Here is a 228,274-nt window from a genome sequence, read left to right on the forward strand (position 1 = left end):
CGCGGCCTGGAGGTCGAACTCTCCCCCAAGGACCTGGCCGACCTCACCTCGGCGCACTTCGCCCCGATCGGACGCGTTCAGCCCCTCGACGGCAGACCCGACTTCGGCTGATCAGCAAGGGCATGCCGAAGAGAACCCGCGGACGCAAGTGGCGGACCAGGAAACACCGCGCCGACCACGGCCACCGCCCCGCCTGACCTCCCCCGCAATCAGTCACCCCTCAGGGCTGCACGGGCAGCCACCACAGCACCGCTGACGCCGGGCCCCCTCACGGCCCGGCCTCCCGGCCCCCGCGGACAGTCGTGCCGCAGGGCAGGGCGATGGGGGTCCCCCACGCTCGAGCGAAGCCGAGCGGGGGAGGGCAGGCGCGACAGCACCCCGCGAACACCGGGCAGCGCAGTCCACCCCCGCCGGGCCGCCACCCGGGCCGGCCCGGGGAGCTACCCCTGCGGCACGGACGGCTCCGGCGGCAGCAGGGGATCCGGGTCGCGGGGACCGAACAGGCTCGTCAGCCCCAGGTGCGCCACCAGCGCCGCGAACGGCCACGCCAGCAACGCCCCCTTGGCCCCCAGCTTCAACGGCGCGTCGAAGGTGACCCCTTTGCCGACACTCCGCGCGTGCGCGATCACGTCCTGCGTCGGCCCGAGCCACACCCCCAGCCGCCAGGCCAGTACCGATCCCAGCAGCCCCCCTGCCGCCAGTCCCACCACCAGCGGCACGCCACCGCGCCGCCGCAACAGAAACACGGCCAGCGCGCTCACCATCCCGAGCCCCAGCGCGAGGAGCGTGAACGTGCCGTCCACCGCGATCGCCTGCTCGCCCTCGGAGTCCTTGGCGTAGACGGCCCAGTTGTCGCCGACCACCGCACCCACCAGCGGCACACGCGGCGCCAGCCACCACCACAGCACCCCGAGCAGCACTCCGCCGAGCGCCACGGCCGCCGCGGTGACCGCCCCCTCGCGCAGTTCGGTCCGCGGATCGGTGCCGTCCTCCTCGTACCACCAGCCGCGCCGGGTGCCCCCGGCATGCCCGGACTTCCCGGCACGCCGGAACGCGGCGGCGGGCCCGTCGGACGACGGCGACTGCCACGCACCCCGCGCGGACTGGGCGGACTGCGCGGACTGCTCGTGCGGGGGCGGTGGTGGTGTCAGGGGAGCGCTCACCCCGCCATCGTGCCAGGCCCGGCTGTGCGGCGCGTCACCGGACGGCCGCTCTGCGGTACGCCCAGGTCGCCACGGCCAGCGAGATCACCCCGACGCCCCCGCACACGGCGAGGTCGGCGAGCACCCGGGCCCAGTCGGGGTCCGGTCCGAAGGTCCGCGCCAGAGCCTCGACGCCGTACGTCGACGGCAGCAGGTCGCGTGCGAGGCGCACGGCCTCCGGCATCCGCTCCGGCGGCAGCACCCCCAGCAACAGCGCGGCGGACATGCCGAGCTGCCCGAGGAGCGTGGCCAGTTCCGGCCGGGGCGCGAGCAGGCCGAGGGCCGCTCCCAGCCCGGCGAGCGCCGCGCCGGCCAGCGGGATCACCGCGATCAGGATCCACAGATGCGCCATCGGCAGCCCGAACAGCGCGCAGCCGAAGACGGCGGTCACCAGGGTCCCCGGCACGGTGAACGACGCGTAGGCGCCCGCGGCGCCCAGCACCACGGCGGCCGGCGGCACGGGCAGGGTCGCGTAGTGGTCCAGTCCGCCGCTGGCCCGCAGCTGGCCGAAGTACTGGGCGAGGAGATTCAGCGCGACGAAGGCGACGACCAGCACCGCCGAACCGGCGACCACGGCCCGCGCCTCGCCGCCGCCGTCCACCACCCCGCGCATCAGGACCATGATGCCGACCGACTGGAAGGTCGCCACGAACAGCAGTGGGATCCGCGCGACCCGGGCCCGGGACAGCTGCGCCCGGTACACGGCAGCCAGCGACGGCCACAACCGCGCCCGGGGGCCGAGCTCGGCCGCTTCCGGCGCGGCCTCCTTCGTGGTGGGGGCGCCGTCCGGCAGGACTTCGGCGGGTACGACACTCACGTCGTGCTGCGCTCCTTCGCTCGGAGGTTCACCCGGACGCGCGTGGGCGGTCGCCCCGTCCCTTACGGATGACACGGCCCGTGTACTCACGCCTTCACCAGTCCCTGTCGTACGGCACCGCCCAGCGCCAGGTAGACGTCCTCCAGGCTGGGTGTGGCCAGGGTGAAGTCGTCCAGGGCGGCGAAGGCGGCACCACCGGTGACGGTGGCGACGACCGTACGGGCCTCCTCGGGCGCCAGCCGCAGCGTCCAGCGGCGGCCGGACTCGACGACGCGGTCGCGCAGCGCGGCGACCTCGGGCACCTGCAACGGCGCGGCCTCGCGCCACACCAGATCGACGCGGATCTCACCCGCGACCCGTTCCTTGAGCCCCGACGGGGTGTCACAGGCGATGACCCGGCCGCGGTCGAGGACCGCGACCCGGTCGAGGACCGTCTCGGCCTCGATGACGTTGTGGGTGACCAGCAGGACGGTCGCGCCGCGCTCGGCGCGCCGCCGGTCGACGGCGGACCACACCGCGCGCCGGGCCACCGGATCCATGCCGGTGGTCGGCTCGTCGAGCACCAGCAGGGGCCGCTCGCCCACCAGGGCGGCGGCGAGGCAGGCGAGCCGGCGCTGACCGCCGGAGAGCTTCCGCAGCGGACGTCCGGCGAGCGGGGCGAGCCCCAGTTCGTCCAGGACGTCGTCCCGCTCGGCCCGTGCGCGGCGCGCGTCGAGGCCGCGCAGCCGGCCGGTGGTCTCGGCGGCGAGGGACACGGTGAGGTCGTCGAGGGCGGTGGACTCCTGCCCGAGGTAGGCGAGGATGCGGGAGGCCCGCTCGGGGTGGCGCACGATGTCGTGGCCGAGGATGCCGACACTGCCGCGGTCGGGCCGCATCAGTCCGGTCAGCTGGCGTACCAGGGTGGACTTGCCGGCGCCGTTCGGCCCGAGCAGGCCGAAGATCTCACCGCGCCGGATGTCGAGCCCCACGTCGTCGGTGGCCCGCACCTCGGGGGCCGGGGGCGCCCCGCGCCGCCCGCGCACCGCCGGGTAGGTCTTGGTCAGCCCGCGCACCGCGCACACGACTTCACCGTGCCGGAATTCCTGTACCGCGCGCGTACTCACAAGGGACGAGCCTACGGGGTCCGGCCCTCCGGCCCGTTCCCGGGGCACCCGGCCCACCGTCCCGCCCCGCGGTCCCGTACTCCGGCGGCCACCCCGGTTCCCGGCTCCCGCGAGCCACGTCAAACGCCCCGCGGGCCGGCGCGCGCGGCTCGCCCGGCGGCACCGGACCGGCGGGTGGTGAGCGGGCACGGAACCGGTGAATCAAGGGACCGTCCCAGGCCCGGGGGCGGAGCCGCCAGGCCCGGACCCCGCCCCGCTCACTCCCCGGCGGGAGCCCGTTCCGTACCGGTGCGCAGGTCGAGCTCGCGCCAGAAGCCCGCCCGGATGGCGTACCGGTCCCGTTCGTCGATCTGGTCGTCCTTGTGGGCGAGGAGGCCGAAGCGGGCGGCGTATCGCAGCAGCTCACCGTCGACGCGGTGCGGGATGCGCGGGTACATGACGGACAGCTTCTGGATGTGGCTCTGGTCACCGAGCCGCTCCACCCAGCGCCGGGCGAAGACCTGCCCCACCTCGAAAGGGTCCCCACCGACGGTGGTGATGTCCTCCTCACGGTCGGCCCAGCGCTGCTCCGCCGTGGTCAGCTGGGCCAGCGTCGGCATGGACGCGGCGTCGGGCGGCTCGGCGACGGGCCGGTCGACCCAGCCCTTGTCGGAGGACCACCGCAGCGTCGCGGAGGGCGGCTGCTGGGGCTGGTGCGGGCCGGGACTGCGCAGCGCGGCGAGGTCCTTCGGGGTGGGCACGCCCTTGGCCGCGGGCGCGCGTTCGGCGGTGCCGTTGTGCGGGCCGGCCGGGTGCTGCGGCTCCTGCGCGGTGCGCTCGGCCGCCGAGGCGAGCGCGGAGTCCGGCAGCGGGGCGGAGAGGATCGCGGCGATCTCGGGCCGTGGCACGGGCGGCGGCGCGCACACCCCGGTGTACTCCTTGGCCCGTACGGCCTGGGTGATCCACGCCCGGTCCAGCACCCGGCGCTCGTCCGCCTCCGCGACCAGGTCCTCGGACTGGTTGTAGTCGCCGTCGGCCGCCTGCACGGCCCACAGGTGGACGGCGACGCCGTGCTCCTTCGCCGCCATCATGCCGGGCAGCAGATCACCGTCCCCGGTGACCAGCACGATGTCGGAACAGGCGCGGTTGCGGGCGAGTTCGGTCAGCTCGGCGTGCATGGCCGCGTCGACGCCCTTTTGCGCCCAGCGGCCGTCGCTGCGGGTCAGCGCGCCGAGCCGGACGGTGACCCGGGGCATCACGCGCAGCCTGCGGTGCTCGGGCTGCGGGACGCGGTCGGGGGCGCCGTCGAACCAGTAGATGCGCAGCAGCGGCTGCCGTGTGTCGTTCTCCGCGCGGTCGCGCAGGCCCTGGATCAGGGCGGGGTGGTCCACGGTGATGCGGGACCGCGAAGGTTCGCCGGCGAGGAGACTCGCGGCGGCCCCCAGCAGATACCCGGCGTCCACCAGGACGATGCAGCGGTCCACGCGATCCACCCTCTTTCCGGGAGGTTTGCTTCGGGCTTGCTTCGAGTCTGCCCGACCTCGCCGGGGTTAACGGCCCGAACTCGATCTTCGGCGTGGCGTTTCCACACTTCCTCCCCCGACCATCCCGGTCACAGACGGTAATTGTCCGACATGCGTGGGTTATCGGGCTGTGTGAATCTGGATCCGGCCCTGGCCCCTAGTCCCCCACAGGAGGCATCACCATGGCCAAGAACAAGAACCGTGACCGTAAGCAGCCCCAGGCCGAACGCGCCCAGCAGGCGACGCAGCCGTCCACGATGGAGGCCCCGGACGAGCAGCGCACCACGCAGGTCATGCCCGGCGAGGCAGGCCGGGGCAAGGGCCGGCAGAAGCGCTTCGGCCACAACTGACATCGGCGGGACGGGCCGTTGCGCGGCCCGGGCAGATGACGAGGGGCGCACCCGCCACAGGGTGCGCCCCTCGGGCGTGCCGCGGGACGCGCGGCCCGGTCAGCCCGCCAGACAGGACGGTCCGAGAAGGACCTTCAGGTCGCCGAAGAGTGCCGGGTCGGGCTTGACCCGGTGCCGGTCCAGGCGCAGCACCGTCGTCTTCGTCGGCCCCTGGAGCTTGATCCGTACTTCGCTGTCGCCCCGGTGGTGCGTGAGGATCTCGCCGAGCCGGCTGACCATCGGCGGGGTCACCCGCGTCGCCGGGATGGTCAGCACCACGGGCGCGTTGGCGCCCGCGTTGGACAGGTCGGGGACCATCAGTTCCATCGCGACCAGTCGCGGCACGTCCTCGCGCTTGTCGAGCCGCCCCTTGACGAACACCACGGCGTCCTCGACGAGCTGGGTCGAGACGAGCTGGTAGGTCGCCGGGAAGAACATGCACTCCAGCGAGCCCGCGAGGTCCTCCACGGTGGCGATCGCCCAGGCGTTGCCCTGCTTGGTCATCTTGCGCTGGAGGCCCGAGATGATCCCGCCGATGGTGACCACCGCGCCGTCCCCGAAGTCGCCGCCGGTGAGCTGGGAGATGCCCGCGTCGGCCTTGTCGGACAGCACGTGCTCCAGGCCGAACAGCGGGTGGTCGGAGACGTAGAGACCGAGCATCTCCCGCTCCTGCGCGAGCAGGTACGTCTTCTCCCACTCGTCGTCGGTGAAGACGACGTCGAGACCGAAGCCCGGCTCACTGGTCTCCTCCTCGCCCATGCCGCCGAAGAGGTCGAACTGCCCCTCGGCCTCCTTGCGCTTGACCGCGACCACGTTGTCGATCATCGGTTCGTACTGCGCGGTGAGGCCCTTGCGGGTGTGGCCCATGGAGTCGAAGGCGCCGGCCTTGATCAGCGACTCGGTGGTGCGCTTGTTGCAGACGACCGCCTCGACCTTGTCGAGGTAGTCCGGGAAGGAGGCGTACTTCCCCTTGGCCTTGCGGGACTTGATGATCGACTCGACGACGTTGGTGCCGACGTTGCGCACCGCGGAGAGGCCGAAGAGGATCACGTCGTCGCCCTGCGCGGCGAAGTTCGACTCGGACTCGTTGACGTTCGGCGGGAGCACCTTGATGCCCATGCGGCGGCACTCGTTGAGGTAGACGGCCGACTTGTCCTTGTCGTCCTTGACGGAGGTGAGCAGCGCGGCCATGTACTCGGCCGGGTAGTTCGCCTTGAGGTAGCCGGTCCAGTACGACACCAGTCCGTACGCGGCGGAGTGGGCCTTGTTGAAGGCGTAGCCGGCGAAGGGGACCAGCACGTCCCACAGGGCCTGGATCGCCTCGTCGCTGTAGCCGTTCTTGCGGGCGCCCGCCTGGAAGAGGACGAAGTTCTTCGCCAGTTCGTCGGGCTTCTTCTTGCCCATCACGCGGCGGAGGATGTCGGCCTCGCCGAGCGAGTAGCCGGCGATGATCTGGGCGGCCTTCTGCACCTGCTCCTGGTAGACGATCAGGCCGTAGGTGACCGACAGCACCTCCTGGAGCGGCTCCTCCAGTTCCTTGTGGATCGGGGTGATCTCCTGGCGGCCGTTCTTGCGCTCCGCGTAGTTGATGTGCGAGTTCATGCCCATCGGGCCCGGCCGGTAGAGGGCCGAGACGGCGGAGATGTCCTCGAAGTTGTCGGGCTGCATCTGGCGGAGCAGCGAGCGCATCGGGCCGCCGTCGAACTGGAAGACGCCCAGCGTGTCACCGCGGCAGAGCAGTTCGAAGGTCTTGGGGTCGTCCAGCGGGAGGGAGAGCATCTCCAGGTCGATGCCCTTGTTGGCCTTCACCATCTTGATGGCGTCGTCCATGATCGTGAGATTGCGCAGGCCCAGGAAGTCCATCTTCAGCAGGCCCAGCGACTCGCACTGGGGGTAGTCCCACTGCGTGATGGTCACGCCGTCGGTGTGCCGGGTCCAGAGCGGGGCGTGGTCGACGATGGGTTCGCTCGACATGATCACGCCGGCCGCGTGCACGCCCATCTGCCGGACCAGGCCCTCGACGCCCTTGGCGGTGTCGATGACCTTCTTCACGTCCGGCTCGTTCTCGTACATCCCGCGGATCTCGCCGGCCTCGCTGTAGCGCGGGTGCGAGGGGTTGGTGATGCCGTCGAGGTCGATGCCCTTGCCGAGGACGTCGGCGGGCATGGCCTTGGTGAGCCGGTCGCCCATCGCGTACGGGTAGCCCAGCACGCGCGCGGAGTCCTTGATGGCGTTCTTCGCCTTGATCTTGCCGTAGGTACCGATCATGGCGACCTTGTCGGCGCCGTACTTCTCCGTCACGTACCGGATCACCTCGACGCGCCTGCGCTCGTCGAAGTCGATGTCGACATCGGGCATGGAGACGCGCTCGGGGTTGAGGAACCGCTCGAAGATCAGGCCGTGCGGGATCGGGTCGAGGTCGGTGATGCCCATCGCGTACGCCACGATCGAACCGGCCGCGGAGCCCCGGCCGGGGCCGACGGCGATGCCCTGGTTCTTGGCCCACATGATGAAGTCGGCGACCACGAGGAAGTAGCCCGGGAACCCCATCTGGATGATGACGTCCATCTCGTACTCGGCCTGCTTGCGGCGGTCCTCGGGCACGCCGCCGGGGAAGCGGCGCTCCATGCCGCGGCGGACCTCCTCCTGGAACCAGGTGACCTCCGTGAACCCCTCGGGGATGTCGAACTTCGGCATCAGGTCGCGCTTCTCGAACATGCCCGTGGTGTCGACCATCTCGGCGATCAGCCGGGTGTTGGCGCAGCCCTGCTGCCAGGCGTCCGACGAGTCGATGGCGTACATCTCGTCGGTGGACTTGAGGTAGTAGCCGGTGCCGTCGAACCGGAACCGGTCGGGGTCGGAGAGGTTCTTGCCGGTCTGGATGCACAGCAGCGCGTCGTGGGCGGTGGCCTCGTGCGCGTAGGTGTAGTGCGAGTCGTTGGTGACCAGCGGCGGGATGCCGAGCTTCTTGCCGATCTCCAGGAGGCCGTCGCGGACCCGGTGCTCGATGTCGATGCCGTGGTCCATCAGCTCCAGGAAGTAGCGCTCCCGGCCGAAGATGTCCTGGTAGTCGGCGGCGGCCTTGAGGGCCTCGTCGAAGTGTCCGAGGCGCAGCCGGGTCTGGACCTCGCCGGAAGGGCAGCCGGTGGAGGCCACGATCCCCTCGGACCACTGGGAGATGGTCTCCTTGTCCATCCGGGGCCACTTCTGCAGCCAGCCCTCGGCGTACGCGTCGGAGGACAGCCGGAAGAGGTTGTGCAGACCGGTGCTGTTCACGGCCCACATCGTCTTGTGGGTGTAACCGCCGGAACCGGAGACGTCGTCGCGCTTCTGGTGCGGCTGGCCCCACTGGATCTTGCGCTTGTTGCGCCGGGACTCGGGGGCGACATACGCCTCGATCCCGATGATCGGCGTGACTCCGGCCTTCTCCGCGGTGTGGAAGAAGTCGTACGCCCCGTGCAGGTTGCCGTGGTCGGACATGGCGATGTGCGTCATGCCCATGTCGTTACAGGCATCGAACATGTCCTTCAGCCGCGCGGCACCGTCCAGCAGCGAGTACTGGGTGTGGACGTGCAGGTGCGTGAACGGCGGCTTTGACACGGTTCGGCCTCCAAGAAGAACGCTGTGGCGCGGGGCGCCTCGGTGAGGGGTGGTGGTCGGGCGGCGGGAGGGCAGCCGGTGGACGGGGCGGTCCGGTGGTCAGCGTCGAAGTCTATGCCCCGGCACTGACACCCGGGGCCCGTCCCGGCGTACCTTCGGGCGGTGGCGCGGGCACTTTCGGTGACGTGTCACACGTTAGGCAGGGGACGGACCAGCCGTCCCGAAACATCCCGCACCTGGAGGCACAACGCGATGTCGGTCCCGCAGCTCAACGACGAGCACCGCGGTGAGGAGATCCTCGCCGTCCTCGACACCGCCTTCGGCGAACTCCTGGCCGCCGACCCGGCCGCGTTCCGGGTGAAGTTCCGGAAGATGGCCGCCTCGGCGTTCGCCTTCTACCGCGGGACGGCGAGCCTCTTCTACCACGATCTGGACGCGGAGAACGCCGGACGGGGTGGCGGGAGGACGCACAGCGGACCGTTCCTGGACGAGCGCACCTCGCGCGTGTGGATCCACGGCGATCTCCACGCGGAGAACTTCGGCACGTACATGGACTCCAACGGCCGCCTGGTCTTCAACGTCAACGACTTCGACGAGGCCTACGTCGGCCCCTTCACCTGGGACCTCAAGCGCTTCGCCGCCTCCATGGCGCTGATCGGCTACGCGAAGGCGCTCAGCGACGAGCAGATCACCGAGCTGGTGACCATCTACACGGTCTCCTACCGGGAGCGGATCCACGCGCTGGCCACCGGGGCGAAGAGCGACGAAGTGCCGCCCTTCACCCTGGACACCGCCCAGGGGCCGCTGCTGGACGCGCTGCGCGACGCCCGCTCGCTGACGCGCTTCGGGCTGCTGGACTCGATGACCGAGATCCGCGACTTCGAGCGCCGCTTCGCGCCCGGCGGCGGCGCGGTCGAGCTGGACGCCGCCACCCGCTACAAGGTACTCGCGGCCTTCGACGGCTATCTGGAGACCCTGCCGGACGCCTCGCTGGCCCGCCCGGACTCCTACCGGGTGAAGGACGTCGTGGGCCGCCGCGGCATCGGCATCGGCTCCGCCGGGCTGCCCTCGTACAACATCCTGCTGGAGGGCCACAGCGACGCCCTGGAGAACGACGTGGTGATCTACATCAAGCAGGCCCAGACCCCCGCGGTGTCTCGGCACGTCACCGATCCGGCCGTCCGGGAGTACTTCCGGCACGAAGGGCACCGCACCGTGATCTCCCAGCGTGCCCTGCAGGCGCACGCCGACCCGTGGCTGGGCTGGACCGAGCTGGACGGCTCCGGACAGCTGGTCGCCGAGGTCTCGCCGTACGCGGTGGACCTGGACTGGGGCGACATCGACGACCCGGAGGAGATCGCCCTGGTCGCCGCCGACCTCGGCCGGGCCACGGCGGCCATGCACGCGGCGGCGGACGACACCTCCGGTGAGTCCCTGGTGCCGTTCTCCACCGAGCGCGCCATCGACGCCGCGATCGCCGCCGACGAGGACGCCCTGGTCCCCCTCCTGGTCGACTTCGCCCACGACTACGGCGCCCGGGCGCGCGCCGACCACCAGACCTTCCTGGACCTGTTCCGCAACGGCAGGATTCCGGGACTCTAACGATCCGCCCGTCCACAGGATCCTTTTAGGGATCCCTTACCGGAGCACGTGACACACTCGGTCCCGCCATGGACATATCCGGAACCCAGCTCAGAGCCGTCCGCGCGGCGCTGTTCACGGCAGTCGTCGTGACACTCAGCACCGCGTCGCACGTGCTGCTGTCCGGGGCTCCGCTGCCGTTGAACACGGTGGCCGCGGTCGCCGCCGCCGTGTTCCTCCTGGCGTACGCCCTGGCGGGACGGGAGCGTTCCTTCGGCCGGATCGCCGCCCTGCTGATCCCCCTGGAGCTGGCCGCCGACACGGTCTTCACCACCGGCCAGCACGTCTGCTACGGCCGGATGGGCGGTCCCGTGGCGGGCCCGCTGCGCTCCGTCGGCTTCGACGTGCTGTGCGGCGACGGCACCAGTGTGGGCGCGCCGCTGGCCCGGGTCGCCGGGCACGGCGCCGGGGGCGGCGACCGGATGACGGTTCTGCTCGCCCAGGCCGACCCGGCCACGGCCTGGATGCTGCTCGGCGCGCACGTCGGGGTCGGTCTGTTCGCCGCCGCCTGGCTGCGCCGCGGCGAGCGGGCGCTGGCGCAGTTGCTGAGCGCCGTGGCGGCGACGGCCTCGACGGCGGTCCGGCCGCTGCTGCTGGCGGTCGCCGCGGTGACCGTGCGGCGCGCTCCGGACGTGCTCCGTCCGGTCCGTCCGGTCCGCCCCGCCGCCGTCGCCCGGACCCTGCTCCTCGCGCACTCCCTGGGACGGCGCGGGCCGCCGTGCTCCGCGGCTCTCGCCTGAGGCGATCCCGCCCCGGCGGCCACCCCCGAGCACCAGCAGTCCCCCCATACGTATCCCGCACACGCACGTGTGCGTCCCCCGTGGAGACATCACCATGAGCAAGCGGAACAGCCAGGCGGCGAAGACGGCGGCCCGAGAGCGTCTGCGCCAGGAGCGCGAGCGCGAGGCGAAGAAGGCGAAGGTCAAGCGGCAGGCCGTGGTCGCCCTGTCGGTCGTCGGTGTCCTCGCCGCCGCCGGCGGCATCGGCTACGCCGTCGTCCAGGCGAACAAGCCCGGGGCGTGGGACGCGGCCCTGGACCAGAAGATCGTCGCCCCCGCGAACACCTCGGGCGAGAACGGCACGACCGTCGTGATCGGCAAGGAGAGCGCGAAGAAGACCCTGAAGCTGTACGAGGACCCGCGCTGCCCGATCTGCGCCTCGTTCGAGCAGTCGGTGGGCCCGACCCTGCTGAGCGACTACGAGGCCGGCAAGTACAAGATCCAGTTCATCGGCGGCACGTTCCTCGACGGTGACACCGGGGACGGCGACCAGATGAAGGTCGGCTCCAACGGCGAGGGCTCCAAGAACGCGATGAGCGCCCTGGGCGCCGCGCTGAACGTGAGCCCGGAGGCGTTCCTGGAGTTCAAGGAGGCGCTCTACTCGGCCGAGTTCCACCCCGAGGAGTCGCAGGACAAGTTCAAGGACGACGACTACCTCATCGAGATAGGCGACTCGACCGACGCCCTGAAGAACAACAAGAAGTTCCAGGACGCGGTCACGAAGGGCACGTTCGACGCCTGGGCGCTGGCGATGTCCCACACCTTCGACACCAACGAGGACGAGGTGAACGGCACGCCGAGCCTCGTCATGGACGGCAAGAAGGTCACCGCCCCGGGCGGCCAGAACGCGCCCATGACCCCGGACGACTTCAAGACCGCCATCGAGAAGGCGCTGAAGGGCTGATCCGGGCGGGCCGGCTGACGGCACGCCGAAGAGCGGGCGAACTTCCGGAAGTTCGCCCGCTCTTGCGTGTACCTGTCAGTAGCCTGTTCGGCTGTGACCAGTCGACACAGATCATCCGAGAGCACCCTCCCCGCCACCGCGGACGTCAGCTCCCTCTCCCCGCGCCGCCGTACGGTCGTCAAGGCGGCCGCCGCCACCGCGGCGCTGGCCGGACCGCTCGCCGCCGCCCTGCCCGCCCGGGCCGAACGGCAGACCCCCGCCTTCCTGCACGGCGTCGCCTCCGGCGATCCGCTGCCGGACGGGGTCCTGCTGTGGACCCGGGTGACGCCCGTGCCCGAGGCGATACCCGGCTCGGGGCTCGGCCCCGACACCGAGGTGAGCTGGACCGTCGCCCGGGACAAGGCGTTCAGCGACGTCGTCGCGCGGGGATCCACCCTCGCCACCGCCGCCTCGGACCACACCGTCAAGGCGGACATCCGCGGCCTGCGGCCCGCCACCGACTACTGGTTCCGCTTCTCCTCCGGCGGCGCCGGCTCCCCCGCCGCCCGCACCCGCACCGCCCCGGCCGCCGACGCCGCGGTGACCGGGCTGCGCTTCGGTGTGGTCTCCTGCTCCAACTGGGAGGCGGGGCGCTTCTCGGCGTACCGCCATCTCGCGGCCCGGGGCGACCTGGACGCCTGGCTGCACCTCGGTGACTACATCTACGAGTACGCCACCGGCGAGTACGGCACCCGCGGCACCGTCGTCCGGCCGCACGCGCCCGCCCACGAGACCGTCACCCTCGCCGACTACCGCGTCCGGCACGCGCACTACAAGACCGACCCCGACCTCCAGGCCCTGCACGCCGAGGCACCCGTCATCGCCATCTGGGACGACCACGAGATCGCCAACGACACCTGGTCGGGCGGCGCCGAAAATCACACCGAGGGCGCGGAGGGCAGCTGGGCCGCGCGCCAGGCCGCCGCCAAGCAGGCCTACTTCGAGTGGATGCCGGTGCGGCCCGCGCTGGCCGGCACCACCTACCGCCGGCTGCGCTTCGGCCGGCTCGCCGACCTGTCCCTGCTGGACCTGCGCTCGTTCCGCTCCCAGCAGGTCTCCACCGGCGACGGCGACGTCGACGACCCGGACCGCACCCTCACCGGGCGCGCCCAGCTGGACTGGCTGAAGGCGGGCCTGACGGCGTCCGACACCACCTGGCGGCTGGTCGGCACCTCGGTGATGATCTCGCCGTTCTCCGTGGGTTCCCTGCCCGCGAGCCTGCTGAAGCCGCTCACGAAGCTGCTGGGCCTGCCGCAGGAGGGGCTCGCGTTCAACACCGACCAGTGGGACGGCTACACCGACGACCGCCGTGAGCTCCTCGCCCACCTGCGGGCGAACGCGATCCGCAACACGGTCTTCCTCACCGGCGACATCCACATGGCGTGGGCCAACGACGTGCCGGTGAACGCCGGTACCTATCCGCTGTCCGCGTCGGCCGCCACGGAGTTCGTCGTCACCTCGGTCAGCTCCGACAACCTCGACGACATCGTCAAGGTTCCCGAGGGCACCGTCACCGCGCTCGCCGCCCCGCTGATCCGGGCCGCCAACCGGCACGTCCACTGGGTCGACACCGACCGCCACGGCTACGGTGTGCTGGACATCACCGCCGAGCGGGCGCAGATGGACTACTACGTGCTCTCCGGCCGCACGGAGGCGGACGCCACGTCGCGGTGGGCCCGCTCCTACCGCACCCGCAGCGGCACGCAGAAGGCCGAGCGCGCACACGACCCGGTCTGATCCGTCCGGACCGCCGGTCCGGTCAGCTCTCCAGCGACTCGAGGAAGCCGAGAGCCACCCGCCAGGTGGTCTCGGCGGCCTCCCCGTCGTGGTCCGGCAGACCGGGGTCGGTGTAGAGGTGGCCGGCGCCCGCGTATCGGTACACCTCGACGTCGGCGCCGGTCCGGCCCATCCGCAGATACCAGGCGGTGAGCCAGTCGTCGGTCTCGAACGGGTCGGGCTCGGCCACATGCAGCTGCACCGGCAGCCCGTCCACCGCGGCGTTCTCCGCGATGTCCGACGTGCCGTGCAGGAGCAGCAGCCCGCGCGCCTTGTCGTCGCCGAGGGCCAGCGTCTGGGCGACGGACGCGCCGAAGGAGAAGCCCGCGTACACCAGCCCGCGCTCCGAGTAGGGCGCCGCCGCCAGCACGGCCCGCTTCAGCAGTTCGTCCTTGCCGGTCTCCTCCGTGTACGCCACACCCTCCTCGACCGAGTCGAACGTACGGCCGTCGAACAGGTCCGGTGTCCACACCTCGTGTCCGGCCGCGCGCAGCCGGCCGGCGGCCGCGGCCACCGCGGGCCTCGGACCGTAGACCGAGTGAAAGAGCATGATGTTCATGCGGCCCATGGTGCCAGCAGGGTGTGACGCCCCCGGACCCCGGCACTGCCCGCGTTGGTGCGGAAGTCACATGGTCATGCGGGTTCGTGCGGGCGCGGAGCCGGTTAGGTTCGGGGGCATGGATGACGTGCTCCGCCCATCGATCGTGGTCGGCAGCTCGGTCGTGCTCACGCTGCTGCTCGGCTGGGCCACCGACCTGCTGCTGCGCAAGGCCGACGAACGCCACCCCGAGACTCCGCTGTGGGGCCTGCTGCGCCGGGCCCGCGTCCCGTACCAGCTGGTGATCTGCGCGGCGCTGCTCAGAGGCTCCTACGAGGAGGCCCGGGTCTTCCCGGACCACGAGGTGGGCATCGGCAGGGTCCTGTCACTGGTGCTGATCGGGTCGGCCGCCTGGCTGGCCGTCCGGGTCGCGCTCGCGGTCGTGGAGACGTCGTACGCGCGCTACGCCAGCGCCCATCGTGAGCGCGACCCCGCCCGGGTCCGCCGGGTGCGCACCCAGGTGACGCTGATCCAGCGGGTGGTCACGGCGGTCGTCGGTGTGGTGGCCGTGGCCGCCATGCTGCTGACCTTCCCGGCGATGCAGGCGGCGGGGGCCTCGCTGCTGGCCTCGGCGGGAATCCTCGGCATCGTCGCCGGTGTGGCAGCGCAGTCCACGCTGGGCAACATGTTCGCCGGGCTGCAGATCGCCTTCGGCGACATGGTCCGCATCGGCGACACGGTGATCGTGGACGGCGAGTGGGGCACCGTCGAGGAGATCACGCTGACCTTCCTGACCGTGCGCACCTGGGACGAGCGCCGGATCACCATGCCGGTGTCGTATTTCACGTCCAAGCCGTTCGAGAACTGGTCGCGCGGAACACCCCAGATGACCGGCACCGTCTTCTGGCACCTCGACCACTCCGCCCCGCTGGACGCGATGCGCGACAGGCTCCGCGACATCCTCCGGGAGTGCCCGGCCTGGGACGGCCGCGCCTACAACCTGACCGTGACGGACAGCACCCCGAGCACCATGGAGGTGCGGGCCCTGGCGACGGCCAAGGACGCGGACGACATCTGGACCGTGCGGGTCACCGTCCGGGAGCAGATGATCCGCTGGCTGACCGCCGAGCACCCCTACGCCCTGCCCCGGGTCAACGCGGCCGACGCGGTGCTGCCGCCCGGCCGGGGCGGCCACCGCTCCCCCGACGGGACGCCGGGCGTACCGGCGGCCCGGCGGGTGCACCAGCATGCGAGGGAGCACTGAGCCCACCCCTCAGTGACCGCGTTCGGCTCCCCCGTTGACCTGGATGATCTGTGAGGTGATGTGCCCGGCGCCCGGGGAGGCGAGCCAGTGCAGGGTCGCCGCGACGTCCCCGGGCCTTCCTGTGCGCCTGTCCGACGTCTCGGCGATCAGCCGGGCCCGCCGCTCCTCGTCCAGGCCGTCGCCGAAGAACCCGGTGTCCTCGACGTAGCCGGGCGCGACCACGTTCACGGTGATGCCGTGCGGGCCCAGCTGCCGGGCCAGGGCATGGGCGTACGGGTGCAGCGACGCCTTGGCCGCCGCGTACGACACCCGTCCCGAGCCCCGGTAGGCGGCGATGGAGCTGAGGAAGAGGACCCGCCCGCCGGGTTCGGCGAGCCGGTCCCTCAGGGCTTCCGTGAGGAGGACGGCGGTGAGCACGTTGAGCCGGAAGGTGACGGTCCATTCCCGGGCCGCCGTGTCGAGCGGATCGTCGCCGCCGACCGGGGGCTCCAGCAGCCCGCTGCCCCCGGCGGAGTGGATCAGGACGTCCACCGCGCCGAACTCGCGTCCCACGAAACCCGCCACGCCCCGCACGGACTCCGGGTCGGTCAGGTCGGCCGCGTAGGTCAGGGCGCCCGGCACCGCCGCCCGTTCCAGGACGTCCCCGCGCCGTCCGAGCAGCAGCACCCGGTCCCCGTCGGCGGCGAACACCCGCGCGGCGGCCAGCCCGATCCCGGTACCGCCCCCGCTGATCACAATGTTGCGCGTCATGCCCAGACCCTACGGACAGAAGACCGCCGGTGCCGGCAACCCCGCGGCGCGCTCACCGCAGACTGCGCACGTCCAGCCGGCGCAGCACCCGGTCCACCACCTCGGGGTCGGCGCCCTGTTCGCCGCGTGCCGTCAGCACCTCGTGCCGGGCGGCGCTCAGCATCTCGCCCTCGACCCGCCGCACCCGCTTCAGCCGCAGTGCCCGCTGCCGGTACGCCTCCCGCCGCTCGTCGTCCGCGAGGTCGGGGCTGATCCGCACCCCGATGTCGAACGACCTGCGCAGCATCTGCTCGGACAGCTCGTCCGGCAGCTCCTCGGCCTGCTCGATCTCCCGCAGTCTCCGCTTCGCCGCCTTCGCCGCCCGGAGGGCCAGCTGCCGCTCGAACTCCTTCTCGCGCTCGCTGTCGCCCCGTACCCCCAGCCGGTTCACCAGCCACGGCAGGGTCAGGCCCTGGACCAGCAGCGTCGCCAGCACCACACCGAACGCGATGAAGACGATCTCGCCCCGCGCGGGGAAGTCGCCGCCGCCGTCGGTCTCCAGCGGAATGGCGAGGGCCAGCGCGACGGACGCCACCCCGCGCATCCCCGACCACCACATCACCACGGTCTCGCGCCAGCTCACCGGGATCTCCTCGCCGACGTCCCGGGCGGTGTGCAGCCGCTTGGTCAGCCAGGTCGCCGGCAGCAGCCACGCCAGCCGGACCAGGACGACCACGCCGACGACCGCCCCCGCCCAGGTGAGCAGCTCGCCCCAGTGTCCGGCCGCGCTGCCGACCGCGTTGTGCAGTTCGAGGCCGACCAGTCCGAAGGCGACACCGGTGACGAGGGTGTCCACGATGTCCCAGAAGGTGTGTCCGGCGAGCCGGGCCGTGACGTCGTCGGCGTCGGTGGCGTACTCCATCAGGAACAGCGCGGTGACGAGCACCCCGAGGACGCCCGAGCCGTGCAGTTCCTCGGCCAGGGTGTAGGAGGCGAACGGCACCAGCAGGGTCAGGGCGACCTGCAGGGTCGGGTCGCCGAGCAGTCCCATCACCTTGTTGGCGCACCAGCCGAGGGCGAGCCCGACCGCGATCGCGACCACCGCCGACAGCACCAGGTCGAGACCGGCCTGCCAGGGCGAGAAGGTACCGCTCACGGCGGCGGCGATCGCCACGTGGTAGAGCACGATGGCCGTGACGTCGTTGAAGAGCCCCTCCCCCTCCAGGATCGACACCAGCCGGCGGGGCAGCCCGAGCTTCCCGGCGACGGCGGTCGCCGCGATGGGGTCGGGGGGCGCGACCAGCGCGCCCAGGGCGACGGCGGCGGCCAGCGGCAGCCCCGGCACGATCGCGTGGGCGACGACGGCCACGCACAGGGTGGTGACGAAGACCAGGGCCACGGCCAGCAGGAGGATCGGCCGGACGTTCGCCGCGAACTGCCGCCAGGAGGTACGGCGGACGGCGGCGTAGAGCAGGGGCGGCAGCAGCAGCGGCAGGATCAGTTCCGGCGGGACGTCGACGTTCGGCACGAACTCCAGCACCGCCAGGACGATCCCGAACACCGTCATCAGCACCGGCGCCGGCAGCCTCAGCCGCTCCCCCACGGGAACGCTCACCACGGCGCCGAGCAGCAGGGCGAACAGCAGGGCCAACTGGTCCACGGTCAGTGCTCCCGGGGCCTCGACGATCGGTCAGCGGACGTCCCAGCCTGCCATGCGGCCGCCCCACCAGCGCGTTCGTGGACCAGGGCTACAGCGCGCGCCGCATCGCCCGGTGCGGCATACCGGCGTCCGGGAACTCGGGTCCGTACGCCTCGTACCCCAGCCGCTCGTAGAAACGCAGGGCGTGGGTCTGCGCGTGCAGGTCGACGGCGCGGATCCCCTGGTCGCGGGCCGCCTCCTCGATGGCCCGCACCAGGGCCGCTCCGACGCCGCGGCCGCGCGCCCGGCGGGTCACCGCGAGCCGGCCCAGGGAGCCGACGGCCGGGTCACCGCCGTTCTTCCCCGCGGCGGCCGCGCCGTACAGCAGGCGTCCGGTGCCGAGCGGGGTGCCGTCCTCCGCGACCGCCAGCACATGCACGGCGCCGGCGTCGTGGGCGTCGTACTCGATGTCCTCGGGCACGCCCTGTTCGGCGACGAAGACGTCCTTGCGCACCGCGAAGCATGCCTCGCGGTCATCGGGCTCCCGCGCCACGCGGACGACGTAGCGGCCGCTCATGCGTAGGTTTCCTCGCGGACCTGGTCCAGCGCCTGCTGCAGGTCGTCCGGGTAGTCGCAGGAGAACTCCGCCCACTGCCCGTCGCCGGGGTGCTCGAAGCCCAGCCGTACGGCGTGCAGCCACTGGCGGGTCAGGCGGAGCCGCTTGGCGAGCGTGGGGTCGGCGCCGTAGGTCAGGTCGCCGACACAGGGGTGCCGGTGGGCGGCCATGTGGACGCGGATCTGGTGGGTGCGGCCGGTCTCCAGCTTGACGTCGAGCAGGGAGGCGGCGCGGAAGGCCTCGATGAGGTCGTAGTGCGTGACGGAGGCCTTGCCCTCGGCGGTGACCGCCCACTTGTAGTCGTGCTGCGGGTGGCGGCCGATGGGGGCGTCGATGGTGCCGCTGGTCGGGTCGGGGTGGCCCTGGACGAGCGTGTGGTAGCGCTTGTCGACCGTGCGCTCCTTGAACTGGCGCTTCAGCGACGTGTACGCGTACTCGGACTTGGCGACGACCATCAGGCCGGAGGTGCCGACGTCGAGGCGGTGCACGATGCCCTGGCGCTCGGCGGCGCCGGAGGTCGAGATGCGGTACCCGGCGGCGGCGAGGCCGCCGATCACCGTCGGGCCGGTCCAGCCCGGCGAGGGGTGCGCGGCGACACCGACCGGCTTGACGATCACGACCACGTCGTCGTCGTCGTGCACGATCTCCATGCCCTCGACCGGCTCGGCGACGACCCGCACCGGCGCGGGGGCCCCCGGCATCTCCACCTCGAGCCAGGCCCCGCCACTGACCCGCTCGGACTTGCCGACCACCGATCCGTCGACCGTGACCTTTCCGGCCGTCGCGAGCTCGGCCGCCTTGGTGCGGGAGAAGCCGAACATGCGGGAGATGGCGGCGTCGACGCGCTCGCCCTCCAGGCCGTCGGGTACGGGCAGGGTTCGGATCTCGGGAATCGTGCTCACCCGTCGAGTATGCCGGACGGGTCCGGCACTCCCGTACGAGAGTGCCGGACCCCCAGTCCTTGCGGACGGTTCAGTCCTTGTGGACGGTGCCGTCCGGGTCCAGGCCCCGGAAGGACAGCAGCACGATCAGGATGCCGCCGCACACGATCGCCGAGTCCGCCAGGTTGAACACGGCGAAGTGCTTGGGCGCGATGAAGTCGACGACCGCGCCCTCGAAGACGCCCGGTGAGCGGAAGATCCGGTCGGTGAGGTTGCCGAGGGCGCCGCCGAGGAGCAGGCCGAGCGCGATCGCCCAGGGCAGGCTGTAGAGCTTGCGGGCGAGGCGGACGATCACGACGATCACGACTGCCGCGATCACCGTGAAGATGATGGTGAAGGCCTCGCCGAGGCCGAAGGCCGCGCCCGCGTTGCGGATCGCCTCGAACCTCAGCCAGTCCCCGATGATCTCGATCGGTTCGTGGTGCTCCAGCTTGGCGACCACGATCATCTTGCTGATCAGATCGAGGGCGTAGGCGACGGCGGCGACGGCGAACAGCACGGCGACCCGCCGCTTGCCGCGGGGCTGCCCGGTCCGCGCCGCCGCCGTCCCGTCGGTGCCGGTCCCCTCCTGCTCGTCCCGGTCCTGACCGTCCCGGTCAGCGCCCGGGGTGTCCGGCGTACCGATGATGCGCTCCGCCTCTGCCACGTGAGTCCCTCAGCCTAGGTCCTTGACTGAGGACGAGGGTACGGCACGGTCCGCACGGCCGCCGATCAGTACCGGCGCTCCTGCTTCTGCTTGCACTCCACGCAGAGGGTGGCCCTGGGGAAGGCCTGCACACGGGCCTTCCCGATCGGGTTGCCGCAGTTCTCGCACAGCCCGTAGGTGCCCGCGTCGAGACGCTGGAGGGCCCGTTCGAACTGGCTGAGCATCTCGCGCGCGTTGGCCGCGAGCGCGAGTTCGTGTTCGCGGGTGATGTTCTTGGTGCCGGTGTCGGCGTCGTCGTCGCCCGCGCCGTCACCGGAGTCCCGCATCAGACCGGCCAGAGCCTGCTCGGAGTTGCCGATCTCCTCGCGCAGCCGCAGCACCTCGGACATCAGCTCGGCCCGCGCGTCCTCGGCCTCTTGCGCCGTCCAGGGATCCTCGCCGGGACGCACCGCGAGCTCGCCCGGCTCCACCACGCCGATCCGGGCCTTGGGTACGGCGGTCGTCGCCGCCGTGGCCGCCGGGCCAGGGGTCTTCTTCGCACCCACTGTCGTCACTCCCGTCTGCGCCGCGGCCTCGGCCGCGCCCGCGTCATCGGCCGCGCTGTGCCCGGCCACATCCTGAGTGGACCCACTGGTCCGGACAGCGCCCTCGCGCTGCGCCCCCGCCTCGGCGGGGGTCTCCTCCCCGGCCGCCTTCTGCCCTGTCAACGTCACCCCGCCGGCCGCTCCCCGCACGGCGGCCTTCGCGGAGGCGGAGCGCGACCGCTCGCGGCCCGCGGCCTTCCCGGCCGGTGGGGTCTCCCGCGCGCTCGGCCGCACCGCCGGGTCCGTCTGCGCCGTGTCCCGCGCGGTCCTCTTCGCCACCATGGCCGCGCCCCCTTCACATATAGTGATCTTGCGCGCGAATCGTGCTGGGACGATAAATCGACTCGAGTCCCGCGGCAACGGGGCGCACCGCCCGATTCCCCCACCGCGCGGAGCACGCGATGAGCCTGCATCCGTTGTGCCCAGCTCCCCGCCGGGTATGCCGCCCGCACGGACGTTCCGGAATCCGAACGCGCGCACATGACCATTCGGGGCATGTCAGATCTTATGCCCACAGGAAAACCGGTCGGCCGCTGCCCGCACCGAGCCGTACACTGGGCGGAGCGAAAAGCGTGGATGGGGACGAGTAGCGGCGTACGCAGCCCAGAGCGACCCGGGGACGGTGTGAGCCCGGGGGTGAGCGCGACGTGAAGATCACCCCGGAGCCGCCGGAGGAAAGCCGCGGACGCGGCGAGTAGAACCGGTATCGCGACCCCAATGAGGGGGCTCACCGGAGCGTGCACAGCGCCGGGGGGCCAAGGAGGGTGGTACCGCGGGAGCGCGCCGACGGCGGCGCAGGGATCGACACAGCTCTCGTCCCTCCGGACGGAAGGCAGCAAGTCCGCCGGAGGAAGCCCGCTGATGACATCGCCGACGTACCACCAGGTACCCGCCCAGGTCGACCTGCCCGCGCTCGAGCACGCGGTGCTCGACTTCTGGCGCGAGCAGAAGATCTTCGCCAAGAGCCTGGAGCAGTCCGAGGGCCGCCCCGAGTGGGTGTTCTACGAGGGCCCGCCCACCGCCAACGGCATGCCCGGCGCGCACCACATCGAGGCCCGCGTCTTCAAGGACGTCTTCCCCCGCTTCCGCACCATGCGCGGCTACCACGTGGCCCGCAAGGCCGGCTGGGACTGTCACGGCCTCCCGGTCGAGCTGGCGGTGGAGAAGGAGCTCGGCTTCTCCGGCAAGCAGGACATCGAGGCGTACGGCATCGCCGAGTTCAACGCCAGGTGCCGCGAGTCGGTGACCCGTCACACCGACGCCTTCGAAGAGCTCACGACCCGTATGGGCTACTGGGCCGACCTCCAGGACCCGTACCGCACGATGGACCCGGAGTACATCGAGTCCGTCTGGTGGTCGCTGAAGGAGATCTTCGGCAAGGGCCTGCTGGTCCAGGACCACCGCGTCGCCCCCTGGTGCCCCCGCTGCGGCACCGGTCTGTCCGACCACGAGCTGGCACAGGGCTACGAGACGGTCGTCGACCCCTCCGTCTTCGTCCGCTTCCCGCTCACCTCCGGCCCGCTGGCCGGCGAGGCCGCGCTCCTGGTGTGGACGACCACGCCCTGGACCCTGGTGTCCAACACGGCCGTCGCCGCCCACCCCGAGGTGACCTACGTCGTCGCCACCGACGGCGAGGAGCGGCTGGTCGTCGCCGAACCGCTGCTCGCCAAGGCCCTCGGTGAGGGCTGGGAGACCACCGGCGAATCCTTCACCGGCGCCGAGATGGAGCGCTGGACGTACCGGCGGCCCTTCGGACTGGTCGAGTTCCCCGCCGAGGCGCACTACGTGGTGAACGCCGAGTACGTCACCACCGAGGACGGTACGGGTCTGGTCCACCAGTCCCCCGCCTTCGGCGAGGACGACCTCAGGGTCTGCCGCGCCTACGGACTGCCCGTCGTGAACCCCGTCCGCCCCGACGGCACCTTCGAGGAGGACCTCCCCCTCGTCGGCGGGGTCTTCTTCAAGAAGGCCGACGAGAAGCTCACCGAGGACCTCCAGCAGCGCGGCCTGCTCTTCCGGCACGTCCCGTACGAGCACAGCTACCCGCACTGCTGGCGCTGCCACACCGCGCTGCTCTACTACGCGCAGCCGTCCTGGTACATCCGCACCACGGCCGTCAAGGACGAGCTGCTGCGGGAGAACGAGAACACCAACTGGTTCCCGGACACGGTGAAGCACGGCCGCTACGGCGACTGGCTGAACAACAACATCGACTGGGCGCTGTCCCGCAACCGCTACTGGGGCACCCCGCTGCCCATCTGGCGCTGCGAGGAGGACCACCTCACGGTCGTCGGCTCCCGCGCCGAACTCACCGAGCTGACCGGCACCGACCAGTCGGAGCTGGATCCGCACCGCCCGTACATCGACGAGGTCACCTTCGCCTGCCGCCACGACGGCTGCGGGAAGACGTCCACGCGCGTGCCGGAGGTCATCGACGCCTGGTACGACTCGGGTTCGATGCCGTTCGCGCAGTGGGGCTACCCGTACAGGAACAAGGAGCTGTTCGAGGCCCGCTACCCCGCGCAGTTCATCTGCGAGGCCATCGACCAGACCCGCGGCTGGTTCTACACGCTGATGGCGATCGGCACCCTGGTCTTCGACAGATCCTCGTACGAGAACGTCGTCTGCCTCGGCCACATCCTCGCCGAGGACGGCCGCAAGATGTCCAAGCACCTGGGCAACATCCTGCAGCCGATCCCGCTGATGGACCAGCACGGCGCGGACGCGGTCCGCTGGTTCATGGCGGCCGGCGGTTCGCCCTGGGCGGCCCGCCGGGTGGGTCACGGCACCATCCAGGAGGTCGTCCGCAAGACGCTGCTGACGTACTGGAACACGGTGGCCTTCCAGGCCCTGTACGCCCGCACGGCGAACTGGGCACCGAGCGGGGCCGACCCGGCCCCGGCCGAGCGTCCCGTGCTCGACCGCTGGCTCCTCTCCGAACTGCACGCGCTCACCGACCAGGTGACCCAGGCGCTGGACGGCTACGACACCCAGCGGGCCGGCAAGCTGCTCTCCGCGTTCGTCGACGACCTGTCCAACTGGTACGTCCGCCGCTCGCGCCGCCGCTTCTGGCAGGGCGACAAGGCCGCGCTGCGCACCCTGCACGAGGTCGTGGAGACGGTCACCAAGCTGATGGCCCCGCTGACCCCGTTCATCACCGAGCGGGTCTGGCAGGACCTGGTCGTCCCGGTCACCCCGGGTGCTCCGGAGTCGGTGCACCTGTCCGTCTGGCCCGAGGCGGACCTGTCCGCCGTCGACCCGGAACTGTCGCAGCAGATGGTCCTGGTGCGCCGGCTGGTCGAGCTGGGCCGGGCCACGCGCGCCGAGTCCGGTGTGAAGACCCGCCAGCCGCTGAGGCGGGCGCTGATCGCGGCGGGCGGCTTCGACCGCCTCGGCCCCGAACTGCACGCCCAGATCACCGAGGAGCTGAACGTCGAGTCCCTGGCGTCGCTGGCCGAGGTGGGCGGCTCACTGGTGGACACCACGGCGAAGGCGAACTTCCGCGCGCTGGGCAAGCGGTTCGGCAAGCGGGTCCAGGACGTCGCCAAGGCGGTCGCGAACACGGACGCCGCCGCGCTGTCCCTGGCACTGCGCGAGGGCACGGCCTCGGTGGAGGTCGACGGTGAGACCATCGCCCTCGCCCCGGACGAGGTGATCATCACGGAGACCCCGCGCGAGGGCTGGTCGGTGGCCTCCGACGCCGGTGCGACGGTCGCCCTCGACCTGGAGATCACCGAGGAGCTGCGCCGCGCGGGCCTCGCCCGGGACGCGATCCGGCTGATCCAGGAGGCCCGCAAGAACAGCGGTCTCGACGTGGCCGACCGGATCGCCCTGCGCTGGACGGCCACGGAGGCGGCGACGGACGCCGCGCTGGCGGAACACTCCGCCCTGATCGCCGACGAGGTCCTCGCCACGGACTTCTCCCGGGGCGAGGCGGACGACGGCTACGGCACCCCGTTCACCGACGAGGGCCTGTCCCTGACCTTCCGGCTGCGCAAGGCGTGAACCCCGGGTGAGCCGGGCGCCCCGGTAGGGGCGCGGGACGGTGCCGACATGCGGCTCCGCCGCGTGCGCGCGACCAGCCACACACGACCCGCGGTCGCCGAACCACCTGCCCCCGCAGGCGGGACGGCGCCCATCGAAGGCCGGGGGCCACCAGGATCTCTGGTGGCCCCCGGCCTTCGGCATTGCGTACGTCGGACACAACACCCCGCCCCGAACAAACACCGCAGACAACAGCCGAACCCGGCGCAGCGAAAGGGCGGGGCCCCGGGTTGGTGAACCCGGGGCCCCGCCCTGAACGCTGCCGACTGCTACGCCGTACTCATGACCATGGGGCCGTCAGTTGTCGTCCTCGTCGATCAGGAAGCCGCGCATCGGCGAGGGCGCCTGACCCATCGGCGACGGGCCCTGCGGACGTACCGGCGCCATGGGCTGGGTCATCGCCGGCTGCATCTGCTGCTGGCCGCCGCCGTAGGACGGGCCGCCCTGCTGACCGGGACCGCCACCCATGCCCTGGTTCCCGCCGTAGGACGGCGCACCGGCACCGGCCGGAGCCATCGAGGGCGCCGGGGACGGCGGCAGCGACGGAGCGGCGCTGGCGGGCTGGCGCGGCGGGGCGAGCGAGTCGTCCGCCTGGGTCTCCAACTGACGCAGCTGGGACTCCAGGTAGGACTTCAGCCGCGTGCGGTACTCGCGCTCGAAGCCGCGCAGGTCCTCGACCTTGCGCTCCAGCGTGGCGCGGGCGGACTCCAGGGAGCCCATCGCGACGCGGTGCTTCTCCTGCGCGTCCCGCTCCAGGGCGTCGGCCTTGGAGCGGGCGTCCCGCTCGAGACCCTCGGCACGCGAACGCGCCTCGCCCACGATCTTGTTGGCCTCGGAACGGGCCTCCGCGATCGCCTGGTCGGCGGTCTGCTGGGCCAGCGACAGCACACGTGCGGCGCTGTCGCCGCCGGGGCCACCCTGGCCGGGCATACCGGGACCGCCCATAGGACCGCCCATGGGGCCGCCCATCGGGCCGCCGTGGCCCATCTGCCCCTGCATCGGGCCGCCCTGGCCCATCGGCCCGGGACCCTGGCCCATGGGGCCGGGACCCTGGGGGCCGCCCTGTCCGCCGGGGCCGGCGGGCAGCTGGGGAGCACCGCTCGGCAGCTGCGGGGGACCACCCATGGGTCCGCCCATCTGCTGCTGCGGCGGGCCCGATATGCCGGCGGGCACCGGACCGCCGGGACCTCGCATGCCCTGCTGCGGCATCCCCTGCTGCGGCATTCCCTGCTGCGGCATTCCCTGCGGGGGCATGCCCTGCTGGGGCATCCCCTGGGGCGGTCCCTGCTGTTGCTGCTGTTGCTGCTGTTGCTGCTGCTGCTGGTCCTGCTGCTCAGGAGGCTTGCGCATGTTCTGCTGGTTCTGGGCAGCGGCACGCGTGGCCGCGGCCAGCTTGGCGCGCAGGTCCTCGTTCTCGCGGAGCAGGCGCGTCAGTTCGGCTTCGACCTCGTCGAGGAAGGCATCGACCTCGTCCTCGTCATAGCCTTCTCGGAGGCGGACGGTCGTGAACTGCTTGTTCCGAACGTCCTCGGGGGTCAACGGCATCTCTTCACCTCAACGTAGTCATCGGCAGTCGGCAAGACCGTATCGTCCACAGTCACCTCGCGAGATTGCCCACGATCGAGATCAGGATGTAGACGATGATCATCAGTACGAAGAAGGACAGGTCGAGTGCCACGCCCCCGAGACGCAGCGGCGGGATGAACCGCCGCAGAAGCTTCAACGGTGGATCGGTGACAGTGTAGGTGGCCTCCAGTACGACCACCATCGCCTTGCCGGGTTGCCACGAGCGGGCGAACTGGAACACGTAGTCCATGACCAAACGGAAGATCAGCACGATGAGGAACACCATCAGCGCGATGTAGATCACCTGCGCGAACACGCTCATGGTCTGTTTTTCCCTCTCCCCTGTACCGCTCTTGATTCCGGTCCTGCGTCTCAGCTCTGGTTGAAGAACCCGCCCTCTGCGATGCGGGCCTTGTCCTCCGCCGTGACATCGACGTTAGCAGGCGACAACAGGAACACCTTCTGCGTCACCCGCTCGATGCTGCCGTGAAGACCAAACACCAAACCCGCCGCAAAGTCGACAAGTCGCTTCGCATCTGTGTCATCCATCTCAGTGAGATTCATGATCACCGGCGTGCCCTCACGGAAGTGTTCCCCGATGGTACGGGCCTCGTTGTAGGTCCGGGGGTGAAGTGTGGTGATCCGGTAAGGCTCTCGTTCCGACACGACCTTGGGCATGATCACCGGTGCGTTCTTCTCCAGACTCGCGCGTTCTTGTGTGATGGACGACACGGGCGCGATCCGCGCCGGACGTGGTGATTCCGCGGGGAGCGAAGCGGAACGGGCGACCGGTTCGCGCGGCGCGGGAGGGTGAGCGACTCGTACCTCTTCGCCCCTTTGGGGCTGATGTGATCCGTGGGACTGGTGGACCGGCTCGTGCCGCCGGTGGTGGTCCCGCTCGGGCTCCGGGTCGAGTTCGGGTTCAAAGTCGTCGTCTGGGTCGAATCCGCGGCCGTCGTACCCATCGTCCTCCACGAGGCCGAGGTAGACCGCCATCTTGCGCATCGCGCCGGCCATGCTCCGAGTCCTCCGCTCTGTGGTGGATCCGCTGACGACCGCCAAGTGCCCGCGATCCACTAGGTCTTTCGTCCGCTGTTCGGCGGAACTGACCATATTTTCTGCTGTGGTCCGACTTCTTGGCGACGTTACCCGAGGCCGGGGCGGACTCCGAGTACCGCACTGCCGACGCGCACATGTGTCGCTCCGGCGGCCACAGCCTGTTCGAGGTCCGCACTCATCCCTGCCGAGACCATGTTCGCAGCCGGATGAACCCCGCGCAGGTCGGTCGACAAATCCATCAACCGCTCGAACGCCGCCTGTTCACGTCCGGCGAACTCGCCGGTGAGCGGCGCGACGGTCATCAGTCCGCCGAGCCGCAGCCCTTCGGACCGCGCGACCAGCCCGGCCAGCTCCATGACACCGGCCGGCGCGACACCCCCGCGCTCCCCCCGGCCGCTCGCGCCGGCATCCAGCGCCACCTGGATCAGACAGCCGATCTCACGCCCCGCCCGCACGGCCTCCCTGGAGAGGGACGACACCAGCCGGGAACGGTCCACGGACTGCACAAAGCCGGCATAACCGACCACCGACCGCACCTTGTTGGTCTGAAGCTGACCGACGAAGTGCCAGGTGAGGGGCAGGTCCGCGCACTCGGCCGCCTTGGGCGCGGCATCCTGGTCCCGGTTCTCGGCGACATGGCGGACGCCGAGCTCCGACAGAATCCGCACATCGCTCGCGGGGTAGGTCTTGGTGACCACCACGAGGGTCACCTCCTCGCGCGCGCGTCCCGCCGCGGCACAGGCGGCGGCGATCCGCTCCTCCACTTTCGCCAGGTTCGCGGCGAGTTCGTCCCTACGGTCCGTCATGTCCCATCAGTCCAGCCACACATAGCCCGCGAGCCGCCCCGTGGTGCGGTCCCGGCGGTACGAGAAGTGATCAGCCGACTCACGTGTGCACACCGCCGACTGCTCCAGGTCGCGCACCCCGAGCCGTTCGAGTTGCGTCCGCACACCCGCGGCCACGTCGACCGCCGGTGTTCCCCAGCTCGTCGTGGCGCGCGCCGCCGGCTCGGCGGCGGCCACCTCGTCGCGCATCGCGTCGGGCACCTCGTAGCACCGGCCGCACACTGCGGGCCCGGTGCGGGCGACGATCCGGGCGGGGTCGGCGCCGAGGCCGGTCATGGCCCGTACGGCGGCGGGCACCACCCCGGCGAGCATGCCGGGCCGGCCCGCGTGCGCCGCCGCGACGACTCCCGCCACCGGGTCGGCCAGCAGCACCGGCACACAGTCGGCGGTGAGTACGGCGAGGGGGAGCCCGCGCCGCGCGGTGACGATCGCGTCCACCTCGGGGACCGGACGCTCGCCCCAGGGTTCGTCGACCACGAGCGCGTCGGCCCGGTGCACCTGGTTCATCCACACGACCCGGGCCGGGTCCACGCCGAGCGACTTGGCGGCCAGTTCGCGGTTGGCGCGCACCGCGCCGGGGTCGTCACCGGCCTCCCCCGCTCTCGACTCCGCTCGAGCGGGGGTACCCCCACCGCCGAGGTTGAGCTCCGCATACGGAGCGGCGCTCACCCCGCCCCACCGGTCGGTGAAGGCGAAGTGCGCGCCGCCCACGCTCTCGCGCCGTCCTATCACTTCAGGAAGTCCGGTACATCCAGTTCCTCGGCCGCGCTGTCGTACGTCCGCGAAGGCGGGACCGGGGGCGCGACGGCCGGGATGTCGGCCACCGGCTCCGGTACCACCGGCTCCGGGTCCTCCTTCGGCGTGACGCTGCCGAGCGAGCCGAAGGACGGGCGGCTCTCCGGCCGGCCGGCCGGGGCCGGCTCCTCGCGCTTGGCCGAGGACGACCCGATCACGTTGTCCCGCTTGGAGGGCGGCTGGCCGCCGTCGAAGCCGGCCGCGATCACGGTGACCCGGACCTCGTCGCCGAGGGCGTCGTCGATCACCGCGCCGAAGATGATGTTGGCCTCGGGGTGGGCGGCCTCGCTGACCAGCTGAGCGGCCTCGTTGATCTCGAACAGGCCGAGGTCGGAGCCGCCGGAGATGGAGAGCAGCACGCCGCGGGCGCCGTCGATGGAGGCCTCCAGCAGCGGTGAGGAGATGGCCATCTCGGCCGCCGCCACCGCGCGGTCGTCGCCGCGCGCCGAACCGATGCCCATGAGTGCCGAACCGGCCTCGGACATGACCGACTTGACGTCGGCGAAGTCGAGGTTGATCAGGCCCGGGGTGGTGATGAGGTCGGTGATGCCCTGCACACCGGAGAGCAGTACCTGGTCCGCCGACTTGAAGGCGTCGAGGACCGACACCTGGCGGTCGGAGATGGACAGCAACCGGTCGTTCGGGATCACGATGAGGGTGTCGACCTCTTCGCGGAGCTCGGCGATGCCGTCCTCGGCCTGGTTCGCGCGGCGCCGGCCCTCGAAGGTGAACGGCCGGGTGACCACACCGATGGTGAGGGCGCCGAGCGAGCGGGCGATGTTGGCCACGACGGGCGCGCCGCCGGTACCGGTGCCGCCGCCCTCGCCGGCCGTGACGAAGACCATGTCGGCCCCCTTGAGGACCTCCTCGATCTCCTCGCGGTGGTCCTCGGCGGCCTTGCGGCCGACGGCCGGGTTGGCTCCGGCACCCAGTCCGCGGGTGAGTTCACGGCCGACGTCGAGCTTGACGTCGGCGTCGCTCATCAACAGGGCTTGCGCGTCGGTGTTGATGGCGATGAACTCGACGCCCTTGAGACCGACCTCGATCATCCGGTTGATGGCATTGACACCACCGCCGCCGACACCGATGACTTTGATGACTGCGAGGTAGTTCTGCGGTGCTGCCACGTCGAAGGCCTCTCGCCTCGAGTTACGTGTCGCCTTCTCGCGGTTGCGCCGCGGTCCGGCGACTGATGCCGAATGGGACGGTCCGTAGCGCCGACCCGAACCCTAACGTTGAAGTTTAGGGTTACCAGTGTGTCTGTTCCCTGGAGTCCTCTGAACAGGACACTAAGTCGACAAGTGGCGCACGTTCAACGAACACGCCGAACCTCCCGTTTTTCTTTTCACCCTATGTGATCAGCCGTAGCGCTGCCCACTCAGGGTGCTGGCCTGCACTGATACCCGTCAACTGCCTGATGACGCCGGGGCCGTGGGAACGCTGACGTCGAAGTGCCGCGCGCGGGGCTCCGCTTTCAGCAGCGCGGTGAGAGTACGGCCCTTCTCGGCACCCTTCTCGGCGCTTCCCCAGTGGACCGTGCGGCCGTCCGCCAGTTCCAGCGAGATGTCGTCGTAGGAACGGACCTTGACGCTCCGCGTGGCCCTCGCCACGGCCTCGGGAAGGACGCCGGCCACCCGCGCCGCCGCGCGCGCCAGCCGGTCGTCGCCGAAGCGACGCAGGCTGGCCGCCGCGGAACCGCTCCCGGAAGTTTCCCATTTCAGCTCGGGTACACCGCGGGGCGCCTTGGAAACCGTCGCGAACCGGACACCCTCGTCGTCCACTTCGATGAACTTCCCGTCTTTGTGGACGACGAGAACCGGGGTGCGTTCCGTCACTTTCAGGGTGATTTCACTCGGCCAGGAACGCATCACGTCCACCGTCTCGATGCGGGGCAACGCCTCGGCCAGCCGGGCCTCGATCGTCTCGGTGTCGACGGAAATCAGCTGTTCCCCGAGCGGCACGTCGGCGGCCCCGCGTACCTGGGCCGGCGTCAGGACACCGGTCCCGGAGACGGACACGCGCTCCACACGCACCAGGTCCGACCCGTACAGCAGCCAGAAGGCGCCGGTTCCCAGGAACGCCAGGACGACCACCAGTGCGATCATCCGATGAAGGCGCCGTCGCCCGGACCTCCGGACGGGCGGCGGGCCGGACGACTCCCGCTTGCGTTCACCGCGCTCCACGGTGGTCGATCCGGCCACGCTCCCTGCCTTCCGTCATGCGCCCTCAACGATGTGCACGGGCGGCGATCGCCTCGTACACCATGCCGACGAGCAGATCGTCGGCGTCCCGGCGGCCGAACTCGGCGGCGGCGCGGGACATCTCGTACAGCCGGTGCGGGTCCGCGAGCACCGGCAGCACGGTCTGCTGCAGCCACTCCGGGGTCAGTTCCGCGTCGTCGACCAGCAGTCCGCCGCCGGCCTTGACGACCGGCTGGGCGTTGAGCCGCTGTTCGCCGTTGCCGATGGGCAGCGGGACGTAGGCGGCCGGGAGTCCGACGGCGGAGAGTTCGGCGACGGTCATCGCGCCCGCCCGGCAGAGCATCATGTCGGCGGCGGCGTACGCGAGGTCCATCCGGTCCAGGTAACTTACCGGGATGTAGGGCGGCATGCCCGGCATCTGCTGGACCTGCGGCAGTTCGTTCTTCGGGCCGACCGCGTGCAGGATCTGGATGCCGGCCTGCTGGAGCCACGGAGCGACCTGCTGGACGACCTCGTTGAGCCGGCGGGCCCCCTGCGAGCCGCCGGAGACCAGCAGCGTCGGCAGGTTGGGGTCGAGCCCGAACGCGGCGCGGGCCTCGGGGCGCACGGCGGCCCGGTCGAGGGTGGAGATGGAACGGCGCAGCGGGATGCCGATGTAGCGGGAGTTGCGCAGCTTGCTGTCGGGCGTGGACACCGCGACCTGGGCGGCGTACCGGGAGCCGATCTTGTTGGCCAGTCCGGGCCGGGCGTTGGCCTCGTGGATCACGATCGGCACACCGAGCCGCTTGGCCGCGAGGTAACCGGGCAGGGCGACGTAGCCGCCGAACCCGACCACGGCGTCCGCCTTGGTGCGCTCCAGGATCTGCTCGGCCGCCTTGATCGTGCCCCGCAGCCGCCCCGGGACGGTGATCAGCTCGGGGGTCGGCTTGCGTGGCAGCGGAACGGCGGGGATCAGCGCCAGTTCGTACCCGCGCTCGGGTACGAGGCGGGTCTCGAGGCCGCGTTCCGTGCCCAGGGCCGTGATGCCCACGGCCGGATCCTGCCTGCGCAGGGCGTCCGCGAGGGCGAGCGCGGGCTCGATATGGCCCGCGGTTCCTCCGCCGGCGAGTACGACATGCACCGAAATTCACCGCTCTCCGGACGAACGCACCCCCGGGGCGCGCCGTCGCATCGTGTTCCATCTCCGGGGCCCCTGAGAGCCCCTGACCCGCTTTTTACCAAAGCGGGGTTGCCGCATCGCAAGCGCCATCCGCGCAGCGGGGTCCTCACGCGCGAAGGCGATCAGCAACCCGATGGCGAACATGGTCGGCAGCAGGGCGGACCCTCCGTAGGAGAACAGCGGGAGCGGGACACCGGCGATCGGCAGCAGACCGAGCACCGCACCCATGTTGATCACGGCCTGGGCCGTGATCCAGGTGGTCACGCCTCCCGCGGCATACCTCACGAAGGGGTCCTCCGTGCGTCCGGCCACGCGGATACCCGCATAGCCTAGAGCCGCGAACAGGGCGAGTACCGACAGTGTCCCCGCCAGGCCCAGTTCCTCACCGGTGACGGCGAAAATGAAGTCCGTGTGAGCTTCAGGCAGTTGGCCCCATTTCTCCACGCTCGCGCCGAGGCCGGAACCGAAGATCCCGCCGGAGGCGAGGGCGTAGATCCCGTGCACGGCCTGCCAGCAGTCGACCGGGCCGGTCTGGGGCTCTGTGGCGCCGAGGCAGGAAAGCCTGGCCATGCGGTTCTCGCTGGTCCCGATGAGGAGCGCGCCGAGCAGCACGGCGACGGCCAGCACACCGGCGAACAGCCGGGTGGGCGCCCCGGCCAGCCACAGCAGGCCGAACAGGATCGCCGTCAGGATGATGGCCGTACCCATGTCGCCGCCCAGCATGATCAGCCCGAGCAGCATGAAGGCGGCCGGCACCAGCGGTACCAGCATGTGCTTCCACTGGGTCAGCAGCCGCCTGTCCTGCTTGCGGGCGAGCAGATCGGCGCCCCACAGGACCAGCGCGAGCTTGCCGAACTCGCTCGGCTGGAGCTGGAAACTGCCGCCGAGGGCGATCCAGTTCTGGTTGCCGTTGACCGCGACCCCTATCCCCGGCACCTGCACCAGGGCCATCAGGAAGACGGCTCCCGCCAGGATGGGATAGGCCAGGGCCCGGTGCAGTTTCACCGGCATCCGGGAGGCCGCGAGCAGCAGGACAGCGCCGATCCCGGCGGCCAGCAGCTGTTTGCGGAAGAAGTAGGAGCCCGGCAGTGACATCTGCAGCGCCGTGATCTGGGAGGCCGAGTAGACCATCACCAGGCCCAGCACGGTGATCAGCAGACTGCCGCCGAGGATCAGGTAGTACGCGGTCAGCGGCCGGTCCCAGGCCTTGCGCGCCCGGGTGACCAGGGTGCGGACGGGATTCTCGCGCGGGGGTCCGGGTACGGCGGGCCGGCGCGCGGCCCGCTGCACGGGCGGCCGGCCGGTACGGCTACCGGGCATCCCGGCCTCCCCGGTACGCCGGACGGCAGGACCCGGGGCCCGCCGTCCGGATGGCGCCGCGGACGCGGGCTCGGGCGCGCACTCCCCCGGCGGCGCCGGTGCCGGCTGCCGGGGCTGCGCCCCGGCAGCACCCTCCTCCGCCTCTCGGCCCCACGCTCCGGACCCCGCTCACGGCCCCGACGAGGTGCCGTCGGCTCCCCGCGTCCCGATCCCGATGACAGGCCCTAGACGGTCCCACGCGTCCCTCCCAAGGTCGCCCGGCGCCAGGCGGGCCGGGGGTCAGGCGCCGAGCTCGCGCACCGCCTGTGCGAACGCTTCACCGCGCTTGTTGTAGTTGGCGAACATGTCCATCGAGGCGCAGGCGGGGGCCAGCAGTACCGTGTCGCCGGGCCGTGCGAGCCGCTGCGCCTCCTGGACAGCCTGGAGCATCGCCCCAGTGTCGGTCCGGTCGAGGTCGACGACCGGTACTTCCGGGGCGTGTCGCGCCAGGGCTTCGCGGATCAGGGCACGGTCCCTGCCGATCAGCACGGCACCGCGCAGCCGCTTCGCGGAGTCCGTGACGAGTTCGTCGAAGGCGGCGCCCTTGGCGAGGCCGCCGGCGATCCACACGATCGACTCGTACGCCGCCAACGAGGCGCCGGCGGCATGGGTGTTGGTGGCCTTGGAGTCGTCGACCCAGGCGACGCCGTCCAGGTCGGCGACGTGCGTGATGCGGTGGGCGTCCGGGGTGAAGGCGCGCAGGCCGTCCCGTACGGCGCTCGCGGGCACACCGTAGGCCCGCGCGAGGGCGGCGGCGGCGAGGGCGTTGGCGACGTTGTGCGGGGCCGGGGGCCTGACGTCGGACACCTCGGCGAGTTCCTGGGCGTTCTTCTGCCGGTTCTCGACGAAGGCGCGGTCGACCAGGATGCCCTCCACGACACCGAGTTGGGAGGGTCCGGGGGGGCCCAGGGTGAAGCCGACGGCGCGGCAGCCCTCCTCGACGTCGGCCTCGCGGACCAGGTCCTCGGTGGCCTTGTCCGCGGCGTTGTAGACGCAGGCGATCCGATTGCCCTCGTAGACACGGCCCTTGTCGGCGGCGTACGCCTCCATGGAACCGTGCCAGTCGAGGTGGTCCGGGGCGAGGTTGAGCACGGCGGCGGAGTGGGCGCGCAGCGAAGGGGCCCAGTGGAGCTGGTAGCTGGACAGCTCCACGGCGAGCACGTCGTACTCCTCCTCGCCGAGCACCGCGCCGAGGAGGGAGACGCCGATGTTGCCGACGGCCGCGGTGCGCAGACCGGCCGCCTCCAGGATGGAGGCGAGCATCTGCACGGTGGTGGTCTTGCCGTTGGTGCCGGTGACCGCGAGCCAGGGGGCCGCGCCGGGCTTCCTGAGCCGCCAGGCGAGTTCGACGTCGCCCCACACCGGCACCCCGGCCGCCGCCGCCGCCGCGAACAGCGGCTTGTCCGGCCTCCAGCCGGGGGCGGTGACGATCAGTTCGGTGCCTTCGGGCAGACCCGCGGCAGAACCGCTGTCGGATGCGGTGCCGTCCCCGAGGCGGACGGTGACGCCGAGCGCCTCCAGTTCCGCGGCCTGCTCGCGGGCGCGGGCGTCGTCCCCGTCGTTGACGACGGTGACCTTCGCGCCGAGCCCGTGGAGCGCCCTGGCCGCCGGGACACCCGAGACGCCGAGCCCCGCGACGGTGACGTGCCTGCCCTGCCAGTCGGTCACTTGTCCGCTGCCCATCCCGCGTAGAAGAGACCCAGTCCGACGATCACACAGATGCCCTGGATGATCCAGAAGCGGACCACCACAAGGACTTCGGACCAGCCTTTGAGTTCGAAGTGATGCTGGAGTGGCGCCATCCGGAAGACCCGCTTACCGGTGAGCCGGAACGAGCCGACCTGGATGACCACCGACATGGTGATGAGGACGAACAGACCGCCGAGGATGGCGAGCAGCAGCTCGGTGCGGGAGCAGATCGCGAGTCCGGCGAGGACACCGCCGAGCGCGAGCGAACCGGTGTCGCCCATGAAGATCTTGGCGGGCGAGGTGTTCCACCACAGGAAGCCGAGGCAGGATCCCATCAGCGCGGCGGAGACCACCGCCAGGTCGAGCGGGTCGCGGACCTCGTAGCAGGCCCCCGGGTTGGTCAGGGTCTGCGCGTTGGCGCAGGACTCCTGCCACTGCCAGACGCCGATGAACGTGTAGGCGCCGAAGACGAGGACGGAGGCACCGGTGGCGAGGCCGTCGAGACCGTCGGTGAGGTTCACGCCGTTCGACATCGCGAGGATCATGAACAGCGCCCAGACCACGAACAGCACCGGGCCGATGGTCCAGCCGAAGTCGGTGATGAACGACAGCTTGGTGGAGGCCGGGGTGTTGCCGCGGGCGTCCGCGAACTGGAGCGAGAGCACCGCGAAGGCGATACCGCCGAGGAGCTGTCCGGCCAGCTTCGCCTTGGCCCGCAGACCCAGCGAACGCCGCTTGACGATCTTGATGTAGTCGTCGAGGAAGCCGACCAGACCCATGCCGACCATCAGGCCGAGCACCAGCACACCGGAGTAGGTCGGCGGCTTGCCGGTGATGAGCTTCGACAGGAAGTAGGCGGCGACCGTCGCCAGGATGAAGGCGATGCCGCCCATCGTCGGCGTACCGCGCTTGCTGGCGTGCTCGCGCGGTCCGTCGTCGCGGATGTACTGCCCGTACCCCTTGCGGGCGAGCAGTTTGATCAGCAGCGGAGTGCCGCCCAGCGTCAGGAAGAGGCCAATGACTCCTGAGAACAGGATCTGATTCATCATCGGGCGGCGACCTCACCCTCGGCACCGGTCTCGAGCAGCGCCTGCGCCACGCTCTCGAGCCCGACCGAACGGGACGCCTTCACGAGTACGACATCCCCCGGGCGCAATTCGCTGCGCAACAGGTCGACAGCCGCCTGTGCGTCGGACACGTGCACCGACTCCTCACCCCACGAACCCTCGTTATATGCGCCCAGTTGCAGCCAGGCGGCTTCCCTGCCCCCGACCGCGACGAGCTTGCTGACGTTGAGCCGGACGGCGAGCCGTCCGACCGCGTCGTGCTCGGCGAGCGCCTCGTCCCCGAGCTCGGCCATCCTGCCGAGCACCGCCCACGTACGACGCCCTCTGCCCATGGCCGCCAGCGCGCGCAGCGCGGCCTTCATGGACTCGGGGTTCGCGTTGTAGGCGTCGTTGACGACCGTCACGCCGTCCGGGCGCTCGGTGACCTCCATCCGCCAGCGGGAGAGGGAGCCCGCCTCGGAGAGCGCGCGGGCGATCTCGTCAGCGGACATGCCCAACTCGTGGGCGACGGCGGCCGCGGCGAGCGCGTTCGACACGTGATGCTCACCGTACAGGCGCATGGTCACATCGGATGCACCGGAGGGTGTGTGAAGCCTGAAGGAGGGCTGTCCGCTGTCCGTGAGTCGCACGTTCTCCGCCCGAACGTCCGCTTCGTCGGACTCTCCGAAAAGGATCACCTTCGCCTTCGTACGGGAGGCCATGGCCCGTACGAGAGGGTCGTCCGCGTTGAGGACGGCGGCGCCGCCCTCCCCGGCCGGGGGCAGGGCCTCGACCAGTTCGCCCTTGGCCTGCGCGATCTGCTCCCGGCCGCCGAACTCGCCGATGTGCGCGGAGCCGACGTTCAGGACCAGGCCGACCTTCGGCGGTGTCAGACCCGCGAGGTAACGGATGTGGCCGATTCCGCGCGCGCCCATCTCCAGCACGAGGAACCGGGTGTCCCCGGTGGCGGTGAGCGCGGTCAGCGGCAGGCCGATCTCGTTGTTGAGGGAGCCGGGGGTGAAGACCGTCGGCGCCGTGCTGCCGAGCACCTGGGCGATGAGGTCCTTGGTGCTGGTCTTGCCGGCCGAGCCGGTGAGCGCGACGAGGGTCGCGCCCAGCCGGCCGACGACATGCCGGGCGAGGGCTCCGAGAGCCGCCTGGACGTCGTCGACGACGATCGCGGGCACCCCGACGGGCCGGGAGGCCAGCACCGCGGCCGCGCCCGCCTCGACGACCGCGGCCGCGTAGTCGTGTCCGTCCACGCGCTCGCCGGCGAAGGCGACGAACAGGCTGCCGGGCCCCGCCTCCCGCGAGTCCCGGACCACCGGCCCGGTGACCCGGACGGACGGGTCCGGTATGTCGTGCGTCTTCCCGCCGACGACTTCTGCGATCTCGGCGAGGGAGAGGGCGATCACAAGTTCATCCCTGGGTCTTCTTGATGGCTTCGCGAAGCACCTGACGGTCGTCGAAGGGACGCACCACCCCGGCGATGTGCTGACCCTGCTCGTGGCCCTTGCCCGCGACCAGCACGGTGTCGCCGGGCCGCGCCCTGGCGACGGCGGCGGCGATCGCGGCGGCCCGGTCCTCGAAGACCTGCACCTCGCCCCGCTCGTGGGCGGGCACCGAGGCGGCGCCCTGGAGCATGACGGCGAGGATCCCGAGGGGGTCCTCGGAGCGGGGGTTGTCGGAGGTCAGTACGGCGGTGTCGGCGAGCCGCGCGGCGGCGGCGCCCATGCGCTCCCGCTTGGTGGTGTCGCGGTCGCCGCCGCAGCCGAGCACGATGTGCACCTCGCCTTCGGTGACCTTGCGCAGGGCGCGCAGCACCGACTCGACGGCGTCGGTCTTGTGGGCGTAGTCGACCACCGCGAGGTAGGGCTGGCCGGCGTCCACGCGCTCCAGCCGGCCGGGCACGCCCGGCACGGCGGCGACGCCGTCGGCGGCGGCCTGCGGGTCGAGTCCCGCGGCAGCGAGGGAGACGATCGCGGCCAGGGTGTTGGCCACGTTGAAGGGGCCCGGCAGCGGCGAGCGCGCGGTGATCCGCTCACCCTCGGGGCCGACCACGGTCAGCGTCGAGTCCATCGGGCCGACCTCGACGTCCTCGGCGCGCCAGTCGGCGTCGGGGTGGCCCTCGGCGGAGTAGGTGACGACGGGGACGCCGGCCTCCTTGACGAGGCGGCGGCCGTACTCGTCGTCCACGTTGACCACGCCGAGCCGGCTGCGCGCGGGCGTGAACAGCTGCGCCTTCGCCTGGAAGTAGTCCTCCATCCCGGAGTGGAACTCCATGTGCTCCGGGCTGAGGTTGGTGAAGACCGCGATGTCGAAGACACAGCCGTCGACCCGGCCGAGGACCAGGGCGTGGCTGGACACCTCCATGGCGACCGCGTCGGTGCCGCGTTCACGCATGACGGCGAGGAGCGCCTGGAGGTCGGTGGCCTCCGGTGTGGTCCGCTCGGACTTGATGCGCTCGTCGCCGATGCGCATCTCGACCGTGCCGATGAGTCCCGTGCTGCGGACGGTCCTCAGACCGCCCTCGACGAGATAGGCGGTGGTGGTCTTGCCTGAGGTACCGGTGATGCCGATCTGGAGCAGATCGCGGCCCGGGTGGCCGTAGATGGTCGCGGCCAGCTCGCCCATCCGCGCGCGCGGGTCGTCCACCACCAGCGCCGGCAGTCCGGTCGCGGCGACGCGCTCGGCGCCGGACGGGTCGGTCAGTACGGCGACCGCGCCGAGGCCGGCGGCCTGGGTGACGAAGTCGGCGCCGTGGACGCGGGCGCCCGGGAGCGCGGCGTACAGGTCGCCGGGGCGGACGGCGCGCGAGTCATGGGTGATGCCCGTGACCCCGGCGGCCCGCTCCGGTACGGCGGCGCCCAGCTGACCGGCGAGTTCCGCGAGGGGTGTGGCGGAGACCCGGTCCGGGCGGGGCGGCCCCGGATATGTCACAGGGTGGCCCTTCTGGGCGGTTTGGGACTGATCGGCGTGTGGCACGGCGGTGAGCGTACCGGGCGTACCGGCTGAGGTGCGAAGCGAGGGGCGGATGCCGTGCTTGCCGGGGTCGGGGCTGTTCGTTGTCACGAGGTGGTTCCTGGTGGCTCGGTGCTCGGTACGGGTCAGGGTGTGAAGGTGACCGGAAGGCTGGCGGGGGCGGCGCCGGTCGGCGGGACCTGGAGGGTCTTCAGGGCGAACTCCATGACCTGCTTGTGGACCGGGCCGCAGATCTGACCCCCGAAGTAGCTTCCCTGGGTGGCGTTCTGGATGACGCAGTAGACGGTGATCCTGGGCTTGTCGGCGGGGGCGAACCCGGCGAAGGACGAGGTGTAGCCGTGGTACTTGCCGGTGGCCGGATCCACGCGGTTCGCCGTACCCGTCTTCCCCGCGACCCGGTAGCCCGGGATACGCGCCTTGGTGCCGGTGCCCTCCTCGTCGTCCACGACGGACTCCAGCATCCGGGCGAGCGTCTTCGCCGTCTTCTCGCTGACGACCCTGGTCTCCTTGGGCTTCGGGGCGGGGGTGAAGCGTCCGTCGGGTCCCTTGGAGCCGCGGACGAGTGTGGGTTCGATCCGGACACCGCCGTTGGCGATGGTCGAGTAGACGGAGGCGGCCTGCATCGCGTTGACGGACACGCCCTGGCCGAAAGGAATCGTGTACTGCTGCGAGGTGGACCAGGCGTCCGGCGGGGCGAGGATCCCCTTGGTCTCGCCGGGGAAGCCGAGGCCGGTGTGGTCGCCGAGGCCGAACCTGCGCAGGTAGTCGTAGAGGACCTTGTTGGCCGCGGCCTGGGTCTTGCCGAGCTGGCCGGTCGCGAGGATGGTGCCGATGTTGCTGGACTTGGCGAGCACGCCGTTGAGCGTGAGGTACCAGGTCGGGTGGTCGATGTCGTCCTTGAAGAGCCGGTCGCCGCGGTGCAGCCGGTTGGGCACCACGACATGGGTGCCCGGGGTGGCGGCGTTCTCCTCGAGAACGGCGGCCATCGACAGGACCTTGGCCGTGGAGCCGGGTTCGAAGGCGTCCTGGACGGCCGCGTTGCCGAGTGTCCTGGGATCGGCCTCGGAGAGGTCGTTCGGGTCGAACCCGGGCGCGTTGGCCATCGCGAGGACCTCGCCGGTGCGGGTGTCCTGGACGATGACGTAGCCGCGGTCGGCCGCTGACTCCTCCACCTGCTGGGCGATCGCGTTCTGGGCGGCCCACTGGATGTCCCGGTGGATGGTCAGCTCGACGTCGCTGCCGGGCACGGCCGGGGTCTCGGTGGCGCCGCCGGCGGTCGGGACGAGACGGCCGCCGGACTGGGCGTACCGGATCTTGCCGTCCTCGCCGGCCAGCCGCTTGTCCAGCCGGAGCTCGATACCGCCGCCGCCCTCGCCCTCGGCGTTGACCCAGCCCAGTATTCCGGCGGCGAGCTCCTTGTTGGGGTACACCCGCTTGCTGGTGGGCACGGAGAAGACGCCGGCCAGGACGTTGACGGTGGAGGTGTCATGCTCCGCCTTCTTGGCGAGGGCGGCCTTGAGGTCCTTGATCTGCGTCCAGACCTGAGGGGTCTGGCGGCCGGCCAGTTTGACGTAGCGCAGGGCCTTGTTCTCCGGCCGGAGCTTCTTGACCAGGTCGTCCTGGTCCTGGCCCAGGATCGGGGCGAGGAGGGCGGCGGCCTGCTCGGGGCCGTCGGCGATCTCCAGCTCCCCGGGGGCGAACATCGTGGGGTCGGCGGTGATGTCGTAGGCGTCGTCGCTGGTCGCGAGGGCCACACCGGTGCGGTCGGTGATCTCGCCGCGTTCGGCGGCCAGCACCTGGCCGACGTAGCGGTTCTGTTCGGCCTTGCCCGCGTAGGTGCTCGCGTCGACGGCCTGCACCTGGAAGAGGCGCACGACGAAGGCGAGCAGCACCAGGGTCAGCGTGACGCCGACGAGGCGCAGCCGGGGGCGCGGGCTGCCCAGGCGGATGACCTTGGGGGCCGCCGGACGGGGGCCCGATGGCCGGCGGGCCGGACGGGCGCCGGGCCCGGGGCGCCGTCCGGCGGCCGGCCGGGAGGGTCCGGGCACTCTGCGGCGGAGCGGTTCCCTGTCGGACACTTCCGTCACCTGCCGGGAGTCGGGGTCGATGCGGAGGAGGGGGAGGCAGCGGCGGCCGACGGGCCCGGCTCCGCGGCCGGGGGCGGGGCCGTCGCGGTGGCCAGCGCCTCGGGGGCGAGGACCAGGGGGGCGCGGGCGGCGGAGGCGGCGCCGGGTACGCCCTTGACCTTGCCGTCGAGGTCCAGGAAGGCGGGGCCGCCGCCGGGCACCATGCCGAGCTCGCGGGCCCGGCGCTGGAGGGCGTCGGGGGCGGAGTAGTCACCGATGTCCCGTTGCAGGGCCTGTTCCTCGTCGGTGAGGTCCTTGGTCTCCCGCTGGAGGTCGCCGAGCCGGAAGGCGCCCTCGCTGAGGGCGGAGTTCAGTACCAGGAGACCGATCAGGCCGCCGCCGAGGAGCAGCACGACGAGCAGGACGAAGGGGGTGCGGGCCGCCTGGGCCCGGCCGGTGGGCAGGAACTGCGCGAGCCGGGCCGCCCGCCCTCTCAGCCGGGGCCGTCCCTCCGGTCCGGGCCGCCCTTTCAGTCCGGGTTTCCTACTCACTCACACTCCCCTGAGTTCGTTCGTCCCGCCCGTACGCCGGCCCGTCACCCGCCTTGTGCGCCGTCCGTACCCTGGTGCCGTGCGCGGGCCCGGTACCGCCCGCGCCTCACCCGACGTCCTCCCGGATCCGCTCGGCGCCGCGCAGCCGCGCGGGGGCCGCGCGCCGGTTCTCGGCGATCTCCTCCTCGGTGGGAAGTTCGGCACCGCGCGTGAGCAGCTTGAGCCGGGGCTGGTACCGCTCCGGGACGACCGGAAGTCCGGGCGGGGCGGTGGTGGCGGCGCCCGCCGCGAACACCTGCTTGACGAGGCGGTCCTCCAGGGAGTGGTACGACAGCACGGCGATCCGTCCGCCCACGGCGAGGGACCCGACGGCCGCCGGGATCGCCCGCTCCAGCACCGTCAGCTCGCCGTTGACCTCGATCCGCAGGGCCTGGAAGGTGCGCTTGGCCGGGTTGCCGCCGGTGCGCTTGGCGGCCTGGGGCAGCGCGTCCCGGATCAGCTCCACCAGGCGTGCGCTGTTGGTGAACGGCTCCTTCTCGCGCTCGCGCACGACGGCGGACACGATCCGCTTGGCCTGCTTCTCCTCGCCGTAGGCGCGCAGGATGCGGACGAGCTCGCCGGGCGGGTAGGTGTTGAGGACCTCGGCGGCGGCGAGGCCGGTCGTCTGGTCCATGCGCATGTCGAGCGGGGCGTCCTGGGCGTAGGCGAAGCCGCGGTCCGCCTCGTCGAGCTGCATGGAGGACACCCCGAGGTCGAACAGGATGCCGCGCACGCGCGGGACACCGAGCCGGTCGAGTACGCCGGGGAGCTCGTCGTAGACGGCGTGCACCAGGGTGGCCCGCTCTCCGAAGGGGGCGAGCCGTTCGCCGGACAGGCGCAGTGCTTCCCTGTCCCGGTCCAGTGCGACGAGCCGGACATCGGGGAAGCGCCGGAGCAGGGCCTCGCTGTGGCCGCCGAGCCCGAGGGTGCAGTCGACCACCACCGCCCCGGGCTGCTCCAGGGCGGGCGCCAACAGGTCCAGGCACCGCTGGAGCATCACCGGGACGTGTCGACGCTGGCTCAAGGGGCCCTCTCAGATCCGGCCCGGCGTTCACGCACCGCCGGGTCCCCGCCCTCCCCCGGTGAAGGGGCGGCCGGCGCCGGAGCTTCGGCCGAGCGGCGGCGGGAGGAGGCCGAGCCGTACGTACGCGCCGCGCACGCGGGGAGAATCCCTGGTCGCGGCCAGGGGTCTCCGGGGGACATCAGTGCAGCGGGCGGTCTCGTCTCCCGCTGGCGTCACTTTAGTCCACGGTCCCGCCCGGTCAATCAACCGGCCTGCGCGTCGCGGCCCGCACCACGAGTCAAGGGATACATCGGGCGAATCATTCTGAGGAGGGGGCTCACACCACTCGTGTGGGTTACCTCACATCAAGGATCGCTGACGTTCTTTGTCCCCTCTCACAACGGGCCTGCCGTCCTCCTGACCATTACCGTCATGAGTATGACGACTTCCGCATCGGTCCCCGCAGGCTCCAGCACCGCCCCCGTCACCCCGGGCAAGATCACCGACCGTCTGGTCGAAGCGAACGAGCAGTACGCGGCCGCCTTCACCGACCCGGGCATGGACGCCCGCCCGGTGCTGCACGTGGCGGTGGTGGCGTGCATGGACGCGCGTCTTGACCTGCACGACGCCCTGGGACTCTCGCTCGGCGACTGCCACACGATCCGCAACGCGGGCGGCGTCGTCACCGACGACGTGATCCGTTCGCTCACCATCAGCCAGCGGGCCCTCGGCACCCGCAGCGTGGTCCTCATCCACCACACCAACTGCGGTCTGGAGTCCATCACCGAGGAGTTCCGGCACGATCTGGAGATGGAGGTGGGCCAGCGCCCGGCTTGGGCCGTGGAGGCCTTCCGGGACGTCGACCAGGACGTACGCCAGTCGATGGCCCGGGTGCGGACCTCGCCGTTCCTGCTGCACACCGACGACGTGCGCGGCTTCGTCTTCGACGTGAAGTCGGGCCTGCTGCGCGAGATCGACCCCGCCTGAGTTGGCACCCGCGCCGGGGATCTGCTGAACTCCGGAGCCGTTCCGGTCGTAAGACCTGACATATCGCTGTCAGTTGTCCACAGGCGAGTGACACGAATCGGTAACGGCGGCAACAATGCGGGAGTGGTGTCACGCGGAACTTTTCCGGTGTGGCGTCCGTGATTCGGGGTGGGCCGGTCCGCGGAGACGCGTCGGCCCGGGACATTTGGGGTTCCCCGCTCCTTCGAGGAGCGCGGGAAAAGGCCGAGGAGGGCCGGGTGACGACCTATGACGATCGAGCGAGCCTCACTGATCTGACCGCCGTGGTGGAGCGCGTGCGGAGTTCGGTGGAAGGCGTGATCGAGGGAAAGCCTGAGGTCGTACGGCTCTCGCTGACCGTACTGCTCGCCGAGGGACATCTGCTCATCGAGGATGTGCCGGGAGTCGGCAAGACGATGCTCGCCAAGGCGCTGGCGCGGTCCATCGACTGTTCGGTGCGGCGGATCCAGTTCACGCCGGACCTGCTGCCCTCGGACATCACCGGTGTGTCCATCTGGGACCAGCAGCGCCGTGACTTCGAGTTCAAGCCGGGCGCCATCTTCGCGCAGGTGGTGATCGGCGACGAGATCAACCGCGCCTCGCCGAAGACCCAGTCCGCGCTGCTGGAGTCGATGGAGGAGCGCCAGGTCACCATCGACGGCAAGACCTACGAGCTGCCCAGCCCGTTCATGGTCGTGGCGACGCAGAACCCGGTGGAGATGGAGGGCACCTATCCGCTGCCGGAGGCCCAGCGCGACCGTTTCATGGCCCGTGTCTCGGTCGGCTACCCGAGCGCGGAGGCCGAACTGCAGATGCTGGACGTGCACGGGGGCGTCTCCCCGCTGGAGGACCTCCAGCCGGTGGCCCACGCGCACGAGATCCTGAAGCTGATCGAGGCGGTGCGCGACGTGTACGTGGCCGCGCCGATCCGCCGGTACGCGGTGGACCTGGTCGCCGCCACGCGCACACACCCCGATCTCAGACTCGGCGCCTCGCCGCGCGCGACGCTGCACCTGCTGCGCGCGGCGAAGGCGGCGGCGGCCCTCGGCGGCCGGGACTACGCGCTGCCGGACGACGTGCAGGCACTCGCCCCGGCCGTCCTGGCCCACCGGCTGCTGCCCACCGCCCAGGCACAGCTCAACCGCCGGACCGCCGAGCAGGTGGTGCAGGAGATCCTGCAGCGCATCCCGGTGCCCACGGACCGGCCCCAGGCGCCGGCGGGCGGTCCGCCGCAGGGCGGTCTCGGACACAGCGGTCCGGAGTTCGGCACGCAGCCGCCCCGGAGGCTGTGATGACCGGCGCCGGCGCCGTCCACACGAACAGCGACACGGGCGACCGGAGCGGGATCAGGACCGCCCTGGCGGGACTCACCACCCGTGGCCGTTCCTTTCTGGCCGCCGGCGTGGCCGCCGGGGTCTGCGCGTATGTACTCGGGCAGAGCGATCTGCTGCGGGTCGGGCTGCTGCTGGCCGTACTGCCGCTGGTGTGCGCGGCCGTGCTCTACCGCACCCGCTACCGGGTCGCCGGCAGCCGCCGGCTCTCCCCCGGCCGGGTGCCCGCCGGCTCCGAGTCGCGGGTGCACCTGCGGATGGACAACGTCTCGCGGCTTCCCACCGGCCTGCTGATGCTCCAGGACCGGGTGCCCTACGTGCTCGGCCCGCGCCCGCGGTTCGTACTGGACCGGGTGGAGGCGGGCGGGCGGCGTGAGGTGTCCTACCGGGTCCGCTCCGATCTGCGCGGCCGGTACCCTCTGGGCCCGCTCCAGCTCCGGCTGTCCGACCCGTTCGGGATGTGCGAGCTGACCCGCTCCTTCTCGACGTACGACACACTGACGGTCATCCCGCGTGTCGAGCCGCTGCCGCCGGTGCGGCTGGGCGGCGAGGCGATGGGGTACGGCGACGGGCGGCAGCGCTCGCTGGCACTGGCCGGTGACGACGACATCATCCCGCGCGGATACCGCTACGGCGACGATCTGCGCCGGGTGCACTGGCGCTCCACCGCGCGGTACGGCGAGCTGATGGTGCGCCGCGAGGAGCAGCCGCAGCGTGCCCGGTGCACGGTGCTGCTGGACACCCGGGCCGTCGCCTACGAGGGCGCGGGACCGGACTCGGCCTTCGAATGGGCGGTGTCCGGCGCGGCCTCCGTCCTGGTGCACATGCTGGAGCGGGGCTTCTCCGTGCGGCTGCTGACCGACACCGGCACCTCGGTACCGGGCGAGGGGTCCGACGGTTTCGCGGGGGTGAACCAGGAGTCGGCGGACGCGGCCGGGCTGATGATGGACACCCTCGCCGTGGTGGACCACTCCGACGAGGACGGCATGTCCCGCGCCTATGACGTGCTGCGCGGGGGGAACGAGGGGCTGCTGGTGGCCTTCCTCGGCGACCTCGACGAGGAGCAGGCCGCGGTGCTGGCCCGGATGCGGCAGCGCGGCGGAGGAGCCCTCGCCTTCGTGCTGGACAGTGGGACCTGGCTCGGGGAACCGGCCGGTCTGCCCGGCGCGTTGGACAGGAGCGAGGGACGGCTGCGGATGCTGCGGGAGGCGGGCTGGACCGCCCTGGGAGTGCCGCGGGGTGCCTCGCTGGACGGGCTGTGGCGGCAGGCGGACCGGGAGCGGTCGGGCCTGGCCGTGGCGAGCGGTGGGGAGGGACCGTGATCAGCGGGCGGGCGAGGCTGGCCATCTGCGCGTGGGCGGCCACACTGATGGCGGCGTGTGCCCTGCTGCCGCTGGTCAGCGAGGCGACCTGGCTCGTCCAGTCGATGCTGCTGCTGGCGGTTCAGTCGGGCGTGGGCGCGGCCGGACGGCGGATACCGCTGGCGCGGCCGCTGACGGTGGCGGCGCAGTTCCTGGTCACCCTGGTGCTGCTGACCCTGGTCTTCGCGCGTGAGCACGCCCTCGCCGGGCTGATACCCGGTCCCGAGGCCTTCCGCCACTTCGCCGCGGTGCTGGAACAGGGCGGGGAGGACGTCGGCAGGTTCGCGATCCCTGCCCCCCTGTCCGACGGCATACGGCTGATGCTGGTCGGCGGAGTCCTGGTGATCGGGCTGCTGGTGGACACCCTCGCGGTGACCTTCCGCAGCGCGGCCCCGGCCGGACTTCCGCTGCTCGCGCTCTACTCGGTGGCCGCCGGGCTGTCCGACAACGGCATCGACTGGCTGTGGTTCCTGCTGGCGGCGGTCGGCTATCTGATGCTGTTGCTCGCCGAGGGACGCGACCGGCTCTCCCAGTGGGGCCGGGTCTTCAGCGGAACGGCCCGCGGCCCGGGCGCCGACCAGCCGGGCGCCGTCGCGCCGGTGCGCACCGGACGGCGGATCGGAGTGCTCGCGGTGGGCATCGCCCTGGTGCTGCCGCTCGGTCTGCCGTCGATGAACGGGGGGCTGCTGGATCCCACCGGTTCCGGTGTCGGCTCCGGCGGCGGCGGGGGCGGCACCATCTCCGCGGTGAACCCGCTGGTGTCGCTGCGCGACTCGCTGAACGTGGACGAGGACCGCCAGGTGCTGTCGGTGCGCTCCGAGATGGCGGACACGTCGGACCTGTATCTGCGGATCGTGTCCCTGGACGATTTCGACGGCACCACGTGGAAGCCGTCGAAACGGTCCATCACCACGGTGCCCGACGGCAGGTTCCCGACCCCACCCGGCCTCGGCCCCGGCATCGCGCGCACGGAGGTCGGCACGACGGTCTCCACCGCCGACTGGTACGGCCAGAACTGGCTGCCGATGCCCTACCCGCCGAGCGAGGTGAGCGTCAAGGGCGACTGGCGATACGAACCCGTCGGCATGACCCTGGTCGGCGATCACGGCCAGAACACCCGCGGTCTGACGTACGAGGTGCGCAGCCTCCAGGTGCAGCCCACCGCGGAGCAGCTCTCCGGCGCGCCGGAGCCGTCGCCCGCTCTGACGCGCGAGTACACCGAGCTGCCGGATTCACTGCCGGACCTGGTGTCCCGGACCGCCCGCGAGATCACCGAGGGCGCGGACAACGCCTACGACCGGGCGGTCAAGCTCCAGGAGTACTTCACCCTGAACGGCGGCTTCGAGTACGACACCGACGTCGATGTCGGCAGCGACTCGCAGGCGATCGCCCGCTTCCTGCGGGACAAGCAGGGCTTCTGTGTGCACTTCTCCTTCGCGATGGCGTCGATGGCCCGCTCCCTGGGCATACCGGCGCGGATCGCGGTGGGCTTCGCCCCCGGCACCCCGCAGGCGGACGGCACGATCTCGGTCGGGCAGCGGGACGCGCACGCCTGGCCGGAGCTGTACTTCGAGGGGGTGGGCTGGACCCGCTTCGAGCCGACCCCGACCCGGGGTTCGACGCCGCCCTACACCGTGCCGGACGCCGCGGACAGCACGCTGCCGGATCCGGCCCTGCCCTCGCAGGCCGCGCCCGATGAGCAGTCCGCAGCGCCGTCGGAGAGCGAGAGCTGCTCACCCGAGCGCAGGAGGCTGGACGGGTGCGGGAGCGAGTCGCCGCAGGCGGCACTGGACACGGGCGGGGACGGGCCGAAGTGGTACGCACTGCTGCTGTGGGCCCTTGCCGGTCTCGCCGTCCTGATGCTGCCACTGTCGCCGATGCTGTGGCGGCTGCGGATCAGAGCGGTGCGCCTGGGCGGGCACGGCCGGTCGGAGGCGGACGCCGCTCCGTACGTACTCGCCGTCTGGGACGAGCTGACCGACACGGCGTGGGACCACGGCATCTCACCCGACGAGTCGCTGACGCCACGCGGGGCGGCCGACCGCCTGGTGCGGCTGGGCCGGCTCGACCGGAGCGCGGCCGAATCGGTGCACCGGGTCGCCGGGGCGGTGGAGCAGGTCCTGTACGCGCCCAGGCCGCAGCCCACGGCGGGTCTGGCGGACGAGGCACGCCGGGCGATCGCGGGTCTGCGGGACACGGCGGGCCGGCGGACCCGGCTGCGGGCGGTACTCGCCCCGCGGTCGGCGGTGCGGGTCGCCTGGGCGGTGTCGGGCCGGTGGTCGCACCTCCGGACCCGCCTTTCGGCCCTCCGCCCGACCTGGCGACGCCCGTCCCGCCCGCCACCGCCACCACGGGCAATCGGGCCGCGGGGCGGCACGGGTGGGCGCGACGGCACGGCGTCGGCGCCGGGTTGCGCCATCGCCCCCGGCCCGCACCAACTCCCGGCGCCGGCCACACCGACACGTCAGCCGCTGAAGAGGCACGCCCGCCCGGGACGCCGAACGCCCCGAGACATGGTTGAGGGGGCGACCACCCCGTAGGTGGTCGCCCCCTCAACCATGTCTCATACGCGCCGGAAGACGGACGCGGAGGCGGACGTCACCGCCCGCCCTGCTCGTCACGCCGACGCTGCCAGCGCTCCTCGATGCGGTTCATCACGGAGCGACGCTGTCTCCCCTGACGACCCGCCTGCGGAGCATCTGTCGCACCGGCAGCCTGCTCACCCGGCTTGGGTGCCTTGCGCCAGCCGGTCACCGCGAGGACCGCACAGCCCAGCATCACGAGGAAACCCACGACACTGAGCCAGACCTGCTGGGCGACCATACCGGCCATGAGGAGCGCAATACCCACGAGGAAGCCCGCGACCGCCTGGTAAACCCGTCGCCGGGTGTACGTACGCAGCCCGCTTCCCTCGAGCGCCGTCGCGAACTTGGGATCTTCGGCGTACAGCGCTCGCTCCATTTGCTCGAGCATGCGCTGCTCGTGCTCCGAGAGCGGCACGGAGTCCTCCTCATCGTGCAGTCGCCGGGGCGACCCGGGGGGTCCCTTCAGGATAGGCAGGGAATCGCCCCCGTGAAACCCGCCCCTCTACGCCAATTGGCCAACCGGTCCCAGACATCACGTCCCGGCCCACTGAGGCTTCTCATTCCCCGGCGGCCGACCCGTCATGCCGGGCGGTCTCCCTCGATCATACGGCGCCCGGCCGCCATTCGGGTGGCCTGTGGCGCAGTCCATGCACAGCGGGGCCGCCGGACGCGTCGCTGATCAGCGACGCGTCACAGCACGCGGCTCACACCCCAGTGGTCCCCGGCGTCTCACCGAGCACATGGAGCTGGGTGGCCACGGAGTGGAAGGCGGCGACCTCGGCCGCGGCGGCCTCCAGTTTCAGCAGGGCGTCCAGGGCGCCGGGCTCGGTGTCGACGAGCGCACCGGGGACGAGGTCGGCGAAGACCCGTACGCCGTGCACCGCTCCGACGCGCAGACCCGCGTCCTCCACGAGTGAGGTGAGCTGCCCGGCCGTGAAGCGGCGCGGCATGGGGTCGCCCGCGCCCCATCGGCCGTTCGGGTCGGCGAGCGCCTGCTGGGCCTCCGTGAAGTGACCGGCGAGCGCACGGGAGAGCACGGCGCCGCCGAGGCCCGCGGCGAGCAGGCTGAGCACGCCCTCGGGGCGCAGCGCGGCCACCGCGTTGCGTACGCCCTCGGCCGGGTCGTCGACGTACTCCAGGACGCCGTGGCACAGCACGATGTCGTAGCCGCCGCGCTCGGCCACGTCGAAGAGGCCGCGGGCGTCGCCCTGGACGCCCTGGACCCGGTCGGCGACCTCGGCCTCGGCCGCGCGGCGCTCGAGGGCGAACAGCGCGTTCGGGCTGGGGTCGACCACGGTCACCCGGTGGCCGAGGCGGGCGAGGGGCACCGCGAAGTTGCCGCTGCCGCCACCGGCGTCGAGGACGTCCAGCGCCTGCCGTCCGGTCGCCTCGACCCGGCGTTCCAGGGCGTCCTGGAGGACCTCCCAGACCACGGCGGTACGGAGAGCGGCGCGGGGTCGCATCGGGTCCGACACGGTAGTGACTCCTCGGCGGGGTCCCGCCGGGGGGTTCGGCGGGACGGTCGGGCTTTGGGCGCTGTCCACCTTATGGCCTGCGCCGGGCCTGCCGGTCACCTGCGGGGCCCGCGGCCGAGGGCCCGGGTGTTCCGCCCCCGCCCCCCCTCCCGTCCCTTCCCCTGGGGCTCCGCCCCGGCCCCCCGTTCGCGCTGTTTCCCGCGCCCCCGTGGGTCCGCCCTCTCGCGTCGAGCCCCTGTGGGTCCGCCCCCTCCCGTCGCGCACCCGGGGCCTACGCCCCCAGGTCCCCGTTGCGCAGCCCCGCGCGCCCCTGGGGATCCCTCCCGTCGGCGCGTGGCTGGGGCAGGAGCGGCTGGGGAGACAACATGCGTTCCACCAGGCGGAGGAACGTCTTCACGTCGCGTATCAGGTCGTCGGCGTCACGGGTGGTGGCGGCGCCCTGGATGCCCGCCTCGGCGCGGGCGCGGCGCCCGGCCCCCGAGGCGAACAGCGCGCTCCACTCGGTCAGCTCGGGCGCTATCTCCGGAAGCACTTCCCAGGCGCTGCGGATTCTCGCCCGGCCCCGGGGTGAGGTCTCGGGCCGGCCGCGTGCGGCGAGCACGGCGGCGGCGGTGCGCAGTGCGGCGAGGTGGGCCGTCGCATAGCGCTCGTTCGGCGTTTCGAGGACGGTGGTCTCGTCGAGCCCCGCACGGGCCTGGGCGAGCAGGTCGAGGGCGGCGGGCGGGGCCGTGGCGCGGCGCAGCACGGGGTGGACGTCGCTCGCCGGGCCGTTCAGTGAGGGGGCAGGGCCGGCTGCACGGCGCCGACGGGCGGCGGCCGCGGAAGAGTTGGCCATGACGAACCTCCTGTCGTCTTCGTGACGGCACGCCCCGAGACGGGGTGCCGTATGTACACATCGTGAGGTATGGCACTGACAATCCGTTCTGACCTGGGCTTTCGCTTCGAGCGACCGTTCGAGCTGGTTTCTGCACTGACCAGTCGGCGGGAGAGAACGGAATGAACCTCGCCGGGGTGACCGACCTCGGCCCGGCTGTGGGTGGGCGCGAGGGTGGCGTACCTGCTGATCCCGCCGATGAACCGGCGCGCGCTCGCGGCGGGCGCCCCGGCCTGGCGGATCGCGCTGTCGGCCCGCCGCCGCCAGGTGTGGACACGGGACCGGCTGCACCCCGGGCTGAGCCTGTGATCGCGCGGGCCGGCGTTCCTGTGACAATCAGGACCATGGAAAGCAGCAGCACCACGCCGGGCGGCAGTGCCCGCCGCGAGGCCACCCGGCAGAAGCTCTACGAGGCGGCCGTCACCCTCATCGCCGAGCAGGGCTTCTCGGCCACCACCGTGGACGAGATCGCCGAGCGGGCGGGAGTCGCGAAGGGCACGGTCTACTACAACTTCGCGAGCAAGTCGGTCCTCTTCGAGGAGTTGCTGCGGCACGGGGTCGGTCTGCTGACCGCCTCGCTCCGGGACGCGGCCGAGACCACGGCCGCGAGGGGCGGCAGCAGAGTCGACGCGCTGGACGCGATGATCCGCGCCGGGCTGGTCTTCATCGACCGCTACCCGGCCTTCACCCAGCTGTACGTGGCCGAGCTGTGGCGCACCAACCGGGCCTGGAACTCCACGCTGCTGGTCGTGCGCCAGCAGGCCGTGGCGGTGGTCGAGGGAGTGCTGCACGAGGGTGTGGCGAACGGCGAGCTCAGCGAGGAGATCGATGTCCCGCTGACGGCCGCGGCGCTGGTGGGGATGGTGCTGGTGGCCGCGCTGGACTGGAAGTCCTTCCAGCCCGGGCGCTCCCTGGACGATGTGCACGCGGCGCTGTCCCGGCTGCTGCAGGGGCGGGTCAGCGGCCGCCCCTGACTCCTCCGCTCCCCGGCACATTCCTCCGCACCCCGGTACGTGAAGGCGCCGGTCCGGTGGTGGCCGCGTCCCCCGCGCCACCGGCCGGGCCGGCGCCTTCACGTGCTCCCCCGTGCGTTCCCCCGCGAACCCCGTTGCGGTCGTCCCCCGGGTTCCCCGTGTCTCACCTCCGCCGGCGGACTCCGGCCGAAGGAGCGGATCGCGGGCCCGGCCCGGCTCCGGCGCCCCGTGCCGCCGGTCTCCGGGCCGTGCCCCTCTCCGTGGTCTCCACTCTCTCCTCCCCGCAGGCCGGGGCCTATCCGCGCGCGTACTCAACCGGGCGGCTAGGTACGGGTACTCACCGGTGAGCACCCGTGCCCCTCCCGGCCGGGAGGGGTGGGCGCCCGGTGCCGGACGGCCGGTGCGGGCGGATAAAGTCGCCGGCATGGCACGGATTGCGGTGATCGGCGCCGGGGTGGGCGCGATGGCGGCCGCCGCCCGGCTGGCCGTCGCGGGCCACCGGGTGGCGGTCTACGAGCGGACGGAGACGTACGGCGGTGCGCTGCGCCGCGTGGAGCGGGACGGATTCTCCTTCGACACCGGGCCGGGGCTGCTCCCCCTTCCGGCGGTCTACCGCGATCTGTTCCTGAAGACCGGCAGGGAGCCGCTGGAGGAGTGCGTCGGGCTCGTCCAGGTCGACCCGTCGTCCCACCACGTGTTCGCGGACGGTACGCACGTGTCCCTGCCCAACGCGTCCCGCGCGGGTGTCGTCTCCGCCCTGGCGGAGAGCCTCGGCCCGGTGGCCGCCCGGCGCTGGGGCGACTTCCTGGTGCGGGCCCGGGAGGCCTGGGACCGCTCGCGCCGGCCGCTGCTGGAGGAGCCGCTGTGGCCCAACTGGCAGGTGCTGGCCGAGCGCGAGCCGTACCCGGCGGTTCCGCACAAGAGGCTGCTGCGCACCCGCACGGCGGGCACGCTCGCCGAGGTCGGGGCGTGGGAGCTGCGTGATCCCCGGCTGGCCGCGCTGCTGGAGAGCCACGCGCTCGCACTCGGTCTCGATCCCCGCGTCACCCCGGCGAGCGCGGCCGTGCTGCCGTACATGGAGCACGCCTTCGGCACCTGGTACGTGCGGGGCGGCATGCGGGAGCTGGCGCGGGCCGTGTACGAGCGGTGTCTGGCCCGCCGGGTGGAGTTCCGCTTCGGCGCGGAGGCCACCGGCGTGCTGGAGAAGGACGGCCGGGCGGCGGGACTGGAGCTGGCCGACGGCTCGGTGGCGGAGGCGGACCTGGTGGTCGCCGGGGTGCCGCCCGAGATGCTGGACCGGCTGAGCCGGGGCACGCGGGTGCGCGGTGCGGACGCGGTTCCCGCCCGGCGGGGGGCGGCGAGCCGGGTGACGGTGCTGCTGGCGCTGCGGGGCGGACGCCCGCAGGGCACACCGCACCGTACGGTCGTGCACGCCGAGGACCGCCGGGCCGAGCTGGAGTCGCTGTTCGGTGCCCCCGGGGGCCTGCCCGCCCGGCCCACCGTCACGGTGCTGCGGCCGGACGACCCGGCGCTGGTGCCGGACACCGGCCACGAGGCGGTCACGGTGACCTCCGTGGTGCCCGCGGGGACCGGGGAGGGCGTGGACACGCACGCCGAGCGCCTGATCACCGTCGCCGAACGGGCGGTACCCGGCCTGCGCGACCGGCTGGTCCACCGCGAGGTGCGCACCCCGGCCGACATCGCGGGGGAGACCGGCGCGGAGGGCGGCGCGGTGCCGGCGCCGGCGCTGGCCGCGGCGGGCGGACGGCTGCTGCACCCGTCCAACAGCACGGAACTGCCGGGGCTGTTCACGGTCGGCGGCTGGTCGCATCCCGGCGGCGGACTGCCGCACGCCGGGATGTCGGGGGCGCTGGTCGCGGGGCTGATCGTGGAGGGACCGGAGTTCCGCGGCTCCCAGTGAGCGCGCTCAGAAGCGGTACTGCTGCTCGTCGTACCCGTTGCCGTTCGTCTGTCCGTCGCCCTGGTACGGGTACTGCTGCTGTTGCTGTTGCTGTTGCTCCGGCGGGAGTTCGGCGCCGTAGGGGTCGTCGGCGCTGCGCTGCTGCGGGACCCACAGCCCGCCGGCCGGGGTCTCACCGCCGTAGCCGCCGGCGTACGGGTCCTGGGTGTGGGCCTGCTGGGCGTACTGCTGCGGATCCGCGTAACCGCCGGTGTCGTACGAGGTGGCGCCGTAGGTCGGGTTGCCGATGTACGGGTCGGAGTACGCGGCGTACTGCTGACCGGTGGTGTCGTAGCCCTGCTGCTGGCCGTAACCGGAGTAGTCGTAGGCGTAGTTCTGGTCGGCGCCCTGGGCGGCCGCCGCGTACTGGTCCTGGGACGGGTCCGGGTATCCGGGGTTCGTGCCGTACACGCCGTAGGAGCCGGTGTCGTCCGGCATGGGCTGCGGCTCGTAGACGGAGGTGGTCTCGGCGGCCGTCATCTGGTCGGTGCGGGCGGCGGGGGTGAACACGTCGTCGCGGTCGTAGTCGTCGTCCGCGCCGTAGCCGGTGCGGTTGTCGCGGTGCCCGGCGTCGCCGTAGCCGTCGTCGCGGTGGCCGTCGTCGCCATAGCCGTCGTGGGACGGCTCAGGGTCGGATGCCTCCGGGCCGGGCTCCTCGTGTCCGCGGCCGCCGCGGCCGCCCTTGACCGCGGCCAGTTTCGGCGAGTTGACCGCCCAGCCCGCCGCGAACCCGCGGCGGAACGACAGCGTGACGTAGGTCTGGCCGACCGCGAAGGCGGCGGCGCCGAGTCCGATGACGACCACGGACGGGATCAGCACACCGAGCACCACGCCGAGGAAGCCCGCGAAGGCGAGCAGCCGCCAGCGCAGCCGTGCCTTGTACTGCAGCAGCACCTCGCCGAGCAACCACAGCGCGACGATGCCGAACGCGATGTAGAGGACCGTCCAGCCCATGTACGCCCCTCTCCCAGTGGTCGCTACGCAGTGTGTCGTATATCCGTGCGACCGGTCTAGGCCCGCGATGGGTGGTGCAGGCCCAGGTTCTCGTAGATCTCCAGCGTCGCCGTGGAGTTGTTCAGCGTGATGAAGTGCAGTCCCGGCACTCCCTCGGCCAGCAACCGCGCACAGAACTCCGTGGCGAAGTCGATACCGATGGAGCGTACCGCCGCCGGATCGTCCTTCGCTGCGAGGATCCGCTCTTCGAGGCCGTCGGGGAACTCGGCGTTACTGAGCTTTGGCAACCTCTCCAGCATCTTCACGCTGGTCACCGGCATGACCTCCGGGATCACGGGGGTCTCGCAGCCCGCGGCGTGTACTCGGTCACGCAGGCGCAGATAGGACTCGGGCCGGAAGAACATCTGGGTGATCGCGTAGTCGGCGCCGGCCCGGCATTTGTCGACGAAGTGGGCGACGTCGGTGTCCCAGTCGGCGGAGCGCGGGTGCATCTCGGGGAAGGCGGCGACACCGACACAGAAGTCGCCCGACTCCTTGATGAGCCGGACGAGGTCGGCGGCGTAGGCCAGTCCCTGGGGGTGCTGCACCCATTCGCCCATGGGGTCGCCGGGCGGGTCGCCGCGCACGGCGAGCATGTTGCGGATCCCGGCGTCGGCGTACTGGCCGATGATGTTGCGCAGTTCGGCGACGGAGTGGTCGACCGCGGTGAGGTGGGCGACCGGGGTGAGGGTGGTGTCGGCGGCGATCTGCTCGGTCTCCTTGACCGTTCCCGCGCGGGTGGAGCCGCCGGCTCCGTAGGTCACGGAGACGAAGTCCGGGGCGACCGCCTCGACCCTGCGCAGCGCGCTCCACAGGTTCCGCTCCCCCTTGCTGGTTTTCGGCGCCGAGAACTCGAAGGAGTACGTCGTCTTGCCTGCGGCGAGCATGTCGCGCACGGTGCGTGCGCGGTCAGTCCGGGTGGATGCGGTTCCGAGGGCCATACCGGCAGGTTAGCCAGGGGGCGGCGGTCCCCCAACCAGAAGGGGGAGATTTGTCTGATATGCCGACTTGCTGTCCACTCCGTGGACGAATCTGAGACGCGCGGGGGTCATCCGGCGTCCGGAGTGGCCTGCCGGGTCCTCCTGGCGAACTCGGCGGCCGCCGCACCCGGGTCGTCGGCGTCGGTGACCGCCCGGACGACGACGACCCGGCGGGCGCCCGCGTCCAGGACCTCGTCGAGGTTGCCGAGGTCGATGCCGCCGATGGCGAACCAGGGCCTGCGGGTGCCGAGGCCCGCGGTGTACCGGATCAGGTCCAGGCCCGGGGCGTGGCGGCCGGGCTTGGTGGGGGTGGGCCAGCAGGGGCCGGTGCAGAAGTAGTCCACACCGGGCTGGACGGCGGCCGCGGCGGCCTCGGACTCGGCGTGGGTGGAGCGGCCGATCAGGGGGCCGTCGCCGAGTACCGCGCGGGCGGCGGACACGGGGAGGTCACCTTGCCCGAGGTGGAGGACGTCGGCGCCGGCGGCGTGGGCGACGTCCGCACGGTCGTTGACCGCGAGCAGCTTGCCGTGCCTGGCACAGGCGTCGGCGAGGACCGCCAGGTGCTCCAGCTCCTCGGCGGCCTCCATCCCCTTGTCCCGCAGCTGCACGACGTCCACCCCTCCGGCGAGCACCGCGTCCAGGAACTCCGGGAGGTCGCCCTGCCGCTTGCGCGCGTCGGTGCAGAGATAGAGCCACGCGCCGGCGAGTCGGTCACGTGCGGTGTCGGTCATACGGTGTCCCCCAGGGATGCGTGGAGCGTGCGGACCGGGCGAACCCGCAAGGCCGTCGCACGCCCCGGGCGGGCGGCGGCCGGCGCGACCGGACCACCGGCCGGGGCTCGCGATTCCCCGGCCGGTGTGGTCCCGGACTCCGGTCGGTGGGGTGCGGATCAGAGCGCGAGTGCCTGGGCCCGGCGCTTCACCTCCGTGCCACGGTTCTCTCCGAGCGCCTGCGCGGGGGTGCCCGGCAGGCTCGGGTCGGGGGTGAAGAGCCACTCCAGCATCTCGTCGTCCGTGAAGCCGTCGTCCCGCAGGAGCGTCAGGGTCCCGGTCAGCCCCTTGACGATCTTGTCCCCGTCGATGAAGGCGGCGGGCACGTGCAGCGCGCGGTTCTCACCCCGGCGTACGGCGATCAGCTGGCCGTCCTTGACCAGCTGCCGGACGCGCGTCACCTCGACACCGAACTGCTCGGCGATGTCGGGGAGCGTGAGCCAGGCGGGGACGAGAGCATCGATCTTTGCGTCAATCTCGGTCACGGGACAAGCCTGCCACCTGCCACTGACAGTCGGAAGCCGACCCCCGCCACCTGGCCGGACCCGCGGGCCGGGACCACGTCACGCGGTCGCCGACTTCAGCGGCCGCGCCGGGTCCGCCAGGAGGTCCGCGTCCATCACCGTGCCCGCCTCGATCAGCCGGCGCCCCTGCGCCAGGTCCCGGGGCCGCCCCACGGCGAGCAGCGCGACCAGGCGGGACTCCCGCAGCCAGCAGACACTCCAGGCTGCCTCTCCCGGCTCCCCGCGCCACACGGTCCGGTCGGCGTCCGCGTGGTGTCCCGCGTACTGGACGAAGCGCCCGAACTGCTCGGACCAGAAGTACGGCACCGGGTCGTACACCGCCGGGGCCCGTCCGGCCGGCCCGCCGAGGATGTTCACCGCGACCGTGCGCGGCCCCTGGAGAGCGTTGTCCCAGTGGTGGACCAGCAGACGTTCGCCGTAGCGCCCGGACGGGAAGGACGCGCAGTCGCCGACCGCGTACACGTCCGGCAGGGAGGTCATCAGATGGTGGTCGGCGACGACCTCGCCCCGCGTCCCGAGGTCGATCCCGGAACCCGCCAGCCAGGCCGTGGCGGGCCGGGCCCCGATCCCGACGACCACGGCGCCCGCGGACAGCCGCGTCCCGTCGTGCAGGACCACGGCGCCCGCCTCGACGCGCTCCACGCGCGCACGGGTGCGCAGCCCGACTCCGGCCTCGGCGTACCAGGCGGTCATCGGGGCCGCCACCTCCGCGGGCAGCACCTCGGCGAGCGGCCGTTCCGCGGCCTCCACGACGGTGACCGCGCACCCCGCCTCCCGGGCCGCGGTGGCGAACTCCGCGCCGATCCAGCCGGCGCCGACCACCACGATGTCGTGCTGCCGCGCGAGCACCGGGCGCAGCCGTCCGGCGTCGTCCAGGGTGCGCAGCAGATGCACTCCCCGGACGCCGTCCGCGCCCGGCAGCCGCACCGGTTCCGCGCCCGTGGCGATCACCAGCACGTCGTACGGGACCGGCCCGGCCTCCGTGTCCAGTTCGTGGTCGCCCGGACGCAGGCCCAGCACCTCGCAGCCGAGGCGCAGTTCGATGCCCAGTTCCTCGAAGTCGACGTCGAAGGCGGAGCCCTCGGCCTTGCCGAGCAGCACCGCCTTGGACAACGGCGGGCGGTCGTAGGGCTGGTGGGGCTCCGCGCCGATCAGCGTCACGGTGCCGGTGAAGCCCTGCTCCCGCAGCGCGGCCGCGGTCCGCACGCCGGCCATGCCCGCGCCCGCCACCACCACCCGCCGCGGTGCGGACCGTCCCGGTTCCTGTGTCTGCTCGCTCACCCGGCCACCCTAGTCACTCGGCCTTCGGCTGGTTCCCGTGCTCCGGGAGCTCCGCGGGCTGTTCCACCACGCTCGTCCCGCTGCCGGGCCGCGACTCCCACTCCCAGTTCTCCTCCAGCCGTACCCGCCCGTCGGGCAGTTCCACGACCGTGGACACACAGTGCCCCGAGGACGTCGTGCCGTTCCGCTCGAGCTGGACGTAGCGGAAGTCCAGCCGGTCCCCCGCGCGGGTGCCCACCAGATGACCGCGCACCACGTCGCCCCCCGCGTACTCGGCCCAGATCTCACCGTCCCTCTCGTGGTAGGTGAACCGGGTGCGGGTGCCGACCTGGCCGGGAGCCTGGTCGGCCACGGGTGCGAGGACGAGTCCGTCGAGCGATCGGGCCACTTGGAGGCTCCCTTGGCTATGCGTAGGGTGGCCAACGTAAGGCACTCGCGGGAGCCCGGACGCACCGGGCTGAGAGGGAGGCTGGCGGCCTCCGACCGTACGAACCTGATCCGGGTCATGCCGGCGAAGGGAGGGTTGGACGCCCATGTCACCCACGCGTACGTCAGACGTCCTCGTCGTCGGGGGCGGGATCGTCGGTCTGGCCACGGCCTGGCGGGCCGCGCGGCGCGGTCTCGCCACGACCGTGGTGGACCCCGAACCGGGCGGCGGCGCCGCCCAGGTGGCCGCCGGCATGCTGGCCGCGGTCACCGAACTGCACTACGGCGAGGAGACCCTGCTCGGCCTGAACCTCGCCTCGGCGCGGCGCTATCCCGATTTCGCCGCCGAGCTCACCGAACTCACCGGCCACGACCTCGGCTACCGCCGCTGCGGCACGCTCGCCGTGGCCCTGGACGCCGACGACCGCGCCCACCTGCGGGAACTCCACGCCCTGCAACAGCGGTCGGGGCTGGACGCGCAGTGGCTGTCCGGGCGGGAGTGCCGGCGCCTGGAGCCGATGCTCGCTCCCGGGGTGCGCGGCGGGCTGCGGGTCGACGGCGACCACCAGATCGATCCGCGGCGGCTGGCGGCCGCCCTGGTCACCGCGTGTGAGCGGTCCGGCGTGACCGTCCACCGGGGGTGGGCCGAACGGCTCCTGGTCGCCGGCGGCCGCGCGGGGGGCGTGCTCACCTCCGACGGCACCGAGTGGGGCGCCGGGCAGGTGGTGCTCGCCGGGGGGAGCCTCAGCGGCCGGCTCGCGGGCGTCCCCGCGGAGGTGCTGCCGCCCGTGCGGCCCGTGAAGGGGCAGGTGGTGCGGCTGGCGATGCCCGACCGTGCCCGCCCCCTCCTGAGCCGGACCGTGCGCGCACTCGTACGGGGCAGCCATGTCTACCTGGTGCCGCGCGACAGCGGCGAACTGGTGATCGGCGCGACCAGCGAGGAGATGGGCTGGGACACGACCGTCACCGCGGGGGGCGTGTACGAACTGCTGCGCGACGCCCACGAACTGGTCCCCGGCATCACCGAACTGCCGCTGACCGAGACCCGGGCGGGACTGCGTCCCTGCTCCCCCGACAACGCGCCCCTGCTCGGCCCGACCGAACTCGAGGGGCTGCTGCTGGCCACCGGCCACGGCCGCAACGGCGTCCTGCTGACACCGGTCACCGGCGACGCCCTGGCGGACGCCCTGACCACCGGTGAACTGCCGGAGGCCGCCCGCCCGTTCAGCCCCCGGCGCTTCGGCGCCACCGTCCTCACGGAGCAGCCCGCATGATCATCTCCGTCAACGGGGAGCACCGGGAGTTCGCGCCCGGCACGGCTCTCGACCTCGTCGTGACGTCGCTCACCGCGGCGCCCTCCGGGGTGGCCGCCGCCCTCAACGAAACCGTCGTCCCGCGCGCGCAGTGGCCCGCCACCCCCCTGACCGAGGGGGACCGGGTGGAGGTCCTGACCGCAGTCCAGGGAGGCTGACCATGGCCGACGATCCGTTCGTCCTCGGCGGCACGTCCTTCACGTCCCGTCTGATCATGGGCACCGGAGGGGCGCCGAGCCTCGATGTGCTGGAACGGGCGCTGGTGGCGTCCGGGACGGAGCTGACGACCGTCGCGATGCGGCGGGTGGACCCCTCGGTGCACGGGTCCGTGCTCTCGGTGCTGGAGAGGCTGGGCATCCGGGTGCTGCCCAACACCGCGGGGTGCTTCACCGCCGGTGAGGCGGTGCTCACGGCGCGGCTCGCGCGGGAGGCGCTCGGCACGGATCTGGTCAAGCTGGAGGTCATCGCCGACGAGCGGACGCTGCTGCCGGACCCGGTCGAGCTGCTGGACGCGGCGGAGACGCTGGTGGACGACGGGTTCACGGTCCTGCCGTACACGAACGACGATCCGGTGCTGGCGCGCAGGCTCGAGGACGTGGGGTGTGCGGCGGTCATGCCGCTGGGGTCGCCGATCGGGTCGGGGCTGGGGATCCGCAACCCGCACAACTTCGAGCTGATCGTGGAGCGGGCGGGGGTGCCGGTGATCCTCGACGCGGGGGCGGGGACGGCGTCGGACGTGGCGCTGGCGATGGAGCTGGGGTGCGCGGGGGTGATGCTGGCCTCAGCGGTGACGCGGGCCCGGGAGCCGGTGCTGATGGCTTCCGCGATGCGGGGGGCGGTGGAGGCGGGGCGGCTGGCGCGGCGCGCGGGGCGGATCCCGCGGCGGTGGTTCGCCAGCGCGTCGTCTCCCGCGGAGGGCATGGCCGTACTGGATCCGGAGCGGCCGGCGTTCTAGGTGCGCTCAGGTGATGCCCGGGGGCTGCCTGCCGGGCCCAGGGTGCCTCCCTCACTCCCGGCCGCGCTCGGGCCGGGGAGGCACGCTTGCCCGCGGTGGGCCCGGAGGCTGCTCACAGTCGGGTAACACAGGTCACAGGTCCGCCCCAACGGCGGTCGAACCGGTCAGGGCTGTCGGCGGGGCCTCGTAGACTCGCTCCGTGGACACGACCCTTCAGGACCCTCTGGTCGGGCAGGTGCTCGACGGCCGCTATCGCGTCGACGCGCGGATCGCGGTCGGCGGGATGGCCACGGTCTACCGGGCCATGGACACCCGCCTCGACCGCATCCTCGCGCTCAAGGTGATGCACCCCTCGCTCGCCGCCGACACCTCCTTCGTCGAGCGGTTCATCCGCGAGGCCAAGTCGGTCGCCCGGCTGGCCCACCCGAACGTGGTGCAGGTCTTCGACCAGGGCACCGACGGGGGATACGTCTATCTGGCGATGGAGTACATCGCCGGCTGCACCCTGCGGGACGTGCTGCGCGAGCGCGGGGCGCTCCAGCCGCGGGCCGCGCTGGACATCCTGGAGCCGGTGCTGGCCGCGCTCGGTGCCGCGCACCGCGCCGGGTTCGTGCACCGGGACATGAAGCCGGAGAACGTGCTGATCGGGGACGACGGCCGGGTCAAGGTCGCCGACTTCGGCCTGGTCCGCGCGGTGGACTCGGTGACCAACACCTCGGAGACCGTGCTGGGCACGGTCTCGTACCTGGCGCCGGAGCAGATCGAGAGCGGCGTCGCCGACCCCCGCGTGGACGTCTACGCCTGCGGCATCCTCCTCTACGAGATGCTGACCGGCGAGAAGCCGCACGAGGGCGACTCCCCCGCGATCGTGCTCTACAAGCATCTGCACGACGACGTGCCGCCGCCGTCGGCCGCCGTTCCCGGTATGGCGTACGAGCTGGACGAGCTGGTGGCGTCGGCGACCGCGCGCAACCCCGAGGTCCGTCCGCACGACGCGGTGGCGCTGCTCGCGCGGGCCCGTGACGCGCGCGGCCGGCTCAGCGGCGAGCAGCTCGACGCGCTGCCCCCGCAGGCGCTGACGTCCGAGCACGACAACGCCGATGACCGTACGAGCGTGATCCCGCGCGGGCTCAATGTCCCCCGTCCCCTGCCCGTCAACGAGGACGACGGCGCGGACCCGGTGCACCACACCAGCCGGTTCCGGTCACCGCCGCCGCTGCCGCCCCGGCGCCGGACGGCGCTGCGGCGCGGGCCGACGGCGATCGTGGTGGCCGTGCTGCTGGCTCTCGGGCTCGGAGCGGGCGTGTGGTACATCAACTCCGGCCAGTTCACCAAGGTCCCGCCGCTGCTGACGAAGACCGAGCAGGAGGCCCGGGACCGGCTGGCGGACGCCGGGCTGGGCGTGGGGCAGGTGGAGGAGGCGTACAGCGACACGGTGGAGCGGGGCAAGGTGATCAGCACCGATCCGGAGACCGGTGCCCGCATCCGGGGCAACGACTCGGTGTCGCTGACCGTCTCCAGGGGCCCGCAGACCGTGCGGGTGCCCGATCTCGACGGATACCCGCTGGACAGGGCCCGGTCACTGCTGGAGGACGAGGGCCTGAAGCCGGGCATGGCCACCCGCGAGTTCAGCGACACGGTGCCGGCGGGTTCCGTGATCTCCACGGAACCGGGCAAGGGCACCAAGGTCCGCGCGGACTCCGCGGTGGCGCTGACGGTGAGCAGGGGCCGTCCGGTGGACGTGCCCGATGTGGCCGGTGACGAGCTGGAGGACGCGCGCGCCGAGCTGGAGGAGGCCGGCCTGAAGGTCGAGGTCGCGGCCGAGCGGGTCAACTCCGAGCACGACGCGGGCGAGGTGGCCCGGCAGACCCCGGCCCCCGGCCGGCAGGTCGCCGAGGGCGACACCGTGACGCTGACACTGTCCAGGGGCCCGGAGATGGTCGAGGTGCCGGACGTGGTCGGCGACAGCGTGGACGACGCCAGGGAGCGGCTGGAGGGCGCCGGTTTCGGGGTGAAGGAGGACCGCGGGCTGCTCGGCCTGTTCGGCGACACGGTCAGGAAGCAGTCCGTGGACGGCGGGGACAGCGCGCCCAAGGGATCGACGATCACCATCGAGATCCGCTGACCGGAGGGCCCGGACGGACGGCGCACGCGCTCATGTCACCCTTGACGCGTGAAGAGTCACCCGTCCGGCCCCGCCCGCAACCCGATCGGCGGCCATGTTCCCGTGGCCGGCGGCCTGCACTCCGTCGGCCTGTCCTACGCGCGTGAGCTGCGTGCCGAGACCGTGCAGGTCTTCGTCGCCAATCCGCGCGGCTGGGCCACCCCGGCCGGCAATCCGAAGCAGGACGAGGCGTTCCGCGCGGCCTGCGCGGAGGAATCGGTTCCGGCGTATGTGCACGCCCCGTATCTGATCAACTTCGGCTCCCACACCGAGGCGACCGCGGAGCGCTCGGTGGAGTCGCTGCGGCACTCCCTGCGGCGCGGCCGGGAGATCGGCGCGCTGGGCGTGGTGGTGCACACGGGCAGCGCGACCGGCGGCCGGGAGCGGTCCGTCGCCCTGCGGCAGGTACGGGAGCGCGTGCTGCCGCTGCTGGACGAGCTCACCCATGACGACGACCCGTTCCTGCTGCTGGAGTCGACCGCCGGCCAGGGCTCCTCGCTGTGCTCGCGGACCTGGGACTTCGGGCCGTACTTCGAGGCGCTGGACGCCCACCCGAAGCTGGGCGTCTGCCTGGACACCTGCCACATCTTCGCCGCCGGACACGATCTGACCGGGTCGAGCGGAATGCGGCAGACGCTGGATCTGCTGGTGGACACGGTCGGCGAGGGGCGGCTGAAGCTGATCCACGCCAACGACTCCCTGGACGTGGTCGGCGCGCACAAGGACCGGCACGCCAACATCGGGGCGGGCCACATCGGCGAGGAGCCCTTCCGGGCGCTGATGAGGCACCCGGCGACCGAGGGCGTACCGCTGGTCATCGAGACGCCCGGCGGCAAGGAGGGGCACGCGGCGGACGTGGAGCGGCTGAAGAAGCTCCGGGACTCCTGAGCGGGTTCCCGGCGCCCGGCCCCGGGACCTCTCCTGGAGAACGCCCGGTCAGAGCTCGGGGCCCTCCCCCGGCTGCTCCTGGTAGGAGTAGCGCTGTTCCCTCCAGGGGTCACCCACGTTGTGGTACCCGCGTTCCTCCCAGAAACCCCGGCGGTCGGCGGTCATGTACTCCACACCGCGCACCCATTTGGGGCCCTTCCAGGCGTACAGATGGGGGACGACCAGCCGCAGCGGGAAGCCGTGCTCGGCGGTCAGCAGCTCGCCGTCCTTGTGGGTGGCGAAGAGGGAGCGCGCGGACAGGAAGTCCGCGAGCCGCAGGTTGGAGCTGAATCCGTACTCCGCCCACACCATCACATGGGTGACGTCGGGTGCGGGCGGGGCGATGTCCACGATGGTCCGCGCCGGGATCCCGCCCCACTCGGCACCGGTCATGCTGAACTTGGTGACGCAGTGCAGATCGGCCACCACGGTGTCGTACGGCAGTGCCGTGAACTCCTCGTGGTTCCAGCAGTGCTTCGCACCGTCGGCGGTGGCGCCGAAGACCCGGAACTCCCAGCGCTCGGGCCGGAACCTGGGCACCGGCCCGTAGTGCGTGACCGGCCAGCCCTTCTGCAGCCGCTGTCCCGGCGGGAGCTCCTCGGAGTGCGCCGTTCCTCCTGCTGCGCGCTCCCCCGATGCACGATCCGCCGGCTGACCCATGTCCCCATCCTGACAGACCGGGGGCGATGCCCCTGAACCGGGCCCGGCAGATTCATACAGAACCGAAGGAAATGGACTAAGTGTGCCCTTACTTACTAAGTCAACACTTACTGGACGATCTCACTCGCAGGTGCAATCATGCGCCCCAATCTGCCAGTCCCCCGCGCGGAAGGAGCCCATGCGATGCAGGGCGACCCCGAGGTCATCGAGTTCCTGAACGAGCAGCTGACCGCCGAGCTCACGGCGATCAACCAGTACTTCCTGCACTCGAAGCTGCAGGACCACAAGGGCTGGACGAAACTCGCCCAGTACACGCGCGCCGAGTCCTTCGACGAGATGCGTCACGCGGAGGTGCTCACCGACCGCATCCTGCTGCTCGACGGTCTGCCGAACTACCAGCGCCTGTTCCACGTCCGGGTCGGGCAGACGGTCACCGAGATGTTCCAGGCCGACCGGGAGGTCGAGCTCGAGGCGATCGACCGGCTGCGCCGCGGGGTGGAGGTCATGCGCAACAAGAACGACATCACCTCGGCCAACATCTTCGAGGCGATCCTGGCCGACGAGGAGCACCACATCGACTATCTCGACACCCAGCTGGAGCTGATCGAGAAGCTGGGCGAGGCGCTCTACATCTCGACGGTCATCGAGCAGTCCCAGCCGGACTCCTCGGGTCCGGGCACGGGCGGCTTCTCGACGCCCTGACGCGAGATCTAGGCGGCTTCCGGAAGCTCCGCCGCGAGGGGCCGGCCACCCTGCTCGATCAGTTCCCGGCGGGGGCAGGAGCCGCGGCCGAGCAGTGCCTGGATACGCCGTACACAGCCACCGCAGTCGGTGCCGGCCTTGCAGGCGGAGGCGATCTGCCGGGGTGTGTTCGCACCGGCTTCCGCGTGCCCCTTCACCTGTTCCTCGGTCACGCCGAAGCAGCTGCAGACGAACACGCGGGTCACCTCCCGACGGAGTACTGGGCCGAGCCGAACCGACCCTGGATCGGTGAGGCTAACCTAACCTTACCTGCCGCTCGGAGGGCACAGAAGAGGGGCGGGGCGTGATCCGATGTGATACACGCCCCACCCCTCACCACCGTGTCACCGGCCGGTCCGGCTACTGGTCCCGGTACATCTCCGCGACAAGAAACGCCAGGTCAAGGGACTGGCTGCGGTTGAGGCGCGGGTCGCAGGCCGTCTCGTAGCGCTGGTGCAGATCGTCGACGAAGATCTCGTCGCCGCCGCCCACGCACTCGGTGACATCGTCACCCGTGAGCTCCACATGGATACCGCCCGGATGGGTGCCGAGCTCCTTGTGGACCTCGAAGAAGCCCTTCACCTCGTCGAGCACATCGTCGAAGCGGCGGGTCTTGTGACCGGAGGCCGCCTCGTAGGTGTTGCCGTGCATCGGGTCGGTGATCCAGGCGACCGTGGCACCGGACGCGGTGACCTTCTCGACCAGCTCGGGAAGCCTGTCACGGATCTTGTCCGCGCCCATCCGGACGATGAAGGTCAGACGGCCGGGCTCCCGCTCGGGGTCGAGGCGCTCGATGTACTGCAGAGCCTCCTCGGCCGTCGTGCTCGGGCCGAGCTTGATGCCGATCGGGTTGCGGATCCTCGAGGCGAACTCGATGTGCGCGTGGTCCAGCTGCCGGGTGCGCTCCCCGACCCACACCATGTGCGCGGAGACGTCGTACAGGTGCCCGGTGCGGGAGTCGACGCGGGTCAGCGCCGACTCGTAGTCCATCAGCAGCGCCTCGTGCGAGGAGAAGAACTCGACGGTCTTGAACTCCTCCGGCTCCGCGCCGCAGGCCTGCATGAAGTTCAGCGCCTGGTCGATCTCACGGGCGAGCTGCTCATAGCGCTGGCCGGACGGGGAGGACTTCACGAAGTCCTGGTTCCAGGCATGGACCTGGCGCAGGTCGGCGTAGCCGCCGGTGGTGAAGGCGCGCACCAGGTTCAGCGTGGACGCCGACGCGTGGTACATGCGCTTCAGCCGCTCGGGGTCCGGGATCCGGGCCGCTTCGGTGAAGTCGAACCCGTTGACCGAGTCGCCCCGGTAGGTGGGCAGGGTCACGCCGTCACGGGTCTCGGTCGGCTTGGAGCGCGGCTTGGAGTACTGGCCGGCGATCCGCCCGACCTTCACCACGGGCACGGACGCGGCGTAGGTGAGGACGGCGCCCATCTGCAGGAGCGTCTTGAGCTTGCTGCGGATGTGGTCGGCGGACACGGCGTCGAAGGCCTCGGCGCAGTCGCCGCCCTGGAGGAGGAACGCCTCTCCCTTGGCGACGGACGCCATCCGGGCGCGCAGCTGGTCGCACTCGCCCGCGAAGACGAGCGGCGGATACGACTCGAGGTCCGCGATCACTGCGCGCAGAGCCTCGGTGTCGGGGTACTCGGGCTGCTGCGCCGCGGGCAGGTCTCGCCAGGTGTTGCCAGCGCTCGCGCTGGTCTTAGCGTTCACGGTCACGGGACCCACATTACGGGGTCGGATCGGTCGTCCATCCCGGCGCTCAACAAATGAGACAAGGGCCGCACAGCGCGAGGATGCGCTAGGGTCGGAGCCATGTTCGCGCACTCGACCCGTAACTGGTGGTGGACCGCTCTCCCGGCGGCCCACTGACTGCGCGTACGCACAGACTTCGCGAAGGCCGCCCGAGGGGCGGCCTTCGGTGTTTCCGGGGTCGTTCCTCTCCCTGTGACGAGACGAGGAACGCATGACGAACCTGGCACAGCTGCCCCACGACGACCGTCCCTTCGCCCTGCTGCGCCGCCGCACCCCGGGCCACGACCACGAGATGGTCGAGCTGCTGATCGGCCCGGTCGGCACCCGTGAGCGACTGGCCGGCCTCCCCGACGAGGGGCTGGCGCTCGTCCCCTTCCGGCAGATCCGCGAGCGCGGCTTCGACGTGCGCGACGACGGCACCCCACTGCTGGTGCTGACCCCGGAGGAACGCCACGAGATCCCGCTCGCCGAAGCCCTCGACCGGCTCCCCGCGCACCACGTCCGCGTCGAGGGCGGCCGCTTCGACGTCGGTGACGAGGAGTACGCGGAGATCGTCGGACGCGTCCTGGACGAGGAGATCGGGCGGGGCGAGGGCGCCAACTTCGTGATCCGTCGGACGTACGAGGGGGAGATCGCCGGATTCGGGCGGGCCGACGCGCTGGCGCTGTTCCGGCGCCTGCTGGAGGGCGAGCGGGGCGCCTACTGGACGTTCGTCGTCCACACCGGGGACCGGACGCTGGTCGGGGCCAGCCCCGAGGTGCATGTCAGAGCCTCCGGCGGAACGGTCGTGATGAACCCGATCAGCGGGACCTACCGCTACCCGGACGGGGGGCCGAGCCCCGAGCACCTGCTGGAGTTCCTCGCCGACGGCAAGGAGATCGAGGAACTGTCGATGGTCGTCGACGAGGAGCTCAAGATGATGTGCACCGTCGGCGACATGGGCGGGATCGTGATCGGCCCCCGCCTGAAGGAGATGGCGCACCTCGCGCACACCGAGTACGAGCTGCGCGGCCGGTCCTCGCTGGACGTGCGCGAGGTGCTGAAGGAGACCCTGTTCGCGGCGACCGTCACGGGGTCGCCGGTGCAGAACGCCTGCCGGGTCATCGAACGGCACGAGGTCGGCGGGCGCCGCTACTACGCGGGCGCGCTGGCGCTGATCGGCCGGGACGAGGGCGGCGCCCAGACCCTCGACTCCCCCATCCTCATCCGCACCGCCGACATCGACGCGGCCGGGCGGCTGCGGGTGCCGGTCGGGGCCACGCTGGTGCGCGGCTCGGACCCGGCGGGCGAGGTGGCGGAGACCCACGCCAAGGCGGCCGGGGTACTGGCCGCGCTGGGTGTGCGTCCCGGGCGCCCGCGCGAGGAGTCCGTACGGCCGGAGCTGGCCGACGACCCGCGGGTGCGGGCGGCGCTGGACGGACGCCGGTCCTCGCTGGCGCCGTTCTGGCTGCGGATGCAGGAACGGTCGGGCACCCTCACCGGTCACGCCCTGGTGGTCGACGCGGAGGACACCTTCACCGCGATGCTGGCCCATGTGCTGCGCGCCGCCGGACCGGACGTCACCGTGCGCCGGTACGACGAGCCGGGCCTGCGGGAGACGGTCCTGGCGCACGACGGCCCGTTGGTACTGGGGCCCGGCCCCGGCGACCCCTCCGACACGGCGGACCCGAAGATGCGGTTCCTGCGCGCCCTGACCGCCGACGTCCTCCGGGAGAACCGGCACGGCGTCCTCGGCGTCTGTCTCGGCCATGAGCTGATCGCGGCCGAGCTGGGCCTGGAGATCGTACGCAAGGAGGTCCCGTACCAGGGGGCCCAGACGGAGATCGATCTCTTCGGGCGGCCGGAGACGGTCGGCTTCTACAACAGTTTCGTGGCGCACTGCGACGACGACACCGCGCGGGAGCTGGCCCGGCACGGTGTCGAGGTGAGCCGCACGGCGGGCGGTGATGTGCACGCGCTGCGGGGGGCGGGGTTCGCCTCGCTGCAGTTCCACCCCGAGTCGGTGCTGACGCTGAACGGCGCGGCGGTGGTGCGGGAGCTGATGGGTCAGCTCCGCGGCACCAGCACGTTCTCCGAGCGCCGGCCCGCGGTGTAGTCGAGGACGTTGTCCACCGTGGTCGCGACGATCTGTCCGACGGCGTCCTCGGTGTAGTACGCCTGGTGGGAGGTGACCAGCACGTTGGGGAAGGTGACGAGGCGGGCCAGGGTGTCGTCGTCGACGGCCTCCAGGGACTTGTCGAGGAAGAACAGGCCCGCCTCCGCCTCGTACACGTCCAGGCCGACGCCGGTGAAGCGGCCCGCGCGCAGCTCGGTGACGAGGGCGGCGGTGTCAATGAGGCCGCCGCGGCTGGAGTTCACCAGGATGGCGTCGTCCCGCATCGTCTTCAGGGCGCCGGCGTCGATGAGGTGCTGGGTCGCGGGGAGGAGCGGGACGTGCAGGCTGATCAGGTCGGACTCGGCGAGGAGCTGCTCCTTGGGGACGTAGGTCATGCCGAGTTCCCGGCAGGCGGGGTTCTCGGCGACGTCCCAGCCGAGCAGCCGCATGCCGAAGCCGTGGGCGATCCGGGCGAACGCCTCGCCGATCTTCCCGGTGCCGAGGATGCCGGCGGTGCGCCCGTGCAGGTCTCGGCCCATCAGTCCGTCGAGCCGGAAGTCGAAGTCGCGGGTGCGGGTGGAGGCGCGGACGATCCGGCGGTTCACCGCCATCGCGAGGGTCCAGGCGAACTCGGCGACCGAGTACGGGGAGTAGTACGAGACCCGGGCGACCGTCAGGCCGAGGCGTCCGGCGACCTCCAGGTCGATGTTGTTGAAGCCGGTGGAGCGCTGGGCGATCATCCGGGTGCCGCCGGCGGCGAGGCCGGAGAGCACCTCGGCGCCGAGGTCGCAGTTGACGCTGGTGGAGATGATCTCGTGGCCGGCGGCGATGGGGGCGGTGTCGGCGTTGAGGAAGACGTCCACTCCGCGCACCGGGTGGTGGCCCGCGAAGGCCCGCTCGACCAGGGGCTTCTCGTCCGCCTGCACACCGAACGCCAGAATCTCCACGGGGTCCCTCCGGGGGTTGTGCCGGGTTTACTGCCGTGCCGGCGAATATACGGGGCGGGGAGGGGGTGTGCCTGGGCCGAACGGGGTAGGGCTCGATGTTTGCGCGCGCCCGGCGTCGAGGCTGGGCGGGGGGTGTCGCGCAGCCCGGCGCTTGCGGGGTGCCGTCGCGCCCACCCGTGCCGCCCTGCGGCACGACTGCCCGCGGTAGCGGGAGCGGCAGCGGGGCGGGGGCGGGATGAGGGCGGTGTCAGCCGAAGAAGACGCCGACCTCCTCGTAGAGTTGCGGCTGCACCGTTTTCAACTGCGCGGTGGCCGCGGCGATCGGCACGCGGACGATGTCGGTGCCGCTGAGCGCGACCATCTTGCCGAAGTCCCCGTCCCGCACGCAGTCGATGGCGTGCAGCCCGAACCGGGTGGCGAGCCACCGGTCGAAGGCGCTCGGCGTACCGCCCCGCTGCACATGGCCCAGGACGGTGGTGCGGGCCTCGTTGCCGGTGCGCTTCTCGATCTGCTTGGCGAGCCACTCACCGACCCCGGAGAGCCGGACGTGTCCGAAGGAGTCCAGCGACTGGTCCTTGAGCACCATGTCCCCGTCCCTCGGCACGGCACCCTCGGCGACGACCACGATCGGCGCGTACGAGGCACGGAACCGGGACGTCACCCAGGCGCAGACCTGGTCGACGTCGAAGGGCTGCTCGGGGACGAGGATGACGTTGGCGCCGCCCGCCAGCCCCGAGTGGAGGGCGATCCAGCCGGAGTGACGCCCCATCACCTCCACCACCAGCACCCGCATATGCGATTCCGCGGTGGTGTGCAGCCGGTCGATGGCCTCGGTGGCGATCCCGACGGCGGTGTCGAAGCCGAAGGTGTAGTCGGTGGCGGAGAGGTCGTTGTCGATGGTCTTGGGCACCCCCACACACGGAATGCCGTACTCGTCGGCGAGCCGGGTGGCGACGCCGAGGGTGTCCTCACCGCCGATGGTGATGAGCGCCTCCACGTCCAGCGCGGCGAGGTTCTCCTTGATCCGGCGGATGCCGTTCTCGTCGTTCAGCGGATTGGTCCGCGAGGAGCCGAGGATGGTGCCGCCGCGGGGGAGGATGCCGCGGACGGCGGGGATGTCGAGGGGGACGGTGTGCCCGTCGAGCGGGCCGCGCCAGCCGTCCCGGAATCCGGTGAATTCGTAGCCGTACTCCTGCACGCCCTTGCGGACGATGGCCCGGATGACGGCGTTGAGCCCGGGGCAGTCGCCGCCTCCGGTCAGTACTCCGACCCGCATGTGGAAGTGTCCCTTCGCCATGGTTGCCGAAATGCCGTTCTTTCCCACCTGCACGGTAAGGGTGATCCGGGTCACATCGACATGGTCGGGACGGTCAATTCCTGAGGCAACCAGGGGCGTTGATCCCCGCTACTCGTCGTCGAGGCCACGCTCGATGGCGTAGCGGACGAGCTCCACGCGGTTGTGCAGCTGAAGCTTGCCGAGGGTGTTCTGTACGTGGTTCTGCACGGTGCGGTGGGAGATGACGAGCCGTTCGGCGATCTGCTTGTAGCTGAGGCCCTTGGCGACCAGGCGCAGCACCTCGGTCTCGCGGTCGGTCAGCCGGGGTGTCCCCGGTTCGCCGTCGGCGGGAGCGGCACCGGCCGGTTCGGAGGCCAGCCGGCGGTACTCGCCGAGGACCAGTCCGGCCAGGCCCGGGGTGAACACCGGGTCCCCGGCGGCGGTACGGCGCACCGCGTCCTGGAGGTCCCCGGTGGACGCCGACTTCAGCAGATAGCCGGTGGCGCCGGACTTCACCGCTTCCAGGACGTCGGCGTGCTCCCCGCTGGCGGACAGGACGAGCACCCGGACGGCGGGGTTCGCGGCGACGACCTCCTTGCACACCTGGACGCCGGGCTTGCCGGGCAGGTTCAGGTCGAGGACCAGGACATCGGGCGAGGCCGCCTTGGCGCGGCGCACCGCCTGCTCGCCGTCGCCGGCGGTGGCGACGACCTCGAATCCCGCCTCGGAGAGGTCGCGGGCGACGGCGTCGCGCCACATGGGGTGGTCGTCGACCACCATCACCCTGATCGGGTCCGTGTCCTTCCCGGTGGTGTCCGTCATCGCCGCTCCGCCTTCCCCCGCGTGTCGTTCATCTTCTTCTTCGTCTCCTTGGGCACCTTCAGCTCGACCTCCGTGCCCTGCCCCGGTACCGAGATCAGGTCGGCGCTGCCGCCGAGGTCACGCAGCCGGCCCCGGATGGACAGGGCCACCCCGAGCCGCCCCTCGCCCTCGGCCCGGGCGAGCCGCCCCTCGGGGATGCCGGGCCCCTCGTCGCGGACGGTGACGATCACCTCGTCCGGTTCGTCCTCGACCAGGATCCACGCACGGGCCTGTTCACCGGCGTGCTCGCGCACGTTGTCCAGGGCCGCTCCCACGGCGGCTGCCACCTCCCGCGCGGCGGCCGGTGGCAGCCGCACCGGCGCTCCGGGCTCGGCGAGGCTGACCAGGGCTCCGGCGTAGGGGGCGAGCAGGGAGCGCAGGTCGACCGGCTCGTCGTCGTCCCCGGTGTCGTCCTCGTCGAGTGCCACGGCCCGTACGACGGCGCCCCGGGCGGCGTCCTCCGAGGCGCGGGAGACGGGTACGAGGCCGCCGGAGACGAGCGTGCGCAGCGCCACCTCCTGCTCGCCGGCCATCCGGCCCAGCTCCGCGGCCTCACCGCCGATCACGGCCCCGCGCCGCTGCACCATCGCCAGCACCTGGAGCACGCCGTCGTGGATGTCCCGCGCGAGCCGTTCCCGCTCGCGGGTCGCGGCCTCGATCTCCAGGGCGCGGGCGAGGGTGCGCTCGGAGGCGCGGGCGACCTCGACGACGTAGCCGATGGCGATGGAGGCGACCCAGACCAGGATCACGTTGTGCACGGTGTCGCGGGCGGGTCCGCCGCGCTGGATCAGGTTGGCGACGGCGACGAGGGTGGAGGCGAGGGCCGCCCAGCGCCAGCCGCCCTTGATGGCGAAGGCCAGCACGGATCCGGCGGTCCAGATCGACGGCAGGGTGGGGCCGCCCGTGTGGACGCGGTCGGGGTCGTCGACGAGGGGCGTGAGCAGGATGCCGGTGAGCGCGATGGTCAGGTCGGCGGTGAGGAAGCGCTTGGTGCAGGCGGCGGCGCTCACGACCCTGGGCAGGGTGGCGAGGGTCCACACCACCAGTACGGCGAAGAACCCGAGGGCGAGCCAGGGGCGGGCGAAGTTCTCGTAGGCGGCGGCGAACAGGCCGACCGCGTACATCATGGTGAGGACCCGGTAGCCGGCCAGCGCGCGCCACAGCGGCTGCTCGACCGACATGCGCATGACTCTCTCGCGCTTCGGCATGGTCCGTCCCCCCGCTCCCGCCCCGGTACCCGCTAGGGACCGGAGCGTCTCCCGGTCTCGTCCCGGTCGGCCTGCTCCATGGCGGCCCTCAGCTTCTCGGCCTGTTCCTTCTCCGCACGGGCGAGGGCGGCCTTCGCCTCCTTCTCCGCTTCCTTCTCGGCCTTGGCCGCCTCGGTGAGCTGACGCTTCATGGCGGTGGCGTACATGTCGACGTACTCCTGGCCGGAGAGCTTCATGATTTCGTACATGACCTCGTCGGTCAGCGCGCGGAGGACGAAACGGTCGTGCTCCATGCCCTGGTAACGGGTGAAGTCCAGGGGCCTGCCGATCCGGATGCCGGGCCGCATCAGCTTCGGCCTGACCTGCCCGGGGGGCTGGATCTTCTCCGTGTCGATCATCGCGACCGGGATCACGGGCGCCCCGGTGGCCAGCGCCACGCGCGCGAGGCCGCCCGGCTTGCCCCGGTAGAGCCGGCCGTCGGGCGAGCGGGTGCCCTCCGGGTAGATCCCGAACAGCTCGCCGCGCTCCAGCACCTCTATGCCGCTCCTGATCGCGGCCTCACCGGCGCCGCGCCCACCGGAGCGGTCCACCGGGAGCTGGCCCGCACCCTTGAAGAAGGCGGCCGTCAGCCGGCCCTTCATCCCCGGGGTGGTGAAGTACTCGGCCTTGGCGATGAAGGTGACCTTGCGGTGCAGTACGGCCGGCAGGAAGAACGAGTCGGAGAACGACAGGTGGTTGCTGGCCAGAATGGCGGGGCCCTCGGCGGGGATGTTCTCCAGGCCGTCCACCCAGGGCCTGAAGGCGAGCTTCAGCGGCCCTCCGATGGCGACCTTCATCGTGCCGTACAACAACCGAGTGCCTCCTGTGTGTGTAGGTCAGACCATATCCCGGGGGACCGTCAATGGCCCCGACGGCCCTGGTCGGTGTCAGTACGGTCGCGTACGGTGAAGGTCCTGCAATCCGTGTGCCGCCCGTGCCCCGGCCGTCATGACGCGCCGGCGCTTCCCCTCGACCGATCGAACAGGAGGCCGAAGGTGTCGGTCCTGCCCGGAGCCGAGCCGTACCGCCACGAGGGCGGGGAGACCGCCGTTCTCCTCTGCCACGGCTTCACCGGTTCACCGCAGTCCCTGCGCCCCTGGGCGGAGCATCTGGCCGCACGCGGCCTGACCGTCTCACTGCCACTACTGCCCGGCCACGGCACCCGCTGGCAGGACCTCGGGGTCACCGGCTGGCAGGACTGGTACGCGCAGGTGGACCGTGAGCTGCGGCTGCTGCGGGAGCGCTCCGAACGGCTCTTCGTGGCCGGGCTGTCGATGGGCGGCGCGCTGGCGCTGCGGCTGGCGGCACGGCACGGTGACGCGGTGAGCGGCGTGATGGTCGTCAACCCGGCGAACAAGATGCACGGAGTGGCCGCGCACGCCCTCCCCGTACTCCGCCATCTCGTCCCGACGACGAAGGGCATCGCGAGCGACATCGCCAAGCCGGGCAGCACGGAGATCGGCTACGAGAAGGTCCCGCTGCACGCGGCGCACTCCCTGCGGAACTTCTTCCGGCTCGTCGACGGCGAGCTGCCCCAGGTCACCCAGCCGCTGCTGCTGATGCGCAGCCCGCAGGACCATGTGGTGCCGCCCGCGGACTCGGCGCGGATCCTCGGCCGGGTGTCGTCCACGGACGTGACGGAGGTCCTGCTGGAACAGAGCTACCACGTGGCGACGTTGGACCATGACGCGGAGCGCATCCTCGAGGAGAGCACCGCGTTCATCGGCCGACTGGCACCCGGCTCCGTCCAGGAGCAGGAGACCGGTCTCGGCAAGGAAGGGACGACCACAGGTGGCTGAGAACGACTCGGACCGGGAAGGCCGCGAGCCGGAGGAGAAGGGCGTCCCCTTCGACGAGGCCGCCGCGTGGGAGGCGATCGTCACCGGGTACGGCGAGGAGCCGCCGGACCCGCCGGGCGCCAAGCCCTTCAAGTCCATCGAGGATCTGGCGCTGCTGGAGGCCGAGACCAACGACGAGGACGACGGCGACACGAAGACGGCACCCCGCAGGGCCGAGGACAAGCCGGCCAAGCCGCTCGGCGGCTCCGTCTCCTTCGCCCCCGGCGTCGGCGGTGGCGGCGGAGGCCCGCGTGACTACAGCGTGGCCGAGCCCGCGGAGGAGGACCTCGACGAGACCGACGAGGGCCACTTCGTCCCGCCGGAGCCCCCGCCGCTCCCGGAGACGGACGTGACCTCCCGGTTCGCCTGGCTCGGCGTCCTGGGCGGCCCGCTGCTCCTGCTGCTGGCGGTGCTCTTCGGCTGGTACATGACCTGGTGGATGACCACCCTGTGCATCGGCGGCTTCCTGGGCGGCTTCGCCACCCTGGTGATGCGGATGCGCACGGACGACGAGGACGAGGACGACCCGGGGCGCGGCGCGGTGGTCTGAGGCCGCGGGCAGGCGGTCAGGCTGCGGGCACCCGGACGGGGGCCAGCACCGGAAGATGATCGGTGGCCGCCGCGAGGTCCTCCTCCGTCACCCCCGGCTGCCCGAGCGGCACCCCGCACCCCAGCACCTCGACGCCCTTGCCGACGAACAGGGCGTCGATCCGCCGGTGCGGCTCGTCCCGTGTCCAGGTGTGCTCACCGCCCCAGGGAGCAGCGGCCCAGCAGTCGGTCAGGGTCTCCCCGATCCGCCGGAAGGTCCGCCCGCCCGCCCGCTCGTTCAGATCCCCGCCCGCCACGACATGCTGGACCCCCATCCCGGCAATCCGGTCGAGCAGCATGCCCGCCTGCTCGTACCGCTCGTCCTTCTCCAGCGACAGATGACAGCTCACCACCCCGAGCCGAGCCCCACCGAACCGCACCACCGCGGTGGCGAACCCACGCCGGTGCTGCCCCGGGGTGAGCGGCAGCAGTACATCCTCGGTCCGCTCGACGGTCGCCCGCAGCGAACACAGGAGGGCGGGCCCGGCGGCGGTGGCACCCCCGGACAGCATCACCAGCCCCGACTCCGACGCCAGCCGGGCCAGCTTCTTCCGCCACCGGAAGAACCGCGGCGCCTCCTGGACCAGCACCAGGTCGGGCGCACAGGCACTGATCACCCGGGCCAGCGCGTGGACGTCGTCCCGCATCGAGCGGATGTTGTAACTCAGCACCCGGACAACGGCCGAACCATCGGACTCGGTACGGGAGTCGGGCAGCAGCGGAGTCATCGCCATACGATCAAGATAGTCCGCCCCGCACCCTGACGCGGGTCAGCGCTCCACACGACCGACGAAGTCACGCCAGGCAACTCCGCGGACGACGAGCTGCGGCCCATCCTTCGCCTTGGAGTCACGCACATGCACGACCCCGGACGCGTGCGCCACCTCCACACAGCTGTCCCCCTGGGACCCGCTGTAGCTGCTCTTGAACCAGTCCAGCTCGCTGTTGGCGCTCATAGAGATCCTCGCATTCGCTGCAACAACTCCGCCGAGTCCGCCGGGGACAAGGCCTGCGAGCGCATCTTGGCATAGCGCATCTGCATCAGGCTGATGTCTTTTGGGACAGAGATCAGCTGTCCGGTCTGTTGTCCTTCCGAGTACCCGAACCACTGGTGTTCCGGCGCTTCCAGGAGTTGCATGGGTCCGTCCGTACCGGCGTGATGGGGCTGCCGCATCGGCATGATCTGCAGTTCCACGTTCCACAACTCGGTACACGCGAGGAGATGGTCGATCAGCTCCCGGGTGACATCCTCACCGCCCGTGTGCCGCAGCAGCACCGGCTCCTCGACGATGAAGCTGAACGCGATCGGCGGCCGGCGCCGGAGCAGTTCCTGCCGCGCCAGCCGGGCGGCGATCCTCTGCTCCAGTTGCTCCTCGCTGGGCGGAGGCGGCACGTTGAGCATCACAGCGCGGGTGTACGCCTCGGTCTGGAGCAGCCCCGGCACCACCCGGCACTCGTACGTACACAGTCCGACCGCCATCTCCTCCAACTGGGCCCACTCCCGGAACCACACCGCCAGCCCGCGCTGCCGCCCGAGATGCCGGACCATGGCCCGCAACACCCCGAACGCCTCCAGCTCCTCCTCCGCCCGCTCGACGAAGGCGGCGGTCGGCATGCGCCGCCCCTGCTCGACCGAAGCGACGGACGCATGGGAGTAGTTGAGCCGCTCGGCGAGCTGCTCCTGTGTCATCAGGGCACGTTCCCTGAACGTCTTCAAGGCCGCCCCGAATGCCTTGAGACTGTCGGACGACTCAAGCGTGCTGCCGTTCGCCATGGACGACGACCCCCTTGTCGCGTTACCGGCACACCTTCCAGCCGTACAACGCGCAGCCAGCCGGGCAGGGTTACGCACCGCCCCCGCTCACAGCCCGTACAAGACCTCGCGTACGCGTCACGCCTTCCGCCTCAGGAAACTCCCCAGACCCACGGCGTACACGACGGAAACCACGATGCCGAACGGTTCAAAGAGTCACCCATCCTCGTCATGTGAGTCCCGCACGAATCTCGACCACCAAACCAATCAGAGAAATGAACGCACAAACGCCGCCGGCGAACCGGGTCGACCTCGGCGAAGCCATTTCCGTGGGACCGGGTACCACGTCCACAAAGAAGAGAAATACCCGATCCCCCATGTGCGCGATATTGCAGGCGATTATAAGACCTAGGGGAAACATAACAGCCCAGAGCACTAGACTGCCGAAGCTCATCCCAGTAGGGCCACGTCCCGCAATTTCCAGCATGTCGACCTGATTCATTTACGCCAACTATCCACTTGACCATCTCTTCATCGGCTGACACCGCCCAGCAGTGCGGCTCCGGTGGATGACCGGGCGACCGGGCGACCGGGCGACCCGAGTAATTCAAGCCGATCAACCGAACAACGTCACACCTTTGACGACTGCCACCACGGCAGCGACGACCGTCAGAATGGCCCATACAACCCTGAGATGGTCAAAAGTGAATCGCGGGCCGGGCGGGCCTCCCGGCGCGACCCTCCCGATGATGTCGTACACCCGGACTGCCAGGTTTCGGTAATCGAGGGCGATCAGCGTGCCGAGGACAGAGACCGCCACGGCCCACACGAAATGAAACACACCTATTCCTCCCGTACGGGCCCAGGCAGGGGCCGGGTCCAGACCTTTCCCATGCAGGTCCGCTCGTCCCAGAGCGGTGCACATACGCCGCCAGTCCGCGATGTCCGGGCCCGTCGTGCAGGCCAGGCACTCCGGACGGCCCGCCTTCGTCTCACGCATGGGCGGCTCGGCCGTGCCAGGCAGTCGGGCGCACGCCGAGCAACCGGATGCCGGAACGGGAACCGCTGCGCCCGCCGTCCCCGGCGAGGGGATCAGGCGGGCGCAGCCGTGCGTGTGGCGGAAAGGGGATTACATGATCGGGTCCGGTTCGCGGGCGAGGTCTGCCGCGCCCACCAGGCCGGCCTTGTTGCCGAGTCGGGCGCCGAGGACTTCGGCGACCGGGCGCCAGTTACCGCCGACCAGCCAGCGCTTGTAGGACTTGCGGATCGGGCCCAGGACCAGTTCGCCCTCGTCGGAGAGGCCCCCGCCGACGATGAAGGCGGAGGGGTCGAAGAGGGAGGCCAGGTCGGCGAGGCCGGCGCCGACCCAGCGGGCCAGCTCGCGGTAGGAGTCGACGGCCACCAGGTCGCCCTGGCGGGCGGCCATGGAGACGTGCTTGCCCTCGATGCCCTCCGGGGTGCCGTCGCCGAGGGAGAGCAGCGTCTCCGCGTTCTCGGGGGTGGCATTGGCGCGCTGCTTGGCGTAGCGGACCAGGGCGCGGCCGGAGGCGTACTGCTCCCAGCAGCCCTGCGAGCCGCAGCCGCACAGCAGACCGTCCGGCACCATCCGGATGTGGCCGAACTCGGCGGCCACGCCGAAGTGACCGCGGCGCAGCTTGTTGCCGATGATCACGCCGCCGCCGAGGCCGGTGCCGAGGGTGATGCAGATGACGTTGCGGTGGCCCTTGCCGGCTCCGAACTTGTACTCGCCCCAGGCCGCGGCGTTGGCGTCGTTCTCGACGACCACCGGGAGACCCACACGGGCCTCGACCTTCTCCTTGAGCGGCTCGTTGCGCCAGTGGATGTTGGGGGCGAAGTAGACCTCGGAGCGCTGGCGGTTGACGTAGCCGGCCGCACCGATGCCCACGCCGACGATGTCGTGTCCGGCGCGTGCTCCTTCCACCGCGGAGGCGATGGCGTCCACGATCCCCTCGGGCGTGCCCGGGGTCGGCACCTTGTGGGTCGAAAGGATGGTGCCTTCCTCGTCGACCACGCCCGCCGCGATCTTGGTGCCGCCGATATCGACGCCGATGGTGAGTCCCATGAATCCCTCAGTTCCGGTCGAGCCCCGCTACCGCCAACGGTACCCGAGGCGCCGGTCTGGGAGGCCCGGTGTCCGCACGGTGGGCGACCCGGTGGACACCATGGGTGTCCTGCGGGCGGGCCCGTGCGGCGGTGAGGTCAGTCCAGGTCGATGTGCTCGCCCGAGGCGGTTCCCGGGTCGTCACCGCGGTCCCGGCGCTCGTCGGCGTCGCGGGGTTCGGCGTCGCGGGCCGTCCAGCGGCGCTCCTGGTCCTGGACCGCGGAGCGGTAGGCGGCGAGGAGTTCGTTGCCGGCGGCGGCGAGGTGGTCGAAGACGTCGGGGTTGCGCTCGATGACGGGCTCGACGGCGGCCTTCGCCTGCTGGACGACCTGGCGGACCACCTGCTGCGCGGCGGGGCCCGCGACCGCGCCGAGGAGCGGGGACTGGAGGCCGGAGAGCTTGTCGGTGACCGCGTCGACGAGCTTCTTCAGCTCCTCGGCCGCGGAGCCGGGGGGCGGGCCGTACTGCGCGCGGCGGCGGGCCCTCTCCGCCTCCAGGTCCTCGGCGGCGGCGGTCGCCCAGGCGTCCGCGTCCGGGTCCGCGGCGGGCGTCCGTACGTCGTCCTTCGGCTTGTCGGCGATCTCGTCGCCGGCGTCGTCGGACGGGGGGAGCTGTTCGCTCATGACGGACTCCTTGACTGCGGGTGGCACTGTCGACGGTACCCGAACGGCGGTCGTGGCTTCAGCGGGTGCGCGGCCACAGTGCCGGATCCGGCCGGAATCGGATGCGCAGTTCGTCCTCGCGCAGGGCGGCGCCGTCGACGGTGCAGCGGCGCAGCGCGGAGGGCAGCGGGACGGCGCGGCGGAACGGTCCGGCGGTGATGATCAGTTCGTCGCCGCGCCGGATGAGGTCGAGTTCGTCGCGGTGCGTGCCGGGGAGGGGGATGTGCCAGACGAGGACGCCGTCCTCGTCCGTGGGGGTCTCCCCGCTCGTGGGGGTCTCCCCGCTGGAGCGCAGTCGAGCGTGGGGGAAGGGCGGAGAGTGGGCGAGGTCGGTCACCGGCCAGTCCGGGGTGCCGCGGCCGGTTCCGGGGCCGGGCACGGCGAGTGCGGTGAGGTCGTCGGCGCCGCGCGGGTCGCGTCCCAGATGGGCGACCGGATGGACGTCGTACGCCTCGCGCCACTCGTCCAGGGTTTTGCGCTGCTGGGCGAGGGGGCCGGCGAGCCACCCCTCCGCGTCCGCGCCGGTCTCGGGCAGGACGCGGTTGGCGATCAGGGCTTCGGTGCGCAGTCCGCGCAGGGCGAGGCCGAGGGTGGCGGTGCGGACGGCGTCGGCGCCGGCTGGTCCCGGCTCGGCGACCAGGCGTACGGCGGTGTCGCGGTCGGCCAGTACGGCTTCCACGGCGGCGAGCTGGAGGTCGAGGCGGGCCGCCGCCTCGTACAGCCACTCCGCGGGCAGCGGGACGCCGGCGAGGCGGCCGAGTACGGGGCGCAGGGCGCGGGCCGCCTGCCGCTCGGAGGGGAGGAGGCGCCGGAGGTAGCGGCGGAGTTCCTCGGGGAGGGCGAGGAGGGAGAGGGCCCGGGAGGTGGGCGGGAGGTCCACGACCACGAGGTCGTAGGGCTGCTCCGGGAGCGTGGTGTCGCGCAGGGCGCGCAGGACGGCGAGTTCCTCGGCGCCGGGGAGGGGGCTGGTCTCCTCGGGGTCGAGGCGGGAGGCGCCGAGCAGGTTCAGTGCGGAGGCGGCGCGGTCCTGGAGGGCGGCGAGGTCGCTGCGGAAGCCGGTGTCGGGGTCGATGCGGCGGGCGGTGAGGCGGGGGGTGATCTCGGTGGGGCCGGCCCCGACGGGGGTGCCGAGTACGGCGGTCAGGGTGTCCGTGGGGTCGGTTCCGAGGAGGAGGGTGCGCGTGCCCTCGCGGGCTGCGGTGAGGGCGGTGGCGGCGGCGGTCGTGGTGCGGCCGCTGCCGCCGGGGCCCGTGATCAGGAGGGTGCGCATGGGGGTGAACGGTAGCGGAGCGCGTGCGCGGCGGGTGAACGGTCGGCGGAGGGCCGGTGCCGGGGCGGAGGTGGAGGTGGAGGTGGGGCGGGGGTGGGTGCTGCTTGCCCGCGTTTGCGGGGTGCCTCCCCCAGAGGGGGCACCCCCAGCGCCCGCCCGTGCCGCCCCAGCGGCACGACTGCCCGCAGCTGGGGGGGGCGTGGTTGGCCCGGCGGCACGACTGACCGCAACGGGGAGGGGTGTTACTCCGGGGTTGATTCCACTCGCTTCTTCAGGCCGGCCAGGGCTCGGTCGATGATGACCTTCTCCGCCTTGCGCTTGATCATGCCGAGCATGGGGATCTTGACGTCGACGGTGAGGCGGTAGGTGACCTCGGTCGTGTCGGGGCCCGCCGGGGTGAGGGTGTAGGAGCCGTCGAGGGAGCGGAGCATCTGGGACTTGACCAGGGTCCAGGAGACCTCGTGGCCGCCGGTCCAGGTGTATGCCAGGGTCTGGTCGTCCTTGATGGCACCCGCGTCCATGACGAGGCGCACCTGCTCGGCACGGCCCTGCTCGTCGGTCTCGAGGACCTCCGCCTCCTTCACCTCACCCGTCCAGTCGGGATAGCGGTCGAAGTCGGCGATCACCCCCATGACGTCGGCCGGTGCCGCCTCGATCGTGATGCTCGAGCTGGTGTGTTCCGCCATCGCCGTGGCTCCTCCGGATGCGGGCCGGTATGCGTGCAGCGGAAGGCTACCGTGCGTTGGGCCGGGCGAACTCCCCCGACCTGGGGCATCCGCCCCTTCCGGCCTCACCATTCCAGCGCCCAGGGCCGTCCGGTGCTCGCGAAGTGCCCCACGTTCACGCATTCGGTGGCGCCAATCCGCATCCGCCGTACCAGCGGCTGGTGCACGTGGCCGAAGAGGGAGTAGCGGGGGCGGGTGCGGCGGATGGCGTCCAGCAGGGCGCGGCTGCCGCGTTCGAAGCGGCGGGCGACGGTGTCGTAGACCAGCTCCGGCACCTCCGGCGGGATGTGCGTGCAGAGCACGTCGACCTCGCCGACGGCCTCGATCTTCGCCGCGTACTCCTCGTCGTCGATCTCGTACGGCGTGCGCATCGGGGTGCGCAGGCCGCCGCCGACGAAGCCGAAGGTCCAGCCGCCGATCTCCACCCGCCGGCCGTCGAGGACGGTGGTGCCGGGGCCCGCGTACTCCGGCCACAGGGGTGGTACGTCGACGTTGCCGTAGGTGGCGTAGGTAGGGGTGGGGAAGGCGGAGAACAGTTCGGCGTACTGCTTGCGGACCGCCGTCTCGATCGCGGCGGGCTTGTCCATGCCGATGCCGGCCCACAGCCCCCGCTGGAAGTCGCGGGCCTCCTCGAAGCGGCGGGCGGTGCGCAGCTCCACGATGCGGTCGGCGTTCTCCGTGCCGAACAGGTCGGGGAAGATGCCGCGCGAGTGGTCGGCGTAGTCGAGGAAGAGCACCAGGTCGCCCAGGCAGATCAGTGCGTCGGCGCCCTCGCCGGCCCGGGCCAGGTCGCGGGCGTTGCCGTGCACATCGCTGACCACGTGGACGCGCGTGCGCCGGTTTCCGCCAGGTGTGGATGCCATGGCGATCAAGCGTAATCGTGTGCGGCACGCGTGAACAATGGCGGGCCTACCTGCGGTTACTGGCTCGGCGGTTCAGGGGTGGACTACTGTGCGCAATGGAACACCAACCTGTGTGACGCAGCGAACATCTGGCGGGGACCCCCTGTCGTAGAGGCCATACCGGCGGGTAACGTCCGGGCAGTCCAGTCATGCTCGGGATTTCAACTTGTGAATTCGCGAGCACCCGCCCGAGCCTTGGACCGCACCGTCGCATCGCACAACGTCGTGGCGCCGGCGCCCTAAGAGGAGCAGCAGTTTTGCGCGAGTTCAGCCTTCCGGCTTTGTACGAGGTCCCCGCGGACGGCAATCTGGCCGACATCGTCCGCCGCAACGCCGCGCAGCATCCCGATGTCGCCGTCATCGCCCGCAAGGTCGGCGGTACCTGGCAGGACGTGACGTCCACGACCTTCCTCGCGGAGGTGCGGGCTGCCGCGAAGGGCATGATCGCCGCCGGTGTGCAGCCCGGTGACCGGGTCGCCCTGATGTCCCGCACCCGCTACGAGTGGACGCTGCTGGACTTCGCGATCTGGAGCGCCGGCGCGGTCACCGTGCCGGTGTACGAGACCAGCTCGGCGGAGCAGGTGGCGTGGATCCTCAGCGACTCCGGCGTCACCGCCTGCTTCGTGGAGCTCGACACCCACGCGGCGACCGTGGAGTCCGTACGCGACCGGCTGCCGGAGCTGAAGCACCTGTGGCAGATCGAGGCCGGCGGCCTGGACGAGCTGAACCGGCTCGGCAAGGGCGTCGCCGAGGAGACGGTCGACGAGCGCAGCTCCGTCGCGAAGGCGGACGACCCGGCGACCATCGTCTACACCTCCGGCACCACCGGCCGCCCCAAGGGCTGTGTGCTGACCCACCGCAGCTTCTTCGCCGAGTGCGGCAACATCGTGGAGCGGCTGCGCCCGCTGTTCCGCACCGGGGAGTGCTCGGTGCTGCTGTTCCTGCCGCTCGCGCACGTCTTCGGGCGGATGGTGCAGATCGCGCCGATGGTGGCGCCGATCAAGCTGGGCCTCGTGCCGGACATCAAGAACCTCACCGACGAGCTGGCCTCGTTCCGGCCGACGCTGATCCTCGGCGTGCCGCGGGTCTTCGAGAAGGTGTACAACTCGGCGCGGGCCAAGGCGCAGGCCGACGGCAAGGGCAAGATCTTCGACAAGGCGGCGGACACGGCGATCGCCTACAGCCAGGCCCTGGACACGCCGTCCGGGCCGCCGGTCGGCCTGAAGATCAAGCACAAGGTGTTCGACAAGCTGGTCTACGGCAAGCTGCGCGCGGTGCTGGGCGGGCGCGGCGAGTACGCGATCTCCGGCGGCGCGCCCCTGGGTGAACGGCTCGGCCACTTCTTCCGCGGTATCGGCTTCAGCGTGCTGGAGGGCTACGGACTGACCGAGTCCTGCGCGGCCACCGCGTTCAACCCCTGGGACCGGCAGAAGATCGGCACGGTCGGGCAGCCGCTGCCCGGCTCGGTCGTCCGGATAGCCGATGACGGCGAGGTGCTGCTGCACGGCGAGCACCTGTTCAAGGAGTACTGGAACAACCCGGCCGCGACCGCCGAGGCGCTGGCCGACGGCTGGTTCCACACCGGGGACATCGGCACGCTGGACGAGGACGGCTATCTGCGGATCACCGGCCGGAAGAAGGAGATACTGGTGACGGCGGGCGGCAAGAACGTCGCCCCGGCGGTCATCGAGGACCGGATCCGGGCGCACGCGCTGGTCGCAGAGTGCATGGTGGTGGGCGACGGTCGGCCGTTCGTGGGCGCGCTGGTCACCGTCGACGAGGAGTTCCTGGGCCGGTGGTGCGCGGAGCACGGGAAGCCGGAGGGGTCGACGGCGGCGGCGCTGAGCCAGGACGCGGATCTGCTGGCCGCGATCCAGTCGGCGATCGATGACGGGAACGCGGCGGTTTCCAAGGCGGAGTCGGTGCGGAAGTTCCGGGTGCTGCCCGCGCAGTTCACCGAGGAGTCGGGGCATCTGACTCCGTCGTTGAAGCTGAAGCGGAACGTCGTGGCCAAGGATTACGCGCACGAGATCGAGGCGATCTACGCCAAGTAGGCGGGGGCGGGGCGCTGTGGGGGTGCCTCGCGAGCGTCGTCGGCGGGTGCGGGTCGAGTGGGGCCTGGCGCGCAGTTCCCCGCGCCCCTGAGGCGCTGCTCCTGACGGCGTTCTTCAGAACAGCCGGATCAGGGCAGCCACCCCTCAGAGCAGTTTCTTCAGGTGCTCCGCCAGGAGGTCCCAGCGCCACTTCTCCTCGACCCATGTGCGACCCCGTTGTCCCATGCTGCGGCGGAGTTCTCCGTCGGCGAGGAGGGTGGTGAGGCGGTCGGCCGTGTGGGCGGGGTCGTCGCCCGGGACCACCCAGCCGGTCTCCCCGTCGAGGACCGCGTCGGGGGCGCCGCCGGAGTCGCCGGCGACGACCGGGAGGCCGGTCGCGGAGGCTTCCAGGTAGACGATGCCGAGGCCCTCGACGTCCAGGCCCCCGCGCCGGGTACGGCAGGGCATCGCGAAGACGTCACCGGCGCCGTAGTGGGCGGGCAGTTCGGACCAGGGGACGGAGCCGGTGAAGCGGACGGACGCGGACACGCCGGTGTCGTGGGCGAGGCGGCGCAGTTCCTTCTCGTAGGGGCCGCCGCCGACGATCAGCAGCACGGCGTCCGGTTCGGCGGCCAGGACCGCGGGCATCGCCCGGATGAGAGTGTCCTGCCCCTTGCGTGGCACCAGCCGGGAGACGCAGACGACCACGGGGCGGTCGGTCAGGCCGAGCCGTGCCCGCACCTCGTCGCCGCCCGAGGAGGGGTGGAAGGCCTTCTCGTCGACGCCGGGCGGCAGTTGCACCATCCGGGAGGCCGCTTCGGGAGTGAGCGCGGAGGCGATCCGGGAGCGGGTGTACTCGCCGAGGTAGGTGATCGTGTCCGTGGACTCCCCGATACGGCGCAGCAGTCGCCGGGCGGCGGGCAGCTGGGCCCAGCCGGCCTCGTGGCCGTGGGTGGTGGCCACGATCCGCTCGGCGCCCGCGCGGCGCAGTGCCGGTGCCATCAGGCCGAGGGGAGCCGCCGCCCCGAACCACACCGAGGTGCACCCGTGTTCGCGCAGCAGCCCGACGGCCCGCCGGGTGGCGGCCGGGGTCGGCAGCAGCATCGTCGTACGGTCGCGCACGACGGTGAAGGGCTGCTCGGCGTCGAAGGCGGCGGTCGCCTCGGCGCCCTCCCGGGAGCGCTTCCAGGTGGAGGCGTAGACGACGAGGTGCTCCGGATCGAGCCGTAGCGCCATGTTGTGCAGGAACGCCTGGATGCCGCCGGGCCGGGGCGGGAAGTCGTTGGTCACGATCAGGGTCTTGTGCATCGCCGCAGACCCTATCGAATCGCGATCACGTCATCCGTCCCGGCGGTGGTCGGTGGCACGTACACCGGCGTCCGGGACATCATGGCCCCTCACGACGGCGACGACAGCACACCGGACGGGCAGGCATCACGTGAAGACGACGGCCGCACGAGGGTCCCTCGCAGGGCTTCTGGTCATCTGGGGGCTGACGAGGACGGCGCTGCTGCTGTACGTGCTCAAGGTGATCGTCTTTCCGGGGCCGGACGTCACGAGTGACGTGTCGGTGATCTACCGGGGCTGGTACGACGTGCTGAGCACCGGAACGTTCCCGCTGGACGACGTGACCTGGCAGTATCCGCCCGCCGCGGCGCTGGCGATCCTCTCCCCCGGTCTGCTGCCGTTCCTGGAGTACGCCACCGCGTTCTTCCTGCTGGCCTTCGTCGCCGACCTGGTCACGCTGACGCTGCTGCTGCACGCCGGCCGCGGTACCGGGCGGACGCGCCGCGGTGCCTGGGTGTGGGTGGCGGGCGTGCCGCTGCTCGGACCGACGGTGTACGCGCGCTACGACGTGATGGTGACGGCGGTGGCGGTGGCCGCGCTGCTGGCCGGCGTCCGGCACCCGCGGGTGATGGGGGCGCTGGTCGGGTTCGGGGCACTGGTGAAGGTATGGCCGGCGCTGCTGCTGCTCGCGGTGCGGGAGCGTGGGGCGTGGGTGTCGGCGGTGGTGACGGCGGGCGGGGTGGCGGCGCTGTTCGCCGTGCTGATGCCGGGGGCGTTCGCGTTTCTGGGCTTCCAGCGGGACCGGGGGACGGAGGTGGAGTCGCTGGGGGCGCTGGTCTTCCATGTCGCGCGGCATCACGGCTGGGAGGGCGAGGTGCTGCTCAACTACGGGTCGGTGGAGTTCCTCGGGCCCTATGTGAGCTGGGTGAGCACGGGGGCGCTGTTCCTGACGGGGGCGGCGCTGGCGTGGCTGGTGCTGTGGCGGGTGCTGGCGAGTCGGTTCGAGGCGCACACGGTCGCTGACGCGGCGTTCGTGGGGGTGCTGATGTTCACGGTCACGAGTCGGGTGATCAGTCCGCAGTACATGGTGTGGCTGGTGGGGGTTGCCGCGGTCTGTCTCTGTTTCCGGGGGAGCCGGATGGGGGTGCCGGTGGGGATGGTGCTGGTGGCTTGTCTGGTGACGGTGCTGGAGTTTCCGGTGTGGTTCGCCCATGTGGTGGCGAGTGACGCCCTGGGGATCTCGCTGCTGGTGCTGCGTAATGGGTTGCTGGTGGTGGCGACGCTGGTCGCGGCTCGGGTGGTGTGGCGTACGAGTGTTGCGGAGCGGCGGGTGATTCCTGTGGCGTCCGGGACGGCGCGTGCGTCGGAGGCGCCGGTGTCGTCCTGATCCCGCGGGGTTCGGGGGTTCGCGGGGTTCGGGGGTCCGCGGAGTTGGTGTGGGCCGGGGGGTGGTTGCGCAGCCCGGCGCTTGCGGGGTGCCGTCGCGCCCACCCGTGCCGCCCCAGCGGCACGACTGCCCGCGGTGGGGCGGGTGCGCGTGGTGGGGCGTCAGAGGAGGGCGTGGTGGGGGTGTCCGCGGTGGGGCGGCGGCGCGTGGTGGGGGTGTCCGCGGTGGGGTGGGGTCAGCGGCGTTTGCGGTGCAGGGCGATCGCTGCGGCGGTGCCGCCGGCCACCGCGCCGACGCCCGCCGCCGCGGGGATGCCGACCTTGGCGGCCCTGCGGGCGGTGCGGTAGTCGCGCAGACGCCAGTCCATACGGCGGGCGTGCTTGCGGAGCTTGGAGTCCGGGTTGATCGCGTACGGATGGCCCACCAGCGACAGCATCGGGATGTCGTTGTGCGAGTCGCTGTACGCCGCGCAGCGGCCCAGGTCCAGTTCCTCGGCCAGGGCCAGGGCGCGTACCGCCTCCGCCTTGGCCGGACCGTGCAGCGGCTCGCCCACCAGTTTGCCCGTGTACACGCCGTCGACCGATTCGGCGACCGTGCCCAGTGCGCCGGTCAGCCCCAGCCGGCGGGCGATCACCGTGGCGATCTCCACCGGTGCCGCCGTGACCAGCCAGACCCGCTGCCCGGCGTCGAGGTGGGCCTGGGCCAGGGCCCGGGTGCCCGGCCAGATCCGCTCGGCCATGTACTCGTCGTAGATCTCCTCGCCGATGGACTGCAGCTCGCGGACGCGGTGACCCCGGACGATGGAGAGCGCCGAGTCGCGGGCCTCCTGCATGTGCTCGGGGTCCTCGACCCCGGCCAGCCGGAACCACGCCTGCTGCCAGGCGAACCGCGCGAGCTCGCGCGTGTCGAAGAACTTCCGCTTGTGCAGTCCGCGCCCGAAGTGGAACAGGGCGGCGCCCTGCATCACGGTGTTGTCCAGGTCGAAGAACGCCGCGGCCCGCTCGTCACCGGGTACCGGGAACTCGGGTTCGCGTTCGAGAACTTCCTGGGTGGACTTGCGTGCTGCCTCCGCCGAGGCCTCGCCTGCCAACACGCTCCGCGCCGTGGCGGAGCGCTTACGGGGAGTGAGCCATCCGAGAGCGGCCATGGCGTGAGCATAGCCAGTCGGCCACGGACTTCCGGAGCCGAGAGGTTCCGGCGTCGTGAACTCTCCGGGGCCACGGCGTTGCCGCGCGGGCGACAATGGCCCGTATGAGTCCTCTCTTCCGCCGCAACACCCCGGCCGTGCCGCGGGACCGGCTCGTCACCCTCATCGGCAAGCCCGGCTGTCATCTGTGCGACGACGCGCAGGTGGTGGTGGAGAAGGTGTGCGCCGAGCTCGGCGTGCCGTGGGAGCGGAAGGACATCACCCGGGACCAGGAGTTGTACGACGCGTACTGGGAGCAGATCCCCGTCGTGCTCGTCGACGGCGCCCAGCACACCTTCTGGCGGGTGAACGAGGACCGTCTCCGCAAGGCGCTGGGTGACTGACCGGCCAGTCCAATCTGGCGGAAAGTAGCTTAGGATCGATGGTGACTTGGTCTCGGGGGCGGGATTCGCAGAGGAGAGTGTGCGGTTTTGCCCCCGAAAGAAAAGGGACGGCGGTGCTTGTGCGCCGGTTCTGTGCGAGTGCGCCGGGCTTGCGTGACCCCGGTCACGTTGGCCGGGCAAATCGGACACCATCTTTGTGCACGCGTTCACAAAGACATAGCCTGCTTCCGACGGGGCGGTCCGGGGACGTATGACCTGACGTATGACCGCCTGAAGCCCCGCTCTACCCGCAGGAGCACCGTGGCAACTGGCCGAACTCACCGACCGGCGACCCGTAGCCGAGGGATTCCCGAGGCCACCGTCGCCAGGCTTCCGTTGTACCTCCGCGCCCTCACCGCGCTCTCCGAGCGCTCGGTGCCCACGGTCTCCTCGGAGGAGCTCGCGGCCGCCGCGGGGGTCAACTCCGCGAAGCTGCGCAAGGACTTCTCCTACCTGGGCTCGTACGGGACCAGGGGCGTCGGTTACGACGTCGAGTATCTCGTGTACCAGATCTCCCGTGAACTCGGCCTCACCCAGGACTGGCCGGTCGTGATCGTCGGTATCGGCAACCTCGGCGCCGCGCTCGCCAACTACGGCGGGTTCGCCTCCCGTGGGTTCCGGGTCGCCGCGCTGATCGACGCCGACCCGGCGATGGCGGGGAAGCCCGTGGCCGGCATCCCGGTGCAGCACAGTGACGAACTCGAGTCGATCATCCAGGACAACGGTGTGTCGATCGGCGTCATCGCGACTCCCGCCGGTGCGGCCCAGCCGGTCTGCGACCGCCTCGTGGCCGCCGGGGTCACCTCCATCCTCAACTTCGCGCCGACCGTGCTGTCCGTGCCGGACGGCGTCGACGTGCGCAAGGTCGATCTCTCCATCGAGCTGCAGATCCTCGCCTTCCACGAGCAGCGCAAGGCCGGTGAGGAGGCCGCGGCGGAAGCCGCCGCGGCCGCTCCCGCCCCCGTGCGCAAGGACTCCGCCACCGACCAGGGGCCCGACGGGGACGTACCCGCCGTGATGCCGGCATGAGTCTCCTCGTCGTCGGACTGAGTCACCGCAGCGCGCCGGTCAGCGTGCTGGAGCGGGCCTCGCTGGGCGTGGACGCGCAGACCAAGCTGCTGCAGGACACGGTCGCCGCGGAGCCCGCGGACGAGGCCGCGGTCCTCGCCACCTGCAACCGCATCGAGCTGTACGCCGACGTCGACAAGTTCCACGCCGGTGTCGCCGAGCTGTCCACGCTGCTCGCCCAGCACAGCGGCGTCGGCCTCGAAGAGCTCACTCCTTATCTCTACGTGCACTACGAGGACCGGGCCGTCCACCATCTGTTCTCGGTGGCCTGCGGGCTGGACTCGATGGTCGTGGGCGAGGGGCAGGTCCTCGGCCAGATCAAGGACTCGCTCGCCCGCGCGCAGGAGACGCACACCGCCGGACGGCTGCTCAACGACCTGTTCCAGCAGGCGCTGCGGGTCGGCAAGCGCGCCCACTCCGAGACCGGGATCGACCGTGCCGGGCAGTCCCTGGTCACCTTCGGCCTGGAGCAGCTCGCCCTCGGCGCGCCCGTCGAGAACTGGGCGGACGCCAAGAAGGCCCTGGTCATAGGTGCCGGTTCGATGTCCTCGCTGGCCGCGGCCACGCTCGCGCGGGCCGGTGTCGCCGAGATCGTCATCGCCAACCGCACGCCGGACCGCGCCGAGCGGCTGGTGCAGATCCTCACCGAGGGCGACGACACGAACGTGCTGGCCCGCGCGGTACCGATGGCCTCGGTGCCGTTCGAGCTGACACGTGCAGATGTCGTCGTCTCCTGCACCGGCGCGACGGGGCTGGTCCTCACGGGCGACGCGGTCGCGGCGGGTGTCGAGAGCCGTACCGGCGGCCGGCGGGCCGTCGTCGACCTCGACAACCTCGACAACCTCGACAACAGCGACGACAGCGACGACCTCGCCGTCCTCGGGGACGCCGGCGGTACCGCCGCGCGGACCCCGCTGCCGCCCGCCTCCGCCGGCACCGACGAGGACTGCCCGCTCGACCTGTCCGCCGTGGCGCCCGGTTTCTCCGTCATGGGCGAGGCGGCGGTCGCCGGTATGGACGCGGCGACGCTGGAACAGCACGCGGCGTGGGCCGCGGGGCCGACCGTCGACCGCCGGCAGGGCGGCCAGGCGGGCCGCGGCGGTCCGGAAGCCGACGCCGAGGCCGACGCCGAACTGATCGGCGCGCTGGCCGCTGCCGCCTCCACGGCCGGCCGGATCCCGGAACGGCGCCGCCCCGAACCGGTGGCCGAGCCGCCGCGCCCGGAACCCGTACTGTTCCTGCTGGACCTCGCCATGCCGCGTGACATCGACGCGGCCGCGCACCGGGTCACCGGAGTGCGGCTGGTCGATATCGAATCGCTCGCGGAAGCCTCCGCGGACGCTCCGATGGCTGCCGATGTGGACCAGGTCCGGCGTATCGTCTCCGACGAGGTCGCCGCGTTCGGGGCGGCACAGCGGGCGGCGCGCATCACGCCGACCGTCGTCGCGCTGCGCACCATGGCGGCCGATGTGGTGGCCGGAGAGATCGCCCGTCTGGAGGGGCGGCTGCCCGGCCTGGACGACAGACACCGCGCGGAGATCACACAGACCGTGCGGCGTGTGGTCGACAAGCTGCTGCACGCCCCGACGGTTCGGGTCAAGCAGCTCGCGGCCGAGCCCGGCGGCGCCGGGTACGCCGACGCGCTGCGCACCCTGTTCGACCTCGACCCCGAGACGGTGGCCTCCGTCTCCCGCGCCGAGGAAAGCACCGAGAAGCGAAACGCAAGAAACCGAGGGCCGGGATGACTGAGAAGGCACTGAGGCTGGGGACCAGGCGCAGCAAGCTCGCCATGGCCCAGTCCGGGCAGGTGGCGGATGCCGTGAGCCAGGTGACCGGACGGCCCGTGGAGCTCGTCGAGATCACCACGTACGGCGACGTCTCGCGCGAGCACCTCGCGCAGATCGGCGGCACGGGTGTGTTCGTGGCCGCCCTGCGGGAGGCGCTGGCACGCGGCGAGGTGGACTTCGCGGTGCACTCGCTGAAGGACCTGCCCACCACGCAGCCCGACGAACTGGTCGTGGCGGCCATACCGGTGCGCGAGGACCCGCGCGACGTGATGGTCACGCGCGACGCGCTGAAGCTGACCGACCTGCCGCGCGGCGCACGCATCGGCACCGGTTCGCCGCGCCGCATGGCGCAGCTGAACGCCTACGCGCGCAGCCATGGCATGGACTTCGAGACCGTCCCGATCCGGGGCAACGTCGACACCCGCATCGGGTACGTCCACAAGGGCGAGCTGGATGCGGTGGTGCTGGCCGCCGCCGGGCTGAACCGGGTCGGCCGCAGCGACGAGGTGACCGACTTCCTGTCGGTCGACACGATTCTGCCCGCCCCCGGCCAGGGGGCACTGGCGGTCGAGACCACCGCGGACAACGCGGAGCTCATCGCCGCGCTCGCCGAACTCGACGACCCGTTCACGCGGGCCGCCGTGACGGCCGAGCGTTCCCTGCTCGCCGCCCTGGAGGCCGGCTGCAGCGCACCCGTGGGGGCGCTGGCCGACCTCTTGAGCGACGGGCAGATCGTCAAGGAAATGCGCCTGCGGGGTGTCGTCGGGTCGACCGACGGTGCCACCCTGGTGCAGCTGTCCACCACCGGTCCCGTGCCCCGGACGTACGAGGCGGCGATGGCGCTCGGTCGCGAACTCGCCACCGAGATGCTCGCCCAGGGCGCGGCCGGTCTGATGGGGGAGCGAGCACAGTGAGCCCCACCACCCTTCCCGCCCCTCCGGAACACGGGCACGTCACCTTCCTCGGTGCCGGACCCGGGGATCCGGGACTGCTGACCCTGCGTGCCGTGGAGGCGCTGGCGAACGCGGACGTCCTCGTCGCCGAGGACGATGTCCTCGACGTCGTGCGCCGACACGCCAGGCAGGGCGTCGCCGAGGTGCACACGGAGGCCGATCCGCCGGTCCCGGGCACGCCCCAACTGACGGTCGTTGACGGCGCGTCAACTTCCGCCGGTGTCCCCCTGATGAGGGATGCGGCACATCTTGTCATGGAGGCCGCGCGGGGCGGCAGGCGGGTCGTGCGTGCGGTGTCCGGTGATCCCGGGCTCGACGCGTACGCCGCCGAGGAGATGCTGGCGTGTGCCTCGGCCGGGGTGCCGTTCGAGGTCGTGCCCGGTATCGCCACCGCGGTCGGCGTGCCTGCGTACGCCGGAGTGCCACTGCGCGACGCCGAGGGCGCGGACGTGCGGTTCGTCGACGCGCGTACGGCGTCGGACCGGTGCTGGACGGAGGTCGGGGCGTCGGACGGCACGGTGGTCGTCTCCGCCACGCTGGACACCGTCGCGGCCACGGCCGGCGAACTGGTGTCCGCCGGACGTAAGCCCGATACGCCGATGACGGTGACGGTCGGCGGTACGACGACCCGGCAGCGCACCTGGACGGCGACGCTCGGCACGATCGCGCAGACGCTGAAGCAGGCGAAGGTGCTGCCGTCGCCTGAGGCCGGCCGCCCGGTGATAGCCGTGGTCGGTGAGCGTTCCGCCCCCGCCCAGCGCGACCGGCTGGCGTGGTTCGAGTCCAAGCCGCTGTTCGGCTGGAAGGTGCTCGTCCCGCGCACGAAGGAGCAGGCGGCGTCGCTCTCCGACCAACTGCGGTCCTACGGTGCCGTGCCGAGCGAGGTGCCGACCATCGCGGTGGAGCCTCCGCGCACCCCGCAGCAGATGGAGCGCGCGGTCAAGGGCCTGGTCACCGGCCGCTACGAGTGGATCGCGTTCACGTCGGTCAACGCGGTGAAGGCGGTCCGCGAGAAGTTCGAGGAGTACGGGCTCGACGCGCGTGCCTTCGCCGGTATAAAGGTCGCCGCGGTGGGCGATCAGACGGCCCAGGCCCTGATCGACTTCGGTGTACGTCCGGACCTGGTGCCGAGCGGCGAGCAGTCCGCCCGGGGCCTGGTGGAGGACTGGCCCCCCTACGACCCGGTCTTCGACCCGATCGACCGCGTCTTCCTGCCGCGCGCCGACATCGCCACGGAGACCCTGGTCGCCGGCCTCATCGAACTGGGCTGGGAGGTCGACGACGTGACCGCCTACCGCACGGTCCGCGCGTCGCCGCCGCCGGCTCAGACCCGTGAGGCGATCAAGGGCGGCGGCTTCGACGCGGTGCTGTTCACCTCGTCGTCGACGGTCCGCAACCTGGTCGGCATCGCGGGCAAGCCGCACAACGTGACGGTGATCGCGTGCATCGGCCCGGCCACGGCGAAGACGGCCGAGGAACACGGTCTGCGGGTCGACGTCATGTCGCCGGAACCCTCCGTCCACAAGCTGGCGGAGGCCCTGGCCGACTTCGGCACCCGCCGCCGCGCGGCCGCACTCGACGCCGGTGACCCGGTGACGAGGCCGAGCGAGCGCCGGCCGGGGTCGCGCAGACGCCGGTCGACGACGTGAGGTGAGGTGGGGCGCTCTTCTCGGGGGCGCCCCGTCTTCGTCCGGCCTCCGACGTCATCACTGCGGTACCCCGTTCACTGTGTTGCGCCGAGGCGTTGCAGAGGGTTCGGGAGATGGCCGACACGCGCAGACGTGGCCCGCACCCGTGCATGCGGGCCACGTGCGTCTACTCCGTCAGCAAGGAGAGGCGTACGGCAGGAAGGCCGTCCAGGTGGTGGGGGTGAGCGTGAGGCGGGGGCCGTTCGGGTTCTTGGAGTCGCGGACGAGGATGCGCGCGGGGGCGGTGGACACCTCGACGCAGCCGGGGCCGTCAGGTGTGCTGTAGCTGCTCTTTATCCACTCGGGAGCGGTGCCTTCCCTTGAGGGTTTGTGGATCATTTCTCTCCCAGCACTTTCTCGATGAAGGCCAGCGACTCCCGAGGGGTGAGAAGCCTGAGCCCGGATGGTCCCGTAGCGGATGGGTGTTTCGCGGTCCGGAACCCGGCCGCTGCCGCGACTGCCGGTACGGACCGAGTACAACGAGCGTGGTGGCGAGTGCGGCCTGAGCCCGTGCCCGCCCGTGCTGTCCACCGAGGCAGCCCCCTACCGCGTGTGCCGTTCCCTGCGTGAGGTGCAGGGGGTCCGGTACCGGTCAGCCGCCCTGGCCGGCGCTGCCGATCGGGCCGACCCGCACCGGGGAGCCGGAGCCGTCCGTGACGGGCAGTGAGGCGGCGCCCGGCCAGTCGAGGGTGACCGACTTCGTCTCGTTCGGCGGGGTCACCACGAGCCCGGTGATGCGGGCGCCGGAGCCGCCCGTGTCGTTGGCCGGGTAGGAAATGGAGAAGGAGATCGACTCGCCGTCCTTCAGGACGGTGGCGGAAGCCGGCTCACCCGCGCGCTCCGCGGACACCGTCCCCGCGTTGGTCTCCAGGTCGACACCGGCGAAGCCCGCGATCGAGCAGTCCCGGCCGCCGCCGTTCGTGAACGTCACCGCGACGGTGTTGTCCTCGTCGCCGCCGATGGTGCTGTCCTGCGCCGTGACCTCCAGTTCGTCGGTGCGGCACTTGCCGGTCGCGCTCTGTACCTGGTCCGGGCTCTCCCCGGCGGAGTCCTTCGCGGCACCTTGATCCGAGCCGCCCGAGCTCGGGCCGGCGTTCGAGGAGGAGGGGGCGGACGCGGCGGGCGAGCCGTCCTGGGCCGTGGCGGCGTCGTCGTCGTTCTGGCAGGCGGTGAGTGAGAGACCCGCGACAACGGACAGGATTGCGATGGCGAACTTGTTGACGCGCATGGTGTCTTCCTCGGTGTCGGTCGGTGTGCCGCCCCGGCTCTGCGGGCGAGCGCTTCTGTACACCAGGACTCGCCGGTCCGATCTTGAGTTCAGCCCAACTTCCTTCCAATACACTCCTGTTACAGGGCGAGACGGGAGCGGCGCAGACCACCACCCGGGAATCCCGGCCGGCACGGCGGTTCCCGTACCGATTTCCGTCTGTCCGCAGCCGTCGTCCGCCGGGACGGTTTCGTGACCCGGCGGGCTTGACCGTAGCGGTGAGGTGTGGGGCGTATCACCTGAACCGAACACCGTGGCGTGCCGTTGTGGGAGCGGACGCATGTGAGTGCGTCACGCTGGTGAACGAAGCGCATGGTGCGCCTGGAGGTCGGAGTGAACAGGGGATCGAAGGCCGGCATAGCGGCGGGAGTGGTCGTGCTGCTCGGGGTCGGTGGGTACGCGACGGTGGAGGCTGCCGGGCTGCTGAAGAAGACGGGGCCGTTGTCGCAGGACGAGGTCCGCTCGGCGGCGGACGACTTCCTGGACGCCTGGGCGAAGGGCGAGGTGGCCGACGCCGCGGAGCTGACCGATGACGAGCGGCCGGCCTTCGACGCGCTGACCCGTTTCCGGCAGGACATCGGGCCGGACGTGTCGTTCCAGGCCCGGCGGCGGGAGGCGGACGAGGTGGCGTTCTCCGTCACCGTCCGGTTCGCGGAGAGCGGGGCCGGCCCGGACTGGACGTATGGCTCCTCGCTGAAGGTCGTACGGGACGAGGGGTCGGGTGAGCCCCGTGTCGACTGGTCGCCCGCCGTCGTCCATCCCCGGCTGGCCGACGGCGGCAGGCTGGCCCTGGTGGAGAACGACGCGTCGTCCATCGAGGCCACCGACCGGGACGGTCAGGAACTGACGGTCGAGGAGTTCCCGTCCCTGGCGACGGTGCTGCCCACGCTGGCGGAGCGGTACGGCGAGGGTCTGGGCGGTGAGCCCGGGGTCGAGGTGCGGATCACCGAGCAGGAGGGCGGGGCGGGCGGGCCGCTGCACGTCGTGTCGGAGGGGAAGAAGGCCGAGCTGCGCACCACCCTGTCCGCCAAGGCGCAGCGTGCCGCCGAGCGGGCCGTGAAGAAGTACCCGGAGTCGTCGGCCGTGGCGGTCGAGCCCGGCAGCGGTGACATCCTCGCCGTCGCCAACAACCGTGAGGACGGCTTCAACGCCGCCTTCCTCGGGAACCGCGCTCCCGGCTCGACGATGAAGATCGTCACCGCGGCGGCGCTGCTCGAGCAGGACCTGGTCGGCGCCTCCCGGCCGGCTCCGTGCCCCAGCACCGAGAGCTACGGGGGAGCCACCTTCCAGAACCTGGACAAGTTCGAGATCGACGGCGGCACCTTCTCCGACGCCTTCATCCGCTCCTGCAACACCACCTTCGTGAACTTCGCGGAGCGTGTCGGCGCGGACGGACTCGCCGGCGAGGCGAAGGAGGTGTTCGGGATCGGGCTGGAGTGGCGCAGCGGTGTGGCCACGTTCGACGGCAGTGTGCCCGAGGCGGAGGGGCCGGAACTGGCGGCGTCGATGATCGGGCAGGGCAAGGTGCAGATGAACGCGCTGACCATGGCGTCGGTCGCGGCCACGGCCTCCACCGGAACGTTCCGCCAGCCGGTCCTCGTGGCACCGGAGCTGGACGGCCGGGAGATCGCCGAGGCGCCCCGGTCCCTTCCCGACGGGGTCACCGAGCAGTTGCGCGGTCTGATGCGGCGCACCGCGGCGGAGGGGACGGCGGCCGAGGCGCTGCGCGGGCTGCCGGGGGACGTCGGGGCCAAGACGGGATCGGCGGAGGTCGACGGGGCGCAGACGTCGGACAGCTGGTTCACCGGCTTCCGCGACGACACCGCCGCGGCGGCCACGGTGGAGGCCGGCGGGCACGGCGGGGACGCGGCCGGGCCCATCGTGCGCGACATCCTGGCGGCGGGGAAGTGACATGCCGCGTCGCCTCGTCGCCGCCCGGAAGGGCGGGCAGGGCCGGATGAACGTGTCGCTCGGTGCCGGTGCCGGTGCCGTGCTGTTGCTTCTCGCTCTGCACGCGGGCGGAGAGACCGTGGAGGTGCCCGCCGGTGACGGTCGGGCGGACGTGGTCACCATGGGGCGGGTGTGCCGCTCCGAGCTGGCGCCGAACATGGAACTGTCCTGCGGTACCCAGGGGTTCGGCGATCTGCGGCATGCGTGCGGCGGACAGGCGGGCTGTGCCCGCACCACCGCGGTGACGGTGCGCAACAGTGGTCCCTCCGACGCCTTCGTGAGCGTCATCAGCGGGCCCCGCCAGGGAGTCCGGGAGCAGGGGACGGAAGAGAGGGTGGCGCCCCGGGACACGGTCACGCTCCGCCCCGACGGCGTGGGCTACCTGTTCGACATCGTCCTGCGCGCCTCCCGGTCCGCACCGGTGGAGCTCCGCGTCGTCCGCGTCACGGGAGCGCAGGTGACGGGGCATGAGCGGAACTGAGGAGACGCGCAGGGTGCGGCGGGGCGTGCGTACGTCCGTCCTGGTGCTGCTGCTCCTGTGCGCGGCGGCGTGCAGGGTGGGCGGTGACGACTCGGTGGGAGGGGAGCCGGAGGACGAGCCGGCGACGACGCGGTCGCCCACCGTCGGCGCCCCTCCGGTCACGCCGTGACGGGGTGCGGGACCGGTCGGGCAGGCGCCGGCCGTTGACGACCCGGGTCGGGCCCTGGCGGGGTGGCCGGGTCCTCCGGGGTGGCGGGCACCACAGGCCCGGTGACCTGGAAGGTCGTGCGTCGGACCGGATTCTCCGGCGGAGTCCGCCGCCCGCGGCGACCGCGAGGGCGGGCCCGCGCCGCGGACCGGCAACGACGTGAAGGACCATGACGGAGAGATCAGGGCACGGCCGGGTCCGGGCCGACTGTGCGTCGGTAAAGGCACCGGTGGGGCGGGCGTAGCGTAGGTGGTATGACGACGTACGGATCCTTCCCCGGTACGCGGCCGCGGCGTCTGCGGACCAGCCCCGCCATGCGGCGCATGGTCGCCGAGACCAGGCTGCACCCCGCCGACTTCATCCTCCCCGCCTTCGTGCGCGAGGGAGCGGCCGAGCCGGTGCCGATCGCGGCCATGCCGGGGGTCGTGCAGCACACGCGGGACAGCCTGAGGAAGGCCGCCGCGGAGGCGGTGGCGGCCGGGGTCTCCGGGATCATGCTGTTCGGGGTGCCGGAGGAGGCGAAGAAGGACGCCCTCGGGACGCCGGGAACCGACCCGGACGGGATCCTCCAGGTGGCCCTGCGTGATGTGCGGGCCGAGGTCGGGGACGATCTGCTCGTCATGTCCGACCTGTGCCTCGACGAGACGACGGATCACGGGCACTGCGGGGTCCTCGACGAGCGGGGGCGCGTCGACAACGACGCCACGCTGGAGCGGTACGCCGAGATGGCGCAGGTCCAGGCCGACGCGGGCGCGCACGTGGTCGGGCCCAGCGGAATGATGGACGGGCAGATCGGCGTCATCCGCGACGCGCTCGACCAGATCGGGCGGGAGGATGTCGCGATCCTCGCCTACACCGCCAAGTACGCGTCCGCCTTCTACGGGCCGTTCCGCGAGGCCGTGGCCTCCTCGCTGCAAGGTGACCGCAAGACGTACCAGCAGGACCCGGCGAACGTCCGCGAGTCGATGCGGGAGCTGGCGCTCGACCTGGAGGAGGGCGCCGACATGGTGATGGTGAAGCCGGCGGGCCCGTATCTGGACATCCTCGCGCGGGTCGCCGACTCGGTGGACGTGCCGGTGGCGGCGTACCAGATCTCCGGTGAGTACTCGATGATCGAGGCCGCCGCCGAGAAGGGCTGGATCGACCGCGACCGGGCGATCCTCGAGACGCTCACCGGCATCAAGCGGGCCGGCGCGCGCACCATCCTCACCTACTGGGCCACCGAGGCGGCCCAGAAGCTGAGCGCCGCTCAGTAGGTGAGCGCGTCCTGCATCGACCGCTGCCAGTACGTCACGGTCAGGCTGCTGTCGTAGTACACGCCCTCGGCCGGCAGGGACGGGAGTGCGGACGGGCCGCCGTCGCTGTTCGGCGTGCGGCCGTGGAAGCCGACGGCGAGCTTGCGGCCGGTGGTGCCGCCGTCGCCGCTGCCGTCGGCGGCCGACAGCAGCGCACCCGCGTACGCCGTCTCGCCCGGCTGCAGGCTCACGACTGCCTGCGGCTTCGACTCCTCGAACGGCTGCGGCGCCCACTGCATCTCGTCGAAGCGGAGCACCGGGTAGTAGGTGAGGTCGCAGAGCTTCGAGCCGGTGTTCTTGACCGTGATCAGCATGTGGTTGAGGGGGCGGGGGACCGGCCGGGCGGTGACGGCGGTGTTGGAGCCGTTGCAGGCGACGCGGTTCTCGGGGTCGTTGTCGGAGTCCTTCGCCCCGTCGGTGCCCGTGCCCTTCTCGGGGTCCGTGCCGGCCTGGGAGGGCTGGTCCGACGTGGTGTCGTCCGCCGAAGGACTCGCGGGCTGGTCCGGGGCCGCGGGGGCGGAGGGCTGTGACGCGCCCTCGTCGACGGTGCCCGTGCCGTCCTCACAGGCCGTGAGGGCGAGGGTGGCGAGGGTGATCCCGGCGGCGGCGAGCAGACGGAGGCGGGAGGCGCGCATGGTGAATTCCTTGTCGTGGATGACGAGTTCGGCGTGGCCGCCCGGCCGGTCGGCGGTAGCGGCGTGCTTGGATGACCAGAGCTTGTGGGGTGATCCGTCCCGGCCGCCACATCCAGCGGAAGGTCCGGGACGCTGGAACGTTCGTACCGCTGTGACCTGGGGAAACGACCATTCCCTGGAACGGTGGGACGGGATACGGGGAGGGAAGCACGGTGTCGGAGGACATGCCCGCGGCGGAGTTCGCGGCGCTGCTGCGGCAGTTGAAGGAGCGGTCGGGGCTCAGCTACGGGACGCTCGCCAAGCGGCTCCACATGAGTACGTCGACGCTGCACCGGTACTGCAACGGGGACGCGGTGCCGGCGGACTACGCCCCGGTGGAGCGGCTGGCGCGGCTGTGCAAGGCGGCCCCCGGGGAACTGGTCGAGCTGCACCGGCGGTGGGTGCTGGCGGACGCGGCACGGGGGCGGAAGCCGGGGCCCGCGGCGCCCGGAACTCCGGTGGCGGAAGCGCCGTCGCCCGGACCGGCGGTGCCTGAGCCCGCGGTGCCTGAGCCCGCGGTGTCTGAGCCCGCGGTGTCTGAGCCCGCGGTGCCGGAAGCACCGGGGAAGGAAGCACCGGAGAAGGACGCGGGACCCGCTGCGGAGGCCGGGTTCGTGGCGCTCGGCACCCCGGAAGGGGAAGGCTCCGGCGAACCACGCCCCGCCCCCCGGCCCCGCACCCGTACCGCCGTCCTGGCCGGGACCGCCGTGGCCGCCGTGCTCGTGGGTGTCACGCTCGCGGTGGGCCTGCCGGGCAGCGGGACCGGGACGGGCGGTGATGACCGCAAGGGGCCGGCCGGGGCGGCGAGCGCCGGCAATGAGGTCACCTCCTCACCGTCGCGCTCAGCCACCTCCACCCCGTCCGCCTCCCCGTCCGCCTCCCCGTCCGGTTCCCGCGGCGCGAAGGGCGGGGACGCGAGCGGCCCGCCCGCCGCCGGCTCCGCCGCCGCATCGAGCGCCGAGCCCGCGGACCGCGGCGGTGTGCCCGTCACCGTGCGGACCGAGCCGTATGCCTGGGAGAGCCCGTGTTCGCAGCGCTACCTGATCGACCGGCCCCCGGGCGAGATGGGACCGCCGCCGACGGAGCAGGACGCACCGGCGTGGGTCGGGGCCGCGGGCGCCGTCTCGTCAGGGAAGCAGTACGTCCGGCTGACCGTGCAGGGGACGAGCGCGGAGACGGTGGTCGTGGAGGCGCTCACCGTGCGGATCGCGGGCAAGCGGACGCCGCTCGCCTGGAACGACTTCGCCATGGGCTATCCCGGCGTCGGCTGTGGCGGGGGCGTGCCGACGCGTGCCTTCACGGTCGCCCTGGACGCGGCGCGGCCGGCCCTGACGCCGGAGGCCGGGAACCGCGACTTCCCCTTCAAGGTGAGTGAGTCGGACCCCGAGGTCTACTACATCACCGCCGACGCCTCCGCGTACGACGTGGACTGGTACCTGGAGCTGAAGTGGTCCAGCGGCTCCCGCGGCGGCACGCTCACCGTGGACGACAAGGGACGCCCCTTCCGCACCAGCGGCAACAACGGGCGCCCGGCGTACGAGTTCCCGCTGGGCGGCGAGGGGTGGGTGCCGGAGGGCACGACCCAGTCCGGCCAGATGTAGCGGGACTCCGGAAGGCGTCCTGCCGCCGGAGCCGGGGCGGTCCCGGCTCCGGCGGCAGCATCGAGGCACCGGGTGCGCCGACGCGGCGGGGCTTCAGGCCCTGGCGCTCAGCGTGTAGACCTTGTCGGTCATCGCCTTGTCGTCGTACACCGTGATCGTCACGCGCCGGCCCTCCGGAATGTCCAGATTCACCTTCCTGACATCCCAGGCATCGGACGTGCCCGGAGGCGTGTACAGCCCCCACCGTCCGCCGTCACCTTCGTAGGACACCTTGTAGTAGAGGCCGTCACCGTCGTTCGAGACGTCGTACACCCACAGGATCTCGTCGAGGGGATGGAACTCGACCTTGGCCAGCGCGTGGCCGCTCGCGTTGCCGAAGACGGCCTTGGTGCCCACTCCACCGTCGTCCTTCTGGAAGTAGGTGCCGTCGATGGCGTCGTTGAACCGGCAGGGGCAGTACACCGTCTGTGCGGAGTCGTGCTGGATGATTCTCGGATTGGGGCTGTAGGCGCTTGCCGGTGCGGCGGCCATGACAGTGGTGGCGATCGCGGCGGACGCCGCTGCGGCAAGGGTCGCGACGATCCGGTGGTGCATCCTCATCCTTTGATTCCCTCGGTAGGTTCACAGGGTGCGATTTCCGGTCAGCGTAATCAGCCGGTCCGTCCTTCTGGCAGGTCATCACCGCACCAGGGATATCCCGGGACGCGCCCCTCGCCGGCCTGCGAAGACCTGCGGGGGACCGGGACGCGACGGGACGTCCGGGACGCGGCGGGACGTGCGGAGGCGGGCAGGAATCCGGCGGCACCAAGTGCCCGCGCCCGCTAGGTTGTCGACTACCCGTACGACACCCCCCACCCCCCAGGGAGACGCCCATGTCCGGTGACGCGCTCAGCCAGGATCCCGCCGAGCTGCGCAGGCGGATCGACAGCAGCAAGGCGCATCCGGCCCGGGTCTACGACGTGTTCCTCGGCGGCAAGGACCACTACCCCGCGGACCTGTCGGCCGCCGCCGCGGCGCTCGCCGCGAATCCGCGCGGCTACCTCGACGTCCGGCACAACCGGGACTTCCTCCGGCGCGCGGTGAACACCCTGGTGACCGAGGACGGCATCCGCCAGTTCCTCGACATCGGCACCGGCCTGCCCACCGCCGAGAACGTGCACCAGATCGCCCAGGGTGTCGCCCCCGAGTCCCGGGTCGTCTACGTCGACAACGACCCGGTGGTGCTGGCACACGCGCGCGCCCTGCTCACCAGTGGCCCCGAGGGGCGTACGGACTACGTCGACGCGGACCTGAAGGACCCGGCGGCCATCCTCGAACAGGCCGCGAAGACGCTGGACTTCGACCGGCCGATCGCGCTGTGTCTGGTCGCCGTCCTGCACTTCGTCGAGGACGGGGAGGCGTACCCGATCGTGCGTCAACTCGTCGACGCGCTGCCCTCCGGCAGCCGTGTGGTGCTCAGCCACCTCACCGAGGATCTCAACCCCGAGAACGTCCGGGCGGTGCAACGCACGTACACCGAGCGCGGGTTCACCTTCGTACTGCGCTCGAGGGCGGACGTCGCACGCTTTTTCACCGAGCACGGCCTGGACGTCGTCGCCCCGGGCGTGGTGCCCGTCCACCGCTGGCACCCCGACCACGCCGCGCCCGTCCCCGAGCAGCCGGAGGCCTCCTACCTGGAGAGCCTCGACCCCATCGAGCGGGTCCGCTACGCCGACATCAACGACGTCACGGACGCCGACATCAACGTCTACGGGGCGGTCGGCGTGAAGGGCTGACGGCGGGGAGCACCGCGGCAGGGGCGCTACCGGGTGAGGCCGCGGTCCGGCCCTCCCGGAGGAGCCTCGGCGGCGGCCTCACCCACGCGGGCCTCGAAGCACTCCCGTTCGCCGGCGGCCGACGCGGGCAGGAAGCAGGACCGGACGACGCTGCCGGGGCGGGCCGCGGTCATCTCGGTGTAGACGTAGGTCTCCGTGTCGATCCTGTCCACGGCGCGCACCTCCCGGACCGGTCCGCCGGCCTCGACGTCCACCCGGTCGCCGATGCGGGTTCCCCACATCCGGGCCCAACTCGCCCCGCACTCCCGGCTGTGGCGCAGCTCCACGTGGGCTCCGGTGGCCGTGCGATACGTGGCGAGGGTGTCGGGGGCCACACCGCAGACCATGCGCATCGGGTCCCGGCCCTCGCAGGCGGCCTCGTGGCAGCGGGGCGTGAGGACGTACGGGGAGGAGGACGACAGCGGTTCGTCCGGTCCGGAGTCCCGCTGCGACAGCAGGAGCGTCACCAGCGCCACGCCGCCGGCGATCACGGTGTAGACCGAGACCAGCGCCACCAGGAGCCTGGCCCGCCGACGGCGTGACCGCCCGACGGCGGGGCTCTGCCGCGGTTCGGCGGGGGCGGGCACCGGGCCGGGGGAGACGGGGACGGAGGCGGGAGCGAGGACCGCCGCGCGTCCGCGCCAGTCCGATTCGGCGATCTCCCACAGCGCCAGCAGCCGTCCGTCCGGTTCGCCGGCGATCCGGCACAGGTCCCGGACCGCCTGCCGCGGGGGCATGGCCCTGCCGTTGAGGTAGCGCTCCCAGGAGGACTTGCTGTACGCCGTACGCTCCGCCAGCGCCGCCAGACTCAGTCCCGTACGGGCCCTCAGCTCGCGCAGCGCGGCGGTCAGCCGGGTGCGGGCCGCGGTCACTTCGGGGCCGCCCCCCGTAACGCCTGCCAGGTGTCCGGGCCGATGATCCCGTCCACCACCAGCCCTTCCCGGTCCTGGAGGCGTTTGACCGCGCGCTGGGTCAGCGGGCCGAAGATCCCGTCGACGTTCCCCGGCGAGACGCCCGTCCGGCGCATCAGGCACTGCGCCTCGATCACCTCCGGCCCCCTGGCGCCGTACGCCACGACGGTCTCCCGGGTGCGGCTGTGGCCCGCGTACCAGCGGTCGCCGGTCCGTTCCGGCCGGCAGGTGTAGAGGGCCGGCAGCAGGGATGCCGGATCGGGGACCGTGGTGTCCGTCGCCGCCGCGACCGTACCGGCGCGGGCGGCGTCGGCGGCGGCGCGGGCCTCGGCCAGTTCCACGGCCAGCGCGAGCACCGCGGAGACGGACAGCACCAGGGCCGCCGCTCCCGCCGTGACCGCGACACGCAGAGAACGCCCGTACGGCTGCCGCACCGCGGGCTCGTGCTCCGGTGCCGGCGGCGTGCCGGGCGCGGTGCCGGCGGCGGCCGCGTCTCCCTCCGCCCAGCGTTCGGCGGCGATCTCGTGCAGCACCAGCAGCCGGGCCGGATCGTCACCGCCGACGCGGGCCACCGCCTCGACGGCATCCCGGGGCGGCAGGGACGTGCCGCTCAGATAGCGTTCCCACGACCTCGTGCTGTACCCGGTCTTCACGGCCAGCTGACGCGTGCTCAGCTCACCGCGGTCCTTCAGCCTGCGCAGCCGCACGATCAACTGGCGTATCTCTGGGTGGAGTCCGGCGGGCAGTTCTTTCCAGCGCGACATGATCCCCGTCCCCCCGTTCACGTCCGGCAGCGTCGGTCCCGGTCGCGTGTTCCGGTCTCATTCTGCATCAGCCGCCACGATGGGCACAGTGCGGCCGTTCCGGCCAAGGGCCGAAACAGGCCACGGCGCGCGCCGTGGACGTCCCGCCGCACCGTCCCGGCGGACCTCGTCCCGGCAGGTCAGCGGGTGGGACGTCCCGTGAGGACGCCAGCTTCGTCTCCGCTGTGGCCGGGCGTTCCCCCGATCCCGCAGTCTCGTTGCGGAGCCGGCCGGTGAGGTCGGTTCCGCTCGTCGCACGTCAATGGAGGGGAACAGGATGCGAACGCTCACGAGGGCACTCGTCAGTGTCACCACCGCCGTCGGGATCGCCGCCGGAGGGCTGGCCACCGCGGGCACGGCCATGGCGGCTCCCGCCCAGACCCAGCAGCAGGCGGTGAGCGCCGAGGCCGTCGCGCCGCTCGCGGTGGTCAACCTCGGCCTGAGCACCGCGGAGGCCAAGAAGGTCCAGGACTGGCTGAAGCAGTACCACGGGTACACGGGCGCCAGGGACGGACAGCTGGGTACCAACAGCTGGAAGGCGTTCCAGCGCGGTCTGAAAGAGCACCATGGCTACAAGGACGCCATCGACGGGATCTGCGGACCCAACACGGTGGCGGCGCTGCAGCGCATGCTCAAGAAGTTCTGGGGGTACAACGGCGCCATCGACGGCATCGCCGGATCCGGGACCAAGGCCGCGTTCAAGCGGTTCGCCAACGGAAACCCTTCCTGAGCACTGACCGGCCACCCTGCCACCCACACCGCGGCCCGTCCTCCCTCCGGGGAGAGGACGGGCCGTGTGCCGTGTGCCGGCTGGAGGGCGCTCAGAGCCGCTCGGGTGTCCGGATGCCCAGCAGGGCCATGCCCCGGTGCAGGGTGGCGGCCGTGACGGCGCAGAGGAACAGGCGGTTCTCGACGTGCTCCGGCGAATCCGCCTTCAGCACGGGGCACTTGTCGTAGAACGTCGTGTACAGCGACGCCAGCTGGTACAGGTACGCCGCGAGCTTGTGCGGGGCGTACTCCGCGGCCGCCTCGAAGACGGTGTCACCGAAGGCGTCCAGGTGCAGGCCCAGCGCGCGCTCCGCCTCGTGCAGTTCCAGCTCCGGGTGGGCGGCGGGGCGGACCTCACCGGCCTTGCGCAGGATGGACTGGATACGGGCGTACGCGTACTGCAGGTAGACGGACGTGTCACCGTTGAGCGAGACCATCTGGTCCAGGTCGAACTTGTAGTCGCGGTTCGGCGACGTCGACAGGTCCGCGTACTTGACCGCTCCGATGCCGACCTGCGCGGCCCGCTCCCGGATCTCGTCCTCGGTGAGGTCGCGCGCCTTCTCCCGTACGACCTCGGCGGCCCGCTGCACCGCCTCGTCCAGCAGGTCCTCGAGCCGTACGGTCTCGCCCGCACGCGTCTTGAAGGGCTTGCCGTCCGCTCCGAGCACCGTGCCGTAGCCCATGTTGTGCGCGGTGACGTCGTCGCCGAGCCAGCCGGCCCGGCGGGCGGTCTCGAAGACCATCTTGAAGTGCAGTGACTGGCGCACGTCGACGACGTAGAGCAGCGTGTTCGCGTGCAGGTCGAGGACCCGGTTGCGGATCGCGGTCAGGTCGGAGGCCGCGTAGCCGAAACCACCGTCGGCCTTCTGCACGATCAGCGGAACCGGCTGGTCGTCCTTGCCGCGGATGTCGTCGAAGAACACCACGAGCGCGCCCTCGGAGCGCACCGCGACGCCCTTCTCCTCCAGGAGCCGGGCGGTCTGAGGCATGCCCTCGTTGTACGCGGACTCGCCGACGATCTCCTCGTCGCGGATCTCCATGTCGAGCTTCTCGAAGACGGAGTTGAAGTAGACCTTCGACTCGTCCACGAAGCGCTGCCACAGGTCGAGCGTCTCCTTGTCACCGGACTGGAGGGCGACGACCCGTGCCCGGGCCCGCTCCTTGAACTCCTCGTCCGCGTCGAAGACCGCACGCGACGCCTTGTACACCCGGTTCAGGTTGCTCATCGCCTGCTCGCCGTCGACCTCGGCCGCGGGGGCCAGCTCGCCGGGGTGCTCGAACAGGTACTGGATGAGCATGCCGAACTGGGTGCCCCAGTCGCCGATGTGGTGCCGGCCGATCGTCTCCTCGCCGGTGAAGTCGAGCATGGAGCGCAGCGCGTCACCGATGACCGCCGACCGCAGATGGCCGACGTGCATCTCCTTCGCCACGTTCGGCTGGGCGTAGTCGACGACCGTGACGCCCGGGTTCTCCTTCAGCGGCACGCCGAGGCGCTCGCCGTCCGCCTGCCGCGCGGCGAGGTTCCCGGTGATCGCCCGGTCCGCGACGGTGATGTTGAGGAAGCCGGGTCCGGAGACCTCGATGTCCTTGATCAGGTCGTCACCGGTGGTGATGTGGGAGACGACCTCGGCCGCCAGCTCGCGCGGGTTCGCCTTCGACTTCTTCGCCAGCGCCAGGATGCCGTTGGCCTGGAAGTCCGCCCGGTCACTGCGTCGCAGCAGCGGGTCCGCGGTTGCTTCCGGCCGGGTGGCGGAGAGGGCGGATTCGAGCTGCTGGTTGACGAGATCGGTGAGCGGTGTGACCGAGGCCATGGGAGTGGGTGCCTGTTCTCCTCGTGGGTTCAGATAGACACGGTCAGTATCCCATGGGGGGTGAACCGGTTTTTTCGGCCGCGGGGCGGCGGAGCCGGCCATCGGCACGGCCCGCGTCCCCGGGCGCGCTGGTGGAAAGGCGTTTTCGCCGTGGCCGCCGTTACTGGGAGAATGGAACGGTCAGCCGTGCGGCCGTGCCGGCTGGTCCAGCCCTTCAGGAAAGAGGACGTGCCGATCGTGGCTCAGAGCACAGAGACCACCGACTGGGTCTCCCGTTTCGCGGACGAGGTCATCGCCGAGTCGGAGCGCCGTGCCCCGGGCAAACCTGCGGTCGTCGCGTCCGGTCTCTCCCCCTCCGGCCCGATCCACCTGGGCAACCTCCGCGAGGTCATGACCCCGCACCTCGTCGCCGACGAGATCCGCCGCCGCGGCCACCGGGTCCGGCACCTGATCTCCTGGGACGACTACGACCGGTACCGCAAGGTCCCGGCCGGTGTCCCCGGCGTCGACGAGTCGTGGGCCGAGCACATCGGCAAGCCGCTGACCTCGGTCCCCGCCCCCGAGGGCTCGCCGCACCCGAACTGGGCCGAGCACTTCAGGGCCGCGATGGTCGAGTCGCTGGCCGGGATGGGGGTGGAGTTCGACGGGATCAGCCAGACGGAGCAGTACACCTCCGGTGTCTACCGGGAGCAGATCCTGCACGCCATGAGGCACCGCGGCGACATCGACGCGATCCTCGACCAGTACCGCACCAAGAAGGCCCCGGCGAGGAAGCAGCAGCAGAAGCCCGTCGACGAGGCCGAGCTGGAGGCCGCCGAGGGCTCCGGCGCCGCCGCCGAGGACGACGGCAGCTCGGGCTCCGCCGGGTACTTCCCGTACAAGCCGTACTGCGGCAACTGCGGGAAGGACTTCACCACCGTCACCTCCTACGACGACGACTCCACCGAGCTGACCTACGCCTGCACCGTGTGCGGCTTCTCCGAGACCGTCCGGCTGAACGAGTTCAACCGCGGCAAGCTGGTCTGGAAGGTCGACTGGCCGATGCGGTGGGCCTACGAGGGTGTGATCTTCGAGCCCAGCGGTGTCGACCACTCGTCCCCCGGCTCGTCGTTCCAGGTCGGCGGGCAGATCGTCGGGATCTTCGGCGGCGAGCAGCCCATCGGGCCGATGTACGCGTTCGTCGGCATCAGCGGCATGGCGAAGATGTCCTCGTCGAAGGGCGGGGTACCCACCCCGGCCGACGCGCTGAAGATCATGGAGCCGCAGCTGCTGCGCTGGCTGTACGCCCGCCGGCGGCCCAACCAGTCCTTCAAGATCGCCTTCGACCAGGAGATCCAGCGTCTCTACGACGAGTGGGACCGTCTCGACGCCAAGGTCGCCGGCGGCGATGCGCTGCCCGCGGACGTCGCCGCACACTCCCGCGCGGTGCGCACCGCGAGCGGTGGGCTGCCGACGACGCCCAGGCCGCTGCCGTACCGCACGCTCGCCTCGGTGGCCGACATCACCGCCGGGCACGAGAACCAGGCGCTGCGGATCCTGAGCGACCTGGATCCGTCGAACCCGCTGGGCTCCCTGGACGAGGCCCGGCCGCGCTACGACAGGGCCGAGGCGTGGATCAACCTCCACGTCCCCGCCGACCAGCGCACCATCGTCCGCGCGGAGCCCGACGCCGAGCTGCTGAAGTCGCTGGACGAGCAGGGACAGCAGTCGCTGCGGCTGCTGCTCGACGGGCTCGCCGCCAACTGGTCGCTGGACGGACTCACCCACCTCGTCTACGGCGTGCCCAAGGTCCAGGCGGGCTTCTCCGCCGACGCCGGCCCGAAGGAGCTGCCCCCGGAGATCAAGAGCGCCCAGCGGTCGTTCTTCGCGCTGCTCTACCACCTGCTGGTGGGACGGGACACGGGGCCGCGGCTGCCCACGCTGCTGCTGGCGGTGGGACAGGAGCGGGTGCGGGCCCTGCTCGGTCAACTGGTCCGTAGGTCAGCGGGGCAACGCGGCAACGGGTCGGTGCGAAGCCGGCGAACAGCACGCTCGGCAGCAGACGGTCAGGAAGACCCGGTGCGGCGCGGGACGCTGAGCCGGTGTGTGGGTCAACCCTGCGTCACGGCCGGCGGCCACAGCCGTCCGCCGCTCCGGTCCGCCGCTCGCTCGGTCGGTCGGACGCACGAGGCGACGTCGCTGCCGAGCCGCGTGACCCGCTTGGTGACGGGCGCCTCCGCGCCTTCCGGCGTGGCCCCGCGAGGGCGCCCGCGAACGTGCCGGAACGCTGTCTCGATGGCTGCGTCGTCCTCCAGGTAAGTCCAGGCAAGGGAGCCGTACCGCACTCGACGGAAATCGGCCGTGCCCCGGCGACCTGGCCCCCTTCACATTTCTCACCGACCGTCAATTGGCCTCGTGCAGAGCCGTATTGACGGAGCGGAAGAAGTCCTTCTTCCGGCCGCCGCCGAACTGGAGCACCGAGTTCCGGGTTCACGGGGATCCGAACTCCGTGAATGGGTGCTTCGGCTGGTGCGGGAAGGCGTCAGTGGATCTTCACTCTTTCTCCACTTGTGGCGCCACAACCTCCCCGTGAGGTGTCGTGAGTCACAGACCTCGCTGAAGTCGCGTCCAGTTTCGGCTGGTTGGCGGTGTGGACAGGGCATGGAGGGGCGGATTGCATGGAGGGGTGAACGGCTCGTGGAACAGGCGCGAGCCGTCGTTCCGTCGTGCGTCCGGGGGCATGTGAAACCACTTCCGACTGGGCATTCTCAAGAGCGTGCTCATTGTGCCCTGACGCGTCGCCGGACGCCGTTCGCACCGTTGTGAATCGTTCCGCCCGGGGGGTGGAACCGAAGACGCTTGGAGCGCGATGAAGTCCCCAGCCAGACCTACCGGAATCACGGGAAGAAAGCAGAGGAGGAAATTCCTCGTACGCACCCTCGCCACGGCGACGGCGGCCGGAGCCCTGGCCTGGGCGGCTCTGTCCGGCGCCTCCCTCACGGCCGCGCCCTCCCACGACAGCGCGTCGTCGACGGTCGCCGACGACGCGCCCGGCTACGCGGTCGAGGACTTCGACTACCCCGGCGCGGACCGCATCCTGGCCGAGCAGAACATCGTGCTCAAGCGGGGGGACGGACACATCACCCTGGTGGAGTGCGCCAGTGGCACGGGCTACATCGAGGTCCTGGCGCGGGAGCGGTCGGACAAGGTGTGCTTCAAGGTCGTGGGTGACTCCGGCTGGCTGACCCTGGAGATCCCCTCGGTGTTCTCCATGAAGGGCAACGACTACGACACCCAGGTCGACATGACCGTGGGCACCGAAGAGAAGTCCTACGACCTGGACGAGAACACCTGGACTCCCGTCGGTGAGAGCGCGGACGAACAGGGCCGTGAGCACATGCTCGTCGAGATCCGCAGCGCCAAGTAGCCGTCACCAGCAGGAACCGAGGATATGACCGATATGCACCCCAGTAGACGCCTGCGCCTCACCGCGCTCGGTGCGGCCCTGGCGGCAGGACCGCTCGCCCTGTCCGCGACACCCGCGGCCGCCGTGACGGGACCCGCGTCCCCGGCCGCCGACACCACGCACGCCTACGCCGCACAGCTGATCGTCGGCGATCACGACCGTGGCTGCTCCGGCGTCCTGGTCGACACCGAGTGGCTGCTCACCGCGGCCAGTTGCTTCGCCGACGACCCGGCGCAGAGCCTCGCGGTGGCCCCGGGCAAGCCGGCGGCGAAGACCTCGGCGACCATCGGCCGCGCCGACCTCACCGGCACCGGTGGCGCCGTCCGCGAGGTCGTGGAGCTGGTGCCCCGGACCGACCGCGACGTGGTCCTGGCCCGGCTGAACCGCCCGGTGACCAACGTCGCGCCCGTCTCCCTGGCCGCGTCCGCACCGGTCGCCGGAGAGGAGCTGAAGCTCGCCGGGTACGGCCGCACGGCCACCGAGTGGGCGCCCCTGAACCTGCACACCGGCACGTTCTCGGTGGACTCGGCCGAGGCCACCACCGCCGCGGTCACCGGCGTGGACGGCGTCGCCGCCTGCAAGGGCGACACCGGCGGCCCGCTGGTCCGCACCTCCGGCGGCACGCACCGGCTGGTCGGCCTCGCCAGCCGTTCCTACCAGGGCGGCTGCTTCGGCACCGACGAGGAGCAGACCGACACCGGCGGTGTCATCGCCCGCGTCGACGACCTGGCCGCCTGGGTGAACTCCAAGGCCGGAGCGGTCCGCGTCACCGACTTCGACTGCGACGGTGTCGAGGACGTCGCGATCTCCGACCCCGAGGCGACCGTCGGCGGCGACGCCGGAGCGGGCCTGGTCAGGGTCGTGTACGGCGGCGGCAAGGGCACCGCCGAGATCACCCAGGACCTCGACTGGGTACCCGGCGGCTCCGAGGCCGATGACAACTTCGGTGAGGCCCTCGCCACCGTCGACTTCGACGAGGACGGCTGCACCGACCTGGTCGTCGGCACCCCCGGCGAGAACCTCGGCGGGGCCGCCGACGCCGGCATGGTCGACATCCTGCACGGCGGAACCGGCGGCCTGGGCACGGGCGCCGTCAAGGCCACCCACTACGAGCAGGGCGCCGGCAACGGCTCGCTGGCCGCGTCCTCCTCCGAGGCCGGTGACCGCTTCGGCCACGCGCTGGCCGCCGGCACCAGCGCCGAGGGCAGGCCCTTCGTGCTCGCCGGTGCTCCGGGCGAGTCCCTCGGCGGCTCCGCCCAAGCGGGCCAGGCGTTCTACCTGCACGGCACCACCAACGTCGGGATCCACCAGGACAGGCTCGACGTGCCGGGTGCCGTGGAAGCGGGTGACCGCTTCGGCACCACCGTCGCGGCCGACGTCAACCACATCGCCATCGGGGCGCCCGAGGAAGCGATCGGTCCCGACGCCGGCGCCGGGAACCTGGCGGTCTTCTCCCACCGGCTGAACTCCGAGAACCGGCCCACCCCGCTGTTCGGCCTCGACCAGGACCTGGACACCGTCTCCGGCGGCGCCGAGGCGGGCGACCAGTTCGCCGCCTCCCTGTCCCTGGTCGCGTACCGGCCCTCCGGCGCCGCGACCGCCACCGAGTCGATCCTCACCGTCGGCTCACCGGGCGAGGACCTCACCATCGGCGGTGCGAACAAGACCGACACCGGTTCGGCCTACGCCTTCCGCGTCACCGCCGAGGGCACCTACACCCAGATCAACAGCTACTACCCCGGTACCTCCACCGACGACGTCAGTGGCACCTCGGAGGCCGGCGACCGCTTCGGCGCGACCCTCACCACCGTCAACACCGCGCCCCGCGAGGTCGGTACCGCGGCCACCCTGAAGATGGCCGTGGGCGCCCCCGACGAGGCCATCGGCACCACCGCCAAGGCCGGCTCGATCCTCACCTTCTCCCTGGTCGGCGCGCCCGGCGCGAACGAGCGGTGGATCGAGACGGGCGACGGCGACGGCGTCCCCGGCACGCCCGGTGCCAACCAGCGCCTCGGCTCCAGCCTGCACTTCACCGGCACCCACCTGTACGTCGGCATGCCGTACGGGCCGGGCAGCGGTGCGCTGCACGCGCTGCCGATGTCCAACGTGACCAACGGCACCATCGCCCCGGCCACCACCTACCGGCCCGGACAGGGCGGTCTGCCGGCGAGCGGTGTCCGCTTCGGCTACGCCGCCCGGTAGCTCCGCACGGCCCTGCCGGTGACAGGGGGTGTCCGGTGACCGTCAGGTCACCGGACGCCCCCTCGGCCGTGCTCGCGTCTCACGCGATGTGGTCCTCCTCCATCTCCGCCATGTGGCGGGCCTGGAAGCGTTCGGCCAGGGCCTTCAGGGCGCTCGGGCTCAGCACCGTGCCGTAGGTCGCCTCGATGTTGTCGCCGAGGACACGGGGGGTCGGATAGCTGCCGTCTATCGACTGACGGAACACCTGGTAGTACGCCTCGTCGTCCGGTTCGGTGGCGGGGGTGCCGCCGCCCTCGCCGAGCTCACGGGTGCGGCCGCCGGGGACCACCGGGATGGGGAAGCTGCCGGTCTCCTCCGGAGAGGGCTCCTGGAGGGGCGGCTCCTCCTGGTACTGGTCCTGGTACTGCTCGGCCTGCCGCTGTTCCGCGTACCAGCGGGCGTACTCCTGGTCGGGGTCGTAGGTGGGGTCGTATCCGCCCTGGTACGCGACCGTGCGGGGGTCCCGGGCGTGCAGCCACTGGTTCTGGTCGTCCGGGACGCCGTCCCGGCCGGTCGCACCGGGTGCCTCCCGGACGGTGTCCCGGAAGGGCTCGCCGGGGTGGTTGCCCACGAGTTCCAGCCGCTGCTCGTATGGAGCTGCCGCGCCCACCTCGGCCGCCCCGGCGGCGCGGCCGCCGCCGATGGCCGCCTCGGGAGCGGGGGCCGGAGGGAGAACGGCCGGTTCTATGCCCGCTGCCGCCAGGCCCGCCGGGGCCGTTTCCGCCAGGGGGACGCCGTACTTGGCGAGGCGCAGCGGCATCAGGGACTCGACCGGGGCCTTGCGGCGCCAGGCCCGGCCGAAGCGGGAGCGCATACGGGCCTGGTAGACCAGCCGCTCCTGCTCCAGCTTGATCACCTGCTCGTAGGAGCGCAGCTCCCACAGCTTCATCCTGCGCCACAGCAGGAACGTCGGGAGCGGCGACAGGATCCAGCGGGTGAGCCGGACGCCCTCCATGTGCTTGTCGGCGGTGATGTCGGCGATCCGGCCGACCGCGTGCCGGGCCGCCTCCACCGAGACGACGAACAGGATGGGGATCACGCTGTGCATGCCCACACCGAGCGGATCCGGCCATGCCGCCGCGCCGTTGAACGCGATCGTCGCGGCCGTCAGCAGCCACGCCGTCTGCCGCAGCAGCGGGAAGGGGATGCGGATCCAGGTCAACAGCAGGTCGAGCGCCAGCAGGACGCAGATACCGGCGTCGATACCGATCGGGAAGACGTAACTGAAGTTCCCGAAGCCCTTCTGCAGGGCCAGTTCACGGACCGCCGCGTACGAACCCGCGAAGCCGATGCCGGCGATGATCACGGCTCCGGCGACGACCACGCCGATGAGAACCCGGTGCGTCCGTGTCAGCTGAATGGGCGCGGCCACCCGTACTCCCCTCCCAGTGCGTGTTGTTGCGCGCAACAGAGTGGCACATGTGTGCGGGTGACGGGTGGCCGGTTCTGATTCAGCGGGCTCAGCTCTTGTCCGGAGCGGGCTCCGAGGCCGTCGCGGAGGGCTTCTTCGACGCCGGAGCGGACGGCGAACCGCCGGCCGCGGCAGTGCCGTTGGCCTTCGTCACCGAGGCCACCGCCTCCCTGGCCGCCTTCGTCGCGTCCTTCAGCAGGTCGTCGCCGTCCGGGGTCTTGTCCCCGGCCAGACCGGCGCCGTTGTAGTCGAGCGTGACGACCACGTTCTCGACGCGCGCCACGACCGTCTGCTGCTTGAAGGTCCCTTCCTTCTTCTTCAGGTCATAACTCACCGTCGTCGCCTCGTCACCGGTTCCGGCAAGCGGCTTCGCCGTGATGCTCTTCGCCCCCGCGGTCGCCCGGACGTCCCGCACCTGCTTGGTGTAGAACTCCCCGGCCAGCTTGTCGCCCGCCCCGCGGGTGGTGTCGGAGTCGAAGCGCAGCAGCGACACGTTCAGCCAGCGGAACTGCGACCCCTTCACCCCGTTGCTGTCCAGGCTGCTCCAGGAACAGCTGGCGCGGGTGGAGACATCGTCCGAGCCGCCCTGCTTGCCCGACTTGGCCTCCGGGGCCAGGTTTTCCAGGGTCTTCTTCGACAGCACCCCGCACGCCTCGGGCAGTGTCCTGTACGCCGCCGCCTGCACGGTCGGGGACGGGCTCGCCGACGCCGACGCGGCGTCGCCGGCTCCCGTGTCCCCGCCGTCGCCGGAGCCGGAGTCCGAGGAGCAGCCGGCGGCGATCAGCATCACCGGGACGGCGGCCGCGCCGACAAGGACGCGGGTGAGTCGCTTCGCTCGCCCGGTCTGCTCTCGCTGTGCTCGTCGCTGCATGGTTCCTTCACTCATGACGCTCGTGTTCCCTGCGGTCGGATCGGAGTCCGAGGGGTCACGGTACGCGGTGAGGCAGCCCCGCGGTCTTCCTTCGGGTGCTTTGCGAAGGTGAGTCAGGAGGCCGTGAACGCGCCTCAGCCGCTCAGTGAATCGGCCAGCTCGGCGGCCAGTTCCCGGGCCCTGTCCTGCATTTCCTCGCTGTCCGGGACGGCGCCGACGGTCATCGGCTGCTCCATGTACTCGACGGTCACGATCACATTGGACGTGCGGAACGCCACAGTCACCGTGCGCTGCTGAGCGGTCGAACCGGCACTGTCGAGCGCGTCGTCGAGGAACGCCTCGTCCCCGAGCTCCTCCAGAACGCGGGGCTGGAGTCCGGAGGGGGTGGCGTCGGGCGAGCCGGACGCGGGAGCGGAGGCGGAGGAGGGGGCGGACGGGGAACCGGCCGGGGACGAACCGGCGTCCGCGGACGACTCGGTGGAGGGCGCGGCGGAGTCCGTCGACGTCACCACCGGCTCCGGGAGCCGCGCCTGCGAGCGCTTCGCCGCGAAGAGCTGTCCGGCCTGGGCGTCGTCGCTGACGGTGTTGTCGTAGGAGACGACCCGCTCGAAGTCGACCAGCAGGTGGTCGGTGGCCCGGGCCGACTCCACCTTCCAACGGCAGCCCACCTTGCGGTCGGTGTCGTAGGTGAGTGTCGCCTCGCCCGCGTACGCCTTCTCGCGCTTGCCCTCGTCGGTCATCTCGCCGATGCCGGGCAGGAGTTCGTCGAGCGTCTGGGTGTCCACGGCGTCGCACGGCTCGGGCAGGGTGGCGTACCTGCCGGGCTGGGCCGCCTGGGTCGCCGTACCGGCGCTGCCCGGGTTGGAGTTGTCCGACGGGCCGCCGTCGTCCGGGCTGCCGGTACAGCCGGCCAGTACGGCCGCCAGGAGCGCGGCGACGCCGGGTACGTACGCCTTCCGCTGCACGGTCGGGCTCCTCTCGAAGGTGGGTGCGGGCCGGTGCCGGCCGGGCTCTCCCAGTGTCCCCGCCGGTTAATCGTTTGCCGCAGGGGGGCGCCCTTCGCAGACAATGTGTATCGCACGCACTGCCGTGGACGCCGGTCCGTCATCCTTTTCCGCCGACCTTGGCGCCGGTTTTGCGATTCATGAACTTCTGTTTGTCTTCCGGGGGAATGAGGACGTTATGTCGTACGTGGAAGTGCCGGGCGCGAAGGTACCGATCCGGATGTGGGCCGACCCGGCCACGGTCGAGGAGGGCGCGCTGCAGCAGCTGCGGAACGTCGCCACCCTGCCGTGGATCAAGGGTCTGGCCGTGATGCCGGACGTGCACTACGGAAAGGGTGCGACGGTCGGCTCGGTCATCGCGATGCACGGCGCCGTGTGCCCGGCGGCGGTGGGCGTCGACATCGGCTGCGGGATGTCGGCCGTGAAGACGTCCCTGACGGCGAACGACCTCCCGGGCGACCTCTCGCGGCTGCGGTCGAAGATCGAGCAGGCGATCCCGGTGGGCCGGGGCATGCACGACGACCCGGTCGACCCGGGCCGCTTCCACGGGCTGGCGACGGCGGGGTGGGACGACTTCTGGGGCCGCTTCGGCGGAGTGGCGGACGCGGTCAAGTTCCGTCAGGAACGCGCCACGAAGCAGATGGGAACGCTCGGATCCGGAAACCACTTCGTCGAAGTGTGTGTGGATACATCGGATGCGGTCTGGCTGATGCTGCACTCCGGCTCCCGGAACATCGGCAAGGAACTCGCCGACCACCACATCGGCGTGGCCCAGAAGCTCCCGCACAACCAGAACCTGGTCGACCGCGACCTCGCCGTCTTCGTGTCGGACACCCCGCAGATGGCGGCGTACCGCAACGACCTGTTCTGGGCGCAGGAGTACGCGAAGTACAACCGCTCGATCATGATGGCGCTCCTGAAGGACGTGGTCCGGCGGGAGTTCAAGAAGGCCAAGCCGGTCTTCGAGCCGGAGATCAGCGCACACCACAACTACGTGGCCGAGGAGCGCTACGACGGTGTGGACCTGCTGGTGACCCGCAAGGGAGCGATCCGGGCAGGCTCCGGGGACTACGGGATCATCCCGGGGTCCATGGGGACGGGTTCGTACATCGTCAAGGGTCTCGGGAACGCGAAGTCCTTCAACTCGGCGTCGCACGGCGCCGGTCGGCGGATGAGCCGCAACGCGGCGAAGCGGCGCTTCTCGACGAAGGATCTGGAGGAGCAGACGCGGGGTGTGGAGTGCCGCAAGGACTCCGGCGTCGTGGACGAGATCCCGGGCGCGTACAAGCCGATCGAGCAGGTCATCGATCAGCAGCGGGACCTCGTGGAGGTGGTCGCGAAGCTGAAGCAGGTCGTCTGTGTGAAGGGCTGAGGCGGCCGGGGAGGTGAGGGGCGGGCTCCCGGCGGGGCCCGCCCCTTCGCGTGGTCGTGGCGGACGTCAGAGCTCGCGGTGGACCTTGGTGTTGGAGGCCTGGGCGCGGGGGCGGACGACCAGGAGGTCGATGTTGACGTGGGGCGGGCGGGTGACCGCCCAGGTGATGGTGTCGGCCACGTCGTCCGCCGTCAGGGGGTCCGGTACGCCCCGGTAGACCTTCTCGGCCCGCTCCGTGTCGCCGCCGAAGCGGGTGAGGGCGAACTCCTCGGTCCTGACCATGCCGGGCGCGATCTCGATGACGCGCACCGGGCGGCCGACGATCTCCAGACGCAGGGTCTCGGCGAGGACGTGGGCGCCGTGCTTGGCGGCGACGTAGCCGGCGCCGCCCTCGTAGGTGGAGTGACCGGCGGTGGAGGAGACGACCACCACCGTGCCGTCGCCGCTCGCGTCCAGCTTGGGGAGCAGGGCCTGGGTGAGGTGGAGGGTGCCGAGGACGTTGGTCTCGTACATGGTGCGCCAGTCGTCCGGGTCCCCGGTGGCGACCGGGTCGGCGCCGAGCGCTCCGCCGGCGTTGTTGACGAGCACGCCGACCGTCCTGAAGGCGGTGGCGAACTCGTCCACGGCCTCGCGGTCGGTGACGTCGAGGGGGTAGGCCGTGGCCTGGTGGCCGGCCGCGGTGATCTCCTCGGCGAGGGCCTCGATACGGTCCTTGCGGCGGGCGGTGAGGACGACGCGGTACCCGGCCTCGGCGAGCCGGCGGGCGGTGGCGGCGCCGATTCCGCTGCTGGCGCCCGTGACGACGGCGATACGGGACGCGGCGGGCGGTACGGCGGTGGCCATGGGGCTGCTCCTCGGGCGGTGGGGGCCGGGCCCGGTCAGCATATGCGGGGCGGTGGGAGGGGCGTCGGCCGCTGTCCGGGGACCCCCTGGTCACGGTCACGCGGGTGCGTCGCCGGGCCCCGGCCGCAGCGGGCGCGGAGCCGGCAGGCGGCGGCGAAGCCGCGGGCGCCGGGGGCGAGGACACCGCAGGCCGCCCGCGTCCGGCCGGTTCTCCCGGACGCGCCGTCGGTCCCGGGAGCGCGGCGGGCGGCGGACCGGCATGCGCGCGGCGTCGCGCGCGGACCGGTGTCACCTGTTGGAGGGCGCCTGAGGGGAGGCCGAAGCGGGGATGCATGGGGTGCATCCGACCGGGAGGAGTGGGCATGGCGGTGACCGCGCGGCCGCGGCTGATGGCTGAGCTGGCCGTGGTGTCCCGGCGGTACATGGCGTCGTACGCGCTGCTCAACCAGGCGCTCGCCGACCATCTGGGGCTGCACCCCACCGATCTGCAGTGTCTGAACCTGCTGACGCTGGAGGGCGGTCCGGTGACGACCGGACGGATCGCCGAGTTGACGGGGCTGACGACCGGGGCGGCGACGCGGCTGGTGGACCGCCTCGAGCGGGCGGGGTACGTGGTGCGGGGACGGGACGCGGGGGACCGGCGGCTGGTGCTGGTGGCGCCGGTGCCGGAGCGGGCCGCGGAGTTCGAGCGGGTGTGGGACCGTCTCGGGGGCGGCTGGGTGGCCCTCTTCGACGACCTGGACGACTCAGGGCTCGCCCTGTTCATCGACCACATGAGGCGTACGACGGATTTCGCCGCCGAGCAGGCCGCGCGGCTGCGGTCGGGGGAGGTCCGGGAGGTCTGAGCCCTGGCCGGCGGGCGGGTCATGCCGGGGACGCGGGGGCCGGCGTGCCCGTCCGCGGCGTGCGGCCGGACGCACCGGACCCCGCTCACCCGGGCTGTCAAAGCGCCGCCGGTCCTCTGCGGCTTGATCCGCCGGCCAGTTCCCTGGGCGGTCAGGGCGGTCAGGGCGGTCAGGGCGGCCGGGCCCGGGGTACCGGGGAATAGCAGGGGGGAGGGTGTCGTTCCAGGGGTATGGTTGAACCGTCAACAACCTGGAGGATGAGCGGCCATGCAGTTCGGGATCTTCAGCGTCGGGGATGTCACCCCCGACCCGACGACGGGGCGGACGCCGACCGAGCGCGAGCGGATCAAGGCCATGGTCGCCATCGCGCTGAAGGCCGAGGAAGTGGGCCTGGACGTCTTCGCGACCGGTGAGCACCACAACCCGCCGTTCGTGCCGTCCTCACCGACCACCATGCTCGGCTACATCGCGGCCCGCACCGAGCGGCTGGTCCTCTCCACCTCGACCACCCTGATCACCACCAACGACCCGGTGAAGATCGCCGAGGACTTCGCGATGCTCCAGCATCTGGCGGACGGCCGGGTGGATCTGATGATGGGGCGCGGGAACACCGGCCCGGTGTATCCCTGGTTCGGCAAGGACATCCGCCAGGGCGTCAACCTCGCGATCGAGAACTACGCCCTCCTCCACCGGCTCTGGCGCGAGGACGTCGTCGACTGGGAGGGGAAGTTCCGCACCCCGCTGCAGGGCTTCACCTCCACGCCCCGCCCGCTGGACGGCGTACCGCCGTTCGTCTGGCACGGCTCCATCCGCTCGCCGGAGATCGCCGAGCAGGCCGCGTACTACGGCGACGGCTTCTTCCACAACAACATCTTCTGGCCGGCCGACCACACCCGGCGCATGATCGAGCTGTACCGGGCCCGGTACGCCCACTACGGGCACGGCACGCCCGAGCAGGCGATCGTCGGCCTGGGCGGCCAGGCGTTCATCGGTAAGAACTCGCAGGACGCGGTGCGCGAGTTCCGCCCCTACTTCGACGTCGCGCCGGTCTACGGGCACGGGCCGTCGCTGGAGGAGTTCACCGCGCAGACCCCGCTGACCGTGGGCTCCCCGCAGCAGGTCATCGAGAAGACGCTGTCGTTCCGCGACTACGCCGGTGACTACCAGCGCCAGCTGTTCCTGATGGACCACGCGGGGCTGCCGCTGAAGACCGTGCTGGAGCAGCTCGACCTGCTCGGCGAGGAGGTCGTGCCGGTGCTGCGCCAGGAGTTCGCCAAGGACCGTCCGGCCGGCGTGCCGGACGCGCCGACCCACGGTTCGCTCCTGGCGGCCGCCGGGCGCGGGAACGCCGGGCGCGAGGAAGCCGGGCGCACGGAAGGAGCGCGGGCATGAGGCTCGTCGTCGTATCGGCCGGACTGAGCGTGCCGTCGTCCACGCGGCTGCTGGGGGACCGGCTGGCCGCCGTCGCCGCTCCGGCCGCGACCGCCCCGGAACCCGGCCCCGCGGACATCCGGGTGGTCGAGCTGCGCGACCTCGCCGTGGAGATCGCGCACACCTTCACCAGCGGTTTCCCGGGCCGGGCGCTGTCCGAGGCCTTCGACGCCGTGACGGGGGCGGACGGGCTGATCGTGGTCACGCCGGTGTTCTCGGCGTCGTACAGCGGGCTGTTCAAGTCGTTCTTCGACGCGCTGAGCGTCACCGACCCCGACGCCCTCGCCGGGAAGCCGGTGCTGATCGCCGCGACCGGCGGCAGCGCACGGCACTCGCTGGTGCTGGACCACGCGCTGCGCCCGCTCTTCTCCTACCTCAGGGCCGTCGTCGTCCCGACCGGTGTCTACGCCGCCTCCGAGGACTGGGGCGCGGAGGGCCTGGACGGCCGCGTCGAACGGGCCGCCGGGGAGCTGGCCGCGCTGATGGCGGGCCTGTCCTCCGCCCGCCCGCTGCCCCGGCGTGACTCCTTCGAGGAGGTCACCCCCTTCGAGGAGCGGCTGGCGGCGCTGCGTCCGGCCGGGTGACCGCGAGGCTCCCGGCGGGGCGCCGGCGCACCCGCCGGCCCGCGGCGCGTCCCGGGACGGGGCCCGCGCGGCACGGGTGAGACGCGGGTGAGAAGCGGCCCCCGGCGCCGTCCACCGGCACCGGGGCGGGCCGGCGGTTGGCACACTGGGCGCGTGGCCCACACCCTCCTGCTCGCCGAAGACGACCGCGCCATCCGCAACGCGCTGGAGCGCGCCCTGACCTTGGAGGGCTACCACGTCACGGCCGTCGCCGACGGGGTCGAGGCCCTCGCGCACGCCCACCGCACCCGGCCGGACGTACTGGTCCTCGACGTGATGATGCCCGGCATCGACGGACTCCAGGTGTGCCGGGTGCTGCGCGCCGAGGGCGACCGCACACCGGTGCTGATACTGACGGCGCTGGTGGAGACCGCCGACCGGATCGCCGGACTGGACGCGGGAGCCGACGACTACGTCGTCAAGCCGTTCGACGTCGAGGAGGTCTTCGCCCGGCTCCGTGCCCTGCTGCGCCGCGCGGCCCCCGTCCCGCCCGTCCCGGCCGATCCGGCCGCAGAGCCCGTCGGGACTCCGGGGCGGTTCGTCGCCGCCGCCGGGCTGCGGATGGACCCGCGGGCACGCCGGGCCTGGCGGGGCGAGCGCGAGCTGGAACTGACCCGGACCGAGTTCGAACTGCTGGAACTGCTGATCCGCAACGCCGGGGTCGTCCTGGAGCACTCCGCCATCTACGAGCGGATCTGGGGCTACGACTTCGGGCCCGGGTCCAAGAATCTCGCCGTCTACGTCGGCTATCTGCGCCGCAAGCTCGACGAGCCCGGCGCACCCCAGCTGATCCACACGGTGCGCGGGGTGGGTTACGTGCTGAGGGCCGGATGACCGCGGGCGGTACGCGCGCGACCCCCGGCCCGGTACCGCGCCGGCGGCTGCGCCTGCTGTCGCTGGGGACCACCTTCGCGGTGGCGTTCGCGGCGGTCACCGCCACGGTCACCGTGCTCGTCGGGATCCTCTCGTACAACGCGGCCGCCCGGCTGCTGCGGGTGGACCAGCAGTCGGTGTTCGACGAGGTCGTGCAGGATCTGCGGAGCGAGGTCCGGGACAACCGGATGGCGCCGCTCGACTTCTCCTCGGCCGCGCCCGGCCACGATCTGGTGCGGCCCGCACGGACCGACGTCCAGGTGCTCGGCCCGGACGGCAGCGTCTTCGACCCGGGCGACCCCGGACTGCCGGTGGTCGACGCCGACCGCCGCATCGCCGGGGCCGACACGGCGGGCCGGGCGGTCGTGCACGCGGGCGTCGACGTCGGCGACGACGTCTACCGCGTGGCGACCGTCTCGCTCGGCGGCGAGCGGGGCGCGGTGCAGGTCGCGCAGGAGTTCAGCGACACCGAGGACCTGCTGCGGGCGCTCCAGCGGCGCACCCTGATCCTGATGGCGGCGGTGGTCGTCGGCGCCGGACTCTTCGGCTGGTGGCTCGCCCGGCGCATCACCCGCCGCCTCGTCGTCCTCACCAACGCCGCCGAGGTCGTCGCCCGCACCCGCCGGCTCGGCATCCAGGTGCCGGTCACCGGCAACGACGAGGTGGGGCGCCTGGGCCGCGCCTTCGACCGGATGCTGGGGCGGCTCGCCCAGTCCGAGGAGGACCAGCGCCGACTGGTGCAGGACGCCGGGCACGAACTGCGGACGCCGCTCACCTCGCTGCGCACCAACATCTCGCTGCTGCGCCGCGTCGACGAGCTGCCGCCCGGCACCCGCGAGGAACTCGTCGCCGATCTCACCCAGGAGGCCCGCGAGCTGACCGACCTGGTCAACGAGCTGGTCGAGCTGGCGGCCGGCCAGTCCGACACCGAGCCGCCGCAGCGTGTCGACCTTGCCGGCATCGCCGGGGACGTGGCGCGACTGGCCCGGCGGCGCACCGGACGGGAGATCGTGGTCCGCGCGAGCGGTGACACGACGACCGACGGGCGGCCGGGCATGCTCACGCGGGCGGTGTCCAACCTGGTGGAGAACGCGGTCAAGTTCGACCGGGGCGGGCACGCACCGGTGGAGATCCGGGTCTCCGGTCCGGCGCGTCCGGGGACGGTGCGCGTCGAGGTGCGCGACCGGGGGCCGGGGATCGCCGACGACGACCTGGTCCACGTCTTCGACCGTTTCTACCGGGCCGCCGACGCCCGGTCCCTGCCGGGATCGGGCCTGGGCCTGTCCATCGTCCGTGAGGTCACGCTCGCTCACGGCGGGGCCCCGTACGCCTACCGCCGGGAGGGCGGCGGAACAGTGACCGGGTTCACGGTGGGCGGCGCCGCGGGAACGGGGACGGACGAGCGCGAGCGACGGTGAGTACGGCCCGCACGCCCCGCGGGCAGTGGTGCGACAGGGCGACGGGGCGACGGGGCAACAGGGCGATGGGGTCCCCCGCTCGAGCCCGTCGGCACCGGGTGAGGAGGAGCGGACCACCGTACGGGTGTGGAGTGAGGGGCGGATCACCCCCGGTGTTCCGCGCGATGACCTGACCCAGGGATCCCCGTCGTGGGAGACTCGGGCCCGTGATCATCGAACGCGCGTACGCACACGCGGGTTCCCGCGACCCGGGGGAGTGGCCCTGGTCGGTCCCCTGCGTGCGGGAACTCCTGGGCGACGGACTGCGTTTCACCGCCCCGGTGACCTTCGTCGTCGGTGAGAACGGATCGGGCAAGTCCACCCTGGTCGAAGCCCTGGCCGAGGGCTTCGGCCTGGACCCCTGGGGCGGCTCCCACGAGTGGCGCTACGCGAGTCACCGCGCCAGGTCCGTCCTCGGCGAACGCGTCCGCTTCGACGCGGCGCCCGGGGGCCGCCGCATGCTGGCCTCCTGGTCCGCCCGCCAGGGCTTCTTCCTGCGCGCCGAGACGGCCCTCGACGCCCTCGGCCGGGAGGGTCTCGACCCCGACGGGCGCAGTCACGGCGAGGGCTTCCTCGCGGCGTTCCGCGGGAAGTTCCTCCGCCCCGGCCTGTACGTCCTGGACGAGCCCGAAGCTGCCCTTTCCTTCGCCTCCTGCCTGGAACTGCTCGGTCACATCGACCAGTTGACCGGCGCCGGGGCGCAGGTCATCTGCGCCACCCACTCCCCGCTGCTGACCGCGCTGCCCGGCGCGGACATCGTCGAGGTCGGCGACCACGGCATGCGCCGCACCTCCTGGCAGGACCTCGCCCTGGTCGACCACTGGCGCCGCTACCTCGCCGACCCGGGGACGTATCTGCGGCACGTACTGCGATGACGCCCCCGCGCGGGGGTTCTCCGCTTTCTGTTATCCGGGCCGCGGCGGTGGCTCTCCTGCTGTGACAGGCCAGGGCAGTACGGACGGACCAGGACCGAGAAGGAGCGTGGACGAGCGTGGCAGCGAACAGCGGACCCGGCAGGGAGACGGTCGAGGCGGCCCAGCGCGGCGACATGCGCGCACAGGACGAACTCGTGGCCGCGTACCTCCCGTTGGTCTACAACATCGTGGGCCGGGCACTGAACGGGCACCCCGATGTCGACGACGTGGTGCAGGAGACCATGCTCCGCGCCCTCGCCGCGCTGGGCTCGCTGAAGGACCCCGACGGCTTCCGGTCCTGGCTGGTCGCCATCACCATGAACCAGCTCCGCCACCACTGGCGCGATCACCGTACGGCCCCGGCCCGTTCGGCGCTGCACGACGCGTACGAAGTCGCCGACCCGGGCGCCGACTTCGTGGACCTGACGATCGTCCGGCTCGGCCTGGAGGGCCAGCGGCGTGAGGCCGCCGAGGCCACCCGCTGGCTGGACCCCGACGACCAGGCGCTGCTGTCGCTGTGGTGGCTGGAGGCGGCGGGCGAGCTGTCGCGGGCGGAGGTGGCGGCGGCGCTGGAGCTGTCACCGCAGCACACGGCGGTGCGGGTGCAGCGGATGAAGGCACAGCTGGAGACGGCCCGGCTGGTGGTGCGGGCGCTGGCCGCCCACCCGCGCTGTGTGCTCCTCGACGACGTGGTCGCGCCCTGGGACGCGGTCCCCGGCGCACTGTGGCGCAAGCGGATCGCCCGACACGTCCGGGACTGCACGGTCTGCGCGGGCTTCGAGTCGGGACTGGTCCCGGCGGAGGGCCTGCTGGTCGGCCTGGGACTGGTCCCCGTGGGCGCGAGCCTGCTCGCCGCATCCGCCCTGTTCACCGTCTTCGGCTCCGGAACGGCGGACGCGGCGCCGGTCTCCTTCGCCGGGGAGCCGACGGGACCGGGGGCGGGGGCCGGGACCGACGGCTGGGGTTCGGCGCCGGCCCCGGGCGGGGCGCCCGGGGGCCGGAGCGGGACGTGGGGCGACCCGGACCGTGCGGGGAGCGGCTCGCACGACCGGGCGGCCGGTCACGGAGACGGCATCGGTGGTCCGGCGCGGGCCGCCGATTCTCCCGCCGGGACCGCCGATTCCCCCACCGGGAGTCCCGAAGCGGACGCGGTGGTGGGCCACCGTACGAACCTGCGTGCGCGCAGCCGTCAGCGCAGGCGGCGCGGCAGGACCGTCGCCGCCGTGGCCGCCGCGCTGCTGGTCACCGGCGGTGTGATATCCGGGATAGCCGTCCTCACCCCCGACGGAGACGCCGACCGGGTGCGGGCGGCCTCCGAGAGCGGACCGGAGTCGGGTGTACCCACCCCCGGAGCGGCCACCCCGTCCGCCGAGGCCTCCTCCCCCTCCCCTTCCGCCTCGGCCTCCCCGTCGGCCCGTGAGACGAGCAGGAAGCCGACAACGTCCGCCACGCCCCGCCCGGAGAAGTCCGAGGCGAAGTCCGCCCCCGCACGCACCACGGCCCCCGCGAAGCCGCCGGCGCAGCCGAAGCCGGAGCAGCCGGACGAGCCGGCCGCGCCCCCGGCCCAGGGCGCCGCCGCCCAGGTCCTGAGCCTCACCAACACGGAGCGCTCCAAGGCGGGTTGCGGCCCCGTGAAGCTGGATGACCGGCTGGCCAGGGCGGCTCAGCTGCACAGCGAGGACATGTCCGCCAACGGCTACTTCTCCCACACCGGCCAGAACGGCAGCAGCTTCGTGGACCGGGCCAAGGCGCAGGGCCACCCGAGCCCCGGTGCCGAGAACATAGCTCAGGGCCAGAGCTCCGCCGCGAGTGTCATGGACGCCTGGATGAACTCCGAGGGCCACCGCGCGAACATCCTCAACTGCTCGCTCAAGAGCCTCGGCGTCGGCGTGACCCAGAACGACTGGACGTGGACACAGGTCTTCGGTTTCTGACCCGCCGCCCGGCTGCCGGGTGCAGCCGTGGACCGGCCCGCGGGCCCGCCGTCCGGTTACCGGCCGGGGGCTTCCCAGGCGAAGCCGTCCGGGTCGGTGAACGGGCCGACCGGGCTGGTGATCGCGAGCCGGTGCGAACCGGTGCCGTCGCCGGGGACGCCCGCCACCTTGGCGAGGCCACGGCGCTTGTAGAGGGACAGTTTGACGGTGTCGGGGGCGGTGGTGAACTCGACGTACTTGCCGCCGAAACTCTTGCCCACGGTCATGCCCCGCCCGACGTAGAACCGCTTGCTCGCCCTGACGTCCTCGACACCCAGCAGGAGCACGATCTCGTCGATGTCCCGCGTGGCCGGCCCGGTGTCCTTCTTCGTCGACGTGGCGAGCTGCCAGACCGTCCCGTCGGGGGCCCGGACGACACCGCCGTAGCCCCACAGCGACTTGGCGGTCGGCTTGATCTCGGTGGCGCCGGCGCCGAGAGCGGCGGCCTGGAGCGCGTCGACGTTGCCGGGCCGGGACACCACCAGGGAGAGCGTGAAGCCGCGGAATCCGGTCGAGGGAGCCTCCGCGCCCCGCACGCGCACCCGCGCCGGGTCCAGGGCGAAGGCGTCGGCGTAGAAGCGTGCGGCGGCCTCGGGGTCGGCCACTTCCAGGGTCACGGAGTCGATGGAGTTCATGCCTTCGACGGTAGGGGTGGCCGGGCCGTCACCGCTTCTCGAGAACTGACCGGTCGGGGCGGCACGGTGACGGGCGGCACGGTGACGGTGCCGGCCGCACCGCGGATCCGGGGTGCTCCGGTCAGTGACCGCCGGTGAGCTCACCGCTGAGCGTCTGGTGGATCCGGGCGCTGGGTTCGTTCAGCCCGACGATCTCCACGCTCTTGCCGCGCCGGGCGTACTTGGTCTCGATGGCGTCCAGCGCGGCCACGGACGAGGCGTCCCAGATGTGGGCGGCCGACAGGTCGATGACGACCTTGGCGGGGTCGGTGCCGTAGGCGAACTGTCCGACCAGATCGTTGGAGGAGGCGAAGAACAGCTCGCCCGTGACCCGGTAGACGACCGTGCCGCCGTCGGGGTCGGTGACGGCGGTGACCTCGGCGAGGTGCGCGACCCGCTTGGCGAAGACGACCATCGCGGTGACCGATCCGACGATCACACCGACCGCCAGGTTATGGGTGGCGACCACGCACACGATCGTGACCACCATGACGGTGATCTCCCCGGCCGGCATCCGGCGGAGCGTCCTCGGGGCGACGGAGTGCCAGTCGAACGTGGCGAACGACACCATGACCATCACCGCGACCAGCGCCGCCATCGGAATGTCGGAGACGACCGGCCCGAAGACGACGCACAGCACCATCAGGAACGCGCCCGCCAGGAACGTCGACAGCCGGGTACGGGCGCCGGACACCCGCACATTGATCATCGTCTGGCCGATCATCGCGCAGCCGCCCATACCGCCGAAGAAACCGGTGACGATATTGGCGACCCCCTGGCCGACGGACTCGCGGGTCTTGGAGGAGTGGGTGTCGGTGATCTCGTCGACCAGCTTGGCCGTCATCAGCGACTCCATCAGCCCGACCAGTGCCATGGCGAGCGCGTACGGCGCGACGGTGGTGAGCGTGTCGAACGTGAACGGCGCGTCCGGCAGCCCCGGAACGGGCAGCGAGGACGGCAGCTCGCCCCTGTCGCCGACGGTCGGCACCGCGATCCCGGCCCCGACCGTGAGGACGGTGAGGACCACGATGGACACCAGTGGCGCCGGGACCACGGTGGTGACCCGCGGGAAGAAGACCATCAGCGCCAGCCCGGCGGCGAGCAGCGGATAGACCGGCCATGGCACGTCCGTCAGCTCCGGCACCTGGGCCATGAAGATCAGGACGGCCAGGGAGTTCACGAAGCCGACCATCACGCTGCGCGGCACGAAGCGCATCAGCCTGGCCACCCCGAGCGCGCCGAGGACGATCTGGAACACACCGGCGAGGATGACGGCCGCGACGAGGTAGCCGAAGCCGTGTTCACGGTTGAGCGGTGCGATGACCAGGGCGACGGCACCCGTCGCCGCGGAGATCATGGCCCGGCGGCCGCCGACGACCGCGATGGTCACGGCCATCGTGAACGAGGCGAACAGACCGACCGCCGGGTCGACCCCGGCGATGATCGAGAACGAGATCGCCTCGGGAATCAGCGCCAGCGCGACCACGAGGCCGGCCAGCACCTCGGTGCGCAGCACCTTCGGGTCGGAGAGCCAGGACGGGCGGCGGGAGCCGCGCAGCCAGGCGGACGGGGACAGAGCGGAGGTGGGCAAGAGCGGGGAACCTGTCGTGCTCGGGCACGCCCGGCGTCGGAGCGGGCGTGCGAGAAACGATGCGGGGACGTGCGGAGGGGGGAACGTCGTGGGGCGTACGTGCGCGGGGACGATGCCGGGCGTGCGGCGAAGAGCGGGGCGGTCGGCGTCGAGGTCCGCGAGCGGTGCGGACCGGGCGGCGTCAGGGGGCGGCGGAGGACCCGCAGGCGGGGGCGGTGGGTGCCGTCGCGGAGCGAAGGGTCACGGCGGGCAGACGGCGCCGCCGGGCATCACGGACACGCACACGCTCTTTCCTGTGGACAATGGTCTTCGCCGGGGGCTTCGTCGGCCCCGACACGGCTGACCCGGAAGACTCTACCCTAACGTTAGAGTAGAGAACGGCGTCGGTCACCGGCGGCCATCCGGCGCGAGACCGAGGACAGAGGACGGCACCCGCGTGAGCAGCGCACACATGCAGATCGGCGAGGTCGCCGCACGGACCGAGCTGTCGCTGCGCACCATCCGGCATTACGAGGAGACCGGTCTCGTCATCCCGTCCGCCCGTTCCCAGGGCGGCTTCCGTCTCTACACGGAGACCGACGTCGCCCGGCTGAGGGTCATCCGCCGGATGAAGCCGCTCGGCTTCTCCCTCGAGGAGATGCGCTCCCTGCTCGACGCCACCGACCGCCTCGACTCGGGGGACGGACTCTCCCCGGAAGTGCGGGAGTCCCTGCTGGAGCGCATCCGCGACTTCGAACGGGCGGCCCAGCAGAGGGTGGAGACCCTGCGCACCCAGCTCGCCCGCGCCGAGGAGTTCGCCGCGGACCTCGCCGGACGCCTCACCCCGGCGGCCGCGCCGACGCCCTGATCCACGGGCGGAATCCCGATCCTCGCGCGGCGGCCCGTACCCGGATGCGACGATGAGGGCGCCATGACAGCAGGGTGGTGCGCTCGCACGGTACGGGCCGCGGTGTTCGCGGCCGTCTGCGTGCTGCTCGCCGGCGTGGGCCACGTCATGATGTCCAACAGTGACCTGCCCGCGTGGACACTGGCCGCCGGTGTGGCCGCCACGGGCGTCGCCGGCTGGTGTCTGGCCGGCCGGGAGCGGGGCCTTCCCGTGGTGGTGGCCGTCGCGGTCGCCGCCCAGACGGCACTCCACTCGGCGTTCTCCCTCGCGCAGCCGGCCGCGGGGGACGCCACCGCCGCGGGCGCGCACACCATGGGGCCGGGGCACATGTCGTCGACGCCCCTGTCCGGGATGCGCATGGGGCACATGGAGGGGCACCCGGCCGCGGACTCCCTGAGCCACGCGGGGCACTCCATGACCGGCGGCGGCGCCGGCGACACGTCGTCGATCGGGATGCTCGCCGCCCACCTGCTCGCCGCGCTCCTGACCGGACTCTGGCTGGCCCACGGAGAGCGGGCCGTCTTCCGTATCCTGCGGGCGGTGGCCGGATGGCTCGCGGCGCCCCTGCGGCTGCCGCTCGCTCCGTCCGCCGCCCCGGGCCACCCCCGCCCCCGCCCCCGCCGGCCTCGCTCGGACCGTGCGCCCGGCGGGGGTCTTCCCGTCCACACGATCACCTCTCGGGGCCCGCCCCCGGGGACCGCTGCCGTCTGACGGCAGCCGATGTCCCGAGGCCGCCCCTGCGGCCCCGGGCTCCGGCCGTACGTGCGCACCGGCGCACCGCAGCAGCTCGGCCGCGTCGCCGTGCGGGGACGTATGCGCAGGTACTGCTTAGGTACATGCACTCCCTGCACGTATGCGCGTACGTGTGCGCGTACGCGCGCATGCCTGTCGCCGCCTGCCGCGCCCGTGTGCCGTAGGGCCGCCACCCCACCTCACCGGACCGCCCACGCCCCCGCGCGTGCCCCGGTCCGGATCACGGATCCGAGAAGGACACCAGGTGATCCCCTCCGCCCTGCCCCGTACCCGCGGCGAGACCGGACCCGATCCCTCCGCCGACGAGCCGATAACCGCCTGGGCGCTGGCCGCCCGGAGCGGTGACGCGGACGCCGGCGAGCGGTTCGTCCGCGCCCTGCACCGCGACGTCCTGCGCTACGTCACCCACCTGTGCGGCGATCCCCAGGCCGTGGACGACCTCGCCCAGGACACCTTCCTGCGCGCGCTCGCCGGTCTCCACCGGTTCGAGGGCCGTTCGTCGGCCCGGATCTGGTTGCTGGCCATCGCCCGCCGCGCGGTCGTCGACAGCTACCGCCACGACGCCGCCCGGCCCCGGCTGTCCGACGCCCCCGACTGGCAGTCCACCGTCGAACGGTCCCAGCCGCGCGGCCTGCCCGGCTTCGACGACGGCGTCGTCCTGCTGGATCTGCTGGCCACGTTGCCCGACGAGCGCCGCAAGGCGTTCGTCCTCACCCAACTGCTCGGCCTGCCCTACGCGGAGGCAGCGGAACTCACCGGCTGCCCCGTCGGCACGGTCCGCTCCCGCGTGGCCCGCGCCCGTGCGGCCCTGCTGGCCCTGGTGGACGACACGGAACCCGCCTGACCGGCCGCGCCGTGGCCGCCGCGCCGGCGGCGAACGGCACACGGCAGGCGGGCGCGGGCCACCGGCCGACCCGGGGCGCCGCCGAGAACCGCGGCACGCCGACGCGGCCGGCCCCGCACGCAGCAGTGCGGTGCCGGCCCTTCGCGTTCCTCCTCAGTGGTAGGCGTGGACGACCGCGTGGCCCTTGCCCCGGCCGATCATCCACTTGTTGACCGGAGTGGTGATCAGGAACGCCACGGCGAAGCCGCCGAGCAGCGCGTACCAGAACAGTCCGTCGGACAGGTGCGCCTCCATCGCTCCCGGGGTCAGCGCGATGATCGCGTTGTCGACCAGTTCCATCACCGCGATGGAGACGGTGTCGGCGGCCAGCGCGACCCTGACCGCGGTCCTCAGGGACACTCCGGCGCGCACCACCGCGAAGAGGGTGAAGGAGTAGCCGAAGACGAAGGCGAGGGTGATGGCGAGGGCCATCGTCGGGACGTTGCCCCACATCAGGGAGGTGCCGATGACCATGCCGAGGATCTCGCCGACGGCGCACCCGGTCAGGCAGTGCAGTGTCGCCCTCACCGCCGTCGCCCAGGTCGCGCCGTGCGCCGGGCCTGCGTGGTCGTGTGCGGTACCGGACGGGTGGTGCGCGGTACCGGAGTGGCGGTGTGTGCCGTGGTTCATGCCTCTCATCCCCGATCGACGTACCGACGAGTACCCGTATGGGTTCGGACACCACCAACTTGATACCCCCCAGGGGTATTCCCGTTCGCCCGTGCGGAGGGGAAGGACGCTCGCCTCCCCGCCTGGACGGCTCGTGACGGCACGCCCGACCTCGCCGCCGGAAAAGCAGCGGACCCCGGGGGTGCCGTGACGCGGTGGATGGGGACCCGGACCCCGCAGCCGATGCGCTGAACCACCCGCTGGAGAGGAGCGGCCGTGACCGTCTCGATCACCGTCCAGGAACCCGCACAGCTCGGCGGCAGCGCCAGCATCCTGATGCGCCAGCGCCGGGACCACGCACGACTCGACGCCCTGATGAACCGCTGGCAGGCCGGTGGAGTCACGGACGACGAGCTGGACGCGCTGTGGCAGGACATCGTCCAGCTGGTGTTCAGCCACGCCTTCGCGGAGGAGACGGTCCTGTGGCCCGTCCTGCGCCGTACGGAGGCCGACGGCGAGGAACTCACCGGCAGGGTCGAGGCCGAGCACCAGGCGATCAACGACCTGATCGCACAGGTCGGGAAATCACCCGACGACCCCCGGCGCACCGAGTGGATCCAGCAGGCGTTCGCGCTCATCCGCGAGGACATCCGCGACGAGGAGGACGAACTGCTGCCCCGGCTGAGGGAGAGGTTCGGCGACCGGCGGTTGCGTCGCATCGGCGCCGCCTGGGAGGCCGTACGGGCGACCGCCCCGACCCGCCCGCATCCCGGCGTCCCCCGGCGCCCGCCGGGAAACGCCCTGCGAGGGGTGCCGCTGAGCGTCTTCGACCGGCTGCGCGACCTCGCGCCGGGCAGCGGTCCCGCCGCCCGGCGCGCGGCGCTGGTCGTCTGCGGCGCCGCGGGGGTCGCGGGCGCCGCCGCCCTGATGATCCGCGCGGCTCGCCGTCCGGAGCACGCGCGGGGCCGGCACCCGCGCAGGCCGACCTGCGCGTGACCCACGCCTGCGCGGGGCAGTGACCGCCCCCACCTGACCACGCCGCCGCGGCGTGATCAGGTGGGGGCGGGAGGAAGGGTCACTCGCCGGTCGCCCGGTCCACCAGCGCGCCGTACGTCAGCTGCAGGGTGTCCGCGGCGGCCAGCGCGGTGAGCGCCCCCATGGCGGTGCGGGTGGCACGCGGCCAGAGCAGCTGTCCGGCGGTGAGGGTCGAGGCCACCCAGACGCTCATGCAGAACGGGCACGTCACCAGCTCACCGACGGTGTCCTTGGCGCCCCCGGAGCGTGCCTCCTCATGCAGCTCGGCCGGCCCCTGCGGGCCCTGGAACGTGGTGAAGGGGGCCCGCAGCGGGCTGGTCACCGACGCCTTGCTCAGCAGCCGGCTCAGCCGGAACGTCGCCACCGCGGTCAGTGCCACGTCCCACGGCTCGGGCCGGTCCGGCAGGGGACGGCCGCGCGACGCGACCACCGTCGCCCACCCCGCCGTGTACACGCCGAAAGCGGCCATGGCGGCCAGATATCCGCGCAACGGGCGGTCCTCGTCCGCCGCGTAGGTGCGCTCGGTGTGTCCCCACCGCCGCCTCAGAGGTTCCGCGAGCCGCGCGAAACGGCCCTCAGCTGCTGCGCCCATGGCCCTCTTCCTCTTCCGCCCGTGCCCCGCCGGTTTCCCGCTCGTCCGGTCCCTCCACGCCGTCCTCACGCCGCAGCCTGATCTCCACGTGCCCGCCGACGACGCGGGTGTCGAAGGCGGGCTGGGGCGCGGTGGCGGGCCCGCGGACGTTCCAGCCGTCCGAGAGCCGGAACACGCTGCCGTGCCAGGGGCACCGGACACACCCGTCGTCGACCGTGCCCTCCGACAGCGGACCCGCCAGATGGCTGCACCGTTCGGCCAGTGCGTGGAAGGTCCCGCCGGTCTCGCGCACCACCAGTACCGGCACGTCGTCCACGGCGCGCCGCACGGGCCGGCCGGCGGGGAACTCGTCCACCGCGCCGATCCTGTGCCAGCCTTCGCCGACGACGTGCGGTACCTCCTCGGCGTGGTTGGCGCCGGAAGCCTGGCGGTAGGCGAGGTGGCCGCCCAGCATGCCGCCCAGGCCGACCGCCGTCAGCCCGAGGAAACCGTACGCGCGGCCCGCTCCGGCCCGTCCGGTGAGGCGGCAGAGGAGCGAGGCGCCGTACAGTCCCACGGCCGCCGTGTTGGCCACGGCGTGCACCAGTCCCACCCGTGTCTGCTGCCGGCGCAGCTCGGCCCAGTCCACCGCGCCCGCCAGCGCGGCGGGACCGGCCGCCGCCAGACCGACGCCCACCAGGAGGCCGGCCTCCCGGCTGCGGCCGGGGCGCAGGTCGAGTACGGCGGCGGACATCCAGCTGCCGATCGGCACCTGCACCATCAGGGGGTGCACGGGATGGCCGAGCCACCGGCCGTGCAGGGCGTCCCGTGCGCGGCCGAGCGGGAGGGACCGGACCCTCCGGGTCAGCACGTCGATCGCCGCGTCCGCCCTGGGATCCCGCTCCAGGGCGTCCAGCAGCCACAGCGTCCGGTTCTGGCCCGCACGGCGGCGACCTGGCTTGTTGCTCATGGGCGGAGGGTCCCCCCGGAGGCAGGGGACAAACAGCCGGCCAGGAGGCCGGGCGGCCGGGCGGCTCCGTGTCCCGCCCCGGCCGGGCGAGTGTCCCGCCCCGGCCGGGAGGACGCGGAGTCAGCCCTTGCCCATGGCCTTGTGGACGGCGTCCTTGGTGCGGTCCATCAGGGCGGCGACGGGACCGAGGGCCATGTTCTTCGCCCCGGACTCCACGCCCGGGTGGGGCCGGGTGGGTGCCATCGCCTCGGCGGCCTTGATGGCCTTGGCCATCGCGGCGAGGCCGGCGGCGTCGGTGCTGCGGCGGATGTGGGTGAACTCGTAACGTTCCTCGGCCCGCGCGTGCTCCTGGACGTCCTTGCGCAGCTTGAGCAGCTCGGGCATGAACGCCGGGTCGTCGGTGTCCATCCCGTCGAGCGCGGACAGGGTCTCCTTGGCCGCCTTCTCCTCGGTGAGACGGTCCTTCACCACCTGGTCGCCGCCGGGGAAGCCCTTGCGGGCGAAGGGGTGGACGACCTCCTCCTCGGCGGTCTCGTGCACGGCCAGCAGGCGCACCAGGCGGCGGAACGCGTCCCGGCGCTCCTCCCCCTCGGTCGCCTCGACCTCGTCGAAGAGATTGCGGATGTCGCCGTGCTGGCGCATCAGCAGGGCGACGACGTCGTCGTCCTTGGCGTGGTCGTCCCCGGCGTGCGGGGTGTGCAGCTCGGACATCCCGGCCTCCTACTTCTCGCGCTGGGAGGGGTCGGGGTGCTCGCCCTCGGACTGGACGCGGTACTCGCGGCCGAACATGGCGTCGTGCTCGGCCATGACCCGGTCGCTCGGCGGGTCCTCCCCGCCGTGGATCTGCTCCTGCATCTGCTCGAACCGCTCGTGCGCCTCACGCACGTAGCCGGCGCCGAGCGTGGTCAGGTCCATCTGGGTGTCGAGCAGCTCGCGCAGATAGCCCTTGTTCGGCTCGAAGGTGAGCACGTTCGGCAGCTCGGGCGCCAGCACGGAGGCGGGGTCGCGGCCGTCGTGGCGGCGCATCAGGTCGCAGGCGGCGTGGAGGTGTTCCAGCTCCATGTTCAGGTGCAGCTCCCAGATGGCCTTGATCCTGGGGTCACTCTCCTGCTCCATGAAGGAGTGGTAGAGGTAGCACTCGTTGTACTCGTGGTTGACGAGCTGCTCCCACCACGTCTCACCCGGGTCGACCAGGGACTCGTAGTGGGTGACGTGCTCCTCCTCGATCAGCCCGATCTCCTGGTAGAGCTGACGGGCGATCGGCTCCATGTAGGTGGGGCCGGTGTTCATGTAGAAGTTCATGGTCTGCTGCTCCGCCGACATGATGGTCAGCGCGTGCAGCTTGGACAGCGGGTTCGTCCGGTCCTTGGCGTACGGGTCACGGACGTTGTCGACCGGATTGCGGTGGTGGAACCGGGTGGGACGGCCGGGCATGACCTCGGTGAGCCCGTCGACGATGGACTCGGCCTTGCGGTGCTCGATCATCTCGTACAGGTTCGCGTACCGGTACAGGTGGTCGAAGTCCTCCAGCACACCGAACTGGTACGCCTGCTTCAGATACGGGTCCGGCTCCATCCGCGCCACCCACGCCGTCAGGTCCACCGCTACCTGCTCGTAGGCGATCGTCGTCTCCAGCACCGAGGACACGCCGGGGAGCAGCCAGTTCACGACCTTCTGCTGCTGCGCCTCGATGTAGCGGACCCGCGCCAGCTGCCGCTTGATCTCGGGATCGCGCGTGTGCCGGGCGAGCTGGTGGCTGAACAGGATCGCCTCCACCTCGATCCCGTTCATCGTGATGATCCGGCACCGGGTGTACGGGTCGCAGTGGTCCGGGTCGATCGGGTCCACGTTCAGCTCACGCCAGTTGCGCAGCTGACGGTCCAGCGGGATACCCCGCTGCTCCAGGGGATTGAACGTCATGGGCATGCTCCTGAGGACGAGGGGGGACTCGCGCGCCGTGGGGTACCCCGTTCTCGGGCGACGAGCACAGACGTGGTCCTCAGTCTGTTCACGGGGGTCGCTTTCCGGCCACCGCTCACACCCGCGATGCGCGGGGTTCCCTCCAGCGGGCCAACCGGACGGGCGAAGCGGGCGCCGGACGGGCCGGGTGGCGGAGCGCCGCGCGCGTGAGTGCCGCGGACGGGGGAACCTGCGACCGAGGCGACTTCGAACGGCTTCCAGCGGAACCCAGGACCAGGAACGGAGAAGGGCGATGGCCACCACGGTGGGCGGGGCGCGGGCCGGCACGGGACAGCCGGTGAGTATCCGGATGCCGGGCATCGTGCTCGGAGTGGGGATGGGCGGATTCGTCGAAGGGATCCTGCTCCACCAGCTCCTGCAGTGGCACCACATGCTCTCCAGCACCAATCAGGACCGCATCGGGGTGAAGTACTACGACCCCGACACGGTTTCCGGTCTGGAGATGAACACCCTCTGGGACGGCGTCTTCCACACGGTGTGCTGGCTCGCGGTCCTCCTCGGCCTCGCCGTCCTGTACGCGCGGGTCACCCACGACCGGCGGCGGGTGTGGACCTCACGCGTGCTGTGGGGGTGGATGCTCGTCGGCTGGGGCCTGTTCAACCTCGTCGAAGGCCTTCTGAACCACCACATCCTGGGCATCCACCACGTCTACGCCGGAGACGGCCAGGTCTGGTGGGACATCGGCTTCCTCGTGCTGGGCGCCCTGCTGGTCGCCGGCGGCTACCTGCTCCAGCGCAGCGGCCGGCCCTTCGAGCCGGGCACTCCCACCGGCCGGAACGCCTGATGGACCACCACGTCCACGACCACGGGCACGACACGGGCGGCAGCCACACCGACGCTCTGGAGTGGCTGCCGCCCGCGCTCGCGCTGCTCGCCGCCGCCGGCCTCTACCTGCTGCTCGTCCGCCGGGCACGCCACCGCAATCCGGCGCTGGGCTGGAGCCGGTGGCGGACCGGCTGGTTCCTGTGCGGCGTCGTCCTGCTCGGCGCCGCGCTGCTGCCACCCGTCGCGCCCCTCGCGCACGCGGACTTCCGCGGCCACATGGCCCAGCACCTGCTCATCGGCATGTACGCGCCCCTCGCGCTCGTCCTCGCGGCCCCCGTCACCCTCCTGCTGCGCACGCTGCCCGCAGCGCGGGGACGGCAGTTGACCGCCGTACTGCACAGCCCGCCCGTCCGGGTGATCGCCCACCCCGCGGTCGCCCTGGCCCTGTCCACCGGCAGCCTCGCGGTCCTCTACTTCACCCCTCTCTACAACGCGACCGCGGGCAGCCTGGCCGCGCACTGGCTGCTGCACGCGCACTTCCTGCTCTCCGGCTGCCTCTTCGCCTACGTCATCGCCGGCCCCGACCCCGCACCGTCCCGCCCCGGCGTACGCGCCAGGCTGGTCTACCTCGGTGTCGCCATCGCGGTGCACGCGGTCGTCTCCCAGCTGATGTACGGCGGCTTCTGGGCCGACATCCACGCCCCCGTCCACCAGGTCCAGGGTGGTGCGCAGATCATGTACTACGGCGGCGACATCGCCGAACTGCTTCTGGCGGCCGCCCTGGTCGCCACCTGGCGCCCCGAGCCCCGGCGCACGGCGCACCGTGCGGCTGCCCCGTCCCGTGAGGTCACGGCACGCGCCTGACCCGACCGACCGCCGGACAGCACCGGTCGGGTCAGGTCAGGTCGGGCCGGGTCGACGGAGACGATGACGACGCCCTCGGGTATCCCGCTCACGCCGCCTCCGGCTTCACCGGGGCGATCTCGGCGATCGGGTCCTCGCCCGGGGTCTTTCTTGATCTCGCGCGAAGGGGGCGGACGGCCTCGACGCGGTCGCCCGCCAGGTGGGCCGGCACGGTGGCGGCCAGGGCAGCACCCCCATGTGCTGCCTGTTGCCTGCTGCCTGTCCGGCTGTGGTGACTGACCGCTGACCGGCAGCGGTCAGCCGCGCAGGTCGAGCATGGCGGCCATGGCCGTCACCACGGCCGGGGCGACCTGGTAGTAGACCCAGGTGCCGCGCCGCTCGGAGGTCAGCAGGCCGGCCTCGCGGAGCTTCTTCAGGTGGTGGGAGACGGTCGGCTGCGAGACGCCGACGTCCGCGATGTCGCACACGCACGCCTCCCCGCCCGGATGCGAGGCGATTTTCGAGAAGAGGCGCAGCCGTACGGGGTCCGACAGGGCCTTGAACATGGCGGCCATCTTCTCCGCGTCCGCCGGGGAGAGCTCCCCGGCGGTGATCGGCGGGCAGCACGGCACGGCGTCGCCGTCGGTGCAGGACGGCGAGTTCCACGACCTCTGATTTCGGCATGCATCTATATTGATACGCGTCGATGTGGGTGGCAAGCTCCGTGGCGTAGGCAGGTATCGACAGGCATCGAAACAGGGAGTCGTCGTGGCCACCACCCTCCGTACCGTGCTCACCGCGGTCCGAGCCCGCCGCACCGCCCGCCACCTGGCCGGCGTCAGCTTCTGCGACTGCTGCGCCCAGGTCGCGAGGGTGAGGGCGGTCGGTCGGGAGTGCTGTCGGCCGTTCGGCCGCCCGGGTGGCGCGGTCGCCGCCGACTCGAACGCAACGGGATGGTCGAGCGCCGCGTGCTGCCGACCTCGCCGGTCGGCGTCGAATACTCGCTGACCTCCCTCGGCGAATCCCTGCGCGAGCCGTTCGCCCACCTCTACGACTGGACCGTCGCGAACGCCTCCGAAATCCAAGCACGCCAGCGCGACTACGACCAGCGAGCCCCGCGCTGAACTGAGGGCTGTGGGCCGGGTGCGGATGGAGTCACAGCGGCTCACGGCCTGCCCCACGAGCTTCCCAGAGCTGGAGATACCCCCATTGACAACCACCCACAACACCGGCGGTGACAACAAGCCTGCCTTAAGTGACAACTACCGCGCTTCGGCTCATCTGGCCAGCTCAGACTGAGGATGGAAAGGGCTCACTGTTGCCCTTCAGCCTTGCGGCGCCGTAGCGAGCGCCTGCCGTGCGGCGCATGGTTGATGCGGAGCGCCTGCCCAGCAGCGAGTTGGAGAGCGGGATCGTCAGCCTGAGATTGCCCGAGCGACGTGATGCCGAACCCCGCGCCAGCGAGAGGTCCACCACGACTTCGAGCGCGGCCGGCACCTTCGGTACGAGGGCAGCTCATCAGCCGCCGCGTACCCTTCCAGCTCCTTCAGCGCCCAGGCGCGCAGTTGCCCGTGGTGGGCGTAGCCAGCCAGCATGATGCACCGCCGGAGGGCGGTAGCGAGAGATGCGGTGTCATCCAGGACGTCGCGCTCAAGCTGCTCCAGCCCCCGGATGTCGGGTGTCGTCACGGTGTCCAGTCTGCCCTGCCCCACTGACAGCACTGGTCGATTTCGTCGTCCTGGCACCTCGCCTTGCCATCAGCGCCGAGGGAGTCATGGGCTCCAGTTGCTGACTCAGTCCCGAAGGTCTTTGATCATGACCGCGTACACCGGTGAGTCGGCGAACGGTTGCTGCTCGCCGACTCTGGCGTATCCCCAAGTCTCGTAGAGCGCTTGGACCTTGGGGTGTGTGACGTCGACCAGCAGCACGGCGAGGTCTTCCGTACGTTCCTTGAGTAGCGCCTCGTGCAGGCGGTCGGCAATTCCCTGCTTGCGCCAGCTTGGGCGCACCATCACTTCGGAGACCGCGTAGGTGGAGGAGTAGCCGTTGTTCGGCTCGTACGCGGTGGAGCGCCACCATTCGCGGCCGGGGGCGAGCGGGGCGCCGTAGGCGAAGCCGACCGGTTCGTCTTCGTCGTACGCCACCACGCAGGAGAAGCTGTCCATGCCGGTCCAGTGGTCGACGAACCAGGCGAAGCGCTGGTGGAAGGGGTCGTCCATCTGGTCGGCGTAGGCATCGGCGTGTACGTCGATGAGCATCTGCCGGAAGCCTTCGGGAAGGTTTCCGTGCTGGAAGTGACGCAGGTCGGTCACGCTCGACTCCATTCGGTTCGCATGCGGTCTGCCCAGTCTCGTGCGTAGGAGGCGGAGGGAGCCATGACGAACAGGCCCCGGTGGAAGTCGCCCATGAGCGTGCGCATACGGCCGGGCAATGGGTCGCCATCCATGATGGTGAAGACGTCGGTGGCTGAGGCCGTGGCCTGTTCGGCCGCTCCCTGGTGGAGCTGTGCGAGGGCGAGCTGGGCGGTCGCGAGGGCCTTGTTGCGCCGGAAGGCGGTCGGGATCCTGGCCAGCGCGCGGTGAGCCATCGCTTCGGCATGAGGGTGGCGTCCGCTGTTGAACTGGACGATTGCGGCGAGGTGGTCAAGTTCGGCCTGCCCGTAGAAGGCGGTCCAGCGCGGACGCTCTCGGTCGGCCACCCTGGTGAAAGTGTCCTGGGCTGATCCCAGTGAACGCAGGCCCGCACGGCCGTCACCGAGAGCCGCGTACGCGAGGGCGACGCGGACTCGGCCCAGCGAGTCGAAGAACGGGTCTCGGCGAGCCGCTGAGGAGGCTTGCGCGGCCTGAGCTGCCGCGAGCGCCTCGGGCCAGTTCTGTCGCTGGTAGGCAAGCATCGAGAGGTTGACCCAGACCCGCATTTCGGTGGGGCCGTCCTGGGAGAGGCCGGCGTACGTCGCTGATTCGTTCAGGTAGCTCTGGGCCTGGTCGAGATTGCGGGCGTCGATGCAGGACCAGGCGGCGATGGTGGTGTACTCGGCGGCCAGTGCGTACAGGGCTCGGCGGACGCGTTCGCCGGCGTTGCGCTGCTGTAGTTCCAGCACCCTGGTGCGGCCCTGGGCGGCGGCCTTCTCCAGTGCCGTGTGTCCGCCCTGGCGGTCGTCGGCTTCGACAAGGGCGTTCATCCCGGCAGCGACCCGGGCCACGTCCGACATGCCGACGGTCCGGCGTTGCGCCGCCAAGGGAACGGCGGCAGCTGCGCTTCCGGTCGCTGAGGTGAGGAAAGTGCGACGCCGCACGGGGTCCTCCTGCGGGTGTTGCATGGTGCGTGGTGCGCTGAACCCTAAGTCCTCGACGGGACAACCGAACACTCGCTCCAGGGCTGCACATGTGCGTCCGATGGGGCGGCGGGAGGTCCCATTGAGGAGGTTGCGGATTGTGCGGTCGGACACGTCACCGGGCCTGCCGGTGATCTCTGCCAGCGCAGCGTTCATCCGACCAGCCAATTCTTCCTGGGTGAGCCCGAGTTCCTCCATCCGGCTCTTGAGGATGGCGTTCGCTCCCATGGACCGACCGTAGCCCTGTGGTCACTGGCCGAACCAGACCCGAGGTCATCGGAGCGTAAAGTCTTCCGGTTCGCGGAGGTACGGCGGGGCACGACATTTCCTGTTCGCCGTCGGCCAAGGGCCGTTGACTCGGTACCAGCCGTTGAGCGGGCGAGATTCACGTTCCTGCCTCTCGATGGCCTGGAGGAAAGCCCGCACCTGCGCACCTGTCGGGGGCGGGCGTCCCAGCCTCGGAGGGATGACCCCTTGACCATGACCGCCGCCACACCAACAGCGACCGGTGTCCCGGGCTACACCGAGACGATGCCGTGCGAGCCGGAGTCCGCGCGCCGCGCGCGTCTGCTTGTCTCCGCGGCTCTGGACACCTGGGGCATAGGCGAGTTGGCCGAGGTAGGTACTCTGCTCGTCTCGGAGCTGATCAGCAATGCCGTCGGCCACACGCCCTGTCGCGTGATCCGTGTGGCGATTCGGCGCGAGACGGCCGAAGTGATTCGGATCGGCGTTGCCGACAAATGCCGAGACACCCCGGAAATGGGTTGTCCTGAAGGTGACTCCGAGGGCGGCCGAGGTCTGCTCCTGGTGGAGTCGCTGAGCTGGCGGTGGGGCTACGACCTGCATCGTTGGGGCAAGCTCGTCTGGGCAGAGTTGCGGGTGCCGGCCGCATGCTGATCTCGCGTATCTCCTTACGACTCCTGCCCTCGGAGGAACTGGTCGGCGACCCGTTCCCGGACGCGTGCGTGCAGCTGGCCTTCGGCCCGACGCGTCCGTCTGACAAGGCCCGCGCGGTTGCTGTCCCAGAGCCGGTCCGGGTAACTCCCGCCGACCTTGTGCGGCTGCGCGTCGAGTCGGGTCTGGCTCTCGGCGAGATCCGCACGGAGATGCAGCGTGCCGAGATCGCGTGGCGGCAGCAGCTCAGCCGCCGGTACGGCGACGGCCGACTGGCAGTCGAGGCTCGCGCACCGGACATCAGCCTCCTTCAACGGGTCCTGGAGGGGTTGCGGAATCCCGGTCCGGTTTCGACGTAGGCCCCGGCACCTCTTCTTCCCGGCGCCCCTGGGACTCCCGCACAAGCAGGATCGTGTTCCTCGATGCCGTGCGGGTGAGCAAGTCGGACGAAAGACAGAACTTCTGACAGGAAGGAAGACCGTGTTCAACCACATGGATCGATTCCCCACGGGCAGCCCGCTGCCGCAGGGGCATCCGACGGCGGCCCCGTGGGGTCTTCGTCGCATCGCCCCGTACCCGCCCGTCGAGGGCCCCGCCTACGCGACGGTGACGCTGGATCCGGAGACGCAGACCGCTCGGTACTTCGACACTTCCGGGGCGCCCACCATGTCCCCGGGCCACGGCACATCCTCCGGCACGAATCCTGCGACCGGCACCACGGGCCAGGGCGACCGCAACAGCGACTCCCCGGACAGCGACACGGGGAACGACACCGACCAGTGACCGTGGTGACGAACGACGATCGTCCGGTCCTGGTCGTCACCAACCTCGACGACCCGACCGCGGACTTCGTGATCGCCGAGCTGCACGACCGGGGTGTCCCGGTCGTGCGGTTCGACTCCGGTGACTTCCCCGCCATTCTGTCGTGTTCGGCCACCATTGGCGGTACTGACAGGTGGTGGGGAAGCGTGCAGACCCCGAGCCGACGCGTCGACCTGGGCGCGGTGCGTTCCGTGTACTACCGGCGCCCCTCCGGGTTTGCCTTCCCCCACCTTGACAAGCAGGACGAACGGTTCGCCGTTGCCCAGGCGCGCTACGGGCTCGGAGGCATCCTGACCTCGCTGCCCGGCTGCCTTTACGTCAACCACCCCCATCGCATCGGCGACGCCGAGTACAAGCCAGCCGGGCTCGCGGCAGCGGCGGCGGCCGGCTTCACGCTTCCGCCGACGTTGATCACCAATGTTCCCGACGACGCGCGGGCCTTCATCAAGGCGCAAGGTGCCGTCATCTTCAAACCGATCTCGGTTCCGCTCTACCTGGTCGACGGCAAGGCCCAGACCGTCCCCGTGACCGCGGTGACCGCCGACGAGATCGACGATTCCGTGTCGGGAACCATGCATCTCTTCCAGAAGCGGGTGCACAAGGTTGCCGACATCCGGGTGACTGTGATCGGCGAGCAGATCTTCGCCGTGCGGATCGACTCCGGTCTCCTCGACTGGCGTACGGACTACGGCACTCACACATACACGCCGCTTGCTGCGCCACCCGCGGTGGAGCGATCGATGCGTGCCTATCTGAAGCACTTCGGGCTCGTCTTCGGGGCGTTCGACTTCGCTCTGACCGACCGCGGCGAGTGGATTTTCATCGAGTGCAATCCTTCCGGGCAGTGGGCATGGATGGAGCCGCCGACCGGTCTGCCGATGACTGCCGCACTCACCGATCTCCTGGAAGGAGGACTCCGTGGCCAGTGAAACCGACATCGAGACGGCCGCAGCCGATCTCCGGCGTCGGCTCGCCCGACAACTGGAGAAGGACGGCTGGCTGCGCTCGCCGCAGTGGCGGGCCGCCGTGGAGGCCGTGCCCCGCCATAGATTCATCCCGCGTTTCTACCGGGAGAGCCGCGCCCCGGGTATCACCACCTGGGAGCCGGTCACACCGGAGACGGTCGGTAAGGAGGAGTGGCTCCAGCGCGTCTACACCGACGAGACATGGATGACCCAGTTCGACGGCCGGGACATCGACTGGGCCGACCCGAAACCGATCAGCAACGCGATCCCGACCTCGTCGTCGACGTTGCCGAGCCTCGTGGTCCGGATGCTCGAAGACCTGGATGTGCAGGACGGTATGAATGTGCTGGAGATCGGCACCGGAAGCGGCTACTCGACAGCACTGATGTGCCACCGGCTCGGCAGCGAGAGCGTGACCTCGATCGAGACGGACAGGGGCGTGGCCCGACGAGCCGGCCGCGCCCTCAACGGATCCGGTCATACCCCCCACCTGCTGGTGGGGGACGGTCGAGCCGGCCACCCCGACGGAGCCCTGTACGACCGGCTGATCGCCACGTGCGGCTTCCGCAGCATCCCGCCCGCCTGGCTGGAACAGGTCCGGCCGGGCGGCCTCATCCTCACCACCCTTCGCGGCTGGATGCGTTCCCTCGGCCTGGCCAAACTCATCGTCACCGGTGACAGCGCGAGCGGCTGGTTCAGCGAGGACGACCCGAGCTTCATGATCGCCCGCCAGCAGGACGCACCGGAGAGCCTCGGCATGGTGCCGGGCCCCGACGACGGAACGGCACGGAAAGCCGTACGCGGGCCAGAGCTTCTCACTAGCTCCGGGTCGGCGTTCATGGCGCAGCTCGCGGCGCCGGACGCCCGCTTCTTCTCGATGGCGGTCGACGGCGGCCCGGTCAGCACGTTTCTACTGGACAGCGTTACCGATTCCTTCGCTGTCCTCGCTCCCACGGACGACGGCTGGCAGGTCCGTCAGGGCGGCCCCCGCCGCCTGTGGGACGCGATCGAGTCCGCGGTGGCCACCTGGGAGGAGTATGGCTCACCGAACACCGCGGCGTTCGGCGTGACCGTCTCCCGCGACCAGCAGGTCGTCTGGCTGGGGAACCCGAACGGCCCACGGTGGCCGCTACCCTCCTGAGACAGCCGCCACCGACGCGAGGAACGCCAGGATGGACGACGAACCGCTGACGGACTGGGCGGAACGCCGTGACGCGAAGATCGGCCGACTGCGCGCCGTGCCTGTCATGCCCGGCGACGGGCCCAGGGCATCACATCTGAATCCGGATGCGCCCCGCGCCATCGAGCGCTGGAACGGGCACACATGGGAGCTGTACGGATTCGCAGCCAGCCTGGTCGAGGCCCAAGCCATCCTGTACCCGGAGGCCAACAAGCCCTCACCCTCAGGGCCGGTGTCGAAGCCGCTCGGCTCCGGCACCGGCAAGCACCGCAAACCCCAGGCGCCCAGGCCGGACGGTGGCGGCCGGGCAGAGAGGTGATCAACGCCGCCGTGCCTGAGGCTGCGGCGGGCGAGGAGCAGCGGGATGCCCCTCGACGTAGTGCGTGCTGGCTGCTCGGGCTCGTGGGCCGGGTGCGTGGCGTTCGCCGAGGCGGCGGATGCGCCAGGTCAGTGCTTGTGCGGGGCTGTGGGTGTCGCCCCCGGCTCAGGGCCACACCAGGCAATAAGGCTGATGCCCCGCCTCATGCAGCCGATGCGAGAAGTCCTGCCACTCGTGCAGCAGCTGGTACACGTTGAACGCGTCCCGGGGGCCGCCCCGGTCCGGGACCGTGGACCAGATGAAGGCCGCCGCGCCGACCGCCTCCTCGCCGATGCCGCGCAGGGGGTCGACGACCGTCATGGGAAGCTTCACGACCGCGTAGTCCGGGTGCAGGACGACCAGTTCCAGGGGCGGGACCTTGTTCAGGGGGACGCCCTCGATGCCCGTGAGGACCATCGCGGCCATGGTCTCCGGCTTGATCTTGGTGAACATGCCGCCCATGCCGAGTTCGTCGCCGCCGAGTTCTTCGGGGCGCATCGAGATCGGGACGCGGGCCGCGGTGGCGCCGTCCGGCGCGCCGAAGTACTTGTACGTCACCCCCACCCGACCACCATTCCTGCTCTCCGACCCTCTCAGCGGGCCGATCCGATCGGGCTCGCCACGCGTCTCACGCGTCGCGTCCGGGTCCTCCACCTCGCGCCGGTGCTTTCCCCGCCTGGCACGCCGAGGACCCAGGTCGTCAGTCCCCTCGCCCAGTCCGCCACCGCGATGCATATCTCCACCCGACTGCTTTTCTAGGACGCGTGGCCCCCGCCGCGCAACCCGATCATCGTGACAGTGACCTCCCCCACGGTCGCACGCCGAAACGTGCGGTGAAACATCTTGTCCGGGAGGCCCTCGCAGCCGCCCCCCCCTGGCCGTGTGAGCTGTGTGTATCCGACGCCAGTTTCGCAGATCACGCCCGCACGGGGGCCGGATGCCGCAGGCCGCCCCTGGCCTACCCTGAAACAGGTCACACGTACCCGCAGCCCGGCGAGAGGCCGGGACGTCGGAGAAGGTCGGAGAAGTCGCAGGTCATGAGCGAACTGCCATATTCGTACGAAGCCCAAGCCTCGCAGGCGCTGTTCGATCGTGCCGCGGCCGTCACCCCCGGGGGCGTGAACTCGCCGGTGCGTGCCTTTCAGGCCGTCGGCGGCACGCCCCGGTTCATGGTGTCCGGAACGGGCCCCTATCTGACCGACGCCGACGGGCGCAGTTACGTCGACCTGGTCTGCTCGTGGGGTCCGATGATCCTCGGGCACGCGCACCCCGAGGTGATCGCCGCCGTGCAGGAGGCCGTGGCGCGCGGTACGTCCTTCGGTACGCCCGGTGAGGGAGAGGTCGCGCTCGCCGAGGAGATGGTCGCCCGGATCGAACCGCTGGAGCAGGTGCGGCTGGTCTCCAGCGGCACCGAGGCCACCATGTCGGCGATCCGGCTCGCGCGCGGTTTCACGCGGCGCGCCAAGGTCGTCAAGTTCGCCGGCTGCTACCACGGCCACGTCGACTCGCTGCTCGCCTCCGCCGGCTCCGGGCTGGCCACCTTCGCGCTGCCCGACACGCCCGGTGTCACCGGCGCGCAGGCCGGCGACACGATCGTGCTGCCCTACAACGACCTCGACGCCGTGCGCGCCGCGTTCGCCGCGCACCCCGGTGAGATCGCCTGTGTGATCACCGAGGCGTCGCCGGGCAACATGGGCGTCGTCCCGCCGCTGCCCGGGTTCAACCAGGGCCTGAAGGACGCGTGCGCCGCGAACGGCGCGCTGTACATCTCCGACGAGGTCATGACGGGCTTCCGTACCAGCCGGGAAGGCTGGTACGGCGTCGACGGGGTCCGGCCCGACCTGATGACCTTCGGGAAGGTGATGGGCGGCGGCTTCCCGGCCGCGGCCTTCGGCGGGCGCGCCGACGTGATGGGTCACCTCGCCCCGGCCGGGCCCGTCTACCAGGCCGGCACCCTCTCCGGGAACCCGGTCGCCACCGCCGCCGGGCTCGCCCAGCTGCGGCTGCTCGACGACGCCGCGTACGAGAAGGTGAACGCCGTCTCCGCGCGGATCCGGTCGCTGGTCACCGAGGCGCTGACGAAGGAGGGTGTCGCGCACACGCTGCAGAACGCCTCCAACATGTTCTCGGTCTTCTTCACCGACCGGCCGGTGCGCGATTACGACGACGCCAGGACTCAGGAGTCGTTCCGCTACACCGCGTTCTTCCACTCGCTCCTCGCCGACGGTGTCTATCTGCCGCCGTCGGCGTTCGAGTCCTGGTTCGTGTCCACGGCCCATGACGACCGGGCCGTCCAGCGCATCGCCGACGCCCTTCCGGCGGCGGCCCGAGCGGCAGCGGAGGCCACCGCATGAGCACCCCCGAGAAGGACGACGACCTCACCGTCGTCCACCTGATGCGGCACGGCGAGGTCGAGAACCCGGACGGCGTGCTGTACGGCCGGCTGGCGGGCTACCACCTCTCCGAGCTGGGCCGGCGCATGGCCGACCGGGTCGGGGAGCATCTCGCCTCCCGTGACATCACCCATGTCGTCGCCTCCCCGCTGGAGCGGGCGCAGGAGACGGCCGAGCCCATCGCCAAGGCGCACGGCCTGGACATCGCCACCGACGAGCGGCTGATCGAGGCGGAGAACGTCTTCCAGGGCAAGACCTTCGGCATCGGGGACGGCGCGCTGCGCCACCCGGCCAACTGGAAGCACGTCGTCAACCCGTTCAAGCCGTCCTGGGGCGAGCCGTACGTCGATCAGGTCGTCCGCATGACGGGCGCGCTGAACGCGGCGAAGGACGCGGCGCGCGGACACGAGGCGGTGCTGGTCAGCCATCAGCTGCCGATCTGGATCGTGCGGTCCTACGTCGAGAAGCGGCGGCTGTGGCACGACCCGCGCAAGCGGCAGTGCACCCTCGCCTCGCTCACCACCTTCACCTACCGGGGGGACGGCATCGTCTCCGTCGGCTACAGCGAGCCGGCCCGCGATCTCGTCCCCGCGCATCTGCTGGCGGGTGCCAAGCCGGTGAAGGGGAAGGGAAAGGCCTTCGGGGCCTAACGGCCGCAGTGTCCGGAAGGTGACGCGCTCCCCGCGCTTCGTTGCGAAACCGCCGCAAGCGAGGGGGAACCCGGTTCGCCGTCACGTCCTCTGAAGAAGTGACCACCAGAGGACGTGACGAAGGGGAACGCCATGGGCGCTCTCTCCCGCAGGGGAATGCTCGGGCTCGGCGCGGGAGCCGGTGCCGCGGCCGCCGTCTCGCTGGCCGGCTGCGGCGGCTCGGGCCCGGACGGCGCGGTCCCCGGCGACGGTTCCCGCTCGGGCGGCGACCGGTCCGGGACCCCGAGGCCGAAGCCGACGAGGACGGCCCGTCCGATCGGTGACGGCTCCACCTCCTTCACCGGCAGGCAGCCCCACCAGCCGGACCGGCCGGTGCCGCTGGAGCCGGGTCAGACGCCCCCGCAGTTCGTCGTCTTCTCCTGGGACGGGGCGGGTGAGGTCGGCAACGGGCTCTTCCCGCGCTTCCTGGATCTCGCCAAGGAGCACGGCGCGTCCATGACCTTCTTCCTCTCGGGCGTGTATCTGCTCCCCGAGTCGAAGAAGCGCCTCTACGACCCGCCGAACAACCGGCGCGGCGCCTCCGACATCGGCTACCTCACCGACGAGCACATCAAGGACACGCTCAGGAACCTCCGCCGTGCCTGGCTCGAGGGCCACGAGATCGGCACCCACTTCAACGGCCATTTCTGCGCCGGCTCCGGCAGCGTCGGCAACTGGACGCCGCAGCAGTGGCGCAGCGAGATCGAGCAGGCCATGTCGTTCGTGAAGGAGTGGCGCACCAACTCCGGGTGGACCGACGTCGAGTCCCTGCCGTTCGACTACGACAAGGAGCTGACCGGCGGCCGTACGCCCTGCCTCCTCGGCCAGGACAAGCTGCTGCCCACCGCCCGCGACCTCGGCTGGCGCTACGACGCCTCGTCGCCGGGCGGGCGGCAGGTCTGGCCGTCGAGGAAGAAGGGCATCTGGGACCTCCCGCTCCAGCAGATACCTTTTCCCGGACGTTCCTTCGAAGTCCTGTCGATGGACTACAACATGCTCGCCAACCAGTCCCTCAACACGACGAAGGCGCCCGCCCACAACTACCCGGGCTGGCGCGAACAGGCGGCCGGATCCTACATATCCGGCTTCGAGCGGGCCTACGAGTCGAACCGGGCACCCTTCTTCGTCGGCAACCACTTCGAGGAGTGGAACGGCGGCATCTACATGGACGCCGTGGAGGAAGCGCTCCGGCACATCGCGCGGGAGAAGGAGAAGGGAGGCGACGTGAGGCTCGTCTCCTTCCGGCAGTTCACCGACTGGCTGGACGTGCAGAAGCCCGAGGTGCTGGAGCAACTGCGCACCCTGGACGTGGGGCAGGAACCGGCCGGTGGCTGGAAGGCGTTCGCGAAGGACGCCGCCGGCTCGGCGGGAGCGGGCGGGGGCACCGGGGGAACGGGCGCCGGCAGCACCGCCTGATATGCGGATTTCCGCCCGAGAGGGGGGTGCGCAAGATCCCCTGAACGGGCATGCGAAACTTTTCACATGAGTGCCGCCAGCCGTGCCCCCCAGCGCTCGGACCGGGCCCCCCGGAACCCGGGCCGCGCCACCCGCTTCCGTGGTCGCGCCGCCCTGGCGACCCGCTTCTCCCGCCGGGCCACCCTGGCCGCCGGCGCCGCCGTGACCGCACTGCTCGTCTCCGCGTGCGGCTCGGGCGGGACGTCGGGCGGAGGCGGGGACACCAACTTCGTCGCCGGCACGGACGGTATCTCCACGGTCCCCGCGGGCAAGCGCGTCGCCGCGCCCGAACTGTCCGGGAAGACGCTCGAGGGCGAGCAGCTCGACGTCGCCGACCACCGGGGCAAGGTCGTCGTCCTCAACGTCTGGGGCTCCTGGTGCAACCCGTGCCGTGCGGAGGCCAAGTACTTCGCCGCCGTGGCCGAGGACTACGCCGACCAGGACGTGCAGTTCGTCGGCATCAACACCCGGGACGGCAGCACCACGGCAGCCCTCGCCTTCGAGAAGGACTTCGGCATCCCGTACCCGAGCCTGTACGACCCCACGGGCAAGCTGATGCTCCGCTTCGAGAAGGGCACCCTCAACCCCCAGGCCGTCCCGTCCACCCTGGTGCTGGACCGGGACGGGAAGATCGCGGCCCGCTCGCTGACCGCGCTCGACGAGGAACGGCTGCTGAAGATGCTCGAGCCGGTCGTCGCGGAGAAGTGAGAGCAGCGACGTGACGCCCCTGTACACGCTCGCCGCCGAGACGGGCTACAACGGCACGGTGCTCAACGGCGCCCTGCTGGTGGCCCTCCCCATCGCCGTGCTCGGCGGGCTCGTCTCCTTCTTCTCGCCCTGCGTCCTGCCCCTGGTCCCCGGATACCTCTCCTATGTCACCGGTGTCTCCGGCACCGACCTGGCGGAGGCCCGGCGCGGCCGGATGGTCGCCGGCGCGTCCCTGTTCGTCCTCGGCTTCACCGTCGTGTTCGTCTCGGGCGGCGCCTTCTTCGGCTACTTCGGGCAGACCCTCCAGGAACAGTCGGGCGTCCTGTCCAAGGTGCTCGGCGTCCTCATGATCCTCATGGGCGTCTTCTTCATGGGCCTGATGCCCTGGCTCACCCAGCGCGAGTTCCGCTTCCACAAGCGGCCGGCGGCCGGACTGGCCGGCGCCCCCGTCCTGGGCGCCCTGTTCGGCATCGGCTGGACCCCCTGCATCGGCCCCACCCTCGCCTCCGTACTGACCCTCTCCGCTCAGCAGGAGAGCGCCGGACGCGGCGCCGTACTGACCGTCGCGTACTGTCTGGGGCTGGGCCTGCCCTTCGTGCTGGCCGCCGTGGCCTTCCGCAAGGCGCTCGGTGCCTTCGGGTGGATCAAGCGGCACTACGTCTGGGTCATGCGCGTCGGCGGCTCGATGATGATCGTGACCGGTGTGCTGCTGCTCACCGGCGCGTGGGACAGCCTGGTGGCTCAGATGCAGACCTGGTCCAACGGTTTCACGGTGGGGATCTGACCCGATGAGCGACACCACGACGGACAACACCCCGAAGACGGCCGGCGACGACCAGGACCTCGGCGCCGCCGGCTCCCAGCTGTCCACCGCGCCCAAGGAGGAGCCGGCCCACCTGCCCTCCCTGGGCGTCATCGGCTGGGCCCGCTGGTTCTGGCGGCAGCTCACCTCCATGCGGGTCGCGCTGCTGCTGCTCCTGCTGCTGTCGCTCGGCGCGATCCCCGGCTCACTCATCCCGCAGACCGGCATCGACGCGACCCAGGTCGCCGACTTCCGTGAGCGGCACGACATCCTCGCGCCCCTCTACGACAAGCTCGGCCTGTTCAACGTCTACAGCTCGGTGTGGTTCTCGGCGATCTACATCCTGCTGTTCATCTCCCTCATCGGCTGCATCGTGCCCCGCACCTGGCAGTTCGTGGGCCAGTTGCGCGGCCGCCCGCCGGGCGCGCCCCGGCGGCTGACCCGGCTGCCCGCCCACACCACCTGGCGCACCGGGGCCGCACCCGAACAGGTCCGCGAGGCCGCGCTCGCCCTGCTGAAGAAGCGCCGCTTCCGCGCCCACGCCGTCGGTGACGCCGTCGCCGCCGAGAAGGGCTACCTGCGCGAGGTCGGCAACCTCCTCTTCCACATCGCGCTGATCGTGATGCTGATCGCCTTCGCCTGGGGCCAGCTCTTCAAGTCCGAGGGCAACAAGCTGATCGTCGAGGGCGACGGCTTCGCCAACACGCTCACGCAGTACGACGACTTCAAGTCCGGGAACCTCTTCACCAACGAGAACCTGGAACCGTTCAGCTTCGACGTCGAGGAGTTCACCGGCACCTACGAGCGCACCGGCCCCAACAAGGGAACGCCGCGCACGTACGAGACGGAGCTCACCTACGCGAAGGGTGCGGACGGCGAGGAGAAGAAGGCCCTCGTCAAGGTGAACAAGCCCCTGGAGATCGGCGACGCCAAGGTCTACCTCGTCAGCCACGGCTACGCGCCCGTCCTCACCGTCCGCGACGGCAAGGGCGAGATCGTCTACCAGGACGCGGTGCCGCTGCTCCCGCTGGACTCCAACGTCACCTCCCAGGGCGTGGTCAAGGTCCTCGACGGCTACCGCAACCCCGGGGGGAAGAAGGAACAGCTCGGCTTCAACGCCTTCTTCGTGCCCACCTTCGGCGGCTCCGCCAGCGGCACGATGCTGTCCCAGTTCCCGGCGCTGGACTATCCGGTGCTCGCCCTGTCCGCCTACCACGGCGACCTGAAGGCCGACTCCGGCATTCCGCAGAGCGTGTACCAGATGGACAAGACCAAGATGAAGGAGTTCAAGGACGCCGACGGCGAGCTGTTCAAGCAACTGCTCATGCCCGGCGAGACCATGACGCTCCCGGACGGCGCGGGCTCGGTCACCTTCGAGAAGGACATCAAGGAGTGGGCCGGCTTCCAGATCGTCCAGGAGTCGGGCGCCGGCTGGGCCCTCGGCGCCGCCGTCGCCGCGATCGCCGGCCTGGCGGGCTCCCTGTTCATCCAGCGCCGCCGCGTGTGGGTGCGCGCGGTCGAGGGCCCCGACGGCGTCACCGTCGTCGAGATGGCCGGCCTCGGCCGCAGCGAGTCCGCGAAGGTACCGGAGGAGCTGGGCGACCTCGCCGGCCTCCTCTACGACCAGGCGCCCGGCGTCCCGGACCCCGTCCCGGACGACGCCGCCCCGGACGCCTCCGACCCCACCGATTCTCAAGCCGCACCTGCCGAAGGGGCTGAGCAGCAGTGATTGTCGCCGCCGCGACCAACGAGAACCTCGCGGAGATCAGCAACGTGCTGATCTACTCCGCGATGGCCGTCTACACCCTGGCCTTCTTCGCGTACATCGCCGAATGGCTCCTCGGCAGCCGCAGCAGGGTCGCCCGTACGGCCGCGGCCCTGACCCCCGGGGCGGCGGCGAAGACGGCTGCCCCGGCCGTCACCGTGAAGCAGGCCGGCGGCACCGCCGTACTGGAGCGGCCGAAGGTCGTCGTCCGTGCCGCGGCCGGCTCGCGTGACGTGCCGGACGGGCCCGGAGCGCACGGCGGGGACGAGAAGGGCGACCTCTACGGGCGGATCGCCATCTCCCTCACCGTGCTCGCGTTCGCCCTCGCCTTCGGCGGTGTGCTCACCCGCGCGCTGTCCGTGGAGCGGGCGCCGTGGGGCAACATGTACGAGTTCAACATCACCTTCTCCACGACCGCGGTCGGCGTGTACCTCGTCCTGCTGGCGCTGAAGAAGAACGTCCGCTGGCTCGGCCTGTTCCTCACCACCTCGGTCCTCCTCGACCTCGGTCTCGCCGTCACCGTCCTGTACACCGAGAGCGACCAGCTGGTCCCCGCCCTCCACTCGTACTGGCTGTACATCCACGTCTCCACGGCGATCCTGTGCGGCGCGGTCTTCTACGTGGGCGCGTTCGCCACGGTGATGTACCTCTTCAAGGACTCCTACGAGAACAAGCTCGCCAACGGTGGCAAGCCGGGGAGCTTCGCGACCTCGTTCCTGGAGCGGCTGCCCGCCTCCTCCTCCCTGGACAAGTTCGCCTACCGCGTCAACGCGGCCGTGTTCCCGCTGTGGACGTTCACGATCATCGCGGGCGCGATCTGGGCGGGCGACGCGTGGGGCCGGTACTGGGGCTGGGACCCCAAGGAGACCTGGTCCTTCATCACGTGGGTGGCCTACGCGGGTTACCTGCACGCCCGCGCCACCGCCGGCTGGAAGGGCCGCAAGGCCGCGTACCTCGCCCTGGCCGCCTTCGGCTGCTGGCTGTTCAACTACTACGGAGTGAACATCTTCGTCTCCGGCAAGCACTCGTACGCGGACGTGGGCCTGGGCGCGCTGCGGGCGGCCGGCTTCTGACGCACAGGGGGTGAACCCAGCCCTTCCGGCGTTCGGGGAGCGGGGTCCGCGGCGGAGCCCCGGTTCCGGTCCGGGAAGGGGCGGCGGGGGCGGGGATCCTCCGCCCGTACCCCCTCTGTACCCTGGCCCGATCACCGCCGCACGCGCGGCAGTTGGGCTCTGGCGGAAGGAACGACATGGGTGCTCCGGTACTGGAGGAGCTGCGGGAGGTCTGCCAGCCGCAGGCCAAGATGGAGAGCCGCAACGGCGAGCACTGGGCCGGCCGTCTCTACATGCGGAAGATCTCCCTGCGCACCACCCGCCACCTGGTCCGCACCCCCGTCACCCCCGACCAGCTCACCTGGACCATGGTGGTCTGCGGAGTGGCCTCCGGCGCCGCCCTGATGATCCCCGGCCTGACCGGCGCGATCCTCGCCGTGATCCTCATGCAGCTGTTCCTCCTTTTCGACTGCGTCGACGGCGAGGTCGCCCGCTGGAAGGGCCAGAACAGCGCGACCGGCATCTACGTCGACCGCCTCGGCGCGTACCTCGCCGACGCCGCGCTGCTGGCCGGCGCCGGCTACCGCGCCGCCGAGTCGGGCGCCGGCGGCTGGCTGTCGGTCGGCATCGCCACCGCCCTCGGTGTCGTCCTGCTCAAGGCCTCCACCGACCTGGTGGACGTCGCCCGCGCCCGCCGGGGCCTGATGGTCGCCGACGACGAGTCGACCCGCCCCCGCTCGCAGGGTGTCGCCACGATCCGCCGTCTCGCCGCCGCGTTCAAGATCCACCGTGTGACGAACGGTATCGAGGCGTCCCTCGTCCTCCTCGTCGCCGCCGTCGCCGACGCGGTGACCGACAGCATCGACCCGACCCGCTGGGCCCTGGGCGCCCTCGCCGTGATCACCTGGGTCATGGTCCCGGCCCACCTGCTGTCGATCCTGTCGTCGTCCCGCCTGCGCTGACGGCGCTCCGCGGAGGGGCAGCGCCCACGACCTCCGCGAGCAGGCCGTAGTACTCCGCGGGCCGGGACTCGAAGTCGACCCGCGCGGCCAGCCCCGCCGGGTCGCCGTCCATCCCCCGCAGGAGATCGACCGACACCTGACCGAAGCGCTCCACGTCGCCGTGCCGCTCCGCCTGGAGCAGCAGCGTGCGCAGCTCGGCCACGGCTGCCGGCACACCCTGACGCTGCTCACGGCTCGCGTCCAGCATCCGCCTCCACCCCGCGGCGGGCGCGGCTGCGGCCAGCTGCTGCTCCAGCAGGCCGGCCAGCCGTTCGCCGGCCTCTGCCGTGCTGCGCGCCGCCGGTCCGGCTTCCACCAGCACCCGGAGCGCGTTGAGCAGCGCCGCGGTACGCGGACCGGGCGGGTCCGTGTCCAGCGGCACCGTCGTGTCGGCCCGTACTCCGGCGGCCTTCCGCCGCGCGGCGGCCGACACCTTCTCGGCCGTACGCCGTCCCACACCGGAGGCCTCCGCCACACCCCACGTTCCGGCGTCGAGCACGTCCTGAACGCTGCGTATGCCGCCGCGTTCCAGCTCCTTCGCGGGCAGGAGCACGAGGCCGGCCCGGCGGAGCTTCGCGACCGGCATCCGCTCCAGCCGCTCGCGCACCGCTTCCTCGTACAGCGGCGTCCAGGCGTCCCGGACCGCCCGCACGGCCCGCGCATGGTCCTCGCTGACCCGGGCGGCGATTCCACGCAGCCGCCCGGCCAGGCGGACGACGCGTGGGCTGACGCCGCTCAGCCGGGACAGGGAGCGGATGTTCCCGCCGATGACTCCGATGGCCAGCAGCAGTGTCCCGACCGCCACCAGCGTGTCGGACGCCGTGCTCCAAGCGCCGCCGGGCCATTCCTGCTCCGGCGAGAACAGCTCGCCCCGGTCCGGCCCTTCGGCGATCACCCAGCCCGAGTCCCAGCCGATGGCGATGTTCGGCTGGTAGTTCGGCGACTTGAGCGACGGGGACCGGTCCGCGTCACAGAGGTACGGCCCCTCGTGTCTGCCGGTTCCGTACGGATCCTCCCACTGGACCCTGCACGTCCCGTCGGACCTCTCGCTCAGCACGGTCAGGTCGACCTGCTTCAGCTCGGGGTACTCCGGAGCGGCCAGGAACACGGCGATCGAAGAGCCGAACAGCACCAGCCCCACGGCCACGACCCACCGGAAGAAGGGCACATGCTTCATCCCGGACCCCGTTTCGTTCGTCTTCCACGCCCCCTGACGTGCCCCTCACCCTGTCCGGGGCGCATCCGTCCCGGCAACGACGGAAACCGGCAGTCGGTACGGGCCCGGTCCTGCCTGCCCCCGGCAGTCCTCACCTCCGGCGGTACGGCGGCGCGCCTCCATACTCCGCGCTCCGATGCCGGCGCGGCAGCACGTTCGCGTCCGTCCCCGCCGTACCGTCGAACCCGGTCCTGGCCCGGTGCTGGTCGTCAGCCGGTCCGCCTGGGCGGTGTTCACCGCACAGGGCCTGGGCAAGCACCCGGCCAAGCACCTCTGGAGGAACCTGGTGGCTGTGGACCTCTCCTTCTACAAGTCGTACCTCGTCGAAGAGATCCGGGAAGAAGCCCGCGCCGAGGGTCGTGCCGAGGACGTTCTGCTCGTCCTGGAGCAGCGAGGCCTCGACGTCTCCGACGACGTCCGGAGTCGTATCACGGGCTGCGCCGACGCCGATGTCCTCCGTCGGTGGCTCGCCCGTGCCGTCACCGTGCCGAAGGCCGAGGAGATCTTCGCAGAGGAGTGATCCGACCGGGCCGCGCTCGGGGGCACGGGCTTCGTGATCAGCCGGCTCCGTGCTGACCGACCGCCAGATCCGGTCCGGCAGGACATCCGCGTACGAGGGATTCGAGGATCGAGACGGGCAGGGGCGCGAACTCTCCCGACACGACGTGCCGGCTCACCCACGCCGAGAGCGGGGTGAGCCGGGCTCCTGGGCGTCACTGCGGCAGGAGACCCGAATCGCGTTGGTCGCGGAGGAAGGATACGGCCGCACGAGGGCCTCGACGCCGGTGCGGGCGGACGGCAGTGGCGGAACACCTGTCACTTCGGGCAACCGGAGCGGGGACCCAGGGATTCGTCCGGACGCTCCGGCGTCAGGAAGGGAAACGTGGAGCCGGCCTGTGCGGGCCGGTCAGCCGGCTCCGCCGCGGTCGCCGTCCCCCGGCTTGTCGTCCTTGTCCTTGTCGTCGTCCAGCGACTTCAGGAAGTCGGGGTTGTCGTCCGGAGCCACCCACTGCCGGCGGCCGCCGCCGCCCCCGCCCCACACGGAGCCGCCCTCGCCCGCGGGGTGCCGCTTCTTGCCGGCGATGATCCAGGAGAGGGAGCCGACCAGCGGAAACACCAGCACGAGGATCGCCCACAGTGGCTTGGGCATGTGGCGGATGTCCTCGTCCTTCGTGCTGATGCAGTCGATGAACGCATACACACTCAGTGCCAGTGGCACGAGGAACATCAGCACCCGCAGCATGGGGCCTCTCCAGCGAAAGCAAGCGAAAGCGGTGGGCGGTACAGGCCCAGGGTAACCGCTCGGGGATACTTGACCGCATGGCTTACGACGATCTTCGCTCCCTGCTCAGGGCGCTGGAGCGCGAGGGTGACCTCAAGCGCATCAAGGCAGAGGTCGACCCGTTCCTGGAGGTCGGTGAGATCGTCGACCGGGTGAACAAGGCCGGCGGTCCCGCCCTGCTCTTCGAGAACGTGCGCGGCTCGAGCATGCCCCTCGCCATGAACGTGTACGGCACCGACCGCCGCCTGCTGAAGGCGCTCGGGCTGAAGTCGTACGCGGACATCAGCGACAAGATCGGCGGGCTGCTCAGACCCGAGCTGCCGCAGGGCTTCATCGGCGTGCGTGAGGCCTTCGGAAAGCTCGGCTCGATGACGCATGTGCCGCCGAAGAAGGTGAAGACCCAGGACGCGCCCGTGCACGAGGTCGTCCTGCACGGCGACGACGTGGACCTCGACGAGCTTCCGGCGCTGTTCACCTGGCCCAAGGACGGCGGGTCCTTCTTCAACCTGGGGCTCACCCACACCAAGGACCCCGAGACGGGCATCCGCAACCTCGGCCTCTACCGGCTCCAGCGGCACGACAAGCGCACCATCGGCATGCACTGGCAGATCCACAAGGACAGCCGCAACCACTACCAGGTCGCAGCACGGCGCGGTGAGCGGCTGCCGGTCGCCATCGCCTTCGGCTGCCCGCCAGCGGTGACGTACGCGTCCACCGCGCCGCTGCCCGGGGACATCGACGAGTACCTGTTCGCCGGGTTCGTCCAGGGCAAGCGGATCGAGATGGTCGACTGCAAGACCGTTCCGCTCCAGGTGCCCGCGCAGGCCGAGGTCGTCATCGAGGGCTGGCTGGAGCCCGGCGAGATGCTGCCCGAGGGGCCCTACGGCGACCACACCGGGTTCTACACCCCGCAGGAGCCGTTCCCCGCCCTGAAGATCGACTGCGTGACCATGCGGAAGCGCCCGCTGCTCCAGTCGATCGTGGTCGGCCGGCCGCCGACGGAGGACGGCCCGCTGGGCCGGGCGACGGAGCGCTTCTTCCTGCCCCTCCTCAAGATCATCGTCCCGGACATCGTCGACTACCACCTCCCCGAGTCCGGCGGCTTCCACAACTGCGCGATCGTCTCGATCGACAAGAAGTACCCCAAGCACGCCCAGAAGGTGATGCACGCCATCTGGGGCGCCCACATGATGTCGCTGACCAAACTGATCGTGGTCGTCGACTCCGACTGCGACGTCCACGATCTGCACGAGGTCTCCTGGCGGGCCCTCGGCAACACCGACTACGCCCGTGATCTCACCGTCGTCGAAGGTCCCGTCGACCATCTCGACCACTCCTCCTACCAGCAGTTCTGGGGCGGCAAGGCGGGCATCGACGCGACGAGGAAGTGGCCCGAGGAGGGGTACACGCGCGACGGGGGCTGGCCCGACATGGTGGAGTCCGACCCCGACACGGCGGCGAAGGTCGACCGCCGCTGGAAGGAGTACGGACTGTGAGTTCCGACGGCGCGGGCGGACCGGCGCTCTTCATCGGCACCGACACCGACTATGTCGCCCTCGTGCGCCCCGAGCTGGACCCGGGCGACGAGGGAGTGCGCCGGGCCGCCGAGGAGGCGGGGGTCACGCCGGAGGAACTCGCCGGTTCCGCGGACACCTGGGCGGTGCTCTTCGAGCAGGACGGCGAGGGCGACGGCTTCGAGCTGCCCGGGGTGCGCGACGCGGAACCCGCCGAGTTCGCACGGCGGCTGCGTGACGAGCTCGCCGCGGCGGACGGCCCGTTCACCGTCGACGGCGGCGCGGTGCTGCGGCTGGACGGCCGCCCGTCCGGCACGGACGCCTACGTCTTCACCGCGCACCTCACCCCGCCCGACGACGCCGGCACGCCGCTGACCGTGGAGACGGGACCGCTGTCCGCCGCCGCGCTCCTCGCCGACCTCGACACGTTCCTCGGGAGCCTCGCATGATGACCACCGCCGACGGGGTCGTGGGGTCGGACCCGGCCCCGCGGCCGGGACGCACCAAAGCCTTCCTGCGCCTCGTCATGATCGAGCACTCGGTGTTCGCGCTGCCCTTCGCCTACATCGCCGCGCTCACCGCGATGTACGAGTGGGACAAGAGCATCCGCTGGGGCGATCTGCTCCTGGTCACCGTCGCCATGGTCGGGCTGCGCACCTTCGCGATGGCCGCCAACCGGATCATCGACCGCGAGATCGACGCCCGTAACCCGCGCACCGCGCACCGCGAACTGGTCACCGGCGCGATGTCGGTCAGGCACGCCTGGACCGGCGCGCTGATCGCCCTCGCCGTCTTCCTCGGCGCGGCGGCCCTGCTCAACCCCCTCTGCCTCGCCCTCGCGCCCGTCGCCGTGATCCCGATGGTGGTCTATCCGTACGGCAAGCGGTTCACCGACTTCCCGCAGGCCATCCTTGGGCTCGCGCAGGCCATGGGCCCGGTCGGCGGCTGGCTGGCCATCACCGGTTCGTGGTCCTGGGACGCGGTCGTCCTCGGTCTGGCGGTGGGCATCTGGATCGGCGGCTTCGACCTGATCTACGCCTGCCAGGACGTGGACGCCGACCGCGAGGCCGGTGTGAAGTCGGTCCCGGCCCGCTTCGGGATCCCGGCCGCGGTCCGGGGCGCCCGTGTCTGCCACGCCGTGACCACCGCCCTGTTCGTCTGGTTCGCGCTCCTCACCGACGCGGGTGCCTTCTTCTGGCTGGGCCTGCTGATCGTCGCCGCGGCCTTCGTCTACGAACACACCATCGTCCGCCCGACCGACCTGACCCGCCTGAACCGGGCCTTCTTCAGTGTCAACGGCTTCATCGGCATCGCCCTGTTCGTCTGCGCCCTGCTGGACCTGCTGGTGCGTGGTCTGACGGTGTAGAGCGGCGGTGCGCGGTGGCGCGTTCCGCGTGCGGGCGGGACCGGCGTCCCGTGGGAACCCGGAACGGTGTCGTGGGACGGTGGGTTCTCGCAGGTCAGGGGCGTTTCTGTCTCATGGTGTTCCGGGAAGTCGTCACATCCTCGGAGCCTCTTCCTTTCGCTGCCTGCCGCCCCGCAGTCTGGGTGCCGAGCCGGCCGGAGCGGTCGGCTCCGCCCAGGAGAGGACGATGCACGTGCGTGCACAGAGGATGCTCGTCGGAGTCACCACCGCGGTGGTGCTGGCCGCCGGCAGCGTGGCGACCGCAGGCACCAGCTTCGCGGCCTCCGCGCCGGCCGCCGAGACCGTGACAAGCGCCGGCTCCGTGGCCGCGGCCCAGGTGGTCAACCTCGGCCTGACCATCGCGGAGGCCAAGAACCTGCAGCGCGGACTCAAGGCGAGGTGGGGCTACACCGGAGCGATCGACGGACAGCTCGGACCGGAGAGCTGGAAGGCCAACCAGCGTGCGTTCAAGGCGGAATACGGTTACACCGGTCCGATCGACGGAATCGTCGGACCGGGCACGATATCCGCGATGCAGCGCGGTCTGAAGCAGCTCGGTTACTACACCGGGGCCATCGACGGGATCGCCGGCCCGGCGACCCAGGCCGCTCTGAAGAAGTACGTCAACGCACACGACTGGTGACGTGTGAGGTCGCTTCGGCGACCCACTGTCCGGGCGCCGCTGACGGGGGGCGCCCGGGCGGATGCCCTGCGCGATGGCCCGGCAGGGCTCACGAGGGGGCGCGGCAGCATGGCTGACGTGTCCCCTCGCACCCGTCCCGACAGCCCGTGCGGGACCGGTGCTGCACCCCTCTCAAGGCGTCAGCGCATCCCGCCGGTTTGGATCACGGCGGAAGAGGAACGCCGCCGTCACTCCCGCCGCCAGGCCGATCAGGTGGCCCTGCCAGCTGACGCCGGACTGGGTCGGGGCGAGGCCCGCGAGGATGGAGCCGCCCCAGACCGCGGCCACCAGGACGCCGGCCAGGATTCCCAGCGGGCGCCGCTCGACGAAGCCGCTGACCAGCAGGAAGCCGAAGAGGCCGAAGATCAGGCCGGAGGCGCCCGCGGTGTTGGTGTGCTGCGGGGATATGAGCCACACGCCCAGACCGTCGGCCACGACGATCAGCGCGCAGACGGCGAGGAACCGGCGTATCCCCCCGAGCGCCGCCAGGAAGCCGAGCACCAGCAGCGGCACGCTGTTGGCGGCCACATGGGCGAAGCCGAAGTGGAGGAAGGCGGCCGGGACGATGTCGACCAGCTCGGACGGGGTGCGCGGCACGACGCCGTGGTCGTCCAGCGCGTGTCCGGTGGCCACGTCGATCACTTCGAGCAGCCACAGCAGGGCCACCCAGCCCACCATCAGCTTGGCCGCGGTCCTCACCCGGTCACCCTGTGACCACTCCGGACGCCAGCCCGACATCATCCACCCCCTCCGCCGCCGTCGGCCCGTTCTCCTTGAGGAACGCCCGGCCCCCCTTGCCCGGTTCCCTCCCCGTGACTCCCGATAGGCTCGGTGTCGTGAACCCAGTCAAGCCAGGAGAGACGCGGCGTACGCCTTGGATCGTAGGGGTCTCCGGCGCTTCCGGCACCCCGTATGCCGCGTCGGTGCTGCGGGCGCTGCTCGCCGCCGGTGAGAGCGTCGATCTCGTCGTCAGCCGGGCCTCGCGGCTCACCCTGCTGGACGAGACCGGCATCGCCTTCCGTGACGCCCACTGGCGCGACGACCTGCGGCAATGGCTGTCCCGTGGGGCGGACGGGAAGCCGGACACCTTCACCGCCGACCTCGACCTCGACGGCGTACGGCACTGGGCCGCCGGCGACCTCGCGGCCGGGCCGTCCTCGGGGTCGTACCCGAGCAAGGGCATGCTGATCGTGCCCGCCTCCACGGCCTGTGTGGCCGGGGTGGCGCTCGGCCTGTCCAAGGACCTGCTGCAGCGGGTGGCGAGCGTGACCCTGAAGGAGTCGCGCACGCTGGTGGTGGCCGTGCGGGAGACCCCGCTGAACGGCCAGACCCTGCGGCACCTGGTGACCCTGGACGACGCGGGCGCGAGCGTGGTGCCCGCCTCACCGGCCTTCTACGCGGGCGCGACGCACATCCAGGACCTGGTGGACTTCGTCGCCGGACGCGTACTCGACGCGGCGGGTGTGGAGCACCGGCTCTACCGCCGCTGGAAGGGCGGACTCGGCGGCGGATCCCGCACCGACTGAACACCTCACCCCCGCGACGGGCGGCCCCCGGCGAGCACCGCGGTACCGGGCCGCACGGCAGCACCGGCACAGCAGCACCACCCTCTTCAAGAACGTTCGTACCTCTTCAGTGGAAGGCTTCGATTCGAATGGACGCGGTGGACAGGCAGCTCATCCAGGCCCTGAGAGAGAACGGCCGGGCCTCGTACGCGGAGCTGGGGCGCCTCGTCGGGCTGTCGGGGCCCAGTGTCACCGACCGCATCAACCGGCTGGAGGCGGCCGGTGTCATCACCGGCTACCGCGCCACGGTGGACGCCGCCTCGCTCGGTCTCGGGGTCACCGCCCTGATCGGCATCTCGCTCTCCGACGCCGCCGACCACGAGGACGTGGCGCAACGGCTGAAGGATCTCGGCGAGATCGAGGACTGCTGGTTCATCGCCGGCGACGACTCCTTCATGCTCAAGGTGCGGGCGAGTGACGTGGACGGTCTGGAGAGGACCATCCGCCGGCTCTCCGGCACCAAGGGCGTCTCCCGGACCCGTACGACGATCGTGCTGTCCACCAAGTGGGAGAACCGCGTGGGGGAGCTGCCCGAAGAGGTGCAGTAGGCGCGGTGCGCAGCGCCGCCCGGGGCCCGAGCGCCCGGAGGGCGGGGGAGTACGGTGGGCGGGATCCGTCCGAGGCGGCCGGAGAGGCCGAAGCGGTCAAGAGGCCGAGGAAAAGAGGAGCGGCATGGATGTCGGGCTCAAGCGCGAGCTGGAGGAGAAGATCGGGGCGGGCGAGCGCCTGACCCGTGAGGACGGCATCGCGCTGTACGAGTCGGACGACCTGGCCTGGCTGGGCGGGCTGGCGCACCAGGTGCGGACGCGGCTGAACGGTGACGTCGTGCACTTCAACGTCAACCGCCACCTCAACATGACCAACGTGTGCACCGCCTCCTGCGCCTACTGCTCCTTCCAGCGCAAGCCGGGGGAGAAGGACGCGTACACGATGCGCATCGAGGAGGCGGTGAAGCTCGCGCAGGAGATGGAGTCGGAGAACCTGACCGAGCTGCACATCGTCAACGGGCTGCACCCCAGCCTGCCGTGGCGCTACTACCCGCGCTCGCTGCGGGAGCTGAAGGCCGCGCTGCCGGACGTCTCGCTCAAGGCGTTCACCGCCACCGAGATCCACCACTTCGAGACCATCTCCGGCATGTCCGCCTCCGAGATCCTCGACGAGCTGATCGACGCCGGCCTGGAATCCCTCACCGGCGGCGGCGCGGAGATCTTCGACTGGGAGGTGCGGCAGCACATCGTCGACCACCGCACCCACTGGGAGGACTGGTCGCGCATCCACCGGCTGGCGCACGAGAAGGGGCTCAGGACCCCGTGCACCATGCTGTACGGCCACATCGAGGAGCCCCGCCACCGCGTGGACCACGTGCTGCGGCTGCGTGAACTCCAGGACGAGACCGGCGGCTTCCAGGTCTTCATCCCGCTGCGCTACCAGCACGACTTCGTGGACGTGAAGGACGGCAAGGTACGCAACCGGCTCCAGGCCCGGACCCAGATGGCGACCGGGGCGGAAGCCCTGAAGACCTTCGCCGTGTCGCGGCTGCTCTTCGACAACGTGCCGCATGTGAAGGTCTTCTGGGTGATGCACGGTGTCCAGACGGCGCAGCTGGCCCTCCAGCACGGCGCCGACGACATGGACGGCTCGGTCGTCGAGTACAAGATCACGCACGACGCGGACAACTACGGCACGCCGAACAAGCTGACGCGCGAGGACCTGCTGGACCTGATCCGGGACGCCGGGTTCCGGCCGGTGGAGCGGAACACGCGGTACGAGATCATCCGCGAGTACGACGGCGCGGACCCGGCACGCCGGGAGTCGCCGCAGCCGATGCGGGTGTGAAAGGGCCGGGCCCCCGGGCCGGCTGCGGCCGCGTGGGGGCCCGGTCGCGCGGTTCCCCGCGCCCCTTGGGCCGCCCACCGGGTCGGTCATGGGCTGCGCGTGCACTGAAGTAATGGTTGGACTCGATTGATGCCGCTTACCTTCACCTTCGATCCGGTCGTCACCCCCGAACTCCGCGACGGCCTTCTCGATCTGTGGGCCGAAGTCACCAACGCGGGCGGAGCGGTCGGCTTCGTGCCGCCGGTGACGCGGGAGGACATCCGCCCCGGGCTGGTGCGGCAGTTGGTGTCGATGGCCGAGGAGCGCTCCCGGCTGCTCGTCGGGCACGACGAGGAGGGGCGGGTGGCGGCGACGGCGTTCCTCACCCTCAACACCCACCACCTGATGACCCACTGGATCTGGCTGTACACGGTGATGGTCCACCCCCGCCACCAGGGCCGGGGGTACGGCCGTGACCTGCTCGCCGCCGCCGAGCGGGCCGCCAGGACCCTCGACGGCGCGGAGGCGATACGGCTCACCTGTCGCGGCGGCCTCGGGCTGGAGCGCTTCTACGCCTCCTGCGGCTACAAGGAGGTCGGCCGGGTCCCGGGCGCCATCCGTGTGGCCCCCGGCGACGACCGGGACGACGTCATCATGCTCCTGCCGCTGACCTGAGGCCGGTGCCGCCGGCCCGTACCCCGCTGAAAGATCCTCCGCCGGTCGTGCTTCACTGGACGTTGACATTGTCCCTTTGGGGCGTTCTGACCGTACGCAGGGAAGAGTGGATGAGATGCTCCGCTACACGCTGATGCGCCTCGGGATCTTCGCGGGCTGCCTCGTGGTCGTCTGGGGCCTCGTCCACTCCGGCCTCGCCCCGCGCGGCCTCGGCGACTCCAACGGTCTGTGGATCATCGTGCTCGCCATGCTGATCTCCGCTCCGATCAGCCTCGTCGTACTCCGCAAGGAGCGTGACCGGGCCTCCGAGCGGATCGTGCGCCGGGTGGACCGCGCCAAGGTCAGCCTGGAGGCCAACCGCAGCATGGAGGACACGGCCGACGACTCCGCCCGCGCACAGGGCCAGGCTTCGTAACGTCCGTCACAGCCACGCACCGCGCTTCGGCGCCCCGGGTCCGGCGAATCCCCTGGAAACCCGGGGCGCTTTGCGTTGTGTGGATGGATCAACGCCCACGCCTGTCAAAGTAAGGCTTTGAGGATCTCAAAGCCCAGGTGTTACGGTCTTCGGGTGAAGTCAGCAGCCGTGTTCCCCACGCCCCGGAGTGTTCCGCTCGTGGCGCGCCTGCATGTGGACCTCTGCCGCGTCACCTCCGCGAACTGTCGCCCCTGACGTTCCGCCGCGCACGAGTCCACGTCACCTTTCCCTCCGCGTCCCCGCGCGCCCCCCTCACCGGAGCATGTCCGTGTCCACGAACACGCAGTTCAAGCTGCCCGTACGCGCGCCCTTCTGGGCCCAGATACTCGCCGGCCTCGTCCTCGGCGTCCTGCTCGGCTGGCTCGCCCGCAGCCAGGACGTCTCCTGGCTGGTCACCACTCTGGAGAAGGTCGGCGGCACCTTCATCGGCCTGCTGAAGCTCGCCGTCGCCCCGCTCGTCTTCTTCGCGATCCTGGTCTCCATCACCAACCTGCGGAAGGTCAACAACGCGGCCCGGCTGGCCTCGCGGACCCTCCTCTGGTTCATGATCACGTCGCTGATCGCGGTGGCGATCGGCCTGGTCATCGGCCTGGTCACCAACCCGGGCGCCGGTACCGGCCTCACCCCGGCGGACGGCTCCGCACCGGAGAGGTCCGGCTCCTGGATCGACTTCCTGACCGGCATCGTGCCGACCGACGTGATCACGCCGTTCACCGAGCTGAACGTCCTGCAGATCGTCTTCATGGCCGCCGTCGCCGGTATCGCCGCCCTCCAGCTCGGTGAGAAGGCCCAGCCGATCCTCACCCTGAGCGAGTCCGTCCTCGAGCTCCTCCAGAAGGCCCTGTGGTGGGTCATCCGCCTCGCCCCGCTCGGCACCGTCGGCCTCATCGGCAACGCGATCGCCACCTACGGCTGGGACCTGATCGGCAAGTACGCCACCTTCACCGCCGACATCTACATCGGCTGCCTGATCGTCCTCTTCGGCGTCTACCCGGCGCTGCTCGCCACCGCCGCCAAGGTCAACCCCGTCCAGTTCTTCAAGGGCGCCTGGCCCGCGATCCAGCTGGCCTTCGTCTCCCGCTCGTCCGTCGGCACCATGCCGCTGACCCAGAGGGTCACCGAGCGCCTCGGTGTGCCGAAGGAGTACGCCTCCTTCGCCGTCCCGTTCGGCGCGACGACGAAGATGGACGGCTGCGCCGCGATCTACCCGGCCATCGCCGCGATCTTCGTCGCCCAGATCTTCGACGTCCCGCTGGGCGTCGGCGACTACCTGCTGATCGCGTTCGTCTCGGTCGTCGGCTCCGCCGCCACCGCGGGCCTCACCGGCGCGACCGTCATGCTGACCCTCACCCTCTCCACCCTGGGCCTGCCCATGGAGGGCGTGGGCCTGCTCCTGGCCATCGACCCGATCCTCGACATGATCCGCACCGCGACCAACGTCGCCGGGCAAGCGCTCATACCGGTCGTCGTGTCCGCCCGTGAAGGGCTGCTGGACCGGAAGGCGTACGACTCCGTCCACGCCTCGCCGGTCGACGAGGCTTCCGCGGACGAGACGCGGCGGGTCCCCGCGGCGGCCTGAGAGTCCCCGTGCCCGGGTGAGGGGCGCTTCCCGGCAACCACCGGCAGGTGACCGTTGCTGGGGGCGCCCCTTATCCCTGTCCCCCCGATGGTGTGGAATCACTGGACCACGTGCATCGTGCGCAGCACGCGCACCCTACGCATCACGTGGACCATGAGGGTGATCCGGCAGGGATCAGCACCACACGCGAAGGGGGAACCCATGGCACGTACGCGGGCGCAGAGCCTACGCAGCGTCGCCGAGGCGGTCGCGTCCGGCACCGATCCGCGAGCGGCGGCCCAGGACGAGCTGCGCCGCCGCGTCGGAGGCGGCGGCACGTCGTCGCGGGGCGGCGAAGAGGACCGGGGCGGACGTCAGGAGACCGAGGGCGAGGGGATGGACCCCGCCGACTTCCCGGCGGCCCGGGAACAGGACGGGGGCTCCGTCGACACCGTCATGCGGCAGAAGACGGTGCCGCTGGACGAGGCCGGGGAGGCACTCGGCCGCAGTGAGCAGCTGCGCGAGGACGGCGAGCTGGTGCACGCCATCTGCCCGATGGTGATGCCCAGGGGCCGCTCGCTGCTGTCCATGCTGCCCGTGCTGTCGCTGCTGGTGATCGGTGCCGTGGGCGCGTCGGTGGTGTCGGCGACCGGGAGCGACGGGCTCACCAACCCGCTGTTCGGACTGCACTACTGGGTCATCGCGCTGCTCGCCGTCGCGTTCGTGTGGTGGCGGCAGGGCCTGGTCATGGTGCCGGACGGCTGTCAGGCGATGATCACCCGGTTCGGCAAGCTGGAGAAGGTCGTCGGACCCGGCCGGGTCACGCTGCTCAGCCCCTGGAAGCGGGTGTCGTACATCGTCAACACGGTCCGCGAGTACCCGTTCAACGCGCCGGTGCGCGAGGCCCCGACCAAGGGCGGGGTCAAGGCGTCCATCGACCTGTTCATCCAGTTCCGGATCAGCGACCCGGTGGAGTTCGTCTACACGCTCGGTGCGGTGCGCGGGTTCGAGGAGAAGCTGGGCAACGCCGTCAGCGAGACCATCCGCAGCCTGATCTACGAGCAGGAGGCGTCCGGGATCTACGACATGGTCGGTGAGGACAGCGGCCGTCTGCTGGAGCAGCTCAACCAGCAGTTCCGTCCCGCGGTGGAGCTGACCAACGCCAACATCACGCACGCCGAGCCGGCGGACCGGCGCTACCGGATGGACCTGGCCGCCCCCGAGATGGTCCGCATGGCCAAGGAGGCGTACACCCACGAGTACGCGCTCCAGCTGCGCAAGGAGCAGGACGAGGGCGACCTGAGCAAGGAGCTCGCCTCGAGCCAGGAGACGCTCTCCGCGATCCAGGCCGACATCGCCCAGTACCAGGCGCAGATGGACACCGCCGTGGAGCGCGAGACCAACCGCGCCGAGGCGCTGGCCCGCCAGCGCTATGTCCAGGCGGAGTCGGAGGCCAAGGCCAACGCGGCGCTGCTGGAGGCGCAGGCCCTCGACATCCGCGCGGTGACCGCCGCGCAGGCGCCGGAGATCCTCGAGTACCGCTATCAGCAGCAGGTCCTCGACACCCTGGAGCAGGTCGCCGACCATCTGCCCCGCCTGGTGCGGATCGGCGGGGTGGACGGTACCGGGGCGGCCGGGATCGACTTCCTTGAGCTGGCCCGTGAGCTGGTCGGCGAGCGCGGGGCCGAGCTGTTCTCCGAGGAGGACATGGCCGCCGTACGGGGCCGGCTGACGGAGGTGTCGGAGCGGATCGCCGCCCGCGAGGAGGAGATCGGCGAGCTGCTGGCGGCCGAGCGGCCGACGGTGCCGCAGGCGCCGGAGGCCGCCGGTGCGGGCAGGGCGCCCGAGGGCGTGGTGGCGGGCGATGTGCCCGGGGCCGCCGGGAGCGCCGCAGCCGGTGATGTGCACGAGTCCGCCGAGGAGGACCTGAGTTGAGTTCCGCCCGAGTTCACCGCCGTTCGGTCATCTCCGAGGCCGTCGCTCCCTGGAGCGACATCGCCCGTCTGCTCCGCGGCGGCGAGGCCGACACCCTCATTCCGGTGATCATCCCCCGCCACCGCCGCCGGCTGTGGTGGATGCTGCCGCTCTGGCTGGGCGTGTACGCCCTGCTGATGGGCGTGATGCTGACGCTGCGGGAGGCCGACTCCGACGGGGCGGCCGACCTCGCGTACGGCGCGCTGGCCACCCTCTCCTACGTCGGCGGCGTGGTGCTGCTGGTGATCGGCGCGCTGTGGTGGTGGCGCTCCTCGATCGTCGAGATCGAGCAGGGCACCAACGGCGTGCTGACCCGCTACGGCGCGGTCACCCGTACGCTCGACGCCGGCCGGCACTACCTCTGGCACCCCTGGTCGCGGGTCGACTTCGTGGTCGACACGGCCACCGAGATCCCGTACTCGGCGCCGGTCATGGCCTGCCCCACCCAGGAGAACGTGCCCCTGCGTTCGATCGAGTTCTTCCTGAAGTTCAGGATCACCGACGCGGTGCTGTTCGTCCGCACCATCGGTGCCGGCAACTTCGACCTGGTGCTGTCCAGCGCCGTACAGGACGCGATCCGGCAGCGGGCCCGCCAGATGCGCACCGAGCGTGCCTATGATCTGCGCGGTTCGGACGTGGCCGACATGCAGGAACTGCTCAACCGGCAGCTCTCCCGCTACGGCGTGCGCATCACCGGCTGCAACATCCCCGATGTGCAGCTGCCGACGCAGTACCAGCAGCACCTGGCGACCCGGGAGCGGATCGCCAAGGAGCGCACGGCCTACGAGCAGGAGTGGGGCCTGACCCGCAAGCGGCGCATCGACTACCTGGGCATGGACATCGAACGGGCCAAGAAGGTCCGCGACGCCCGTATCGTCGAGGTGAAGGCCGCGCTGAACCGGGCCCGGGAGGAGGTCGCCCAGCTGCTGGAGCGGCAGGAGACCGAGGCCCAGCGGGTGCGGTTCGAGATCGAGACGCGCGGCCGCAGCGGACTCATCGCCGCCGAGAACGAGGCCCGTGCGCAGCGTGCGCTGGCCAAGGCGTACCGGGACAACCGGGCGGTGCTCCAGTACGAACTGGCCCGCCGGCGGCTGGAGGTGGGTGCCGGACTCGCCGGGAAGGCCCCGCAGCCGGTGGTGGTGCGTACCGACGGCGGCACCGACACCTCGGCGCTGTCCACGCTGTTCACCGCTCAGCTGCTGCCGCGGCTGACGGGGAGCGACCGGCCGGTTCCCGGCGACCGGGCTGTGTGGGGGAACGACGGCGGCGACGCCCCGCGGTAGGGGACGGACCGTACGCTGTGTCCCATGGGTGCCGTGAAGAGCAAACGGATGCCGCGTGCGGTCCGTGAACAGCAGATGCTGGACGCAGCCGTACGTACCTTCGGGCAACGCGGGTACATGGCCGCCTCGATGGACGAGATCGCCGAACTGGCGGGCGTGTCGAAGCCGTTGGTGTATCTGTATCTGAACTCCAAGGAGGACCTCTTCACCGCCTGTATCCGGCGGGAGGCGGGGGCCCTCACCGAGGCGGTCCGGGCCGGGGCCCGTCCGGAGCTGGCGGCGGACCGCCAGCTCTGGTCGGGCCTCACGGCGTTCTTCACGCACACCGCCCAGCACCCGGACGGCTGGGCGGTCCTGCATCTCCAGGCTCGCACGCACGGTGAGGTGTTCGCCGCCGAGGTGGCGGCGATGCGCGCGGAGATCGTGGCGTTCGTGACCCAGCTGATCCTGGCCGCCGCCCGCGAGGCCCATCGTGACCCCGACTTCCCCGAGCGGGAGGTCTCCGGGCTCGCCGAGGCCCTGGTCGGTGCCGCCGAGTCCCTCGCCGACTGGGCGAACGCCACGTCCGGGGTCACGGCCCGGCAGTCGGCGGCCACGCTGATGAACTTCGCCTGGGCGGGGCTGGGTGACCTGATGGCCGGTGCGCGCTGGATACCGCCGGACGATGCCGAGTCCGACGGCGCCGCCGGTGCGGCTCAGGCCGGGCGGACCTCCCCGGTGAGGTGAAGCCGCCCGCCGGCGCCGCGCAGTGCGAAGCGTCCGTCCTGTGCGGCGTAGGTCACCGTGCCGGGCAGGAGCACCGGCGCCCGGAAGTCCGCCCGGACCGTCGTCGCGCCGGGGGCGCCGTGTGCGGCCAGGCAGCGGGCCACGGTCCACATGCCGTGCGCGATGGCGCGGGGGAAGCCGAAGAGCCGGGCGGTGAGCGGGTACAGGTGGATCGGGTTGCGGTCGCCGGACGCCGCACCGTAGCGCCGGCCGAGGTCCGGGGCGAGGTGCCAGTCGTGGCGGGCGGGGAGGGGGGCGGGCGCCTCCTCCGGGGGCGCCGCCTCCGTCGCGTCCTTCGCCTCCGTCGCCTCCCGCACGTCCCGCGGTTCCGTGGGGAGCGTCGTCTCCGCCGGCTCCCTCGCGTCGTACGAGGGCGCGGTGGAGGTCCGCTGCCGGGCCAGGTAGGTGCTGCGTGACTCCCACACGAGCTGCCCGCCGGAGCGCAGCTCCGTGACCACGGCGGCCTCCGTGCCGCGCCGGTGCGCGGCCAGGCCGTCGATGTACACGGTCAGGTCGTGGACGCCGGCGGACGGTGTCGCACGGTGCCGGGTGATCGCGATCGAGGTGTGGACGAGACCCAGCAGCGGCAGCGGGAAGTCCCGCCCGCTCATCAGCCGCATGGCGAGCGGAAAGCCCAGCACGTGCGGGTACGTCACCGGCAGCTCGTCGCCGCCGGCCGGAAAGCCGCACACCCGCTCGTACGCGGCGAGCCGGGCGGGATCGGCGCGCAGGGCGGGCAGCACCAGCCGGGTCCGGGGCCAGTCGGAGCCGGGGCGGGGCCGTTTGAGGGGGGACAGCAGGGCGCCGCGTGCGAGGAACGGCGCGAGGGAGGGGGGCGCGGTGAGTTCGACCGTGGGTGCGGGGGTGGGGGTCATGGTGTGCTCACGCGCCCAGCAGGCTCTGGCCGCAGACCCGTACGACCTGCCCGTTGACCGCGCCGGAGGCCGGGTGGGCGAGCCAGGCGGTGGTTTCGGCGACGTCGGCGGGCAGTCCTCCCTGGGCGAGGGAGTTCATCCGGCGTCCCGCCTCACGGATGAACAGCGGGACGGCGGCGGTCATCCTCGTCTCGATGAAGCCCGGCGCCACCGCGTTCACCGTCACCCCGTGCCCGGCGAGCGCCCGGGGTGCGAGGGAGCGGACGAGGCCGGTGATTCCCGCCTTGCTGGCACCGTAGTTGGTCTGCCCGGCGTTCCCGGCGATCCCGGCGATCGACGCCGTGGCCACGATCCGCCCGCCCCGCTTGAGGGCCCCGGCGGCGAGCAGCGCGTCGGTCGTGCGCAGCACGCTCGCCAGGTTCACCTCCAGTACCGGACTCCAGCGGTCCGAGGGCATGTTGACCAGTCGGCGGTCCCGGGTGACGCCCGCGTTGTGGACGAGTACGTCGATGCCGCCGGGGAGGGCCTCGGCGATGCGGGCGCCCGCGTCGGTGGCGGTGATGTCGAGGGGGAGCGCGATGCCGCCGAGCCGTTCGGCGACGCGGCGGGCGTCGGGCTCGGCCGGGGGGACGTCGAGGACGACGACGTCGGCGCCGTCCCGGGCCAGCGTGGCGGCGACCGCCTCGCCGATGCCGCGCGCGGCGCCGGTGACCAGGGCGGTGCGGCCGGCGAGGGGGCGGTCGGGGTCGTAGGGGGCGGTGGGCCGGTGCGGGCCGGTTTCGATCACCTGGCCGCTGACGTAGGCCGATTTGGGGGAGAGGAGGAAGTGGAGGGTCGACGCGGCGGCGTCGGCGTCGGTGAGGCGGACCAGGTTCACGGTGATGCCCCGGCCGGTCTCCTTGCCGAGGGAACGGGTGAAGCCCTCCAACGCCTGCTGGGCGGCGGCCTGATGGTGGTCGTCCGGGTCGAGTGGGGCGCCGAGCACCACGATCCTGCCGCTCGCGGCGACCGACCGCACGACGGGATGCAGCGCCGCGTGCACCTCGCGGAGGCCGTCGACGTCCCGGACCCCGCCGGCGTCCAGGACGACGGCGGCCGGGCGGCCCGTGGCGTCGTCCGTGCCGAGTCCGGTGCGGGCGAGCACGGGAGCGAGGCCGAGGGCGGACTTCCCGGCGGTGAGGTGGAGCAGGCCGCCGTCCAGGTGAGGACGGTCGGGTGACCAGCGGTGCAGCGGCGCGGGCCGGGGGAGGCCCAGGCGGCGTGTCAGGAAGCGGCCGGGCGCGGTGCCGGTGAAGCTCAGATAGCGGTCGGCCATGGGGACTCCTCCGGGGGCATGTGGTGCTTGCCGCGCTCGTCCTGCTTGCTTCGGGCGTGCTGTGCGCGGTGTGCTCGCGCTTGCTTACTCTGAAGTAAGGTTACCGGAGGTAATCCTATGTCACCGGTGAGGAGAAGGTCGAGATGAGCACTCTGGAACCGGCTGCCGTCCGGCGCGTCGCGGTCATCGGCGGCAGCCGTGTCCCCTTCGCCCGGTCCGACGGCCCCTACGCCACCGCCTCCAACCAGGAGATGCTCACCGCCGCCCTGGACGGCCTGGTCGAGCGGTACGGGCTCCAGGCGCCGGGCGCGGTGGGTGAGTTCGTCGCCGGGGCGGTCCTCAAGCACAGCCGCGACTTCAACCTCGCCCGGGAGACGGTCCTCGGATCACGGCTCGACGCCCGCACCCCCGCCTACGACATCCAGCAGGCCTGCGGCACCGGACTTCAGGCCGTCATCGCCGCCGCCAACAAGATCGCCCTGGGCCAGACCGACGCCGCGATCGCCGGCGGCTCCGACACCGCGAGCGACGCGCCCCTCGGCGTCAACGACGACCTGCGCAAGGTGCTGCTCGAGGCGCGCCGCGCGAAGTCGGCCGGCGCCCGCCTGAGGGCGCTGGCGAAGGTGCGCCCCCGGCACCTCGTCCCCGACATCCCGCGCAACGCCGAGCCCCGTACCGGACTGTCCATGGGCGAGCACGCGGCGGTCACCGCCCGCGCCTGGGGCGTCTCCCGCGAGGCCCAGGACGAACTCGCGGCCACCAGTCACCAGCGGCTGGCGGCGGCGTACGAGCGCGGTCTGCTGACGGACCTGGTGGTGCCGTTCCGCGGCCTGGCCCGGGACCACCATCTGCGCCCCGGCTCGACGGTGGAGAAACTCGCCACTCTGAAGCCCGTGTTCGGTCTCGACCACCCGGGACCCACCATGACGGCGGGCAATTCGACCCCGCTCACGGACGGCGCGGCACTGGTGCTGCTGGCGAGCGAGGGGTGGGCGAGGGAGCGGGGCGTGGAACCGCTCGCGTACCTCACCGCGTACGAGACCGCCGCCGTGGACTTCGCCGCCGGGGATGTCGCAGGCGGCGAGGACGGACTGCTGATGGCACCCGCGTACGCGGTCCCGCGGATGCTGGAGCGGGCCGGACTGGGAATGGCGGACTTCGACCTGGTCGAGGTGCACGAGGCGTTCGCCTCCCAGGTGCTGGCCACGCTGGCCGCCTGGGAGAAGCGGGGCCTGGCGCCCGTCGACCGCGCACGGCTGAACGTCGCCGGCTCCTCCCTGGCCACCGGCCACCCCTTCGCCGCCACCGGCGCCCGCGTCGTCGCGACGCTGGCCACCCTCCTCGCCGAACGGGACACCCCGGGCCGGGGGCTGATCTCCGTCTGCGCGGCGGGCGGACAGGGAGTGACGGCGATCCTGGAACGCCCGTGACCGGGCGTGGCCGCGGGCACGCCGCTCGTGGCCGCCGGCGACCCCGGCGGCGACCGTCCGGAGCTCACCCGTGGCCATCGGTGACCCGGCACGCGCGCCCCGAAGGCGGTACCCGGGTGACCCCCGACACTGCACACGCCCGGCCCGGGACCACCGCCGTACCCGCACAGACCCCCCACGTCACCGCCGTACGATCCCCGCACCGACCGGCGCCGTCCCGCTCCCCGGGACCCGCCGGTGAGCGCCTCGGCGTGCGAGGCACGTACGTCGCGGCAGCCAGCAGTTCCCCTGCACGTCCCAGGAGCCGCCCGTGTCCACCGCGCATTCCTCCACAGCTCTCGACGACGACGTCTACGGAGCGCCCGTCCTCGTCGAGCCCGAGACCCGGCGGCTGGACGGAGTCGTCCGGGAAGCGGCCGTACCGCCCTTCGCGAAGCCGGTACGGCACGGATCACTCGCCGACCTGCCGTTCGAGAACGCGAGTACGGAACCCGACGCGGTGGTGCTGAGCCGCAAGACGGCCGACGGCAGCTGGCGGGACGTGACGGCGAAACGGTTCGCCGCCGAGGTCCTGGCCGTCGCGAAGGGCATGATGGCCGAGGGGCTGGTGCCGGGCGACCGGGTCGCCGTCATGGCCCGCACCGTCTACGAATGGACGGTCCTCGACTTCGCCGCCTGGGCGGCGGGACTGGTCACCGTCCCCGTCTACCCCACCTCGTCCGCCTATCAGGCCCGCTGGATCCTGCAGGACTCCGGCGCGGTCGCCCTGATCACGGAGACCGCGGGCCAGGCCGCCGCCCTCGGCCCCGAACTCCCGCACCTGCCCGACCTGAGGCGGCTGTGGGTCATGGAGAAGGGTCACGTCGACGCGCTCGCGGAAGCGGGAACGCACCTCCCGGACGCCGAAGTGGAGGTACGCCGGGGCATGCTGGGCCCCGACACCCTCGCCACCCTCGTCTACACCTCGGGCACCACCGGCCGGCCCAAGGGCTGCGCCCTCACCCACGGCAACTTCTTCGCCGAGGTGGACAACGCCATCGAGCTGCTCTACCCCATCTTCCGTGCCCGGACCAGCGAAGAGGCCTCCGTGCTGCTCTTCCTGCCCATGTCGCACGTCTTCGGCCGCATGGTGGCCGTCGCCTGCGTACGGGCCAGGGTGCGCCTCGGCCACGCGCCGAGCCTGGCCGCCGAGGACCTGCTGCCGGACCTGGCGAGCTTCCGGCCCACCTGCCTGCTGACCATCCCGTACATGCTGGAGAAGGTCTTCAACTCCGCCCGTGCGAAGGCGGAGGCGGGCGGACGGGCCGCGACCTTCGACCGCGCGGCGGCGGTGGCGCGCCGCTGCGGCGAGGCCATGGAGAACCGGCAGAACGGCGCGGGCTCCGGCCCGGCCCGCTCCCTGAAGGCGGCCCGCGCCCTCTACGACCCGCTGGTCTACCGCAAGATCCGCAAAGCCATGGGCGGCAGGGTCCGCTACGCCATCTGCGGCGGCTCCCCGCTGGGCCGCCGCCTCAGCGCCTTCTACGCCGGCGCCGGCATCGAGATCTTCGAGGGATACGGACTGACGGAGACCACCGGCGCCTCCACGGTGACACCCCCGCTGAAGCCCCGCCTCGGCACGGTGGGCTGGCCGCTGCCCGGAACCCGTATCCGGATCGCGGCGGACGGCGAGATCCTGGTCGGCGGAGAGCACGTACTGCGCGGCTACTGGGATCCCCAGGCGGGCGGTGTCGTCCCCGCCGCCCCCGACGGCTGGCTCCCCACGGGTGACATCGGCGAGCTGGACGACGAGGGTTATCTGACCATCACGGGCCGCAAGAAGGAACTGATCATCACCTCGGGCGGCAAGAGCGTCGCCCCCGCCCCGCTGGAGAACTGGCTCCGCTCCCATCCCCTGATCTCCCAGGTCATGGTGGTGGGCGACAACCGTCCGTACGTCACCGCCCTGGTCACCCTCGACCCCGATGGCATCACCCACTGGCGCCGGATGAACGGCAGGCACCCGGTCCCGGCGGAACTCCTCACCGGTGACGAGGAGCTGCTGGCGATCATTCAGCGGGCCCTCGACGAGGCCAACAAGATGCTCTCCCGCCCGGAGTCGATCCGCCGCTTCACCGTCCTCCCGGTGGACTTCACCGAGGAGGCGGGCCATCTCACCCCGTCGATGAAGCTGAGGCGCGAGGCGGTCATGCGGGACTTCGCCCGGGAGGTGGAGGCGCTCTACGGGGGGTAGGTCACCCCGGGCTGTCGTGGAAGGTCCGGGTCGCGGCCACGTGACCGGCTTCGGCGTCGGTGGATGTCACGGGCGGGGACCCTGCCCGCGCCCACCGACAGCCGGGTGCGGCAAAGGCAGGAGCCCCGTCGCCTGACGGCGCGGGGCTCCTTGGGTACTGCTGGTCGTTCCCGGATCGGAAGATCAGACCGGGGTGACGTTCTCCGCCTGCGGACCCTTCGGGCCCTGCGTGACGTCGAAGGACACCTGCTGGTTCTCCTCGAGAGAGCGGAAACCGCTCGCGTTGATCGCGGAGTAGTGGACGAAGACGTCGGGGCCGCCGCCTTCCTGGGCGATGAAACCAAAGCCCTTTTCGGCGTTGAACCACTTCACGGTTCCGGTAGCCATAAGCCCTCCCTGGGCCCAAAGGGTTGCCCTGCTCCAGAACCCAGCAAGTGTGAAGACCAATTCCGCACAACTGCATCCGTCTGAGAACGACGAGAGCCCGCGGTCACATGCTCCGCAGGCTCTGTACTGCAAGGGAAACCAAACTGCAACTTGCGAAGAAGCCTAGCACGCAGGTGCCCGGATGCAATAGATCTCAAGATCACGCCACCGGAATGTTCTCCCGTCCCGTGCGCCCCACCCGTTCCGGCCGTGTACGGCCCCCCGGAGCGGTTCAAAGGTGCGCAAGGGGGTGGAGGGTCCCTCGCTCCCGCCGAGGGCTAGCCTCACGATGTGGACAATCCTCGCACCCGGCCGCGCGTCGGCCACATCCAGTTCCTGAACTGCCTGCCCCTCTACTGGGGGCTCGCGAGAACCGGCACACTCCTCGACTTCGAGCTGACGAAGGATACCCCCGAGAAGCTCAGCGAGCAGCTGGTGCGGGGCGACCTCGACATCGGACCCATCACGCTCGTCGAATACCTCAAGCACGCGGACCGGCTCGTCGCCTTCCCCGACATCGCCGTGGGCTGCGACGGCCCGGTGATGTCCTGCGTGATCGTCTCCCAGGTGCCGCTGGACCGGCTGGACGGTGCCCGGGTCGCCCTCGGGTCGACCTCCCGCACCTCGGTACGCCTCGCCCAGCTGCTCCTCGCCGACCGGTACGGCGTACAGCCCGACTACTACACCTGCCCGCCCGACCTGAGCCTGATGATGCAGGAGGCCGAGGCGGCCGTCCTCATCGGGGACGCGGCCCTGCGCGCCAACATGGTCGACGGCCCCCGCTACGGCCTGGACGTGCACGACCTGGGCGCGCTCTGGAAGGAGTGGACGGGCCTGCCGTTCGTCTTCGCGGTCTGGGCGGCGCGGCGCGAGTACGCGGAGCGTGAGCCGGCCATCACCCGCAAGGTGCACCAGGCCTTCCTCGCCTCCCGCAACGTCTCCCTGGAGGAGGTCGACAAGGTCGCCGAGCAGGCGGCCCGCTGGGAGGCCTTCGACGAGCGGACCCTGGCGCAGTACTTCACCACCCTCGACTTCAGCTTCGGCGCCCCGCAGCTGGCGGCGGTCGCGGAGTTCGCCCGCAGGGTCGGGCCGACGACCGGATTCGCGGCGGACGTCGCGGTGGATCTCCTGCGGCCGTGAGACCGGATCCCGTGCGGCCGTGAGACGCGGAGGCGCGCGCACTACCCTGCTGGAAGGTTCCGGCAGACGGGGCGCGACGGGGGAGGGGTGGACGCCATGCGGCCGCTCGATGTGGACGAACCCACGGTCGTGGGGCCCTACCGGCTGCTCGGCCGGCTCGGCTCCGGCGGCATGGGGCGGGTCTACCTGGGCCGCAGTGCCGGGGGCCGCACCGTCGCGGTGAAGATCGTGCACCCGCACTTCGCGCTGGACGAGGAGTTCCGCGCCCGGTTCCGCCGCGAGGTCGACGCGGCACGCCGGGTCGGCGGCGCCTGGACGGCGTCCGTCCTGGACGCCGACCCCGGGGCCCGGGTGCCGTGGGTCGCCACCGCCTACGCGGCCGGACCCTCCCTGGCGGCCGCGGTCACCGACGCCGGCCCCCTGCCCGCCCACACCGTACGGACCCTGGGCGCGGGTCTGGCCGAGGCGCTGACGGCGGTGCACGAACTGGGGATGGTGCACCGGGACGTGAAGCCGTCCAACGTGCTCCTCACCCTCGACGGCCCGCTGCTGATCGACTTCGGCATCATCCGCGCCATGGACGGCACGGCCTCCCTGACCTCGACCGGGGTCTCGATCGGCTCACCCGGTTACATGTCCCCCGAGCAGATCCTCGGCAAGGGGGTGACGGGCGCGGCGGACGTCTTCTCGCTGGGCGCGGTCCTGGCGTACGCGGCGACCGGCGGTCCGCCCTTCCCCGGCGACTCCTCGGCGGCACTGCTCTACAAGGTGGTGCACGAGCCGCCGGAACTGGGCGACTGGGACGGGGAGGTCCGCGAGCTGACCGAGGCCTGCCTGGACAAGGACCCGTCCGCGCGACCGGCCCCCGCCGAGGTGTCCCGGCGGCTCGCTCCCGAGGGCGGCGCGGCCCGCCTGGTGGCGGGCGGCTGGCTTCCCGGGCCCCTGGTGGAACAGGTCAGCCGGGCCGCGGTGCGGCTGCTGAACCTGGAGGCGACGGGGGACGGGGGCGGGGAGGCGCCGGCGTCGGGGCCGGTGGGGTTCAGCAGGCCGTCGGTGGGCGAGTCCTCCGGGGCCGGGGACGCGGGGGCCGGTGACGCGTGGGCGGCGGGGGTGCCGAGCGGCGGGGCAGGTGGTCCGTCGGCCGGGAACCTGCCGATCGCGGAGTTGCCGGCCGAGGGCGCGGGGGGCGGGGTCTTCGGACCGCCACCGGTGATGCCGGCGCCGGAGGCGTGGGGGAGCGGGTCCGTCCTCCCCGAGCAGCGTGATGCCGCCTCCGGCCCGGACACCGGCCCGGATCCGCGGGCGAACCCGTACGCGGATCCGCGGGCGGCACCCCACCCGCCGGCCGGGCCGGCCGGCGCGGGAGACGGGGACCGCCCCGGCAAGCTCTCCGTCTCCGTGGCGGCCACGGCCGCCCCCGGCGCCGGCGGCAAGGGCCGGCGGGTGAGCTGCACGGTCGCCCTCGCCGTCGCGGGCGCGCTGGCCGCGGTGACCGTCGGATCGGCGTTCGTGTTCGACATGCTGCCGGGCACGGCCAACTCCCCCGGCGACCACGCGGACTCCGGCGGCTCCAGGACCCAGGAGCCACCCGCCACGGTCCCTGCCACCGTCCCCGCCGGCTACCTCGGCACCTGGGAGGGGCAGGCCAGCTCCCGGGAGACCATCGCCATTCCGCTCGGCACGTTCCGGGTGACGCTCAAGGAGGCGGCGGTGGGCGAGCGGGTGGGCACCCTCCGGCACACCGACATCTTCGGCGGTGTCTGCGACGACGTACTCACCCTGAAGCAGGTGACGGCCAGGCAGATCGTCACCACCTCCGTCGGCGCGAAGGACAACCGTGGCGTCTGTGACCAGGAGCCCCACACGGTCCGCCTCACGCCGGCCGGCGACGACCTCGTCTACGAGTCGGACAGCAAGCCCTCCGGGCGCCCGAAGGCCCGTCTGTCAAAGGTCGGTTAGTCCGCCCGGAGCCCCGCCCGCCCGCCCGCCCGGCCGGGCGGGCACCCGGGCCCGGAGAGCGAACGCGTGGATGATCGTCCCGTACGGTGTCCGGTTGCGACACTCACGCCCCTCGCTCACACCCGCGGTCGCCCGACCCGTTGATCCCGACCGGGGAGGAGAGCTGTGGGCGGCCGCCACCGCTCCTTCCGGCACCCGGGGGCGGAGCAGGCCCGGGAGAAAGGCCGGGCGGAGGTCTTCGACCGCGGCCGTTCGATTCCCTAGGATCTCGGCACGCTCAGCAGACCCTCCTTCCACACCCAGGAGACCCGTCATGCCACGACGCCTCGGTCCCAGCCCGTCCAGCTCGGCGGCCCCGGGCTGCAGGGCGTCCTCCCCGGCCCGGCGCGAGACGGCCGCGGCGGCGGGATGACCGGGCACCCGGACGTCCTGCTGATCGTCGCCGCCGCGCTGTGGGGCGTGGCGGCCGGCGCGGTGCTGCCCCGCGCGGCCTACCGGTTCTCCGTCCCGTCCGGGGAGGAGTGGCGGACGGCGTGCCCGGCGGGGCATCCGGTGCGCGGCTGGCTCGGACCGGCACGGTGCGGGCCCTGCGCCGGACCGCCGTACGGGCCGGGCGCCGCTTCCGCCGTCGTCACCGTCCTGGTCTGCGCCGTCCTCGCCGCCGCCACCGGGAGCCGGCCCGAGCTGGGCGTCTGGCTGCTGCTCGCGCCCGTCGGGGTGCTGCTGGCGATGGTCGACTTCCGGGTGCAGCGGCTGCCCGACCCGCTCACCCTGCCGTTCGCCGGGGCCGCCCTCGTCCTGCTGGGCCTGACCGCACTCGTCCCCGAGCACGCGGGCGAGTGGACCACGGCCCTGCTGGGCGCGCTCGCGCTCGGCGCCGGCTACTTCGTGCTGTTCCTCATCAACCCGGACGGTATGGGCTTCGGCGATGTGAAGCTGGCGCTCGGCGCCGGCGCCGTTCTCGGCTGGTACGGCTGGCCGGCGGTGATGCTCGGCACCCTCGCCGCATTCGTGTCCGGGGCGCTGTACGGGGGCGCGCTGGTCGTCGCCCGGAGAGCGGGCCGCAAGACGGCCGTCCCGTTCGGGCCGTTCCTGATCGGCGGCGCCTTCGCGGGGCTGCTGATCGGTGCGTACGCAGCCTGACGGCAGCCGCGCGAAGCCGCTGACGTACGCTGGATCGGTCCGTCCACAACCCTTATGAAAGGGATGCCGGTGACCGAGAAGGCCGACCTTCAGACCGTCCTCGACCGTGCCGCCGCCGGTGGGCGGATCACCCCCGAAGAGGCCCTCGACCTCTACCGCGACGCCCCGCTGCACGCGCTGGGAGCCGCCGCCGACGCCGTCCGCAGGCGCCGGTACGCCGGTACGGAGCACATCGCGACGTACATCATCGAGCGGAACATCAACTACACGAACGTGTGCGTCACGGCGTGCAGGTTCTGCGCCTTCTACGCTGCCCCGAAGGACACGGCGAAGGGCTGGACCCGCGACCTCGACGACATCCTGCGGCGCTGCGCCGAGACGGTCGAGCTCGGCGGTACGCAGATCATGTTCCAGGGCGGTCACCACCCGGACTACGGCGTCGAGTACTACGAGCGGCACTTCTCCGCCATCAAGAAGGAGTTCCCGCAGCTCGTCATCCACAGTCTGGGGGCGAGCGAGGTCGAGCACATGGCCCGGATCTCCGGGGTCCCGGTCGACGAGGCCATCACCCGGATCCACGAGGCCGGACTCGACTCCTTCGCCGGCGCCGGCGCCGAACTCCTCCCCGCGCGGCCGCGCAAGGCCATCGCACCGCTCAAGGAGTCCGGCGAGCGCTGGCTGGAAATCATGGAGATCGCGCACAACCTCGGTGTCGAGTCCACCTCCACCATGCTGATGGGCACCGGCGAGACCAACGCCGAGCGGATCGAGCACCTGCGGATGATCCGGGACGTACAGGACCGCACGGGCGGCTTCCGCGCGTTCATCCCGTACACCTACCAGCCCGAGAACAACCACCTGAAGGGCCGTACCCAGGCCACCCTCTTCGAGTACCTGCGGATGATCGCGATCGCCCGGCTCTTCTTCGACAACGTCGCCCACATCCAGGGTTCCTGGCTGACCACCGGCAAGGAGGTCGGCCAGCTCTCGCTGCACTACGGCGCGGACGACCTCGGCTCGATCATGCTGGAGGAGAACGTGGTCTCCTCCGCCGGTGCCCGGCACCGCTCCAACCGGATGGAGATCATCGACCTGATCCGCAAGGCGGGCCGGGTGCCGGCGCAGCGGGCGACGACGTACGAGCACCTCGTCGTGCACGACGACCCGGCGAACGACCCGGTCGACGACCGTGTGGTCTCCCACATCTCCTCCACGGCCATCGAGGGCGGCACGGCCCACCCGGAGCTGACGCTCCTCGCCCCCAACTGACGCCGCCGTGCTGACCCTTCACACCGCCGACGCCTCGCCCGGGGCGGCCGTCCTGGTCGACGGCGCGCACATCGCCGCCCTCGGCCCGTACGAACGGCTGGCCGCCGGTCACCCGGGCGCCCGGGTGCGGCGGTGGCCCGGCATCCTGACGCCGGGGCTGCTCAACCCGTACGGCCCGGAGCTGCTGGAGCAGGCCTACCACCCCGATCCGCGCGAGGCCGGCCGGCTCGGTACCGAGCCGGTGTTCGGGGAGCGGGCGCGGGCCCTTCTCGGCGCCGGCCCGTCCGCGCGGGGCGCCAGCGCGCGCCGGGGAGTGCAGCGCATGCTGGCGCACGGCACGGTCGCGATCGCCGGTGAACTGCGCGGCCGCCCGGCCCTGGACGCGGTGCGCGGGGCCGGCCTCGCCGTGGCGGGGCGCCCGGCCAGGCTGCCCGGTCCGCCGGCGCTCTCCCCGGTGCCTCTCGTGCTGCTGCCGGGCCTGCGCGCCGGGAGTCCCGCGCGCTTCGCGGTGTTCGACGTGCCCGACCGGGACGCCCTCGTGCGGAACGGCGCGGCCACGTGCGTGGTCACCGTCGTGGGCGGCCGCATGGTGTACCGGCGCGCGTAGGACGACAGGGGCCGCCTGCCACAATGGCCCCGTGACCCGAGCCAGCCTGAACAAGCAGCCGCACGAAGTCGCCTCGATGTTCGACGAGGTCGCGGAACGGTACGACCTGACCAACGACGTGCTCTCCCTCGGCCAGGACCGGCGATGGCGCAAGGAGGTCGCGAAGGCGGTCGACGCGCGGCCCGCGCAGAAGGTCCTGGACCTGGCGGCCGGCACCGGCACGTCGTCGATGCCCTTCGCCGCCACCGGCGCCTACGTCGTGCCCTGCGACTTCTCCCTGGGCATGCTCCAGGTCGGCAAGCGCGACCGCGCATGGCTGCCGTACACCGCGGGCGACGCGACGAGGCTGCCGTTCGCGGACGACGTGTTCGACGCGGTCACCATCTCCTTCGGGCTGCGCAACGTGCAGGACACGGACGCGGCGCTGCGCGAGATGCACCGGGTGACCCGGCCCGGCGGGCGGATCGTCATCTGCGAGTTCTCGCACCCGACCTGGACGCCTTTCCGCACCGTCTACACCGAGTACCTGATGCGGGCGCTGCCGCCGGTCGCCCGGTCGGTGTCGTCCAACCCCGACGCGTACGTCTATCTCGCCGAGTCCATCCGCGCCTGGCCCGACCAGCCGGCCCTCGCGGAGCGGCTGAAGGACGCCGGCTGGTCGAAGGTGGCGTGGCGCAATCTGACGGGCGGCGTGGTGGCGCTGCACCGTGGGTTCAAGGACAGCTGAGCGGCATGGCGCCCTGTGCTTCAGGGGCGGCCGAGCGGCACGGCGCAAGGGCTGCTGCCGTGCGGCTCGTCCAGTTCGCGCCGGAGCCCGCCCGCGGGCGGCAGGGGGCCGCGAGGTTCACGGACCCCTCCGCCTCCGCCGTCGCCCTCACCGAAGTCGAACCACACGTGGACCACGGAGTCCCGGGGCACCTCGGTGCCCGCCCGCGGGTACTGGCGCACCACGTACTCGACGACGGTGAGAGGGAAGTCCGGCCGGTCCGGGGCGTTCACGGACAGGCCCCGCGCACGGACCGCCTCACGCGCGTCCACGGCCATCAGGCCGACCAGGCGCGGCACGCGCACCTCGGGTGTCCTGTGCCCATCGGGTGTCACACGCACGGACGTCACCCCCCTGCGGTACCGGCAGAGTAGACCGGAGGGGCGCCCGCCGGAAGCGCCGGGTGGCGTTCCGTGACAATTGACTACGGTGAGTGAGTGCGGGGGTGGTGGCCGGGGTCAGAGGGCCAGGCGATAGCAGTGGGCCTCACGCCGCGAGACCGGTGTCATGAAGGTCTCGGCGAGGTGCATCCCCAGCCGCCGGGTGACCGCCACGGAGCGGGCGTTGCGGGCGTCCACCATGGCCACCACGCCCTTCGTGCCCGCCGCCCGCACCCGTTCCAGCGTCTGCCGGGCCGCCGCCGTGACGTATCCCCGGCCCCAGTGCTCCCGCGCGAGGCGCCAGCCGATCTCGATCTCGCCCGCCGGACCCCAGTCGCGCTCCCACGGCTGGGCGCCGGTGAAGCCGATGACCCGGCCGGACTCGTCGAGCATGGTCCACAGGCAGAAGCCGAGCTGGGCGTCGTGCCGGCGCTGGCGGGCGGTCAGCTCCTCGTAGACCGACAGGTCCGCCGCCTTGCCGCCGTGGAACTCCATGACGTCCGGGTCGTCGAAGATCCGGTGCCAGGCGAAGGCGTCCTCATGGGTGGGGACACGCAACCGTACAGCGGGGAGAACTCGGTTCACGGGGCAGCCCTTCAGCCGGGTGATCAATTCTGCTGAATAGACTGCCCGTGTCCAGTGCCGGTCGGCACGCACCTTTCGAACTCTGGGGAGAACCCGCCGTGACCGAGCCCCTCTCCGACAACACCGCCGATGTGATCGTCGTGGGCGCCGGGCCAGCCGGCTCCACCACCGCCTACCACCTGGCCCGGTCCGGACTCGACGTACTCCTGCTGGAGAAGACCGCGTTCCCGCGGGAGAAGGTGTGCGGTGACGGCCTCACCCCGCGCGCCACCAAGCAGCTCGTCGCGATGGGCATCGACATCTCCGAGGAGGCCGGCTGGCTGCGCAACAAGGGCCTGCGCATCATCGGCGGCGGGGTCCGCCTCCAGCTGGACTGGCCGGATCTCGCCTCCTTCCCCGACTACGGTCTGGTCCGCAAGCGCGACGACTTCGACGAGCAGCTCGCCCGGCAGGCCCAGAAGGCGGGGGCCCGGCTGTACGAGCGCTGCAACGTGGGCGCGCCGGTCATCGACGACCGCACCGGACGCATCACGGGCGTGAAGGCCAAGCTCGGTGAGGAGAAGCGGGAAGTCACCTTCCACGCCCCGCTGGTGGTGGCCGCCGACGGCAACTCCACCCGGCTGTCCCTCGCGATGGGGCTGCACCGGCGCGAGGACCGGCCGATGGGCGTCGCGGTCCGTACGTACTTCACCTCGCCCCGCCATGACGACGACTACCTGGAGTCCTGGCTGGAACTGTGGGACCGCCGGGGTGCGCAGGACCGGCTGCTGCCCGGCTACGGCTGGATCTTCGGCATGGGCGACGGGACGAGCAACGTCGGTCTCGGCGTCCTCAACACCTCCGACTCCTTCAAGGAGCTGGACTGGCGCGAGGTCCTCAAGGCCTGGTGCGCGTCCATGCCGGAGGACTGGGGCTACACCCCGGACAACATGACCGGCCCGATCCGCGGCGCCGCGCTCCCCATGGCCTTCAACCGCCAGCCGCACTACACCCGGGGGCTGCTGCTCGTCGGCGACGCGGGCGGTCTGGTCAACCCGTTCAACGGTGAGGGCATCGCCTACGCCATGGAGTCCGGGCAGCTCGCAGCCGAGGTGATCGTCCAGGCGCACGCGCGGGCCACTCCGGCCCAGCGGGAGATCGCCCTCCGGCGCTACCCGCGCGTCCTGAAGGACACCTACGGCGGCTACTACACGCTCGGCCGCGCCTTCGTGAAGCTCATCGGCAACCCGAAGGTCATGCAGATCGCCGCCCAGCGCGGACTGACCCACCCCATGCTGATGAGGTTCACCCTGAAGCTCCTCGCCAACCTGACCGACCCGACGGGCGGGGACGCGATGGACCGCATCATCAACGGGCTGAGCAAGGTGGCGCCGAAGGCGTGACGCCTCCGCGGTGCGCGGCGTCCGCTGTCGTCCGGGGTGACCTGTGGACCGGTGAGGCGTGCGCGGCCGTGGTACCTCCGGCGCCGGCGGTGTGGTGCTGATCGGCGGGGCGGTGCTGCCGGCACCGGGCCCCGGTGCGTGCGCGGTCGTGCTGCCGCGCCGGCGCGCACGGCGCGGCGGCGGCGCCGTCGCCTGACCGAGACGCCGTGAGCGGCGCTGTGGGCGGCCGGGGTCCCGGGAGGGGCCCGCGGGGGCCGCTCGCGCCCGTGTGGGCGCAGGGGAGGCCGTCACGGGGCCGCACGGGGCGCCGGCGGCGCGCGGGCGGGCCGCCGGCACGTCGTGAGCGTGGAGCATTTCGGGCAATCGGGCGATCTTGGCCGCTGTGTGACGTGTGCGGGGCGCACGGGGCCCTGGGGCCACCGTGCCGGGCGCACGGGGCCGGTGGGCCGCCGTGCCGGGCGCACGGGTCCGGCGGAGTGGAGGGCGCGGCGGCGCGGCGCACGAGGGAGGGCCGCCGCCCGGCGGGGCAGCGGCCCTTCAGCCCGTGGGAGCGCGGCTCACGGCCCGCTCCCGGAGCGCACGGCTCAGAGCACGCGCACGGCACCCGACGCGGGGTAGCCGGACAGATCCTGGATGACGACGCCCTTCGCGGAGTTGGCGGCGTCCAGGTACTGGCCGTCACCGATGTAGACACCCACGTGGTACGCGGAGCCCTTGCCGCCCCAGTACAGGATGTCGCCGACCTGGATCTGCGACAGCGGGATGTCGGTGCCGACCATCGACTGGTCCTGCGAGACGCGCGGCAGGTCCACGCCGACCTGCTTGAACGCGGCCTGCACCAGGCTCGAGCAGTCCCAGGCGTTGGGACCCGTGGCGCCCATGACGTAGGCGTCGCCCACCTGGGCCTTGAGGAACGAGATGACCGACGCGACGCTGCCACTGGCGGGCGCGGAGGCGGTCGTTGCCGTGCCCGTGGAGGCGGAGGCGGTGCTGCCCAGGGCAGGCCGCTCGGCGTCGCGTGAGGCGCGCTCCGCGGCGGCCTTGCGGGCCTCCTCCGCCTTCTTCTTCGCCTCGGCCTTCTGCTTGGCCTCGGCGAGGTCCGCCTTGGCCTCCTGAGCGGCCTTCGCGGCGGCCGCGTCGCGCTCGGCCTGCAGCTGGTAGTTCGCGGCTGCCTGCTGGGTCGCGTCCGCGGACTGGGCGACCTGGGCGGCCAGGTCGGCCGTCAGGGTGGGCAGTTCGAGGGTCTGCGTCACCGGCTCGGCAGCGTTCGCCGAACCCGACGCCCCGGCCACTGCGAGGGTGCTGAGGACGCCACCGGCGACTCCGGCCCGCATCGCCATCGTGGACGACGCGGTGCGGCGGGGTTTCCGGTGGCTGCGTATGTGAGCGGTGTGGGACATGGGAACAACCGGTACCAGGGGCTCCTTCATATCCACAAGAAACGTGTGCTGCGCCACAATTGTTCAACGGAGGGCCCGAATCCCGGGAACGTCGCCCCTTATTGACGCCGTAACGGACATTGCGGGCGCCCGTGATCGGCCGTTGATCACGCACTTTCATCGTTACGTCCGAATTGCCCCGCGCCTACCACTGGTTGGATTGGTTGGCCAAGCCCTCCTCTCCTCCGGTCCTCGCGGATGTGACGCACGTCACGGAACGATTCCACCAGTCGTCGCGTCCGGCGGGCCGGCGGACGATGCGGACGGCCGACGGGGGTCCCGGACATCCGCGGGCGGTGCCGTCGCGCCGCAACGGGCGGCGCGGTGGCGGAACGTGACCGGATTGTGACCCGGTGAGTTCGTGAACGCGTGCACACGTTCACACCCGCCCTGGCGGCCCCTCCGGGGTGTGAACGCGGCCTCTACCAAGAGATCGGGTCCAGCACCAATTTGCCTGTGAAGAAAGTGCCTTGATAGAAGGCTCAGCCCTCTGAGCTGCATCGACCGGTCAGAATGTCACCTTTGGTGATCGCGCGGACGCTTGGCGTGCGAAGATCACCGCTCATCCGACTTCATGATCGTTCGTCAGGTGGTGGAGATCACAAAGCTTGAGTCAGACCCCGTGTCGCAGATCACAGACCCTCGGGCATAGGATGCGGAGCGGTTGGGCTTGTGACCTGCTTCACATGTTCTCGATCTTCGCCGGGGCGGGCGTGGTTCGTGGGGCTGTCGGGGCGGCGGAGCCCGATGCACGACTCCCCGAGGGGCTCAAATTCGTTCGCCCCCGGGGGGACCCCAAGCAGTCAATGCCGACTGAGAGGAGCGAGGAGCGGTGAACGCGTATGCGCCCATCCTCGTACTGGGAGCCCTCGGGGCAGGCTTTGCGATCTTCTCCGTGGTCATGGCCACGCTGATCGGTCCGAAGCGGTACAACCGCGCCAAGCTCGAGGCTTACGAGTGCGGTATCGAGCCGACCCCCACGCCGGCGGGCGGCGGGCGCTTCCCCATCAAGTACTACCTGACGGCGATGCTCTTCATCATTTTCGATATCGAGATCGTCTTCCTCTACCCCTGGGCCGTCACCTTCGACGCCCTGGGGATTTTCGGGCTCGTGGAGATGTTGCTCTTCGTGCTCACCGTCTTCGTCGCGTACGCGTACGTATGGCGGCGCGGCGGCCTGGAATGGGACTGAGGGGCCATTAGTCATGGGACTCGAAGAAAAGCTGCCGAGCGGATTCCTGCTGACCACCGTCGAGCAGGCCGCGGGCTGGGTGCGCAAGTCGTCCGTCTTTCCCGCCACGTTCGGCCTCGCCTGCTGTGCCATCGAGATGATGACCACCGGCGCCGGCCGCTACGACCTGGCGCGCTTCGGCATGGAGGTCTTCCGCGGCTCACCGCGGCAGGCGGACCTCATGATCGTCGCCGGGCGGGTCAGCCAGAAGATGGCGCCGGTGCTGCGGCAGGTCTATGACCAGATGCCGGACCCCAAATGGGTGATCTCCATGGGGGTCTGTGCCTCCTCGGGCGGCATGTTCAACAACTACGCGATCGTCCAGGGCGTCGACCACATCGTCCCGGTCGACATCTACCTCCCCGGCTGTCCGCCCCGTCCCGAGATGCTGCTGGACGCGATTCTCAAGCTCCACGAGAAGATCCAGAACTCCAAGCTCGGCGTGAACGCCGAGGAGGCGGCCCGCGAGGCGGAGGAGGCGGCGCTCAAGGCCCTGCCCACGATCGAGATGAAGGGGCTGCTGCGATGAGCGACGCGAACAACACCGCGGGTGACGGCGCGAACCCCGAGAAGGACCTCTCCGCGGAGAACCTCCCGGGCCAGCGCGGCCAGGGCGGTGAGGAGATCCGCGTCCAGCGCGGCATGTTCGGCGCCAACAACGGCGGCGACACCTCCGGATACGGCGGACTGGTCCGCTCGGTCCGCCTCCCGGGACCGGCGGCCCGCCCCTACGGCGGCTGGTTCGACGAGGTCGCCGACGAACTCGAGGGCGCGCTGGAGGAGCAGGACCTGCTCCCCGGCAACGCCATCGGGAAGACGGTCGTGGACCGCGGCGAACTCACCTTCCACATCGAACGCGAGCACCTGGTCCGGGTGGCGAGGACCCTGCGCGACGACCCCGCCCTGCGCTTCGAACTGTGCACCGGCGTCAGCGGCGTGCACTACCCGAACGACAAGGGCCGCGAGCTGCACGCCGTCTACCACCTGCGCTCGATCACCCACAACCGGCTGATCCGCCTCGAGGTCAGCGCGCCCGACAGCGACCCGCACATTCCGTCGCTGGTTCCGGTCTATCCGACGAACGACTGGCACGAGCGCGAGACGTACGACTTCTTCGGCATCGTCTTCGACGGTCACCCGGCCCTGACGCGGATCATGATGCCGGACGACTGGCAGGGCTTCCCCCAGCGCAAGGACTACTCCCTCGGCGGCATCCCCGTCGAATACAAGGGCGCCCAGATCCCGGCTCCGGACCAGCGGAGGTCGTACTCGTGAATACCCCGCACGCCTCCCCTCGCGAAACCACCGAGGGCACCGTCTACACCGTCACCGGCGGTGACTGGGACGAGGTCGTCGAGAGCGCGGCCCGGACCGACGACGAGCGCATCGTCGTCAACATGGGTCCGCAGCACCCGTCCACCCACGGGGTGCTCCGGCTGATCCTGGAGATCGACGGCGAGACGGTCACCGAGGCCCGCTGCGGCATCGGCTACCTCCACACCGGCATCGAGAAGAACCTCGAGTACCGGAACTGGACCCAGGGCACCACGTTCGTGACGCGCATGGACTACCTGACGCCGTTCTTCAACGAGACGGCGTACTGCCTCGGGGTCGAGGAGCTCCTCGGCATCGAGGACCAGGTACCCGACCGCGCCTCGATCGTCAGGGTGCTCCTGATGGAGCTGAACCGGCTCTCCTCCCACCTGGTGTGCATCGCCACCGGCGGCATGGAGCTCGGCGCCACCACCATCATGATCTACGGGTTCCGCGACCGTGAAATGATCCTCGACATCTTCGAGCTCATCACGGGCCTGCGGATGAACCACGCCTATGTCCGCCCCGGAGGACTCGCCCAGGACCTGCCGCCCGGTGCGGTGGACCAGATCCGCGAGTTCGTGAAGAAGATGCGGAAGAACCTCCCCGAGTACGACAAGCTCGCCACCGGGAACCCCATCTTCAAGGCCCGCATGCAGGACATCGGCTATCTGGACCTGGCCGGCTGCATGGCGCTGGGCGCCACCGGCCCGGTCCTGCGCTCCGCCGGCCTCCCGCACGACCTGCGCAAGGCCCAGCCGTACTGCGGATACGAGACCTACGACTTCGACATCCCGACCGCGGACACCTGTGACTCCTACGGACGCTTCCTGATCCGGCTGGAGGAGATGCGCCAGTCGCTGCGCATCGTCGAGCAGTGCCTGGACCGGCTCCAGCCCGGACCGGTCATGGTCGCCGACAAGAAGATCGCCTGGCCCGCCCAGCTCGCCCTGGGACCGGACGGACTGGGCAACTCCCTCGATCACATCAAGAAGATCATGGGCACCTCCATGGAGGCCCTGATCCACCACTTCAAGCTGGTCACCGAGGGCTTCCGCGTCCCGCCGGGCCAGGTGTACACGGCGGTCGAGTCACCCAAGGGCGAGCTCGGGGTGCATGTCGTCTCCGACGGCGGCACCCGCCCCTACCGGGTCCACTTCCGCGACCCGTCCTTCACCAACCTGCAGGCCATGGCGGCGATGTGCGAGGGCGGCCAGCTCGCCGACGTCATCGTCGCCGTCGCGTCCATCGACCCCGTGATGGGAGGCGTCGACCGGTGACCACCTCATCTTCCGAGCGGTCCGATCGGGGCGTCAGCCTGGGCATGCCCCAACTGCCCGCGCCCGCCTACCCGGACGACGTCCGGGCCCGGCTGGAGACCGACGCGCGCGAGGTCATCGCCCGCTACCCGGACTCCCGCTCCGCCCTCCTGCCGCTGCTGCACCTCGTGCAGTCGGAGGAGGGACACGTCACGCGCACCGGGATGCAGTTCTGCGCGGACATGCTGGGGCTGACCACGGCCGAGGTGACCGCGGTCGCCACCTTCTACACCATGTACCGGCGCCGGCCGAGCGGTGACTACCAGGTCGGGGTGTGCACCAACACCCTGTGCGCCGTCATGGGCGGTGACGCGATCTTCGAGGAGCTCCAGGAGCACCTGGGCGTGGGCAACGGCGGGACCACCGAGGACGGCTCGGTCACGCTGGAGCACATCGAGTGCAACGCGGCCTGCGACTTCGCGCCCGTCGTGATGGTGAACTGGGAGTTCTTCGACAACCAGACGCCCGAGAGCGCCAAGGGCATGGTCGACGACCTGCGCGCCGGCCGCCCGGTCGCGCCCACCCGCGGGGCGCCCCTGTGCACCTTCAAGGAGACCGCCCGCATCCTGGCCGGTTTCCCCGACGCGCGCGAGGGCGCCGTCGAAGCCACCGGCAGCGCGGGCCCGCCCTCCCTGATCGGCCTGAAGCTGGCCAAGGGCGAGACCGCACCCCCGCGTGTGGTGCACCCGCGCGGCGAGGCCCCCCGGGACACACCGCCGCACGAGCCGTCGCCGGCCGAGCACCTGAGCTCGCACGACGCGCCGCAGGACACATCGGCCTCCGACCCGTCCCACCCGTCGGGACCGGTCGCCGAGGAGGGGGAGTGATGACCTTGGCACCCGAACTCAAGGACATGAGCCCGGAGAAGCTGCTCGCACCCGTGCTGTCCGCCTTCTGGGACCAGGACAGGTCCTGGTCGCTGGACGTCTACCGGAGGCACGAGGGCTACGAGGGGCTGCGCAAGGCGCTCGCCATGTCACCGGACGACGTCATCGCGTACGTCAAGGAGTCCGGTCTGCGCGGACGCGGCGGTGCCGGCTTCCCCACCGGGATGAAGTGGCAGTTCATTCCCCAGGGGGACGGCAAGCCGCACTACCTCGTGGTCAACGCCGACGAGTCGGAGCCCGGGACGTGCAAGGACATCCCGCTCCTCTTCGCCAACCCGCACAGCCTCATCGAAGGCATCGTCATCGCCTGCTACGCGATCAGGTCGTCCCACGCCTTCATCTATCTGCGCGGTGAGGTCGTCCCCGTGCTGCGGCGGCTGCACGAGGCCGTGCGCGAGGCCTACGCGGCCGGCCTGCTCGGCGAGAACATCCTGGGCAGCGGACTCGACCTCACGCTCACCGTGCACGCGGGCGCGGGCGCGTACATCTGCGGTGAGGAGACCGCGCTGCTCGACTCGCTCGAAGGCCGCCGGGGCCAGCCGCGGCTGCGTCCCCCCTTCCCCGCCGTCGCGGGCCTCTACGCGTGCCCGACCGTGGTGAACAACGTCGAGTCGATCGCGTCGGTTCCCGCCATCATGAACCGGGGCAAGGAGTGGTTCCGCTCGATGGGGAGCGAGAAGTCGCCCGGCTTCACCCTCTACTCCCTGAGCGGGCACGTCACGAACCCCGGACAGTACGAGGCGCCCCTCGGTATCACCCTGCGCCAGCTGCTCGAGATGAGCGGTGGCATGCGCGCGGGCCACCGGCTGAAGTTCTGGACGCCGGGCGGCTCCTCGACGCCGCTGCTCACCGACGAGCATCTCGACGTCCCGCTCGACTACGAGGGAGTGGGCGCCGCGGGTTCCATGCTCGGCACGAAGGCCCTGCAATGCTTCGACGAGACCACCTGTGTCGTGCGCGCCGTGACCCGCTGGACCGAGTTCTACGCCCACGAGTCCTGCGGCAAGTGCACCCCCTGCCGGGAGGGCACGTACTGGCTGGTCCAGCTGATGCGGGACATCGAGGCCGGCAAGGGGCAGATGTCCGACCTCGACAAGCTGAACGACATCGCCGACAACATCAACGGCAAGGCCTTCTGCGCCCTCGGTGACGGCGCGGCCTCGCCGATCTTCTCCTCGCTGAAGCACTTCCGCGAGGAGTACGAGCAGCACATCACGGGCCGTGGCTGCCCGTTCGACCCGGCCAAGTCCACGGCCTGGGCCGACCGTACGGAGGTGCACGCATGACTGTGACCACCAACGCTCCCTCCGGCGGGGGAGAGGCGGCGGTTCCGCCCGAGGACCTCGTCACGCTGACCATCGACGGCGCCGAACTCAGTGTGCCCAAGGGCACCCTGGTCATCCGGGCCGCCGAGCAGCTCGGCATCGAGATCCCCCGGTTCTGCGACCACCCGCTCCTCTCCCCGGCCGGTGCCTGCCGCCAGTGCATCGTCGAGGTCGAGGGCCAGCGCAAGCCCATGGCCTCCTGCACCATCACCTGCACCGACGGAATGGTGGTGAAGACCCAGCTCACCTCGCCCGTCGCCGAGAAGGCGCAGCAGGGGATGCTGGAGTTCCTGCTCATCAACCACCCGCTGGACTGCCCGGTCTGCGACAAGGGCGGCGAGTGCCCGCTGCAGAACCAGTCGATGTCGCACGGCCACGCCGACTCCCGCTTCGACGGCAAGAAGCGCACCTACGAGAAGCCCGTCCCGGTCTCCACCCAGGTGCTGCTCGACCGCGAGCGGTGCGTGCTGTGCGCCCGCTGTACCCGGTTCTCCAACCAGATCGCGGGCGACCCGATGATCGAGCTGCTCGAGCGGGGCGCGCTCCAGCAGGTCGGCACCGGTGAGGGCGACCCCTTCGAGTCGTACTTCTCCGGCAACACCATCCAGATCTGCCCGGTCGGCGCGCTCACCTCGGCGGCCTACCGGTTCCGCGCCCGCCCCTTCGACCTGATCTCCTCGCCGTCGGTGTGCGAACACTGCTCCGGCGGCTGCGCCACCCGCACCGACCACCGGCGCGGCAAGGTCATGCGGCGGCTGGCCGGCAACGACCCCGAGGTCAACGAGGAGTGGATCTGCGACAAGGGACGCTTCGGCTTCCGCTACGCACAGCTGCGGGACCGTCTCGACACCCCGCTGGTGCGCAACCCGGAAGGTGAGCTGGAACCGGCGTCCTGGCCCGACGCGCTGCAGATCGCGGCCCAGGGCCTGCTGGCCTCGCGGGGCCGCACCGGTGTGCTGACCGGCGGCCGGCTCACCGTCGAGGACGCCTACGCGTACAGCAAGTTCACGCGCGTGGCGCTCGACACCAACGACATCGACTTCCGCGCGCGCGTGCACAGCACGGAGGAGGCCGACTTCCTCGCCGCGCGGGTGGCGGGCCGCGGCCACGACCTCGACCGTACGGGCGTCACGTACACCTCGCTGGAGAAGGCGCCCGCCGTGCTCCTGGTCGGGTTCGAGTCCGAGGAGGAGGCGCCCGGTGTCTTCCTGAGGCTGCGCAAGGCCTGGCGGGGACACGGGCAGAAGACCTTCGCCCTGGCCACGCACGCGACGCGCGGACTGGAGAAGGCGGGCGGCACCCTGCTGCCGGCGGCTCCGGGCACCGAGACCGAATGGCTGGACGCGCTGTCGGGCGGGGACGGCCTGGAGGGCGACGGGGCCAGGGCCGCGGAGGCGCTGCGGGCCGAGGGCGCGGTGATCGCCGTCGGCGAGCGGCTGGCCGCCGTCCGGGGCGGGCTGACCGCCGCGGTCCGGTTCGCCGCCGCCACCGGTGCCCGGCTGGTATGGATCCCGCGCCGGGCCGGTGAGCGCGGAGCGGTGGAGGCGGGCGCGCTGCCGTCGCTGCTGCCGGGCGGCCGCCCGGCGACCGACCCGCGTGCCCGCGCGGAGATCGCCACCGCCTGGGGCGTCGCCGAACTGCCGCACCGCTACGGCCGTGACACCGGCGAGATCGTGGAGGCGGCGGCACGCGGTGAGCTCCAGGCACTGCTGGTGGCGGGGGTGGAGGTCGCCGACCTGCCCGACCCGGCACGCGCGCGTGCCGCACTCGCCGAGGCCGGGTTCGTGGTCTCGCTGGAGCTGCGGCCCAGCGAGGTCACCGAACTCGCCGATGTCGTCCTGCCGGTCGCCGCGGTCGCCGAGAAGGCGGGCACGTTCCTCAACTGGGAAGGCAGGGTCCGCCTCTTCGATTCGGCGCTCAAGCCCGAACAGATGACCCGGCGGGTCGCGCCCACCGACGCGCGCGTCCTGCAGATGCTGGCCGACGCCATGGACATCCACCTGGGCCTGCCGGACCTGCGTACGATCCGTGCGGAACTCGACCGGCTCGGCGCCTGGGACGGTTCCCGGGCCACCGACCCGCTGGAGAGCGCGAGCGCCCTGCCCCGGCCGGCCGCCGGGGAGGCCGTGCTCGCCGGACACCGGCTGCTGCTCGACCACGGCCTGCTGCAGCTGGGCGACGAGGCGCTGGCCGGTACCCGGCACGCCGCCCGCGCGCGGGTGTCGGCGGCCACCGCCGCCGAGGCCGGTGTCAAGGACGGCGACGTGCTGTCGGTGACCGGCACCGCCGGAACCGTCGAACTGCCGCTGGCGGTCACCGAGATGCCCGACCGCGTGGTGTGGCTGCCACTGAACTCCGTCGGCGGCGGGGTCGCCTCCGGCACCGGGGCACAGCCCGGATCCCTCGTCCGCATCGGCCCGGCGACGCTCGCCGGCGAGGCCCCCAAGGAGGTGGAGGCATGAGCCCGAACCTCCTCGCCGCTGAAGACCTCTCGATGTTCGGCCGCGATCCCTGGTGGCTGATCCTCGTCAAGGCGGTGTTCTGCTTCGCCTTCCTGATGGTGACCGTGCTGCTCTCCATCGTCATGGAGCGCAAGGTCGTCGCCTGGATGCAGCTGCGCGTCGGCCCCAACCGGCACGGCCCCTGGGGCATGCTCCAGTCGCTCGCCGACGGCGTGAAGCTGATGCTCAAGGAAGACGTCATCGTCAAGCGCGCGGACAAGGCGGTGTACGTCCTCGCGCCGGTCGTCGCGGCGGTCCCCGCCTTCATGGCGTTCGCGGTGATCCCCTTCGGGCCGGCCGGCAACGAGGTCTCGATCTTCGGCCAGCGCACCACGATGCAGCTCACCGACCTGCCGATCGCGGCGCTCTACCTCCTCGCGGTCGCCTCGGTCGGCATCTACGGCATGGTCCTGGCGGGCTGGAGCTCCGGCTCCACCTACCCGCTGCTGGGGGGCCTGCGCTCCTGCGCGCAGATGATCTCGTACGAGATCGCCATGGGCGCGGCGTTCGCCTCCGTGTTCCTCTACTCGGGGTCGATGTCGACGTCGACGATCGTCGAGCAGCAGGCCGACCGCTGGTTCGTCCTGCTGCTGCCGGTCTCCTTCCTGATCTACATCGTGACGATGGTGGGTGAGGTCAACCGCGCCCCCTTCGACATGCCGGAGTCCGAGGGCGACCTGGTCGGCGGATTCAGCACCGAGTACTCGTCGATCAAGTTCGCGATGTTCATGCTCGCCGAGTACATCAACATGGTGACCGTCTCGGCCGTCGCCGTGACGTTCTTCCTGGGCGGCTGGCGGGCCCCGTGGCCCGTCAGCACCTTCTGGGAGGGCGCGAACCACGGCTGGTGGCCGATGCTGTGGTTCACCGGCAAGTTGCTGAGCCTGCTGTTCTGCTTCGTGTGGCTGCGCGGCACGCTGCCGCGGGTGCGCTACGACCAGCTGATGAAGCTGGGCTGGAAGGTGCTCATCCCGGTCGCGCTGGTGTGGCTGATGGCGGTCGCCACCGTGCGGGCGCTGCGCAACGAGAACTACGAGTTCGCCGACATCGCGCTCTACATCGCAGGCGCCGTCCTCACCCTGCTGCTGCTCTCCTTCGTCGCCGACATGTTCCGGTCGAGGGCGAAGGAAGCGGAGCAGCCGGAGGAACCTCCCGCCTTCGACCCCATGGCGGGCGGATTCCCCGTACCGCCGCTGCCAGGACAGGAACTGCCGCCGGTGCCCCGGCGCCGCCCGCACCGCGAGCGGGAGCTGATTGCCAGTGGTGGCCCCGATACTCAGAGTGACGGATCTCTGGGCGGATCTACGGATGGAAAGGAGGCGTCCGATGGCTGAGGAGCCCAAGGAGACCAAGCCCGGTTTCCTGAATCCCGTGGCCGGCTTCGGCGTGACCTTCAAGGCCATGTTCAAGAAGCGGTTGACCGAGCAGTACCCGGAGCAGCAGAAGACCACCGCTCCGCGCTTCCACGGACGGCACCAGCTCAACCGCCATCCGGACGGCCTGGAGAAGTGCGTCGGCTGTGAGCTGTGCGCCTGGGCCTGTCCCGCCGACGCGATCTACGTCGAGGGCGCGGACAACACCGAGGAGGAGCGCTACTCGCCCGGCGAGCGGTACGGGCGGGTGTACCAGATCAACTACGCCCGCTGCATCCTGTGCGGCCTGTGCATCGAGGCGTGCCCCACCCGCGCGCTGACGATGACCAACGAGTTCGAACTGGCGGACTCCAGCCGTGCCAACCTCATCTACACCAAGGAGCAGTTGCTCGCCGGTCTGGACGAGGGCATGGTCGACTCCCCGCACGCCCTGTACCCGGGCACCGACGAACAGGACTACTACCGGGGCCTGGTGACCGAGGCCGCCCCCGGTACGGAGCAGCAGACCGCCCACTCCAAGGGCGAGGTGGTGCAGGAGGCCGCCTCGACCTTCGGCGCGGAGGAACCGGCGTCGGAGGAGGTGATCAAGCGATGACCGGACAGCTCGCCGCCTACTCCACCTCCACCGGAGAGGCGTTCCAGTTCTGGATCCTCGGCACGGTCGCCGTGATCGGCGCCCTGTGCACCGTCTTCCTGCGGCGGGCCGTGCACAGCGCGCTCTGCCTCGCCGGCACCATGATCATCCTGGCGGTGTTCTACCTGGCCAACGGCGCCTACTTCCTGGGCGTCGTGCAGATCGTCGTCTACACCGGCGCGATCATGATGTTGTTCCTGTTCGTGGTGATGCTGGTCGGCGTCACCGCGGCGGACTCGCTGAAGGAGACCATCAAGGGCCAGCGCTGGCTGGCCCTGCTGTGCGGTCTCGGCTTCGGCGTCCTGCTGGTCGGCGGCATCGGGAAGGCCTCGCTCGGCGAGTTCAACGGCATCGGCGAGGCGAACGCGGGCGGCAACGTGCAGGGTCTCGCGGCCCTCATGTTCACCAGGTACGTCTTCGCCTTCGAGATCACCGGCGCCCTGCTCATCACGGCCGCCGTCGGCGCCATGGTGCTCACCCACCGGGAGCGCACCGAGCGGGCCAGGACCCAGCGGGAGCTGGCCGGGGAGCGCGTGCGCGAGGGCAGGCACCTGCCGCCGCTCCCGGCGCCCGGTGTCTACGCCCGGCACAACGCCGTGGACATCCCGGGTCTGCTGCCCGACGGCACCACGTCGGATCTCACCGTCAGCAAGACGCTGCGCGACCGCGGTCAGGTCCGTGACGTCTCGCAGGAGGCGATCAGCGACCTGCGGGCGATGGAGCAGCGCGCGGAGGAGCGCCTGGAGCGCACGGCGATCGACCCGCCGGCGTCTCAGCGGGCCGAGGAGGCGCCGAAGTGAATCCCGTCAACTACCTCTATCTGGCAGCGCTGCTGTTCACGATCGGCGCCACCGGTGTACTGATCCGGCGCAACGCGATCGTCGTGTTCATGTGCGTCGAGCTGATGCTCAACGCCTGCAACCTCGCCTTCGTCGCCTTCTCCCGGATGCACGGCAACCTCGACGGCCAGGTCATCGCCTTCTTCACGATGGTCGTGGCCGCCGCGGAGGTCGTGGTCGGGCTGGCGATCATCGTGTCCCTGTTCCGTTCCCGCCACTCGGCCTCGGTCGACGACGCCAGCCTGATGAAGCTGTGAGGGGCTGCTGAATCGTGGAGAACCTGATTGCGCTGCTGGTGGCGGCGCCCCTGCTCGGAGCGGTGGTCCTGCTGTGCGGCGGACGCCGGCTGGACGCCGTCGGCCACTGGATCGGCACGCTGCTCGCGGCCGTCTCCTTCGCGCTCGGCCTGGTGCTGTTCACCGACCTGCTGGGCAAGGGCGCCGGGGAACGCACCGTCACGCAGCACCTGTTCAGCTGGATCCCGGTGGAGGGTTTCCAGGCCGACGTCGCCTTCCGGCTCGACCAGCTGTCGATGACGTTCGTCCTGCTGATCACCGGCGTCGGCTCACTGATCCACCTGTACTCCATCGGGTACATGGAGCACGACGAGCGGCGCCGCCGCTTCTTCGGCTACCTGAACCTGTTCCTCGCGGCGATGCTGATCCTGGTCCTCGCCGACAACTACCTGCTGCTGTACGTCGGCTGGGAGGGCGTCGGTCTCGCCTCCTACCTGCTGATCGGCTTCTGGCAGCACAAGCCCAGCGCCGCCACGGCGGCGAAGAAGGCATTCCTGGTCAACCGCGTCGGCGACATGGGCCTGTCGATCGCGATCATGCTGATGTTCCTGTGGTTCGGCACCTTCGCCTTCGGGCCGGTGCTCGGCGGCCAGGGGGAGGCCGCCCTCGCGGGCGAGGCCGGCGAGGGCAAGCTCACCGCCATCGCCCTGATGCTGCTGCTCGCCGCCTGCGGCAAGTCTGCCCAGGTGCCGCTGCAGTCCTGGCTCGGGGACGCGATGGAGGGCCCGACCCCGGTCTCGGCCCTGATCCACGCCGCGACCATGGTGACGGCGGGCGTCTATCTGATCGTCCGCTCGGGGGCCATCTTCAACGGCGCTCCCGACGCCCAGCTGGTCGTCGCCATCGTCGGCGCGGTCACGCTGCTGTTCGGTGCGATCGTCGGTTGTGCGAAGGACGACATCAAGAAGGCACTCGCCGGCTCGACCATGTCGCAGATCGGCTACATGGTCCTCGCCGCCGGCCTCGGCCCCATCGGCTACGTCTTCGCGATCATGCACCTGGTCACGCACGGCTTCTTCAAAGCCGGGCTGTTCCTCGGCGCCGGTTCCGTGATGCACGGGATGAACGACGAGGTCGACATGCGCCGCTACGGCGGCCTGCGGAAGTACATGCCGGTCACGTTCGTCACCTTCGGCCTCGGCTATCTCGCGATCATCGGCTTCCCGGGCCTGTCCGGCTTCTTCTCCAAGGACATGATCATCGAGGCGGCGTTCGCCAAGGGCGGTACCCAGGGCTGGATCTTCGGCGCCTGCGCCCTGCTGGGCGCGGCCATCACCGCGTACTACATGACCCGCGTGATGCTGATGACGTTCTTCGGGGAGGAGCGCTGGCGCAACGCGCCGGCGCCGTCCCCGGCGGAGCCGGACGTGGAGCCGGCCGCCGCGACCCGCGGCGCCTACGAGCCTCCGCACCCGCACGAGTCGCCGAGGAGCATGACGATCCCGATGATCGTGCTCGCCTTCGGTTCGGTCTTCGCCGGCGGGATCTTCGGCATCGGTGACCGCTTCGTGCACTGGCTGGAGCCCATCACCGGGCACGACCACGGCCACGCGCCGGTCAGCGCCCTGACGGTGACCATCGCCACGGTCGCGGTGATGGTCATCGGCGTGGCGGTCGCCTGGGCCCAGTACGGGCGCCGGCCGGTGCCGGCGGTCGCCCCGCGCGGGTCGCTGCTCACCCGGGCCGCCCGGCGCGACCTGCTCCAGGACGACTTCAACCATGTGGTGCTGGTCCGTGGCGGCGAGCACCTCACCCGCTCGCTCGTGTACGTCGACCACACCCTGGTCGACGGGGTCGTCAACGGCACGGCGGCCTCCATGGGCGGCCTGTCCGGGCGGATGCGCAGGCTGCAGAACGGCTTCGTGCGGTCCTACGCGGTCTCCATGTTCGGCGGCGCGGCGGTCATCGTCGCCGCGACGCTGCTGATGAGGGCGGTCTGATACCGATGTCCTTTCCTCTGCTGACAGCGACGGCGGCGCTCCCGGCCATCGGGGCGATCGCCACGGCCGCCGTACCGGCCGCGAGGCGCACGGTGGCCAAGTGGCTGGCGCTGCTGTTCTCGATCGCCACCCTCGTACTGGCGATCGTCGTCCTGGTGCGGTTCGACCCCGGCGGTGACCGCTACCAGCTCACCGAGTCCCACGCCTGGATCGCGGACTTCGGCGTCCGGTACGAACTGGGTGTGGACGGCATCGCGGTCGCGCTGATCGCGCTGACCGCCCTGCTGATCCCGTTCATCGTCCTCGCGGGATGGCACGACGCCGACCCGATGGAGACGGGGAACAAGAGGTGGCGGCCCACGCAGGGCTTCTTCGCCCTGATCCTCGCCGTCGAGGCGATGGTGATCATGTCCTTCGAGGCCACCGACGTCTTCCTCTTCTACATCTTCTTCGAAGCCATGCTGATCCCGCTGTACTTCCTGATCGGCGGCTTCGGGGACCGTGCCCACGAGCACGGTGAGGAGAAGGGGGCGACCCAGCGTTCGTACGCGGCGGTGAAGTTCCTGCTCTACAACCTCGCCGGCGGTCTGATCATGCTGGCCGCGGTGATCGGGCTGTACGTGGTCGCCGGAAACTTCTCGCTCCCCGAGATCGCCGAGGCGCGGGCCAACGGCACGCTGGAGATGGGGACCGGCACCGAGCGCTGGCTGTTCCTCGGCTTCTTCCTGGCCTTCGCCGTGAAGGCGCCGCTGTGGCCACTGCACACCTGGCTGCCGAACGCCATGCAGGAGTCCACCGCGCCGGTGGCCGTGCTGATCACGGCGGTCGTCGACAAGGTGGGCACCTTCGCGATGCTCCGCTTCTGCCTCGGGCTGTTCCCGGAGGCCAGCAAGTGGGCGACGCCGGTCGTCCTCGTCCTGGCGGTCATCAGCATCATCTACGGTGCGCTGCTCGCGGTCGGCCAGCGCGACATCAAGCGGCTGATCGCGTACGCGTCGATCTCGCACTTCGGCTTCATCGTCATGGGCATCTTCGCCATGACCAGCCAGGGCCAGTCCGGCGCGACGCTGTACATGGTCAACCACGGCATCTCGACGGCCGTGCTGATGCTGATCGCCGGGTTCCTGATCTCGCGGCGCGGGTCGCGGCTCATCGCCGACTACGGCGGTGTGCAGAAGGTCGCCCCGGTGCTCGCCGGCACGTTCCTGATCGGCGGTCTCGCGACCCTCTCCCTGCCGGGGCTCGCCCCCTTCGTCAGTGAGTTCCTGGTCCTGGCCGGCACGTTCACCCGCTACCCGGTGATCGGGATCATCGCCACCTTCGGCATCGTCCTCGCCGCGCTCTACGTCCTCGTCCTCTACCAGCGGACGATGACCGGCCCGGTGAAGCCCGAGGTGGCCACGATGCCCGACCTGCGGGTGCGGGAGATCGCGGTGGTGGCACCGCTGGTCGTGCTGCTGGTCTTCCTGGGCGTCTATCCGAAGCCCGTCACGGACATCGTGAACCCGGCGGTGCAGCACACCATGTCCGACGTGGATATGAAGGACCCCCAGCCCGAGGTGGAGGCGGCCAAGTGAGCGCAACAGCAGCCGTCCACAGCCTGTGGACAACGGCGGCCGCGATCGACCCGATCGCGAAGATCGACGCGCCGAAGATCGAATACGGACAGCTCGCCCCCACCCTGATCGTCGTCGGTGCGGCGGTCGTCGGGATCGTGGCCGAGGCGTTCGTACCGCGGAAGTCCCGCTACTACGTACAGATGTTCATCTCCGTGGTCGCGCTGACCGCCGCGTTCGCCGCGGTCGTGGCGCTCGCCGTGAACGGCTACGCCACGACCAAGGCCGGTATCGCGGCGATGGGCGCCATCGCCGTCGACGGACCGGCCCTGTTCCTGCAGGGCACCATTCTGCTGACGGCCCTGGTCGGCCTGTTCACCTTCGCCGAGCGCCGGCTCGATCCGGAGGCGCACGGCAACCGCGTCGACTCCTTCGCCGCGCAGGCCGCGGCGGTACCGGGCAGTGACAACGAGAAGAAGGCCGTCAAGGCCGGGTTCGCCACCACCGAGGTGTTCCCGCTGCTGCTCTTCGCGGTCGCCGGCATGCTGGTCTTCCCGGCGGCCAACGACCTGCTGACGCTGTTCGTGGCGCTGGAGGTCCTCTCACTCCCGCTCTACCTGATGTGCGCGCTGGCCCGCCGCAAGCGGCTGATGTCACAGGAGGCGGCGGTCAAGTACTTCCTCCTCGGCGCGTTCGCCTCGGCGTTCATGCTCTTCGGTATCGCCCTGCTGTACGGCTACGCGGGCTCGATGTCGTACGCGGCGATCGCCCAGGTCGTCGAGGGCACCGTCACCGATGTCACCCCGGCGCTCGCCGGCACCATGGGCAACGACGCGCTGCTGCTGATCGGTGCCGCGCTGGTGGTCATGGGCCTGCTGTTCAAGGTCGGTGCCGTGCCCTTCCACATGTGGACGCCCGATGTGTACCAGGGCGCCCCGACACCGGTGACCGGGTTCATGGCGGCGGCGACCAAGGTGGCGGCGTTCGGCGCCCTGCTGCGGATCCTGTACGTCGTGCTGCCGGGTCTGCGCTGGGACTGGCGGCCGGTCATGTGGGGTGTCGCCATCGTCACCATGGTGGTCGGCGCGGTCGTCGCGATCACGCAGACCGACATCAAGCGGCTGCTGGCGTACTCGGCGATCTCGCACGGGGGCTTCATCCTCGCGGGTGTCATCGCGGCCACGCCGTCGGGCATCTCGTCCGTGCTGTTCTACCTGGCGGCGTACTCGTTCGTGACGGTCGGCGCGTTCGCGGTGGTCACGCTGGTCCGCGACGCCGGCGGTGAGGCCACGCACCTGTCCAAGTGGGCGGGGCTCGGCCGTCGCTCCCCGCTGGTGGCGGGGGTGTTCGCGGTGTTCCTGCTGGCCTTCGCCGGCATTCCGCTGACCTCCGGGTTCACCGGGAAGTTCGCCGTGTTCAAGGCGGCGGCGGAGGGGGGAGCCGTCCCGCTGGTCGTGGTCGGTGTGATCGCGTCGGCCATCGCGGCGTTCTTCTACATCCGGGTCATCGTCCTGATGTTCTTCAGCGAGCCGCGCCCCGGGGGCCCGACCGTCGCGGTGCCGTCACCGCTGACGATCACGGCGATCGGGGTCGGCGTGGCGGTGACGGTGGTGCTCGGCGTGGCACCGCAGTACTTCCTGGAGCTGGCCGGAGACGCGGGAGTGTTCGTGCGCTGACCCGCGCCCGGAGGACGAGGCAGCGGCCCGGCACCCCGCGGACGGGGTGCCGGGCCGCTGCCGTGGGCGGGCGCCGGGACACGCCCCGCCTCCCGATGGACCTGTGGACAACTCCGGGGCTGTCGGTGCGGGCGCCTATCGTGGACGCAGTGGTCGAGGGACGACGCACGGGGGACAGGACGATGCAGGGACGGGCGGTGCCGCCGGGATGGCAGTGACGGATGGTGAGGCACTGGCGGTGCTGCACCGGGTCTTCGGGTACGAGACCTTCCGAGGTGAGCAGGAATCGGTGGTCGAGCATGTGATCGCGGGCGGCGACGCCGTGGTGCTCATGCCGACCGGCGGCGGAAAATCGCTGTGCTATCAGATTCCGGCCCTGGTCAGACCGGGTACGGGGGTCGTGGTCTCCCCGCTGATCGCGCTGATGCAGGACCAGGTGGACGCGCTGCGGGCACTGGGTGTGCGCGCGGGGTTCATGAACTCCACGCAGGACTTCGACGAGCGGCGGACCGTCGAGGCGGAGTTCCTCGCCGGTGAACTGGACCTGTTGTACCTCGCTCCGGAGCGGCTGCGGACGGAGAGCAGCCTCGATCTGCTCTCGCGCGGCAAGATCTCCGTCTTCGCCATCGACGAGGCGCACTGCGTGTCCCAGTGGGGGCACGACTTCCGGCCGGACTACCTCAGCCTCTCCCTGCTGGGCGAGCGGTGGCCGGAGGTGCCCCGGCTCGCGCTCACGGCGACCGCCACGGACGCCACGCACCGGGAGATCACCGACCGGCTCAGGATGCCGGAGGCCCGGCATTTCGTGGCCAGCTTCGACCGGCCCAACATTCAGTACCGGATCGTGCCCAAGGCCGACCCCCGCAAGCAGCTGCTGAGCTTCCTGAGCGAGGAGCACGCGGGCGACGCGGGCATCGTCTACTGCCTCTCGCGCAACTCCGTGGACAAGACGGCGGAGTTCCTCTCCCGCAACGGCATCGAGGCGGTGCCGTACCACGCCGGGCTCGACGCGGGGACACGCGCCGCGCACCAGGCGCGGTTCCTGCGGGAGGAAGGGCTGGTCGTGGTGGCGACCATCGCCTTCGGTATGGGAATCGACAAACCGGACGTCAGATTCGTCGCCCACCTCGACCTTCCCAAGTCGGTCGAGGGCTACTACCAGGAGACCGGGCGCGCAGGGCGTGACGGACTGCCGTCCACGGCCTGGATGGCGTACGGGCTGAACGACGTCATACAACAGCGGAAGCTGATCCAGTCCGGGGAGGGCGACGAGGCGTTCCGGCGGCGGGCGAACCAGCATCTGGACTCGATGCTGGGGCTGTGCGAGACCGTGCGGTGCCGGCGCGGGCAGCTCCTCGCCTACTTCGGTCAGGAGCCCGCCCCGGCGGGCTGCGGCAACTGCGACACCTGCCTCGTTCCACCGGAGACCTGGGACGGGACGGTCGCGGCGCAGAAGGTGCTGTCGACGGTGGTGCGGCTGCAGCGCGAGCGCGGCCAGAAGTTCGGCGCGGTGCAGATCGTGGACATCCTGCTGGGGCGGCGCACGGCCAAGGTCATCCAGTTCGACCACGACCAGCTGTCGGTGTTCGGCATCGGTGAGGAGCTCAGCGAGGCCGAGTGGCGGGGTGTGGTCCGGCAGTTGCTCGCCCAGGGACTGCTCGCGGTCGAGGGGGAGTACGGCACGCTGGTGCTGACCGAGGAGAGCGGGGCGGTGCTGCGGCGGGAGCGGGAGGTGCCGCTGCGCAAGGAGCCGAAGAAGCCGGCGAAGACCTCCGGGGGACGCGGAGGCGGCAAGGCGAAGACGGCCGCGGCCGAGCTGCCGCAGGAGCTGCTGCCCGCGTTCGAGGCGCTGCGGGCCTGGCGCGCGGAGCAGGCGCGGGAGCAGGGCGTCCCGGCGTACGTCATCTTCCACGACGCCACGCTGCGGGAGATCGCCACGGTGTGGCCCGCCTCGGTGGCCGAGCTGGGCGGGATCAGCGGCGTGGGGGAGAAGAAGCTGGCCACGTACGGGGAGGGCGTGGTCGCGGTGCTGGCGGCTCTCACCGGGCCGGGGGACGCGGGTGCGGGCTCCGGACCGGCGGGCGGCCCCGACGCGGAGGGCCCCGGCGACTGGCCCCAGGAGGAGCCGGAGCCGGACGGATGGGAGTGAGAGCCGTGGGCCCCGGCGTGGGGTGCGCCGTGAGGTGATGCGGTGTCAGTGCCCTGTGCCAGAGTGCGGGACATGAGAAATCCTGACGAATTCCGTGCAGCGGCCCGCGAGTTGGGCGTGTCCGACGCTTCTCTCACACTGATACTCAAGCATCTGCGGCCCGCCTACGCGCTGAGTGTCGGGGACGGATCGGCGGGGTGGCTGGGCGGGTACCCGGAGCTGCCGGCCGGCATGCCGTGGGACGGCGAGCAGGTCCTCGTCGCCGCCGTCGACCTGGCGGCTCTGCCCGAGCACTCCCTGGACACCGGGCTGCCGGGGGAGGGCCGGCTGCTGTTGTTCGCGGAGGAGTACATGGACAGGTTCGCCACGCTGGACGATTACGACGGATCGACCACCCTCCCCTACACGCTGTACATACCGCCGGGGACGGAGACAGTCGCCTGGGACTCCTCCTCCGGGGGCGAGTTCTTCGTCCTCGATCGCAGGCCGCTCCAGGCCGAGACCGTCTGGGACCTGCCCGAGGACATGCACCTGGACAACTTCTTCAGGGACCCGGCGGACATGGACGCCGAGGAGCGGGAGATGTACGAGGAGGCCGTGGCCCTCGACGCGGCGGTCGAGGAGTTCCGGTCCCTCGCCGGGCATCTGGCACCCCTGGATCTCGCCGACTCGTACTACGTGAAGCTGTGCGGAGTGGCGCACCCCCAGCAGGAAAGTGTGGAGACCGCGGTCGTCGACCGGCTCGAGGAGCGGAAGGAGGTGGGCGCGATCGGCCCGTATCCGGACGCGTACGAGTCCGGCTTCGTCACCAGGGAGGAGCAGGAAGCGGCCTGGAAGCCCCTGGCGGAAGCCGGCCAGAACGGTCTCTTCCACGAGGGTGACGGGGTGCTGTACTGGATGGTTCCGGGCGTCGACCTGGCCCTCGGCAGGTTCGACCGCACCGAAGTGGTCTACCAGTGCTGACCACCGCGCGGTGACGGCGGTGGACGCCTGACGACAGGTCTCCTAGGGCAGAGTGCTCAGCAGGCCCGGGGCGAAGGTGATGAGCAGCGGTACGAGGGGGACCAGACTCGCCGCCGTCGTGGTCAGGACGCGGTCGCGGCGGCCGAGGCGGGGCGGAGGTTCCAGGAGGCGGTCGACGCGCTCCCCCAGCAGGCGGTGGCTGGAGGCGCAGGAGAGCACACCCCGGTGCTGGTTGAGCTCGATGAGCGCCAGGGCGGTGGTCAGATGGCCGCAGCGCCGGGAGGCCGTGTCGTCGGCGGACAGCTCGACCAGACGGTGGGTCTGGTCGCAGAAGTGGGCGAACAGCGGGATCCGCGGAAAGCCGGTGGCCAACGCCGTGGAGAGGTGCAGCAGCCAGTCGTGGCGGGCGCGGGCGTGACCGCGCTCGTGGGTGAGGACGGCGTCGAGCTGGTGGTCGGTGAGGCGTTGCAAAGCGCCGGTGGTGACGATCAGCTGGGGCGGACTGCCGGGCATCCACCAGGCGTCGGGGTACTCGTCCTCCAGTACCAGCAGGGGACCGCGGGAGACGGGGAGGCCGGCGGGCAGATCGGGCGCCCGCTCCCGCAGGAGCGCCCGGGACCGGGCACGGCGGCGGCGGGCCTCGACCAGTTCGCGTCCCAGCACGGCCGTCGTCCAGGCCGCCCCGCAGGCGAGCAGCACGGTGAGGACGGCAGTCCAGGGCGAGGCGGCCGACAGGTCGTAGGCCTCGGACACGGCCGGCGGGGCCGGAGCGAAGAGCTGGGCGCGGACGGTGCCGAAGACGGCCGCGGCGCCCAGCGCGAGAGCCGTCAGACAGCACAGCAGCACGGTGGCGACCAGGCACTGCCACACCCACAGCCCGACCACCGGCTCCCGTTCCGGCCAGGCCGCCCGGGTCAGCGCCCGGGGGACGGGCACGGCGGCCGTCACGGCGACAACACTCAGCAGGAGCAGGCAGAAGGCCATGCCACGGGCTCCGGATCCTGTCGGAAGGGACGGCTCGGGGGCGTGCGGGTCGTGCGGGTCGTGCGAGGTGTGCGAGGCGTGCGTGAGAAGGGGGTGCGTGGGCGCGCGGACACGCGCACACCGCCCCACGCCGATTATGACGGCGAAGGGCGGTGTGAGTCAGGGGGCTTCGGGGATCGGACAGGGCCGGCAGGGTCAGGGCGCGGGGACCACACGTCCCGTGACCTCGCCGAGGCCCACCCGCACGCCGTCCGGCCCCGGTGCCCAGGCGGACAGCGTCACCACGTCCCCGTCCTCGAGGAACGTCCGCTTGCCGTCCGGGAGTTCGAGGGGCTCGCGGCCGTTCCAGGTCAGTTCCAGCAGCGAGCCGCGCTCCCGCTCGGTGGGGCCGCTCACCGTGCCGGAGCCGTACAGGTCACCGGTGCGCAGCGAGGCGCCGTTGACGGTCATGTGGGCGAGCTGCTGGGCGGCCGTCCAGTACATGGTCGAGAAGGGGGGCTCGGAGACGACATGGCCGTTGACGGTGACGGTGATCCGCAGGTCGTAGCCGCCGGGTTCCTCGTCGGCGTCGTCGAGGTAGGGCAGCAGCTCGTGGGTGCGCTCCGGCGGTGCCACCCGGGCCTCCTCCAGCGCGTCCAGCGGGGTGATCCAGGCGGACACCGAGGTGGTGAAGGACTTGCCGAGGAACGGGCCGAGGGGGACGTACTCCCAGGCCTGGACGTCGCGGGCGGACCAGTCGTTGAGGAGGCAGAGGCCGAAGACGTGGTCGCGGTAGTCGCCGAGCGGCACCGGACGGCCCCGCTCGGACGGTGCGCCGACGACGAAGCCGACCTCGGCCTCGATGTCCAGCCGGACGGACGGCCCGAAGACGGGGGCGGCGTCGGTGGGCGCCTTGCGCTGGCCGCAGGGGCGGACGACGTCGGTGCCGGACACCACGACCGTGCCGGACCGGCCGTGGTAACCGATCGGCAGGTGCTTCCAGTTGGGGGTCAGTGAGTCCTCGGCGTCGGGCCGGAAGATCCGGCCCACGTTCCGGGCGTGGTTCTCCGAGGCGTAGAAGTCGACGTAGTCGGCGACCTCGAAGGGGAGGTGCAGGGTCACCTCGGACAGCGGGTGGAACAGCGGCTCGACGGTCTCCCGGTGCGCGGGGACGGTCACCCAGGCCGTGAGCGCCCGCCGTACGTCCGACCAGGCAGTACGGCCCGCCGCCAGCAGCGGGTTCAGGGTCGGCCGGGCGAGCAGTGAGGCGTAGGGGGAGCCCAGCGCGTGCGCCGCCGCGCCGGCGTCGAGGACGTGGTCGCCGAGCCGGACACCGACGGTCCGCTCCGACGAGCCGGGAGGAGAGAACACGCCGTACGGCAGATTATGCGGGCCGAAGGGGTCGCCCTCGGGGACATCGAAGGGGGGCATCGGGTGCTGCCTCGCTTTCGTGTGCGCAGGTGCTCCACGTGTCCGTGGCCGTGCCACACGTTACGGGTGCCGCGGCGGTCTTGGGCAGAGCGGGAGGGGTGATGCGGCGGCGAAGCGGGTGCGTGGGCGTGGAGACGCGGCCCCAAGAGCGTCACGCGCCGCTGGTTCCGGCCGCCGGACCGCGGCGGGTGCAGGCGCCGTCGCACCCGCTCGACGCGACGACCGGGGTGCGCGGTGCGTTCGCCGCGTCGCGCGGTTCCCGCCGGCGTTCCCGTTCCCCCCCGCCGAGCTCCTCGGGCCGCGGCACGCGCGCGTCCCCTGCTCACCTGCCCCCGGGTCAAGTCGCCCTGGACTCCGGGAAGGTACCGCCCGGTCCCGGGTGGACGGTGGAGAGCGGACGATGTTCCTGCCAACCGGTGAAACAGTCATGAACCGGTCCGTACCCGGTGCCCACGGAAGGGGAATCGCACCGAAAGCGAGCGGATACGAGCACCGTGAATCGGACGGTCGTGTTGTCCGTATTCTCTGATCATGGCCGCACCCACCGATTGTTCGCTCATCGCCACCGACCTGGACGGGACGCTGCTGCGCGGCGACGACACCCTGTCCGACCGGTCCCGCGCCGCCCTCGCGCGGGTGGCGCAGACCGGTGCCCAGCACCTCGTGGTGACGGGCCGCCCGGCCCCCAGAGTGCGGCCGCTCCTCGACGATCTCGGCAGTACCGGGCTCGCGGTGTGCGGACAGGGCGCGCAGGTGTACGACGCCGGCGCGGGCCGGCTGCTGTGGTCCGTCACGCTGGACCGGGAACTGGCGGAAACCGCTCTTGGCAAGATCGAGGCAGAGGTGGGGGAGGTGTACGCCGCGGTCGACCAGGACGGGGTCGACGGGCTGACGCTGATCGAGCCGGGTTACCTGATGCCGCACCCGACGCTGCCCGCGGTACGGGTCGAGCGGCGGAGCGATCTGTGGGAACGGCCGATCAGCAAGGTGCTGCTGCGCCACCCGCGGCTGTCCGACGACGCGCTGGCCGCGGCGGCGCGCTCGGTGGTCGGTTCGCTGGCCACGGTCACCATGTCGGGGCCGGGGACCGTGGAGCTCCAGCCGTGCGGGGTGACCAAGGCGACCGGGCTCGCGCTGGCCGCCGAGCACCTGGGGCTGAGCCCGGCGCGGACGGTGGCCTTCGGCGACATGCCGAACGACATCCCGATGTTCGACTGGGCGGCGCACGGCGTCGCCATGGCGAACGCGCATCCCGAACTGAAGGCGGTGGCCGACGAGGTCACCACGTCGAACGAGGACGACGGCGTGGCCGTCGTCCTCGAGCGACTGTTCGGGGGTGCGGCCGTGCTCGGCCGTCAGCGGTCGGCTCAGTACGCGCCGAAGACGTTGTCGATCGAGCCGTAGCGGTCGGCGGCGTAGTTGCAGGCCGCCGTGATGTTCGCGACCGGGTCGAACGGGTCGAAGACGGTGCCGGGCACGTGGTACGCCTGGAAGGTCGGGTCGATGACCTGCAGCAGCCCCTTCGAGGGGGTGCCGGCGGCCGCGTTGGAATCCCACAGGTTGATGGCGGCCGGGTTGCCGGAGGACTCGCGCATGATGTTGCGGTGGATGCTCTCGTAGGAGCCCGGGATGCCGTGCTGCGCCATGACCGACAGCGACTCGCGGATCCAGCCGTCGAGGGTGTCCGGGTACGTCGTCGTGCTGGTGGCGGTGGTGGGCGCCGTGGTGGCCGCGGCGGCACCGGTGGCGCCGAACAGCGGGAGGGCGACCACGGCGACGCCGGTGCCGGCGACGGCGAGGGAGCGGACGAGGCGGCGGCGGCCGAAGCGGGGCTGACCGGAAGCGGGCATGTCTGTGTTCCTCTCCTGCGCCTGCGAGGTGAGCTGTCGGGTTCGGGCGGGAGAGTGCCCGGCCGTGCCCCTGCGGGCATGGCTTCACCCCGAGCCGTTCCGGCGCGTGGCCGGCCCGGCGGCTTACCTGGGTCCCCCGCTCCTGCCCTGCGTGAGTTCGTCGGTGGGTGTGATGCGGGCGGTGGCAGGATTCGGCGTCCGCCCGGCAGGCCCGGAACGTATGCGAGAGCGGATGTCGGGAACAAGTGAGGACGTCACACAAGAAGCCCTTTGATCTTCGAATGGGCGATTTGGGAAGCTCGGTCCTTTGTGGGTGCCAAGGGTCAACTCCGCTTCGGGCAACGGGCGGAGACGGCTGCGGGGGAGCCGTGGAGGAGGCGGCTCGCGCGTGACTCACTTCACTGACCGCGAGGCGGGTGGCCATTTGCCGCCAAGGGGAAAGCGTGCGCCAATTGCGGCGAATCGGGCGACGTGCCGGGCAGGATGGTCCGGGCATCATTGAGTCCGGAAAGCAGGGGAATGTCCGTTGTCGGTGAACGGTCGGAAACGCCCTGCTCCCGATCTCGTATCGCCCTGCCTGGAACCCCGGGTGCCGGTGGTGATCGAAAGGTGACCGGATACGCTGACTCGAGTGAGGGCAGCGACCTATCGACATTCCCTGTGATCGCCAGTGGACACCAGCAGACAGGAGACCCCACGTGACCGTCGTCGGGCCGTTCGGGCTGAGCGTGCGGGACCAGGCTCTGGAAGCCGATGTCCAGGCCGGAATGACGGCTGTCGAGGAAGGGCTGATCGAGGCCACCAAGAGTGAGGTCCCCCTCATCACGGGTGCCGCCCAGCATCTGGTGCGGGCCGGCGGCAAGAGGTTCCGTCCGCTGCTCGTGATGCTCGCCGCCCAGTTCGGCGACCCCTACGCGCCCGGCGTGGTGCCCTCCGCCGTGGTGGTGGAGCTGACCCACCTGGCCACGCTGTACCACGACGACGTGATGGACGAGGCCGAGGTGCGGCGCGGAGTGGACAGCGCGAACACCCGCTGGGGCAACTCCGTCGCGGTCCTCACCGGCGACTTCCTCTTCGCGCGGGCCTCGCACATCCTGGCCGACCTCGGCCCGGAGGCGGTGCGGGTGCAGGCCGAGGCGTTCGAGCGGCTGGTCACCGGTCAGATCCTGGAGACGGCCGGGCCGCAGGACGGCCGCGACCCGGTCGACCACTACCTGGACGTGCTCGGCGGCAAGACCGGCTCGCTGGTCGCCGTCTCCTGCCGCTTCGGCGCGATGATGTCCGGCGCCGACGAGACGGTGGTCGACGTGCTCACCCAGTACGGCGAGCGGCTCGGCGTCGCCTTCCAGCTCGCCGACGACGTCCTGGACATCGCCTCCGACACCCACGAGTCCGGCAAGACCCCCGGCACCGACCTGCGCGAGGGCATCCCCACGCTGCCCGTGCTGCGGCTGCGCGAGCGGGCGGCCCGGCTGGGGGTGGCCGAGGACATCGCCCTGTGCGAGCTGCTCGACTCCGACCTCACCGACGACGCCCGGCACGCCGAGGCGCTGCGGCTGCTGCGCGCCCACCCCGCGCTGGAGCAGGCCCGCCGGGACACCGTGCGGTACGCGGAGGATGCGCGCGCGGTGCTGGCCCCGTTGCCGGAGTGCGACGCGAAGGCGGCACTCGTGCAGCTCTGCGACGCGGTGGTGCACCGCGCGGGCTGAGCCGGCGCGGTGGTGTTCCACGGGAGCTGAGCCGGTTCCTGCCGGGCCGTCACCCGGTCCCCGCGTCACCCCTCCTCGCGACCCCTAGTGGTCACAGGAGGAATCCGTCCTCCGTGTCATACCCCAGCAGTACATGGAGTTGCGCCCGCGGTCTGACGTATTCACCTGCCGGATTTGGTCAGATGGACAACGACGGACAACACCACTTCTCACCGGTTCGGGTGAGAATGGCGGCTCAGGGCGAGACTGGTGCGAGGAACACGAGACGGAAGCCGCCGCCGACCACGGAGGGCACACATGGCACCGTACGAATCCGACGACAGGACCACCGCGGGGGAGGTCGACGAGCCGCGCACGGGGCGGCGCAGGGCCGCGCGGTACGTCGTCCCGGTCACGGTGATGGGAGTGGCGGCCGCGACCATCGGGCTCGTCCCCGCGATCGCCAGCTCCGGCGATCCCGACCTCCCGGAGATCACCGCCGCACAACTGATCGAGAAGATCGCGCAGTCGGACGTCGAGCAGTTGTCCGGCACCGTGAAGATCACCACCGACCTCGGACTGCCGGACCTGGGCGGACTGGAGAGCGGCCTGATGTCCGGTGCGATGGAGCAGGGCGGTGACGACGGCTCCTCGGCCGATCCGTCCGCCAAGCTCACCGAACTGGCGTCCGGCACGCACACCCTGCGGATCGCGGCCGACGGCCCGGACCGGCAGAAGGTGTCGATCCTGGAGAACGCCGCCGAGTACAGCCTGATCCACAACGGCAAGGACGTCTGGGGCTACGACAGCGCGTCCAACGAGGTCTACCACGGCACGGCCGAGGCCTCCGGGAAGGACCGGGAGCAGCGGCGGCCCCCGGCCACCCCGAAGGGCTTCGCCGAGGAGGCGCTGAAGGCGGTCGACGACACCACGTCCGTGACCGTCGACGGCACCGCCCAGGTGGCCGGCCGGGACGCGTACAGGCTGGTCGTCAAGCCCAGGCAGTCCGGCTCCACGGTCGGCGCGATCAGCATCGCGGTCGACCACAGGACCGGTATGCCGCTGAAGTTCACGCTCACCCCGTCGAGCGGCGGCGCGGCCGTCGTGGACGTCGGCTTCACCAAGGTGAGCTTCGACCGGCCGGCCGCGTCCACGTTCGAGTTCACCCCGCCCAAGGGCGCGGAGGTGACCGAGGAGGGCGCACTGGACCGGGGCCGGGAGCACTCGCGGGGGCCGGAGCGCGGGCCGAAGTCCGAGGAGGACCTCGCCAAGGGCCTCGACGGGATGCGGATGCTCGGCGAGGGCTGGAACACCGTCGCCACCTTCGACACCGGCGCCGGGGGCGGCATGCCCACCGGTGACGCCGGCGGTGACGTCGAGGGCTTCCTCGGCTCGCTCGGTGACCAGGTCAAGGGCGAGTTCGGCACCGGCACGGTGTTCAGCACCCGCCTGGTCAACGCCCTCTTCACCGACGACGGCAAGGTCTATGTGGGCGCCGTCACCAAGGACGCGCTCGTGAAGGCGGCCGACGCGGGGAAGTAAGGCCCCCGGGGCCGGCCGCGACAGGGAACGAGGGAGCCGATGGGCGAGGCGTCCGCCAGGGAGCCGGACGGCGCGGGCACGCAGCCCGGCGCGTACGAGGGTGACGGTGCGGTCATCACCACCCGCGCGCTCACCAAGCGCTACCGCGGCGGACAGCTCGCCGTCGACGGTCTGCACCTGACCGTCCCGGAGGGCAGCGTCTTCGGCTTCCTCGGCCCCAACGGCTCGGGCAAGACCACCACCATCCGCATGCTGATGGGTCTGATCGAGCCGACCTCCGGCACGGCGCACGTCCTGGGGCGCCCCATGCCGCGCTCCGCGCGCGCCGTGCTGCCCCATGTCGGGGCCCTCATCGAGGGCCCCGCCCTCTACGGCTTCCTCTCCGGACGCGACAACCTGCTCCGCTACGACGCCGCCGACCCCACCGCCGATCCGCGCACCCGGCGCGTCCGCGTCGCCGCCGCACTGGACCGGGTGGGCCTGACGGCCGCCGCCGGCAAGAAGGCGAAGGCGTACTCCCTCGGTATGAAGCAGCGTCTCGGCCTGGCGGCCGCCCTGCTGCAGCCGCGCCGGCTGCTCGTCCTGGACGAGCCCACCAACGGCCTCGACCCGCAGGGCATGCGGGAGATCCGCACACTCGTCCGCGCACTGGCCTCGGACGGGACCACCGTCTTCCTCTCCTCCCACCTGCTCGACGAGATCGAGCAGGTGTGCACCCATGCCGCCGTGATGACCCGGGGCCGCCTGATCACCCAGGGCCCGGTCGCCGACCTGGCCGCGGGCTCGCGTGGCCGGCTGGTGGTGACCACACCGGACCCGGCCGACGCCGCCCGGGTGCTCAAGGAGCAGGGGGTCGCCGATGTCGTGGTGGCCGAGGACCGGGTGACCGGAGAGGCACCCGAACGGGACCTCGCCGAGGTCAACGCGGCACTGGTCACGGCCGCCGTCCGAGTCCGCGGTTTCGGGGTCGAACGGGCCTCCCTGGAGGACGCGTTCGTGGCACTGACCGGGGAGGGCTTCGATGTGGCGGGCTGAGGCGGCACGGAAGGCGAGCCCGCTGTGGACCCTCGGTCTGTTCCGCAGCGAGCTGCTCACCACCTTCCGGCGCTGGCGCACCCTCGCCCTGCTCGGGGTGCTGGCGGCCGTACCGGTCCTGGTCGGCATCGCCGTGCGCATCGAGACCGGTGACGGCGCGTCGGCCGGCGGCGGGGGCGGCGGAGGGCCGGCGTTCATCTCGCAGATCACCAACAACGGCCTGTTCCTGGTCTTCACCGCGCTCGCCGCCACCCTGCCCTTCTTCCTGCCCATGGCGATCGGGGTCGTCGCGGGCGACGCCCTCGCCGGCGAGGCGAACGCCGGCACCCTGCGCTACCTCCTGGTCGCCCCCGCCGGCCGGACCCGCCTGCTGCTCACCAAGTACGCGGCGGTCATGACCTTCTGTCTGGTCGCCACCCTGGTGGTCGCCGTCTCCGCGCTCATCACCGGCGCGCTGCTCTTCCCGCTCGGCGACCTCACGACCATCTCCGGCACCCGGATCGACTTCTCCGAGGGTCTGGTCAGAACCCTGCTGATCGCCCTGGTCGTCGCCGCGTCCCTGACCGGGGTGGCGGCGCTCGGCCTCTTCGTCTCGACGCTGACCAACAGCGGCATCGCGGCGATGGCGACCACGGTCGGGCTGCTGATCACGGTCCAGATCATCGACCAGATCCCGCAGCTGCACGCCGTGCACCCCTACCTGTTCTCCCACTACTGGCTGTCCTTCGCCGACCTGATGCGCGAACCGGTCCACTGGGAGGACCTGACGAGGAACCTCGGCCTCCAGGCCCTCTACGCGGCCGTCTTCGGCTCGGCGGCCTGGGCGCGGTTCACGGCGAAGGACATCACCGCGTAGGCCGTACGGGCAGCACGGGCGGGCCGGGGCGCGTGACGGTCCGGCCCGTCCCCGGACACGCGGCCGAGTCGTTCAGCGTGCCGATCAGCGGGCCGGCGACGACCGGCCTCTCGTGGGCGAGCGCGGTGACGCCGCGGAAGGTGCGCCCCGCCATGGCGGTCTCGACGTCGAGTCCGGCCGTACGCAGCCGGCCCGACCAGTGGTCCGGGTAGCGCTTGGTCCCGGCGGAAGACCTCGGAGGTCCGGAGTTCCCGGGGCCGCGACGGCTCAGGCGAGGGCCCCGCGCCGCTCCGCCTCCCGCGCCACGGCGAGCAGCAGATCCTCCCGCCCGCGCGGGGCCACCAGCTGGAGCCCCGCCGGGCAGCCGTCGGCACCGAACCCGGCAGGGAGACTCAGCGCGGGGTGCCCGCTGACGTTGAACGCCCAGGTCAGCGCGGTGGAGTAGACGTCACCCGGGCCCTGGTGGCCATGCGGTGCGGTGGGTGTCGCCGGAGTGAGCAGCAGGTCGGTGCCGGCGAAGAGGGCGTCCAGGCGGCGGTTGTTCCCGGCGCGGACGCGGTGGGCGCCGGTCCGGTCGGCGCCGGGAGTGCGCAGGGCCGTCCAGGCCGGGGCGGGGTCGAGCAGCGAGAGCCGTTCCGGGGGCCGCACCAGCCGTACGATCCCCGCGTCGACGAGCCGGCCGGCCGCCGACCGGGCCGACGCGACCGGCTCCGGATCGGGACGGGCGAAGCCGAGGCCGGGGGACCACACGGCGGACAGCGGCCGGCGTACGGGCGCCTCGTCCACGCCGGACGGCGGCCGCACCGCCCGCCACCAGGCCGTCGCGTCCGCGGCCGTACGGGTCAGAACGCCGGGAGCCGCGAGGCCCGTACGGTCGGGGGAGGGGAGCAGGCCGCCCGTGATCTTCAGGCCGACGACCCCGCACCACGCCGCCGGGATCCGCACCGAGCCCGCGCCGTCACCGCCCGTCGCCAGCGGCACCAGCCCCGCCGCCACCGCCACCGCCGCCCCGGCGCACGAACCGCCCGGGGTGCGGTCCGACCGCCACGGATTGACGGTACGGCCGTGGGCCCCGAGCCCCCAGGTCTGCCACGGCGTCCCCGGGCCGGGCACCGAGGTGGCGCCCACCGCGACACACCCGGCCGTGAGCAACGGGCCCGCCGTCCGCAGTCCGTGCCGTCCCTTGACCGCGATCGGCACCCCGGCCAGCGGCAGCCGCTCCCCGGCGGCGACGCGGGCGTCCACCTCCGCCGCCCGCCGCAGTGCCTCCCCGGCCCACACCTCGAGGAAGGCGCACAGCACCGGGTCGGCCCGGTGGATCCGTTCCAGCGCCCCGGAGACCACTTCCACGGCCCGGAGCGCGCCCCCGCGCACGGCGGAGGCGATCTCCGTGACGCCGTCCCCGCTCAGCGCGTCGCACCCGTCAGCCGGGCCGGGGAGTCCGTCCCGTGCGGTGGCCGGCCGCCCAGGCCGCCCACGCGCCACTCGGGCACCCAGGGGACCCGGTACACGTCGATCACCGACTCGACGAGCCGGATGCGGTGGGCGAGGGGGCGCGGCAGCCGTCCCGGCGCGTCCGCCACCAGCACGACGGCCTCCAGGTCGAGTCCCGGGGGCGCCTCCCCGCTCCGGAACGCCTCCACGGCCGGAATCACCGAGTCCAGGCCGGCCGCGTGCGTCCGGGCGACGAACAGCACCCACCGAGGATCGGCGGGCCCGGGCCAGGCGCGTCCGCTGTCGTGACCGCCGTAGACGGCGGCGAGTGTGGAGACACCCGCGCCACCGTGCAGGCCGACCCAGGAGAAGCGCCGGGGCGTCGCGTGCGCGGGGGCGTGCTCCGGCGGGGTCGCCTCCGCGCCGGGGGGCGCCACCGGCCCCCGGATCCAGATCTCGGGTCCCTCTCCCATGCCTGTCCGCATGTTCCCTCTCCTGCTCGTCACCTCGATCCTCATGCCGCCGGACGGAGGTGAAACCAGGGCCGGCGGCCGTTGGGACGAGCCTGTGACACCGCGGTGACGTGAGAAGCGCGGGCGAGCGGACAGACTCGACGGTAGGTGTACGACCCGAATGAGGGAACGATGTCGCGACTCAGCCGCGAGAAGAAGCGGGAACAGCAGCAGGACGCGCAGGCGGCGCACCGTGCGGCGGCGCCGATCGAGGTCCATGTTCCCGCCGGAGCCGGAGCCGGAGCCGGAGCCGGAGCCGGAGCCGGAGCCGGAGCCGGCGCGGGCGCGGGAGTGGCGTCGGTCGACGGGGTATCGGTGATCGCGGGGCCCGGTGAGGAGATCCAGCACGCGGTACTGGCCCGTCTCCACCGCATCGCCATCGCCTCCGGGCACGCCGTCCTCGCCGTCGTACGCGACGAGCGCATCGGCTATGCCGTCCGGCTCCAGGTCGAACCGGACGGCTCCAGCCGCTTCACGGCGGAGCCGGACCGCCTGAGCCCGGACCGCGACCGTGAACGGGACCGTGACCGTGACCGGGACCGTGACCGGGGACCGGCGGACGCGGGGGACACGGCGGAGCCCGCGCGGGTGCCCGACGCGGACCGGCCGACACACCTCCTGCGCTCTGTACCGGAACCGCAGGCAGCCTCGGGCCAGGCGTCGGGGCAGGCTCTGGGCCACGCCTCGGGTCATGCCCCGGGGCAGGTAGCCCCGGGTCAGGCTCCGGACCGAACCCCGGGCCCGGCCGCCGTGCAGGACGCCACTCCCACCTTCAGGCTGCGCCCGGCCTCCGCGGCACAGGCTTCCGGGGACGCCGTACCCACCTTCGCGCTGCGGTCCGTACCCGAGCCGGTGGAGGGCACGTCGCCCGGCACCGTCGCGCCCCCCACCGGCGAGTTCGGTCCGCCCCCGCCCATGGACGCCGGATCGCGGCACCCCGCGGAGCCGTCCTCCGGGCCCGGCCTTCCGGCGTCCCCCGCGCTCACACCGCGGTCGTCCTCCGGGTCCATGTCCCGCCCGCTGACCTCCGGCGCCACACCCGAGCCCGACCTCGGGTTCGACCCCGACCCCAGGCCCACCCCGCCCCGCGGCTTCGACGCCGTGGCGGAGGCGGTGCTCGGCGACGAGCCCTTCACCACCTCCGGCTCGAACCACCTCGCCGACCCCATGGCCCGGGTCAACGAGGCCGTCCGGTCCGGCCGGATCGACACCGCCGCCAGCCTGGCCGAGCAGACCGTGGCGCAGGCGTCGGCCACTCTGGGCCCGGAACACCCGGAGGTTCTCCGCCTGCGCGAACTCACCGCGTACATCGCCTACCTGGCCGGTGAACCGCTGCGCGCCTTCCGGCTCTCCCTCGACCTGGCCCTGATCTGCCGCCGGGCGGCGGATCCGGAGGCCGCCTACGGCAACGTCCGCAGTGCCGCCACCGCATGGCGCGGGGTGCGCGACCCGCTGCTCGGCCTGGAGCTCGGCCACGAGCTGATCGCGCTGTGGAGCGAGCTCGCCGCCGGGGGCGGCGCCGCCGCCGACGAGATCGAGGAACTGGAGTCCGCCCGCGCCCGTATGGGCCGCCTGACCGGACGGGCCCGCGCGCGGCAGTCCTGAGCCGGGACCGGCGTCCTCACCCGGCACTCAGTGCAGGCAGAACTCGTTGCCTTCCGGGTCGGTCATCACGGTCCACCCCCCGGCAGGCTCCTCCACCCGCCGCAGCACACGTGCCCCGATACCCTCCAGCCGCCGGAGTTCCTCCTCACGGCGCCCCGCACCGGGATGCAGATCGAGGTGCAGCCGGTTCTTGACGGTCTTGGGCTCGGGGACCCGCTGGAACAGCAGCCGCCGCCCGAGGCCGGTGCCGCTCTCCTCGTCGTAGGGGTCGTCCGGGTGCCGTACCGCCGCCAGGTCGCGCCAGGCCCGGCGGTCGTGGGATTCCACGACGAGCTCGGCCGGCACGGCTCCCGCGCCGAGCAGCTTCCCGATGAGGGCGCTGTTGTCCTCGACCACGTACCGCAGGGCGGAGGCCCAGAAGTCGGCCTGCCTGTGCGGGTCGGCCGCGTCGATGACGACCTTCCAGTGCACGGGCGCGGCCGGAGTCGGTGTCTGCGTCATGCGACCAGTTATAGGGCCTGGCGCTGACATCGACGCTGCTGCCGTCGCGTCTACGGCCGAACCTCCACCGCGTCCGGCTGCGCGGCGGCGGGCCCGTCCGCCGGGCCGTGTGCCGCCCGCCCCGCCCGTTCCGCCCGTTCCGCGGCGAGCGTGCGGGCGGTCCGGCGGGCGGTGCGCAGCGCGTCCCAGGTGAGCAGGGCGAGCGCCAGCCAGACCAGCGCGAAACCGGCCCAGCGCTCGGGTGGCATGGCCTCCTTGAAGTAGAGGACGCCGAGCAGGAACTGGAGGACCGGTGTCATGTACTGCAGCAGCCCCATCGTGGACAGGGGCACCCGTATGGCGGCCGCGCCGAAGCACGCCAGGGGGAGCGCGGTGACGACGCCGGCGGCGACGAGCAGCAGCGCGTGTCCCGTCCCCTCCACGCCGAAGGTGCCGTCGCCGCGGGTGGTCAGCCACACCAGATACGCGAGCGCGGGCAGGAACTGGATCGCGCTCTCGGCCGCCAGGGACTCGACGCCGCCGAGGTTGACCTTCTTCTTCACCAGCCCGTAGGTGGCGAAGGAGAGGGCGAGGCAGAGCGAGATCCACGGGGGCTGGCCGTAGCCGACGGTGAGGACGACCACCGCTGCGGCGCCGACCCCGACCGCCGTCCACTGTGCGGGCCGCAGCCGCTCCTTCAGCAGCAGCACGCCCATCGCGATGGTGACCAGCGGGTTGATGAAGTAGCCGAGGGATGCCTCGACGACGTGCCCGGAGTTGACCGCCCAGATGTAGACGCCCCAGTTCACGGTGATGACCGCCGAGGCGACCGTGACCAGCACCAGCCTGCGTGGCTGCCGCAGCAGCTCACCGAGCCAGGCCCAGCGGCGTACCAGGAGCAGTGCGGCGGCCACGAAGAACAGCGCCCAGACCATCCGGTGGGCCAGGATCTCCACCGCTCCCGCGGGCTTGAGCAGCGGCCAGAACAGGGGCACGAGCCCCCACATGCCGTACGCCGCGAAGCCGTTCAACAGTCCTGTGCGCCGCTCTGCGGCCGGCTTCCCGGTCACGGGTCCTCCTTCGTGCCTGACACGTGCCCTGTCTCCCGCGGCGCTCGCCGAACGCGCGCGGCGTACGCCGACGACGGTAACGCCGGACACCCCCGCGTGTCATGCCCGTATCGGCATACGGTCATGACACACGGGGGTGTCCGGGGGGCCCGGGGCCCGACGGCGCCCGGGTCAGTCCTTGAGCGCGGCGGCGACCGCCTCGGCGAGCGGGGTGGTCGGGCGCCCGGCCAGCCGGGACAGGTCGCCGCTGTCGACCACGAGCTCACCCTTCTCGATCGAGACGTCCACGCCCGCGAACATGGCCGCCATCGGCTCGGGTACCCCGGCACCGCTCAGCATGCCGGTGAGCGCCTCGGGCGTGACCGGGTTGTAGACGATCTCCCGGCCGGTCTGCCGGCTCAGCTCGGCCGCGTACTCGGCGAAGCTCCACGCCACATCGCCGCCCAGTTCGTACGTCCGGTTCTCGTGGCCCTCGCCGGTCAGTACCGTGACGGCGGCGGCCGCGTAGTCGGCCCGCGAGGCGGAGGAGACCCGGCCCTCACCGGCGGCGGCGAGGACCGCGCCGTGCTCCAGGACCGGGGCGAGGTTCTCGGTGTAGTTCTCGTGGTACCAGCCGTTGCGCAGCAGCGTGTACGGCACGCCCGAGCCGAGCAGTGCCTGCTCGGTGCCGCGGTGGTCGTCGGCGAGCGCGGCGCTCAGGGGGCCCGGGGCGCTGGTGTAGGCGAGCAGGGCGACGCCGGCGGCCCTCGCGGCGTCGATGACGACCCGGTGCTGCCCCACCCTGCCCTTGTCGAACTCGTTGCCGGAGATCAGCAGCACCTTGTCGCCGGCCGCGAACAGGCCGTCGAACGTCTCGGGGGCGCTGTAGTCGGCGACCGCGATCCGCACCCCGCGCCCGGCGAGGTCCGCCGCCTTCCCGGCGTCGCGGACCACGGCGGTGACCTGCTCGGCCGGAACCCTGTCCAGCAGTTGCTCCACGACGTGACGGCCGAGGTGTCCGGTGGCTCCGGTGACGACGATGCTCATGATGCGGGACTCCTGAGTGCGGGTGGGGTGGCTGCGCGGGGTCGCGTTCCACACTAACCGTAGGCCATGCGCTAACTTTTGGAAAGCGATAGAGGGGTGCGCGCCCAGGACGACCGGGTTCGGTCGCGGACGCGGCGCACGGGGCAGGGCCCCGGCATCCTCGGGATGCCGGGGCCCTCCCCCGTGCGGTCGCGGTTCCGTGCGGCTCACCCCACGACGGTCCAGGTGTCGCCGCCGGCCAGCAGCGCGCCGAGGTCGCCCTTGCCGTTCTGCTCGACGGCGGTGTCGAGCTGGTCGGCCATGAGGGTGTCGTAGACCGGCCGCTCGACCGAGCGCAGGACACCGATCGGGGTGTGGTGCAGCGTGTTGACGTCCGCGAGCCGGGACAGCGCGAACGCGGTGGTCGGTGACGCGGAGTGGGCGTCGTGCACGAGAATGTCGGCCTCGTTCTCCGGTGTCACGCCGACCACCAGCAGGTCGCCGGTGGCGCGGTCGCGTACGACGCCCTTGGAGTTGTCGGCTCCGAAGCGGATCGGCTGCCCGTGCTCGAGCCGGATCACCGCCTCCTCGGCCTGCTGACGGTCCTTGAGCACCTCGAAGGCGCCGTCGTTGAAGATGTTGCAGTTCTGGTAGATCTCCACCAGCGCGGTGCCCGGGTGGTCGGCGGCCTGGCGCAGTACCTCGGTGAGGTGCTTGCGGTCCGAGTCCACCGTGCGGGCCACGAACGACGCCTCCGCGCCGATCGCCAGCGACACCGGGTTGAACGGCGCGTCGAGCGAGCCCATCGGCGTCGACTTGGTGATCTTGCCGATCTCGGAGGTGGGGGAGTACTGGCCCTTGGTCAGCCCGTAGATGCGGTTGTTGAACAGCAGGATCTTCAGATTGACGTTGCGGCGCAGGGCGTGGATGAGATGGTTGCCGCCGATGGACAGCGCGTCGCCGTCCCCCGTCACCACCCAGACGCTCAGATCGCGGCGGGAGGCCGCGAGGCCGGTCGCGATGGCCGGGGCACGGCCGTGGATGGAGTGCATCCCGTAGGTGTTCATGTAGTACGGGAAGCGGGAGGAGCAGCCGATGCCGGAGACGAAGACGATGTTCTCCTTCGCCAGGCCCAGCTGCGGCATGAATCCCTGCACGGCGGCGAGTACGGCGTAGTCACCGCAGCCGGGGCACCAGCGCACTTCCTGATCGGACTTGAAGTCCTTCATGGACTGCTTGCCCTCGGCCCTGGGGACGAGCTGGAGCAGCGCGTTGGCGTCAGTCATCGATGGCCTCCTTCAGCGCCGTGGCGAGCTGCTCCGCCTTGAACGGCATACCGTTGACCTGGTTGTACGACTCCGCGTCGACCAGGTACTTCGCCCGGATGAGGGTGGCGAGCTGCCCCAGGTTCATCTCCGGGACCACCACCCGGTCGTACTGCCCGAGAATCGGGCCGAGGTTCTGCGGGAGGGGGTTGAGGTGCCGCAGATGCGCCTGGGCGATGGACTCCCCGGCGTTCCGCAGCCGCCGCACGGCCGCCGTGATCGGTCCGTACGTCG

215 protein-coding genes, 3 pseudogenes and 2 riboswitches (2 of these 220 only partly in view) are annotated in these 228,274 nt (G+C 71.6%); of the genes and pseudogenes, 118 read left to right on the plus strand and 100 right to left on the minus strand.

What is annotated here, in order from left to right:
• Positions 1–111, plus strand: partial view of a Cys-tRNA(Pro) deacylase gene (gene ybaK, locus HTV45_RS01960; RefSeq protein WP_215203817.1) — the end only. Its footprint begins 420 nt before the window's first position; 111 of the gene's 531 nt are visible here — the last part of the coding sequence; its start codon lies off the left edge, out of view; the stop codon is at positions 109–111.
• A gap of 329 nt (positions 112–440) precedes the next feature.
• On the opposite strand, the gene HTV45_RS01965 is transcribed toward ybaK, so the two are convergent.
• From HTV45_RS01965 to HTV45_RS01980, 4 genes are all read right to left on the minus strand, one after another.
• On the minus strand, positions 441–1,163 hold the full coding sequence (locus HTV45_RS01965; protein WP_215203818.1) for an AAA family ATPase: 723 nt from the start codon (positions 1,161–1,163) through the stop codon (positions 441–443).
• 34 nt (positions 1,164–1,197) lie between these two features.
• Positions 1,198–2,019 carry an ABC transporter permease gene (locus HTV45_RS01970; protein ID WP_215203819.1) on the minus strand — a complete coding sequence of 274 codons (822 nt, stop codon included), beginning with the start codon at positions 2,017–2,019 and terminating at the stop codon, positions 1,198–1,200.
• An 86-nt stretch (positions 2,020–2,105) separates the two neighbouring features.
• Positions 2,106–3,080 carry an ABC transporter ATP-binding protein gene (locus HTV45_RS01975; protein ID WP_215204093.1) on the minus strand — a complete coding sequence of 325 codons (975 nt, stop codon included), beginning with the start codon at positions 3,078–3,080 and terminating at the stop codon, positions 2,106–2,108.
• A gap of 299 nt (positions 3,081–3,379) precedes the next feature.
• Positions 3,380–4,585, minus strand: a complete 1,206-nt coding sequence (locus HTV45_RS01980) for an NYN domain-containing protein (protein ID WP_215203820.1) — start codon at positions 4,583–4,585, stop codon at positions 3,380–3,382.
• Between the two features lie 221 nt (positions 4,586–4,806).
• Here HTV45_RS01980 and HTV45_RS01985 point away from each other — a divergent pair, with 221 nt between their 5' ends.
• A complete protein-coding gene (locus tag HTV45_RS01985) occupies positions 4,807–4,974 on the plus strand; it encodes a hypothetical protein (protein ID WP_215203821.1) in 168 nt (55 codons plus the stop codon).
• Positions 4,975–5,073: 99 nt separating this feature from the next.
• Here the strand turns inward: HTV45_RS01985 and dnaE are convergent, their stop codons facing one another.
• On the minus strand, positions 5,074–8,613 hold the full coding sequence (dnaE, locus tag HTV45_RS01990; RefSeq protein ID WP_215203822.1) for a DNA polymerase III subunit alpha: 3,540 nt from the start codon (positions 8,611–8,613) through the stop codon (positions 5,074–5,076).
• A 252-nt stretch (positions 8,614–8,865) separates the two neighbouring features.
• Here dnaE and HTV45_RS01995 point away from each other — a divergent pair, with 252 nt between their 5' ends.
• The 4 genes from HTV45_RS01995 to HTV45_RS02010 all read left to right on the plus strand — a co-directional run bounded on the left by HTV45_RS01995 (position 8,866) and on the right by HTV45_RS02010 (position 13,713).
• Positions 8,866–10,215 carry a DUF2252 domain-containing protein gene (locus HTV45_RS01995; RefSeq protein ID WP_215203823.1) on the plus strand — a complete coding sequence of 450 codons (1,350 nt, stop codon included), beginning with the start codon at positions 8,866–8,868 and terminating at the stop codon, positions 10,213–10,215.
• A gap of 68 nt (positions 10,216–10,283) precedes the next feature.
• Entirely contained in the window at positions 10,284–10,994 is a 711-nt protein-coding gene (locus HTV45_RS02000) for a hypothetical protein (protein WP_215203824.1), read from the plus strand.
• Between the two features lie 94 nt (positions 10,995–11,088).
• Positions 11,089–11,937, plus strand: a complete 849-nt coding sequence (locus HTV45_RS02005) for a thioredoxin domain-containing protein (protein ID WP_215203825.1) — start codon at positions 11,089–11,091, stop codon at positions 11,935–11,937.
• 93 nt (positions 11,938–12,030) lie between these two features.
• Positions 12,031–13,713: an alkaline phosphatase gene (locus HTV45_RS02010; protein WP_215203826.1), complete on the plus strand. Its 1,683-nt coding sequence runs from the start codon at positions 12,031–12,033 to the stop codon at positions 13,711–13,713.
• Between the two features lie 22 nt (positions 13,714–13,735).
• Here HTV45_RS02010 and HTV45_RS02015 read toward each other — a convergent pair whose 3' ends face one another.
• Positions 13,736–14,311 (minus strand): dienelactone hydrolase family protein, encoded by a 576-nt coding sequence (locus HTV45_RS02015; protein ID WP_215203827.1) that lies wholly within the window; start codon positions 14,309–14,311, stop codon positions 13,736–13,738.
• A 118-nt stretch (positions 14,312–14,429) separates the two neighbouring features.
• On the opposite strand from HTV45_RS02015, the gene HTV45_RS02020 reads away from it, so the two are divergent.
• Entirely contained in the window at positions 14,430–15,554 is a 1,125-nt protein-coding gene (locus tag HTV45_RS02020) for a mechanosensitive ion channel family protein (protein ID WP_215203828.1), read from the plus strand.
• Between the two features lie 9 nt (positions 15,555–15,563).
• On the opposite strand, the gene HTV45_RS02025 is transcribed toward HTV45_RS02020, so the two are convergent.
• From HTV45_RS02025 to HTV45_RS02050, 6 genes are all read right to left on the minus strand, one after another.
• Positions 15,564–16,304 carry an SDR family NAD(P)-dependent oxidoreductase gene (locus tag HTV45_RS02025; RefSeq protein ID WP_215203829.1) on the minus strand — a complete coding sequence of 247 codons (741 nt, stop codon included), beginning with the start codon at positions 16,302–16,304 and terminating at the stop codon, positions 15,564–15,566.
• A 52-nt stretch (positions 16,305–16,356) separates the two neighbouring features.
• Positions 16,357–17,943, minus strand: a complete 1,587-nt coding sequence (locus HTV45_RS02030) for a Na+/H+ antiporter (RefSeq protein ID WP_215203830.1) — start codon at positions 17,941–17,943, stop codon at positions 16,357–16,359.
• Positions 17,944–18,031: 88 nt separating this feature from the next.
• Complete coding sequence (locus HTV45_RS02035; RefSeq protein WP_215203831.1) at positions 18,032–18,499, minus strand: GNAT family N-acetyltransferase; 468 nt, start codon at positions 18,497–18,499, stop codon at positions 18,032–18,034.
• Positions 18,496–19,440 (minus strand): RluA family pseudouridine synthase, encoded by a 945-nt coding sequence (locus tag HTV45_RS02040; RefSeq protein WP_215203832.1) that lies wholly within the window; start codon positions 19,438–19,440, stop codon positions 18,496–18,498. The genes HTV45_RS02035 and HTV45_RS02040 overlap by 4 nt, the downstream gene beginning before the upstream one ends.
• 70 nt (positions 19,441–19,510) lie before the next feature.
• Entirely contained in the window at positions 19,511–20,125 is a 615-nt protein-coding gene (gene lspA / locus HTV45_RS02045) for a signal peptidase II (protein WP_215203833.1), read from the minus strand.
• A 65-nt stretch (positions 20,126–20,190) separates the two neighbouring features.
• A complete protein-coding gene (locus tag HTV45_RS02050) occupies positions 20,191–20,991 on the minus strand; it encodes a TraR/DksA C4-type zinc finger protein (protein WP_215203834.1) in 801 nt (266 codons plus the stop codon).
• 579 nt (positions 20,992–21,570) lie between these two features.
• Here HTV45_RS02050 and ileS point away from each other — a divergent pair.
• Positions 21,571–24,714, plus strand: coding sequence for an isoleucine--tRNA ligase (ileS, locus tag HTV45_RS02055; RefSeq protein WP_215203835.1), 3,144 nt, complete (start codon positions 21,571–21,573; stop codon positions 24,712–24,714).
• A 336-nt stretch (positions 24,715–25,050) separates the two neighbouring features.
• Here the strand turns inward: ileS and HTV45_RS02060 are convergent, their stop codons facing one another.
• The 16 genes from HTV45_RS02060 to rsmH all read right to left on the minus strand — a co-directional run bounded on the left by HTV45_RS02060 (position 25,051) and on the right by rsmH (position 43,134).
• Positions 25,051–26,298, minus strand: a complete 1,248-nt coding sequence (locus tag HTV45_RS02060; protein WP_215203836.1) for a DivIVA domain-containing protein — start codon at positions 26,296–26,298, stop codon at positions 25,051–25,053.
• A 52-nt stretch (positions 26,299–26,350) separates the two neighbouring features.
• Entirely contained in the window at positions 26,351–26,641 is a 291-nt protein-coding gene (locus HTV45_RS02065; RefSeq protein ID WP_004932337.1) for a YggT family protein, read from the minus strand.
• Between the two features lie 50 nt (positions 26,642–26,691).
• Complete coding sequence (locus HTV45_RS02070; protein ID WP_215203837.1) at positions 26,692–27,336, minus strand: cell division protein SepF; 645 nt, start codon at positions 27,334–27,336, stop codon at positions 26,692–26,694.
• Positions 27,337–27,464: 128 nt separating this feature from the next.
• Positions 27,465–28,184, minus strand: coding sequence for a YggS family pyridoxal phosphate-dependent enzyme (locus HTV45_RS02075; RefSeq protein WP_215203838.1), 720 nt, complete (start codon positions 28,182–28,184; stop codon positions 27,465–27,467).
• A gap of 6 nt (positions 28,185–28,190) precedes the next feature.
• A complete protein-coding gene (gene pgeF / locus HTV45_RS02080) occupies positions 28,191–28,955 on the minus strand; it encodes a peptidoglycan editing factor PgeF (protein WP_215203839.1) in 765 nt (254 codons plus the stop codon).
• On the minus strand, positions 28,952–30,145 hold the full coding sequence (ftsZ, locus tag HTV45_RS02085) for a cell division protein FtsZ (RefSeq protein WP_215203840.1): 1,194 nt from the start codon (positions 30,143–30,145) through the stop codon (positions 28,952–28,954). The genes pgeF and ftsZ overlap by 4 nt, the downstream gene beginning before the upstream one ends.
• A gap of 279 nt (positions 30,146–30,424) precedes the next feature.
• Entirely contained in the window at positions 30,425–31,219 is a 795-nt protein-coding gene (locus tag HTV45_RS02090) for an FtsQ-type POTRA domain-containing protein (RefSeq protein WP_215203841.1), read from the minus strand.
• A 25-nt stretch (positions 31,220–31,244) separates the two neighbouring features.
• Positions 31,245–32,339, minus strand: a complete 1,095-nt coding sequence (gene murG / locus HTV45_RS02095) for an undecaprenyldiphospho-muramoylpentapeptide beta-N-acetylglucosaminyltransferase (RefSeq protein WP_215203842.1) — start codon at positions 32,337–32,339, stop codon at positions 31,245–31,247.
• Between the two features lie 6 nt (positions 32,340–32,345).
• Positions 32,346–33,698, minus strand: coding sequence for a putative lipid II flippase FtsW (ftsW, locus tag HTV45_RS02100; protein WP_215203843.1), 1,353 nt, complete (start codon positions 33,696–33,698; stop codon positions 32,346–32,348).
• A 279-nt stretch (positions 33,699–33,977) separates the two neighbouring features.
• A complete protein-coding gene (gene murD, locus HTV45_RS02105) occupies positions 33,978–35,420 on the minus strand; it encodes a UDP-N-acetylmuramoyl-L-alanine--D-glutamate ligase (protein WP_215203844.1) in 1,443 nt (480 codons plus the stop codon).
• Positions 35,402–36,475 carry a phospho-N-acetylmuramoyl-pentapeptide-transferase gene (mraY, locus tag HTV45_RS02110; protein ID WP_215203845.1) on the minus strand — a complete coding sequence of 358 codons (1,074 nt, stop codon included), beginning with the start codon at positions 36,473–36,475 and terminating at the stop codon, positions 35,402–35,404. Before mraY ends, murD begins: the two co-directional genes overlap by 19 nt.
• The gene (gene murF / locus HTV45_RS02115) at positions 36,472–37,887 is read right to left on the minus strand and encodes a UDP-N-acetylmuramoyl-tripeptide--D-alanyl-D-alanine ligase (RefSeq protein ID WP_215203846.1); all 1,416 of its coding nucleotides are present in this window, start codon (positions 37,885–37,887) and stop codon (positions 36,472–36,474) included. Before murF ends, mraY begins: the two co-directional genes overlap by 4 nt.
• A 4-nt stretch (positions 37,888–37,891) precedes the next feature.
• On the minus strand, positions 37,892–39,412 hold the full coding sequence (locus tag HTV45_RS02120) for a UDP-N-acetylmuramoyl-L-alanyl-D-glutamate--2,6-diaminopimelate ligase (RefSeq protein ID WP_215203847.1): 1,521 nt from the start codon (positions 39,410–39,412) through the stop codon (positions 37,892–37,894).
• Between the two features lie 167 nt (positions 39,413–39,579).
• Positions 39,580–41,532 (minus strand): penicillin-binding protein 2, encoded by a 1,953-nt coding sequence (locus HTV45_RS02125; protein WP_308309013.1) that lies wholly within the window; start codon positions 41,530–41,532, stop codon positions 39,580–39,582.
• 5 nt (positions 41,533–41,537) lie between these two features.
• The gene (locus HTV45_RS02130) at positions 41,538–42,071 is read right to left on the minus strand and encodes a hypothetical protein (RefSeq protein WP_215203849.1); all 534 of its coding nucleotides are present in this window, start codon (positions 42,069–42,071) and stop codon (positions 41,538–41,540) included.
• Between the two features lie 106 nt (positions 42,072–42,177).
• Entirely contained in the window at positions 42,178–43,134 is a 957-nt protein-coding gene (rsmH, locus tag HTV45_RS02135; protein ID WP_215203850.1) for a 16S rRNA (cytosine(1402)-N(4))-methyltransferase RsmH, read from the minus strand.
• A 417-nt stretch (positions 43,135–43,551) separates the two neighbouring features.
• On the opposite strand from rsmH, the gene HTV45_RS02140 reads away from it, so the two are divergent.
• The 4 genes from HTV45_RS02140 to HTV45_RS02155 all read left to right on the plus strand — a co-directional run bounded on the left by HTV45_RS02140 (position 43,552) and on the right by HTV45_RS02155 (position 49,350).
• Positions 43,552–44,100: a carbonic anhydrase gene (locus tag HTV45_RS02140; RefSeq protein WP_215203851.1), complete on the plus strand. Its 549-nt coding sequence runs from the start codon at positions 43,552–43,554 to the stop codon at positions 44,098–44,100.
• 257 nt (positions 44,101–44,357) lie between these two features.
• The gene (locus tag HTV45_RS02145) at positions 44,358–45,410 is read left to right on the plus strand and encodes a MoxR family ATPase (protein ID WP_215203852.1); all 1,053 of its coding nucleotides are present in this window, start codon (positions 44,358–44,360) and stop codon (positions 45,408–45,410) included.
• Positions 45,410–46,771 carry a DUF58 domain-containing protein gene (locus tag HTV45_RS02150; protein WP_215203853.1) on the plus strand — a complete coding sequence of 454 codons (1,362 nt, stop codon included), beginning with the start codon at positions 45,410–45,412 and terminating at the stop codon, positions 46,769–46,771. Before HTV45_RS02145 ends, HTV45_RS02150 begins: the two co-directional genes overlap by 1 nt.
• A gap of 47 nt (positions 46,772–46,818) precedes the next feature.
• Positions 46,819–49,350, plus strand: a complete 2,532-nt coding sequence (locus tag HTV45_RS02155) for a DUF3488 and transglutaminase-like domain-containing protein (protein WP_251691087.1) — start codon at positions 46,819–46,821, stop codon at positions 49,348–49,350.
• 58 nt (positions 49,351–49,408) lie between these two features.
• Here HTV45_RS02155 and HTV45_RS02160 read toward each other — a convergent pair whose 3' ends face one another.
• The 3 genes from HTV45_RS02160 to HTV45_RS02170 form a co-directional block, all read right to left on the minus strand.
• Positions 49,409–49,810: a DUF3040 domain-containing protein gene (locus HTV45_RS02160; protein ID WP_215203854.1), complete on the minus strand. Its 402-nt coding sequence runs from the start codon at positions 49,808–49,810 to the stop codon at positions 49,409–49,411.
• Between the two features lie 289 nt (positions 49,811–50,099).
• Positions 50,100–50,870, minus strand: a complete 771-nt coding sequence (locus HTV45_RS02165; protein ID WP_215203855.1) for a methyltransferase — start codon at positions 50,868–50,870, stop codon at positions 50,100–50,102.
• 271 nt (positions 50,871–51,141) lie between these two features.
• On the minus strand, positions 51,142–51,705 hold the full coding sequence (locus HTV45_RS02170; RefSeq protein WP_215203856.1) for an SAV_6107 family HEPN domain-containing protein: 564 nt from the start codon (positions 51,703–51,705) through the stop codon (positions 51,142–51,144).
• Positions 51,706–51,918: 213 nt separating this feature from the next.
• On the opposite strand from HTV45_RS02170, the gene HTV45_RS34745 reads away from it, so the two are divergent.
• From HTV45_RS34745 to HTV45_RS02180, 3 genes are all read left to right on the plus strand, one after another.
• On the plus strand, positions 51,919–52,053 hold the full coding sequence (locus HTV45_RS34745) for a hypothetical protein (protein WP_285899599.1): 135 nt from the start codon (positions 51,919–51,921) through the stop codon (positions 52,051–52,053).
• A 35-nt stretch (positions 52,054–52,088) separates the two neighbouring features.
• Complete coding sequence (locus HTV45_RS02175; RefSeq protein ID WP_215203857.1) at positions 52,089–52,718, plus strand: TetR/AcrR family transcriptional regulator; 630 nt, start codon at positions 52,089–52,091, stop codon at positions 52,716–52,718.
• 424 nt (positions 52,719–53,142) lie between these two features.
• On the plus strand, positions 53,143–54,639 hold the full coding sequence (locus HTV45_RS02180) for an NAD(P)/FAD-dependent oxidoreductase (RefSeq protein WP_215203858.1): 1,497 nt from the start codon (positions 53,143–53,145) through the stop codon (positions 54,637–54,639).
• Between the two features lie 6 nt (positions 54,640–54,645).
• On the opposite strand, the gene HTV45_RS02185 is transcribed toward HTV45_RS02180, so the two are convergent.
• The 6 genes from HTV45_RS02185 to HTV45_RS02210 form a co-directional block, all read right to left on the minus strand.
• Positions 54,646–55,632, minus strand: a complete 987-nt coding sequence (locus tag HTV45_RS02185; RefSeq protein WP_215203859.1) for a hypothetical protein — start codon at positions 55,630–55,632, stop codon at positions 54,646–54,648.
• 56 nt (positions 55,633–55,688) lie between these two features.
• Positions 55,689–56,612 carry a methylenetetrahydrofolate reductase [NAD(P)H] gene (gene metF, locus HTV45_RS02190; RefSeq protein WP_215203860.1) on the minus strand — a complete coding sequence of 308 codons (924 nt, stop codon included), beginning with the start codon at positions 56,610–56,612 and terminating at the stop codon, positions 55,689–55,691.
• Between the two features lie 107 nt (positions 56,613–56,719).
• Positions 56,720–57,382 (minus strand): thiamine phosphate synthase, encoded by a 663-nt coding sequence (gene thiE / locus HTV45_RS02195; protein ID WP_215203861.1) that lies wholly within the window; start codon positions 57,380–57,382, stop codon positions 56,720–56,722.
• Between the two features lie 158 nt (positions 57,383–57,540).
• Positions 57,541–57,906 carry an Rv2175c family DNA-binding protein gene (locus HTV45_RS02200; protein ID WP_215203862.1) on the minus strand — a complete coding sequence of 122 codons (366 nt, stop codon included), beginning with the start codon at positions 57,904–57,906 and terminating at the stop codon, positions 57,541–57,543.
• A gap of 78 nt (positions 57,907–57,984) precedes the next feature.
• Entirely contained in the window at positions 57,985–59,226 is a 1,242-nt protein-coding gene (locus tag HTV45_RS02205; RefSeq protein WP_215203863.1) for an NAD(P)/FAD-dependent oxidoreductase, read from the minus strand.
• A 13-nt stretch (positions 59,227–59,239) separates the two neighbouring features.
• Positions 59,240–59,614 (minus strand): hypothetical protein, encoded by a 375-nt coding sequence (locus HTV45_RS02210; RefSeq protein ID WP_215203864.1) that lies wholly within the window; start codon positions 59,612–59,614, stop codon positions 59,240–59,242.
• A 37-nt stretch (positions 59,615–59,651) separates the two neighbouring features.
• A riboswitch (TPP riboswitch) is annotated at positions 59,652–59,763 on the plus strand.
• Between HTV45_RS02210 and thiO the strand changes: the two genes are divergently transcribed.
• The 5 genes from thiO (at position 59,760) to HTV45_RS02235 (ending at position 64,972) form a co-directional block, all read left to right on the plus strand.
• Complete coding sequence (thiO, locus tag HTV45_RS02215) at positions 59,760–60,926, plus strand: glycine oxidase ThiO (protein ID WP_215203865.1); 1,167 nt, start codon at positions 59,760–59,762, stop codon at positions 60,924–60,926. Its footprint overlaps the riboswitch before it by 4 nt.
• Positions 60,923–61,123 carry a sulfur carrier protein ThiS gene (gene thiS / locus HTV45_RS02220; protein ID WP_215203866.1) on the plus strand — a complete coding sequence of 67 codons (201 nt, stop codon included), beginning with the start codon at positions 60,923–60,925 and terminating at the stop codon, positions 61,121–61,123. Before thiO ends, thiS begins: the two co-directional genes overlap by 4 nt.
• A gap of 2 nt (positions 61,124–61,125) precedes the next feature.
• Entirely contained in the window at positions 61,126–61,920 is a 795-nt protein-coding gene (locus HTV45_RS02225) for a thiazole synthase (RefSeq protein WP_215203867.1), read from the plus strand.
• Positions 61,921–62,119: 199 nt separating this feature from the next.
• Positions 62,120–64,045: a Stk1 family PASTA domain-containing Ser/Thr kinase gene (gene pknB / locus HTV45_RS02230; protein ID WP_215203868.1), complete on the plus strand. Its 1,926-nt coding sequence runs from the start codon at positions 62,120–62,122 to the stop codon at positions 64,043–64,045.
• Positions 64,046–64,093: 48 nt separating this feature from the next.
• Entirely contained in the window at positions 64,094–64,972 is an 879-nt protein-coding gene (locus HTV45_RS02235; RefSeq protein WP_215203869.1) for a deoxyribonuclease IV, read from the plus strand.
• 48 nt (positions 64,973–65,020) lie between these two features.
• Here HTV45_RS02235 and HTV45_RS02240 read toward each other — a convergent pair whose 3' ends face one another.
• Positions 65,021–65,671 carry a sulfite oxidase-like oxidoreductase gene (locus tag HTV45_RS02240; protein ID WP_215203870.1) on the minus strand — a complete coding sequence of 217 codons (651 nt, stop codon included), beginning with the start codon at positions 65,669–65,671 and terminating at the stop codon, positions 65,021–65,023.
• A 183-nt stretch (positions 65,672–65,854) separates the two neighbouring features.
• On the opposite strand from HTV45_RS02240, the gene bfr reads away from it, so the two are divergent.
• Positions 65,855–66,373: a bacterioferritin gene (bfr, locus tag HTV45_RS02245; protein ID WP_215203871.1), complete on the plus strand. Its 519-nt coding sequence runs from the start codon at positions 65,855–65,857 to the stop codon at positions 66,371–66,373.
• A gap of 8 nt (positions 66,374–66,381) precedes the next feature.
• On the opposite strand, the gene HTV45_RS02250 is transcribed toward bfr, so the two are convergent.
• A complete protein-coding gene (locus HTV45_RS02250; protein WP_215203872.1) occupies positions 66,382–66,609 on the minus strand; it encodes a bacterioferritin-associated ferredoxin in 228 nt (75 codons plus the stop codon).
• 163 nt (positions 66,610–66,772) lie between these two features.
• Positions 66,773–68,125 carry a class II 3-deoxy-7-phosphoheptulonate synthase gene (locus HTV45_RS02255; RefSeq protein ID WP_215203873.1) on the minus strand — a complete coding sequence of 451 codons (1,353 nt, stop codon included), beginning with the start codon at positions 68,123–68,125 and terminating at the stop codon, positions 66,773–66,775.
• Positions 68,126–68,221: 96 nt separating this feature from the next.
• Here HTV45_RS02255 and HTV45_RS35150 point away from each other — a divergent pair, with 96 nt between their 5' ends.
• Together HTV45_RS35150 and HTV45_RS02265 are read left to right on the plus strand one after the other, a co-directional pair.
• Positions 68,222–68,278: a trp operon leader peptide gene (locus tag HTV45_RS35150; RefSeq protein WP_189556047.1), complete on the plus strand. Its 57-nt coding sequence runs from the start codon at positions 68,222–68,224 to the stop codon at positions 68,276–68,278.
• A gap of 94 nt (positions 68,279–68,372) precedes the next feature.
• A complete protein-coding gene (locus HTV45_RS02265; protein ID WP_215203874.1) occupies positions 68,373–70,256 on the plus strand; it encodes an anthranilate synthase family protein in 1,884 nt (627 codons plus the stop codon).
• Here HTV45_RS02265 and HTV45_RS02270 read toward each other — a convergent pair.
• From HTV45_RS02270 to HTV45_RS02290, 5 genes are all read right to left on the minus strand, one after another.
• A complete protein-coding gene (locus tag HTV45_RS02270) occupies positions 70,208–71,203 on the minus strand; it encodes a 2-hydroxyacid dehydrogenase (protein ID WP_215203875.1) in 996 nt (331 codons plus the stop codon). The two genes, HTV45_RS02265 and HTV45_RS02270, sit on opposite strands and share 49 nt — an antisense overlap.
• Before the next feature lie 247 nt (positions 71,204–71,450).
• Complete coding sequence (locus tag HTV45_RS02275; RefSeq protein WP_215204094.1) at positions 71,451–72,479, minus strand: 6-phosphofructokinase; 1,029 nt, start codon at positions 72,477–72,479, stop codon at positions 71,451–71,453.
• A 129-nt stretch (positions 72,480–72,608) separates the two neighbouring features.
• Entirely contained in the window at positions 72,609–73,301 is a 693-nt protein-coding gene (locus tag HTV45_RS02280) for a response regulator transcription factor (RefSeq protein ID WP_215203876.1), read from the minus strand.
• Complete coding sequence (gene macS, locus HTV45_RS02285) at positions 73,298–74,548, minus strand: MacS family sensor histidine kinase (protein WP_215203877.1); 1,251 nt, start codon at positions 74,546–74,548, stop codon at positions 73,298–73,300. Before macS ends, HTV45_RS02280 begins: the two co-directional genes overlap by 4 nt.
• A gap of 32 nt (positions 74,549–74,580) precedes the next feature.
• The gene (locus HTV45_RS02290; protein ID WP_215204095.1) at positions 74,581–75,384 is read right to left on the minus strand and encodes a 1-acyl-sn-glycerol-3-phosphate acyltransferase; all 804 of its coding nucleotides are present in this window, start codon (positions 75,382–75,384) and stop codon (positions 74,581–74,583) included.
• A gap of 198 nt (positions 75,385–75,582) precedes the next feature.
• Between HTV45_RS02290 and HTV45_RS02295 the strand changes: the two genes are divergently transcribed.
• Both HTV45_RS02295 and HTV45_RS02300 read left to right on the plus strand, forming a co-directional pair.
• The gene (locus HTV45_RS02295) at positions 75,583–76,386 is read left to right on the plus strand and encodes a carboxylesterase (protein WP_215203878.1); all 804 of its coding nucleotides are present in this window, start codon (positions 75,583–75,585) and stop codon (positions 76,384–76,386) included.
• Complete coding sequence (locus HTV45_RS02300) at positions 76,379–76,975, plus strand: hypothetical protein (protein WP_215203879.1); 597 nt, start codon at positions 76,379–76,381, stop codon at positions 76,973–76,975. Before HTV45_RS02295 ends, HTV45_RS02300 begins: the two co-directional genes overlap by 8 nt.
• A gap of 16 nt (positions 76,976–76,991) precedes the next feature.
• Here HTV45_RS02300 and HTV45_RS02305 read toward each other — a convergent pair whose 3' ends face one another.
• The 9 genes from HTV45_RS02305 to HTV45_RS02345 form a co-directional block, all read right to left on the minus strand.
• A complete protein-coding gene (locus HTV45_RS02305) occupies positions 76,992–77,747 on the minus strand; it encodes an endonuclease/exonuclease/phosphatase family protein (protein WP_215203880.1) in 756 nt (251 codons plus the stop codon).
• A gap of 36 nt (positions 77,748–77,783) precedes the next feature.
• Positions 77,784–77,969: a DUF397 domain-containing protein gene (locus tag HTV45_RS02310; protein ID WP_215203881.1), complete on the minus strand. Its 186-nt coding sequence runs from the start codon at positions 77,967–77,969 to the stop codon at positions 77,784–77,786.
• Entirely contained in the window at positions 77,966–78,787 is an 822-nt protein-coding gene (locus HTV45_RS02315) for a helix-turn-helix transcriptional regulator (protein WP_215203882.1), read from the minus strand. Before HTV45_RS02315 ends, HTV45_RS02310 begins: the two co-directional genes overlap by 4 nt.
• 595 nt (positions 78,788–79,382) lie before the next feature.
• Positions 79,383–79,607 carry a hypothetical protein gene (locus tag HTV45_RS02320; protein ID WP_215203883.1) on the minus strand — a complete coding sequence of 75 codons (225 nt, stop codon included), beginning with the start codon at positions 79,605–79,607 and terminating at the stop codon, positions 79,383–79,385.
• Positions 79,608–79,895: 288 nt separating this feature from the next.
• Positions 79,896–80,849, minus strand: a complete 954-nt coding sequence (locus HTV45_RS02325; protein ID WP_215203884.1) for an ROK family glucokinase — start codon at positions 80,847–80,849, stop codon at positions 79,896–79,898.
• Positions 80,850–80,986: 137 nt separating this feature from the next.
• Positions 80,987–81,511, minus strand: a complete 525-nt coding sequence (locus HTV45_RS02330; RefSeq protein ID WP_215203885.1) for a DUF5304 domain-containing protein — start codon at positions 81,509–81,511, stop codon at positions 80,987–80,989.
• Positions 81,512–81,569: 58 nt separating this feature from the next.
• Entirely contained in the window at positions 81,570–82,820 is a 1,251-nt protein-coding gene (locus tag HTV45_RS02335; RefSeq protein WP_215203886.1) for an ArsA family ATPase, read from the minus strand.
• A gap of 242 nt (positions 82,821–83,062) precedes the next feature.
• Positions 83,063–83,506, minus strand: coding sequence for an SRPBCC family protein (locus HTV45_RS02340; protein WP_215203887.1), 444 nt, complete (start codon positions 83,504–83,506; stop codon positions 83,063–83,065).
• A gap of 104 nt (positions 83,507–83,610) precedes the next feature.
• Positions 83,611–84,408: a metallophosphoesterase gene (locus HTV45_RS02345; RefSeq protein WP_215203888.1), complete on the minus strand. Its 798-nt coding sequence runs from the start codon at positions 84,406–84,408 to the stop codon at positions 83,611–83,613.
• A gap of 296 nt (positions 84,409–84,704) precedes the next feature.
• On the opposite strand from HTV45_RS02345, the gene HTV45_RS02350 reads away from it, so the two are divergent.
• Entirely contained in the window at positions 84,705–86,501 is a 1,797-nt protein-coding gene (locus HTV45_RS02350) for a long-chain fatty acid--CoA ligase (protein ID WP_215203889.1), read from the plus strand.
• A 144-nt stretch (positions 86,502–86,645) separates the two neighbouring features.
• Here HTV45_RS02350 and HTV45_RS02355 read toward each other — a convergent pair whose 3' ends face one another.
• Positions 86,646–87,788, minus strand: coding sequence for a glycosyltransferase family 4 protein (locus tag HTV45_RS02355; RefSeq protein WP_215203890.1), 1,143 nt, complete (start codon positions 87,786–87,788; stop codon positions 86,646–86,648).
• Positions 87,789–87,918: 130 nt separating this feature from the next.
• Here HTV45_RS02355 and HTV45_RS02360 point away from each other — a divergent pair, with 130 nt between their 5' ends.
• Entirely contained in the window at positions 87,919–89,154 is a 1,236-nt protein-coding gene (locus HTV45_RS02360) for a glycosyltransferase family 87 protein (protein WP_215203891.1), read from the plus strand.
• A gap of 235 nt (positions 89,155–89,389) precedes the next feature.
• Here HTV45_RS02360 and HTV45_RS02365 read toward each other — a convergent pair whose 3' ends face one another.
• Positions 89,390–90,301, minus strand: coding sequence for an HAD family phosphatase (locus tag HTV45_RS02365; protein WP_215203892.1), 912 nt, complete (start codon positions 90,299–90,301; stop codon positions 89,390–89,392).
• Positions 90,302–90,396: 95 nt separating this feature from the next.
• On the opposite strand from HTV45_RS02365, the gene HTV45_RS02370 reads away from it, so the two are divergent.
• The 5 genes from HTV45_RS02370 (at position 90,397) to HTV45_RS02390 (ending at position 96,180) form a co-directional block, all read left to right on the plus strand.
• A complete protein-coding gene (locus HTV45_RS02370; RefSeq protein ID WP_215203893.1) occupies positions 90,397–90,684 on the plus strand; it encodes a glutaredoxin family protein in 288 nt (95 codons plus the stop codon).
• Positions 90,685–90,984: 300 nt separating this feature from the next.
• Entirely contained in the window at positions 90,985–91,752 is a 768-nt protein-coding gene (locus HTV45_RS02375) for a redox-sensing transcriptional repressor Rex (RefSeq protein WP_215203894.1), read from the plus strand.
• Positions 91,749–93,536, plus strand: coding sequence for a glutamyl-tRNA reductase (locus tag HTV45_RS02380; protein WP_215203895.1), 1,788 nt, complete (start codon positions 91,749–91,751; stop codon positions 93,534–93,536). The genes HTV45_RS02375 and HTV45_RS02380 overlap by 4 nt, the downstream gene beginning before the upstream one ends.
• Positions 93,533–94,492, plus strand: a complete 960-nt coding sequence (gene hemC, locus HTV45_RS02385; protein ID WP_215203896.1) for a hydroxymethylbilane synthase — start codon at positions 93,533–93,535, stop codon at positions 94,490–94,492. Before HTV45_RS02380 ends, hemC begins: the two co-directional genes overlap by 4 nt.
• Positions 94,489–96,180, plus strand: a complete 1,692-nt coding sequence (locus HTV45_RS02390; RefSeq protein WP_215203897.1) for a bifunctional uroporphyrinogen-III C-methyltransferase/uroporphyrinogen-III synthase — start codon at positions 94,489–94,491, stop codon at positions 96,178–96,180. Before hemC ends, HTV45_RS02390 begins: the two co-directional genes overlap by 4 nt.
• Positions 96,181–96,354: 174 nt before the next feature.
• Here HTV45_RS02390 and HTV45_RS02395 read toward each other — a convergent pair whose 3' ends face one another.
• Entirely contained in the window at positions 96,355–96,558 is a 204-nt protein-coding gene (locus tag HTV45_RS02395; protein ID WP_215203898.1) for a DUF397 domain-containing protein, read from the minus strand.
• A 253-nt stretch (positions 96,559–96,811) separates the two neighbouring features.
• Positions 96,812–97,447, minus strand: coding sequence for a DUF4232 domain-containing protein (locus HTV45_RS02400; protein WP_215203899.1), 636 nt, complete (start codon positions 97,445–97,447; stop codon positions 96,812–96,814).
• A 372-nt stretch (positions 97,448–97,819) separates the two neighbouring features.
• Here HTV45_RS02400 and HTV45_RS02405 point away from each other — a divergent pair, with 372 nt between their 5' ends.
• The 4 genes from HTV45_RS02405 to hemB all read left to right on the plus strand — a co-directional run bounded on the left by HTV45_RS02405 (position 97,820) and on the right by hemB (position 101,381).
• Positions 97,820–99,397 carry a penicillin-binding transpeptidase domain-containing protein gene (locus tag HTV45_RS02405; protein WP_308309025.1) on the plus strand — a complete coding sequence of 526 codons (1,578 nt, stop codon included), beginning with the start codon at positions 97,820–97,822 and terminating at the stop codon, positions 99,395–99,397.
• A gap of 1 nt (position 99,398) precedes the next feature.
• Positions 99,399–99,917: a hypothetical protein gene (locus HTV45_RS02410; protein WP_215203901.1), complete on the plus strand. Its 519-nt coding sequence runs from the start codon at positions 99,399–99,401 to the stop codon at positions 99,915–99,917.
• Positions 99,904–100,086, plus strand: a complete 183-nt coding sequence (locus tag HTV45_RS02415; protein ID WP_215203902.1) for a hypothetical protein — start codon at positions 99,904–99,906, stop codon at positions 100,084–100,086. The genes HTV45_RS02410 and HTV45_RS02415 overlap by 14 nt, the downstream gene beginning before the upstream one ends.
• 293 nt (positions 100,087–100,379) lie before the next feature.
• Entirely contained in the window at positions 100,380–101,381 is a 1,002-nt protein-coding gene (gene hemB / locus HTV45_RS02420; RefSeq protein ID WP_215203903.1) for a porphobilinogen synthase, read from the plus strand.
• Here the strand turns inward: hemB and HTV45_RS02425 are convergent.
• Positions 101,375–102,055: a DUF4232 domain-containing protein gene (locus HTV45_RS02425; protein WP_215203904.1), complete on the minus strand. Its 681-nt coding sequence runs from the start codon at positions 102,053–102,055 to the stop codon at positions 101,375–101,377. The genes hemB and HTV45_RS02425 overlap by 7 nt on opposite strands.
• Positions 102,056–102,279: 224 nt before the next feature.
• Between HTV45_RS02425 and HTV45_RS02430 the strand changes: the two genes are divergently transcribed.
• Positions 102,280–103,695: a transcriptional regulator gene (locus HTV45_RS02430; RefSeq protein ID WP_215204096.1), complete on the plus strand. Its 1,416-nt coding sequence runs from the start codon at positions 102,280–102,282 to the stop codon at positions 103,693–103,695.
• A 93-nt stretch (positions 103,696–103,788) separates the two neighbouring features.
• Here HTV45_RS02430 and HTV45_RS02435 read toward each other — a convergent pair whose 3' ends face one another.
• Positions 103,789–104,295 (minus strand): hypothetical protein, encoded by a 507-nt coding sequence (locus tag HTV45_RS02435; protein ID WP_215203905.1) that lies wholly within the window; start codon positions 104,293–104,295, stop codon positions 103,789–103,791.
• A 272-nt stretch (positions 104,296–104,567) separates the two neighbouring features.
• Between HTV45_RS02435 and HTV45_RS02440 the strand changes: the two genes are divergently transcribed.
• A complete protein-coding gene (locus tag HTV45_RS02440) occupies positions 104,568–105,470 on the plus strand; it encodes an SAM-dependent methyltransferase (RefSeq protein WP_215203906.1) in 903 nt (300 codons plus the stop codon).
• 26 nt (positions 105,471–105,496) lie between these two features.
• Here HTV45_RS02440 and HTV45_RS02445 read toward each other — a convergent pair whose 3' ends face one another.
• A complete protein-coding gene (locus tag HTV45_RS02445) occupies positions 105,497–106,381 on the minus strand; it encodes a DUF2690 domain-containing protein (RefSeq protein WP_308309027.1) in 885 nt (294 codons plus the stop codon).
• Positions 106,378–107,184, minus strand: a complete 807-nt coding sequence (locus HTV45_RS02450) for a peptidoglycan-binding protein (protein ID WP_215203907.1) — start codon at positions 107,182–107,184, stop codon at positions 106,378–106,380. The genes HTV45_RS02445 and HTV45_RS02450 overlap by 4 nt, the downstream gene beginning before the upstream one ends.
• 316 nt (positions 107,185–107,500) lie before the next feature.
• Here HTV45_RS02450 and HTV45_RS02455 point away from each other — a divergent pair, with 316 nt between their 5' ends.
• Complete coding sequence (locus tag HTV45_RS02455; protein ID WP_215203908.1) at positions 107,501–107,953, plus strand: peptidoglycan-binding domain-containing protein; 453 nt, start codon at positions 107,501–107,503, stop codon at positions 107,951–107,953.
• Positions 107,954–108,044: 91 nt separating this feature from the next.
• Here HTV45_RS02455 and argS read toward each other — a convergent pair whose 3' ends face one another.
• Entirely contained in the window at positions 108,045–109,802 is a 1,758-nt protein-coding gene (gene argS, locus HTV45_RS02460) for an arginine--tRNA ligase (protein ID WP_215203909.1), read from the minus strand.
• Positions 109,803–110,030: 228 nt separating this feature from the next.
• Between argS and lysS the strand changes: the two are divergent.
• The 3 genes and pseudogenes from lysS to HTV45_RS02475 form a co-directional block, all read left to right on the plus strand.
• Positions 110,031–111,770 (plus strand): annotated as a pseudogene (gene lysS / locus HTV45_RS02465) (lysine--tRNA ligase); the annotation flags it as partial.
• An 880-nt stretch (positions 111,771–112,650) separates the two neighbouring features.
• Positions 112,651–113,208: a hypothetical protein gene (locus HTV45_RS02470; RefSeq protein WP_251691015.1), complete on the plus strand. Its 558-nt coding sequence runs from the start codon at positions 112,651–112,653 to the stop codon at positions 113,206–113,208.
• 33 nt (positions 113,209–113,241) lie between these two features.
• Complete coding sequence (locus HTV45_RS02475) at positions 113,242–115,449, plus strand: trypsin-like serine protease (protein ID WP_215204099.1); 2,208 nt, start codon at positions 113,242–113,244, stop codon at positions 115,447–115,449.
• A gap of 79 nt (positions 115,450–115,528) precedes the next feature.
• On the opposite strand, the gene HTV45_RS02480 is transcribed toward HTV45_RS02475, so the two are convergent.
• The 3 genes from HTV45_RS02480 to HTV45_RS02490 all read right to left on the minus strand — a co-directional run bounded on the left by HTV45_RS02480 (position 115,529) and on the right by HTV45_RS02490 (position 118,735).
• On the minus strand, positions 115,529–116,860 hold the full coding sequence (locus HTV45_RS02480) for a DUF2637 domain-containing protein (protein ID WP_215203910.1): 1,332 nt from the start codon (positions 116,858–116,860) through the stop codon (positions 115,529–115,531).
• 88 nt (positions 116,861–116,948) lie between these two features.
• The gene (locus HTV45_RS02485; RefSeq protein ID WP_215203911.1) at positions 116,949–117,785 is read right to left on the minus strand and encodes a DUF3558 family protein; all 837 of its coding nucleotides are present in this window, start codon (positions 117,783–117,785) and stop codon (positions 116,949–116,951) included.
• 119 nt (positions 117,786–117,904) lie between these two features.
• Entirely contained in the window at positions 117,905–118,735 is an 831-nt protein-coding gene (locus HTV45_RS02490) for a DUF3558 domain-containing protein (protein WP_215203912.1), read from the minus strand.
• Positions 118,736–118,952: 217 nt separating this feature from the next.
• Here HTV45_RS02490 and HTV45_RS02495 point away from each other — a divergent pair, with 217 nt between their 5' ends.
• The gene (locus tag HTV45_RS02495; RefSeq protein ID WP_215203913.1) at positions 118,953–120,146 is read left to right on the plus strand and encodes an RtcB family protein; all 1,194 of its coding nucleotides are present in this window, start codon (positions 118,953–118,955) and stop codon (positions 120,144–120,146) included.
• A 66-nt stretch (positions 120,147–120,212) separates the two neighbouring features.
• Here the strand turns inward: HTV45_RS02495 and HTV45_RS02500 are convergent, their stop codons facing one another.
• Entirely contained in the window at positions 120,213–120,989 is a 777-nt protein-coding gene (locus HTV45_RS02500) for an SDR family NAD(P)-dependent oxidoreductase (RefSeq protein WP_215203914.1), read from the minus strand.
• Positions 120,990–121,351: 362 nt separating this feature from the next.
• Between HTV45_RS02500 and HTV45_RS02505 the strand changes: the two genes are divergently transcribed.
• The 7 genes from HTV45_RS02505 (at position 121,352) to HTV45_RS02535 (ending at position 129,066) form a co-directional block, all read left to right on the plus strand.
• Complete coding sequence (locus HTV45_RS02505; protein ID WP_215203915.1) at positions 121,352–121,834, plus strand: MarR family winged helix-turn-helix transcriptional regulator; 483 nt, start codon at positions 121,352–121,354, stop codon at positions 121,832–121,834.
• Between the two features lie 267 nt (positions 121,835–122,101).
• On the plus strand, positions 122,102–123,226 hold the full coding sequence (locus HTV45_RS02510; protein ID WP_215203916.1) for an LLM class flavin-dependent oxidoreductase: 1,125 nt from the start codon (positions 122,102–122,104) through the stop codon (positions 123,224–123,226).
• A complete protein-coding gene (locus HTV45_RS02515) occupies positions 123,223–123,849 on the plus strand; it encodes an FMN reductase (RefSeq protein WP_215203917.1) in 627 nt (208 codons plus the stop codon). Before HTV45_RS02510 ends, HTV45_RS02515 begins: the two co-directional genes overlap by 4 nt.
• Positions 123,850–124,002: 153 nt before the next feature.
• Positions 124,003–124,722 (plus strand): response regulator transcription factor, encoded by a 720-nt coding sequence (locus tag HTV45_RS02520; RefSeq protein ID WP_215203918.1) that lies wholly within the window; start codon positions 124,003–124,005, stop codon positions 124,720–124,722.
• Positions 124,719–126,179 (plus strand): HAMP domain-containing sensor histidine kinase, encoded by a 1,461-nt coding sequence (locus HTV45_RS02525; RefSeq protein ID WP_215203919.1) that lies wholly within the window; start codon positions 124,719–124,721, stop codon positions 126,177–126,179. The genes HTV45_RS02520 and HTV45_RS02525 overlap by 4 nt, the downstream gene beginning before the upstream one ends.
• A 206-nt stretch (positions 126,180–126,385) precedes the next feature.
• A complete protein-coding gene (locus tag HTV45_RS02530) occupies positions 126,386–127,093 on the plus strand; it encodes an AAA family ATPase (protein ID WP_215203920.1) in 708 nt (235 codons plus the stop codon).
• A gap of 173 nt (positions 127,094–127,266) precedes the next feature.
• Positions 127,267–129,066 carry a sigma-70 family RNA polymerase sigma factor gene (locus tag HTV45_RS02535; protein ID WP_215204100.1) on the plus strand — a complete coding sequence of 600 codons (1,800 nt, stop codon included), beginning with the start codon at positions 127,267–127,269 and terminating at the stop codon, positions 129,064–129,066.
• 56 nt (positions 129,067–129,122) lie between these two features.
• Here HTV45_RS02535 and HTV45_RS02540 read toward each other — a convergent pair whose 3' ends face one another.
• Both HTV45_RS02540 and HTV45_RS02545 read right to left on the minus strand, forming a co-directional pair.
• Positions 129,123–129,740 carry a glyoxalase gene (locus HTV45_RS02540; RefSeq protein WP_215203921.1) on the minus strand — a complete coding sequence of 206 codons (618 nt, stop codon included), beginning with the start codon at positions 129,738–129,740 and terminating at the stop codon, positions 129,123–129,125.
• A gap of 121 nt (positions 129,741–129,861) precedes the next feature.
• Positions 129,862–131,370, minus strand: a complete 1,509-nt coding sequence (locus HTV45_RS02545) for a SulP family inorganic anion transporter (RefSeq protein WP_215203922.1) — start codon at positions 131,368–131,370, stop codon at positions 129,862–129,864.
• A gap of 436 nt (positions 131,371–131,806) precedes the next feature.
• Between HTV45_RS02545 and HTV45_RS02550 the strand changes: the two genes are divergently transcribed.
• From HTV45_RS02550 to HTV45_RS02560, 3 genes are all read left to right on the plus strand, one after another.
• Positions 131,807–132,217: a MerR family transcriptional regulator gene (locus HTV45_RS02550; protein ID WP_308309036.1), complete on the plus strand. Its 411-nt coding sequence runs from the start codon at positions 131,807–131,809 to the stop codon at positions 132,215–132,217.
• A 63-nt stretch (positions 132,218–132,280) separates the two neighbouring features.
• Positions 132,281–132,967, plus strand: a complete 687-nt coding sequence (locus HTV45_RS02555; protein ID WP_215203923.1) for a hypothetical protein — start codon at positions 132,281–132,283, stop codon at positions 132,965–132,967.
• 286 nt (positions 132,968–133,253) lie between these two features.
• Positions 133,254–133,853, plus strand: coding sequence for a sigma-70 family RNA polymerase sigma factor (locus tag HTV45_RS02560; RefSeq protein ID WP_215203924.1), 600 nt, complete (start codon positions 133,254–133,256; stop codon positions 133,851–133,853).
• Between the two features lie 153 nt (positions 133,854–134,006).
• Here the strand turns inward: HTV45_RS02560 and HTV45_RS02565 are convergent, their stop codons facing one another.
• Positions 134,007–134,522, minus strand: coding sequence for a DUF4396 domain-containing protein (locus HTV45_RS02565; RefSeq protein WP_215203925.1), 516 nt, complete (start codon positions 134,520–134,522; stop codon positions 134,007–134,009).
• 255 nt (positions 134,523–134,777) lie between these two features.
• Here HTV45_RS02565 and HTV45_RS02570 point away from each other — a divergent pair, with 255 nt between their 5' ends.
• Complete coding sequence (locus tag HTV45_RS02570; protein ID WP_308309037.1) at positions 134,778–135,497, plus strand: hemerythrin domain-containing protein; 720 nt, start codon at positions 134,778–134,780, stop codon at positions 135,495–135,497.
• Between the two features lie 79 nt (positions 135,498–135,576).
• On the opposite strand, the gene HTV45_RS02575 is transcribed toward HTV45_RS02570, so the two are convergent.
• The 4 genes from HTV45_RS02575 to HTV45_RS02590 form a co-directional block, all read right to left on the minus strand.
• Positions 135,577–136,128 (minus strand): DUF1360 domain-containing protein, encoded by a 552-nt coding sequence (locus HTV45_RS02575; protein ID WP_215203926.1) that lies wholly within the window; start codon positions 136,126–136,128, stop codon positions 135,577–135,579.
• A complete protein-coding gene (locus HTV45_RS02580) occupies positions 136,112–137,077 on the minus strand; it encodes a Rieske (2Fe-2S) protein (RefSeq protein WP_215203927.1) in 966 nt (321 codons plus the stop codon). The genes HTV45_RS02575 and HTV45_RS02580 overlap by 17 nt, the downstream gene beginning before the upstream one ends.
• 120 nt (positions 137,078–137,197) lie before the next feature.
• Entirely contained in the window at positions 137,198–137,788 is a 591-nt protein-coding gene (locus tag HTV45_RS02585) for a hemerythrin domain-containing protein (RefSeq protein WP_215203928.1), read from the minus strand.
• A 9-nt stretch (positions 137,789–137,797) separates the two neighbouring features.
• A complete protein-coding gene (locus HTV45_RS02590; RefSeq protein WP_215203929.1) occupies positions 137,798–138,997 on the minus strand; it encodes a hypothetical protein in 1,200 nt (399 codons plus the stop codon).
• 292 nt (positions 138,998–139,289) lie between these two features.
• On the opposite strand from HTV45_RS02590, the gene HTV45_RS02595 reads away from it, so the two are divergent.
• The gene (locus HTV45_RS02595; protein WP_215203930.1) at positions 139,290–139,841 is read left to right on the plus strand and encodes a DUF2243 domain-containing protein; all 552 of its coding nucleotides are present in this window, start codon (positions 139,290–139,292) and stop codon (positions 139,839–139,841) included.
• Positions 139,841–140,686: a cytochrome c oxidase assembly protein gene (locus HTV45_RS02600; protein ID WP_215203931.1), complete on the plus strand. Its 846-nt coding sequence runs from the start codon at positions 139,841–139,843 to the stop codon at positions 140,684–140,686. The genes HTV45_RS02595 and HTV45_RS02600 overlap by 1 nt, the downstream gene beginning before the upstream one ends.
• Positions 140,687–140,774: 88 nt before the next feature.
• Here the strand turns inward: HTV45_RS02600 and HTV45_RS34750 are convergent, their stop codons facing one another.
• Together HTV45_RS34750 and HTV45_RS02605 are read right to left on the minus strand one after the other, a co-directional pair.
• The gene (locus HTV45_RS34750) at positions 140,775–140,897 is read right to left on the minus strand and encodes a hypothetical protein (protein WP_285899600.1); all 123 of its coding nucleotides are present in this window, start codon (positions 140,895–140,897) and stop codon (positions 140,775–140,777) included.
• 85 nt (positions 140,898–140,982) lie between these two features.
• Complete coding sequence (locus HTV45_RS02605) at positions 140,983–141,279, minus strand: metalloregulator ArsR/SmtB family transcription factor (RefSeq protein WP_308309093.1); 297 nt, start codon at positions 141,277–141,279, stop codon at positions 140,983–140,985.
• 279 nt (positions 141,280–141,558) lie between these two features.
• Between HTV45_RS02605 and HTV45_RS33850 the strand changes: the two genes are divergently transcribed.
• Positions 141,559–141,789, plus strand: a complete 231-nt coding sequence (locus tag HTV45_RS33850; RefSeq protein ID WP_308309040.1) for a winged helix-turn-helix transcriptional regulator — start codon at positions 141,559–141,561, stop codon at positions 141,787–141,789.
• A gap of 291 nt (positions 141,790–142,080) precedes the next feature.
• Here HTV45_RS33850 and HTV45_RS35155 read toward each other — a convergent pair whose 3' ends face one another.
• From HTV45_RS35155 to HTV45_RS02625, 3 genes are read right to left on the minus strand one after another with little or no spacing between them, the layout of a single operon-like run.
• Complete coding sequence (locus HTV45_RS35155; protein WP_368860767.1) at positions 142,081–142,410, minus strand: hypothetical protein; 330 nt, start codon at positions 142,408–142,410, stop codon at positions 142,081–142,083.
• A gap of 48 nt (positions 142,411–142,458) precedes the next feature.
• The gene (locus HTV45_RS02620) at positions 142,459–142,989 is read right to left on the minus strand and encodes a GNAT family N-acetyltransferase (protein ID WP_215203934.1); all 531 of its coding nucleotides are present in this window, start codon (positions 142,987–142,989) and stop codon (positions 142,459–142,461) included.
• Positions 142,974–144,227: a helix-turn-helix transcriptional regulator gene (locus HTV45_RS02625; protein ID WP_215203935.1), complete on the minus strand. Its 1,254-nt coding sequence runs from the start codon at positions 144,225–144,227 to the stop codon at positions 142,974–142,976. Before HTV45_RS02625 ends, HTV45_RS02620 begins: the two co-directional genes overlap by 16 nt.
• A gap of 252 nt (positions 144,228–144,479) precedes the next feature.
• Between HTV45_RS02625 and HTV45_RS02630 the strand changes: the two genes are divergently transcribed.
• The 6 genes from HTV45_RS02630 (at position 144,480) to HTV45_RS02655 (ending at position 148,179) form a co-directional block, all read left to right on the plus strand.
• Entirely contained in the window at positions 144,480–144,896 is a 417-nt protein-coding gene (locus HTV45_RS02630) for an ATP-binding protein (protein ID WP_215204104.1), read from the plus strand.
• Positions 144,890–145,252: a hypothetical protein gene (locus HTV45_RS02635; protein ID WP_215203936.1), complete on the plus strand. Its 363-nt coding sequence runs from the start codon at positions 144,890–144,892 to the stop codon at positions 145,250–145,252. Before HTV45_RS02630 ends, HTV45_RS02635 begins: the two co-directional genes overlap by 7 nt.
• Before the next feature lie 121 nt (positions 145,253–145,373).
• Complete coding sequence (gene tgmA / locus HTV45_RS02640; RefSeq protein WP_215203937.1) at positions 145,374–145,676, plus strand: putative ATP-grasp-modified RiPP; 303 nt, start codon at positions 145,374–145,376, stop codon at positions 145,674–145,676.
• Between the two features lie 5 nt (positions 145,677–145,681).
• The gene (gene tgmB, locus HTV45_RS02645; protein WP_308309043.1) at positions 145,682–146,644 is read left to right on the plus strand and encodes an ATP-grasp ribosomal peptide maturase; all 963 of its coding nucleotides are present in this window, start codon (positions 145,682–145,684) and stop codon (positions 146,642–146,644) included.
• Complete coding sequence (gene tgmC, locus HTV45_RS02650) at positions 146,634–147,821, plus strand: ATP-grasp peptide maturase system methyltransferase (protein ID WP_215203939.1); 1,188 nt, start codon at positions 146,634–146,636, stop codon at positions 147,819–147,821. Before tgmB ends, tgmC begins: the two co-directional genes overlap by 11 nt.
• A 31-nt stretch (positions 147,822–147,852) precedes the next feature.
• Entirely contained in the window at positions 147,853–148,179 is a 327-nt protein-coding gene (locus HTV45_RS02655; protein WP_215203940.1) for a DUF6087 family protein, read from the plus strand.
• Between the two features lie 165 nt (positions 148,180–148,344).
• On the opposite strand, the gene HTV45_RS02660 is transcribed toward HTV45_RS02655, so the two are convergent.
• On the minus strand, positions 148,345–148,953 hold the full coding sequence (locus tag HTV45_RS02660) for a hypothetical protein (protein WP_215203941.1): 609 nt from the start codon (positions 148,951–148,953) through the stop codon (positions 148,345–148,347).
• Between the two features lie 302 nt (positions 148,954–149,255).
• On the opposite strand from HTV45_RS02660, the gene hemL reads away from it, so the two are divergent.
• From hemL to HTV45_RS02700, 8 genes are all read left to right on the plus strand, one after another.
• Positions 149,256–150,572, plus strand: a complete 1,317-nt coding sequence (hemL, locus tag HTV45_RS02665) for a glutamate-1-semialdehyde 2,1-aminomutase (RefSeq protein WP_215203942.1) — start codon at positions 149,256–149,258, stop codon at positions 150,570–150,572.
• Complete coding sequence (locus tag HTV45_RS02670; protein WP_215203943.1) at positions 150,569–151,261, plus strand: histidine phosphatase family protein; 693 nt, start codon at positions 150,569–150,571, stop codon at positions 151,259–151,261. The genes hemL and HTV45_RS02670 overlap by 4 nt, the downstream gene beginning before the upstream one ends.
• A gap of 156 nt (positions 151,262–151,417) precedes the next feature.
• Complete coding sequence (locus HTV45_RS02675; protein ID WP_215204105.1) at positions 151,418–152,716, plus strand: hypothetical protein; 1,299 nt, start codon at positions 151,418–151,420, stop codon at positions 152,714–152,716.
• 66 nt (positions 152,717–152,782) lie between these two features.
• Entirely contained in the window at positions 152,783–153,463 is a 681-nt protein-coding gene (locus HTV45_RS02680) for a TlpA disulfide reductase family protein (protein WP_215203944.1), read from the plus strand.
• A gap of 10 nt (positions 153,464–153,473) precedes the next feature.
• On the plus strand, positions 153,474–154,247 hold the full coding sequence (locus HTV45_RS02685) for a cytochrome c biogenesis CcdA family protein (RefSeq protein ID WP_215203945.1): 774 nt from the start codon (positions 153,474–153,476) through the stop codon (positions 154,245–154,247).
• Between the two features lie 4 nt (positions 154,248–154,251).
• Entirely contained in the window at positions 154,252–155,994 is a 1,743-nt protein-coding gene (locus tag HTV45_RS02690) for a cytochrome c biogenesis protein ResB (protein WP_215203946.1), read from the plus strand.
• Complete coding sequence (gene ccsB, locus HTV45_RS02695) at positions 155,991–157,103, plus strand: c-type cytochrome biogenesis protein CcsB (RefSeq protein ID WP_215203947.1); 1,113 nt, start codon at positions 155,991–155,993, stop codon at positions 157,101–157,103. The genes HTV45_RS02690 and ccsB overlap by 4 nt, the downstream gene beginning before the upstream one ends.
• A 176-nt stretch (positions 157,104–157,279) precedes the next feature.
• Positions 157,280–158,044, plus strand: coding sequence for a CDP-alcohol phosphatidyltransferase family protein (locus tag HTV45_RS02700; protein WP_215203948.1), 765 nt, complete (start codon positions 157,280–157,282; stop codon positions 158,042–158,044).
• Here HTV45_RS02700 and HTV45_RS02705 read toward each other — a convergent pair.
• Entirely contained in the window at positions 157,992–159,260 is a 1,269-nt protein-coding gene (locus HTV45_RS02705) for a hypothetical protein (RefSeq protein ID WP_215203949.1), read from the minus strand. The two genes, HTV45_RS02700 and HTV45_RS02705, sit on opposite strands and share 53 nt — an antisense overlap.
• 271 nt (positions 159,261–159,531) lie before the next feature.
• Between HTV45_RS02705 and HTV45_RS02710 the strand changes: the two are divergent.
• A pseudogene (locus HTV45_RS02710) lies at positions 159,532–159,819 on the plus strand (hypothetical protein); the annotation flags it as partial.
• Between the two features lie 387 nt (positions 159,820–160,206).
• Here the strand turns inward: HTV45_RS02710 and HTV45_RS02715 are convergent.
• The gene (locus HTV45_RS02715) at positions 160,207–160,542 is read right to left on the minus strand and encodes a PLD nuclease N-terminal domain-containing protein (protein WP_215203950.1); all 336 of its coding nucleotides are present in this window, start codon (positions 160,540–160,542) and stop codon (positions 160,207–160,209) included.
• Between the two features lie 77 nt (positions 160,543–160,619).
• On the opposite strand from HTV45_RS02715, the gene HTV45_RS02720 reads away from it, so the two are divergent.
• The 4 genes from HTV45_RS02720 (at position 160,620) to HTV45_RS02735 (ending at position 164,143) form a co-directional block, all read left to right on the plus strand.
• The gene (locus tag HTV45_RS02720; RefSeq protein WP_215203951.1) at positions 160,620–162,077 is read left to right on the plus strand and encodes a menaquinone biosynthesis decarboxylase; all 1,458 of its coding nucleotides are present in this window, start codon (positions 160,620–160,622) and stop codon (positions 162,075–162,077) included.
• The gene (locus tag HTV45_RS02725; RefSeq protein ID WP_215203952.1) at positions 162,074–162,544 is read left to right on the plus strand and encodes a hypothetical protein; all 471 of its coding nucleotides are present in this window, start codon (positions 162,074–162,076) and stop codon (positions 162,542–162,544) included. The genes HTV45_RS02720 and HTV45_RS02725 overlap by 4 nt, the downstream gene beginning before the upstream one ends.
• Complete coding sequence (gene mqnP / locus HTV45_RS02730) at positions 162,541–163,461, plus strand: menaquinone biosynthesis prenyltransferase MqnP (RefSeq protein WP_215203953.1); 921 nt, start codon at positions 162,541–162,543, stop codon at positions 163,459–163,461. The genes HTV45_RS02725 and mqnP overlap by 4 nt, the downstream gene beginning before the upstream one ends.
• Positions 163,462–163,693: 232 nt before the next feature.
• On the plus strand, positions 163,694–164,143 hold the full coding sequence (locus HTV45_RS02735) for a peptidoglycan-binding protein (RefSeq protein ID WP_215204106.1): 450 nt from the start codon (positions 163,694–163,696) through the stop codon (positions 164,141–164,143).
• A gap of 171 nt (positions 164,144–164,314) precedes the next feature.
• Here the strand turns inward: HTV45_RS02735 and HTV45_RS02740 are convergent, their stop codons facing one another.
• Entirely contained in the window at positions 164,315–164,920 is a 606-nt protein-coding gene (locus HTV45_RS02740; protein WP_215203954.1) for a rhomboid family intramembrane serine protease, read from the minus strand.
• A 98-nt stretch (positions 164,921–165,018) separates the two neighbouring features.
• Here HTV45_RS02740 and HTV45_RS02745 point away from each other — a divergent pair, with 98 nt between their 5' ends.
• The 10 genes from HTV45_RS02745 to HTV45_RS02785 all read left to right on the plus strand — a co-directional run bounded on the left by HTV45_RS02745 (position 165,019) and on the right by HTV45_RS02785 (position 174,253).
• Positions 165,019–165,708: a UbiX family flavin prenyltransferase gene (locus tag HTV45_RS02745; protein ID WP_215203955.1), complete on the plus strand. Its 690-nt coding sequence runs from the start codon at positions 165,019–165,021 to the stop codon at positions 165,706–165,708.
• Between the two features lie 128 nt (positions 165,709–165,836).
• Positions 165,837–166,295: an Lrp/AsnC family transcriptional regulator gene (locus HTV45_RS02750; protein WP_215203956.1), complete on the plus strand. Its 459-nt coding sequence runs from the start codon at positions 165,837–165,839 to the stop codon at positions 166,293–166,295.
• Positions 166,296–166,419: 124 nt separating this feature from the next.
• A complete protein-coding gene (gene mqnE, locus HTV45_RS02755) occupies positions 166,420–167,583 on the plus strand; it encodes an aminofutalosine synthase MqnE (RefSeq protein ID WP_215203957.1) in 1,164 nt (387 codons plus the stop codon).
• 129 nt (positions 167,584–167,712) lie between these two features.
• Positions 167,713–168,237 (plus strand): GNAT family N-acetyltransferase, encoded by a 525-nt coding sequence (locus HTV45_RS02760; RefSeq protein ID WP_215203958.1) that lies wholly within the window; start codon positions 167,713–167,715, stop codon positions 168,235–168,237.
• A 115-nt stretch (positions 168,238–168,352) separates the two neighbouring features.
• Positions 168,353–168,652 carry a DUF4229 domain-containing protein gene (locus HTV45_RS02765; RefSeq protein ID WP_215204107.1) on the plus strand — a complete coding sequence of 100 codons (300 nt, stop codon included), beginning with the start codon at positions 168,353–168,355 and terminating at the stop codon, positions 168,650–168,652.
• Positions 168,653–168,820: 168 nt separating this feature from the next.
• Complete coding sequence (locus tag HTV45_RS35160) at positions 168,821–168,907, plus strand: putative leader peptide (protein ID WP_327148552.1); 87 nt, start codon at positions 168,821–168,823, stop codon at positions 168,905–168,907.
• A 67-nt stretch (positions 168,908–168,974) separates the two neighbouring features.
• Positions 168,975–170,291: a dicarboxylate/amino acid:cation symporter gene (locus tag HTV45_RS02770; RefSeq protein ID WP_215203959.1), complete on the plus strand. Its 1,317-nt coding sequence runs from the start codon at positions 168,975–168,977 to the stop codon at positions 170,289–170,291.
• Between the two features lie 201 nt (positions 170,292–170,492).
• Positions 170,493–172,205 carry an SPFH domain-containing protein gene (locus HTV45_RS02775; RefSeq protein ID WP_215203960.1) on the plus strand — a complete coding sequence of 571 codons (1,713 nt, stop codon included), beginning with the start codon at positions 170,493–170,495 and terminating at the stop codon, positions 172,203–172,205.
• Complete coding sequence (locus tag HTV45_RS02780) at positions 172,202–173,527, plus strand: SPFH domain-containing protein (RefSeq protein WP_215203961.1); 1,326 nt, start codon at positions 172,202–172,204, stop codon at positions 173,525–173,527. Before HTV45_RS02775 ends, HTV45_RS02780 begins: the two co-directional genes overlap by 4 nt.
• Before the next feature lie 24 nt (positions 173,528–173,551).
• Positions 173,552–174,253, plus strand: a complete 702-nt coding sequence (locus tag HTV45_RS02785; RefSeq protein ID WP_215203962.1) for a TetR/AcrR family transcriptional regulator — start codon at positions 173,552–173,554, stop codon at positions 174,251–174,253.
• Here the strand turns inward: HTV45_RS02785 and HTV45_RS02790 are convergent.
• Together HTV45_RS02790 and HTV45_RS02795 are read right to left on the minus strand one after the other, a co-directional pair.
• Entirely contained in the window at positions 174,223–175,167 is a 945-nt protein-coding gene (locus HTV45_RS02790; RefSeq protein WP_215203963.1) for a MaoC/PaaZ C-terminal domain-containing protein, read from the minus strand. The two genes, HTV45_RS02785 and HTV45_RS02790, sit on opposite strands and share 31 nt — an antisense overlap.
• A gap of 7 nt (positions 175,168–175,174) precedes the next feature.
• The gene (locus HTV45_RS02795) at positions 175,175–176,482 is read right to left on the minus strand and encodes a 3-oxoacyl-ACP reductase (protein WP_215203964.1); all 1,308 of its coding nucleotides are present in this window, start codon (positions 176,480–176,482) and stop codon (positions 175,175–175,177) included.
• A gap of 143 nt (positions 176,483–176,625) precedes the next feature.
• On the opposite strand from HTV45_RS02795, the gene HTV45_RS02800 reads away from it, so the two are divergent.
• Both HTV45_RS02800 and HTV45_RS02805 read left to right on the plus strand, forming a co-directional pair.
• Positions 176,626–177,912, plus strand: a complete 1,287-nt coding sequence (locus HTV45_RS02800) for an acetyl-CoA C-acetyltransferase (RefSeq protein ID WP_215203965.1) — start codon at positions 176,626–176,628, stop codon at positions 177,910–177,912.
• Between the two features lie 310 nt (positions 177,913–178,222).
• Positions 178,223–180,145 carry a long-chain fatty acid--CoA ligase gene (locus tag HTV45_RS02805; protein ID WP_215203966.1) on the plus strand — a complete coding sequence of 641 codons (1,923 nt, stop codon included), beginning with the start codon at positions 178,223–178,225 and terminating at the stop codon, positions 180,143–180,145.
• A 183-nt stretch (positions 180,146–180,328) separates the two neighbouring features.
• Here the strand turns inward: HTV45_RS02805 and HTV45_RS02810 are convergent, their stop codons facing one another.
• Positions 180,329–180,532 (minus strand): cold-shock protein, encoded by a 204-nt coding sequence (locus HTV45_RS02810; protein WP_003992177.1) that lies wholly within the window; start codon positions 180,530–180,532, stop codon positions 180,329–180,331.
• A gap of 330 nt (positions 180,533–180,862) precedes the next feature.
• Between HTV45_RS02810 and HTV45_RS02815 the strand changes: the two genes are divergently transcribed.
• From HTV45_RS02815 to HTV45_RS02840, 6 genes are all read left to right on the plus strand, one after another.
• On the plus strand, positions 180,863–181,711 hold the full coding sequence (locus HTV45_RS02815) for a menaquinone biosynthetic enzyme MqnA/MqnD family protein (RefSeq protein ID WP_215203967.1): 849 nt from the start codon (positions 180,863–180,865) through the stop codon (positions 181,709–181,711).
• Positions 181,712–181,807: 96 nt separating this feature from the next.
• A complete protein-coding gene (locus tag HTV45_RS02820) occupies positions 181,808–183,670 on the plus strand; it encodes a serine/threonine-protein kinase (RefSeq protein ID WP_215203968.1) in 1,863 nt (620 codons plus the stop codon).
• 408 nt (positions 183,671–184,078) lie between these two features.
• Entirely contained in the window at positions 184,079–184,813 is a 735-nt protein-coding gene (locus HTV45_RS02825) for an A24 family peptidase (RefSeq protein WP_215203969.1), read from the plus strand.
• 69 nt (positions 184,814–184,882) lie between these two features.
• Positions 184,883–186,082, plus strand: a complete 1,200-nt coding sequence (gene mqnC / locus HTV45_RS02830; RefSeq protein ID WP_215203970.1) for a cyclic dehypoxanthinyl futalosine synthase — start codon at positions 184,883–184,885, stop codon at positions 186,080–186,082.
• A gap of 7 nt (positions 186,083–186,089) precedes the next feature.
• The gene (locus HTV45_RS02835; protein ID WP_215203971.1) at positions 186,090–186,689 is read left to right on the plus strand and encodes a hypothetical protein; all 600 of its coding nucleotides are present in this window, start codon (positions 186,090–186,092) and stop codon (positions 186,687–186,689) included.
• 31 nt (positions 186,690–186,720) lie between these two features.
• Positions 186,721–187,416 (plus strand): demethylmenaquinone methyltransferase, encoded by a 696-nt coding sequence (locus HTV45_RS02840; RefSeq protein ID WP_215203972.1) that lies wholly within the window; start codon positions 186,721–186,723, stop codon positions 187,414–187,416.
• 20 nt (positions 187,417–187,436) lie between these two features.
• On the opposite strand, the gene HTV45_RS02845 is transcribed toward HTV45_RS02840, so the two are convergent.
• Entirely contained in the window at positions 187,437–187,760 is a 324-nt protein-coding gene (locus tag HTV45_RS02845) for a PASTA domain-containing protein (RefSeq protein WP_215203973.1), read from the minus strand.
• A 153-nt stretch (positions 187,761–187,913) separates the two neighbouring features.
• Positions 187,914–188,420, minus strand: a complete 507-nt coding sequence (locus HTV45_RS02850; RefSeq protein ID WP_215203974.1) for a GNAT family N-acetyltransferase — start codon at positions 188,418–188,420, stop codon at positions 187,914–187,916.
• A 98-nt stretch (positions 188,421–188,518) separates the two neighbouring features.
• Here HTV45_RS02850 and HTV45_RS02855 point away from each other — a divergent pair, with 98 nt between their 5' ends.
• Together HTV45_RS02855 and HTV45_RS02860 are read left to right on the plus strand one after the other, a co-directional pair.
• Entirely contained in the window at positions 188,519–189,802 is a 1,284-nt protein-coding gene (locus tag HTV45_RS02855) for a geranylgeranyl reductase family protein (protein WP_215203975.1), read from the plus strand.
• Between the two features lie 58 nt (positions 189,803–189,860).
• Positions 189,861–189,998 (plus strand): hypothetical protein, encoded by a 138-nt coding sequence (locus tag HTV45_RS02860; RefSeq protein WP_215203976.1) that lies wholly within the window; start codon positions 189,861–189,863, stop codon positions 189,996–189,998.
• Positions 189,999–190,386: 388 nt separating this feature from the next.
• On the opposite strand, the gene HTV45_RS02865 is transcribed toward HTV45_RS02860, so the two are convergent.
• A complete protein-coding gene (locus HTV45_RS02865; RefSeq protein ID WP_215203977.1) occupies positions 190,387–191,232 on the minus strand; it encodes a C40 family peptidase in 846 nt (281 codons plus the stop codon).
• A gap of 841 nt (positions 191,233–192,073) precedes the next feature.
• Between HTV45_RS02865 and HTV45_RS02870 the strand changes: the two genes are divergently transcribed.
• The 16 genes from HTV45_RS02870 to HTV45_RS02945 all read left to right on the plus strand — a co-directional run bounded on the left by HTV45_RS02870 (position 192,074) and on the right by HTV45_RS02945 (position 211,244).
• The gene (locus HTV45_RS02870; protein WP_003974383.1) at positions 192,074–192,433 is read left to right on the plus strand and encodes an NADH-quinone oxidoreductase subunit A; all 360 of its coding nucleotides are present in this window, start codon (positions 192,074–192,076) and stop codon (positions 192,431–192,433) included.
• A 13-nt stretch (positions 192,434–192,446) separates the two neighbouring features.
• Complete coding sequence (locus HTV45_RS02875) at positions 192,447–193,001, plus strand: NADH-quinone oxidoreductase subunit B family protein (RefSeq protein WP_215203978.1); 555 nt, start codon at positions 192,447–192,449, stop codon at positions 192,999–193,001.
• Complete coding sequence (locus HTV45_RS02880) at positions 192,998–193,747, plus strand: NADH-quinone oxidoreductase subunit C (protein WP_215203979.1); 750 nt, start codon at positions 192,998–193,000, stop codon at positions 193,745–193,747. Before HTV45_RS02875 ends, HTV45_RS02880 begins: the two co-directional genes overlap by 4 nt.
• Positions 193,744–195,066 (plus strand): NADH-quinone oxidoreductase subunit D, encoded by a 1,323-nt coding sequence (locus HTV45_RS02885; protein WP_215203980.1) that lies wholly within the window; start codon positions 193,744–193,746, stop codon positions 195,064–195,066. Before HTV45_RS02880 ends, HTV45_RS02885 begins: the two co-directional genes overlap by 4 nt.
• A complete protein-coding gene (gene nuoE, locus HTV45_RS02890) occupies positions 195,063–195,932 on the plus strand; it encodes an NADH-quinone oxidoreductase subunit NuoE (protein WP_215203981.1) in 870 nt (289 codons plus the stop codon). Before HTV45_RS02885 ends, nuoE begins: the two co-directional genes overlap by 4 nt.
• On the plus strand, positions 195,929–197,278 hold the full coding sequence (gene nuoF / locus HTV45_RS02895; protein ID WP_215203982.1) for an NADH-quinone oxidoreductase subunit NuoF: 1,350 nt from the start codon (positions 195,929–195,931) through the stop codon (positions 197,276–197,278). The genes nuoE and nuoF overlap by 4 nt, the downstream gene beginning before the upstream one ends.
• Complete coding sequence (locus HTV45_RS02900) at positions 197,275–199,779, plus strand: NADH-quinone oxidoreductase subunit G (protein ID WP_215203983.1); 2,505 nt, start codon at positions 197,275–197,277, stop codon at positions 199,777–199,779. The genes nuoF and HTV45_RS02900 overlap by 4 nt, the downstream gene beginning before the upstream one ends.
• Positions 199,776–201,152, plus strand: coding sequence for an NADH-quinone oxidoreductase subunit NuoH (gene nuoH, locus HTV45_RS02905; protein ID WP_215203984.1), 1,377 nt, complete (start codon positions 199,776–199,778; stop codon positions 201,150–201,152). Before HTV45_RS02900 ends, nuoH begins: the two co-directional genes overlap by 4 nt.
• Positions 201,145–201,786: an NADH-quinone oxidoreductase subunit NuoI gene (gene nuoI / locus HTV45_RS02910; protein ID WP_215203985.1), complete on the plus strand. Its 642-nt coding sequence runs from the start codon at positions 201,145–201,147 to the stop codon at positions 201,784–201,786. Before nuoH ends, nuoI begins: the two co-directional genes overlap by 8 nt.
• Complete coding sequence (locus HTV45_RS02915; protein ID WP_215203986.1) at positions 201,783–202,625, plus strand: NADH-quinone oxidoreductase subunit J; 843 nt, start codon at positions 201,783–201,785, stop codon at positions 202,623–202,625. Before nuoI ends, HTV45_RS02915 begins: the two co-directional genes overlap by 4 nt.
• Complete coding sequence (gene nuoK / locus HTV45_RS02920) at positions 202,622–202,921, plus strand: NADH-quinone oxidoreductase subunit NuoK (protein WP_037929353.1); 300 nt, start codon at positions 202,622–202,624, stop codon at positions 202,919–202,921. The genes HTV45_RS02915 and nuoK overlap by 4 nt, the downstream gene beginning before the upstream one ends.
• A 14-nt stretch (positions 202,922–202,935) precedes the next feature.
• Positions 202,936–204,900, plus strand: a complete 1,965-nt coding sequence (nuoL, locus tag HTV45_RS02925; RefSeq protein WP_215203987.1) for an NADH-quinone oxidoreductase subunit L — start codon at positions 202,936–202,938, stop codon at positions 204,898–204,900.
• Between the two features lie 5 nt (positions 204,901–204,905).
• On the plus strand, positions 204,906–206,477 hold the full coding sequence (locus tag HTV45_RS02930; RefSeq protein ID WP_215203988.1) for an NADH-quinone oxidoreductase subunit M: 1,572 nt from the start codon (positions 204,906–204,908) through the stop codon (positions 206,475–206,477).
• Entirely contained in the window at positions 206,474–208,132 is a 1,659-nt protein-coding gene (nuoN, locus tag HTV45_RS02935) for an NADH-quinone oxidoreductase subunit NuoN (protein WP_215203989.1), read from the plus strand. The genes HTV45_RS02930 and nuoN overlap by 4 nt, the downstream gene beginning before the upstream one ends.
• Positions 208,133–208,340: 208 nt before the next feature.
• Positions 208,341–210,281 (plus strand): DNA helicase RecQ, encoded by a 1,941-nt coding sequence (recQ, locus tag HTV45_RS02940; RefSeq protein WP_215203990.1) that lies wholly within the window; start codon positions 208,341–208,343, stop codon positions 210,279–210,281.
• A gap of 72 nt (positions 210,282–210,353) precedes the next feature.
• On the plus strand, positions 210,354–211,244 hold the full coding sequence (locus HTV45_RS02945) for a DUF1963 domain-containing protein (RefSeq protein WP_215203991.1): 891 nt from the start codon (positions 210,354–210,356) through the stop codon (positions 211,242–211,244).
• 42 nt (positions 211,245–211,286) lie between these two features.
• Here HTV45_RS02945 and HTV45_RS02950 read toward each other — a convergent pair whose 3' ends face one another.
• Both HTV45_RS02950 and fahA read right to left on the minus strand, forming a co-directional pair.
• The gene (locus HTV45_RS02950) at positions 211,287–212,228 is read right to left on the minus strand and encodes a M56 family metallopeptidase (RefSeq protein WP_215203992.1); all 942 of its coding nucleotides are present in this window, start codon (positions 212,226–212,228) and stop codon (positions 211,287–211,289) included.
• Between the two features lie 195 nt (positions 212,229–212,423).
• Positions 212,424–213,638, minus strand: a complete 1,215-nt coding sequence (gene fahA / locus HTV45_RS02955) for a fumarylacetoacetase (protein ID WP_215203993.1) — start codon at positions 213,636–213,638, stop codon at positions 212,424–212,426.
• Positions 213,639–214,169: 531 nt separating this feature from the next.
• Between fahA and HTV45_RS02960 the strand changes: the two genes are divergently transcribed.
• The gene (locus HTV45_RS02960) at positions 214,170–215,042 is read left to right on the plus strand and encodes an HAD family hydrolase (RefSeq protein ID WP_215203994.1); all 873 of its coding nucleotides are present in this window, start codon (positions 214,170–214,172) and stop codon (positions 215,040–215,042) included.
• On the opposite strand, the gene HTV45_RS02965 is transcribed toward HTV45_RS02960, so the two are convergent.
• Entirely contained in the window at positions 215,006–215,488 is a 483-nt protein-coding gene (locus HTV45_RS02965) for a transglycosylase SLT domain-containing protein (protein ID WP_215203995.1), read from the minus strand. The genes HTV45_RS02960 and HTV45_RS02965 overlap by 37 nt on opposite strands.
• A gap of 5 nt (positions 215,489–215,493) precedes the next feature.
• A riboswitch (cyclic di-AMP (ydaO/yuaA leader) is annotated at positions 215,494–215,661 on the minus strand.
• Positions 215,662–216,186: 525 nt separating this feature from the next.
• On the opposite strand from HTV45_RS02965, the gene HTV45_RS02970 reads away from it, so the two are divergent.
• The 4 genes from HTV45_RS02970 to HTV45_RS02985 all read left to right on the plus strand — a co-directional run bounded on the left by HTV45_RS02970 (position 216,187) and on the right by HTV45_RS02985 (position 220,609).
• On the plus strand, positions 216,187–217,197 hold the full coding sequence (locus HTV45_RS02970) for a polyprenyl synthetase family protein (RefSeq protein ID WP_215203996.1): 1,011 nt from the start codon (positions 216,187–216,189) through the stop codon (positions 217,195–217,197).
• Between the two features lie 297 nt (positions 217,198–217,494).
• The gene (locus HTV45_RS02975; protein ID WP_215203997.1) at positions 217,495–218,718 is read left to right on the plus strand and encodes a DUF2092 domain-containing protein; all 1,224 of its coding nucleotides are present in this window, start codon (positions 217,495–217,497) and stop codon (positions 218,716–218,718) included.
• Positions 218,719–218,757: 39 nt separating this feature from the next.
• Positions 218,758–219,753, plus strand: a complete 996-nt coding sequence (locus HTV45_RS02980; RefSeq protein WP_215203998.1) for an ABC transporter ATP-binding protein — start codon at positions 218,758–218,760, stop codon at positions 219,751–219,753.
• Positions 219,740–220,609, plus strand: coding sequence for an ABC transporter permease (locus HTV45_RS02985; protein WP_215203999.1), 870 nt, complete (start codon positions 219,740–219,742; stop codon positions 220,607–220,609). Before HTV45_RS02980 ends, HTV45_RS02985 begins: the two co-directional genes overlap by 14 nt.
• A gap of 58 nt (positions 220,610–220,667) precedes the next feature.
• On the opposite strand, the pseudogene HTV45_RS33855 reads toward HTV45_RS02985, so the two are convergent.
• The 3 genes and pseudogenes from HTV45_RS33855 to HTV45_RS02995 all read right to left on the minus strand — a co-directional run.
• A pseudogene (locus tag HTV45_RS33855) lies at positions 220,668–220,838 on the minus strand (flavodoxin); the annotation flags it as partial.
• A 38-nt stretch (positions 220,839–220,876) separates the two neighbouring features.
• On the minus strand, positions 220,877–221,959 hold the full coding sequence (locus tag HTV45_RS02990; protein WP_308309058.1) for an amidase: 1,083 nt from the start codon (positions 221,957–221,959) through the stop codon (positions 220,877–220,879).
• Between the two features lie 56 nt (positions 221,960–222,015).
• Positions 222,016–222,528 carry a DUF6668 family protein gene (locus tag HTV45_RS02995; RefSeq protein ID WP_215204000.1) on the minus strand — a complete coding sequence of 171 codons (513 nt, stop codon included), beginning with the start codon at positions 222,526–222,528 and terminating at the stop codon, positions 222,016–222,018.
• Between the two features lie 159 nt (positions 222,529–222,687).
• On the opposite strand from HTV45_RS02995, the gene HTV45_RS03005 reads away from it, so the two are divergent.
• Entirely contained in the window at positions 222,688–224,160 is a 1,473-nt protein-coding gene (locus HTV45_RS03005; RefSeq protein WP_251691031.1) for a tetratricopeptide repeat protein, read from the plus strand.
• Positions 224,161–224,187: 27 nt separating this feature from the next.
• Here HTV45_RS03005 and HTV45_RS03010 read toward each other — a convergent pair whose 3' ends face one another.
• The 5 genes from HTV45_RS03010 to HTV45_RS03030 form a co-directional block, all read right to left on the minus strand.
• A complete protein-coding gene (locus tag HTV45_RS03010; RefSeq protein ID WP_215204002.1) occupies positions 224,188–224,661 on the minus strand; it encodes a VOC family protein in 474 nt (157 codons plus the stop codon).
• A 50-nt stretch (positions 224,662–224,711) separates the two neighbouring features.
• On the minus strand, positions 224,712–225,710 hold the full coding sequence (gene rarD, locus HTV45_RS03015; protein WP_215204003.1) for an EamA family transporter RarD: 999 nt from the start codon (positions 225,708–225,710) through the stop codon (positions 224,712–224,714).
• A gap of 171 nt (positions 225,711–225,881) precedes the next feature.
• Complete coding sequence (locus HTV45_RS03020) at positions 225,882–226,736, minus strand: SDR family oxidoreductase (RefSeq protein ID WP_215204004.1); 855 nt, start codon at positions 226,734–226,736, stop codon at positions 225,882–225,884.
• A gap of 206 nt (positions 226,737–226,942) precedes the next feature.
• Complete coding sequence (locus HTV45_RS03025; protein ID WP_215204005.1) at positions 226,943–228,001, minus strand: thiamine pyrophosphate-dependent enzyme; 1,059 nt, start codon at positions 227,999–228,001, stop codon at positions 226,943–226,945.
• Positions 227,994–228,274: the 3' portion of a 2-oxoacid:acceptor oxidoreductase subunit alpha gene (locus HTV45_RS03030; protein WP_215204006.1), read on the minus strand. The gene runs 1,651 nt beyond the window's last position; the window shows 281 of its 1,932 coding nt (coding positions 1,652–1,932); the start codon falls outside the window, past its right edge; its stop codon occupies positions 227,994–227,996. The genes HTV45_RS03025 and HTV45_RS03030 overlap by 8 nt, the downstream gene beginning before the upstream one ends.

Origin of the sequence: Streptomyces sp. CHD11, assembly GCF_018638295.1 — a bacterium.
GTDB lineage: Bacteria > Actinomycetota > Actinomycetes > Streptomycetales > Streptomycetaceae > Streptomyces.

Coding starts and splice junctions, on each gene's coding strand:
- metF (WP_215203860.1), bottom strand. CDS start 56,612: ATGGCCCTCGGAACCGCATCCACCCGGACTGACCGCGCACGCACCGTG.
- HTV45_RS02680 (WP_215203944.1), top strand. CDS start 152,783: ATGAGTGCCGCCAGCCGTGCCCCCCAGCGCTCGGACCGGGCCCCCCGG.
- HTV45_RS02655 (WP_215203940.1), top strand. CDS start 147,853: ATGGACGACGAACCGCTGACGGACTGGGCGGAACGCCGTGACGCGAAG.
- HTV45_RS02740 (WP_215203954.1), bottom strand. CDS start 164,920: ATGTCGGGCTGGCGTCCGGAGTGGTCACAGGGTGACCGGGTGAGGACC.
- HTV45_RS02435 (WP_215203905.1), bottom strand. CDS start 104,295: ATGAGGATGCACCACCGGATCGTCGCGACCCTTGCCGCAGCGGCGTCC.
- HTV45_RS01985 (WP_215203821.1), top strand. CDS start 4,807: ATGGCCAAGAACAAGAACCGTGACCGTAAGCAGCCCCAGGCCGAACGC.
- mqnP (WP_215203953.1), top strand. CDS start 162,541: ATGATGACCACCGCCGACGGGGTCGTGGGGTCGGACCCGGCCCCGCGG.
- HTV45_RS02985 (WP_215203999.1), top strand. CDS start 219,740: ATGTGGCGGGCTGAGGCGGCACGGAAGGCGAGCCCGCTGTGGACCCTC.
- mqnE (WP_215203957.1), top strand. CDS start 166,420: ATGGATGTCGGGCTCAAGCGCGAGCTGGAGGAGAAGATCGGGGCGGGC.
- HTV45_RS02785 (WP_215203962.1), top strand. CDS start 173,552: ATGGGTGCCGTGAAGAGCAAACGGATGCCGCGTGCGGTCCGTGAACAG.
- HTV45_RS02630 (WP_215204104.1), top strand. CDS start 144,480: ATGACCGCCGCCACACCAACAGCGACCGGTGTCCCGGGCTACACCGAG.
- HTV45_RS02275 (WP_215204094.1), bottom strand. CDS start 72,479: ATGCGGGTCGGAGTACTGACCGGAGGCGGCGACTGCCCCGGGCTCAAC.
- HTV45_RS02485 (WP_215203911.1), bottom strand. CDS start 117,785: ATGAGTGAAGGAACCATGCAGCGACGAGCACAGCGAGAGCAGACCGGG.
- HTV45_RS02820 (WP_215203968.1), top strand. CDS start 181,808: ATGCGGCCGCTCGATGTGGACGAACCCACGGTCGTGGGGCCCTACCGG.
- hemL (WP_215203942.1), top strand. CDS start 149,256: ATGAGCGAACTGCCATATTCGTACGAAGCCCAAGCCTCGCAGGCGCTG.
- HTV45_RS02670 (WP_215203943.1), top strand. CDS start 150,569: ATGAGCACCCCCGAGAAGGACGACGACCTCACCGTCGTCCACCTGATG.
- HTV45_RS02240 (WP_215203870.1), bottom strand. CDS start 65,671: ATGGGTCAGCCGGCGGATCGTGCATCGGGGGAGCGCGCAGCAGGAGGA.
- HTV45_RS02950 (WP_215203992.1), bottom strand. CDS start 212,228: ATGGCCTTCTGCCTGCTCCTGCTGAGTGTTGTCGCCGTGACGGCCGCC.
- HTV45_RS02775 (WP_215203960.1), top strand. CDS start 170,493: ATGGCACGTACGCGGGCGCAGAGCCTACGCAGCGTCGCCGAGGCGGTC.
- bfr (WP_215203871.1), top strand. CDS start 65,855: ATGCAGGGCGACCCCGAGGTCATCGAGTTCCTGAACGAGCAGCTGACC.
- thiE (WP_215203861.1), bottom strand. CDS start 57,382: ATGACCGACACCGCACGTGACCGACTCGCCGGCGCGTGGCTCTATCTC.
- HTV45_RS02540 (WP_215203921.1), bottom strand. CDS start 129,740: ATGAACTCCATCGACTCCGTGACCCTGGAAGTGGCCGACCCCGAGGCC.
- HTV45_RS02325 (WP_215203884.1), bottom strand. CDS start 80,849: ATGGGACTCACCATCGGCGTCGATATCGGCGGCACCAAGATCGCGGCG.
- HTV45_RS02280 (WP_215203876.1), bottom strand. CDS start 73,301: ATGACGGACACCACCGGGAAGGACACGGACCCGATCAGGGTGATGGTG.
- HTV45_RS02595 (WP_215203930.1), top strand. CDS start 139,290: ATGGCCACCACGGTGGGCGGGGCGCGGGCCGGCACGGGACAGCCGGTG.
- HTV45_RS02675 (WP_215204105.1), top strand. CDS start 151,418: ATGCTCGGGCTCGGCGCGGGAGCCGGTGCCGCGGCCGCCGTCTCGCTG.
- HTV45_RS02150 (WP_215203853.1), top strand. CDS start 45,410: ATGACCGGCGCCGGCGCCGTCCACACGAACAGCGACACGGGCGACCGG.
- HTV45_RS02155 (WP_251691087.1), top strand. CDS start 46,819: ATGGCGGCGTGTGCCCTGCTGCCGCTGGTCAGCGAGGCGACCTGGCTC.
- HTV45_RS02000 (WP_215203824.1), top strand. CDS start 10,284: ATGGACATATCCGGAACCCAGCTCAGAGCCGTCCGCGCGGCGCTGTTC.
- HTV45_RS03005 (WP_251691031.1), top strand. CDS start 222,688: ATGTCGCGACTCAGCCGCGAGAAGAAGCGGGAACAGCAGCAGGACGCG.
- HTV45_RS02505 (WP_215203915.1), top strand. CDS start 121,352: ATGGCGGTGACCGCGCGGCCGCGGCTGATGGCTGAGCTGGCCGTGGTG.
- HTV45_RS01995 (WP_215203823.1), top strand. CDS start 8,866: ATGTCGGTCCCGCAGCTCAACGACGAGCACCGCGGTGAGGAGATCCTC.
- HTV45_RS02600 (WP_215203931.1), top strand. CDS start 139,841: ATGGACCACCACGTCCACGACCACGGGCACGACACGGGCGGCAGCCAC.
- fahA (WP_215203993.1), bottom strand. CDS start 213,638: ATGCCCCCCTTCGATGTCCCCGAGGGCGACCCCTTCGGCCCGCATAAT.
- HTV45_RS02410 (WP_215203901.1), top strand. CDS start 99,399: ATGCCGCGTCGCCTCGTCGCCGCCCGGAAGGGCGGGCAGGGCCGGATG.
- HTV45_RS02765 (WP_215204107.1), top strand. CDS start 168,353: ATGCTCCGCTACACGCTGATGCGCCTCGGGATCTTCGCGGGCTGCCTC.
- HTV45_RS02495 (WP_215203913.1), top strand. CDS start 118,953: ATGTCGTACGTGGAAGTGCCGGGCGCGAAGGTACCGATCCGGATGTGG.
- HTV45_RS02875 (WP_215203978.1), top strand. CDS start 192,447: ATGGGACTCGAAGAAAAGCTGCCGAGCGGATTCCTGCTGACCACCGTC.
- HTV45_RS02635 (WP_215203936.1), top strand. CDS start 144,890: ATGCTGATCTCGCGTATCTCCTTACGACTCCTGCCCTCGGAGGAACTG.
- HTV45_RS02825 (WP_215203969.1), top strand. CDS start 184,079: ATGACCGGGCACCCGGACGTCCTGCTGATCGTCGCCGCCGCGCTGTGG.
- HTV45_RS02335 (WP_215203886.1), bottom strand. CDS start 82,820: ATGCGCACCCTCCTGATCACGGGCCCCGGCGGCAGCGGCCGCACCACG.
- HTV45_RS02915 (WP_215203986.1), top strand. CDS start 201,783: ATGACCGGACAGCTCGCCGCCTACTCCACCTCCACCGGAGAGGCGTTC.
- HTV45_RS02620 (WP_215203934.1), bottom strand. CDS start 142,989: ATGGAGTCGAGCGTGACCGACCTGCGTCACTTCCAGCACGGAAACCTT.
- HTV45_RS02565 (WP_215203925.1), bottom strand. CDS start 134,522: ATGAACCACGGCACACACCGCCACTCCGGTACCGCGCACCACCCGTCC.
- HTV45_RS02065 (WP_004932337.1), bottom strand. CDS start 26,641: ATGAGCGTGTTCGCGCAGGTGATCTACATCGCGCTGATGGTGTTCCTC.
- thiS (WP_215203866.1), top strand. CDS start 60,923: ATGATCATCTCCGTCAACGGGGAGCACCGGGAGTTCGCGCCCGGCACG.
- HTV45_RS02370 (WP_215203893.1), top strand. CDS start 90,397: ATGGCCCGTATGAGTCCTCTCTTCCGCCGCAACACCCCGGCCGTGCCG.
- HTV45_RS02345 (WP_215203888.1), bottom strand. CDS start 84,408: ATGGCATCCACACCTGGCGGAAACCGGCGCACGCGCGTCCACGTGGTC.
- HTV45_RS02960 (WP_215203994.1), top strand. CDS start 214,170: ATGGCCGCACCCACCGATTGTTCGCTCATCGCCACCGACCTGGACGGG.
- recQ (WP_215203990.1), top strand. CDS start 208,341: ATGGCAGTGACGGATGGTGAGGCACTGGCGGTGCTGCACCGGGTCTTC.
- HTV45_RS02475 (WP_215204099.1), top strand. CDS start 113,242: ATGCACCCCAGTAGACGCCTGCGCCTCACCGCGCTCGGTGCGGCCCTG.
- HTV45_RS02310 (WP_215203881.1), bottom strand. CDS start 77,969: ATGAGCGCCAACAGCGAGCTGGACTGGTTCAAGAGCAGCTACAGCGGG.
- HTV45_RS02365 (WP_215203892.1), bottom strand. CDS start 90,301: ATGGCCGCTCTCGGATGGCTCACTCCCCGTAAGCGCTCCGCCACGGCG.
- HTV45_RS02180 (WP_215203858.1), top strand. CDS start 53,143: ATGGCACGGATTGCGGTGATCGGCGCCGGGGTGGGCGCGATGGCGGCC.
- macS (WP_215203877.1), bottom strand. CDS start 74,548: ATGCCGAAGCGCGAGAGAGTCATGCGCATGTCGGTCGAGCAGCCGCTG.
- HTV45_RS02800 (WP_215203965.1), top strand. CDS start 176,626: ATGAGCACTCTGGAACCGGCTGCCGTCCGGCGCGTCGCGGTCATCGGC.
- HTV45_RS02430 (WP_215204096.1), top strand. CDS start 102,280: ATGCCCGCGGCGGAGTTCGCGGCGCTGCTGCGGCAGTTGAAGGAGCGG.
- hemB (WP_215203903.1), top strand. CDS start 100,380: ATGACGACGTACGGATCCTTCCCCGGTACGCGGCCGCGGCGTCTGCGG.
- HTV45_RS02470 (WP_251691015.1), top strand. CDS start 112,651: ATGAAGTCCCCAGCCAGACCTACCGGAATCACGGGAAGAAAGCAGAGG.
- HTV45_RS02660 (WP_215203941.1), bottom strand. CDS start 148,953: ATGCATCGCGGTGGCGGACTGGGCGAGGGGACTGACGACCTGGGTCCT.
- ileS (WP_215203835.1), top strand. CDS start 21,571: ATGACATCGCCGACGTACCACCAGGTACCCGCCCAGGTCGACCTGCCC.
- HTV45_RS02070 (WP_215203837.1), bottom strand. CDS start 27,336: ATGGCCGGCGCGATGCGCAAGATGGCGGTCTACCTCGGCCTCGTGGAG.
- HTV45_RS02945 (WP_215203991.1), top strand. CDS start 210,354: ATGAGAAATCCTGACGAATTCCGTGCAGCGGCCCGCGAGTTGGGCGTG.
- HTV45_RS02625 (WP_215203935.1), bottom strand. CDS start 144,227: ATGGGAGCGAACGCCATCCTCAAGAGCCGGATGGAGGAACTCGGGCTC.
- HTV45_RS02020 (WP_215203828.1), top strand. CDS start 14,430: ATGGATGACGTGCTCCGCCCATCGATCGTGGTCGGCAGCTCGGTCGTG.
- thiO (WP_215203865.1), top strand. CDS start 59,760: ATGTCACCCACGCGTACGTCAGACGTCCTCGTCGTCGGGGGCGGGATC.
- HTV45_RS02865 (WP_215203977.1), bottom strand. CDS start 191,232: ATGAAGGAGCCCCTGGTACCGGTTGTTCCCATGTCCCACACCGCTCAC.
- HTV45_RS02700 (WP_215203948.1), top strand. CDS start 157,280: ATGGGTGCTCCGGTACTGGAGGAGCTGCGGGAGGTCTGCCAGCCGCAG.
- HTV45_RS02290 (WP_215204095.1), bottom strand. CDS start 75,384: ATGAAGGTCGCCATCGGAGGGCCGCTGAAGCTCGCCTTCAGGCCCTGG.
- HTV45_RS02965 (WP_215203995.1), bottom strand. CDS start 215,488: ATGCCCGCTTCCGGTCAGCCCCGCTTCGGCCGCCGCCGCCTCGTCCGC.
- HTV45_RS02690 (WP_215203946.1), top strand. CDS start 154,252: ATGAGCGACACCACGACGGACAACACCCCGAAGACGGCCGGCGACGAC.
- HTV45_RS02590 (WP_215203929.1), bottom strand. CDS start 138,997: ATGACGTTCAATCCCCTGGAGCAGCGGGGTATCCCGCTGGACCGTCAG.
- HTV45_RS02185 (WP_215203859.1), bottom strand. CDS start 55,632: ATGGGCTGGACGGTCCTCTACATCGCGTTCGGCATCGTCGCGCTGTGG.
- HTV45_RS02930 (WP_215203988.1), top strand. CDS start 204,906: ATGTCCTTTCCTCTGCTGACAGCGACGGCGGCGCTCCCGGCCATCGGG.
- HTV45_RS02025 (WP_215203829.1), bottom strand. CDS start 16,304: ATGACGCGCAACATTGTGATCAGCGGGGGCGGTACCGGGATCGGGCTG.
- HTV45_RS02400 (WP_215203899.1), bottom strand. CDS start 97,447: ATGCGCGTCAACAAGTTCGCCATCGCAATCCTGTCCGTTGTCGCGGGT.
- mraY (WP_215203845.1), bottom strand. CDS start 36,475: ATGATGAATCAGATCCTGTTCTCAGGAGTCATTGGCCTCTTCCTGACG.
- HTV45_RS02995 (WP_215204000.1), bottom strand. CDS start 222,528: ATGCGGACAGGCATGGGAGAGGGACCCGAGATCTGGATCCGGGGGCCG.
- nuoI (WP_215203985.1), top strand. CDS start 201,145: ATGGCTGAGGAGCCCAAGGAGACCAAGCCCGGTTTCCTGAATCCCGTG.
- HTV45_RS02750 (WP_215203956.1), top strand. CDS start 165,837: ATGGACGCGGTGGACAGGCAGCTCATCCAGGCCCTGAGAGAGAACGGC.
- HTV45_RS02535 (WP_215204100.1), top strand. CDS start 127,267: ATGCGCGCACAGGACGAACTCGTGGCCGCGTACCTCCCGTTGGTCTAC.
- HTV45_RS02315 (WP_215203882.1), bottom strand. CDS start 78,787: ATGGCGAACGGCAGCACGCTTGAGTCGTCCGACAGTCTCAAGGCATTC.
- HTV45_RS02975 (WP_215203997.1), top strand. CDS start 217,495: ATGGCACCGTACGAATCCGACGACAGGACCACCGCGGGGGAGGTCGAC.
- HTV45_RS03025 (WP_215204005.1), bottom strand. CDS start 228,001: ATGACTGACGCCAACGCGCTGCTCCAGCTCGTCCCCAGGGCCGAGGGC.
- HTV45_RS02720 (WP_215203951.1), top strand. CDS start 160,620: ATGGCTTACGACGATCTTCGCTCCCTGCTCAGGGCGCTGGAGCGCGAG.
- HTV45_RS02395 (WP_215203898.1), bottom strand. CDS start 96,558: ATGATCCACAAACCCTCAAGGGAAGGCACCGCTCCCGAGTGGATAAAG.
- HTV45_RS03010 (WP_215204002.1), bottom strand. CDS start 224,661: ATGACGCAGACACCGACTCCGGCCGCGCCCGTGCACTGGAAGGTCGTC.
- HTV45_RS02515 (WP_215203917.1), top strand. CDS start 123,223: ATGAGGCTCGTCGTCGTATCGGCCGGACTGAGCGTGCCGTCGTCCACG.
- HTV45_RS03020 (WP_215204004.1), bottom strand. CDS start 226,736: ATGAGCATCGTCGTCACCGGAGCCACCGGACACCTCGGCCGTCACGTC.
- HTV45_RS02075 (WP_215203838.1), bottom strand. CDS start 28,184: ATGACGGACCGTAGGGACGAACTCGCCGCGAACCTGGCGAAAGTGGAG.
- HTV45_RS02500 (WP_215203914.1), bottom strand. CDS start 120,989: ATGGCCACCGCCGTACCGCCCGCCGCGTCCCGTATCGCCGTCGTCACG.
- HTV45_RS02170 (WP_215203856.1), bottom strand. CDS start 51,705: ATGGCCAACTCTTCCGCGGCCGCCGCCCGTCGGCGCCGTGCAGCCGGC.
- HTV45_RS02225 (WP_215203867.1), top strand. CDS start 61,126: ATGGCCGACGATCCGTTCGTCCTCGGCGGCACGTCCTTCACGTCCCGT.
- hemC (WP_215203896.1), top strand. CDS start 93,533: ATGACTGAGAAGGCACTGAGGCTGGGGACCAGGCGCAGCAAGCTCGCC.
- HTV45_RS02450 (WP_215203907.1), bottom strand. CDS start 107,184: ATGTCGCGCTGGAAAGAACTGCCCGCCGGACTCCACCCAGAGATACGC.
- HTV45_RS02705 (WP_215203949.1), bottom strand. CDS start 159,260: ATGAAGCATGTGCCCTTCTTCCGGTGGGTCGTGGCCGTGGGGCTGGTG.
- HTV45_RS02340 (WP_215203887.1), bottom strand. CDS start 83,506: ATGGCGGAACACACCAGCTCGAGCATCACGATCGAGGCGGCACCGGCC.
- HTV45_RS02770 (WP_215203959.1), top strand. CDS start 168,975: ATGTCCGTGTCCACGAACACGCAGTTCAAGCTGCCCGTACGCGCGCCC.
- HTV45_RS02880 (WP_215203979.1), top strand. CDS start 192,998: ATGAGCGACGCGAACAACACCGCGGGTGACGGCGCGAACCCCGAGAAG.
- HTV45_RS02760 (WP_215203958.1), top strand. CDS start 167,713: ATGCCGCTTACCTTCACCTTCGATCCGGTCGTCACCCCCGAACTCCGC.
- ftsW (WP_215203843.1), bottom strand. CDS start 33,698: ATGCCCGGTAGCCGTACCGGCCGGCCGCCCGTGCAGCGGGCCGCGCGC.
- HTV45_RS02585 (WP_215203928.1), bottom strand. CDS start 137,788: ATGTCCGAGCTGCACACCCCGCACGCCGGGGACGACCACGCCAAGGAC.
- HTV45_RS02900 (WP_215203983.1), top strand. CDS start 197,275: ATGACTGTGACCACCAACGCTCCCTCCGGCGGGGGAGAGGCGGCGGTT.
- HTV45_RS02790 (WP_215203963.1), bottom strand. CDS start 175,167: ATGACCCCCACCCCCGCACCCACGGTCGAACTCACCGCGCCCCCCTCC.
- HTV45_RS02175 (WP_215203857.1), top strand. CDS start 52,089: ATGGAAAGCAGCAGCACCACGCCGGGCGGCAGTGCCCGCCGCGAGGCC.
- HTV45_RS02455 (WP_215203908.1), top strand. CDS start 107,501: ATGCGAACGCTCACGAGGGCACTCGTCAGTGTCACCACCGCCGTCGGG.
- HTV45_RS02580 (WP_215203927.1), bottom strand. CDS start 137,077: ATGAGCAACAAGCCAGGTCGCCGCCGTGCGGGCCAGAACCGGACGCTG.
- HTV45_RS02715 (WP_215203950.1), bottom strand. CDS start 160,542: ATGCTGCGGGTGCTGATGTTCCTCGTGCCACTGGCACTGAGTGTGTAT.
- argS (WP_215203909.1), bottom strand. CDS start 109,802: ATGGCCTCGGTCACACCGCTCACCGATCTCGTCAACCAGCAGCTCGAA.
- HTV45_RS02015 (WP_215203827.1), bottom strand. CDS start 14,311: ATGAACATCATGCTCTTTCACTCGGTCTACGGTCCGAGGCCCGCGGTG.
- HTV45_RS02380 (WP_215203895.1), top strand. CDS start 91,749: ATGAGTCTCCTCGTCGTCGGACTGAGTCACCGCAGCGCGCCGGTCAGC.
- HTV45_RS02305 (WP_215203880.1), bottom strand. CDS start 77,747: ATGGCGATGACTCCGCTGCTGCCCGACTCCCGTACCGAGTCCGATGGT.
- HTV45_RS02050 (WP_215203834.1), bottom strand. CDS start 20,991: ATGGTGGCGAAGAGGACCGCGCGGGACACGGCGCAGACGGACCCGGCG.
- HTV45_RS02330 (WP_215203885.1), bottom strand. CDS start 81,511: ATGAGCGAACAGCTCCCCCCGTCCGACGACGCCGGCGACGAGATCGCC.
- nuoH (WP_215203984.1), top strand. CDS start 199,776: ATGAGCCCGAACCTCCTCGCCGCTGAAGACCTCTCGATGTTCGGCCGC.
- HTV45_RS02525 (WP_215203919.1), top strand. CDS start 124,719: ATGACCGCGGGCGGTACGCGCGCGACCCCCGGCCCGGTACCGCGCCGG.
- HTV45_RS02140 (WP_215203851.1), top strand. CDS start 43,552: ATGACGACTTCCGCATCGGTCCCCGCAGGCTCCAGCACCGCCCCCGTC.
- HTV45_RS02510 (WP_215203916.1), top strand. CDS start 122,102: ATGCAGTTCGGGATCTTCAGCGTCGGGGATGTCACCCCCGACCCGACG.
- HTV45_RS02265 (WP_215203874.1), top strand. CDS start 68,373: ATGACGAACCTGGCACAGCTGCCCCACGACGACCGTCCCTTCGCCCTG.
- HTV45_RS02355 (WP_215203890.1), bottom strand. CDS start 87,788: ATGCACAAGACCCTGATCGTGACCAACGACTTCCCGCCCCGGCCCGGC.
- HTV45_RS02555 (WP_215203923.1), top strand. CDS start 132,281: ATGACAGCAGGGTGGTGCGCTCGCACGGTACGGGCCGCGGTGTTCGCG.
- murD (WP_215203844.1), bottom strand. CDS start 35,420: ATGGGCAGCGGACAAGTGACCGACTGGCAGGGCAGGCACGTCACCGTC.
- HTV45_RS02810 (WP_003992177.1), bottom strand. CDS start 180,532: ATGGCTACCGGAACCGTGAAGTGGTTCAACGCCGAAAAGGGCTTTGGT.
- HTV45_RS02980 (WP_215203998.1), top strand. CDS start 218,758: ATGGGCGAGGCGTCCGCCAGGGAGCCGGACGGCGCGGGCACGCAGCCC.
- HTV45_RS02415 (WP_215203902.1), top strand. CDS start 99,904: ATGAGCGGAACTGAGGAGACGCGCAGGGTGCGGCGGGGCGTGCGTACG.
- HTV45_RS02005 (WP_215203825.1), top strand. CDS start 11,089: ATGAGCAAGCGGAACAGCCAGGCGGCGAAGACGGCGGCCCGAGAGCGT.
- HTV45_RS02035 (WP_215203831.1), bottom strand. CDS start 18,499: ATGAGCGGCCGCTACGTCGTCCGCGTGGCGCGGGAGCCCGATGACCGC.
- HTV45_RS02425 (WP_215203904.1), bottom strand. CDS start 102,055: ATGCGCGCCTCCCGCCTCCGTCTGCTCGCCGCCGCCGGGATCACCCTC.
- HTV45_RS02575 (WP_215203926.1), bottom strand. CDS start 136,128: ATGGGCGCAGCAGCTGAGGGCCGTTTCGCGCGGCTCGCGGAACCTCTG.
- HTV45_RS02795 (WP_215203964.1), bottom strand. CDS start 176,482: ATGGCCGACCGCTATCTGAGCTTCACCGGCACCGCGCCCGGCCGCTTC.
- HTV45_RS02440 (WP_215203906.1), top strand. CDS start 104,568: ATGTCCGGTGACGCGCTCAGCCAGGATCCCGCCGAGCTGCGCAGGCGG.
- HTV45_RS02060 (WP_215203836.1), bottom strand. CDS start 26,298: ATGCCGTTGACCCCCGAGGACGTTCGGAACAAGCAGTTCACGACCGTC.